At 39.7% G+C, this 194446-nt stretch carries 186 protein-coding genes, 4 pseudogenes and 1 riboswitch; of the genes and pseudogenes, 105 read left to right on the top strand and 85 right to left on the bottom strand.

Annotation, left to right across the window (positions count from 1 at the left end; genetic code table 11):
- Positions 1-87: 87 nt before the first annotated feature.
- A pseudogene (locus tag PR767_RS08840) lies at positions 88-223 on the bottom strand (integrase); the annotation flags it as partial.
- Positions 224-750: 527 nt separating this feature from the next.
- Between PR767_RS08840 and PR767_RS08835 the strand changes: the two are divergent.
- The gene (locus PR767_RS08835; RefSeq protein WP_004911545.1) at positions 751-1215 is read left to right on the top strand and encodes an Hsp20 family protein; all 465 of its coding nucleotides are present in this window, start codon (positions 751-753) and stop codon (positions 1213-1215) included.
- A 426-nt stretch (positions 1216-1641) separates the two neighbouring features.
- Positions 1642-2034, top strand: a complete 393-nt coding sequence (locus PR767_RS08830) for a YgiW/YdeI family stress tolerance OB fold protein (RefSeq protein ID WP_004911541.1) — start codon at positions 1642-1644, stop codon at positions 2032-2034.
- 85 nt (positions 2035-2119) lie between these two features.
- On the opposite strand, the gene PR767_RS08825 is transcribed toward PR767_RS08830, so the two are convergent.
- Both PR767_RS08825 and PR767_RS08820 read right to left on the bottom strand, forming a co-directional pair.
- Positions 2120-2326 carry a hypothetical protein gene (locus PR767_RS08825; RefSeq protein WP_004261484.1) on the bottom strand — a complete coding sequence of 69 codons (207 nt, stop codon included), beginning with the start codon at positions 2324-2326 and terminating at the stop codon, positions 2120-2122.
- A 638-nt stretch (positions 2327-2964) separates the two neighbouring features.
- Positions 2965-3456, bottom strand: a complete 492-nt coding sequence (locus PR767_RS08820; RefSeq protein ID WP_272520176.1) for a glutathione peroxidase — start codon at positions 3454-3456, stop codon at positions 2965-2967.
- 428 nt (positions 3457-3884) lie between these two features.
- Between PR767_RS08820 and PR767_RS08815 the strand changes: the two genes are divergently transcribed.
- From PR767_RS08815 to hmuV, 5 genes and pseudogenes are all read left to right on the top strand, one after another.
- The gene (locus PR767_RS08815) at positions 3885-6035 is read left to right on the top strand and encodes a TonB-dependent receptor plug domain-containing protein (protein WP_272520175.1); all 2151 of its coding nucleotides are present in this window, start codon (positions 3885-3887) and stop codon (positions 6033-6035) included.
- The gene (locus PR767_RS08810; protein WP_442959802.1) at positions 6023-6877 is read left to right on the top strand and encodes a heme/hemin ABC transporter substrate-binding protein; all 855 of its coding nucleotides are present in this window, start codon (positions 6023-6025) and stop codon (positions 6875-6877) included. Before PR767_RS08815 ends, PR767_RS08810 begins: the two co-directional genes overlap by 13 nt.
- 4 nt (positions 6878-6881) lie before the next feature.
- Entirely contained in the window at positions 6882-8216 is a 1335-nt protein-coding gene (gene hutW / locus PR767_RS08805) for a heme anaerobic degradation radical SAM methyltransferase ChuW/HutW (RefSeq protein ID WP_109913126.1), read from the top strand.
- An 11-nt stretch (positions 8217-8227) separates the two neighbouring features.
- The gene (hutX, locus tag PR767_RS08800; RefSeq protein WP_109913089.1) at positions 8228-8722 is read left to right on the top strand and encodes a heme utilization cystosolic carrier protein HutX; all 495 of its coding nucleotides are present in this window, start codon (positions 8228-8230) and stop codon (positions 8720-8722) included.
- A 39-nt stretch (positions 8723-8761) separates the two neighbouring features.
- Positions 8762-8991, top strand: a pseudogene (gene hmuV / locus PR767_RS08795) (heme ABC transporter ATP-binding protein); the annotation flags it as partial.
- Positions 8992-9116: 125 nt separating this feature from the next.
- Here the strand turns inward: hmuV and panS are convergent.
- The 3 genes from panS to PR767_RS08785 form a co-directional block, all read right to left on the bottom strand.
- The gene (gene panS, locus PR767_RS08790; RefSeq protein ID WP_272520173.1) at positions 9117-10028 is read right to left on the bottom strand and encodes a ketopantoate/pantoate/pantothenate transporter PanS; all 912 of its coding nucleotides are present in this window, start codon (positions 10026-10028) and stop codon (positions 9117-9119) included.
- A 955-nt stretch (positions 10029-10983) separates the two neighbouring features.
- A complete protein-coding gene (locus tag PR767_RS21210; protein ID WP_004911521.1) occupies positions 10984-11235 on the bottom strand; it encodes a helix-turn-helix domain-containing protein in 252 nt (83 codons plus the stop codon).
- Between the two features lie 40 nt (positions 11236-11275).
- On the bottom strand, positions 11276-11599 hold the full coding sequence (locus PR767_RS08785; RefSeq protein WP_004911517.1) for a helix-turn-helix domain-containing protein: 324 nt from the start codon (positions 11597-11599) through the stop codon (positions 11276-11278).
- A gap of 1094 nt (positions 11600-12693) precedes the next feature.
- Between PR767_RS08785 and PR767_RS08780 the strand changes: the two genes are divergently transcribed.
- A complete protein-coding gene (locus PR767_RS08780; RefSeq protein ID WP_109912405.1) occupies positions 12694-13089 on the top strand; it encodes a hypothetical protein in 396 nt (131 codons plus the stop codon).
- Positions 13090-13382: 293 nt separating this feature from the next.
- Positions 13383-13739 (top strand): MmcQ/YjbR family DNA-binding protein, encoded by a 357-nt coding sequence (locus tag PR767_RS08775; protein WP_004911514.1) that lies wholly within the window; start codon positions 13383-13385, stop codon positions 13737-13739.
- 53 nt (positions 13740-13792) lie between these two features.
- Here PR767_RS08775 and tam read toward each other — a convergent pair whose 3' ends face one another.
- On the bottom strand, positions 13793-14551 hold the full coding sequence (gene tam / locus PR767_RS08770; RefSeq protein WP_164528750.1) for a trans-aconitate 2-methyltransferase: 759 nt from the start codon (positions 14549-14551) through the stop codon (positions 13793-13795).
- A gap of 67 nt (positions 14552-14618) precedes the next feature.
- Positions 14619-15506 (bottom strand): PhzF family phenazine biosynthesis protein, encoded by an 888-nt coding sequence (locus PR767_RS08765; protein WP_196718340.1) that lies wholly within the window; start codon positions 15504-15506, stop codon positions 14619-14621.
- A gap of 334 nt (positions 15507-15840) precedes the next feature.
- Between PR767_RS08765 and PR767_RS08760 the strand changes: the two genes are divergently transcribed.
- Positions 15841-16059 carry a DUF465 domain-containing protein gene (locus PR767_RS08760; RefSeq protein ID WP_272520172.1) on the top strand — a complete coding sequence of 73 codons (219 nt, stop codon included), beginning with the start codon at positions 15841-15843 and terminating at the stop codon, positions 16057-16059.
- Between the two features lie 55 nt (positions 16060-16114).
- Here the strand turns inward: PR767_RS08760 and PR767_RS08755 are convergent, their stop codons facing one another.
- Together PR767_RS08755 and PR767_RS08750 are read right to left on the bottom strand one after the other, a co-directional pair.
- Positions 16115-16324 carry a hypothetical protein gene (locus PR767_RS08755; RefSeq protein ID WP_004911505.1) on the bottom strand — a complete coding sequence of 70 codons (210 nt, stop codon included), beginning with the start codon at positions 16322-16324 and terminating at the stop codon, positions 16115-16117.
- A gap of 176 nt (positions 16325-16500) precedes the next feature.
- Entirely contained in the window at positions 16501-17526 is a 1026-nt protein-coding gene (locus PR767_RS08750) for an isoaspartyl peptidase/L-asparaginase family protein (RefSeq protein WP_109912411.1), read from the bottom strand.
- 458 nt (positions 17527-17984) lie between these two features.
- Here PR767_RS08750 and PR767_RS08745 point away from each other — a divergent pair, with 458 nt between their 5' ends.
- Positions 17985-18374: a limonene-1,2-epoxide hydrolase family protein gene (locus PR767_RS08745; RefSeq protein WP_272520171.1), complete on the top strand. Its 390-nt coding sequence runs from the start codon at positions 17985-17987 to the stop codon at positions 18372-18374.
- A 101-nt stretch (positions 18375-18475) separates the two neighbouring features.
- On the opposite strand, the gene PR767_RS08740 is transcribed toward PR767_RS08745, so the two are convergent.
- Both PR767_RS08740 and PR767_RS08735 read right to left on the bottom strand, forming a co-directional pair.
- A complete protein-coding gene (locus tag PR767_RS08740; protein ID WP_004911498.1) occupies positions 18476-19318 on the bottom strand; it encodes an MBL fold metallo-hydrolase in 843 nt (280 codons plus the stop codon).
- A 193-nt stretch (positions 19319-19511) separates the two neighbouring features.
- A complete protein-coding gene (locus PR767_RS08735) occupies positions 19512-21170 on the bottom strand; it encodes a methyl-accepting chemotaxis protein (RefSeq protein ID WP_196718341.1) in 1659 nt (552 codons plus the stop codon).
- Between the two features lie 358 nt (positions 21171-21528).
- Between PR767_RS08735 and PR767_RS08730 the strand changes: the two genes are divergently transcribed.
- Entirely contained in the window at positions 21529-21867 is a 339-nt protein-coding gene (locus PR767_RS08730; RefSeq protein ID WP_004911490.1) for a GlpM family protein, read from the top strand.
- A gap of 73 nt (positions 21868-21940) precedes the next feature.
- A complete protein-coding gene (locus PR767_RS08725; RefSeq protein ID WP_004911484.1) occupies positions 21941-22417 on the top strand; it encodes a hypothetical protein in 477 nt (158 codons plus the stop codon).
- Positions 22418-22464: 47 nt separating this feature from the next.
- Here PR767_RS08725 and PR767_RS08720 read toward each other — a convergent pair whose 3' ends face one another.
- Together PR767_RS08720 and PR767_RS08715 are read right to left on the bottom strand one after the other, a co-directional pair.
- Entirely contained in the window at positions 22465-23247 is a 783-nt protein-coding gene (locus PR767_RS08720) for a class I SAM-dependent methyltransferase (protein ID WP_123381885.1), read from the bottom strand.
- A gap of 84 nt (positions 23248-23331) precedes the next feature.
- Positions 23332-23823, bottom strand: a complete 492-nt coding sequence (locus PR767_RS08715; protein WP_109912415.1) for an N-acetyltransferase — start codon at positions 23821-23823, stop codon at positions 23332-23334.
- Positions 23824-23957: 134 nt separating this feature from the next.
- On the opposite strand from PR767_RS08715, the gene PR767_RS08710 reads away from it, so the two are divergent.
- A complete protein-coding gene (locus tag PR767_RS08710) occupies positions 23958-24302 on the top strand; it encodes a DMT family protein (protein ID WP_109912416.1) in 345 nt (114 codons plus the stop codon).
- Between the two features lie 45 nt (positions 24303-24347).
- Here the strand turns inward: PR767_RS08710 and PR767_RS08705 are convergent, their stop codons facing one another.
- The 3 genes from PR767_RS08705 to PR767_RS08695 form a co-directional block, all read right to left on the bottom strand.
- Positions 24348-25499, bottom strand: a complete 1152-nt coding sequence (locus PR767_RS08705; protein ID WP_004911470.1) for a pyridoxal phosphate-dependent aminotransferase — start codon at positions 25497-25499, stop codon at positions 24348-24350.
- Positions 25500-25752: 253 nt separating this feature from the next.
- Positions 25753-26091 carry a hypothetical protein gene (locus PR767_RS08700; RefSeq protein WP_004911469.1) on the bottom strand — a complete coding sequence of 113 codons (339 nt, stop codon included), beginning with the start codon at positions 26089-26091 and terminating at the stop codon, positions 25753-25755.
- Between the two features lie 175 nt (positions 26092-26266).
- A complete protein-coding gene (locus PR767_RS08695; RefSeq protein ID WP_004911467.1) occupies positions 26267-26506 on the bottom strand; it encodes a HEAT repeat domain-containing protein in 240 nt (79 codons plus the stop codon).
- 284 nt (positions 26507-26790) lie between these two features.
- Here PR767_RS08695 and PR767_RS08690 point away from each other — a divergent pair, with 284 nt between their 5' ends.
- Positions 26791-27168: a hypothetical protein gene (locus PR767_RS08690; protein WP_004911465.1), complete on the top strand. Its 378-nt coding sequence runs from the start codon at positions 26791-26793 to the stop codon at positions 27166-27168.
- A 57-nt stretch (positions 27169-27225) separates the two neighbouring features.
- Here PR767_RS08690 and PR767_RS08685 read toward each other — a convergent pair whose 3' ends face one another.
- Both PR767_RS08685 and PR767_RS08680 read right to left on the bottom strand, forming a co-directional pair.
- Positions 27226-27597 carry a hypothetical protein gene (locus PR767_RS08685; RefSeq protein WP_231136920.1) on the bottom strand — a complete coding sequence of 124 codons (372 nt, stop codon included), beginning with the start codon at positions 27595-27597 and terminating at the stop codon, positions 27226-27228.
- A 379-nt stretch (positions 27598-27976) separates the two neighbouring features.
- Entirely contained in the window at positions 27977-28225 is a 249-nt protein-coding gene (locus PR767_RS08680) for a DinI-like family protein (RefSeq protein WP_004253462.1), read from the bottom strand.
- Between the two features lie 582 nt (positions 28226-28807).
- On the opposite strand from PR767_RS08680, the gene PR767_RS08675 reads away from it, so the two are divergent.
- Together PR767_RS08675 and yddG are read left to right on the top strand one after the other, a co-directional pair.
- The gene (locus tag PR767_RS08675; protein ID WP_004911454.1) at positions 28808-30268 is read left to right on the top strand and encodes an alanine/glycine:cation symporter family protein; all 1461 of its coding nucleotides are present in this window, start codon (positions 28808-28810) and stop codon (positions 30266-30268) included.
- A 187-nt stretch (positions 30269-30455) separates the two neighbouring features.
- Positions 30456-31355 (top strand): aromatic amino acid DMT transporter YddG, encoded by a 900-nt coding sequence (yddG, locus tag PR767_RS08670; protein ID WP_272520170.1) that lies wholly within the window; start codon positions 30456-30458, stop codon positions 31353-31355.
- 64 nt (positions 31356-31419) lie between these two features.
- Here yddG and yidA read toward each other — a convergent pair whose 3' ends face one another.
- On the bottom strand, positions 31420-32232 hold the full coding sequence (gene yidA, locus PR767_RS08665) for a sugar-phosphatase (protein WP_004911448.1): 813 nt from the start codon (positions 32230-32232) through the stop codon (positions 31420-31422).
- A gap of 225 nt (positions 32233-32457) precedes the next feature.
- A complete protein-coding gene (locus PR767_RS08660; protein WP_109912422.1) occupies positions 32458-32841 on the bottom strand; it encodes a helix-turn-helix domain-containing protein in 384 nt (127 codons plus the stop codon).
- Positions 32842-33174: 333 nt separating this feature from the next.
- On the opposite strand from PR767_RS08660, the gene mgrB reads away from it, so the two are divergent.
- Both mgrB and PR767_RS08650 read left to right on the top strand, forming a co-directional pair.
- Positions 33175-33321 (top strand): PhoP/PhoQ regulator MgrB, encoded by a 147-nt coding sequence (gene mgrB, locus PR767_RS08655; protein WP_004911439.1) that lies wholly within the window; start codon positions 33175-33177, stop codon positions 33319-33321.
- Positions 33322-33551: 230 nt separating this feature from the next.
- Positions 33552-34928 (top strand): amino acid permease, encoded by a 1377-nt coding sequence (locus tag PR767_RS08650; protein WP_272520169.1) that lies wholly within the window; start codon positions 33552-33554, stop codon positions 34926-34928.
- 77 nt (positions 34929-35005) lie between these two features.
- Here the strand turns inward: PR767_RS08650 and pagP are convergent, their stop codons facing one another.
- Positions 35006-35581, bottom strand: coding sequence for a lipid IV(A) palmitoyltransferase PagP (gene pagP, locus PR767_RS08645; protein WP_109912424.1), 576 nt, complete (start codon positions 35579-35581; stop codon positions 35006-35008).
- Positions 35582-36246: 665 nt separating this feature from the next.
- Here pagP and PR767_RS08640 point away from each other — a divergent pair.
- The 3 genes from PR767_RS08640 to thiD all read left to right on the top strand — a co-directional run bounded on the left by PR767_RS08640 (position 36247) and on the right by thiD (position 39633).
- Positions 36247-37803 carry a YjjI family glycine radical enzyme gene (locus PR767_RS08640; RefSeq protein ID WP_272520168.1) on the top strand — a complete coding sequence of 519 codons (1557 nt, stop codon included), beginning with the start codon at positions 36247-36249 and terminating at the stop codon, positions 37801-37803.
- Positions 37775-38641: a YjjW family glycine radical enzyme activase gene (locus PR767_RS08635; RefSeq protein ID WP_042851606.1), complete on the top strand. Its 867-nt coding sequence runs from the start codon at positions 37775-37777 to the stop codon at positions 38639-38641. Before PR767_RS08640 ends, PR767_RS08635 begins: the two co-directional genes overlap by 29 nt.
- Positions 38642-38835: 194 nt before the next feature.
- On the top strand, positions 38836-39633 hold the full coding sequence (gene thiD, locus PR767_RS08630) for a bifunctional hydroxymethylpyrimidine kinase/phosphomethylpyrimidine kinase (RefSeq protein ID WP_004911421.1): 798 nt from the start codon (positions 38836-38838) through the stop codon (positions 39631-39633).
- 46 nt (positions 39634-39679) lie between these two features.
- Here thiD and yegS read toward each other — a convergent pair whose 3' ends face one another.
- The 14 genes and pseudogenes from yegS to purM form a co-directional block, all read right to left on the bottom strand.
- On the bottom strand, positions 39680-40579 hold the full coding sequence (gene yegS, locus PR767_RS08625) for a lipid kinase YegS (protein WP_004911418.1): 900 nt from the start codon (positions 40577-40579) through the stop codon (positions 39680-39682).
- Between the two features lie 462 nt (positions 40580-41041).
- Positions 41042-42427 carry a prephenate-dependent tRNA uridine(34) hydroxylase TrhP gene (gene trhP / locus PR767_RS08620; RefSeq protein WP_198641079.1) on the bottom strand — a complete coding sequence of 462 codons (1386 nt, stop codon included), beginning with the start codon at positions 42425-42427 and terminating at the stop codon, positions 41042-41044.
- 128 nt (positions 42428-42555) lie between these two features.
- The gene (baeR, locus tag PR767_RS08615; RefSeq protein WP_272520167.1) at positions 42556-43251 is read right to left on the bottom strand and encodes a two-component system response regulator BaeR; all 696 of its coding nucleotides are present in this window, start codon (positions 43249-43251) and stop codon (positions 42556-42558) included.
- Positions 43248-44636 (bottom strand): two-component system sensor histidine kinase BaeS, encoded by a 1389-nt coding sequence (gene baeS, locus PR767_RS08610; RefSeq protein ID WP_272520166.1) that lies wholly within the window; start codon positions 44634-44636, stop codon positions 43248-43250. The genes baeR and baeS overlap by 4 nt, the downstream gene beginning before the upstream one ends.
- Entirely contained in the window at positions 44626-47727 is a 3102-nt protein-coding gene (gene mdtC / locus PR767_RS08605; protein ID WP_272520165.1) for a multidrug efflux RND transporter permease subunit MdtC, read from the bottom strand. The genes baeS and mdtC overlap by 11 nt, the downstream gene beginning before the upstream one ends.
- A complete protein-coding gene (locus tag PR767_RS08600) occupies positions 47727-50849 on the bottom strand; it encodes an MdtB/MuxB family multidrug efflux RND transporter permease subunit (RefSeq protein ID WP_272520164.1) in 3123 nt (1040 codons plus the stop codon). Before PR767_RS08600 ends, mdtC begins: the two co-directional genes overlap by 1 nt.
- Positions 50849-52093, bottom strand: coding sequence for an MdtA/MuxA family multidrug efflux RND transporter periplasmic adaptor subunit (locus PR767_RS08595; protein WP_109912431.1), 1245 nt, complete (start codon positions 52091-52093; stop codon positions 50849-50851). The genes PR767_RS08600 and PR767_RS08595 overlap by 1 nt, the downstream gene beginning before the upstream one ends.
- A 246-nt stretch (positions 52094-52339) precedes the next feature.
- Complete coding sequence (locus PR767_RS08590) at positions 52340-53692, bottom strand: MFS transporter (RefSeq protein WP_004911396.1); 1353 nt, start codon at positions 53690-53692, stop codon at positions 52340-52342.
- A 584-nt stretch (positions 53693-54276) separates the two neighbouring features.
- Positions 54277-55563, bottom strand: a pseudogene (gene mgtE / locus PR767_RS08585) (magnesium transporter); the annotation flags it as partial.
- A 360-nt stretch (positions 55564-55923) separates the two neighbouring features.
- On the bottom strand, positions 55924-57453 hold the full coding sequence (locus tag PR767_RS08580; RefSeq protein WP_272520163.1) for an exopolyphosphatase: 1530 nt from the start codon (positions 57451-57453) through the stop codon (positions 55924-55926).
- Between the two features lie 4 nt (positions 57454-57457).
- On the bottom strand, positions 57458-59527 hold the full coding sequence (gene ppk1, locus PR767_RS08575; protein WP_110731977.1) for a polyphosphate kinase 1: 2070 nt from the start codon (positions 59525-59527) through the stop codon (positions 57458-57460).
- Between the two features lie 54 nt (positions 59528-59581).
- Positions 59582-60169 carry a spermidine N1-acetyltransferase gene (gene speG / locus PR767_RS08570; RefSeq protein WP_004911388.1) on the bottom strand — a complete coding sequence of 196 codons (588 nt, stop codon included), beginning with the start codon at positions 60167-60169 and terminating at the stop codon, positions 59582-59584.
- A gap of 233 nt (positions 60170-60402) precedes the next feature.
- Positions 60403-61041 carry a phosphoribosylglycinamide formyltransferase gene (purN, locus tag PR767_RS08565; protein WP_004911384.1) on the bottom strand — a complete coding sequence of 213 codons (639 nt, stop codon included), beginning with the start codon at positions 61039-61041 and terminating at the stop codon, positions 60403-60405.
- Positions 61041-62081 (bottom strand): phosphoribosylformylglycinamidine cyclo-ligase, encoded by a 1041-nt coding sequence (purM, locus tag PR767_RS08560; RefSeq protein ID WP_272520162.1) that lies wholly within the window; start codon positions 62079-62081, stop codon positions 61041-61043. The genes purN and purM overlap by 1 nt, the downstream gene beginning before the upstream one ends.
- 355 nt (positions 62082-62436) lie before the next feature.
- On the opposite strand from purM, the gene upp reads away from it, so the two are divergent.
- The 3 genes from upp (at position 62437) to hda (ending at position 65286) form a co-directional block, all read left to right on the top strand.
- Positions 62437-63063: a uracil phosphoribosyltransferase gene (gene upp, locus PR767_RS08555; protein WP_004253541.1), complete on the top strand. Its 627-nt coding sequence runs from the start codon at positions 62437-62439 to the stop codon at positions 63061-63063.
- A gap of 98 nt (positions 63064-63161) precedes the next feature.
- Complete coding sequence (uraA, locus tag PR767_RS08550) at positions 63162-64457, top strand: uracil permease (RefSeq protein WP_004253542.1); 1296 nt, start codon at positions 63162-63164, stop codon at positions 64455-64457.
- Positions 64458-64584: 127 nt separating this feature from the next.
- Positions 64585-65286: a DnaA inactivator Hda gene (hda, locus tag PR767_RS08545; RefSeq protein WP_036957653.1), complete on the top strand. Its 702-nt coding sequence runs from the start codon at positions 64585-64587 to the stop codon at positions 65284-65286.
- Positions 65287-65329: 43 nt separating this feature from the next.
- Here hda and arsC read toward each other — a convergent pair whose 3' ends face one another.
- On the bottom strand, positions 65330-65686 hold the full coding sequence (gene arsC / locus PR767_RS08540) for an arsenate reductase (glutaredoxin) (RefSeq protein ID WP_272520161.1): 357 nt from the start codon (positions 65684-65686) through the stop codon (positions 65330-65332).
- Positions 65687-65698: 12 nt separating this feature from the next.
- Positions 65699-67162, bottom strand: a complete 1464-nt coding sequence (locus PR767_RS08535; RefSeq protein ID WP_004911374.1) for a beta-barrel assembly-enhancing protease — start codon at positions 67160-67162, stop codon at positions 65699-65701.
- Between the two features lie 195 nt (positions 67163-67357).
- Here PR767_RS08535 and PR767_RS08530 point away from each other — a divergent pair, with 195 nt between their 5' ends.
- On the top strand, positions 67358-68422 hold the full coding sequence (locus PR767_RS08530) for an AI-2E family transporter (RefSeq protein ID WP_004911372.1): 1065 nt from the start codon (positions 67358-67360) through the stop codon (positions 68420-68422).
- Between the two features lie 47 nt (positions 68423-68469).
- Here the strand turns inward: PR767_RS08530 and bcp are convergent, their stop codons facing one another.
- Both bcp and PR767_RS08520 read right to left on the bottom strand, forming a co-directional pair.
- Positions 68470-68940, bottom strand: coding sequence for a thioredoxin-dependent thiol peroxidase (bcp, locus tag PR767_RS08525; RefSeq protein ID WP_004911370.1), 471 nt, complete (start codon positions 68938-68940; stop codon positions 68470-68472).
- Positions 68941-68954: 14 nt separating this feature from the next.
- Positions 68955-69512, bottom strand: a complete 558-nt coding sequence (locus tag PR767_RS08520; RefSeq protein ID WP_004253549.1) for a glycine cleavage system transcriptional repressor — start codon at positions 69510-69512, stop codon at positions 68955-68957.
- Positions 69513-69799: 287 nt separating this feature from the next.
- Between PR767_RS08520 and dapA the strand changes: the two genes are divergently transcribed.
- From dapA to purC, 3 genes are all read left to right on the top strand, one after another.
- Complete coding sequence (gene dapA / locus PR767_RS08515; RefSeq protein WP_004911368.1) at positions 69800-70708, top strand: 4-hydroxy-tetrahydrodipicolinate synthase; 909 nt, start codon at positions 69800-69802, stop codon at positions 70706-70708.
- Positions 70709-70724: 16 nt separating this feature from the next.
- Complete coding sequence (gene bamC, locus PR767_RS08510; protein ID WP_004911365.1) at positions 70725-71777, top strand: outer membrane protein assembly factor BamC; 1053 nt, start codon at positions 70725-70727, stop codon at positions 71775-71777.
- Positions 71778-72302: 525 nt separating this feature from the next.
- On the top strand, positions 72303-73016 hold the full coding sequence (gene purC, locus PR767_RS08505; protein ID WP_004911363.1) for a phosphoribosylaminoimidazolesuccinocarboxamide synthase: 714 nt from the start codon (positions 72303-72305) through the stop codon (positions 73014-73016).
- A gap of 232 nt (positions 73017-73248) precedes the next feature.
- Here the strand turns inward: purC and PR767_RS08500 are convergent.
- The 5 genes and pseudogenes from PR767_RS08500 to PR767_RS08480 form a co-directional block, all read right to left on the bottom strand.
- Positions 73249-73890: pseudogene (locus PR767_RS08500) on the bottom strand (energy-coupling factor ABC transporter ATP-binding protein); the annotation flags it as partial.
- Positions 73877-74740, bottom strand: a complete 864-nt coding sequence (locus tag PR767_RS08495; RefSeq protein ID WP_272520159.1) for an energy-coupling factor ABC transporter ATP-binding protein — start codon at positions 74738-74740, stop codon at positions 73877-73879. The gene PR767_RS08495 and the pseudogene PR767_RS08500, both read right to left, overlap by 14 nt.
- Entirely contained in the window at positions 74731-75435 is a 705-nt protein-coding gene (locus PR767_RS08490; RefSeq protein WP_164528761.1) for an energy-coupling factor transporter transmembrane component T, read from the bottom strand. The genes PR767_RS08495 and PR767_RS08490 overlap by 10 nt, the downstream gene beginning before the upstream one ends.
- A complete protein-coding gene (locus PR767_RS08485) occupies positions 75436-76017 on the bottom strand; it encodes a hypothetical protein (RefSeq protein ID WP_004911353.1) in 582 nt (193 codons plus the stop codon).
- Positions 76018-76053: 36 nt separating this feature from the next.
- Positions 76054-76479 carry a PPC domain-containing DNA-binding protein gene (locus PR767_RS08480; RefSeq protein WP_109912441.1) on the bottom strand — a complete coding sequence of 142 codons (426 nt, stop codon included), beginning with the start codon at positions 76477-76479 and terminating at the stop codon, positions 76054-76056.
- Positions 76480-77061: 582 nt separating this feature from the next.
- Here PR767_RS08480 and PR767_RS08475 point away from each other — a divergent pair.
- Together PR767_RS08475 and PR767_RS08470 are read left to right on the top strand one after the other, a co-directional pair.
- Positions 77062-77514, top strand: a complete 453-nt coding sequence (locus tag PR767_RS08475; protein ID WP_004911348.1) for a DUF441 domain-containing protein — start codon at positions 77062-77064, stop codon at positions 77512-77514.
- 7 nt (positions 77515-77521) lie between these two features.
- Positions 77522-79543: a tRNA(Met) cytidine acetyltransferase TmcA gene (locus PR767_RS08470; RefSeq protein WP_272520158.1), complete on the top strand. Its 2022-nt coding sequence runs from the start codon at positions 77522-77524 to the stop codon at positions 79541-79543.
- Here PR767_RS08470 and PR767_RS08465 read toward each other — a convergent pair.
- Entirely contained in the window at positions 79524-79715 is a 192-nt protein-coding gene (locus PR767_RS08465; protein WP_109912443.1) for a YpfN family protein, read from the bottom strand. The genes PR767_RS08470 and PR767_RS08465 overlap by 20 nt on opposite strands.
- 147 nt (positions 79716-79862) lie before the next feature.
- Positions 79863-80093: a hypothetical protein gene (locus PR767_RS08460; RefSeq protein WP_051128916.1), complete on the bottom strand. Its 231-nt coding sequence runs from the start codon at positions 80091-80093 to the stop codon at positions 79863-79865.
- Between the two features lie 265 nt (positions 80094-80358).
- On the opposite strand from PR767_RS08460, the gene PR767_RS08455 reads away from it, so the two are divergent.
- Entirely contained in the window at positions 80359-80751 is a 393-nt protein-coding gene (locus PR767_RS08455; RefSeq protein ID WP_004911334.1) for a DUF454 family protein, read from the top strand.
- Positions 80752-80811: 60 nt separating this feature from the next.
- On the opposite strand, the gene PR767_RS08450 is transcribed toward PR767_RS08455, so the two are convergent.
- The 4 genes from PR767_RS08450 to PR767_RS08435 form a co-directional block, all read right to left on the bottom strand.
- Positions 80812-81480 (bottom strand): M15 family metallopeptidase, encoded by a 669-nt coding sequence (locus PR767_RS08450; protein WP_272520157.1) that lies wholly within the window; start codon positions 81478-81480, stop codon positions 80812-80814.
- A complete protein-coding gene (gene dapE / locus PR767_RS08445) occupies positions 81477-82607 on the bottom strand; it encodes a succinyl-diaminopimelate desuccinylase (RefSeq protein WP_272520180.1) in 1131 nt (376 codons plus the stop codon). Before dapE ends, PR767_RS08450 begins: the two co-directional genes overlap by 4 nt.
- 13 nt (positions 82608-82620) lie before the next feature.
- The gene (locus tag PR767_RS08440; RefSeq protein ID WP_272520156.1) at positions 82621-82992 is read right to left on the bottom strand and encodes an ArsC family reductase; all 372 of its coding nucleotides are present in this window, start codon (positions 82990-82992) and stop codon (positions 82621-82623) included.
- A 146-nt stretch (positions 82993-83138) separates the two neighbouring features.
- On the bottom strand, positions 83139-83759 hold the full coding sequence (locus PR767_RS08435; RefSeq protein ID WP_272520155.1) for a LuxR C-terminal-related transcriptional regulator: 621 nt from the start codon (positions 83757-83759) through the stop codon (positions 83139-83141).
- A 544-nt stretch (positions 83760-84303) separates the two neighbouring features.
- Between PR767_RS08435 and maeB the strand changes: the two genes are divergently transcribed.
- The 5 genes from maeB (at position 84304) to PR767_RS08410 (ending at position 93061) form a co-directional block, all read left to right on the top strand.
- Positions 84304-86583: an NADP-dependent oxaloacetate-decarboxylating malate dehydrogenase gene (gene maeB, locus PR767_RS08430; RefSeq protein WP_109912445.1), complete on the top strand. Its 2280-nt coding sequence runs from the start codon at positions 84304-84306 to the stop codon at positions 86581-86583.
- Between the two features lie 118 nt (positions 86584-86701).
- Positions 86702-87571 (top strand): ChaN family lipoprotein, encoded by an 870-nt coding sequence (locus PR767_RS08425; RefSeq protein ID WP_004911323.1) that lies wholly within the window; start codon positions 86702-86704, stop codon positions 87569-87571.
- Between the two features lie 142 nt (positions 87572-87713).
- The gene (locus tag PR767_RS08420) at positions 87714-88517 is read left to right on the top strand and encodes a cell envelope integrity protein TolA (protein ID WP_004911322.1); all 804 of its coding nucleotides are present in this window, start codon (positions 87714-87716) and stop codon (positions 88515-88517) included.
- A 12-nt stretch (positions 88518-88529) separates the two neighbouring features.
- Positions 88530-90662, top strand: coding sequence for a S9 family peptidase (locus tag PR767_RS08415; RefSeq protein ID WP_272520154.1), 2133 nt, complete (start codon positions 88530-88532; stop codon positions 90660-90662).
- Between the two features lie 140 nt (positions 90663-90802).
- Positions 90803-93061 carry a TonB-dependent receptor domain-containing protein gene (locus PR767_RS08410; protein WP_109912448.1) on the top strand — a complete coding sequence of 753 codons (2259 nt, stop codon included), beginning with the start codon at positions 90803-90805 and terminating at the stop codon, positions 93059-93061.
- Between the two features lie 62 nt (positions 93062-93123).
- On the opposite strand, the gene xseA is transcribed toward PR767_RS08410, so the two are convergent.
- On the bottom strand, positions 93124-94491 hold the full coding sequence (gene xseA / locus PR767_RS08405) for an exodeoxyribonuclease VII large subunit (RefSeq protein WP_272520153.1): 1368 nt from the start codon (positions 94489-94491) through the stop codon (positions 93124-93126).
- Between the two features lie 171 nt (positions 94492-94662).
- Between xseA and guaB the strand changes: the two genes are divergently transcribed.
- The 5 genes from guaB (at position 94663) to PR767_RS08380 (ending at position 101551) form a co-directional block, all read left to right on the top strand.
- Entirely contained in the window at positions 94663-96129 is a 1467-nt protein-coding gene (gene guaB / locus PR767_RS08400; RefSeq protein ID WP_004253607.1) for an IMP dehydrogenase, read from the top strand.
- Positions 96130-96214: 85 nt separating this feature from the next.
- Complete coding sequence (guaA, locus tag PR767_RS08395; protein ID WP_109912450.1) at positions 96215-97792, top strand: glutamine-hydrolyzing GMP synthase; 1578 nt, start codon at positions 96215-96217, stop codon at positions 97790-97792.
- 218 nt (positions 97793-98010) lie between these two features.
- Complete coding sequence (locus PR767_RS08390; RefSeq protein WP_272520152.1) at positions 98011-99216, top strand: tyrosine-type recombinase/integrase; 1206 nt, start codon at positions 98011-98013, stop codon at positions 99214-99216.
- Between the two features lie 298 nt (positions 99217-99514).
- Positions 99515-100654 (top strand): hypothetical protein, encoded by a 1140-nt coding sequence (locus tag PR767_RS08385; RefSeq protein ID WP_272520151.1) that lies wholly within the window; start codon positions 99515-99517, stop codon positions 100652-100654.
- Between the two features lie 90 nt (positions 100655-100744).
- Positions 100745-101551, top strand: a complete 807-nt coding sequence (locus tag PR767_RS08380; RefSeq protein WP_272520150.1) for a hypothetical protein — start codon at positions 100745-100747, stop codon at positions 101549-101551.
- A 103-nt stretch (positions 101552-101654) separates the two neighbouring features.
- Here PR767_RS08380 and PR767_RS08370 read toward each other — a convergent pair whose 3' ends face one another.
- From PR767_RS08370 to PR767_RS08350, 5 genes are all read right to left on the bottom strand, one after another.
- Entirely contained in the window at positions 101655-101924 is a 270-nt protein-coding gene (locus PR767_RS08370; RefSeq protein ID WP_272520149.1) for a hypothetical protein, read from the bottom strand.
- 39 nt (positions 101925-101963) lie between these two features.
- The gene (locus PR767_RS08365) at positions 101964-103025 is read right to left on the bottom strand and encodes a RecT family recombinase (RefSeq protein ID WP_272520148.1); all 1062 of its coding nucleotides are present in this window, start codon (positions 103023-103025) and stop codon (positions 101964-101966) included.
- A gap of 55 nt (positions 103026-103080) precedes the next feature.
- The gene (locus PR767_RS08360) at positions 103081-104808 is read right to left on the bottom strand and encodes a PD-(D/E)XK nuclease-like domain-containing protein (RefSeq protein WP_272520147.1); all 1728 of its coding nucleotides are present in this window, start codon (positions 104806-104808) and stop codon (positions 103081-103083) included.
- Positions 104780-104944: a hypothetical protein gene (locus PR767_RS08355; protein WP_172767124.1), complete on the bottom strand. Its 165-nt coding sequence runs from the start codon at positions 104942-104944 to the stop codon at positions 104780-104782. The genes PR767_RS08360 and PR767_RS08355 overlap by 29 nt, the downstream gene beginning before the upstream one ends.
- A gap of 331 nt (positions 104945-105275) precedes the next feature.
- On the bottom strand, positions 105276-105875 hold the full coding sequence (locus tag PR767_RS08350; RefSeq protein ID WP_272520146.1) for a helix-turn-helix domain-containing protein: 600 nt from the start codon (positions 105873-105875) through the stop codon (positions 105276-105278).
- Positions 105876-106019: 144 nt separating this feature from the next.
- Between PR767_RS08350 and PR767_RS08345 the strand changes: the two genes are divergently transcribed.
- From PR767_RS08345 to PR767_RS08300, 10 genes are all read left to right on the top strand, one after another.
- Complete coding sequence (locus PR767_RS08345) at positions 106020-106241, top strand: hypothetical protein (protein WP_272520145.1); 222 nt, start codon at positions 106020-106022, stop codon at positions 106239-106241.
- Between the two features lie 126 nt (positions 106242-106367).
- The gene (locus PR767_RS08340; RefSeq protein WP_061063966.1) at positions 106368-106571 is read left to right on the top strand and encodes a hypothetical protein; all 204 of its coding nucleotides are present in this window, start codon (positions 106368-106370) and stop codon (positions 106569-106571) included.
- Positions 106568-107335, top strand: a complete 768-nt coding sequence (locus tag PR767_RS08335) for an HNH endonuclease (protein WP_272520144.1) — start codon at positions 106568-106570, stop codon at positions 107333-107335. Before PR767_RS08340 ends, PR767_RS08335 begins: the two co-directional genes overlap by 4 nt.
- A 1-nt stretch (position 107336) precedes the next feature.
- Positions 107337-108272 (top strand): DnaT-like ssDNA-binding domain-containing protein, encoded by a 936-nt coding sequence (locus PR767_RS08330; protein WP_272520143.1) that lies wholly within the window; start codon positions 107337-107339, stop codon positions 108270-108272.
- The gene (locus PR767_RS08325) at positions 108241-108714 is read left to right on the top strand and encodes a replication protein P (RefSeq protein ID WP_272520179.1); all 474 of its coding nucleotides are present in this window, start codon (positions 108241-108243) and stop codon (positions 108712-108714) included. Before PR767_RS08330 ends, PR767_RS08325 begins: the two co-directional genes overlap by 32 nt.
- Positions 108715-108984: 270 nt before the next feature.
- Positions 108985-109365 carry a hypothetical protein gene (locus tag PR767_RS08320; RefSeq protein ID WP_272520142.1) on the top strand — a complete coding sequence of 127 codons (381 nt, stop codon included), beginning with the start codon at positions 108985-108987 and terminating at the stop codon, positions 109363-109365.
- Positions 109362-109757, top strand: a complete 396-nt coding sequence (locus PR767_RS08315; protein WP_272520141.1) for a RusA family crossover junction endodeoxyribonuclease — start codon at positions 109362-109364, stop codon at positions 109755-109757. Before PR767_RS08320 ends, PR767_RS08315 begins: the two co-directional genes overlap by 4 nt.
- A gap of 47 nt (positions 109758-109804) precedes the next feature.
- A complete protein-coding gene (locus tag PR767_RS08310; protein ID WP_272520140.1) occupies positions 109805-110350 on the top strand; it encodes a hypothetical protein in 546 nt (181 codons plus the stop codon).
- 2 nt (positions 110351-110352) lie between these two features.
- A complete protein-coding gene (locus PR767_RS08305) occupies positions 110353-110625 on the top strand; it encodes a hypothetical protein (RefSeq protein WP_272520139.1) in 273 nt (90 codons plus the stop codon).
- 94 nt (positions 110626-110719) lie between these two features.
- Positions 110720-111061 carry a hypothetical protein gene (locus PR767_RS08300; protein WP_272520138.1) on the top strand — a complete coding sequence of 114 codons (342 nt, stop codon included), beginning with the start codon at positions 110720-110722 and terminating at the stop codon, positions 111059-111061.
- A gap of 19 nt (positions 111062-111080) precedes the next feature.
- Here the strand turns inward: PR767_RS08300 and PR767_RS08295 are convergent, their stop codons facing one another.
- Positions 111081-112067, bottom strand: coding sequence for a GTP pyrophosphokinase (locus tag PR767_RS08295; protein WP_272520137.1), 987 nt, complete (start codon positions 112065-112067; stop codon positions 111081-111083).
- A gap of 146 nt (positions 112068-112213) precedes the next feature.
- Between PR767_RS08295 and PR767_RS08290 the strand changes: the two genes are divergently transcribed.
- From PR767_RS08290 to PR767_RS08215, 16 genes are all read left to right on the top strand, one after another.
- The gene (locus PR767_RS08290) at positions 112214-112774 is read left to right on the top strand and encodes a terminase small subunit (protein WP_442959801.1); all 561 of its coding nucleotides are present in this window, start codon (positions 112214-112216) and stop codon (positions 112772-112774) included.
- Positions 112771-114252 (top strand): terminase, encoded by a 1482-nt coding sequence (locus PR767_RS08285; protein ID WP_272520135.1) that lies wholly within the window; start codon positions 112771-112773, stop codon positions 114250-114252. The genes PR767_RS08290 and PR767_RS08285 overlap by 4 nt, the downstream gene beginning before the upstream one ends.
- A gap of 188 nt (positions 114253-114440) precedes the next feature.
- Positions 114441-114656, top strand: a complete 216-nt coding sequence (locus PR767_RS08280; protein WP_272520134.1) for a hypothetical protein — start codon at positions 114441-114443, stop codon at positions 114654-114656.
- Between the two features lie 15 nt (positions 114657-114671).
- Positions 114672-116324, top strand: a complete 1653-nt coding sequence (locus tag PR767_RS08275; RefSeq protein ID WP_272520133.1) for a portal protein — start codon at positions 114672-114674, stop codon at positions 116322-116324.
- On the top strand, positions 116321-116644 hold the full coding sequence (locus tag PR767_RS08270) for a Bbp19 family protein (protein ID WP_272520132.1): 324 nt from the start codon (positions 116321-116323) through the stop codon (positions 116642-116644). The genes PR767_RS08275 and PR767_RS08270 overlap by 4 nt, the downstream gene beginning before the upstream one ends.
- The gene (locus tag PR767_RS08265) at positions 116641-117312 is read left to right on the top strand and encodes a peptidase (protein ID WP_272520131.1); all 672 of its coding nucleotides are present in this window, start codon (positions 116641-116643) and stop codon (positions 117310-117312) included. The genes PR767_RS08270 and PR767_RS08265 overlap by 4 nt, the downstream gene beginning before the upstream one ends.
- Positions 117313-117328: 16 nt before the next feature.
- Positions 117329-118318: a major capsid protein gene (locus tag PR767_RS08260; RefSeq protein WP_109912478.1), complete on the top strand. Its 990-nt coding sequence runs from the start codon at positions 117329-117331 to the stop codon at positions 118316-118318.
- 64 nt (positions 118319-118382) lie between these two features.
- Positions 118383-118814 (top strand): Bbp16 family capsid cement protein, encoded by a 432-nt coding sequence (locus PR767_RS08255; RefSeq protein ID WP_272520178.1) that lies wholly within the window; start codon positions 118383-118385, stop codon positions 118812-118814.
- An 8-nt stretch (positions 118815-118822) separates the two neighbouring features.
- Positions 118823-119164: a hypothetical protein gene (locus tag PR767_RS08250; RefSeq protein WP_272520130.1), complete on the top strand. Its 342-nt coding sequence runs from the start codon at positions 118823-118825 to the stop codon at positions 119162-119164.
- 51 nt (positions 119165-119215) lie between these two features.
- On the top strand, positions 119216-119821 hold the full coding sequence (locus PR767_RS08245; protein ID WP_272520129.1) for a hypothetical protein: 606 nt from the start codon (positions 119216-119218) through the stop codon (positions 119819-119821).
- A complete protein-coding gene (locus PR767_RS08240; RefSeq protein WP_272520128.1) occupies positions 119821-122277 on the top strand; it encodes a hypothetical protein in 2457 nt (818 codons plus the stop codon). Before PR767_RS08245 ends, PR767_RS08240 begins: the two co-directional genes overlap by 1 nt.
- Complete coding sequence (locus PR767_RS08235; RefSeq protein ID WP_272520127.1) at positions 122261-122755, top strand: hypothetical protein; 495 nt, start codon at positions 122261-122263, stop codon at positions 122753-122755. The genes PR767_RS08240 and PR767_RS08235 overlap by 17 nt, the downstream gene beginning before the upstream one ends.
- Positions 122755-123330 carry a hypothetical protein gene (locus PR767_RS08230; RefSeq protein WP_272520126.1) on the top strand — a complete coding sequence of 192 codons (576 nt, stop codon included), beginning with the start codon at positions 122755-122757 and terminating at the stop codon, positions 123328-123330. Before PR767_RS08235 ends, PR767_RS08230 begins: the two co-directional genes overlap by 1 nt.
- Positions 123331-123340: 10 nt before the next feature.
- Entirely contained in the window at positions 123341-126085 is a 2745-nt protein-coding gene (locus PR767_RS08225; RefSeq protein WP_272520125.1) for a hypothetical protein, read from the top strand.
- A gap of 2 nt (positions 126086-126087) precedes the next feature.
- A complete protein-coding gene (locus PR767_RS08220) occupies positions 126088-129456 on the top strand; it encodes a hypothetical protein (RefSeq protein WP_272520124.1) in 3369 nt (1122 codons plus the stop codon).
- A gap of 9 nt (positions 129457-129465) precedes the next feature.
- On the top strand, positions 129466-129888 hold the full coding sequence (locus PR767_RS08215; RefSeq protein ID WP_272520123.1) for a hypothetical protein: 423 nt from the start codon (positions 129466-129468) through the stop codon (positions 129886-129888).
- An 87-nt stretch (positions 129889-129975) separates the two neighbouring features.
- Here the strand turns inward: PR767_RS08215 and PR767_RS08210 are convergent, their stop codons facing one another.
- Together PR767_RS08210 and PR767_RS21255 are read right to left on the bottom strand one after the other, a co-directional pair.
- Positions 129976-130716 carry an ORF6N domain-containing protein gene (locus PR767_RS08210; protein ID WP_272520122.1) on the bottom strand — a complete coding sequence of 247 codons (741 nt, stop codon included), beginning with the start codon at positions 130714-130716 and terminating at the stop codon, positions 129976-129978.
- A gap of 22 nt (positions 130717-130738) precedes the next feature.
- Complete coding sequence (locus tag PR767_RS21255) at positions 130739-130879, bottom strand: ash family protein (protein ID WP_146063745.1); 141 nt, start codon at positions 130877-130879, stop codon at positions 130739-130741.
- A gap of 229 nt (positions 130880-131108) precedes the next feature.
- On the opposite strand from PR767_RS21255, the gene PR767_RS08205 reads away from it, so the two are divergent.
- The 3 genes from PR767_RS08205 to PR767_RS08195 all read left to right on the top strand — a co-directional run bounded on the left by PR767_RS08205 (position 131109) and on the right by PR767_RS08195 (position 134328).
- Positions 131109-132119 carry a hypothetical protein gene (locus tag PR767_RS08205; protein WP_272520121.1) on the top strand — a complete coding sequence of 337 codons (1011 nt, stop codon included), beginning with the start codon at positions 131109-131111 and terminating at the stop codon, positions 132117-132119.
- Positions 132120-132196: 77 nt separating this feature from the next.
- Complete coding sequence (locus PR767_RS08200; RefSeq protein ID WP_272520120.1) at positions 132197-133192, top strand: hypothetical protein; 996 nt, start codon at positions 132197-132199, stop codon at positions 133190-133192.
- On the top strand, positions 133189-134328 hold the full coding sequence (locus PR767_RS08195; RefSeq protein ID WP_272520119.1) for a hypothetical protein: 1140 nt from the start codon (positions 133189-133191) through the stop codon (positions 134326-134328). Before PR767_RS08200 ends, PR767_RS08195 begins: the two co-directional genes overlap by 4 nt.
- 47 nt (positions 134329-134375) lie before the next feature.
- Here PR767_RS08195 and PR767_RS08190 read toward each other — a convergent pair whose 3' ends face one another.
- A complete protein-coding gene (locus PR767_RS08190) occupies positions 134376-134627 on the bottom strand; it encodes a hypothetical protein (RefSeq protein WP_272520118.1) in 252 nt (83 codons plus the stop codon).
- Between the two features lie 288 nt (positions 134628-134915).
- Here PR767_RS08190 and PR767_RS08185 point away from each other — a divergent pair, with 288 nt between their 5' ends.
- The 5 genes from PR767_RS08185 to PR767_RS08165 all read left to right on the top strand — a co-directional run bounded on the left by PR767_RS08185 (position 134916) and on the right by PR767_RS08165 (position 138761).
- Positions 134916-137186 (top strand): hypothetical protein, encoded by a 2271-nt coding sequence (locus PR767_RS08185; RefSeq protein ID WP_272520117.1) that lies wholly within the window; start codon positions 134916-134918, stop codon positions 137184-137186.
- 97 nt (positions 137187-137283) lie between these two features.
- Positions 137284-137664, top strand: a complete 381-nt coding sequence (locus tag PR767_RS08180) for a putative holin (protein WP_272520177.1) — start codon at positions 137284-137286, stop codon at positions 137662-137664.
- A complete protein-coding gene (locus PR767_RS08175; protein ID WP_272520116.1) occupies positions 137651-137929 on the top strand; it encodes a phage holin family protein in 279 nt (92 codons plus the stop codon). The genes PR767_RS08180 and PR767_RS08175 overlap by 14 nt, the downstream gene beginning before the upstream one ends.
- A 5-nt stretch (positions 137930-137934) precedes the next feature.
- Complete coding sequence (locus tag PR767_RS08170) at positions 137935-138267, top strand: M15 family metallopeptidase (RefSeq protein WP_039861802.1); 333 nt, start codon at positions 137935-137937, stop codon at positions 138265-138267.
- Positions 138267-138761: a hypothetical protein gene (locus PR767_RS08165; protein ID WP_272520115.1), complete on the top strand. Its 495-nt coding sequence runs from the start codon at positions 138267-138269 to the stop codon at positions 138759-138761. The genes PR767_RS08170 and PR767_RS08165 overlap by 1 nt, the downstream gene beginning before the upstream one ends.
- A 688-nt stretch (positions 138762-139449) precedes the next feature.
- Here PR767_RS08165 and PR767_RS08160 read toward each other — a convergent pair.
- A complete protein-coding gene (locus PR767_RS08160) occupies positions 139450-140544 on the bottom strand; it encodes a porin (protein ID WP_004911303.1) in 1095 nt (364 codons plus the stop codon).
- 366 nt (positions 140545-140910) lie between these two features.
- Here PR767_RS08160 and alr (PR767_RS08155) point away from each other — a divergent pair, with 366 nt between their 5' ends.
- Both alr (PR767_RS08155) and PR767_RS08150 read left to right on the top strand, forming a co-directional pair.
- Complete coding sequence (gene alr, locus PR767_RS08155; protein WP_272520114.1) at positions 140911-142140, top strand: alanine racemase; 1230 nt, start codon at positions 140911-140913, stop codon at positions 142138-142140.
- A gap of 218 nt (positions 142141-142358) precedes the next feature.
- Entirely contained in the window at positions 142359-143096 is a 738-nt protein-coding gene (locus tag PR767_RS08150) for a phosphatase (protein ID WP_004911298.1), read from the top strand.
- A 112-nt stretch (positions 143097-143208) separates the two neighbouring features.
- On the opposite strand, the gene PR767_RS08145 is transcribed toward PR767_RS08150, so the two are convergent.
- The gene (locus tag PR767_RS08145; protein WP_042851840.1) at positions 143209-143679 is read right to left on the bottom strand and encodes a GNAT family N-acetyltransferase; all 471 of its coding nucleotides are present in this window, start codon (positions 143677-143679) and stop codon (positions 143209-143211) included.
- A gap of 135 nt (positions 143680-143814) precedes the next feature.
- On the opposite strand from PR767_RS08145, the gene rlmA reads away from it, so the two are divergent.
- Positions 143815-144639, top strand: coding sequence for a 23S rRNA (guanine(745)-N(1))-methyltransferase (rlmA, locus tag PR767_RS08140; protein ID WP_004911290.1), 825 nt, complete (start codon positions 143815-143817; stop codon positions 144637-144639).
- Positions 144640-144670: 31 nt separating this feature from the next.
- Here the strand turns inward: rlmA and mntP are convergent, their stop codons facing one another.
- From mntP to pabB, 8 genes are all read right to left on the bottom strand, one after another.
- Entirely contained in the window at positions 144671-145252 is a 582-nt protein-coding gene (mntP, locus tag PR767_RS08135; RefSeq protein ID WP_004911288.1) for a manganese efflux pump MntP, read from the bottom strand.
- A 46-nt stretch (positions 145253-145298) separates the two neighbouring features.
- A riboswitch (yybP-ykoY riboswitch) is annotated at positions 145299-145443 on the bottom strand.
- A 151-nt stretch (positions 145444-145594) separates the two neighbouring features.
- Positions 145595-146053, bottom strand: coding sequence for a DUF986 family protein (locus PR767_RS08130; protein WP_004911283.1), 459 nt, complete (start codon positions 146051-146053; stop codon positions 145595-145597).
- A gap of 89 nt (positions 146054-146142) precedes the next feature.
- Positions 146143-146994, bottom strand: a complete 852-nt coding sequence (locus tag PR767_RS08125; RefSeq protein ID WP_102138691.1) for a PTS mannose transporter subunit IID — start codon at positions 146992-146994, stop codon at positions 146143-146145.
- Between the two features lie 12 nt (positions 146995-147006).
- The gene (locus PR767_RS08120; protein ID WP_004253851.1) at positions 147007-147810 is read right to left on the bottom strand and encodes a PTS mannose/fructose/sorbose transporter subunit IIC; all 804 of its coding nucleotides are present in this window, start codon (positions 147808-147810) and stop codon (positions 147007-147009) included.
- An 80-nt stretch (positions 147811-147890) separates the two neighbouring features.
- Positions 147891-148859 (bottom strand): PTS mannose transporter subunit IIAB, encoded by a 969-nt coding sequence (gene manX, locus PR767_RS08115; RefSeq protein ID WP_272520113.1) that lies wholly within the window; start codon positions 148857-148859, stop codon positions 147891-147893.
- A 665-nt stretch (positions 148860-149524) separates the two neighbouring features.
- The gene (locus PR767_RS08110; RefSeq protein WP_004911271.1) at positions 149525-150889 is read right to left on the bottom strand and encodes an L-serine ammonia-lyase; all 1365 of its coding nucleotides are present in this window, start codon (positions 150887-150889) and stop codon (positions 149525-149527) included.
- A 280-nt stretch (positions 150890-151169) separates the two neighbouring features.
- Positions 151170-151730 (bottom strand): CoA pyrophosphatase, encoded by a 561-nt coding sequence (locus PR767_RS08105; protein ID WP_109912500.1) that lies wholly within the window; start codon positions 151728-151730, stop codon positions 151170-151172.
- Positions 151723-153093, bottom strand: a complete 1371-nt coding sequence (pabB, locus tag PR767_RS08100) for an aminodeoxychorismate synthase component 1 (protein WP_272520112.1) — start codon at positions 153091-153093, stop codon at positions 151723-151725. Before pabB ends, PR767_RS08105 begins: the two co-directional genes overlap by 8 nt.
- Before the next feature lie 124 nt (positions 153094-153217).
- On the opposite strand from pabB, the gene PR767_RS08095 reads away from it, so the two are divergent.
- On the top strand, positions 153218-153397 hold the full coding sequence (locus PR767_RS08095) for a YoaH family protein (protein ID WP_004911263.1): 180 nt from the start codon (positions 153218-153220) through the stop codon (positions 153395-153397).
- A gap of 180 nt (positions 153398-153577) precedes the next feature.
- On the top strand, positions 153578-153943 hold the full coding sequence (gene yebF, locus PR767_RS08090) for a protein YebF (protein ID WP_110731970.1): 366 nt from the start codon (positions 153578-153580) through the stop codon (positions 153941-153943).
- A 75-nt stretch (positions 153944-154018) separates the two neighbouring features.
- On the opposite strand, the gene PR767_RS08085 is transcribed toward yebF, so the two are convergent.
- Entirely contained in the window at positions 154019-154249 is a 231-nt protein-coding gene (locus PR767_RS08085) for a DNA polymerase III subunit theta (protein WP_004253885.1), read from the bottom strand.
- Positions 154250-154539: 290 nt separating this feature from the next.
- Between PR767_RS08085 and ftnA the strand changes: the two genes are divergently transcribed.
- The 4 genes from ftnA (at position 154540) to PR767_RS08065 (ending at position 156978) form a co-directional block, all read left to right on the top strand.
- Positions 154540-155043 (top strand): non-heme ferritin, encoded by a 504-nt coding sequence (gene ftnA / locus PR767_RS08080; protein ID WP_004911254.1) that lies wholly within the window; start codon positions 154540-154542, stop codon positions 155041-155043.
- Positions 155044-155281: 238 nt separating this feature from the next.
- Positions 155282-155668 carry a copper homeostasis periplasmic binding protein CopC gene (gene copC / locus PR767_RS08075; protein WP_109912503.1) on the top strand — a complete coding sequence of 129 codons (387 nt, stop codon included), beginning with the start codon at positions 155282-155284 and terminating at the stop codon, positions 155666-155668.
- A 1-nt stretch (position 155669) separates the two neighbouring features.
- Entirely contained in the window at positions 155670-156566 is an 897-nt protein-coding gene (copD, locus tag PR767_RS08070) for a copper homeostasis membrane protein CopD (RefSeq protein WP_109912504.1), read from the top strand.
- 64 nt (positions 156567-156630) lie between these two features.
- The gene (locus tag PR767_RS08065; RefSeq protein WP_042851603.1) at positions 156631-156978 is read left to right on the top strand and encodes a YebY family protein; all 348 of its coding nucleotides are present in this window, start codon (positions 156631-156633) and stop codon (positions 156976-156978) included.
- Positions 156979-157400: 422 nt separating this feature from the next.
- Here the strand turns inward: PR767_RS08065 and PR767_RS08060 are convergent, their stop codons facing one another.
- The 3 genes from PR767_RS08060 to yebS all read right to left on the bottom strand — a co-directional run bounded on the left by PR767_RS08060 (position 157401) and on the right by yebS (position 161322).
- A complete protein-coding gene (locus tag PR767_RS08060; protein ID WP_004253902.1) occupies positions 157401-157634 on the bottom strand; it encodes a DUF1480 family protein in 234 nt (77 codons plus the stop codon).
- A 147-nt stretch (positions 157635-157781) separates the two neighbouring features.
- The gene (locus PR767_RS08055) at positions 157782-160121 is read right to left on the bottom strand and encodes a PqiB family protein (RefSeq protein WP_196718355.1); all 2340 of its coding nucleotides are present in this window, start codon (positions 160119-160121) and stop codon (positions 157782-157784) included.
- Positions 160096-161322 carry a membrane integrity lipid transport subunit YebS gene (yebS, locus tag PR767_RS08050; RefSeq protein ID WP_110731968.1) on the bottom strand — a complete coding sequence of 409 codons (1227 nt, stop codon included), beginning with the start codon at positions 161320-161322 and terminating at the stop codon, positions 160096-160098. The genes PR767_RS08055 and yebS overlap by 26 nt, the downstream gene beginning before the upstream one ends.
- A gap of 132 nt (positions 161323-161454) precedes the next feature.
- Between yebS and PR767_RS08045 the strand changes: the two genes are divergently transcribed.
- The 7 genes from PR767_RS08045 to PR767_RS08015 all read left to right on the top strand — a co-directional run bounded on the left by PR767_RS08045 (position 161455) and on the right by PR767_RS08015 (position 169285).
- The gene (locus PR767_RS08045) at positions 161455-161937 is read left to right on the top strand and encodes a GAF domain-containing protein (protein WP_004911236.1); all 483 of its coding nucleotides are present in this window, start codon (positions 161455-161457) and stop codon (positions 161935-161937) included.
- Positions 161938-162047: 110 nt separating this feature from the next.
- Positions 162048-162737: an RNA chaperone ProQ gene (gene proQ, locus PR767_RS08040; RefSeq protein WP_272520111.1), complete on the top strand. Its 690-nt coding sequence runs from the start codon at positions 162048-162050 to the stop codon at positions 162735-162737.
- Between the two features lie 19 nt (positions 162738-162756).
- Positions 162757-164799 carry a carboxy terminal-processing peptidase gene (prc, locus tag PR767_RS08035; protein WP_004911231.1) on the top strand — a complete coding sequence of 681 codons (2043 nt, stop codon included), beginning with the start codon at positions 162757-162759 and terminating at the stop codon, positions 164797-164799.
- A 285-nt stretch (positions 164800-165084) separates the two neighbouring features.
- Complete coding sequence (locus PR767_RS08030) at positions 165085-165780, top strand: hypothetical protein (RefSeq protein WP_004911230.1); 696 nt, start codon at positions 165085-165087, stop codon at positions 165778-165780.
- Between the two features lie 418 nt (positions 165781-166198).
- On the top strand, positions 166199-167080 hold the full coding sequence (gene htpX / locus PR767_RS08025) for a protease HtpX (RefSeq protein ID WP_004911228.1): 882 nt from the start codon (positions 166199-166201) through the stop codon (positions 167078-167080).
- A 345-nt stretch (positions 167081-167425) separates the two neighbouring features.
- Positions 167426-168808: an alanine/glycine:cation symporter family protein gene (locus PR767_RS08020; RefSeq protein WP_042851602.1), complete on the top strand. Its 1383-nt coding sequence runs from the start codon at positions 167426-167428 to the stop codon at positions 168806-168808.
- 198 nt (positions 168809-169006) lie between these two features.
- Positions 169007-169285, top strand: a complete 279-nt coding sequence (locus PR767_RS08015) for a hypothetical protein (RefSeq protein WP_272520110.1) — start codon at positions 169007-169009, stop codon at positions 169283-169285.
- A gap of 176 nt (positions 169286-169461) precedes the next feature.
- On the opposite strand, the gene PR767_RS08010 is transcribed toward PR767_RS08015, so the two are convergent.
- Positions 169462-169683, bottom strand: coding sequence for a DUF2594 family protein (locus PR767_RS08010; protein WP_102138673.1), 222 nt, complete (start codon positions 169681-169683; stop codon positions 169462-169464).
- A 369-nt stretch (positions 169684-170052) separates the two neighbouring features.
- Between PR767_RS08010 and PR767_RS08005 the strand changes: the two genes are divergently transcribed.
- The 4 genes from PR767_RS08005 to PR767_RS07990 all read left to right on the top strand — a co-directional run bounded on the left by PR767_RS08005 (position 170053) and on the right by PR767_RS07990 (position 174641).
- Positions 170053-171252, top strand: coding sequence for a sugar transporter (locus tag PR767_RS08005; protein WP_109913261.1), 1200 nt, complete (start codon positions 170053-170055; stop codon positions 171250-171252).
- 138 nt (positions 171253-171390) lie between these two features.
- Complete coding sequence (locus tag PR767_RS08000; RefSeq protein WP_004911220.1) at positions 171391-171723, top strand: SMR family transporter; 333 nt, start codon at positions 171391-171393, stop codon at positions 171721-171723.
- A gap of 47 nt (positions 171724-171770) precedes the next feature.
- Complete coding sequence (locus tag PR767_RS07995; protein ID WP_004911219.1) at positions 171771-172070, top strand: DUF333 domain-containing protein; 300 nt, start codon at positions 171771-171773, stop codon at positions 172068-172070.
- 288 nt (positions 172071-172358) lie between these two features.
- Positions 172359-174641, top strand: a complete 2283-nt coding sequence (locus tag PR767_RS07990) for an FdhF/YdeP family oxidoreductase (RefSeq protein ID WP_267747975.1) — start codon at positions 172359-172361, stop codon at positions 174639-174641.
- Between the two features lie 57 nt (positions 174642-174698).
- Here the strand turns inward: PR767_RS07990 and dsbB are convergent, their stop codons facing one another.
- Together dsbB and nhaB are read right to left on the bottom strand one after the other, a co-directional pair.
- Entirely contained in the window at positions 174699-175214 is a 516-nt protein-coding gene (dsbB, locus tag PR767_RS07985) for a disulfide bond formation protein DsbB (protein ID WP_004911215.1), read from the bottom strand.
- A gap of 150 nt (positions 175215-175364) precedes the next feature.
- Positions 175365-176915 (bottom strand): sodium/proton antiporter NhaB, encoded by a 1551-nt coding sequence (gene nhaB / locus PR767_RS07980; RefSeq protein WP_109913260.1) that lies wholly within the window; start codon positions 176913-176915, stop codon positions 175365-175367.
- A 221-nt stretch (positions 176916-177136) separates the two neighbouring features.
- Here nhaB and fadR point away from each other — a divergent pair, with 221 nt between their 5' ends.
- The gene (fadR, locus tag PR767_RS07975) at positions 177137-177853 is read left to right on the top strand and encodes a fatty acid metabolism transcriptional regulator FadR (protein WP_004911211.1); all 717 of its coding nucleotides are present in this window, start codon (positions 177137-177139) and stop codon (positions 177851-177853) included.
- An 86-nt stretch (positions 177854-177939) separates the two neighbouring features.
- On the opposite strand, the gene PR767_RS07970 is transcribed toward fadR, so the two are convergent.
- A complete protein-coding gene (locus PR767_RS07970) occupies positions 177940-178284 on the bottom strand; it encodes a hypothetical protein (RefSeq protein ID WP_272520109.1) in 345 nt (114 codons plus the stop codon).
- Between the two features lie 444 nt (positions 178285-178728).
- Between PR767_RS07970 and PR767_RS07965 the strand changes: the two genes are divergently transcribed.
- The 3 genes from PR767_RS07965 (at position 178729) to PR767_RS07955 (ending at position 182056) form a co-directional block, all read left to right on the top strand.
- A complete protein-coding gene (locus tag PR767_RS07965; protein WP_272520108.1) occupies positions 178729-180030 on the top strand; it encodes a D-amino acid dehydrogenase in 1302 nt (433 codons plus the stop codon).
- 60 nt (positions 180031-180090) lie between these two features.
- Complete coding sequence (gene alr, locus PR767_RS07960; protein ID WP_004911204.1) at positions 180091-181170, top strand: alanine racemase; 1080 nt, start codon at positions 180091-180093, stop codon at positions 181168-181170.
- A 133-nt stretch (positions 181171-181303) separates the two neighbouring features.
- Entirely contained in the window at positions 181304-182056 is a 753-nt protein-coding gene (locus PR767_RS07955) for a MipA/OmpV family protein (protein ID WP_004911202.1), read from the top strand.
- A 101-nt stretch (positions 182057-182157) separates the two neighbouring features.
- Here the strand turns inward: PR767_RS07955 and PR767_RS07950 are convergent, their stop codons facing one another.
- A complete protein-coding gene (locus tag PR767_RS07950; protein WP_004911200.1) occupies positions 182158-183039 on the bottom strand; it encodes a D-hexose-6-phosphate mutarotase in 882 nt (293 codons plus the stop codon).
- Between the two features lie 292 nt (positions 183040-183331).
- Positions 183332-184327 carry a glyceraldehyde-3-phosphate dehydrogenase gene (gapA, locus tag PR767_RS07945; protein ID WP_004911198.1) on the bottom strand — a complete coding sequence of 332 codons (996 nt, stop codon included), beginning with the start codon at positions 184325-184327 and terminating at the stop codon, positions 183332-183334.
- Positions 184328-184682: 355 nt separating this feature from the next.
- Here gapA and msrB point away from each other — a divergent pair, with 355 nt between their 5' ends.
- The gene (gene msrB / locus PR767_RS07940; protein ID WP_004911195.1) at positions 184683-185096 is read left to right on the top strand and encodes a peptide-methionine (R)-S-oxide reductase MsrB; all 414 of its coding nucleotides are present in this window, start codon (positions 184683-184685) and stop codon (positions 185094-185096) included.
- Positions 185097-185210: 114 nt separating this feature from the next.
- Entirely contained in the window at positions 185211-185516 is a 306-nt protein-coding gene (locus PR767_RS07935) for a YeaC family protein (protein ID WP_004911191.1), read from the top strand.
- A gap of 118 nt (positions 185517-185634) precedes the next feature.
- Here PR767_RS07935 and pncA read toward each other — a convergent pair whose 3' ends face one another.
- From pncA to sppA, 3 genes are all read right to left on the bottom strand, one after another.
- The gene (pncA, locus tag PR767_RS07930) at positions 185635-186261 is read right to left on the bottom strand and encodes a bifunctional nicotinamidase/pyrazinamidase (RefSeq protein ID WP_109913256.1); all 627 of its coding nucleotides are present in this window, start codon (positions 186259-186261) and stop codon (positions 185635-185637) included.
- 22 nt (positions 186262-186283) lie between these two features.
- Positions 186284-187303, bottom strand: coding sequence for an asparaginase (ansA, locus tag PR767_RS07925; protein WP_004911183.1), 1020 nt, complete (start codon positions 187301-187303; stop codon positions 186284-186286).
- A 167-nt stretch (positions 187304-187470) separates the two neighbouring features.
- Complete coding sequence (gene sppA / locus PR767_RS07920; protein WP_109913255.1) at positions 187471-189327, bottom strand: signal peptide peptidase SppA; 1857 nt, start codon at positions 189325-189327, stop codon at positions 187471-187473.
- Between the two features lie 471 nt (positions 189328-189798).
- Between sppA and PR767_RS07915 the strand changes: the two genes are divergently transcribed.
- The 3 genes from PR767_RS07915 to PR767_RS07905 are packed head-to-tail and all read left to right on the top strand — an operon-like array spanning position 189799 to position 193340.
- A complete protein-coding gene (locus PR767_RS07915) occupies positions 189799-190350 on the top strand; it encodes an NAD(P)H nitroreductase (RefSeq protein WP_109913254.1) in 552 nt (183 codons plus the stop codon).
- 14 nt (positions 190351-190364) lie between these two features.
- Positions 190365-191408 carry a selenide, water dikinase SelD gene (selD, locus tag PR767_RS07910; protein WP_109913253.1) on the top strand — a complete coding sequence of 348 codons (1044 nt, stop codon included), beginning with the start codon at positions 190365-190367 and terminating at the stop codon, positions 191406-191408.
- 3 nt (positions 191409-191411) lie between these two features.
- Positions 191412-193340: a DNA topoisomerase III gene (locus PR767_RS07905; RefSeq protein WP_272520107.1), complete on the top strand. Its 1929-nt coding sequence runs from the start codon at positions 191412-191414 to the stop codon at positions 193338-193340.
- Positions 193341-193405: 65 nt separating this feature from the next.
- Here PR767_RS07905 and xthA read toward each other — a convergent pair whose 3' ends face one another.
- Positions 193406-194218 carry an exodeoxyribonuclease III gene (gene xthA, locus PR767_RS07900; protein WP_115167189.1) on the bottom strand — a complete coding sequence of 271 codons (813 nt, stop codon included), beginning with the start codon at positions 194216-194218 and terminating at the stop codon, positions 193406-193408.
- Between the last annotated feature and the right edge of the window lie 228 nt (positions 194219-194446).

Below are 194446 nucleotides of genomic sequence, written 5' to 3'. Positions count from 1 at the left end.
TAAAAACTCCCGTTTTATTTTGCCTAGAAAAACTCTTCTGCAAAACCCCTGCAAAACTCTTCTGCAAAATAGGCTACAAAATAAGCGTTATTTTATAGCTAAAACCTGCCAATTCTTTCCTCTGTCATCATGATATTTATCGGTCATCGCTTGGCTCTTATGCCCCAATAAAGTTTTAGTATCGATGCCTTGTTTTATATAACCTTTCAGATAAAGCGTGTTGAAGCTCTCCCTATTCAGCCGATAGCTGAGCGCTTGCGTTTTAATTTGTTAATTTTTGGCATAAGAAACACGTGGCAGAAATAATAAAAAAAGTCATAAAGATTCGGAAGTGGCTCGCTGAGTTTGGAGGATTACAAGGTGATAAAGCCAAGTGGAAGCGAAAGCAACTAGGGCTCCCCGACATTCTCTCCCATAAATTTGATGGTATCATTAACGAGCTTCTAATCGCTTATGGCATTATCTGTTGTAACTGTCGATATGCAGCTCATCTGTTACCTTTATATCTCTCGAAGATATCGATCAGTACCTTAGGATTACGGTGTAGGCCTGTCAGCTATGGTGTGTCCTTTATTCTATGACGATGACTATTAATTTGTAAAGAAATGTAATTGCAAGCTTGAAATTCTAGTTAGAGACACTATATAAGAAATGCACCAAGATAAAACATTATTCTACACTAAGTACATAATTAATGGTGCATGAGTAGTGTGTGTTTAGTTTGATATATAAAATATTGAAGGAGAAATTATGTCTAACATTAGATCTTTTTCATTATTCCCAACATTATCGGATAGCTTACTTTCTAACAGATTTGACCAAATGGATCGTCTGTTTAGTCAACTTACAGGTAATAGGCCTTTAACTTCAGAACATCCGTATAATTTAAAACAAATAAATGAAACGAGTTATCAATTAACCATTAGTGTTCCAGGTTATAAGGAAGATGATTTAAGCGTATCCTTAAAAGGTGGGAAATTGTATGTTCAAGGTGAGCAATCAGCTGAATTAGTTAATGACTCAGAGAAAGAGAAATGGATCCATCAAGGAATCACTCAAAATAAATTTTCGCTTGAATTTAATCTCGGTAAGAATGTAAAGATTGAAAGCGCTGAGTTATCTAGTGGTTTACTTACTTTGGACATTGAATACGAAATCCCAGATGAAGAAAAACCTCGAGTTATAGCTATTGAAAATAAAGATATAAAATCATAGAGTTATAATTTATGACCCGTCAGCAATGGCGGGTTTTCTTTTTTAAGAGTCAGCTCATATCACAAGTGGAATATTTAATATTACCATCTAATTATTTTCGTTAATTTCTGGTTTTGTGCTGAACCTGACCATTTTCTATAAAGATGATGTAAGTGTTATTGAGAGAACCAAGCGCACAGTAGTGCTTGGATATTTGAGCAGCCCTAATTTAAACGGTTCGTCTGCGCTATATCAGTTATCCATAAAAGATCGCCTAGGCGGTCTTTTTTATAGTTAAAATAAACATAAGATTTATCGTCACGATTGGTCAGAGTTACATGTGCAGTTATGTGCAATAACCCCTCTAAAGTGTTAATTATTTGCCTTAAGATTCTGTTAAGATTTAATCGATAAACTATAAAAAATTAACAGACAAAAGGAATTATTATGAATAAGGCAATTATTGCGCTCGTATTATCAGCAGCTTCATTTGGCGTGTTAGCTAACAACCATGCTGGCGGATTTGTTTCGAATGATGGTTCTGTTGGTCCAAAAGGTGGGTTTGTTGCAACGGCTCAAGCAGTGACAACTGTCGTTCAAGCGAAAGAGCTTCCTGATGATGCATGGGTTTCACTTGAAGGTCATATTGTTAAACAGATTGGTAAAGAGCTTTACGAATTTAAAGATAGTACTGGCTCTATCGCTGTAGATATTGATGATAGACGCTGGCGTGGACAGGTTGTGACGCCTGAAACAAAAGTTCGTTTAGATGGTGAAATTGATAAAGAGTGGGCTTCATTAGAAGTTGATGTGAAGCGAGTAACTATTATCAATAAATAATCGTAAATCTTTAATGAGCCCCATGATCGGGGCTTTTCTACAATGAAAACTCCGCTTGCTAGCTTCTGTCTAATTCGTATGTTAGTTAGATAGCTTTATCTATCGCTCTTTCAATCGCTTTACATTCGGGACTATTTCCACTGGACTGCTCTATTTTCCCAGGTAAGTTACCTTCGGGAGTATCCATTTTTATCTCGCAAGTATCTGACTTAGTTTGGGGTTTAGTGTTTGATGAACAAGCTGTTACTAAAGCGATAACAAAACATACTAATATAGCTTTGTTTTTATGCATACTGTCTATCCTGTTTTAAAGGGGGTATTCTGATGCTACAAAGGTTAAGTACAAAGCGCAAAGAAATCCATGAGGTTGTGCTGTGTGGTTTTTGTTTTCTATAACAATAAGGTAACTTCAAGTGGTATGCCTGTCAAAAACTCCTTACTTTGGATTATTGGTTAGCCCTTACTTTATCTATAGTGCTTATAACTTCTGTATTTTCCCTCATTAGAATACTTAGAGATTAACTTTATTTAATTCTACAAATGCTATGCATTGAGTAGAATTTGGTATACCAGATTAACTACCTATGACTGCTTTCATTGCTTCGTTTTGCTTCGTAATTGCATTCAGGTAAGCGGGACTCGATTTTAAATTATCATGATGGTTAATAATATTTTGAGGTATTTTGAATCCTAAATTCAAAGCCCATTGAGTTGTTTGGAAAAGGAAAATATCGGCGATAGAAAATTTATTATTCGCGATGTATATCACAATTTATCCCACTTATAATCAAGAAGATAAAAGGATTGGAAGCGAATATTGAGTTTGGCGTCAAAGAAAACTCTTGGGAAGACTACAGGTAGAAAAGGATTCCGTTTCTCGCTATTTCAAGATAACAGATATAATCAATCTCCTGTGATGTAGATATTTAATTATGATTGTTCTTTCGAAAGTGCTGCAAAGATTGCCGTTTCCATTTTTTCAGGGGTAGTATTGGGTGCAAAGCGCTTGAGCGGGGCGCCGTCACGACCAATCAAAAACTTAGTAAAATTCCACTTAATTCTCTTACCTAGCAAACCGGGCAGTTCGTTCTTAAGATAGCGAAACACTGGATGTGTAGCGGCTCCATTGACTTCTATTTTCTCGAACATCGGGAAACTCACACCATAGTTAATATAGCAGGTCCGTGCGATTTCATCAGCGTTGCCAGGTTCCTGTTTCCCAAACTGATTGCAGGGGAAACCAAGCACCACCAAACCTTGGGCGGCGTATTTCTTGTAGAAAGATTCAAGTCCACCGTATTGTGGTGTAAAACCGCAATGACTGGCTGTATTAACGACTAGAACCACCTTACCTGCGTAGTCTGCCATAGAGACAAGCTGGCCACTAAGACTTCTAGCCGTTAATTGGTAAAAGGTACTCATATTCTAGTCCTCAAATGTGTGCGATGTAGCATTGAAGATATTGATGGTACAGTTTAGTGCTTTAATTTTATTATTTACATAAATAATTATTCGCAATTGCCATCCCGAATTTTGTCATAAAGCTTAAGAAATTACAGCTTGTGATAATCATAACCTCTATGAACTTAATAAGCTCCAGCGAGAATTTGACGACCTTTCTTTCAGGAACAGGGGCAACCTTGAGCAATATTTCCCCTTCCAGTTTTATGGGTGAATAAGTTCGGCGCACTGCAGCAGCGGATTGCTGGAGGGTGGACTTATAATATTCGTTATGCTTTTTTGATTTAAATCAAAGTTGCATGCTATTTGCAATTTATTAATTGACCATTAATTAGCCCCTAAACTATAAATGGTAATGATACTGATTATTATTATCATAAAGGTTAACTATGCGTACGGATATTAATGGAACATTTTTACTCAGCTCATTAGCGCTTTTTGTTAGTCAAGGAGCCTTCTCTGCATCAACGCCTTCACCGCGTGCCCATATTGATGCCAGTGAAACGATTGTTGTCACTTCAACTCGAAGTGAAAGTAGTTTATGGAATAGCCCAGTAACAATGCAAGTCATTGATAAACAACAGCTTGATAGTTCGACAAACATAGCGCTAGCAGATGATTTACGCGATATTCCAGGTGTTGAAATTACCGATAATGCCTTAGCGGGACGTAAACAAATTCGCATTCGTGGGGAAGCATCTTCTCGAGTATTGATCTTAATTGATGGGCAAGAAGTCACTTATCAACGGGCAGGGCAAGATTATGGTGCTGGGCTGCTTATTGATGAATCCGCATTGGAACGCATTGAAGTGGTGAAAGGCCCCTATTCAGTACTTTACGGCTCTCAAGCTATTGGTGGTATCGTTAATTTCATAACCAAAAAAAGTGGCAATAAGCCATTGGGAGGCACTGTTAAGGCGGTATATAACTCCGCAACGACAGGGTGGGAAGAGTCAGCAGCGGCATGGGGGAGCATAGGTAAGTTTGATTATCGGCTCAACGGAAGTTACTCCGATCAAGGTGACAGAGATACTCCCGAGGGGCGCCTAAAAAATACAAACCATCGCAATAATAGCCAAGGTATGTGGTTAGGTTACACCGAAGGTAAACATAAATTTGGTCTTTCCCTTGATAGATATAAATTGTCGACACAAACATGGCATGAAGACCCAAGCTATGAACACTTCAGTGTCAAAATTCCTGATTTAACTCGTGAAAAAGTTGGTCTTTTTTATGATTATCAAGCGGATGGTGAATATATTAAAAATATTCATTTAGATGCTTATGAACAAACTATTGAGCGTGATTTTGAAAATAAGCTGGCGGTTGTGACACCAACAGGGAGCCCAATGATTGGCGATTTACGAGTAGCTAATCAGACTCAATCGAATGACAAACAATATACTCAAGGGATCACACTACAAACAGATATTACACTACCCGCGAATAATCAACTGGTTGTGGGAGCTCAGCTTCAGCGCGACCGTGTAAAGCAGTCTTCAAAAAGTTCAACAGAGTCCCAAAGCTCAACGCAGTTCCCTCCTGCCGTCAATTATACAAAAACCAGTGATTCACATAATCGAACAGAGCAAACAAACTGGTCGATATTCGCTCAAAATCAATATGCTTTTGCAGATGATTGGAAGTGGACATTAGGGGCGCGGCAATATTGGTTAAGTTCGGAGTTGTTAAGTGGTTTTGAAAATACAAATCACTCAACAACGGGGAACACTTATCATAACCTTAAAAGCTCAAAAACGCATGATAATCAATTTATTACATCAACAAGCTTACGGTATTCAGGGTTTGAGAATACAGAGCTGCGTATCGCATTCGCTCAAGGTTATGTATTTCCAACATTGAGCCAATTATTTATGCAAACCTCAGCGGGGGGAAGTATCAATTATGGAAATGAGGGACTAAAAGCAGAGCGTTCTAACAACTATGAAATCGGTGCGCGTTATAACGGTAATCAATGGTATATCGATAGCGCTTTATATTATTCTGAAGCGAAGGATTATATCGCTTTAGTCACATGTTCAGGGCAGTCAATATGCAGTGGAAACAGTAATTCTTCACGAACAGGATATCACTATTATGACAATATCAATCGTGCGAAAACATACGGGCTAGAAATGACCGTCGAATACCAAGGATGGGATATCACTCCTTATGCCACAGGGAATTATTTACGTCGTCAATTTGATGGTGTGAATATAAAAACTTGGGATACCGGAGAGCCTAATGTTAGTGGGCGCTTTGGAGCTAAACATCAATTGATTCTAGACCAAGTGAACTTAACCTCAGATTTATATCTTCGAGCTGCTGCAAAAGCACAGGATAAAACGGGTGAAAAGCCAACGAGCACAGCAGGCTGGGCCACTCTTAACCTTGCGTTTAATACAGAATTTGGCTCAGACGATCAGTACCAAATTAACTTATCGTTAAATAACTTAACCAATAAAAAATACCAAACTGCCCACGAATCAATTCCTGCTTCTGGTTTTAGCGCTGCAACAGGCTTTGTATGGAAATTCTAAAAATGAAAAAAATAATAGCTGCACTATTTGTACTCAGTTTTTCAATAGTGAGTGCTGCGAGTGAAAGAATTGTTGTGGCAGGAGGCTCTCTCACAGAGTTAGTTTACGCTTTAGGCGCTGGAAACCAAGTGATTGGTGTTGATGAAACAACAAGTTGGCCAGTGGAAACAGCAAAATTACCTCATATTGGTTATTGGAAACAGTTAAGTGCCGAAGGAATTTTATCTTTGCATCCAACGTTGTTTGTCACTTGGCAAGATGCAAGCCCTCAATTGGTTTTTGATCAGCTAAAACTGCAAAAAGTCAGTGTATTAACGTTACCTCGAATACCAGCTACGGTTGAACAAATGTATCTCAATATTCATACCTTATCGGAGGTGTTACATAAACCGGAACAGGGGAATGCGTTGGTTAATCAGTTACGTAGCCGATTGGATAATATTGCTCAAATAAATGAAAAGAAAGGCAAAAAAATCAATGTGCTATTTATTCTTTCCGCGGCTAGTAGTGCGCCACAAATTGCAGGGAAAGGTAGCGTTGCCGATATCATTTTGACACTGGCTGGTGCGAACAATCTTGCGCAACACACACAATACAGAAGTTATAGCGCAGAAGGTTTGATTGCGGCAAACCCTGAAGTGATCATTGTAACCAGCCAGATGGTAGAAAAGGGCCTTAACCAGCTAGAACAAGTTCCCGGACTTACCCGAACTTCTGCTTGGAAAAATAAACGCATTGTGAGTATCGATCAGGCACTCATTTTAGGTATGGGGCCTCGAATTGCGGATGCCGTTGAGATTTTACACCACAATATTTGGCCAGATGAAACGGATAGTGAGTGATAATATGAAATATGATATTGATTTATCGCCTTATTTTGCATTAGAAGGCCATCAACCATTTAAAGATAGGCATGCAACAATGCCTTGGCGCGGGGCGGTACCAATTAGTGCTGATAAACGACAAGACACATGGCAGAAATTAATCAATTCGACGTTCGAACCACGTAAGCGATTGGTATACCTACATATTCCTTTTTGTGCAACACATTGTACTTTCTGTGGTTTCTACCAAAATCGCTATGATGCCTCTGAAAGCCATATTTATACAGAGTATTTGATCCGGGAGATTGAAACGGAAGCCGACAACGTATTACACCAGTCTGCCCCGATCCATGCTGTTTATTTTGGCGGTGGAACACCCTCTGCACTTTCTGCTAATGATTTAGCGCGTATTATTAATGTGTTACGCCTTCGTTTACCATTAGCTCCTGATTGTGAAATAACCATTGAAGGGAGAGTTCTTAATTTTGATGATGCACGTATTGATGCATGCTTAGATGCAGGAGCAAATCGTTTTTCAATTGGTATTCAGTCATTTAATAGCAAAATTCGTAAAAAAATGGCCCGGACATCAAATGGTGAGGAAGCTCGGAAATTTATGGAAAAATTGTGCCATCGAGATAGAGCGGCGGTGGTTTGTGATTTGTTATTTGGTTTACCTGAGCAGACAACCGAGTTTTGGGGTGAAGACCTGAGAATTGCAAGTGAGATTGGCCTAGATGGTGTCGACCTTTATGCACTTAATTTGATCCCAAGTACGCCACTTGGTAAAGCGGTTGAAAATAATCGAGTCACAGTTCCTGATCCTGCCAAGCGTCGTGACTTGTATTTACAAGGCTGCGAATTTATGGATAAACAAGGCTGGCACTGCATCAGTAATAGCCACTGGGCGCGGACAACACGGGAACGCAATTTATATAATTTGTTGATTAAACAAGGGGCTGATTGCTTGGCGTTTGGCTCTGGTGCCGGGGGCTCTCTCAATGGATATTCATGGATGGGGGAGAGGAATCTGACCTCGTATTATGAAGCAATTAATGCGAAAAGAAAACCGCTCATGATGATGATGCAGACGACCGATCCGCAGTATCAATGGCGCCATCGCTTACAGGCTGGTATTGAAACAGCGCGAGTTGTACTTGAACAATTTACCCCTCATGCGCAAATGCTGTCTCCACTCTTACAGCAGTGGTATCAGTCAGGATTAACACAAGATACTTCGACTGATTTAAGACTAACGAATGAAGGCCGTTTTTGGGCAAGTAATATTCTTCAATCACTTCAAGAGATTATCGTGAATCTTAATTCTATCCAATTCACGCAAGAAAAAATATCGTAAAGGAACATTTAATGAGTAATGTAGCGTTAGCTGATTTTTTGAAAACAGAGCCCGATGGAACATTAGAAACTATTGCAAAACAATATGATACCACCTTATTGGATGTAGTAAGACATTTGCCCGATATGGCTTTGACGATAGGAAAACATTTTGACTTGATTTGGGATGCTGTCCACACATGGGGTAATGTCACCACGCTAGTTCATACGCAGGATGTTATTCTAGAATTTTCAGGTGAGTTGCCTTCAGGTTTTCATCGCCATGGTTATTTTAATTTACGTGGTAAAAAAGGCATGACAGGGCATATCAAAGCTGAAAATTGTACATATATTGCACTAATTGAACGAAAATTTATGGGAATGGATACCGCCTCGATTTTATTTTTTAATCAATCAGGAGATGCCATGTTTAAAATTTTCTTAGGGCGTGATGAACACCGTCAATTATTACAGGAACAACTTGAAGCTTTTCGTTTATTAGTTAAGCAACTTAAAGAGAATAATTAATGGCAAGATGGTTAGTTTTTGGCACTGGTGGGCAGGGTGTTGGCAATATTATTGGCTCAGCTTTGGGGAGATGAACCTGTATCTAAATGGTTATTTTGGATGAACCGACATCAGCACTAGATATTCACCACCAACAACATCTTTTTCGTTTGTTACGGCATCTAGTCAATACACGAAAAATAAATGTGTGTTGTGTATTACGCGATTTAAACCTTACGGCTCGCTTTGCTGATCGCATTATTTTAATGCATCAAGGGCAAATTATTGCGGAGTACCTTTCATTATATTAAATCTTTAGTCCTCTATATGACAAGGAATGGTCTTTTTACTGGAACTACCCAAATTATTGGGTAGCTCAATTTTTTAATGGGGATATTAAGTATTCAAACAGTATCTATTTAGTTGGTTTTCCTTGCCAATATCCGGCGAGTAAAGAGCCCGATAAGTTATGCCAAACAGAAAACAATGCGCCTGGAAGAGCAGCCATAGCACCAAAGTATTGCGCTCCTAAAGTTGCTGCTAACCCTGAGTTTTGCATGCCAACTTCAATTGCCAAAGTTCGGCAAGTTGACTCATCAAAACCAAATAAACGCCCGCCCCAATAGCCACCAATTAAACCGATTCCATTATGTAATACAACAGCAATAGCGACCATAAATCCAACAGAAGCAATATGGCTTTGGCTACCTGCAACGACAGCACTGATTATTGCTAATATACAAATCATTGATAAAGAAGGTAAAAATGGTTCAATTTTTTTCACTATTTCACTGAAAAGATGATGAATGACTAACCCTGCAATGATAGGGATAATTACGATTTGTAAGATAGACAGCAACATACCCATGACATTTACACTAATTGATGTATCTGCATATAACAGAGTCAATAAAGGTGTTGCAAATACGCCAACCAAGGTAGATACCGATGAAATCGTAACAGATAATGCCACATCCCCGCGCGCTAAATAGATCATCACGTTTGAAGCCGTTCCACTCGCCACGCTACCCACTAATATCATTCCAATGGCAAGATCAGCTGGCATATCAAAAGCTTTAGCCAAAAGCCAAGCTGCTAGGGGCATAATCAAGTAATGAATAAAGGTACAAATAATCACTGGGGCGGGTCTTGTCACGACGCGTTTAAAATCGCTAATTCTAAGTGTTACTCCCATAGTAAACATAATTAGCATCAGTAAGTAGCTAATAAACGGGGAGATCCCTGTAAATGAGTTTGGTGTATAATAAGCAAATATGGATAAGAGTAGAGCCCATAATGGGAATAATCGAGTGACTTTAGACAACATTAAGACATTCCTTTTTATCTATTTTAAGTGGTTAGGTTTTCCAATAAGAACGAGTCGATATCATGGAGAGGATTGATTTGAGTTTAATGTATCAACTCTCTATTCGAGATATAGCCTTCTGATAAAGAGCGTCGCTCATAGAATAAAGTTGGCGTTTTTTCTCCACAATCAGAACCGGACTTATTTAGCGCATTTTTAAAGTTTGTTGTTATTATATTTGTAGTTATTTGTTCACCACGATTTGCTTGAAAATTCGTGTGGATATAATGAATCAGATACGGACTAACAACCTAGTAAACTTATCAGGATAGAAGCAAACACGCTATGAGGAAATTGAATGCATATATTCTCAGCATCTACTTTTGTAATCTTCAGCCTACGCTATTTAAACACCATTGCGACAGCGCCAACGATGCCTAAAAGGATATCAGCACCAGCAAAGGCATAGATATTTTTAACTTCTTCACTGCGAGTATCGGCAAAACGTTCAAGTGTTTTCTTGCTTGAAGGGGCTTCAACCTCTTCAAATTGCTGTATATAGCCAGCAGCTTTTGTATTTCTTGTTCGCTTGATTTAGGTTTTTTCCGACTTGATAAAAAAGCAGTAATTATTCATGTTACGCCCTACAGGGTATTTGGTTAACTTACTAATCTTGCGTAAAGAAAGATGTTCAAACTTAGTGATTATAATCATAATTAGCACTGAATAATAATCATTGTCAATTCAATAAATTGTCAATAAACCCTAAGGGTAGTGCATTACATAGTCTTGGTATTATGAGATGAAAAACGAGAGCTTAAAACTCCCGTTTGTGTATTTAGAAAAATTCTTCGGTCATAACATCGGTTTTTGCCTAACTCGATGGCTTAGTTTCAAGTTTAAGCATGTAGACAAATCAGGGGGAAAAGGTTAAAAGGCTAGCAGCAGCCAAGCCTTCTAACACAGGTGGTAATATCTAGTTTTTCATATATACATTTAAGAATACATTTATATTTATATTAAAAATTTTAGATATGGTTATTAAATGATCTGCATAAATTGAGGTGCCTCCATGCTCATACTCTATATAATGACTTTCTGTAATATCCAAATTAATTGCCATTTCATGAGTTGATATTTTATTTTTCACTCTTATAATTTTTATATACTCACCAAGGTTCTTATTCCTTTGTGTGATTTCTTTCTTTATTATTTCTTTTTCTAGCATATTGGTGTTGGTGCAGTATTTTTGTTGATAATGAATGTTATTATAAATAAAGATATTGTTTTCTGTTGGGTAATGAATTTGAATATAAATTTAAACCCAAATCAATAATTTCACCTTCGCTCTCCAATTCTTTTAATAAAGAAACGAAGAAGGATTCTACGCTAATGTTTAATTGTATTAAAAACATTAAAATTAGACTGAATGATATAGTATTAACACCATTTTCATAGCGTGAAACCTGTTGTTGACTGACATGAAGTAATTTGCTTATATCTTCTCCTGTCAGATCATTTTCGATACGTTTCTGCCTTAAATAATTTCCAATTAAGATGTTTACTTTGCTATTTAAAATAGCACGATCCATATTAACCCCTATAGTGAGTAAGAATTTTCTGAGATAAAAATTAATCAAATAATAATATTAAGTACAATCGTTTAAAACGCTTAATGATATATTTTTCATAGGCGTAATCGATTGAAAGAGAAAAGTCAATCGTTTGATTTTAATTTTCAGCTTGTGACAACATATTGATAAATAGCAATTAAATCAGTTTTTGCTATTTTTCCAATATTGCGAGATAAATGAATTGACAATTGCATTTACTCGCATAAAGAGTATTTGCGATTTCATTTTTATACGATACATTGAATATTAATTTTAATGATTAAATTATGCTTATTGTTTAGTATTTTATTTATTCTATTTTTTTATTCTATATTTCTATTTAATTTATACATATATAAATATCCTTATTTACAATGCTGTATCATATTGGTAATAAAATATTACCAATTGAAATGTTTTGTTACAAATTAATTGATTGGATAATAATAAATCAGTCCAGGGAATTTTATTATGTACTGATTTTACTATGAGTAATAACGGATCTATATTAAATCTAGTCGTGATTATTTAGAATATCGGCAGTGGTTTTATATACTTGAGTAAATTAATTGTGAAGGGTGAAATTTTCATGTCTCGTTTCAATATGGAACCATGCGTTTATTATTTATTTACTGCTGAAAAATAAAACAGTATAGCTATTCATATTTCCAAAGGTAAAGGTTGTCTTTAGTGTTTATTGTTATATTCTTTAAATAATTACTTCCTATGTGAATTGAATTGGTGCATTTTTAACTAAATGTAAAAATTAGCACCCTCAAATATTAATTTTCTTATAAAATAATGGGTGAATATACATATTCAAGATTGATTAAATACACATAATTGATGTTTTATCAGTTGTAATATTTGTATCAGATTTTATCTGCCATGATAGATACAACATCGAATGGTAATAGCGAGTTTTAACAGAAAAGGGTTCATGTAAGTGCAAAACAGCTATGGTTTTCTTCAAAGGACTTAAGCAAATCACACGCTAAATAGGGGTTATGATTGCCCTAAACGTATATTAGGAATACATTATAAGCAATTAATATCAGGAGTGGTAGCTTGTTGTGTACACCAAAATTTTGCGAGTTCTATGTGTTTTGTTGTTGATATTATTAGCCTTTATCATAGGTGTTTCAATAAACTTTAGTAAAAAACCAACCCTTATTGATGGCGCTAAACAGACAGTAGTGGATTTTATGCACCAACCGAAAGCTGCTGACATGAGAAATGTTAAATTCTATTCACATGGTTCAATGATGGGTCATAAGGTTATTGGGGATGTATGTGGTGAAGTGTTTACATTTAAAGATGATTTACCATATAAGTATAAGCGGTTTATTGTTGAAGTTGCTGCTAATCATGAAGGCCAGTGCGTGTTTTCCATTCCTTTATTTGATTTCGAGGGGGAAATGATCTCTGAGCCGGATTTTCAGAAGATTTGGGATAATCGATGTCAGTAATTAAGCACATTATTCACTATAATGGTCTTGTGGTTGCTTGGGATCATTAAAGTGATTTCTATTTAGTAACTGTTCTTTGTTAATTTATTGTTCGAAAAATAAATCTCGGTTCAATAGTTCCTCTAGAAGATTCACTGGTGATATTCATGTTGCCATAAGAATTTTAGTAAAAGAAAACTCCTTTGAGTATAACTGTATGAAATAAAGATATTGTTACAGAGCGAGCGAGAAGGCGTATAATTCCGTAGGTAAGTAATTTTATTTAATCATCATTGATGAGATGGAATGATAAAATGAACAGAAGTGAATTGATTGATTATATTCAGCATAATTATGGTGTGGAGCCTGAAACTCCATGGATGAAGTACCCTGAATATATTGTTTTTAGACGAAAAAACAACGCAAAGTGGTTTGCAGTTATTATGCGTATTTCATCTAAGAAATTAGAAATAAATAAAAATGAGGAGGTAATTAATATTATCAACCTTAAAGCTCCCCCTGAACTTATTGGTTCATTGCGGTTAAAAGATGATATTTATCCAGCGTATCATATGAATAAAGAGCATTGGATTACGATAAAGTTGCCAGGGCGCCTTACTGATGATGAACTCAAGGAGTTAATCGAAGATAGTTATAGGCTAACAGCTTAGCATTTCATTATATTGCTAGACTATCCCATCCATGGGAAAAATTTCCATACTAACTAGTTAAGCTTTCTTGCGATGATAAACAATCGAGGAAATGGCATTAAAACATAGCCATTATCTTGTGCTGGGTAAGCTTCTGTTAATAATTCATGGTAACGAGCGAGAAATTGTTCGGTTTGTTTTTTATCTAGGTTTTCAACGTAGGGTCTTAATCCTGTCGCGCTTAACCAATCAATGATTGAATCAATCGATGGCATGACGTGATAATAAGTCGTTTGCCATATATCAACAGAACAATGGGCTGCTGAAAGCAAATCATAATATTCAGCTATTGATAAAAGCGCTGTTCTATTGACGGCGGAAATCGCTTGCTCACTGGCCACTTTGCGCATTAAAGCATGTGTGGGTTCATTCCAATTATTTGGCATCTGGATGGCTAAAATACCGTTGCTTTTTAATTGATCAACAAGATGAGGGAATAATAGGTTGTGATCAGGTAACCATTGTAACGAAGCATTGGCAAATATAAGGTCCTGTTTGATTTCAGGAACCCAGGTTTCAATGTTTGCATCTATAAACTGGCAGTCAGGAAGGTTCTTTTTTGCTTCAACTAGCATGGCAGGAGAGTTATCGACCCCAATTATTCTTGCTAATGGGTACATTTCACGAAGTATTTGAGTTGAATTACCTGGACCACAACCTAAATCGGTTAAATTACATACGTTATCGGCATGAATATGGCGGATTAAGTCATATGATGGGCGAGTTCTTTCCTGTTTAAATTGCAGATACAAATCAGGGTTCCAATCTTGCATGTGCTAGCCTCATTGTTTTATTGAATAATTAAATCATAATCTATGGCCTAACATATTGTACTTCTAGTTAAATATGTATTATTCGAGTTCCCATCATGGCGGCTTGGCCGCCAACTTTCACTTGAGTAATCTTTTTCGCTTGTGAGTGAATGTTTACTTGAATCGATGAGGTGCATCCCATGGCACGACCTTGCTCAAATAGAAATTGAGTTTCATTTGGTAAGACATAATTGACCAAATAGCAGCCAAGCGCTCCGCTAGCGCTGCCTGTTGCCGATTCCTCATTTATTCCATAGAGCGGTGCGAAATTTCGGCAATGTGCTGTGATTGATGTGTCTTGATTTAACTCAAATACATGGAAGCCGATCGTATTGAATTCACGGCTTAGTTTCGCTATTGCTTCATAATTAGGCTGTAGTAAATCTAAATAACCTGTTTTTACGGGAATAATAATGTCGGGTAACCCAGTTGAAATTATCATGATAGGTAAGCTTGTTTCAGTGATAATGTCACTCGTTATGCCAAGGGCTGCTGCAACTTCATTGATATTAGGTCCATCTCGCAGGGTGGGTAGCGCTTGCTCCATAACGATATTGTTCGGGCTAACAGACACACTTAGAATACCGGCCTTGGTTTTTTGGGTGTAACACCCAGAGCAAATCAGCTTAAGTGACGCTAAAGTGAAAAACACCGCTAATGTGGCATGACCACAAAAATCGACTTCACCTTCAGCGGTGTAGAAATCTACTTCAAAATCAGTTTGTTCACCATTATAGACAAATGCTGTTTCTGAAAAACCGACTTGTTGCGCAATAGCTATTTTTTGTGAAGTACTGAGTGCTGGCGGGTTGAGAACAACACCAGCAGGGTTGCCACCAGTATTATTTTGTGTGAAAGAATTCACAAGGTATACCTGAATATCTTGCTCAATTTCGCCGGTATTTTTAATTTGCATTTATTTTCCCGAGTTCTAAATAGATATCTTAAATTTTCGAGTGCACCTTACTCATTGGTTTAAATTTCATGAGAGGTAGAAATGCTATATTAACATTAACGCATTGTGTAATAGAGTCATTATGATGCTGTCTTTTATTGATAACTTAATGAACCCATAAATAAAGTATTAATAACTTGCTTAAGCTAACATAGTGATGATGCTTAACTCGAAATGACATGGAATTTAGTTGAAGTCGGTTGTAAATTTGATATAAGGTGGATGATATTATTTTTGATTTAGGTGAAAATGATTAGATTATGTGCTGATAAAACTAACGCAGGAGAAATAACTTATGTTTCCAGAGTACCGCGATTTAATTTCTCAACTTCGTCAATCAAGCCCTCATTTTCGTGCTCTTTTTGAAAAACATAATCAGTTAGACCATGAAATTGCAAGATTGGAACATTCAGACCGAAGAGGGTATGGCGAGGAGGTGGTTGAGTTAAAAAAACAGAAACTACGATTAAAAGAAGAAATATATAAAGTGCTTAAAAATCCTGATGAAGAATAAAAATTTTATTTATATGGCAATAAATTTTATTATTGCCTAGAAGTAATCGTAAAATTTAACCATTAGAACAATGTTCAAAGTTATGTTTAAGTTGTTTAATAGCATATTTTTCTATATCTCTTAAACTCATGTTCATGGTATCCAAACCTTTTATATCCATTTTAAGTGTATGAACAGAACTATCATCACCGAGTAAAGTTATATGTAACCCTGTAACCTTTGTGTTTTCTTCTAATATATTTACTTGAGTTAGATTAAATCGCATAAAAATACCTTTTATAAAAGTTATAATTATTAATTAACCTACTCTAATTGCATGTTTATTTCCTTTACAAATAGTTAAAGATTGTAACTGTCATTCATCTTAATATTGTCATAATAGAAATAAAAATCCCTCAATACTTATTAATTAAGTCTGAGGGATTGTTGTTTATTTAAAGTTTATTCTTTATAAATAGATACATGGGGGATACCGTCATCACCTATAGTTCCACGGTACATACCTTCTGAATTAAATTCCATTGCGTAATTGCCAGATTTATCCAATACAATTACACCGCCACTGCCTCCGATAGCTTTAACGTCATCGAGTGCATTACGAGATGCATCAGAAAGGGTGGCTTTATTATATTTTACCTGTGCTGCAATATTATGAGCCGTTGCTGTACGAATAAACATTTCTCCAGAGCCTGTTGCGGAAACAGCTACGGTATTATTATCTGCATAATTTCCTGCACCAATAATAGGCGAGTCACCAACACGACCATACCGTTTGTTTGTCATACCCCCTGTTGATGTACCAGCTGCAAGGTTACCTTGTTTGTCTAAAGCAACAGCTCCAACAGTGCCATATTTATAATCGTATAACATAGGGTCTACAAATAGTGCAGCTGTTTTCCCATCATGATCTAATACGACTTTTTCTTTTTCTTTCGCTTTTTGCAATTGTTCCCAGCGAAAATCAGTACGGAAATAAGATGGATCAACAATTTCAATGCCTTGCTCTGCAGCAAATTGCTCAGCACCTTTAGAAACCATCATCACGTGAGGGCTTTTTGTCATAACAGCATAGGCGGCATTGATTGGGTTTTTGATATTGGTAACACCAGCAACGGCGCCTGCTTTCAGGTTACTACCATCCATAATTGAGGCATCCATTTCATTTTTTCCATCGTGAGTGAATACCGCACCTTTGCCTGCATTAAATAAAGGCGAATCTTCCATTACATTAATGGAAGCTTGTACTGCATCAAGGCTAGAACCTCCTTTATTCAATACGTTATAACCTGCTTTTAGCGCTTCATTTAATTTATCTTGGTATGCTTTTTCTTGTTCAGGCGTGATTGTATTTTTTGTAATAGTACCAGCACCACCGTGGATAACTAGCCGGATCGGCGTTTCAGTAGCGGCAATTGCTTGCAAAGAAAAAGAAGCAGTAAGTATGCATCCTAACAAAAGTAACTTCATGATTAACCTCTTTAGGTGGTTAGCTAAGATATTTTCATAATGCTTAAAAAGTATGGGATTGGAGTATGATGTTAGCAATTAGGAGAGTCGTAAAATGAGGAAAAAGTCACAGGTTATCAATAATGGTTTTTTGGGGGATGAAATTATTTAATAAAAAAAGCCCCTGCATGCAGGGGTATCTAATGGAAATGTATATTTATAGTTATTGTTATAAGGTGTCTATTGCTTAGATAGACCATTAGATAATACCAGTGATTAGTGCTTAATCCAAATCAGAGTAATCATAAAAATGGTAAATTAAGTGGTATTTTGTAGATTAAATTACGGACAAATAAGAAATTATTGAAATATAGTATAAGAATAAAATTAAAAAGATAATAAATTGGTTTTTGACTTGAAATACAAAATAATACTCCCATAACAATTATGAAAGCTGTTTTTATGATAAGGGATAAAATATGACTAACGCACAGTGGGTAACACAAGCATTAAATGCGGTATTGGACGAGGATATAGGTTCGTTGTCTGTGGCTAAGCAATATTTTTCAGATAAATATATCCAAGTTGTTGATGGGAAACAAATTAATTTTAATGAGTTTATTGCCCATTTGCAGGTATTGAAAGAAGCCACTGAATCAATCGTTATTACTATAAAATCGATCGCAGAAGGGGATGGGTGTGTTCATACTCAGCATCTGGCAAAAGCGACTAAAAAAGATGGTTCAATAAGTGAATTTGAGGTATTTGCTTGTTTTCAAATAGAAGATGGGAAAATTATCCGTTGCGAAGAAATGACAAGAATGATTAAAGGCAGTAATACGGATGAAGATTTGGGCTCAAGAACATAAATTTTGATTGTTTTTGTAAGGGCTTAATATTACTGGTGTAAGTAAAACCTAATGTAACACTAGGTTTTACTTTATTCTATTTTGTGTTAACTGGTTTTATATTAACTTGAGTAAGTTAACTGTAACCCTGTGCCAACTTCTTGTACGGGCGCAAATTTCGCTAAATGTATTTTGGCGTTAAGATCGGTACAGTGACATGGGTGTATAAATTTTAAATCTTGCTGGCGAAAGTAATTACCTGTTTGTTCTAAAACTTCTTCTGAGGCTTGCTGCAAATGAAACCCGCCTATCACAGTAACAATGTTATTGATGCCAGTTACATGCTTTGCATATTCAGTAATATTGCAAATTCCAGAATGAGAGCAACCCGTTATCACAATTAGGCCTTCCGATGTTTTAATGGCAAGTGCAGAGTCATCAAAGACATAGTCGTCAACGATATTATGGTTGAAGTCGAGGGTAGTACCAATGGGGTCTTTTCCTTCAAAGCTATTGGCTCTAGGAATTTGGCCTAAAAATATAATATTTTCAGAAAGATAATATGGCTTAGTCGTTTCAATACAATGAAAATAAGAAGCTAAAAACTCTTTAGGTGTATTCGCTCCGATGACTTTAGATTGAAATTTTTTTGGAATTAGGGCATCTGGATGGTATATCAGGTGCTTAGCTTCTTGTGTTTCAATGTTACGGCGGTCAAAATGTTGAATTAAGTGACTTAAGCCCCATGTGTGATCGTTGTGGCCGTGAGAAAGAACCAGATCAGTGATCTCAGCAAGGTCAATATTTAAGATATGTGCATTATCAATAAATATATCTGAATAGCCTGTATCGAATAATATTTTTTTATTATCAGCTTCGATATAGTAGCAAACACCGGGTTCACCGCAAAAATAGCTATCAATTAGGGTATTATTATCTACAAGAACAGTAATTTTTATTGTCATCATGAACTCATGTTTAATAGAAGTAATCGTAATCTGTTATATCAGATAAACTGTAAAAAGTTATTAAATGGCGATAAAACATAGTAACAAAAATTGGAGGAATGAGAGGGATATGAGAAAATTATCGGAGGCGACTATCTAAAGCCAACCTCCTAAATAAATTGCGATACAAGATAATACATGTTTAGACAAATTATTTTACTTTTTTCACCTCGTAGTGAATATCACTGTCAACTTCATGGTCACTTTTCGGTTCTGTGTGAAAAATAGAAATAATATCTTCTAATAAATCTGATTGAGACTCTAACGCTTTTAAGGATGATTGCAATTCGCGAGTCATAGCTGCATTCGCTTGTGTGGTATTATCTAACTCATTAATTGCTAAGTGTATTTGGCTTACCCCATGGGTTTGCTCATTCGAAGCAAGGGCAACACTTTGGATCATTTCATTGATATTAGATGTGTCTTGTGCAATTGAAACGATATTATCATTTGCATCCGCAGCTAATTGGAAACAGTGATTAATTTTATCGTTTGAATTATTAATTAATAGCTTAATTTCTTTGGATGCCTGAGTACAACTAATTGATAATTCGCGTACTTCATTTGCGACAACCGCAAAGCCCTTGCCATGTTCACCCACTCTGGCAGCTTCTACAGCGGCATTCAATGCTAATAAATTAGTTTGAAAAGCAATGTTATCGATGGTGGAGGTGATTTTACTGATTTCTTTGGAAAAATCGACAATATCATCCATGTTTTCTACAACATCAGAAATAAGTTCATTACTTTTATCAATCGTTACACTCGTCTCGGACATCAATTGACACGATTGGTTAGTGTGGGCCGTATTTAATTTAAAAGAGGAATCGAGCTCTTCGACACTGGCTGCTGTTTCAACAATGGCTGCGGCCTGTTGATCTGCTCGAATAGAAAGGTCGTGATTCATTTGAGTGATGTCACCAAGTTCAACTTTTATATGGTGAGTGTTGTCATAAATATTTTTGACGATATCAATCAGTTTACTTTGCATATTAGACACATGCTGTTTAAGTAACTTGATCTCATATAACCCTTTATTATCAAAGCTGTGATATAAAACGCCTTGGCTAACTTTTTCAATACCATCAATAACTTGGTTAAGTGGGCGAATAAAGAAAAGTTGTAGAATAAATCGAATAAATAGAGCTAAGAGGATAACTATTGAGATAGTAATGATTAAACCAATCAAACTTTGTTTATACAGTTGCTCACTTGCAAGAGCAATATCATGATAACTACTATTTAATTGTTGATGATAACTTACGTAGTTTTTCTCAAATGTATCCTGAAATCCTTGAGTCGGCTGGTTTAAAAAGTCATATGTTTTTCCTTGAACTAGAAAGACTGAAAGTTCATTCAATGCAGCATATAACGCTTTATATGATTTTTCTAACTCAGCAAATTTATCGCTATTTTTGTAGAGTGAGGTGGCAGTGAATGCATCCCAATAATTACCTGTTTCTGCCATTTTTTTATGATAAAACTCGATAAGGCTATCTATGTCAGTATTTGAAGTTTTCATCTTATTGATAATCAACAAATGGCGAGAGCTAGCACGATTTAAAGTATTTCGTGCCTGTAATAAAGACAGCCATGTATTATTCAACTGTGTTTGTTCGTTATAGATAGTATCGAGCTTGGTTAATGTTTCTTGATATTGTTTTAAAGAACTAAAGAAAAACCAACAGGTTGAAAGAAGAAGGGCGATAAGCAGGCCTGAAATAAACCAGACTAGGGTTGTTGTCTTAAAACCAGAAAAAGAGAATTTAGCTGAACTAAAATTAATTTTTTTTAAATTACCAGACATCATTGATTATTTCCTTTCATACCATCGAGTAGTATGTTTGTACGCATACTAAGAACGACTTCTAAACATAACGTTATTAACCATGAGCAAATCGAAGCTGTCCGATAGCTAAAAAGTTATATGTAGTCACGCGAAAGCATCAGGCGTAGGGACTAAGTAAATGTATCGGCACTAATTCTGGATACTTTATATTCAACAATTTGACTTAGCTCATAAAATTGAAAGGGATTAGGCAACTTTTACTGATAACGAGGGAATAAGAGGAAATAATTGTTGTAGATTGCTACCTACAAGAGAGTTAATTTACGAGTGATTTGTGATAATAATAGTCAACGTTTGAAATTTGAGTCTAGAGTGCGGTATGCTTTCTTTATTCTTTAAATGCCTTTTAGGTGCTTTAGCCGTATTGATTATTGCACTATTTTCACGTAGTAAAATTTACTATATTGCAGGTTTAGTTCCGTTATTTCCTACATTTGCATTAATTGCTCATGTTATCGTCGTTCAAGAACAAGGAACAGAAGCTCTCAGAAAAACTGCACTGTTTGGGCTCTGGTCTCTCATTCCTTATGCAATGTATTTACTAACGGTATATTTATTAGCAACGAAAATGACCGCTTGGGGAAGTTTAAGTATGGCAACCGCTATTTGGATAATAACAGCGGCAATATTAGTTTATATATGGCAACTCACTCAATAAATAACATAGAGTAAAATAATTAGCTATAAAACATCATAAAACTAAACTCTCTCGATATGCTGACGGCTTAAACATGGTTGGCTATAGTCGCAAAAATTTAAGTATTAACTATAATGATAAGCAATGTTTTCTATTGAGCTGTACCATTAAAATGTTATTAAGAACCCTGGTATTACTGTTAGTTGCTGGCTGTGCGTATATTGCAGGAATTATGACTGAAGTTAAACTTGATGCTGAGTTAGATACCGAAAGCCGAGTGAAAAGTTCTGTCGAAGATTTTCTTGCTTACCCTTCGGCTGCAAATTATAAAAATGTTCAATATTATGTATTGACGAAAAATGAAGAAGGGGATGAAACGGGCTATTATTGCGGTGAAGTCTTTGGTTTTGAAAATGAGTTACCCCATGGCTATAAAAGATTTATCGTTAGGCTTCATAAAAATAGAGCTGGAAAAGTAATGATATCCATTCCTTTTGTAGAAAAAACAGATGATATTATTCCCGCAGAACAATTTGAAGCTGTGTGGGATAGATATTGTAAAAGAAGCTAAATTAATGATAGCTTGTTGAGTTGCTAGCAAAACGAGCGTCACTAATATTAATTTGATTTAACTGCCATCGTCGCTAGGAATGTGGGTAGATAATTGTCAACGACAAAGCGTGGATTAGGTTGCCAGTCCTCTTTAAAGCCTGTGATATGAAAACCTACCTTTATTTGCCCACCAATGAGATCTGTCAGTGAATGACCAAATACAAAAGCTTCTTGCTTTGCCTGCTTTTGTGCTATTTGCTCTGCCGATAAAGTAGATAGTTCGGAGTAAGGCATAGTGTAACTTGGCTTTATTATACCTTGTTCGTCATATTGCTTATCTCGTTCCCCAATAAAAACAACAGGATTAAAAAAACTGGATAACAGTCGTCCATTTGGTTTTAAAACACGGTAGCATTCTTGCCAGACAGGGTTAACATCCGGAATATACAGATTAGAAATAGGATGAAATATAATATCAAATGTTTCATTAGCAAACATGTGTAATGATCGCATGTCACCTTGAACAATCTCTAAGGTTAAATTATCTCTTTCTGCCACCATTTTGTCTTGTTCAAGCTGTTTCTGAGAAAAATCAAAAACAGTCACATTTGCTCCTGCTGCCGCGAGTACCGGAGCTTGCTGCCCCCCCGCAGAAGCTAAGCAAAGAATTTTTTTATCTTTTACATTCCCTAACCAAGTATCATCAACAGGAGTTGGTGTTAAATGAACTTGCCATTTTCCCTGTTTGGCATCATTGATAGTTTTGGAATCAACGGGGGTTGACCAAGCAAGTTGTGATTCAGCTTGTTTATCCCATGCTTTTTGATTTGCACTAATGAAATCTGTCATAAAATGACTCCTGTATACAATAATTTGTCACAGTGTAGCAAAAAATAAGCAAATTAAAATAAAAATGTACCAATTGGTACACAATTAACTCCCTACCATTAGATGATATGTGATGCCATTAAATTCAAAGTTAGTGGCATTGCTCATGCCTATTTTTTGATGCGCCATAAGCGATCTGAGATTGTCTGCATTAATAAAGGCAATAGGCTTTCCTTGGTTGTACGAACAAATTTTATCAAAAAGTGATTTGAGAATATTTCTCCCTCGATAATCACTATCGATACAAACAGGACCATAGAACCAGTTGCCTTGTACAATTTCTGCATGCTGTTTAATGATCAAATGTGCTATAGGGGGGAGGGATGAGGAATTAGGGTCAAAGCTAAATACGACAGCGATAATTTTATTTCCATCTCGAGCTACAACGGTAGTCAGACTTCCTGCAAACATTGCATTGACTTTGGCTTGAGGGTATTCACCGAGTAATCCACCTTGTTGAGATTCAGAATTAGATTGCAATAATTGAGCGACAGCAGGACAATCTGGTTGTGTCATTAATTCATATTTAATATTCATTATTACCTCGTAATGATTGCTAAATACGTTTAAATTTATGATATGAAGCGCAGGGGTATTTATGGGAGCACATTGTCGTGTGTTAATTCTAACCTCATAATATCGGTTATTTATTGTTTGTCTATTGAATCAGCATGTTAACTAAATTTTATCCAGTATTCTTACTTATTATTTCAAATGTATTTATGATGTTTGCTTGGTACGGCCATTTAAAGTTCACAACAAAGCCGTTGTATGTTGTTATTTTCTTTAGCTGGTTAATTGCATTGGTTGAATACTGTTTTGCAGTGCCAGCTAATCGGTTAGGGCATCAGTATTACAGTGCGGCTGAATTAAAAACAATGCAAGAGGTGATAACACTCTGTGTTTTTGTTCTTTTTTCGGTATTATATTTAGGTGAAAATTTTACCATTAACCATTTAATTGGTTTTATTTTTATTTTTGCAGGCGCCTTTTTTATCTTTAAGGGGCCATTTTAATGTAAAAAGAGCAGCTTGAACTGCTCTTTTTGGAGAGAACTTAATTTATACCCATCCTTTTTCATGAAACTGCTTTAATATCACAACAAATTGCTGCATTTCTTCGGGGGTTCCTAGTGTGAGTCTATTCCAGCCAATGGCAGGTGGGAATTCACGGCCAACCATAACATGAGCTTCAGCCATACGTTGTTGATAGGTTTTTACGTCACCTTTAACTTTATGGAAAATAAAATTAGCCTGTGATGGGGCATATTCTAACCCAATCTCATTTAATGCTTTTTCTACGATTTTTCTCGAAATATTGTTAGATTTTAGGCTGTATTCAATAAATGATTTATCCTTTAGAGACGCTATTGCAGCGACTGCTCCCGCTGTATTGGTATTATCAATAGATAAAAATTCGTCTACAGCAGCAATAATTTCGGGGGTCGCAACACCATAGCCAACTCTTAAACCTGCTAAGGCGAAAATTTTTGAGAAAGTACGTGTGACAATCAGGTTATTTTGGCCTTTTTTGACTAATTGAATAGCACTCGTAAAATTTGGGTCTTCAACAAACTCGGCGTAAGCTTCATCAACGATAAAAAATGTGTTGTCAGACTCTTTACTCATCCATTTAACCAACTGGCTATAAGGCGTGATCATTGCTGTCGGGTTATTCGGGTTACAAATATAGACCATTGATAAACCGTCAAAATCATTAGCAGCTTTTTCCATTCCTTCTAGATCAAATGATAAATCAGTTTTTAAAGGAATTTTGGTTATCTTAATACCTAATGGCAGAGAATAAAGTTCTGCATAATTGAACGTTGGATCAGGGGTGACTAGTTGAATTTTTTTACCGAGTTTGTTTGCTTTATTTGCCAACATAGCGACAACAGCTTGAATCGTTTCAGATGATCCATTACCCATACTAATGTGCTTATTAGATAAACTGTAGAGCTCACCAATATTATGCTGTAATTCAGCACGAGCGTCATCCGGATAACGAAATGCATTAGGTAACGCTTTGATAATGGCCTCTTTTGCACTCGGTGACATCCCTAATGAATTTTCATTAAAATTCAGCAAGAGAGGTTGTTTTTCACTTGGTATATTTATGTTGTTTGTTTGCGCAATGGCTTGATTAAAAAGTGAGTTAAGTGCAATTCCACCTGCAACTAGTGATGTGGATTTAAGAAACGAACGGCGATCCATAGTTATTCCCTGAAATTATTATCTTTGAAAGTATTAGATTACTCAAAATAGTTCCAAAGTAAATAATTATTTACTTTTTATGATTACTTATTCATCTGGTTAGTTTCTGAACTATTGCAAATTTATCTACGGTAAATAAGAAAAGAAACATGTCATGCCAAGATAGCAAAGTAAGGGGGATCAATTATGGGGAGGTATAACCATTGAAGTCATATAAACAAAAAAGGGTAGTTTATTCTACCCTTGGTAAAAATTATTGGCCTTGTACTGGAAAGTTAGGTGTAATTTCTACAACCGCAACTTTAACCATATATTGTTTACCATTTTCTCCTTTAGGAGCATCTGCAGCAATTTTTTTCAGTGTTTCATCTGGTTGAGTAGTTTGAATTGATGTTGAATACTGCATCATACCACGGTGACGATTTGCATGATTAGAGTGGCGGTAATTATCGCAAGGCCTATCATTATATTGCTGTTGGTTTTGGTACCCTCCGCGGTGCCATGAACCATTACCATCTCCTGGGTAAGCGAATGTTGAAAAGCTAATCGCGATTAAACTTGCACTGAGAATTAATGGTTTTAATATATTCATGTTATATCTCCTTTAGATATTTATTGATTATTATTCTGCCATTGGAATTAATTAATTCAATTGAATTTACTTATCTAAATGAATAAACCATAATTCAGTCATGTTTCTTCCTTTATTTTCTCATAATGCAAATCATTTGTTAAATAAATGAATTTTACGTTAAATCGTTATTTTTTTAATTGGTTTTGTTTTGTTGGGTTTCATGGAAGAATTTAGCTAGTTTGCTAATTGATACAATTGATGCTACAGCAATATCTTTATTATAATCCTCACATAAAGCTAATAGTCTATCGATAGCATCTTCTTGTTCAATAGAACAAATATAATCGCCTAATGCATTTATCGCCGCTATTTTAACATCATTGTTGGTACCATGAGTTAGGCTAACAAGGTTTTTAACGATTTTTTCTTTCATAAAAATATATTAAATCAGTCAGGTAGTATATAGGCCAGTATAAAACTAAATAAATAAATAAAAAATGTTTTTTTTATTAATGTTAATTTAATAGATATAGATTGAATCAATAATAATAGGAAGGACATTGGTTATGTTTTCAATTTAAAAACTAATTTTTATAAAGTAGTGTCAACTGGTTAGGACAAACGTAAGTGCGTAAGGCAAAAGCTCAAATTGTTTACTCAAATTGATATAATACATTTATACTAGGTTAAGTTATCATAAAGTAGAAAGGTGATGCGTTGAAACGTATAAAAACAAAATTATTAATTGTATTGCTATTGGCTTTAGGCGTATTTGCATACCATTCTTATACCAGTATTGGTGACTCAGATGTTAAAAATGAAGCGCAAAGCATGGTGGAAAAAAAGCTAGGAAATGCATCAGTAATTGAGTTCAGTGATGTGGATATAGTGCAAAAAAGCGAGTTTAAGGAAGGAGAAAGTTATCGGGTTTGCGGCTTATACCGCTTATCGAGCCAAGATAGCTCGCTACCATTTGTTGCAAATGTCAGCATTAAAGAAGGGCGTTTCTCTGAGCATGGGCAATTGATTATTAGTGAAACACCTGAATTACAATTCTCGATTGAACAGTTGTGTGTTAAAAAAACAACCAATTAATAAAAAAGCGCTCAAATTTTAGTTTGAGCGCTTTTTCTTTTTTTAAAAATTAAATGATTAAGATTTATTCAAAAGCAGTTCAGTTTGAATCTTACAAGCTGAAATGGAGTCATTTAATGATTTATTGAAGTCACCTTCATTAGCAAACTTAGATTTATTGCTACGTACGGTGTCAATCGCTGATGTTAGATTTTCGCGGAGGTCTGACTCTACAGTGGCTAATTGCTTGAGGTCGACATTTTCACTTTTCAATTTAGCAATGGTTGATTGGGTTAATTCACTGCTAGTTTTGTCAGTGCTGTATGCTTCACTTAGTGCTTGACCAGTGATCTCACAATAATCTTTGGCTATTTCACTAATATTTAATGGGGCATTATCAGCCATAACAAGGGCTGGAGCCAGGCAAAAAGCCAGTAACAAACGCTTCATAGTCATACCTCTATTTTGCACACAATGAATAATAACTCTATCTGGTACTAGAAAAATACTATAGCAGATTAGGCCTAAAATGGGGGATGACAAAGAGGGTTTTAGCATGATTTCATAAAAAAGAGCCAGTATAAATACTGGCCGCTATAATTAGCAAAAGCAATGTAAATGAAAATTACGTTATATACAGTATCATATAACGGTGTGAGGTAAAGCGATTTTAACTTGTTTTGGTGAAAGTTAAGATTAAGTATGATCTTGATCAGAGTTTGAACCCATATTAGAGGCGTGTTATCGAAATATGGGAGAAATAAAAAATAACCAGCTAGAGGTCAGGTAGACTCATAGCTGGTTTTGTTCATGTAACCTAACACGGAGATTACTGTTTTAACCAATGGCCATGTTTTAAGACATCTTCGACAAGTTCATGTAAGACAATATGGGCTTCGTTATCATCATGGAAGCCTTTAGTTTGAAAGGTTGTTGGGCCATTATCATGAGTAATCAAAAGATAGCTGCCAGGGTAAACTTCTAAAACACGTGCTTTTAGCTCAGCAATGAAGGATTCATATGATTTTTCAGGGAGCTGAGAAAGTGGGTCATCAGATAACTTGATATTAATTTCCATACGTTAACCTCTTGTCTATAAAATTTAATTAGGCTCAGTTTATTGTTAAGTGAAAGTATAAGCAACTATCTAATTGTGACGATTGTAACGTGATAGGCTTTTTGATTATAAATTAACCTCATTTATTGATTAGATATTCCAAATAATATATGAATTAAGCAAAATAAATATTACAAATATTTTTGTTAAGAAATAAGTTAATTAAGATTGAAGTGATAAAATGAATAATGGTTTTTTATTTATTTAAGTAACTTTTTGGTTAAAATAAATACTGAAAATCAATCATTTGATTTATTTCTTACTTAATCATAAAGAATTTTTTCTTGGTTAGGTTTTTCAAGGTGTTATATGTGTTTATTTGTGAGTATCTAACTTGTTTTAATTAAAATACAATGTGGTTAACGATTGATGAAACGGAAATTAATTTACATTAAAGAGAAAAAAATATAATTTCTGATAATCATATTAAGATGATTTGGCTTTTGTAGGCTAAACTCCTTTTTCTGGAGTTATGTTTTAAATGTGAGGATTTGATTTTCGATTAATACATTATTAATCGTTCTAATAAAAAAGGAGTGTAATTTGATAGAATTTATAAACTCACTAACTAATATTATTTGGGGTTCGTTACTTATTTATTTATTACTGGGAGCAGGCCTGTATTTTACGCTTCGATCAGGGTTTATTCAAATTAGGCATTTTGGCCATATGTTTAGTGTCTTAAAAAACAGTAAACAATCTGATAGCGCAGGTATTTCATCTTTTCAGGCACTATGTACAAGTTTAGCCGCTAGGGTCGGTACAGGAAACTTAACCGGGGTCGCAATTGCGCTAACAGCTGGCGGACCGGGTGCTATTTTTTGGATGTGGGTCGTTGCTATACTCGGGATGGCAACGTCTTTTGTGGAGTGTACTTTAGCACAGTTATACAAAACCAAAGATGATAAAGGAAATTATCGCGGTGGGCCTTCATATTATATGCAAAAAGGCTTAAACCAACGATGGATGGGCGTGTTATTTTCAATTTTCCTCATTATTGCCTTTGGTTTGGTATTTAATGCAGTACAAGCTAATTCTATCGCTCAAGCAACCGCAGTCGCCTTTGATTTCAATCCAATTTATGTTGGCATTGGCTTAGTTTTATTAAGTGGAATTATTATTTTTGGTGGATTGAAATCCATTGCGAGGGTTGCTGAATTAGTTGTTCCTGTTATGGCGTTAGCCTATTTGTTATTGGCATTTTGGGTTGTTGGGCACCATATTGAACGATTACCTGAAGTTTTTATGCTGATAATCCGAAATGCATTTGGTTTGCAAGAGGCAGCGGGTGGTGCTGTTGGTTATGGTGTTGCTCAGGCTATGACACAAGGTATTCAGCGAGGGCTATTCTCTAACGAGGCCGGGATGGGGTCAGCACCGAATGCAGCGGCATCTGCAGCGCCTTATCCACCTCATCCTGCATCTCAAGGATATGTGCAGATGCTTGGTGTTTTTATGGATACCATTGTTATTTGTAGTGCGACCGCAATTATTATTTTGTCATCTGGTGTTCTAGAAAGTGGGATGGATAACATTAATGGCATTGAATTGACACAACTTGCGCTATCTTCTGCCGTTGGTAGCTGGGGAAGTACCTTTATTGCGATTGCTATCTTCTTTTTTGCGTTTACATCAATCATTGCTAACTATGCATACGCTGAAAGCAATATGATTTTTCTAGAAAATAACCATACAGCGGGTTTATTTATTTTCCGTTTAGCTGCCTTAGGTATGGTGATGTTTGGCGCACTTGCTGAAATGCCATTTATTTGGAAACTTGCTGATTTATCCATGGGGTTAATGGCAATAACAAATCTAATCGCGATCCTTTTATTATCGGGTATCGCTTTCAAACTCGCTAAAGATTATAACCAGCAATTGGTTGCAGGTAAAATACCGACTTTTGATATTAATCAGCACCCTGAATTAAAGAAACAGTTTGAGGAGGGGATATGGGAAAAAGAAGAAGTCGATAAGTGGGTTGAGAAAGAAACATCTCGCTAATATAAAAAACGTAAAGCATAAAATTCTTAGGTGAAAGCCTGAGAATTTTTTTATGAAATATTATCAAGGTTTAATAAGAATAAATGCTTGTTTTATAATTCTTTGAGCTATAAGGTTTTTTAAGATGATAAAATAAATGTATTATCACAATATATATCATTTTCTAATTTAAATAGCCGAGAGAGTTATGAAATTGAATCAGTACGCCGCAACGCTGTATGGAGTTATTTCAATCTTGTTGTGGAGCACAATGGTAGGACTGATCCGCAGTGTAAGTGAAAATTTTGGGCCTGTCGGTGGTGCAGCATTAGTTTATACAGTCGGTTCCCTTGTGTTAGTACTTGCCATGGGGGTGCCTAAAATAACGAAGTATCCCAAACGCTACTTGCTTTGGGGAACGGTACTGTTTGTTAGCTATGAAATCTGTTTTGTATTAGCGTTAGGCTTAGCCAGTAGCCGGCAGCAAGCTATTGAACTTGGTATGGTGAATTATTTGTGGCCAAGTTTTACTATCGCACTGGCTGTATTTTTTAACCGTCAACGTTTCACTTTATTATTGGGATTAGGGTTAGTTTTAGCATTTATGGGGTTGATCTGGGTAATTTCAGGAAATCAACCATTGTCGGTGCAAAGTATTTGGGCAAATATTCAAAGTAATCCACTGTGTTATTTTTTAGCCTTTATTGGGGCTATTGTTTGGTCGTTTTACAGCAATGTCACTAAGCGTATTTCTGGAGGTCACAATGGTATGGTACTATTCTTTATCATGACCTCTATTGGGTTATGGATATTGTATTTTTTCAGTACTCCAACACCGTTTATTATCAATAAAGAAAGCCTGTTATTATTAGTGGTGGCCTCAATTGCGACTGGCGGTGCGAATGCATTATGGACATTTGCGGTTATCAAGGGCAATGTGGCTTTTTTAGGGACACTCTCTTATTTTACTCCAGTTATATCAACTGCATTCGCGTCTATGTTATTAAGCACGGCATTAACGTTAAGTTTTTGGCAAGGTGTGTTAATGGTGACAATGGGGTCGGTGATTTGCTTTTTAGCGACGAGGCAAAAACCAATACGCGGTTAAAAGGTGCAGCGCGTCCCAGATAAGCGCTGCAACAGAAAATATACTGAAGTGAATTTTTGCGGGCTTATACATTAATAAATTTATTAATGGCGACGGCAACGCCATCTTCATCATTAGTTGTGGTCACAAATTTAACCATTTGGCGAATTGGCTCTAAAGCATTGCCCATTGCGACAGAAACACTGGCGTATTGTAGCATTTGGATATCATTATTTTGGTCACCAATACTCATGACTTTGTCAGGTGTAATACCCAGTTTTTCACAGATACATTGCAATGCCGCGCCTTTACTTGAGGTTTTATTTGATACCTCTAGGAAATACGGACTTGTTCGCGTTAAAGCGTAATTATCGAAGACATTCTCCGGAAGATAACTGATACCAATATCTAATTTCTCTGGATGGTCAATCATCATAAATTTAGTAAATTCCAAAGAAGAGTCCATTTCATTAACGGGGCAATAGATAAGCGGAGTGTGAGTTAAATAAGCATCTGCAACTGTATAGTGACTAATATGGCGGTTTGCCGTGAACATGCTGTTATCCGCAAGAGCATGCATGTGAACCCCGACATTTCTAGCCAGTTCCTCAAAATATTGGAAGTCAGCGAAATCTAACAAATTCTCTGCCAGATGACTGCCATCATTGGCTTGGTGAATGACACTACCATTATTACTAATACAATAGTTATCTGCGGTATTTAAATCTAGTTCCCGTAGGTAAGGGGAGATCCCCGAAAATGGCCTACCTGAGGCTAAAATAATATGTACACCTTTTTGTTTGGCTTGAATGACAGCCTCTTTTACTGCGGGAGATATTTGGTGTTGGGAGTTAAGTAATGTGCCATCTAAATCAATGGCGACCAGTTTGATTGACATCCAATGCCTCCTAAAATGCGTGCTTTCTGCCAATACCTTACTCCAATTATTCAGAATGTAAATTATACAAATAGTTATAATTTTATTCACAATAGAATAATGGGTGTTTGATTTGAAATTGAACAGAATACAAGGCAGGAACTCTGTTCAATAGTCGAAGCTTGAAATGACAATGTTTTATAGCATTAGCATGTGAATCAATAGATTAATGCGGCTAAAATATTCTCACTCATAATTATGAATCAAATGAAGCGGTTGCTTTACATCTAATTGAATTTGGTCATTCTGTCTAAAATCAAATGGCGTAATGCCATATTCTTTACGGAACATATAGGTAAAGTGGGATTGTGACCCAAAACCAAAATCCAGAGCGATATCGAAAATAGACTTACTGCTATTGCGCAGTAAGTTAACCGCACCAGCAAGACGGCGTTGACGGATATATTTACCCAGTGAAATCCCTGTGACTTCTTTAAAGATTTTTTGCATATGCCAAAGTGAATAGCCTGAATAAGCCGCGAGCTCTTCTAAGTGGATCACGCGCCCTAAGTGTTCTTCTATCCATTTACTCAAAGCATAAACAAGTGCTAAGTGGTTATCTTGTGGCATCTCAAATGTTTTCTAGTTTTACGGTAGCAGAAGTATACACAACTTCATTTCATGATGACAAAGGCTGCTTGTGCGGTATTTCCCATTTTTAGGGTAAAAAAAGCACAATCAGAATAAGTTACTGGCCAATAGCACCTAAAATGAGCGGAATTTTTGTAAAAAGAGGTTAATTGCATATTTTCCTCAAATTTGACGCTCTAAATTAGAGTACCATTTATTCTATAAACGCATTACGTGCAATGCCATAAATGATATCTATCATAAAATGGCAGTACCTTAATATTGTAATCATTTGAAAAATAAAATCATCATAGAAATATGAAGGAATTGTCGGTGTTTGGTCGTAAATTAATTATTGCTGTAAGTGCTGTTTTAGCGTGTCTTTTTTTCTATCTCTTAGCGATGGACAACCTGTGTGATCAGGGAGGAGAAAACTTTATTTTTGGTATTTGTCGTGTAACTGACTTGTTACCATTTTGAATTTGCTTTTTAATGCACAATCCATGATATTGAGTTGGGGTAGCTATCCCGCTGTATCATTTTGTTATGTGATGAAAAAAAATAACTAATAGCACCTGCTTTTGGGCCGTAAGATATGGTAAAAACAGCGCCAGAAGAATGTAGTGTTAATAAGAAAATTCAAATAAACTTGTGTCATTATCATTATTTTGGACGATAAAAAGCAAGTAAGAGGACGAAAGGGTAAAGTTATGGCGCAACAGCAACAGACGCTAAAGCGGGGATTAAAAAACAGGCATATCCAATTGATTGCTTTGGGAGGCGCTGTTGGTACAGGGTTATTCCTTGGAATAGCAACAACCATACAAATGGCAGGGCCATCGGTTTTACTTGGCTACGCACTGTGTGGGTTTATTGCTTTTCTTATTATGCGCCAGTTGGGAGAAATGATTGTTCAGGAACCTGTCGCGGGTTCGTTTAGTCATTTTGCATTTAAGTATTGGGGTGGCTTTGCGGGTTTTCTCTCAGGGTGGAACTACTGGGTCATGTTTATCCTTGTTGGGATGACAGAACTCACCGCCGCAGGTAAATATATGCAACATTGGTGGCCTGAACTCCCGATATGGGTTTCTGCCGCGGTGTTTTTTATTGCTGTGAATGCGGTTAACTTGGTCAATGTGCGCTCTTATGGAGAAACGGAATTCTGGTTTGCATTAATCAAAGTCATTGCAGTGGTTGCTATGATTATTTTTGGTTGCTACTTACTGCTCAGCGGTCATGGCGGCCCACAAGCGAAAGTCAGTAACTTATGGGAATATGGTGGTTTCTTTGCTAATGGCTTTAATGGGCTAATAATGGCTTTGGCAATTATTATGTTTTCATTTGGGGGATTAGAGCTTGTCGGTATTACCGCCGCAGAGGCAGAAGACTCAGATAAAAGCATTCCAAAGGCGATTAACCAAGTTGTATACCGTATCTTAATTTTTTATATTGGCTCGTTAGCGGTATTACTCGCATTATATCCTTGGGTTGACCTTGATGGCAAAACAAGCCCATTTGTATTAATTTTCCATGAATTAGGGGACTTACTGGTTGCTAATTCATTGAACGTTGTCATTCTAATCGCTGCGTTGTCGGTGTATAACAGTGGGGCTTACGCGACAAGCCGTATGTTATATGGCTTGGCACAACAAAGTAACGCACCTAAATTTCTTGCGAAAGTGAATAAAGGTGGCGTTCCCGTCATGGCTTTATTGGTTTCAGGTATTGCGACTTCTGGCGGGATTTTAATTAACTTTGTGATGGAAGGTAAAGCTTTCGAATTGTTAATGTCATTGGTCGTGACAACGTTAGTTCTAAACTGGATTATGATTTGTGTGTCAAATTTGAAGTTCAGAGCAGCAATGAACAAACAAGGTGTTGAAACGAAATTTAAAAGCATTTGGTATCCATTTGGGAACTATCTGTGCTTAGCATTTTTACTGCTGATTTTAGGGATCATCCTAACAATGGACGGTTTGCGCATTTCAGTATTAATTATGCCATTATGGATAGCAGTTCTATGGGTTGGATACCAATTCTCAGGGGCTAAAAAACAAGACTTAGCCAAAAGCCAACAATTAAGTTAGATTTGGTTTTTTCTTATAATAAAAAGACCGGTGGGAATACCCGACCGGTCTTTTTATACTGCGATGAAGTCGTTAGGTCACCATTGCCAACGTAGCCAAGCAAATAATACGTTACCGTTATTATAAGTCCCTGGAATATAAGTGGCTTGCAGCGAAAGCTTGTCATATTCCACTGATACTAGCGGGAGCGGTGCTGGGATTGGAATATAGTACATATCCCTACGGGCAGTGACACTCAGAGTGAAACCTGCTCCCATGCGAAAACCATCAATGTCCCCTGGGATCCACATTTTTTGGAATGCATAACCACCAATTGGCTCCCAATCATTATGTGAATCTTTAAATGCCATTGCATAGATAGCATGCCAGTCATTGTCTTCATCATAACGATATTTACCAAGGCCAAAACCCCAAGGTCGCTCGTTATACTCATCTGTTTTTTTCTTGTCGTACATTGCACGGTTGTGCCAAGTCACCGCTGGAACATATAACTCATATTTGTCAGAGTCCCATGTGGTACTGACATTATTTTTAAATTTATCCCATAAATTTGCCGATTGTTCTTGCGCAACGGCAGGCGATGATATGCAGATTGAGGCGCTCATGAGTAGCGAAGCACCTACAGCCAACTGTATGTTTTTATAAACTCTCATTGTAAATCCAGTTCTGTATCGCAGATATAAAAATGATGATTAGCTCGCTAATGATTATCAGATTAGCATTATTATTATAATTTTGAGCTCAATTATTTTAATTAAGATGTACAGAATATAACAGTATTAATTACATAGTTAAGGATAATAACTCGCTGGTCATATTAGAACTGTTTAATTTTGCCTATTTTTAAGGGGGATAACCGACAGTAGAAAGGGATATTAGCTCATCAAATTGGTTATTGAATAGGTTAATTCTCCTAAAAACCAATAATTGACAAAATACTCCATTTTTAAATTAGATAATGTGATTACTTGATGAAAATAAATGAGCTGAATTGAGTTAAAAAAGATAAGAAAAACCAATGTATCACTCATTATAGCTGTGGCTAACTTTCTGTAATAAAGAGATATTTCGTATTATTTAGGTGATAACGACTAATAATGTTGATAGAGCAGACATTTATGAAAAATAGCGTGCAAACAAATCCAAAAAGTATGACGCACGTCAAATAATGACTTGTCTCAATGGGATGAAATGGGGGACATAGGCGGCGGTTATAAGTTGCTGCATGTCAACACGGCTAGGAGCTAATTTTTGAAAGTTTATGGCAGATACATTGCTGTAAGCAACATTAGCTTCTAACTAAAAAAGGAACATCACCATGATGAAACGCCAAGAACCACTGACTGAATACCAAGCTAAATGCTTGGCTATCGCCACAGATAAAATATTATCACCAAAACAAAAAGCCAATTTTTTAGCGGTAGAAGCGGATAGCCACATTCCCTATCTTGCGGTGAGCGAACCCCTCGCAGAGGCGTTAAGTGAACGTGTTATTTGTGATATGTATGAAGGAAATGCACCATATAAGCCGCGCTATGTGTTGCCTGACTATGTAAAATACCTCAATCAAGGTTCAACATACTTAGAATTAGCCCCTGCAGAGGACTTTGATGATGCGCTTAATCATCTGATGATTTTGTATCATCACGTTCCGTCGGTAACCAATTTCCCTGTATTTTTAGGGTACTTAGATAAAGTACTCATGCCATATGTAGGTGAATTGACAGAAGAACAATTGTATCCAAAATTAAAAAGATTTTGGATACAATTAGACCGAACTCTACCTGATGCCTTTATGCATGCCAATATTGGGCCGGATGACAACGTGATTTGCCGTTTGATTTTACGTATCGATGCGGAATTGAAACAAGTAGCACCTAACCTGACATTTGTTTACCACCCACAGCGCACACCTGAATCACTTTTCTTACAAGCGATTGAAAATATTTGTGAATGTAGCAAACCGCATATTGCGAATGATATTATTCATCGTGCTGCATTTGATGAACAAGGTTACGGCATTGTCAGCTGTTATAATGCATTGCCTGTTGCAGGTGGAGGAAGCACTTTAGTCCGTATTAATTTGCGCGAGGTTGCATTACGCAGTCAAAATTCAGTTGATTTTTTAAATGTGCAATTGAAAAAGTATTGTGAGTTACAAATGGAACTCATAGAAACACGTAGCGCATTTTTATTTGAGGAATCAAACTTCTTCCAAACTAGTTTTCTTGTCCAAGAAGGGTTAATAGAACCAGAACGCTTTGCCCCGATGTTTGGTATTTATGGTTTAGCCGAAGCCGTGAATATCCTTATGGAAAAAGACGGAGCGAAAGGCGCATATCAAGCAAATTCACCCGCCTTACCACTGTCTTATCAAATCAGTGAACAGTTGGCAGGCTTTGTCGAAACCACACCTGTTAAATATGGTTATAAAAACCGAGCCATGCTCCATGCTCAATCTGGGATCAGTTCGGATATAGGAACTACACCGGGGGCTCGCATTCCATACGGTGAAGAGCCGGATCCTGTTTCGCATATCCAAGCCGTAGCTCCTCATCACAAACACTATTTATCTGGGATCAGTGACATTTTAACCATCGATGAAACGATTAAACAAAACCCGCAAGCACTAATGCAATTATGCAAAGGGGCATTTAGCTGTGGAATGCGTGAGTTTACTGCAAACGTGGCGAGTAATGATTTAGTCCGTATTACTGGCTACATGGTACGTCTGTCGGATATCGAAAAATATAAAGAACAAGGTTCTAGAAGTAACACTACCTGGTTAGGGGAGGAAGCGACTAAGAACTGTAAGATTACAGCCCGTCAGCAACGAGTAATTAGTCATGAGCAATCGATGCGCTACACTGAATAAGGTTATTCCTTTTTCCTGTGTAGATGGGCCGGGTAATCGGCATGTTATCTTTTTGCAAGGTTGCAATTTACGGTGTTTGAATTGCCATAATCCATATACCATGGCGCTTTGTGACCATTGTGGGGACTGTGTTTTTACCTGTCCTCACAATGGGTTATCGTTTGTAGATGGTCAGGTTATCTGGGATAGCGATGCCTGTCAGCTTTGTGATACCTGTTTACAAACTTGCACTAAAAATTCAAGCCCGATGACGGTGCCATTAAGTGTTAATGACGCAATCAATGACTTGAAAAAAAATGTTGTTTTCCTGAATGGCGTAACCATTAGTGGTGGGGAAGCAACAACACAATTACCTTTTATTATTGAATTATTTAAAGCAATTAAGGCCACACCAGAGCTCAAGCATTTAACCTGCTTTATTGACAGTAATGGGCATCTGGCTTCTGCGGGTTGGAATAAAGTGATTGAGTATACGGATGGCGTGATGATTGACCTGAAATCATGGAGTGATGAGTGTGCTTTAAGGCTAACAGGAAAAGATAACCAGCGTGTTTTTCAATCAATTCAATATTTGGGGCAAGCGGGGAAATTGTATGAATTGCGTTTATTGTATATTCCTCAGCAAACAGATTACTTAGAGCATATTGATAAACTTGCTGATTTCCTAAATCAATTGCCTACAAACACACGGATAAAGATTAACGCCTTTCAACAACATGGCGTAAAAAATGAAGCAGCTAGCTGGCCTGCGGCAACCCAAACAGAAGTGGAGGCATTCGCTCAACTATTACGACAACGAGGCGTTGGTCATATTCATTTGCCTAATGTGTACTTATAAATCATGTCAATTTTTCCTGTGTGAGATATCCTCTCTTTTTATCTAACTCATTAAAATTCATTCACTAACCGCTGGTATTTGTTAAATGTTATGAGACAATTAAGGCGGTTTTATTGTTTGGTTTAAAATGATGTCAGTAAACCTTGCTTATCAATCTATTCAATTGCTTTAGCCGACGAAAAGGGGAATCACACATGAGGATCAATGCGTTAACCATAGCCGGAACAGACCCATCGGGTGGGGCGGGTATTCAGGCAGATTTAAAAACGTTCTCTGCATTAGAGGCTTATGGTACGAGTGTGATGACAGCATTGGTGGCTCAAAATACCCGAGGTGTGCAATCTGTTCAAGACTTACCCCCTGAATTTGTAGCGGCACAATTAGACTCGGTTCTCAGTGATGTGCGAATTGATAGCGCAAAAATCGGTATGCTGTTTAACCAAAGTAATGTCGCAGTTGTGGCGAATGCACTGAAACAATATCCTATTCCGTATGTGGTATTGGACACTGTAATGGTGGCTAAAAGTGGCGACCCGTTGCTATTACCAGATGCGGTTGATGCGCTACGTCAACAGTTATTACCCCTCGTTTCTATTATTACACCAAATCTACCCGAAGCCGCGGTATTGTTAGACGAAAAAGTCGCACAAACAGAAAGCCAAATGCTGACTCAAGGGTATAAATTGCTTGAGAAAGGTTGCCAAGCGGTATTGATGAAAGGTGGTCATCTAAGTGATGCTGAAAGCCCAGATTGGTTAATCACACCAGAAGGTGAATGGCGTTTTACGTCAGTTCGTATAAATACTAAAAATACCCATGGTACAGGGTGTACTTTGTCAGCAGCTTTAGCTGCATTGCGCCCTCGTTGCGCTTCTTGGCAAGAAGCGGTTACGCAGGCTAAAGCGTATTTACAAGCCGCGTTAGAACAAGCGGATAGCTTAGAAGTCGGCAAGGGAATCGGTCCTGTGCATCACTTCCATGCATGGTGGTAACCTTAAAAGATTGAAAGCCCAAATACTTGGGCTTTCATATTATGCTTTAAGTTAATAAGTTACATTGAGGAGGTAACCGGCACTGAATGGCGTTTGGCTGCACTGAGAACGTAAAGGTATCTCCCGAGAGTGGCTCACCATCAAGGTTTAAGATCATATCGTGAGGAGATGAAATTTTTACCCACGATAATTGCTTTTCAACTAAGTGTTCGTTTTTATCAGCTGAAAATAAATTCGATAAAAATGCGGGTATCACATCCCTTGCAGGAATAATCAGTAAATTTAATGCACCGTCATTAATGAGTGCTTGTGGTGTCAATTGCTGACCTCCACCTGCTTGTCGGCCGTTTCCGACAGCAATGACTAACGTTTCTCCCTCCCAACTAAAATTTTCCCCTTCAATATGGCAAATGTCCGTTTTTAGTGTGTCAGGACGCAGTAAGCCATTTATCACGTAAGCCGCTCCCCCTAATGCTGACTTTAGTGCTTCTGGTGTTTCGGTGGTAATACGTGTCCCAAAGCCGCCAGTGGCCATATTGAGGAAATAATATTGCTCATTGACTTGCGCAATATCAATAGGCACAGCTTTGCCTTTTAATGAGAGTGCTAGGGCAGATTCAATATCCATTGGGATATTCGCGCTAGTGGCAAAATCATTTGCTGTACCCATCGGAAGGACCCCTAAAGCAGGACGAGACTCGCTAGGGAACTTCATCAGGGTGCTGGCAACCGCATTCACTGTGCCATCACCTCCGGCGGCAATAATGGTATCAACACCGTGTTTTATCGCCTGAGAAATAAAATAATGCGTATCATCCAGCTCCCAAGGAATACGGACTTGAATTTTATGGCCTTCTTTACGCAGGTGAGTAATGGCTTTTCGCAGCTCAATGTGATTTGCTTGTTTACCATTAAGAATAACCATGGCTGACTGATATTGATTCATAAATACCCATCCATTTGGCTTAACGTATGTCAAATATTCGTTAAAATGAGTATAAATGGATTAATAAAATATTGATGAGCTTTTTTTAGTTTTTTTACAGAAATAGAGTTAACAAGAGAAATGAAATAAAGTAGCAGATAAAAGAAATGGCTAGCTCAAGGGAGATTGAGCCAGCCAAGGAGGTGGTTCCTAGTCTTATTTTATGACTTTCTAGTTCTTCGTTTTCGAGAGTGACTATACGATATTGAATAACCAATTGATGTGATCTGTTGCATAAAATTGGATATTCAGCGCATTTTTTAATGGAAATGTCAATAACGCGAATGATTATCATATAAGAAAAAAGCATATAAAGTGAAATAATATCGTTTTATAGATAAAAAAAAGCCAAAATATCAAAGTATTAAACGATGAGGTTTTGGCTTATAGTGAACAAGCTATTTAAAAATAACTAAGTGGTGATTAGCCTGCAATTTGCTTTTCTGGCTGAGTTTGATGAGGTGCCCGGGTGGTTGTTCCTGCTAGGTTACGGATCAACAAACCAAAATTGACATCAACATCTTCAGGGATTGGCAGATAAACCACATGGCCGTTGCCTGGTGCAACATCAATCGTTTCACCTTTGCGGTTTGTTAAGGCGTCTAAGGTAAAGACAATATTACCCGCAGGTGTCATCATCTCTAAGCTGTCTCCAACGCTAAATTTATTTTTTACATCAACCTCTGCCATACCATTGACACGTTTGCCGGTAAATTCACCCACAAATTGCTGAGTTTCAGAAACAGAGTAGCCATATTCATAGGTTTGATAGGCATCGTGGGTGTGGCGACGTAAGAAGCCTTCAGTATAACCACGGTGCGCTAATCCTTCTAAAGTGGAGAGTAACGTTGGGTCAAAGGGTTTTCCAGCAACAGCATCGTCAATTGCACGTCTATAGACTTGTGCTGTTCGAGCGCAGTAATAAAACGATTTTGTACGGCCTTCAATTTTTAATGAGTGAACACCCATTTTTGTTAAATTTTCTACGTGCTCGATTGCGCGTAAATCCTTTGAGTTCATGATATAAGTGCCATGTTCATCTTCAAAGGCGGTCATATACTCGCCAGGTCGTTTGGCTTCTTCTATCATAAAGACTTTATCTGTTGGCGCACCCGCACCTAAGGTTGGCGTCACATTTTGTACTGGGATGGGCTCATGAATATGGACAATGTTACCCACATCGTCTTCTTTACCTTCTTGTACGTTATATTCCCAGCGGCAAGCATTGGTGCAAGTCCCTTGATTAGGGTCGCGCTTATTAATATAACCGGAAAGTAAACAACGGCCGGAATAGGCCATGCAAAGGGCACCATGGACAAAAACTTCAAGCTCAATTTCCGGTACCTGTTGGCGAATTTCAGCAATTTCGTCGAGGGATAATTCGCGCGATAAGATCACGCGTGTTAAGCCCATTTGTTTCCAGAACTTCACCGATGCCCAGTTAACCGCATTGGCCTGCACAGATAAATGAATATCCATCTCAGGAAACGCTTCACGAACCATCATAATAAGGCCAGGATCAGACATAATCAGTGCATCTGGTCCCATTTCAATGACGGGGGTTAAATCACGAATAAAGGTTTTTAATTTCGCATTGTGAGGGGCAATATTCACGACCACATAAAACTTTTTACCCAGCTCATGGGCTTCTTGAATGCCTTTGGCTAAGTTTTCGTGATTAAATTCGTTATTTCGTACGCGTAAGCTGTAACGAGGCTGGCCTGCATAAACGGCGTCTGCGCCATACGCAAAAGCGTAGCGCATATTTTTTAACGAACCGGCGGGGGATAAAAGCTCTGGTGTAAACATGGTTATTCTCTATCTGATGTCAAGTCAGCACTCACTCATACGAGAGAGTGTTTTTAAGGGATGGGGATTTTACTCCTATTTGCTAAAAAAACCAAATATCCCACAAGAATAGTATGTCTATTGGTTACTTAACATTCATCCCAACGGTAGCCAAGGCCATAGATTGACCGAATAAAAGTTTTTTCGTTATCGAGGGACTCTAATTTACGGCGTAAATTTTTGACGTGGCTATCAATTGTACGGTCTGTTACCACGCGGTGGTCGTCATACAAGATATCCAGTAACTGGTCGCGAGAAAATACCATGCCTGCATTATCAGACATAAATTTAAGCAACCGAAACTCAGCAGGTGTGAGTTCAAGTAACTGTGAGCCATAGCGTACTTGGAAGGCATTTTCATCGATAATAAGTTTGGTTTGGTTATTGTTGGTCGTTATGTTTGGTTGGCAACGACGTAAAATCGTTTTGACACGAGCCACAACTTCTCGTGGGCTAAATGGTTTACAAATATAGTCGTCAGCGCCGATTTCTAACCCTAACAAACGATCAATCTCTTCAGTTTTCGCCGTCACCATAATAATGGGAACATCACTGAATTTTCGCAGTTCACGACACACTGAAATGCCGTCCAGACCCGGTAACATTAAATCTAATAAAATGAGCGCAGGTTGGTGTTGTTTCACATACTCAATGACTTCGTCGCCACGTGCAATTAACGCAGGTTGGTAGTTTGCAGCTTGTAAGTAATCAAACAGCAGTTGACCTAGTTTGGGTTCATCCTCCACAACCAAAATAGGGGTATTGCTCTGTTCAACCATGATCATAACCCTTTATCTTTTAATTGAATCGGCAAATTGATGGTAATTTTGACACCTCCTAATGATGACGGTGCTGCAGAAATTGTACCATGATGAGCCTCAACAATATTATAGCAAATGGCCAGTCCTAAACCGGAACCACCACTGGCGCGATTACGTGAGCCTTCAGCGCGATAAAAACGCTCAAATAAATGTTGGCATTGCTCAGCTGTAAGCCCCGGGGCGCTATCTTGCCAAATTATACAGAGCTGGTCTTGGTCTTGTGTGATTTGGATGGCAATTTTACCTTGTGGATCCGTATAGCGTAAGCTGTTTTCCATTAAATTATAGAACAACTGGGTGATGCGATCTGGGTCTGCAAACACGTAGCCTTCTGCAATAAATTTCCGTTCAACTGAAAGTTGTTGGTCTTCTAACCGCCAGCGGGCTTGGCCTATTGCCATTTCAATTAAAGGGATAATATCGGTAAGTTGCATACGGTAGACCAATGAACCTCTATCCGATAATGAGAGCTGGTGGAGGTCATTAACTAACTTAATTAAAGTTTGGGTTTCATTGAGTAGAGAATTGATTGTTTCGGGAGTGGCTTGCCGGACGCCATCTTGCACTGCTTCTAATTCGCCTCGCAGAACTGATAATGGTGTGCGGAGTTCATGGGAAATATCCGCCATATAGTCACGACGCATTTGTTCGTTTTTTTCGAGAGTCGAGGCCAGATGGTTAAAATCTTTAGCCAGTTGTCCTAGTTCATCGCGGCCAGATTCAGGAACTCGTGTGGCAAAGTCACCATTGGCGAGCCGGTTAGTGCCCTCGAGTAACCGCTTAATCGGTTTTAAAAAGCTACGAGCAAGGAACAATGTGGCAATCAGAGCCACAAACAAAGATAGCCCAGCGATGATCCAACTGGTATACATTTGCTTGGTATCAAAACGGCGGTCAAGGGCGCTGCTAATTCCTGTTTCATAACTGGCAACGAGCCAGCCGACGGTATCGCCATTGCTAGTAACAATAGGTTCACGAAGAACTTTACTCGGCAAGGGCGTGTCTTGCCCGAAAATGAGTCGGTCTTGTGTATCATAAACCCAAAAAAAGGTTCGCCAGCGTTGGCGCATCGGGCCACGATGTTGTTGATGTTCTACAGAACGCAAAATGCGAAAGAAAATGCGATCATTACCAATCAAAAACCGCCAATTGCCCATTTCTTCATATTGTTCGGCAAGGGCAGAAGAAACCAGCTCAACGCGTTGTTGATCATTTTCTTTAATATAATCAATAAAGCCGAGCTGGAAACTCATGCGTACGCCTTGGTGCATAATCAGTACTAACAACAAGCATGTCGCAAAAATAGCCAGAAAAAGCCGAGTACTCACGCTATTCAACCTAAGCTTCATGGGTATCCTCCGCAATTTGCTGCGTTACTGATTTCTTGCGCTGCCAACGTTGTCTCAAGCTATCAAAACTTAAATACACAACAGGGGTGGTAAATAACGTTAGCAATTGGCTCATTATTAAGCCACCGACAATGGTGATCCCGAGAGGTTGACGGAGTTCTGCGCCATCACCACTACCCAACATTAACGGTAATGCACCAAAAATAGCTGCGAGTGTTGTCATCAAAATAGGGCGAAAACGTAATAAACTGGCACGAAAGATGGCTTCTCGGGCGGTTAAACCCGCCGTTCTCTGGGCTTGAATGGCAAAATCCACCATAATAATCGCGTTCTTCTTGACGATCCCAATTAATAGCATGATGCCAATTAAGGCGATTAAACTAAATGGCGTATCAAATAATTCAAGAGCTAATAATGCCCCGACACCTGCAGAGGGTAGGGTTGATAAAATAGTCAGTGGGTGAATATAACTTTCATATAATATACCCAGAACCAAATAAACGGTCACAATGGCGGCTAAAATTAAAAACAATTGTGACTGTAAGGTTTCTTGGAATATTTGTGCCGTTCCTGCAAAAGTGCCTCTCACCGTCGATGGTACGCCAAGTGCAGTCATGGTTTTTTCAATTTCGACAATGGCATCATTTAAGGTATAGCCGTCCGCAACATTAAACGCGATAGTGGATGAAGCAGATAGCCCTTGGTGATTCACACTTAGCGGTGCATTTGCGGGTTGCCAACGTGCAAAATAAGACAGTGGGATAGCGTCTCCATCTTTGTTGATGACAAACATTTTGTCGAGAGCACTGACATCTTGCGTATATTCAGGAGCAACTTCCATCACGACTTTATATTGGTTCATCGCCTCATAAATAGTGGAAACTTGGCGTTGGCCAAATGCGTTGTTAAGCAGACTGTTAGCTTCACGGACATCGATACCTAGCTGGGCCATTAAGTCCCTATCGTAGGTGATCGCCATTTCCGCGCCTTTGTCTTCCTTATCCGAGTTCACATCTGTTAGCTGTGGCAATTCACCGAGTGCTTTACGAATAGCGGGTTCCCAGTCACGCAATGCTGAAAGTTCATCTGCAAGCAGGGTAAACTGGTAACTGGCATTGGCCTGTCGACCTCCCACACGAATATCTTGTACTGGCATCATAAACAGGTTAGCCCCAGGCTCATTGGCTAATTTCATGCGTAACCGATTAATGACTTCAGCTGAACTTTCAGTACGTTCACCCAGTGGTTTTAATGAGATATACATAAAACCGCTGTTTACTCGGCTACCGCCAGTAAAACCGGTGACATTATCCGTCGCTGGGTCGGCTTTAACTTGCTGCATAAAACGGGTCATTTTTTCTTTCATTGACTGAAATGAAATGCTTTGGTCTGCGCGCACAAAGCCCAGCACTCGGCCAGTATCTTGTTCAGGAAAGAAAGTCTTCGGAACGGTGATATACAGGTAAACATTTAAGCCGATTGTGGCAAATAGCATCGCGAGAACACTCCGGCGATGTCCGAGCACCCAATTTAAAGCGACACCATAGCTTTCTTGCAAACGCAGTAACACACGTCCAAACCCACGATGTTTGGCTTTGACGTTGCGAGGACGTTTCTTCAGTAAATAAGCACACATCATGGGGGTGAGCGTTAGCGAAATCACCAATGAAATACCGATAGCGGTTGCAAGGGTAATAGCAAATTCGCGAAATAAGCGCCCGACTAGCCCATCCATTAGCAATAGGGGAATAAAAACAGCCACCAAAGAAATGCTCATGGAAACGACAGTAAAGCCGACTTCATGCACGCCTTTAACCGCGGCAATAAACGGTTTTGTGCCATTTTCGATATGACGTGAGATATTTTCTAATACCACAATCGCATCATCGACCACAAAGCCAGTCGCAACCGTTAGTGCCATCAATGACAAGTTATTTAAACTAAAGCCACATAAATACATGGCCGTAAAAGTTCCAATCAATGAGACGGGGACGGCAACAGCAGGGATCAAAGTAGCGCGACCTGAACGTAAGAATAGCAACACAACGAGGATCACCAAGGCAACGGCAATCAGTAGGGCGCGCTCGACTTCCGCTAAAGACGCGCGGATGGTCGGTGTCCTATCTTGTGCTACTTTTAACTCAATGGCGGCGGGGATCATATCATTGAATTCGGGTAATTCATCACGAATACGGTTAACCGTTTCAATGATATTGGCACCCGCTTCACGACGAATGACAATCAAAATAGCCGGTTTACCGTCTGCCATACCTGCCGCACGCACGTTTTCAATGGAATCTTTAACATTGGCGACATCGCTGAGTTTAACGGCATTACCTTGGCTATAATGAACAATAATGGGTCGATAATCTGCGGCTTTTTTTAGTTCATCATTGGTCTGTACCTGATAACGTTTTTCGTCATCATTGATATAGCCTTGCGGTTGGCGAACGTTAGCACTGCTGATGGCTGAGCGCACGGCATCAAGGGAAACCCCTTGGTTAAATAGGGCGGTTGGGTTGAGTTCAACGCGTACGGCAGGGAGCGAGCCTCCCCCCACAGAAACTTCACTAACCCCTTCAATTTGGGCAATTCGTTGGGCTAAACGCGTCGAAGCAATATCATAAATTTCGCCAGTATTTAGGGTGTCTGAGGTCATGGTCAAAATCATAATTGGCGCATCAGACGGGTTTGACTTGTAATAACGTGGACGGCTTGGCATACCGCTGGGTAGCAGGTTCTGTGCGGCATTAATTGCGGCTTGAACTTCGCGTGCAGCGTTATTAATGTCTTTGTCGAGATTGAACTCTAGTGTAATGGTGGTTCGCCCAAGCGCACTGCTTGAGGTCATTTCACTAATCCCAGCAATACTGCCTAAAGAGCGTTCAAGTGGCGTCGCAACGGAGGACGCCATAGTTTCGGGTGATGCCCCTGGAAGTGACGCTGTCACGTTAATCACAGGGTAGTCCACTTGAGGCAACGGAGAAACGGGTAAAAACAGAAAGCTCAGGGCACCACACAAAGTAATCGCAACGCTGATAAGCGTCGTTGCTACCGGTCGGCTAATAAACAGAGCAAAAAAGCGCTTCATTATGACACCTGTGCCTTCTTCGCTTGGCGACGGTCTTTAAAGTAATGAGAAAGACGGTCGAACAATAAGTAAATAACCGGTGTGGTAAATAAAGTGAGGATTTGGCTCATAATTAAGCCACCAACCATACAAATCCCTAATGGTTGACGTAATTCTGCACCTACACCAGTACTCAGCATCAATGGTAAGGCACCCAGCAAGGCCGCCATGGTGGTCATTAGAATTGGGCGAAACCGCAGCAAGCAAGCTTGATAGATGGCATCATAAGGGGACATTCCCTGTTCACTCTCCGCGGCAAGGGCAAAGTCAATCATCATAATGGCATTCTTTTTCACAATGCCAATTAGTAAGATGATGCCGATGACCGCGATGACATCAAGGTCTTTCCCTGCCATCATTAAAGCAAGTAATGCACCAACTCCGGCTGTCGGTAGGGTAGATAAAATCGTAATCGGGTGGATAAAACTCTCATATAAAATGCCCAATACGATATACATCGCCACAATGGCAGCTGCAATTAACCAAATAGTACTGCTCAGTGCCGCTTCAAAGGCTAAAGTCGCTCCTTGGAATTGCGTTGTAATAGATTTTGGCATCGCAATTTGAGATTCGGCCAATTTCACTGCATTGACAGCTGACTCTAGAGAAGCGCCATCCGCTACATTAAACGAAAAAGTCACCGCGGGAAATTGGTCTAGGTGATTAATGGCTAATGGCCCATTACCTTCTTGAATGTTCACTAAAGTACTCAGTGGTACAATGGCACCATCAGTCCCTTTTAGACGGATATCATTCAGCGCATCCATACCATCACGGGTTTGTGTGTCATGTTCTAATATCACACGATATTGATTTGACTGCGTATAGATAGTCGAAATCATTCGCTGCCCAAACGCATTATATAAGGCGTTATCAATAGCCGACATCGTGATACCAAAACGGCTTGCCGTATCACGATTAACATTCACATAGGCAACTAACCCTTTATTTTGCCAATCACTACTGACATCGGTGAGTTCAGGTTGTTGTTCTAGGGCATCTAACAAGCGTGGAACCCAAGTGGTTAATTCTTCTAATGAACCAGCCTGTAAAGTAAATTGATACTGTGTGCGCGCTACTTGCGTATCGATGGTGAGATCTTGCATGGGTTGCAGATAGAGATTCACTCCAGCAATGTTATCAACGGATTGCTGGAGACGATCAATAATCGCCATCACTCTGTCTTCACGCTCATCAAGAGGCTTTAATGTAATTTGGAGACGCGCATTGTTTAATGTCGGGTTGCTGCCATCAACACCCACATAGGTGGTGACATTGTCGACTGCAGGATCTGCTAATAATTTTGACGCGACTTCTTGCTGCTTTTGCGCCATGGCTGCAAATGAAATAGATTGGCGGCTTTCAATTGAGCCCTGAATAATTCCACTGTCTTGCAAAGGGAAAAAACCTTTTGGGATCCACAGATACAGTAAAACAGTCAGCACCATGGTACCTAGCGCCACAGAAAGGGTTAACCATTGGTGATTAAGAATACGTTTTAACCAAATTGCGTATCCAGCAACCATACGGTCAAAGAAGCGCTCACACGCTAGTTCAAAACGGTTATGTTTATGCTGCGACTCCGGTTTTAATAAACGCGCACACATCATTGGCGTTAGCGTCAATGAGACGACAGCAGAGATCAAAATAGCCACGGCTAGGGTAATGGCAAACTCGCGGAATAACCGGCCGACAATATCCCCCATAAATAACAGTGGGATTAATACTGCAACCAAGGAAAAGGTGAGGGAAATAATGGTAAATCCGATTTCACCAGCCCCTTTGAGTGCGGCGACCAGCGGTTTATCGCCTTGCTCCAAGTAGCGAGAAATATTTTCAATCACCACTATCGCATCATCGACCACAAAACCGGTGGCGATGGTTAAAGCCATTAGGGTGAGGTTATTGACAGAAAAACCACAGAAATACATCACTGCAAAGGTGCCAACAAGTGACAACGGTACGGCAATACCCGGTATTAAGGTGGCAATTCCATTGCGTAAAAACAAGTAAATCACCATCACTACGAGGGCGATGGCTAGCATTAATTCAAATTGGACATCATTAACGGATGCACGAATGGTACTGGTTCTATCGGTTAAAATTTCGACATTAACCGATTTAGGTAAGCTTTCAATCAATTCGGGCAATAGCGTACGAATGGTATCTGTGGTTTCAATCACGTTAGCGCCGGGCTGTCGCTGAACATTGATCACAATCGCTTGCTCATTATTCGCCCATGCACCTAAATAGGCATTTTCAGCACCTTGTGCAATGGTTGCAATATCACCTAAACGTACCGGCGCACCATTTTGGAAGGCCACAATAAGTTGACGATAGTCGTCAAGTGACTTCATTTGGTCGTTAGCAGACAGCGTTACCGCGCGCGTAGGGCCATCGAAACTCCCTTTTGCGGAGTTGACGTTCGCATTATTAATGGCAAGGCGAATTGTTTCGCTATCTAGCCCTTTAGCAGCCATGGCTTGTGGGTTGATATTCACACGAACAGCAGGACGTTGGCCGCCGGCTAACGTCACTAAGCCCACTCCATTTACTTGGGATATCTTCTGGGTAATTCGCGTTTCAATAATATCCTGTACTTGCGTTAACGGCATTGCATCAGAGGTGACCGCTAAGGTGAGTACAGGTGGATCAGCAGGGTTTACCTTATTATAAATTGGAGGATAGGGTAAATCCGAAGGTAGTAAGCTACTGGCAGAATTAATCGCTGCTTGAACTTCTTGTTCAGCAACTTCTAGAGGCAAGGTTAATTGGAACATCAGCGTGATAACGGATGCCCCTCCTGAACTTTGCGATGACATCTGTTTAAGCCCTGACATTTGGCCGAACTGGGTTTCCAGTGGTGCTGTCACTGCCGAGGTCATCACATCAGGGCTGGCGCCTGGGTAAAGGGTAACAACTTGAATCGTTGGGTAATCGACTTCAGGCAGGGCAGAAACAGGTAAGAAGCGATAACCGATGATCCCTGCGAGTAATATAGCCACCATGAATAATGTAGTTGCTACAGGGCGCAAAATAAATAAACGAGAAGGCCCACCGCCTTTTAACATTTCAGGCCGCATTACGCTTTCTCCGCGCTATTAGGTTTACCTTTGCGGGGCTCTTTTTTAGCGATGCCTTCAGGGGTAACAACTTCGACCGTTGTGCCATCGGTGAGTTTATCAACACCATCCGTGATGACTTTGGTATTTGCCGCGAGCCCACTTTCAATAACCACTTGTTGGCTATCTTGCATACCCACGGTTACATTGTGTTTACTGACTTTATTATCATCACTCAGTATCCAAACATAATGGCCTTCATTGCCCATTTGCAGTGCAGCGGTTGGGATCACCACGGCATTTTGCAGCGTTTCAACTTGCATTTTTACGTTAACAAATTGATTAGGAAAAAGTTTTTCTTCTTCATTGGTAAAGCGCGCTTTTATTTTCAGCGTGCCGGTCGCAGCATCAATTTGGTTATCAGTACTGAGTAGCTCACCACTTGCGATTAGCGCGATATTGTTTCTGTCCCAAGCTTCAATCAATACTTTCTCACCAGAGGATTGTGCCTGCTGGATCGCGGGAATATCGCCCTCAGGTAACGCAAAAAGGACATCTGCAGGTTGAGTTTGCGTGATGACGACAAGAGGAGTTGAGGTTCCGGAAGAGATAAAGTTTCCAACATCCACTTGTTTTAAACCCACGCGTCCTGAGATAGGCGCAGTAATTTTACTGTAGGTTAATTGCAGTTTGGCATTATCAACAGCTGCTTGGTCAACTTTAATACTGCCTTGAGCCTGTAATACCGCCGCTTTTTGGTTATCTAACTCTTGTTGCGAAATCACTTTAGTGCCAGCAAGCTTTTGATAACGAGCTAAATCTAATTGTGCATTTGCTAATGTTGCTTTGTCTTTTGCCAATTGCCCCTCTGCTTGTGATAGCTGAACTTCAAATGGGCGAGGGTCAATCTGTGCCAATAAATCTCCCTTATTGACGTATTGCCCTTCGGTAAAATACAGCTGCATTAACTGGCCTTCAACACGGCTGGTTACAGTGACAACATTCGCGGCTTGGACTGTGCCTAAACCCGATAAAAAGCGCGGAACGACTTTTTGTTCTGCGACGGCAAATTGTACAGGGGCTAAAACACGTGGTGGGCGGCCCATTGCACTTCGCTGTGAGTTTGGTTTTGCTACGGCGTCAGTAGATTGTGTATCTGATTGTTTTTCTTGATGATAAAAATACCAAGAAGCGCCAGCTGCCGCAATAATGGCAATAAAAATGGCAGAGCGAATAAAAGGTTTACGTTGTTTTTGTTTATTCATTTTGGGTAATTCGCTTAACTCAAAAAAGTGGATGAGATCCGTCAGGCTGTATACTAAAAAACTAACAAAAAAGAGTCAGTTAGACATATTAGTAGTTTAACGTGATAGGTACAAAGAAAAATGGAGGAAATATGAATAAGTGTCAATTTCTGTACTTGTATGCTGCGGTGTGTGTAAAGGAGGGCGTGGGGGAAATTAATTTTTCTCAATAAGAATTGCACCCTAATAAATAGGGTGCAAGAAATGTTATAAGCTAGAAGCGTTTAGAACCGCAGATTTTTCGTTTGAGGATTCAGAATTGACTGTCCAACCCTTCCAAGATAGAGGAATAAAGGCTACAGCAACCGCTAATAATGAGACGCCAGCAACATAATAGGCAGGTGCCATGTGAGACTGCTGCAACCAAGCACCAGTTAATATTGGTGTTAAACCACCAAAAATTGCATAAGCCACATTGTAAGCGAATGACAGGCCAGAATAGCGAATTTCAGGTGGAAATGCGCGTGTACTGATAATTGGTGTCGTTGCAATCGCGCCAACAAAGAAGCCCATCAAGCCATAGTTAAAAATCAACGTACTCGCCGCAATATCACTGGATAATGACGAATAGAAGTAAATTGCCGTTACGGCCAATCCACCCCAGGATAAAGTCATTGAGGTACGTGTTCCTGTTTTATCACCTAACCAACCCCAGAAGATACAGCCTAATGTTAAGGTTAATGTTGCGGCACAGTTAGCTTGCAATGCAATATTTCGGTCAATGTTATAGATCCCTTTTAACACCACATCTGGCGTCATCAAAATAGTGACAACGATAGCGGTTGATAATGACCACGTCAGTGCTGCCGTGATCATACAGGCTTGCTTATGAGATTTAATCACAGTTTTGACGGGTAATTCTTGTGACAAAGCTTTTTTAGCGGCCAGTTCTTTGAATATTGGGGTTTCTTGTAAAAAACGGCGTAAATACACAGAAATAAACCCAAAAATACCACCAAGAATAAATGGAATACGCCATGCGAAATCATGAATTTCAGTTGTGGTATAAGAGCGTTCAATAATAATAGCGACGATAGAGCCTAATAAAATACCGCCAGTGATCCCAGAAGTCAGTGTACCAACACCTAAGCCATAGCGTTGCTTTGGTGTATGCTCTGCAATAAATACCCATGCTCCTGGCATTTCACCACCAATCGCGGCACCTTGCATAATACGCATTAACAGCAGCAGTAATGGGGCTGCAGCACCAATGGTTTCAAAAGTCGGTAAAAAACCAATCACAAATGTTGGGAATGCCATTAAGAAAATACTTAAGGTAAACATTTTCTTGCGGCCAATTTTATCTCCAAAGTGAGCCATAATAATGCCACCAAGAGGACGAGCAAGATAACCTGCTGCAAATAGGCCCAGTGTTGCCATTAGCGCGAGAAATTCGTTATCCCCTGGAAAAAATAGTTGGGAAATAATTTTTGCGTAAAAAACAAAGATAACGAAGTCGTAAAACTCAAGGGTACCCCCTAAAGAGGATAAGCCTAATGTTTTATAGTCTTCTTTGCCCAAAGGCCTCGCAGAGGGCTGGCTGGCTGTTTGCGGTGTCATTATAGTTTCCTTCTAACTACCTGAAATACTAAATTGCATAAATTCAAAATAATAAGCATTGGCTCATAATAATGAGCTAATCATTTTTATTGGTGCAGATAAGAGGTATAAAACGTTGGATGGGTATAACTTAGTTTAATACACAGTATCTTTTTTGCATGTGTATATTTATAGCAGGAAATTCTATATTCTGTAAACCTCAACCCTAAAAACAAGAATAACATTCCAATTAGTTTTGTTTGTATGGACAATTGATTTGGTGCGGCGATAAATAACCTTATATGATGTTAATAATATGAATTTTGCAGAATATCGTATATTTAAATTAGTCAGTTACAGTGTTAATTATATTTAATTTAATAAATTCTTACTGAAATATAGTAAACAAATATTACCTAATTATTTTTCGCTATAATTAACTTTATTCATCTCGATAAACTAAATAACTATAAAAGCATTTAATTAATAGATAAATAATAAGCTTACTTGCGAAATCTTGGGATTTTGACGAGGTTTTGTTAGCGCAGGGAGTGTTTTGTAAAATGCACGCGCCCACCAAGAAACAGGACGCGTGCAAAGTAAATTTAAACGAGGAATAGCGTGGCTAAGCCAAGGAAAATAAAGAACCCACCTGTATCGGTGATAGCGGTAATCATCACGCTAGAGCCGATAGCAGGGTCTTTGCCCATTTTCAGCATAATGAGTGGAATAAGCACCCCCATAATCGCTGCCATTAGTAGGTTCAAGATCATCGCTAATGTCATGACAGCGCCCATAGCGATATCACCATATAGGAAATAGGTAACGACTCCCATAATTCCGCCCCAAACAACGCCATTAATAAAGGCGACGCCAAGCTCTCTTAACATTAAGAAAGAGAAACTATTATTTTGTATCTGGTGCAGGGCAATGGCACGAACAATCATGGTGATGGTTTGGTTTCCCGTATTTCCCCCAATTCCTGCCACAATTGGCATTAATGTGGCTAACGCGACTAATTGGGAAATGGTATCTTCAAAGACGCCAATAACACGAGAAGCGACAAAAGCGGTACATAGGTTAATGGCTAACCATGTCCAACGGGTTTTAACGGCTTGGCCAACCGGGGCGAAAACGTCTTCTTCAGGGCTTAACCCCCCCATACGACGAATACTGTTATCGTTTTCTTCACTGATGTTATCAACGATATCTTCAACCGTCAGGCGGCCCATCAGTAAGCCGCTATTATCAACAACAGCAGCAGAAATTAAGTCATAACGTTCGAACGCACTAGCGGCATCTTCGCCTTTTTCATCGGGCAAGAAGGTCACAGTGTCAGTTTTCATGACATCGGCCACTATTTTTTCAGGGGATTGCGTCAAAATAGTGGTTAGTGGTAATTCACCTTGCAGATAATTATTGTTATCGACAACAAAAATTTTATCGGTGGCTTCTGGGATCTTGCCTCGTTGGCGTAAATAACGTTGAACCGTTTTTAGTGTCACATTTGGGCGTACGGTGACGAATTCAAAATCCATCATTTGCCCGACGCTATCTTTCGCATATTGTAAAACTTCGCGAATGCGGCTACGTAGGCTAGGCTCTAAATAGGTGAGGAGCCGGCGCATGGTGTCACGAGGTAAATGCTCAGCAATATAAGCTTGTTCGTCAACATGCAAATTAGCAACGGCGCGAAGCAGTTCTCTGTCAGACATATCCTTAATTAGGCTATCCCAAACAGATACGGAGGCCTCAACTAAGACTTCACCACGTTCGTTATTATCAACAAGACGCCATAACGCGAGACGCTCATCATAAGGGAGCATTTCTAAGATATCGGCGATATCCGCAGTGTGTAAATCAAGTAGCAATTCTTTTACAAGACTAATTTTTTCACTAATTGCTTTGTCATCAATACTGACGTGTTGATCATTTTCAACAAGCGCATGGACGAACTCTTCGTCATCTAAAAATAGCGTCAGGATTTGCTGGCGAATATGTGCCAGTTTTTGAGAGTGCGGGTTGACTGTTGGCACCGCATCGATTGAAAAAGCAGGTTGTGACATTTTAATCCTTAAAGCAATAGCAGCGCAAAAGCGCTTTTTATGAATTCGTCTGCGAGCGGACGAAATTTATTATCATTATTGTCGCCTATTTAAATAATATATCAAATAGTTGAGTCAAATAAGCGGTGATTTCAAAGTCATCAGCGATGAAGAATAAGCATAAATCACTACAATAATGGCCGCAAATCACTCATTTTCTGCACAAATAGTTAACGACCAACCGGGGACATCTTCCCAATAGCCACTTTCTTTTTCTAAATCCAATATCATCAATGTATTTTGCACGAGATATTCAGATGGTAAATAGAGAGTCCAGTGCCCATCATCCGTTTCTATCCGTAACGAAGAGGGGATTGTGGTAGATTGGCGTTGATTATTTAACAAAATGGCTAGCCGCAAAATTTGAATAAGCGGCATAAATTGTTTTCTTTTAAATAAATTAAATTTAGGGATATCGTCATACTTAATAGCCCTACGATGATTACGTACTAATGTTGCCAGTAATAGTTGCTGTTCTTGGTTGAAGCCCGGTAAGTTGGTATTTTGCAAAATATAAGCAGAATGGCGGTGCATACCACTATGATTAATACTTAACCCAACCTCATGGAGCATAACTGCCCATATTAAAATGGATTCCAGTTGTGGGTTAAGTTGCTTGGGGTTTTGTTGTCCCCACTGGAAATAGAGTTCTTCCATGGTTTTTAATACGCGTTTAGCTTGCTCTCTATCGATATTATAATGCTCAGCAAGGCTTAAAGCAGTACGCTGGCGGATATCTTGGTGGCGGAAACGGCCTTCCATTTCATATAAAACACCTTCACGCAATGCACCGTCAGATAAATGTAACTCTTTAATTTCTAATGAATCAAATACGGCAAGTAAAATCGCTAAGCCAGGAACAAATACGTGTTTACGTTCATTCGATAGGCCTAATATATTCAGGGTGCTAAATGACTTATATTTCAACGCCATTTGCTTGATTTCGATAAGACGTTCCCGCGTAATAATACCGTCTTTATAGCCTAATTCTTGTATCACACTATGGGCAGCTTTGATGGTGCCCGAGGCGCCCATCGCAACGTCCCAAGTTTGTTTCTTAAATAAAATCGCGGTGCTTTCTAATTTTAAGCAAGCCCCTAGGTAGGCTCGATTGAAATATTCAGGGGTAATTTCTTCATTTGGAAAGTAAGTACGGGCAAAGCTAACACAGCCCATACGGCGGCTTTCAATCAAAAGCGGCTCAAATTTTTCACCAATAACTAACTCTGTCGAACCACCACCGATATCGAGTACTAATTTACGGCCTTTTTCGGGTTGAGTGTGCTCAACGCCCATAAAAATTAACCGTGCTTCTTCTTGACCTGAAATGATTTCAATAGGGTAAGGCATGATTACTTTAGCGCGCTGCAAAAACAGTTTTACATTCGTTGCTACACGTAATGAATGAGTGCCAACAATGCATACGTTTTCAGGGGGAAAGCCTTGTAACCGTTCGGCAAACAACGCGAGGCAGGCAAGCCCACGTTCCATGGCTTCTTCACTTAATTCATTGGTATCACTTAGACCATCAGCTAGGTGAACACGTTTTTTTAACCGTGTAAGAACTTGCAATGCACCATTAACGATGCGAGCAATGACCATGTGAAAACTGTTTGAGCCTAAATCTATAGCCGCAATTTCTTGTGGTCTCGGTGTTGAGGCGTTGGTTATTGGCATATTTTTAAGCTCTTGTATCCGGTGTTTCGATTGATTTTAAATAATCATACACAGCAAGCTGGGCCTGAATTTTACGTTTATTTCCGCGGGGAACATAATGATTACTTAAATCTTTGTCAACATAACGTGCTTTAACAGTATCGCTAAATTGCAACTCTAAAATATCCAATACCCGTTGTTTTAAATGCGGGTCGACTAAGCTAACGGCGACTTCAATGCGGTAATCAATGTTGCGGGTCATCCAGTCAGCAGAAGAAATAAAGACTTTTTCGTCCCCCGCATTGGTGAAAACATAAACACGGTCATGTTCAAGAAAGCGGTCAACAATACTGGTTACCTGAATATTTTCACTGTAGCCGACTTGGCCGGCGACTAAAGAGCACATCCCTCTGACTAATAAACGAATTTTGACACCTGCATTGGAGGCATCGTACAGTTTGTCAGTCAATTCTTTGTCGACTAAGTTGTTAATTTTTAATGTAATGCCACTGGGCCGTTCAGCGAGCGCATTTTCGATTTCTTGGTCAATTAAGGCCATCAAACGAATACGTGTATTTTGTGGTGACACCATTAGATTATCGAAAGTCACTGGGCGATAAGGATTTTCAATAAAACTAAATACCCGACGAACTTCGTTGGTGATCAGTTCATTTGCAGTGAGTAGGGAGTAATCAGTATAAAGCCGAGCGGTTTTTTCGTTAAAATTTCCCGTACCGATATGGGCATAACGCACGATTTGGCCTTCTTCCATGCGTGAGATAATAAATAATTTTGCATGGATTTTAAGCCCGGGCGCGGAGAAAATAACATGCACGCCCGCTTCAGTTAATCGTTTTGCCCAATGAATATTAGCGGCCTCATCAAATCGTGCTTGTAACTCAACGACCACTGTGACTTTTTTTCCATTATGAGCGGCATGAATGACAGAATCGATAATGCGTGAGTCTTTCGCGACACGGTAAATATTAATTTTAATCGATAATACATTCGGGTCAAAAGACGCTTGGCGCAATAATTCTAAAGTATGTTCAAAGGTATAGTAGGGATAATATAACAGTACATCGCGTTCGCGAATGGCATCGAAACCGTTACGGAAGTTATCAAACCAGCGGTGACGCAGCCTTGGTAATGGCTTGTTTAATAGGTTTTTATTTCCTTCATTAGGGAAATTAATAAAGTCTTTAAAATTGTGGTAGCGGCCACCGGCAATCACGGAGTCATCGCTGGATAGCCCCAGTTTTTCACGTAAAAGAGCAACCATTTCGTCAGGCATATCACGCTGATAGACAAAACGGACGGGTTCTGCGGTTAAACGTTGTTTTAATGTAGATGACATTATTTCGAGCAAGCTCGATTCCATCTCTGTTGCGATGTCGTACTCTGCATCACGCGTCATTTTCATCGAATAGGCATTGAGCTTATCGTAATCAAAAAAACCTTTGAAAATTTCATCGAGCGTATAGCGAAGGATATTATCAATTAGGATCATTGACTTGCGACGCTTTGGCATTTCTGGAGGCAGGTTAACAAACCGCGGGACTTTATCGGATGGAATTTCCAATAGTGCATATTGAATCTGATTGCCATTGATGATTTCAACTGCAAGATAAGTGTAGTCATCTTTTAGAAATTCAACGAGATTGGTATCAGGATTAATTAATATTGGCGTAATATGCTGGCGCAGATTCTGGCGGAAATACTGACGTAACCATATCTGTTGGCGAGGCGAAATTTGACGTTCGTTAATCAAGAATATTTGATTGCGCGCCATTTCCAATAATAAGTCATTATAGAGAATGTCGAATTCTTGTTCTTGTTTGGCAACTCTTGACTGAATTCTCTTTAACAAGTGGCGAGCACCGCTTGCCGAGCCGCGTTCTTCATTAATTAAAATACGGCGTTTAACGTCGGCGAAGCGGACTTTATAAAACTCGTCTAGATTATTGGAATAAATTCCCAAAAAACGCATTCGCTCAATAAGAGGGTTACGCTTGTCGGCTGCTTCTTGTAAAACACGCTCGTTAAAAGACAGCCAGCTTAACTCTTTTTCATGATAGAGACGTTCTTGGGACATTCTAACTCCGTATTAGACTCTTGTTACTTTATGGCTATGATACCAGTCAGTTAGCTAAATGTGTTGTTTAATTGCTTTATCTTGGGTAATAACACTTTCTGGATTAGCAGATTGTTGCTTCATCGTAAAATATTGTTGCTGAAAAATACACATACGGATAGCGGTGTGATAGCGACCATTGACAAAGAATTCGTCGATCAGTTCGCCTTCAGTATGGAAGCCTAGTTTATTATAAATATGGATAGCTTTAACATTTTCTTTATCAACAATAAGATAAAGTTTATATAAGTTTAGTACGGAAAACGCGTAGTCCATTGCTAATTTCGCAGCGCGACTCGCATAGCCATGGCCTTGATGGCTCGGTGCAATGATAATTTGAAACTCAGAGCGTCGGTGAACATAATCAATTTCTACCAATTCGACTAAGCCAACTTTCTCACTGTCATTTTCAACGATAAAACGGCGTTCAGACTGGTCATGAATATGTTTATCGTAAAGATCGCTTAATTCAACGAAAGCTTCATAAGGTTCTTCAAACCAATAACGCATAACACTGGCATTGTTATCAAGCTGGTGAATAAATGCTAAATCTTCACGTTCAAGTGGGCGCAACCTAAACGGATGAACTTGCCCGGTCGTCATAAAAATACCTCTATTTAGTTAGGAAAAATGTTTTGTTCTTCGACTATAAGGATAACATTTATTTGCGATAAAATAATGACACAGCACAGAGAGATTATCACCTTGTTGAAAAATAATTCATTTTACCCAACGCTAATGTTTTTATGTAATAGCTTGCGATCGTGTTTTTATGTGAATGCGAAGAAAAAGGGTGGATACCCACCCTTGAAATGACGTTTTGCTCATCACGAATATTATTCGTTAGCGTAACCTTGTTGCGGTAAAATTCGGTTATCTAACACAGCTTTACCTTTTTGCATTGTTAATCGGCCACTAATGAACCACTCAACAACTAATGGGTAAATCGTATGTTCTTGGGCTTTTACCCGCTCGATAATATCGTCTTCGTTATCCTGTTCAAAGATAGGCACTTTAGCTTGCAAAATAACTGGCCCGCCATCCAGTTCTTCGGTAACGAAATGAACGGATGTGCCATGTTCTTTATCCCCATTTTCTAGCGCTTTACGATGCGTGTGTAAACCGGGGTATTTCGGTAACAAAGAAGGATGGATATTGAGTAATTTACCCGCAAAGTGGTTGACGAATTGGGCTGATAAGATACGCATAAAACCCGCTAATACGACTAAATCAGGCTGATATTGGTCGACTTGTGCGAGTAATGCAGCATCATATGCTTGGCGGTCAGTATACTGTTTGGCATCTAAAAAACAGGCTGGTATTCCAGCCTGTTGTGCCCGAACAAGCCCATAAGCATTGGCTTGGTTGCTAATGACAGCAACAATGTGAGCGCCAATTGCCCCAGTGCGGCAGCTATCAATTAATGATTGCAAATTACTACCGCTGCCAGAAATGAGGACAACAATTTTTTTCATTAGCGGATCACAACCTGCTCTTCACCCGCTTGTAATGCGCCAATTGTACCGATTTGCCATGCGTTTTCGCCAAGCTTGTTCAACAGAGCAAGTGCATTTTCAACTTCCTGTTGTGGTAGAGCAATAATAATCCCCACACCACAGTTGAAGGTACGGTACATTTCATGAGTGCTCACATCACCAGCTTGCTGCAGCCAGTTAAAGACAGCAGGCCATTGCCAGCTGCTACCGTCAATAATTGCTTGTGTGTTGTCAGGCAGTACGCGAGGAATATTTTCCCAGAAACCACCACCAGTAATGTGGGCAATTGCATGGATATCGCTGTTTGCGATCAGCTCTAATACATTTTTAACGTAAATGCGTGTTGGTTCTAATAAGTGGTCAGCTAAAGGTTTCCCATCTAATTGAGTTTCTTCTGGGTTGGTTTGGCTGACTTCGAGGATCTTGCGAACCAGCGAGTAACCATTTGAATGCGGGCCGCTAGAGGCTAAAGCAATTAAGGCGTCTCCAGCACTCACTTTGCTACCATCGATGATTTCTGAGCGTTCAACAACACCCACACAGAAACCAGCCACATCGTAGTCTTCACCATGGTACATTCCCGGCATTTCCGCGGTTTCACCACCCACTAACGCACAACCTGACTGTTTACAACCTTCTGCGATACCCGTAATCACACTCGCAGCGGTATCGACATCTAGTTTACCGGTCGCGTAATAATCAAGGAAGAACAGGGGCTCTGCGCCTTGAACAATCAAGTCATTGACACACATAGCCACAAGGTCAATCCCAATGGAGTCATGACGTTTTAAATCCATTGCTAAGCGTAATTTGGTACCGACACCGTCAGTGCCTGAAACTAAAACAGGCTCACGGTATTTCTGCGGTAGGGAACATAATGCACCGAATCCCCCAAGACCTCCCATGACTTCTGGGCGGCGGGTTTCTTTTACGACACCTTTAATACGTTCAACCAAGGCGTTACCCGCATCAATATCAACACCGGCATCTTTATAGCTGAGAGAGGTTTTATCAGTCACTACGGCCCCCAAGGCAATTACATTTTTGAGAAAAATAACATCATTGACATTATTCTAACAGGCTAGGCAAACGTTTGCGATAGCTTTGTGTTGGAAATTTTTGGGTACGCATAATCGAAGAATGGTAGAACGTTATAGAAGTTGTATAGCAAAATAAGAAATGTATTTATTTAAATCAAATTTGCGGTTTTACCAATTTCAACTTAACTGAGATGAGGTATAATTTTTAAAAAAATGGCGTTAATCGTTGTTGTTTTGACCAAAATCAAGCGTTATCTAGTGGCAACCAAAGCTAAAAGAGGTATAATCCGGCGATTTTTTTGTCCGCCGCCGTCTTAAATAGTAGGAGAAACCCATGAAGATCGTTGAGGTAAAACACCCTCTCGTTAAACATAAACTCGGCCTGATGCGAGATCATGATATAAGCACAAAGCGCTTTCGTGAACTGGCCTCAGAGGTTGGTAGCCTACTGACTTATGAAGCAACTGCTGACCTTGAAACTGAAAAAGTGACTATCGATGGTTGGTGTGGTCCTGTAGAAATAGAACAAATTAAAGGTAAGAAAATCACTGTAGTACCAATTCTTCGTGCGGGTATTGGTATGATGAACGGTGTATTAGATAGCATTCCAAGTGCACGTATCAGTGTGGTAGGTGTTTATCGTGATGAAGAAACACTGCAGCCTGTCCCTTATTTCCAAAAACTCGCCTCTAACATTGAAGAACGTATGGCATTAGTGGTCGACCCAATGTTAGCGACGGGTGGCTCAATGATTGCTACCATTGATTTATTAAAAAATGCGGGTTGTACCTCGATTAAAATCTTAGTTCTTGTTGCAGCGCCTGAAGGTTTAAAAGCGTTGGAAGCTGCGCATCCAGATGTTGAATTATATACCGCTTCAATTGATGAGTATTTAAATGAAGAGGGATATATCGTTCCGGGTCTCGGTGATGCGGGCGACAAGATATTTGGTACTAAATAATGATAAGCCGACTGAGAAGTCGGCTTTTTTTTGATTAATTGTAGAGACTCACTGCTTATTCAGTGATTAGCCATTTCGCTAAAAGAGGATAAAGCCACATGACACGTCGCACCATCAGTGTTGAAGAAAGACCACCATTATTACAAACTATACCACTGAGCCTTCAACACCTATTTGCTATGTTTGGCGCAACCGTTATCGTACCGATTCTGTTTGGTGTAAACCCCGCTACAATTTTGCTGTTTAATGGGATCGGAACGCTGCTGTATCTGTTTATTTGTAAAGGGCAAATTCCTGCTTATTTAGGCTCAAGTTTTGCATTTATTTCCCCAGTGCTGATTTTATTACCATTAGGTTATGAGCTGGCACTTGGCGGCTTCATTATCTGTGGCGTGCTGTTCTGTATTGTTGCACTGATTGTTAAAGTTGCAGGAAGAGGGTGGATAAACGTCATGTTCCCCCCAGCAGCAATGGGGGCAATCGTAGCCGTAATTGGTTTAGAATTAGCTCAAACGGCTGCAGGTATGGCTGGGCTATTACCTAAAGATGGCGCAGTGGTTGATTCGAACACGTTAATTATTTCCCTGACCACGTTGTCAGTCACTATTCTCTGCGCGGTCGTTTTCCGTGGGTTTTTATCTATTATTCCAATTTTGATTGGCTTTTTAGCGGGTTATGCATTGTCCTATTTTATGGGCATTGTGGACTTTACCCCGGTTATTGAAGCGCCGTGGTTTGCTATTCCTACATTTTATACTCCACGCTTCGAATGGTTTGCTATTTTAACCATTTTGCCCGCTGCATTAGTGGTTATCGCTGAGCACGTAGGGCACTTGGTCGTCACTGCGAATATTGTTGAACGTGACTTAATGAAATCACCAGGTTTACATCGTTCAATGTTTGCTAATGGGTTTTCTACGGTGATTTCCGGTTTCTTTGGCTCGACACCAAATACGACTTATGGTGAAAACATTGGGGTCATGGCAATTACCAAGGTATACAGTACTTGGGTAATTGGCGGAGCCGCAATTATTGCTATTTTATTATCTTGTGTTGGTAAATTAGCGGCTGCTATCCAATTAGTACCAGTTCCTGTGATGGGCGGGGTTTCACTCTTATTGTACGGGGTAATTGGTGCATCAGGTATTCGAGTGTTGATTGATTCAAAAGTCGATTATAACAAGCCACAAAATTTGATTTTAACCTCAGTGATTTTAATTATTGGTGTGAGCGGAGCCGTTATCCATATTGGTCAAGCTGAACTCAAAGGTATGGCGCTAGCAACGATAGTTGGGATCTTTATGGCATTATTATTCCGTTTTATAACGTTTGTTAGGCCTGAAAAGCAGTTTGTGACATCTGAAGTCCAAGAGCTTGATAGCAATAAAAAATAAGCCACACAATTTTCCATATTGCCGTTCAATTGTTTGAACGGCATTTGGTCACCGTTCTTATTCATCTATCCGTGTTTTTTATGGTAAACTGCTAGATGAAAATTGATTTGTACAGCCAGAGGCGCTTCTGAACACACCATCACAGCTTTCATTACCACTATATCTGCCAGATGATGAAACCTTTGCGAGCTTTTATGCAGGGGAAAATGGGGCGTTGCTGTCTGCTATTCAGTCTGCTATTAATCAACCCCATGGCAGTTATATCTATTATTGGTCGCGTGAAGGCGGCGGGAAAAGCCATTTACTGCACGCAGCTTGTGCAGAGCTGTCTGAACAAGGCATTGCAGTCGGTTATGTTCCTTTGGATAAACGTGCGTATTTTGTTCCTGAAGTACTAGACGGTATGGAACATTTATCACTCGTTTGTATTGATAATATTCAGTGCATCGCGGGTGATGAAGAGTGGGAAATGGCGATTTTCAATTTGTATAACCGTATTTTGGAAATTGGTCGCACTTGTCTATTAATTACTGGGGACAGGCCTCCTCGGCAAATCGAACTGAAATTACCCGATTTAGCCTCTCGCCTTGATTGGGGGCAAATTTATAAACTGCACCCACTGAGTGACGAAGATAAGATTTGGGCACTGCAATTACGCGCTCGTATTCGTGGTTTTGAATTACCGGAAGATGTTTGTCGTTTCGTATTAAAACGTCTAGATAGAAAAATGGGAACGTTGTTTGATATCTTAAACAAACTTGACCACGCATCAATTGTCGCTCAGCGAAAATTAACGATTCCTTTCGTAAAAGATATTTTAAAACTCTAGTTGATTAAATGAGTTGGCAGCCATATAGCTGCCAAAATAGAGTTTATAAGATTTCACAAACCTGCTCAGGCGGACGACCTAAACGTGCTTTATCACCATTAACAACGATAGGGCGTTCAATCAATTTAGGATTTTCATGCATTGCTTTAATGAGTTGATCCTGAGTTAAGCTGTCATCGTTTAAATTCAATTCCTTATACAACTCTTCTTTGGTGCGCATTAATTGACGAGCATCTTTAAAGCCTAACATTTTAAGGAGTTTTTTGATTTCAGCGACCGTTGGGGACGTTTTTAAATACTCGACCACCGTGGGGGAGATACCCTTATCAGTTAAAAGGGCTAAGGTTTCACGGCTTTTAGAACAGCGTGGGTTGTGGTAAATCTTAATCGAATCCGTCATTATTATAACTCCTTACGGTTTTGCATTTTTGTCACGTAATTGTAGTTTTCTAAGCGCATCAATGCGAGCGTCATAACGCTGCTGTTCGTAACTGCCTAAACGGCTTTGACGGCTAGCATCGCTGAGATAATTAATTGCAGTGTCATAGTTACCCCGTAACGCCATCCCTTCTGCGTAAGCAGCAAGTTCTTCGGTACGCTTACCTTGTTTTGCGGACGCTTCTGCCAGTAAATCCCAACCAATCGGGTCATCAGGGTAATCAAACGTATATTTATTCAGTAAGGTTGTTGCTTCTTTATATTGATGATTATTAATTAATGCGTTAGCTAGGTTGACAATAAATACGGTATTTTTCGGTGATTTTCTCAAAGCATTCTGTAAACGAGAGACGGCTCTAGAGACTTGATGTTGTTCAATGTCGACATCAGTCATGCTATCGATAAACCAAGGGTTATCGGGTTGTTTCGCTAATAGCTCTGTCAGGATTTTTCCTGCTTCTGCGTACTTTTTGTCTTGAGAAAGCAGTAGCGCTTTACCGTATTGCGCTGCAATTTGTTCTTGTGCAGAACCTTTACCATAGTTTTCAATGATTTGGTCTAAAGCATGTTTTTGCTCGGTACTATACATAGCTAAAATACGAACTCGGGCTAACATAAAGTCCAGTGATGATGGCACACTCACTTTAGGGTATTGGTTCGATCGGTTTCTGGCATCAGCTAAACGGCTATCCGGCAAGGGGTGCGTTAATAGAATTTCAGGGGGCTTTGACATATAGCGAGTTTGGTCTGACATTGTTTGCATAAAATCAGCCATCGCATGCGGGTCAAAGCCAGAGCGCCTTAATGTCTGTAAACCAATACGGTCAGCTTCTTGTTCATTGGCTTGGGTAAAGCTGATCATACCTTGCTGAACCCCTGCCATAGTGCCTGTTAAAGCGGCAAAACCAGCTTGAGGATTCGCCATCACTAACAGCAAAGAACCAATCGTCCCTGCAATCGCGAGAGGAGTGGTGCTTTTTTGGTCTTCCATCATTCGCGCAAGGTGCCTTTGCGTAACGTGAGATATTTCGTGCGCCATGACGGATGCTAGCTGACTTTCATTTTGGCTGTATCGGAACAATGCTGAGTGTAGCACTACATTGCCCCCAAAATAGGCGTATGCGTTAATATTGGGGTTGTTGACTAAATAGAACTTAAACGGTGTTTTAACTGAGTCGGCATTTTTCACTAACCGCATACCAAGTTTGTTAACATATTGGGTTAACAATGGGTCATAAATAAGAGGGGTGCTGGCACGAATTTGGCGTGTAATAGCATCTCCCATAATAATTTCTTGGTTGATGCTAAGTGTGCCTCCTGCTGTGGTTCCTATATCGGGTAAGGTATCTTCAATTGCACTATAAGCAGGTAATACTGCACCGTTCATTAGCGCAGCGATCATGAAAGCCAATAATGGATATTTTAAATTTTTCTTCATGAAACGTGAGTATCCCATACAACATTTTAATTTAGGGTAAGTACCGACTTTATTTCGGGTGTGCTTTAAGTAAGGCACTTAAAAATACGAAAAGTTTAAAACACATGATAGCAAAAGCTATCGTAAAATCTGTTCTTCGGTATAATTTTCGTTACTTTAGGAACTGTCCTTTGTGTTATTCCCTAGGAGCAATAAATGCTGGAATTGTTTTTACAGTGGTATCGTCGGCGTTTTGCTGACCCACAAGCCATAGCCCTTTTTACATTACTCGTATCAGGGTTTGTGATCATCTTCTTTTTCAGCAGTATACTGGCTCCATTGCTGGCGGCAATTGCTTTAGCTTATTTGCTTGAATGGCCAACCAATTTATTACAACGCATAGGGTTATCCCGTTCAGTTGCTGTCGGTATTATTTTGACCTTATTCGCCGGAATAAGTGCCATGGTTATTTTAATTATTGCGCCAACCGCATGGCAGCAAGGGATTAATTTGATGGCCGATCTGCCAAATATGGTTAACCGTTTCAATGAATTTGCACAAAAACTGCCAGAGCAATATCCAGCACTAGTGGATGTAGGCATTATCGATATGATGGCAGATAACCTGCGTAGCCGTATGTCGGGTATTGCAGACTCTGTGGTTAAAGCGTCAGTTGCTTCATTAATAGGTATTTTTACTTTAGCAGTTTACTTAGTTCTAGTGCCGTTGATGACATTCTTTCTTTTAAAAGATAAAGAGCGTATTAGCAAAAGCTTCCTCAAGCTGTTACCGAAAAATCGTTTGTTAGTGGGTAAAGTTTGGGTCGAAATGAATGAACAAATCACCAATTATTTGCGAGGAAAAGTTACTGAAATGGTGATTGTTGGGGTGGCAACATATTTATGTTTTGCTTACTTTGACTTGCGCTATTCCGTATTGCTGTCGGTTCTTGTCGGGGTAGCGGTATTAATCCCTTACATTGGTGCGGTCGCAGCCACGATCCCCGTGGTTATTGTTGCGCTCTTTCAGTACGGTATTGGTAGTGAATTTTGGTACTTAATGTTGTTTTATTTAGTTATTCAAGGTTTGGATAGCAACGTTGTGGTGCCTTTATTGTTTTCTGAAGCCGTGAATTTACATCCACTAGTGATTATTTTATCTGTTGTGGTGTTTGGTGGGTTATGGGGCTTTTGGGGCGTGTTTTTTGCAATACCTTTAGCAACACTGATTAAAGCGGTTATTCATGTCTGGCCGGAAGAGCCAACGGAGTCAACGAACTAGGTTAGTAATAGTGCTGTATGGGGGCATACAGCACTAAGAAGTAACGATTAAGCGTGTGTATTGATGTAATCAAGCACGATTTCGTGGTGGTTACTGGTTTTAAAATTGTCAAAGACGTGCTCTATTTTCCCTGTAGGGTCAATAAGGAAGCTAATGCGATGAATCCCATCATAGGTTTTCCCCATGAATTGTTTTTCACCCCAAACCCCAAATTGCTCACATACTTGGTGGTCTTCATCTGATAACAAAGTGAAGTTCAACATCTCTTTTTCAGCGAAACGAGATAGTTTCTCTGGTTTGTCTGTGCTAATACCTAATACTTCGACACCTTTCGCTTTAAGTGTATCCATTTCATCACGTAGACCACACGCTTGAACAGTACAGCCAGGAGTCATCGCTTTAGGATAAAAGTAAACTAATACGCGCTGACCCTGATAATCAGAAAGATTGATGAGCTCACCATCTTGGTCAGGAAGGCTAAATTGAGGCGCCTTATCACCGGCTTTCAATGGGTTCATTACATATATCTCCGTTAACTTTGCATGTTGGGGTTGTTAACAATACTTATGTTGCCTTTAGCATTTAGCATTGTACATAGTTGTTGAAATTTATTTTTTATAATTATGCCATTATCGTCCAACGGATCGTGTGCAGTAATCTGAATTTCCAGTTGAGCGGGCATATCATTATTGGCTGGTTGTGTTTTAGAAACAAGCTCTGCGATATTACACTGCGAAGTTGTGAATAAATTTGTGAATTGCTCGACAATACGAGGTGCATCGTCGACAACAACATTCACTGTTACTGTCGATGGGTAATAGGTTGTTTGCACACTCTGAGTTCTTTTCATTACGATAAGCAAGTCGAGCTCGGCGCCTTTAGGTGGTAATGTCGCTTCTAAAAGGGTGATAGCATTCCAACTGCCGGAGAGCATCATAATGAAGGTGAATTCCTTGCCAAACATCGCTAAGCGACTATCTTCAATATTACAATCACACTCGCTGACGAGACGTGTAATGGTATTCACAATGCCCGGACGATCTGTTCCCAGCGCAGTAATGACAAGAAATTGCTGTTCAGTCTTAGGCAAAGTCTATTCCTTAGTATTTTAATTATGTCAGTTAAACATTTAATTAGAATATAGCAGTAAAATTCTAGCGCTAACAACTGACTGGCTATGAGGGTAAGGAAACCATAAAAAAGGCAATCTGCCAAGGGGGTAAATAGACTCTTGCGAGAAATATCAGTGAATTATTACTTCTATTTAAGTTAATGTCCTCGGCATTAACAAAATTCATTAAATTCTTGCTATTGGGTGGTTTTCTTCTTTGAAATGAAAAAGTAACATGGTAGTTCAATTATTAAGGGGGTATCGCTATGGCTAATGGAAACGCAAATTATAAAGATTTTTTAACGGGAAGCATTGTTGCAGTTATTACACCAATGGATTCGGCAGGGCGTTTAGATAAAGCGAGCCTGAAAAAGTTGGTGGATTATCATGTTGAAAGTGGAACAACTGCGATTGTTTCTGTTGGTACAACTGGCGAATCAGCAACCTTAACGCACAAAGAACATGTGGATGTCGTGAAAGCGACGCTTGAATTAGCAGATGGTCGTATTCCTATTATTGCAGGAGCCGGTGCAAATGCTACCGCTGAAGCTATTTCTTTGACAAATGAGTTTGAAAACAGCGGTGTGGTTGCTTGCCTGACGGTAACACCTTATTATAATAGGCCTTCTCAAGAAGGGCTATATCAACACTTTAAGGCAATTTCAGAAAACACCAGCTTGCCACAGATTCTTTATAATGTACCATCACGCACTGGCTGTGATATGTTGCCTGAAACTGTGGGGCGTTTAGCAAAACTGGCGAATATTGTTGCAATTAAAGAGGCAACAGGGAACTTAGCTAGGGTTCATCAAATCAAAGAACTGGTTGATGATGATTTTGTACTGTTAACAGGTGATGACGCAACGGCGCTTGATTTCATGCAACTAGGTGGTAAAGGCGTTATTTCGGTCACATCTAACGTTGCGGCGGCACAGATGGTAAAAATGTGTGACTTAGCGCTTGCAGGCAAATATACTGAGGCGCGTGAATTAAATAAAAAACTGATGGGGCTTCATCTTCAGTTATTTGTTGAACCAAATCCAATTCCAGCGAAGTGGGGCTGTCATCGCTTAGGTCTGATTGCAGATGGGACATTACGGTTGCCAATGACACCGTTAACCACCTCGGGCCAGCAAAAAGTTGAGGAAGCCTTGAAACTCGCTGGATTACTGTAAAATTTAGGGAATTTTAATGGCAACATTATTGCAAAAATCGAAGGTTATGAAGGTTGCTGGCCTGTCACTTGTTGTGTTACTGGCAGCCTGCTCCAGCGATCAGCGCTATAAACGTCAGGTCAGTGGTGATGAGGAATATCTCAATGCTGCGCCATTGAAAGTGTTGAATGTGCCACAGGGGCTTACATTACCAGAACAAAATGGTGAGTATGATATCCCTAAAGCCACATCAACAGGGGCAATAGGAAAAGCGTTAGACATTCGTCCACCAGTACTGACAATTTCGCAATTAGCGGGTTCTCGTACAGAGGATAGCGCTCAAGCAAGTCGTTTGTTGCTAGAAAATACACCTGAAAATAGCGCACTTTGGTCACAAGTTACGATGATCTTAGAGCAAAGAGGGATTCCAGTTTCATCTAAAGACGATGGCTCTCGCTCAATTGAAACCGATTGGGTGAAATGGGATCGCGCAGATGAAAACGTACCGATTGAGAGTCGCCATAAAGTTACAGTACAGCCAGAAAACGGTATGATGGCATTAACGGTAACTAGCTTAGGCTTACGTCAAGGGGGAGAGACAATTACTGATGTTGTCGAAACTCAACGTTATAACAAGCTGTTATTGAATGAATTAACCGATAACTTATATACGTTACGTGATACTTCAAACAAAAATAGTATCCAAAATGCCTACGGTATCATTGATGTTCAAACCGGTAGTGATGATACTGGCTTACCTTTAGTTGTGGTTCGTGCGCCATTTGATGCAGTATGGGAACGTTTACCTCACACCTTAGAAAGTGTTGGTATGAAAGTGGGTGACCGTACGCGCTCAAGTGGTTCTGTGATGGTAACTTACAAAGGTTTAAGCAGCTCAGAATGGCAGGCTTTGGGTATTGATGACCCAACTGTGCCAGAAGCAGATTATAAAGTGCAGGTTGGTGACTTAAATAACCGTAGTACACTGCAATTTATCACCACCAAAGGTGTGCCTTTAACACAAAAACAAAATGATGAAATGGTTGCAGCGCTGAAAGCAGCATTTAGTAAAGCACCTGCCAAAAAGTAATCATTCAACATTTTGAGATGACTAATTAAACCGTAGCTTAAATACAAGCTGCGGTTTTTTTATTTAAATTGGATGGGTTTGTATTGGGGTAAAGATATTAAGCTTCATACGCATAGGCTGGTGGTTATCAGCTCTGTATTTTGTTTATTTCATGCTACTCGTAATCTATATACTTAGTTAGTTATTAAATAGCATTTCATCAATTTGAATTTTCCTTCTCTGGTAGGATAATTTTATCTTTCATGTTTTCACCTAAAACAAATGGACAAAAAATCAGTGTTTATGGTTAAGTAATCGTTTGCGTCTGCTCGGGAATTTTATTATCATGATTAACAGTAAATTATAAAATATTGAATATCAGCTAGTTAGCGTTTCACATGGTGAATTTCAGTAACTGACTGAAACAGAGCAGAAAATTAACAATGAATAGGCTATTTGATTGGTTTTTGTTCTTCTGTTACTTATCTGAATCTGCTGTGCAGGTTGATTTTTGTTTAGTTTAATCACATCCCTGGAGTGTGTAAGATGCAAAAGAAAGCTGAGTTGTATCGTGGTAAGGCAAAAACAGTCTATACCACAGAGGATCCTGATCTACTGGTTCTGGAGTTCCGTAATGATACATCAGCACTCGATGGTGAGCGTATCGAGCAGTTTGACCGTAAAGGTATGGTAAATAACAAATTTAACCATTTCATTATGAGCAAATTAGAAGCAGCCGGTATTCCAACACAAATGGAAGCATTATTGTCTGACACAGAAGCCCTGGTGAAAAAGTTAGATATGGTGCCTGTTGAGTGTGTGATCCGTAACCGTGCCGCAGGTTCACTAGTAAAACGCTTAGGTGTTGAAGAAGGCATGGTGTTAAATCCGCCACTATTTGACTTATTTTTAAAGGACGATGCCAAACACGACCCAATGGTGAATGAATCGTACTGTGAAACCTTTGGTTGGGTGAGCAAAGAAAACTTGGCAAAAATGCGTGAGCTAAGCTACAAAGCCAATGAAGTACTCAGTAAAATTTTTGCGGATGCAGGGTTAATCTTAGTCGATTTTAAACTGGAGTTTGGCTTGTATAAAGGCCAAGTGGTATTAGGCGATGAGTTTTCGCCAGACGGCAGCCGTTTATGGGATAAAGAAACGCTCAATAAAATGGATAAAGACCGTTTTCGTCAGAGCCTTGGTGGCTTAATCGAAGCTTACGAAGAAGTCGCACGCCGTATTGGCGTACAGCTAGATTAATCAATTTCCTATAATTTGAATGAGATTTTAGCCTGCATTGCAGGCTATTTTTTTAGTCGCTAATCGAGGGTGATTGTTGGCTAATAAAATGTGTAATCCATGATGAGAGAGCGGTATCAGTAGTCTTTATTTGTAGTTGTTGACTAAGTGACGTCAACGTAGGCGCGGGCAATGGGCTTTCGACTTGTAACTCTGGATGGCTTAATATTTCCGTTGGCTGACCGTCAGCGATGAGTTGGCCATTTGATAAATGCAATACGCGTTGAAAATGGCGGGCAACAAAATCAAGGTCGTGGCTAATAGAAACGACGGTTACCCCTTTTTCGCGTTGCAAGGTTAGCCAATGTTCAAATTTGCGCAGCCAAAAAGCGTCGAAGTCACGGCTTGGTTCATCAAGCAGCAATAACTTAGGTGAAACGGCCTCTAAACAGGCAACAGCAACCATCCTGCGTTGGCCTGCATGTAAATCTAAAGGGTGTTTATCTGCTACATCGACTAAGTGACAAATTTCAAGTGCTTGCTGTACTCGCGCGTGAATATCACGTTTATGATATCTTTGGCGTTTTAAACCAAAAGCAATTTCATCACGCACACAACTATGGAAAATTTGTTTCTCAGCTTCTTGGAATAAAATACCGATATGGTTGGCTCTTTGTGGTGAGGAAAGAAGGTTAAGCGGCTGGCTATCAAGCTGAATATCACCTTGTGTAGGGCGCAATAACCCTGCGAGCAGGCGTAATAATGTTGATTTACCTGCGCCATTATTCCCAACTAAAGCGACCCATTCACCAGGGTGAATAGATAGAGATAAAGATTGTATATTATCAATAGTAGAGCTTGGCCAACGATAGCTCAGGTTTTTAAGCTGTAACATGCCGCTCCTTAAACATCTGTAGCAATTGCGCTTCATTGTGGGGAATTGTGTCTCGCCAATGCCCTAATTTGACCAGTTCACCTATAGCACGCCAAGCCTCTGGCATATTGATTGTTTCAATAGCATCAAGAAAAACATCATCCAAACAGCCTATAGCAACCACTTTCCCAGATTCTAAAAAGGCTTTGCCAGTACTCAACAAAAGGAATGAATCACAGAAACTGATGGCAGGTAATAAATTGCGTTCAAAAAAAATAATGCTGCAGTTTGTGTGTTCTGTATAGTGTTGTAATTGCACTAAAATACGTTGTGTTGCACTGGGTGTTAGCCGACTAAAGGCTTCATCGAGCAAGAGGAGTTTAGGTTGCATCGCTAATGCACTTGCTAACACGACGCGTTGTGCTTCACCACCCGATAATGTCGCAGGATGGCGCGTACGTAGAGCTTCACAAAACGTGAGCGCAATCGCGTGTTCAACTCGTTGACTAATTTCACTGGGTGACAAGCCAAGGTTTTCAGGCCCAAACGCAATTTCTTGTTCAACGGTAAACGCGCAACCCGAGAGTTGTAATTGGGGGGATTGCTGAACAAGTTGGCGTGATACTGATACCTGAACCACAGAGCTGTCAGCTAAGGGAACTTGTAATACCTCAGCGGTTCCTTCTATTTTCCCTTGAATAAGGTCACTATGCCAACCTGCAAGTATTTGCGCTAATGTGCTTTTTCCGCTGCCATTACCGCCAAATACACACAGCCATTGGCCTGCATTAAGCTGAAGATCAATCGGCCCTAATAAGGACTGCTCCGCGCTTTGTGGAATGAAGCGCATTTGTTGTAGATTCACCACCACAGAGAGAGACCACCTTCAATAAAAATTAACAAAACTAGCCCATACCTAAGTAGGGCTTGGAATGAACTATCCGTAGGTGGGTTCAATGTCGTGCGTTTAGCGCAATAGCGAAAACCACGCATATCTAATGCGGCTCCACGAATACTCAGATCACTAAGAGTATTACTGGCAAGTGGAAATAATAGGGCCGGTAATGATGTAACACGTTGCCAAAAGCGCCCGTCAAGAGGGACGCCTCTTGCCAATTGTGCCTCACGGATGGTGTTTAATTGCTGACGAAATTGTTCTGCAAGCAATAACGGACCCGCGAGTAGATATGCAAAACTAGCAGGTAAACGGCTAGCAAACAACGCACGAATAAAGCGTTCAGTCGGTACATATTGCAACCAAAGCTGAGAAGCGCTAATAATCGTTAATAACTTAAACCACAATGCTAGTGCAAATTCAGGACGGCTATTTTTTAAGGCATCCCCGGTTAATTGTTGAGCTAGCCAACCCCCGTGAATTAACCAAAGCCCTGCCGCCATGGGGAGCATAATCCATGCAACAATGCGCCAACGATGACGTGCAGGTCGCCAAAATAATAAAGCAGCGAAAGTACTGCAACCTAGCACAATTAATAGCCAGTTCAGAGGTAAGAAAAGCGAACTTACACTGAGCCAAAACCAAATTGTCAGCGAGGTGAATGGATGCATTTAACTGACCTTCGCCATATTTGGATAATTACGTTGGACACGTTCTGGTAATTGTCGAACGAGTAGCCAAGCAATAATGGCAGATGCAACTTTGTCCGCAATATTGGCGCCTAATACCGTAATTGCCACTGATTCTAATAAGTTATCGCCAACAGCATGGAAATACGCGACAAAAAAGTCTGCTCCGCTACCGGTTGTTCCTGCAAATAAGTATGTACGTATAGGAACAGCAACTATCATTAATGCAAAAGTAATCACTACACCGGATAAAACCACTCTTGGTAAGGTGCGAAAACCACCTGCGCGAGCTAATAACCCAGCGCTGAGTCCAATCATCATCGCAACAGGTGCAAATGCAGCGGCAATTGGCCCACTGAGTAAACCCCATAATAAATTAGTTAATAAACCACTTAATAACGCAACCCAAGGGCCTGCTAATAACGCACAAATTAACGTTCCTATAGAATCCAGAAAAATAGGCAGTTTTAGCATTGAACTTAATTGGCCAATAACCATATTAATGGCAATAGAAAAAACAATTAAAGTCAGTGTACGACTAGAAATAATCGACGTTTTACCCATGACAAAGTCATTCCTTACAGTAATGGAATAATAAAATTAGCGAGAAGTGATGATAAGTTCTTCATAACCTGATAACGGGCAAGGTTCACGAATGAAATTTACCTTTTCCAGTTCCCCAATAATCAGCTCTAATGTTGTTCTGACCGTACAACCCGGCATCATATGACCACCGAGGACTTGCCCTTGCTCATCAGAGACAGCTAAATGCAGGTGTTCGCCTTTGGCATCTAAAGTGCCAATTAATGAAACAATTTCAAATTTACCTGTTGTTTGAAAGGTCTCTTCTTGGCCTGCAAAACGTAGTGCAACGTCAGTTAAGCTGCCGACACTGCTAGCAATGAACGCAGCTTGTAGGCCATGTTGCTCAATTTTATGTCTTAATGTTAAAAGTGCGTCTTCGCCAGGGATTAAACGAATAGCAATAAAACGCGCGTTTGAATAGGGTGATAAAGATTGGTTCATATTCTTAATCCTAATAATTGTGCTTATGCAGAGCGTCGCACAACCATTTAAATCATTAAAATTATAAATAATGCTAAGTTATGATTTTTCTGTATTAATTATCTGTGATTATTATACGCAATTGAGATGGATTGTCTGGTTGTAAAGGTATTCAGGGCTATCTTCAGCAAAAGGCACTACAAGTTGGTTTTTATCATGATAAATATAAGAAAAACGCAGAAATAAAAAAATAAACAGTGATGAATACTCCGAATATTTAGCTTAAGTTTTACTGGTGGTGGGGATTATCTGTATTGCCATGCTAATTTTTGTATAATTAAGCTTGTTACCGTGAAATATGCTGAGAATACATCTTTTAAAAAGTATTAAATAGATAATAAAGAACAGCTAAAATGTCGCATTTTAGTTAATTAATTGTATGGAGATAGTGAGATTTTTTATTAATTAAAAATATCGTCGCCGTAAAAATAAAAAGAGTTGGCGTTAATATTTGCTTCTTTGATGATGAGCCAATAACATGTTTTTAAATCAGCCTAGTTGCTGCTAATAAATTATAATTGTGCGTTTTACAGGGACAAATCTATGAGTCATGTTGATCCAACATTAATCATTTTACTGGTCTTAGCCGGGTTAGGTATCATTAGTCATAATATGACAGTCACCCTTGCGATGCTATTTTTATTGGTGGTCAGAATAACACCATTAAATAATTATTTTCCATGGATTGAAAAATATGGCTTAACCATTGGGATACTTATCTTAACAATCGGTGTTATGGCTCCAATTGCGAGTGGTAAAATAACGGCTAATGAGGTATTAAGCTCATTTTTGAATTGGAAATCGATTTTGGCAATTGTTATTGGGATCGCAGTTTCTTGGTTGGGTAGTAGGGGCGTCACATTAATGTCCCATCAACCGTCTACGGTTGCAGGCTTACTGGTTGGAACCGTCATTGGCGTTGCTTTATTCCGTGGTGTACCGGTAGGGCCCTTAATCGCTGCTGGGATTTTGTCACTATTAATTGGTAAATCATAGTATTACGATGGTGAAATTACTTCCTGTCATTATAGAACAACTGCATATAGTTGGTATGCGTCGTCTTATGGTTCTTTCTGGCGACGATGCATGGGTAGAACAACAACTAAAACAACTTCAAGTTGCTATTGATGGCGATTGGTTAACGATTTCATCAAACTTACCGCAAGGGGTTTCCCCTGAAAATGCACATCTATTATTGGGCCGTGAATTTTTACATGGCATTTTTGATGTACGTAAAGGGTTTCATAGTGAAGCACTAGCCATGCTTGCTGGCACATTAAAAGCAGGGAGCTTGTTAGTTTTATGTACGGCGCCTCAAAAAGAGTGGGCGACAAATACCGATCTAGACAGCTTGCGCTGGAATGAACAATTGGGGCTTATTTCGACACCGAATTTTGTACATCACTTGCAGCGAACTTTCCACACATCTCCCGATATTTTATTTTATAAACAAGGGAATGAGCCTGATTTTTCATTACTAAAAAACAAACCATTATGGCAAGCACCGACAGGCCAGCCAACAGAACAGCAGCAGCAAATAATTAGCCGATTATTAAGAGCGGAACATGGAATTTGGGGTTTGATAGCGCCGAGGGGGCGCGGTAAATCGGCAATAGCAGGGATGTTAATACAGCATTTTGTAGGAGAGTGTTGGTGTTGTGCTCCTGCAAAAGTGGCGACAGAAGTCTTAAGCCGGCATGCAGGCCAAAAGATTAATTTTTGGTCCCCAGATAGCTTACTCGCATACTGCCGTAGCAATGAAAATATAACCGCAGATTGGCTGATCATCGATGAAGCTTCTGCAATCCCTAATTATATTTTACGAGAACTAGTGGGGTATTTCCCTCGAGTTTTATTAACCACGACAGTCGATGGCTATGAAGGAACAGGGCGTGGATTTACGCTAAAATTCTGTGCAAGTTTAGCCCATTTCACTTTACTGCAACTTGATAACCCAATGCGCTATGCGGCTAATGACCCCTTAGAATTATGGGTCAATGAGGCTTTATTGCTGCAAGAACCCGTCACTCAAACGTTTTTTGCTGGAAATATTGAATATAAAGCGTTAACCCAGGCATCATTAGCGGAAAATAATGAGCAATTAAAAGCGTTTTATGGCTTATTGATGAGTGCACATTATCGAACGTCACCATTAGATTTACGACGTCTATTGGATGCCCAACAGCAACATTTTATGGTGGCAAAAACCGAGTCTCATAATTGTGCTTATATAGGTGCATTATGGATGGTAGATGAAGGACAGTTGACCGAATCATTGAGCTGGCAAATATGGGCTGGGCTTCGTCGACCAAGAGGAAATTTAGTTGTCCAATCTTTAGCAGCTCATAGTTATTTCCCTATTGCGGCACAATGGCTATCTCGCCGAGTGATGCGTATTGCCGTTGATGCGAACCACCGTAGGCGCCAAATTGGTTTAACGCTTTTAGAAAAACAGAAAGCAATTGCTACAGAGCAAGGGTTAGATTTTTTGTCTGTTAGTTTTGGATTAACACCAGACTTAGTCGCATTTTGGCAAAAAGCGGGCTTTCGGTTAATGCGAATAGGTTCGCACAAAGAAGCGAGTAGTGGCTGTTTCACGGCAATGGCGATATTACCGCTATCAGATCGAGCAAGGCGACTTTGCCAGCAAGGGGAAATGCAATTAAAACGCGATATTTATTGGCGAAATGATCTGTCTGAGTTTGCTTTAGAAACCAGTGAGCAGCAGCAATTAACCCCTGATGATTGGATAGAACTGATCGGTTTTAGTGAGTTTAAACGGCCTATTTCTGCGAGCCAAAGTGCGATTATGCGTTTATTAAGGGAAGAAACAGCCGGGCTTGCGCTGCTCAGACGGCACTTGCTGTCAGGCGAGCCTATCGCACAGATTTGTGCGGATATTGGTATGACAGGGCAAAAGCAATGGTTACAACGAGTAAGAGAAGAGGTTGGTATACAGGTAAAACAACACCAACCAGCGCTTTTAGCTGAAATAAAGCAAAAGGTTATTTCTTCTTGTCTTTAGGCCAATCGTCTTCATCATCCCAAAGGTGGTTATTATCTTGATGTGGGGGAATTTCTGGCTTGTCATCTAAAAACTTTTTGGGGTCCAATTTCATCATTTCTTTGACTGAATTCCAGATAATACCTACCAATAAGAGTAAAATTATCCACCAGTAGTCGGCTAACCATTGCATACATTACCTCTATGAAATTGGGTAAAAGCTAAATGTTGATTTTAAATTATTTAAAATTTATACCATTAGAGTACCATTTACACTTTATATGAAACTGTGTGTTTTTTCAGAGATAGCTACAGAAAATATACCTACAGAGCTTATTGTTTATTTAAATACCATGGCAAATGCACCAACAATGCCAAGCAAAATATCAGAGCCTGTAAGTGCGTAGATATTTTTAACCTCTTCACCGCGAATATTAGCAAAGCGTTCAAGCGCTTTTTCTGTTGAAACGGCTTCAATCTCTTCAAATTGCTTTTCATATCCGGCAGCAATTAGCTTTTGGGTCTCTTGCTCATTTGGTGTAACGATAGCAATTACCTTTCCGGCCTTCATAAAAAAAGAGTAATGATTTATGGGGCTTCCTAATAGTCTTAAGTTTAGGCTCCTGTCATTTTCTCAGGCTTTGCAAGTCAATGACTGGGGCTATTAGCGATCTTTTCGTCGTAGAACAAGAGAATAATAATCGCATCAACAGGCAAAAGCGACTTTTCATTAAGCTTGTTTACCATTAGAGTATACCATTGATATTATTATGAGTTACCACAGATTTTATGCGGTTTTTACCATTTAATTTATTTATTCGGGAGGAGGGGGAATTTTGAAAAAATTGTTCCTCATTGTTATTGGATGGTTAGCCGTTGCGTTGGCTTTTGCTGGCGTCGTTCTTCCTGTTTTGCCTACCACACCTTTCTTATTATTGGCGGCATGGTGCTTTTCTCGTTCATCTCCACGTTTTCATCATTGGTTATTATATCGCTCTTGGTTTGGGGGGTATATTCGTCACTGGCAAAAGCATAAAGGGTTACCGAAAGGGGCAAAACCAAAAGCAATTATATTGATAGTTCTCACTTTTTCACTATCAATCTGGGTTGTTAGTTATTTATGGTTAAAAATTGGTTTATTGGCACTGTTGTGTTGGCTGCTTATTTTTATGTATCGGCTTCCAGTTGTTGATGAACAAATTTCCAAACAAAATAAAGAAGCCCCATAAATGATGTCGCATCATCTATGGGGCATTGGCGCTATAGAAATTGTTTTGTTAGCTTAGAAATTATTCAGGAACTCTAATATAGCGTTCGAATACATAATCTAAGTTAGTGCTTAACCAATTTTTCCCACGAATATCTTCTTGCTCAAGAACTTGCGTAATGACTTCTGGCGTTAACAACTGTTCAGCTTCATGGGATAACGGCCAGTAACTAATATGCCAAGGTTCATAGGCAACCCCTGCATTTTTTGCCGTGAAGGGACGGTAAAAATCAAATGTCGCCATGTTATCCGTCAGCCAGTGGTTTAGTTCAGCAAAATAGCCGCCAGTTTCATATTCCCAAGGCTCTAATTGTAAAGTTTGCCCTGCTGGGATCCGTAATGGGTCATAAACATCTATTTCGGTTCCCCAATGATGACGGCTTGCTCCGGGTAATGCAGACCAATGTAAAATAGCTTCACACAGCTCACCTTCTGAAAGCGTTGTAATATCTAAAGGTTGGCTTTGTGCATCAAGAACAGGGCGGAGACCGGTGAATTTTTCATTCCAAATTAACTGTTGACGTGAAAAATCACGAAATGCACTTGCTGATTGTAACTTGAAGCCCGCTTTTACTGCGGCTTGTTGCATGGCTAAAAATGCTTTGGTAGCATTAAATTGTAGGCGATGAGAGCCGCCAAGTGTCACTAAATGGTCCGTGGAACGGCCTGTTAACATTGCGATGGTGATCATAATAACAATAGCTCCATGACTCGCTCATAAATTAAGGCCAGTTGTTGCAAGTCTTTGACACTAACGCATTCATCAACTTTATGTATAGTGGCATTCAATGGGCCAAGCTCAATTACTTGAGTGCCCATTTGAGCGATAAAACGACCATCAGATGTTCCACCACTGGTAGATAGCTCTGCGTTAAGACCCGTTAGTTCATGGATTGCCTGCAAAGTTGCAGTGACAAGTTCTTGTTTTTCAGTCAAAAATGGCTGACCAGATAATGACCATTCTATTTTATATACGAGGCCATAGCGATCTAATATGCTTGTGACCCTGTCACGTATTTGTGTGTCGGTTAATTCTGTGCTGAAACGAAAATTAAATTGAACAAATAACTCACCGGGGATTACATTACTTGCCCCAGTACCCGCATGAATATTGGCAATTTGCATGGTGGTAGCAGGGAAGAATTCGTTGCCGTTATCCCAGATAGTTGAAGTGAGCTCTTGCAAAAAAGCGGTTGCTCGGTGCACCGGGTTGTCTGCTAGATGTGGATAAGCTACATGCCCCTGTGTTCCTAAAATAGTCAAATTTGCTGTAATAGAGCCTCTACGTCCATTTTTTATGATGTCACCTAAATGAGATTGGCTTGATGGCTCACCGACTAAACAATAATCAACACGCTCATTACGAGCCATTAATGTTTCAACAACTTTAACCGTGCCATCTAATGCATCAGCTTCTTCATCTGATGTGATTAAAAATGCCAAGCGCCCTTGATGGTGAGGGTGTTTTTCGACAAAGCGCTCTGCTGCGACAACCATTGCTGCGACAGAACCTTTCATATCAGCAGCACCACGGCCATACAGATGTTGATTAATAATTGTTGGGTTAAACGGAGGAGTCTGCCAATTTTCGCTATTGCCTGCTGGTACAACATCGGTATGACCTGCAAATGCGAGGGTTGGTCCTTGAGTGCCTCGGTGTGCCCAAAAATTTAATGTGCTACCAAAATGCATTGGTTCAATGGTAAAACCAAGTTGGTTTAAGCGCTCGGTAAGAATCGCTTGGCAGCCTTGGTCATCGGGGCTGATAGAAGGGCGTGCAATCAGTTCTTTGGCAAGCTGAATAACGGGACAATCCATTAAATCCACCTGATTATCGAATGAAGTTTTGGTAGTCATTAGCGTTAAACCCAACTAAGTATCGGTTATCTTGAGAAACAAGTACGGGTCTTTTGATCATGGCAGGCTCTGCAGTTAGTACTTTTTTAGCACTGTCTGCGTCAATAACTGCATTTTTTTCATCATCAGTCAGTTTTCGCCAAGTTGTTCCTCGTTTATTGACTAACACTTCCCAATCAATATGTTCCATAAAGATAGAAAGTAGTTCATCGCTAATACCATCAACACGATAATCATGAAATTGATAGTTAACTCCATTGTCTTCTAAGTAACGGCGTGCTTTTTTAATGGTGTCACAGTTTTTAATTCCGTACATAATATAAGGAGAGTTAGGTGTATTGGGCATATGATTTTCCTCAAAAAACTAGCGATAATCCTTACATAATGCGGCAAAACTCACTTGGGATCTAGCCCAAATGTGAGAAATCTATAATAACCTTATGATTACATTAAATGTAATTTAGCCCCGATAATTAATATATTAAAAATAGATTATCTTGAACGCATATAAATTAAGCTAGCCTCAAGGCGAGATCGAACGCGTAATTTTTTAAGAATATTTCGAATGTGAACTTTAACGGTTTCCTCTGAAATAAAAAGTAAGCTAGATATTTCACGATTTTTTAAACCCACAGCCATTTCATGCAAAATTTCAGACTCTCGTTTTGTTAATGCGGATAGTGGGTCATTATAATGATGACGTGAAATAAGATGTTGATATATTTTTTCACTAAAAACCAATTGCCCTTTAGAGGCTTTTTTCATACTGTAGAATAGCATATCAAGTTCGCTGCTTTTTAATAAATAACCTTGTGCTCCCGCATCAATAGCACCATATATATCTGTTTTAATTGTTGATGCAGATAACACTAATAAGTAGCTATCATTGCAGTGTTTACGAAGTAATCGTATAGTTTCAAATGTTTTAATACCTTGAATATTAGTATCTATAATAATTAGGTTAGGTTTTAACTGCTTTGCCATGCTTAAAGCTTCATAACAACAAGCGCACTCTGCTGTGATAATAAAGTGTGTGTCGGTATTTATGAGCTGTCGCAATCCCAAGCGTATAATAGGGTGTTCGTCAATAATCATTACTGTATATTTAGACATAGAGGGTTCCTTTTTTATGTCTCAAATGCCAACGTCTACTCAGGTATTTCCTATAAAATAGACAATTTAATTTCGGTACGTTTATTATATTTAATTGGAGTTTTAATAATTATATAATCAGCAGTATGGAGAAGTGAGATTGATATTAATCGTTTGCTTAATATTTTATAGTTCCATACTAATAATATTGTGCTTGTTGATAATACATTAAAATAGAAAAAATAATATCGAATAGTTAAATTAAAGTTAAACAGATGAACATATTTAAGGTGGGATTCCATTGTATTATTATGCAATTAATTATTTATATATATTAACCTAATAAAATTAATAATAAATTATTTTTAGTCGTGCTTTTTAAAATTAAAGCTGAGTTGCGCTATGAACAATATAACCAAGGTGACTATGTTTTACTCGGACAGTGATCTAACTCTATTGTAATTGAAAGATTTTTCTGGAAATTGCCGGTATGATCATGATTTGCTAGTGAGATGTGTTTATACTGTTATCGTTCTTACCTTACTTATTTTGAAAGGACTTGACGATGGATGACAAATTAAAACAAAGTGCTCTTGATTTTCATGAGTTTCCACATCCTGGGAAAATTACGGTTACCCCAACTAAACCACTAACAACCCAGAGAGATCTCGCATTAGCATACTCACCAGGTGTTGCAGTGCCATGTCTTGAAATTGCAGATGACCCACTTAAAGCTTATCGTTACACTGCTAAAGGTAACCTTGTCGGGGTTGTCTCTAATGGTACTGCCGTCCTTGGGTTAGGTAATATTGGTGCCTTGGCTGGTAAACCAGTCATGGAAGGAAAAGGTGTACTATTTAAAAAGTTTTCTGGTGTTGATGTCTTTGATATTGAAGTTGATGAAACAGATCCAGACAAATTAGTTGATATCATTGCGTCTCTTGAGCCGACTTTTGGTGGTATTAACTTAGAAGATATCAAAGCACCAGAATGCTTTTATATTGAACAAAAGCTCCGTGAGCGCATGAAAATCCCTGTGTTCCATGATGACCAACACGGAACCGCTATCATTTGTACAGCAGCTGTTATCAATGGATTACGAATTGTAAAAAAAGAAATTGGTGATGTCCGTCTTGTGGTTTCTGGCGCTGGTGCAGCATCAATCGCTTGTATGAATTTATTAGTCGCGTTGGGGCTGAAACGTGAACATATCACCGTCTGTGATTCAAAAGGGGTGATTTATAAAGGCCGTGATGAACGCATGGATGTCACCAAAGCTGCGTATGCCATTGAAGATAACGGCCAACGTACTTTGGCGGATGCTATTCCTAATGCGGATATTTTCTTAGGTTGTTCAGGTCCACGTCTTTTAACGCCGGAAATGGTGAAAACCATGGCGCAAGACCCACTGATCCTAGCGCTAGCAAATCCTGAGCCTGAAATTTTGCCACCATTGGCGAAAGAAGTTCGTCCTGATGCCATCATCTGTACTGGCCGCTCTGATTACCCAAATCAGGTTAATAACGTGTTGTGTTTCCCATTCATTTTCCGTGGTGCGTTAGATGTCGGTGCAACAACGATTAATGAAGAAATGAAACTGGCTTGTGTGTATGCCATTGCAGACCTTGCATTGGCAGAGCAAAGTGAAGAGGTGGCTTCAGCCTATGGTAACCAAGATTTATTCTTTGGCCCTGAATACATTATTCCGAAGCCATTTGACCCACGTTTGATTGTTAAAATTGCACCTGCTGTGGCAAAAGCAGCAATGGACTCAGGGGTAGCAACGCGTCCAATTGAAGACTTCGATGTCTATATCGAAAAATTAAATCAGTTTGTTTATAAGACAAATTTATTCATGAAACCTATCTTCTCTCAAGCTAAGACTGCCAAAAAACGTATTGTTTTAGCTGAAGGGGAAGAAGAGCGTGTATTACATGCCACACAAGAGCTGGTTTCTTTAGGTTTGGCTTTCCCAATCTTAGTTGGGCGTCCAAGTGTGATTGAAATGCGTATTCAAAAACTTGGCCTACACATTGAGTTAGGTAAAGATTTTGAAGTGGTCAATAACGAAAACGACCCGCGTTATAAAGAATACTGGCAAGAATACTACCAAATCATGAAACGTCGTGGTGTTTCACAAGAAATGGCACGTCGTGCAGTGATTAATAACCCAACCTTAATTGGTGGGATCATGGTGTTACGCGGTGAAGCTGACGGGATGATTTGTGGTACCGTGGGCAGCTATGGTGAACATTATGAAGTTGTTAAAGATTTATTTGGTTTCCGCGAGGGTGTTCATGCTGCCGGTGCAATGAATGCATTGTTATTACCAACGGGTAATACGTTTATCGCAGACACTTATGTTAATGAAGACCCTTCACCGGAAGAGTTAACAGAAATCACGTTAATGGCAGCGGATACGGTAAGACGCTTCGGTATTGAGCCAAAAGTGGCTCTGTTATCGCGTTCTAGCTTTGGTTCTTCAGACTGCGCATCAGCACAAAAAATGCGTGATACGCTCTCGATGATCAAAGCACGTGACCCTCATCTTGAAATTGATGGTGAAATGCATGCGGATGCCGCATTAGTTGAATCGATCCGTAAAGATGTGATGCCTGATAGCCCATTAAAAGGTTCAGCAAATTTATTAATTATGCCAAATATGGAAGCTGCACGTATTAGTTATAACTTACTGCGCGTGACAAGCTCTGATGGCGTGACGGTCGGCCCGGTATTGATGGGGGTTGCGAAGCCGGTACATATCTTGACACCAATTGCGTCGGTACGCCGTATCGTGAATATGGTGGCATTAGCAGTGGTTGAAGCGCAAACCAATCCACTCTAACGGTTAATATTAATTAATACGTATTAAAGGCTTCTATGATTTTATAGGAGCCTTTTTATTGAAAATGATTATCATTATCTGTATCTTATTAGCTTGACAACATAAGATGGAAAGCATAATGATTTCAATAAGATTGACCTCTCAAATAGCCACTTTAATGGTTGGGTTATTTTTCCTTATCGGTTGTACACAAAAAATTGAACCGACAATCGTACAATTAGATAGCCAACTAACAGTAAGCAACCAAATTATTGACTTAGCAACAGGTAAGTCTTTAACACCTCAGCAATTAATCGAGCAGCTTGCTCAATCTCCACGCGTCATTGTCGGAGAAAAGCATGATAACCATTATCACCACCAAATTGAGCAATGGCTTGCACAAGAAATGCCAAAAATACGGCCTCAAGGTGCGGTTCTACTCGAAATGTTGACACCGTCGCAGCAAAATAGTGTGAACCGTGTACAGGCGCAGATGCAAAATAACCCTTATATTCGTGACGAAAAGCTACAGTCCGCCTTAAATTGGAATAGTGGTTGGCCTTGGGAGCAATATGGGGCTTTAATCCGTCATTTGCTGAGCTCGCCTTATCCGCTACTGTCGGCAAACCTAGATAAAAAAGAGGTGCTTGCCGCCTACGCTAACCCGTCATCAGTAACGGGGCAATATTCAGCTCAACCCATTGTTCAAGAACTTATCAGTAAAACGATTGAAAGTTCTCATGGTGGGGAACTGACAGCGGAACAAGTGGCTAAAATGACCTTTATACAGCAGTTGCGTGACCGCCGTATGGCAGAGTCGTTATTAAATGCACCTACACCCGCGCTTCTATTCGCAGGTGGCTATCATGCAACAAGAGCAATTGGTGTGCCTTTACATGTGCAAGACCTCGCACCCGAAGAACCCGTAAAAGTATTAATTATTTCAGAAAGAGGTGAAGAAATAGACCATTTACATGCTGATTTTGTGTGGTACACGCCTAAAGGATGACTAAGTAATAGCAAGCTAATGATTTCAAAAAAGTTAATTTTGTGAAGTAATCTTTATTTCCAGTAAGAAATGATTTCCATTTTCATTTGTTATTAATTATCATTTGCATTTATACATAAATACGTCAGTGCATAAGATAAAAATGATTATAACAACATTTGAAAATGAGTATTTAAAGCGAACAACGAAGATAAGTGGGGGCTTCGCATTGGCAATTGCTCTTCATATAGGGGTTGTTGGGTTGTATATATGGGTAACTCACAATCAACAATGGGATGAGTTATTGCCTCCGCCATCAGTGGTGATGGAGATTTCGATTGAATCGCAAGCCGAACAATTGACAGAAGCTAACATTGGCCAACTACAAGAGTTATCGGTGGCGAGCCAGGCTCATGAAGCCCCATCGGAAGAGAAAATTATCCCACCATTAGCCATCAATGAGCAGGCTGAAGTGCAAGTCGCTAAAGCGGTGAGTACAAAACGAACTGCTGAAGTCAAAAAACAAAAGCATGAAAAGCAGGCGGTTGAACAAAAACAAGCGACTGATTCAAAAGCCAATGATGCCCCTGTCACCAGTGATGCTGCAGCGCCATTACAAACTCAAAAAATTGCCGCAGAATTTAATAGCCAGTCACAATCGGTAGATAACGCGAAAAGGCTATGGGAAGCACAAGTATTGGGGAAACTAAATAAATACAAGCGGTTTCCTGAAGACGCCGTAAGGCGGGGGCGAGTCGGTCAATCAACAGTAACATTTACGGTTGACCCACAAGGTTTTTTGCTTGGTAGCGACCTAGTAAGTTCATCAGGAACACGATCTTTGGATAGAGAAGCATTGCAGGTGCTATCGAGAGCAGCACCTTTACCTGAACCCCCAGCTGAAATTTTAATCAATGGGCGGGTAACTGTCAGGATACCTATTGATTTTACTCTTAATGAAAAATAGATTGGATAAATTATGTGTAATAAACTCACTGAGTTTTGTTTTATTACATTACTTGGTTTATATGCAGCAACCAGTGCTGCGGAGGATAGAATGTCAGCACCAATAGCCAAAAAACAACCTTATACTATCACCACTCACGGAGATGCCCGTGTAGATAACTATTATTGGTTAAGAGATGATCAACGCGAGTCTCCAGAAATCATCGAATATTTAACGCAAGAGAATAATTATACGCAGCAGCAACTTGCAAAAGGTGAATCGTTAAAAAAAGAAATTTACGATGAATTGTTTTCACGTATGAAGCAGGACGATGAGTCAGTTCCCTATGATTATAATGGTTATACCTACCGTTCACGAGTTGTCGCGGGGAAAAATTATTCTATCTTTGAAAGACGCCCTGTAAATAGCCAAGATCAATGGGTTGTATTAGTTGATGGTAATGAACGAGCCGAAGGCACTGAATATTATCGTATGGGAGCGTTAGCGATTTCGCCGGATAATACCACGCTAGCGATTGCTGAAGATCGCCAAGGACGTAATGAATTTGCAGTATCATTTCGCAAAATTGATGAGAGCAAGTGGCAGGAAAATGTATTAACCAATACTTCAGGTAATATTGTCTGGGCTAATGACAACCAAACGCTATTCTATGTGAATAAGGACAAGCAAACATTGCTACCTTATCAAGTGGTTAAACATCTATATGGTACACAGCAAACTCAAGATAAACTGGTGTATGAAGAAAAGGATGATACTTTTTACGTTAGTTTAGCGAAATCGACTTCAAAAGATTTTATTTTAATGGGGATCACGAGTACTGAAACCTCTGAGTACCGTTTAATTGATGCCAATCAGCCACAAAATGACGTTAAAATTTTAAAACCACGTCAAACGGGGGTTGAGTACTATCCTGACCATTTCAATGGTAAATTCTATATTCGTTCTAATCACCAGCATCCATTATTTGGTTTATATATTGCAGACAATATTTCAGCCCCATGGGTAAGCTTTATTGCACCGCGTGATGGGGTTGATCTTGAAGGTTTTGCTTTATTTAATAATTGGTTAGTTGTGGAAGAACGCCAAAATGGTTTAGTGAATATTCGCCAAATCAGTTGGTTAACTAATAAAGAAAACCAAGTGAGCTTTGATGACCCAACATACATGGCGTGGATCGGAAATAACCCTGAGCCAGATACGGATAAACTACGCTACGGTTACTCATCAATGACCACACCGTCTTCAGTATATGAAATTAATATGCTGACTCAAGAAAAGCAGCTGTTAAAACAAGAAGAAGTTAAAGATTTTAATAAGCAAAACTACCAAAGTGAGCGTATTTGGGTTACTGCACAAGATGGGGTAAAAGTCCCGGTTTCTTTAGTTTACCGTAAAGATCTATTCAAACATGGCCAAAATCCATTGTTAGTCTATGGTTATGGCGCTTATGGGTATGGCATTGATCCTTCATTTAGTTCATCTCGTTTGTCTTTATTGGATCGTGGCTTTGTTTACGCGATTGCACATATTCGTGGTGGTGGTGATTTAGGTAAAAATTGGTACATACAAGGCAAAACAATCCACAAGATGAATACCTTTACTGACTTTATTGATGCAACTAAAGGGTTATTATCAGAAGGTTATGGTAAAGCAGGACATGTGTATGCCATGGGGGGCAGTGCGGGTGGCTTATTAATGGGAGCGGTTGTGAATATGGCGCCTGATTTATACGAGGGGGTTGTTTCCGCTGTTCCATTTGTTGATGTGGTAACCACAATGTTAGACCCATCAATCCCTCTGACCACCGGGGAATACGATGAGTGGGGTAACCCTGAAAATGAAGAAGATTACTGGAGAATTAAAGCGTATAGCCCTTATGACAATATCAAAGCACAACATTACCCACATATTTTAGTGACGACAGGGTTACATGACTCTCAAGTTCAATATTGGGAACCTGCAAAATGGGTAGCTAAATTACGAGATATTAAACAAGGCAATTCATTATTATTATTAGAAACTAATATGAATGCGGGGCATGGTGGTAAATCAGGGCGTTTTAATGCACTAGATGATATCGCCCAAGAATATAGTTTTATTCTCATGCTTGAAAATAAAGATAAATATTTTCCATATTTAAAATAATAATTAACCTATAAAATTTAGGTGATTTCAGGCCAGCAACAATATTAATGACATTGTTGCTGGGCCTCTTCACAGGCTTTATTTGGTCTGTGCTAGCAGTGTGAGCGTATGACACACAGTACGTTTACAGGAATGGTTTAATGAATAATAAAACAATAATTATGGTTGCTAGCATTATTGCCACTAGCTCCCAAGGGATTGCTTTGGCTGAAAATACGCAGCAGCAGAATAAGCAGAAAGAAGGTGTGGTTAATTTTAGCCAATTAAAAGTCTCAGGTGCGCAGAAACAAACGCCATTAGTCAAAGCATTGGAAAAACCGGGTGCTTACAGCGCGGTGGGTACGGAAAATAAATTGCAGTCGATGGATAAAATTATTCGTACCATGCCCGGAACCTATACTCAAATGGATGCCAGCCAAGGTACCGTTAATGTCAATATTCGCGGGTTGAGTGGTTTTGGGCGCGTGAATATGATGGTGGATGGTGTCACGCAAAGTTATTATGGAATTTCCCCAAGTCAATATACACATGGACAACAGCCAAATAATGATTTTGGCGCTTTAATTGACCCAAATTTTATTGTTGAAGTTGAAGTAGAGAAAGGGCAATTAAATGGAGGCAATAGTGTTAACGCTTTAGCAGGGAGTGCAAATTTTCGTACTATCGGTATTGATGATGTGATTTTTAAAGATAATGTATATGGGCTGCGTAGTAAAGCTAGCTGGGGAGATAATGGTCTCGGTTATAATGGCATGGTAGCGGTCGCAGGAAAGACATTATTGCAAGATGATGGCTATTTTGGCGGTTTAATTGCGGTTAGCGGCCATAATATTCCTGGCAGTTATAAAAATGGTGATGGGTTTGATAGTGATGAATTTGCCACCGACTCCACTTTCAAACAAAAGCCACAATCGCAATTAGCTAAATTGAAATATAAACCTAATGACAGCCATGAATTAGAATTCAGTGGTCGTTTCTTACAAAATAAGCTCACACGAAGAAAGATTAATAGTGAAGATTATTATATTAAATATAAATATACGCCGCTAAATGAATTAATTGATGTTGAGGTTTTAGCGAGTCATGGAAAAAATGACCAACAATTTGAAGGTGACTCATTAGGTTGGGCATTAAGGCAAGGTAAATCCAAAAATATTGGCGATGGTCTTAATCTTTCTAATACAAGCCGGTTTTCCTATGGTGATATTGATTTTGAATGGAAAATAGGTTCTAAGTTATCTAAAACGAAGTATGAGCGAGAGGTTAGTTCTGTTATTGACCAAGATACGTTGAACTATAATCCATTCTCGCCAAGTGGGTCGTTAGATCTTGCGAGCGCATATACACAATTGGAAGCCAAGTATGGGATCTATACAGCAATTTTTGATTTGAATTATATGAATTATCACTTAAAAGGTTTTAAACCTGCATGTGGTGATCAAGATTTTTGTTTTCCACAGGAAGCTGCAACTTTAAATTTACGGGGTAATGGTTTTAACCCCGGAGTTTTATTATCAGCAGAAATTATTCCTGAATTCCAGCCATTTGTCAGTTATGCGCATTCAATGAGAGCGCCGAATACGCAAGAAGTTTTTTATTCTCAAGAAGGTGGTAATTCAATGAACCCATTCTTAAAAGAAGAGAAATCACAGACATGGCAAGTTGGTTTTAATAGCTTTAAACCGGATTTAATTTTTGAAGGTGACCAATTTAATATGAAGGCATTATGGTTCCATACAAAAATTAAAGACTATATTACGAGTAAGCCTTATTTACTTTGTCGCCCAAGATCAAATGCTGAACTGGCTTGGTGTTTAATGAATGATGATGTATGGGACAAAGAATTCCCAGAATTTATGCGTAAAAGCTATATGTATGTCAATGAGCCTCATGATGTTAATCTTCGTGGCTATGAATTACAGGCTAATTATGATGCAGGTATAGTTTATTCAACATTATCCTATACCAAAGAAACTGGGGATCAACCTAACTCCATAGCTAAGGTTGCTGATTTTAGTGCGGGAGATTTCACTGAGCTTCCTGATTATTATGTGACCTTGGATTCAGGTGTGCGTTTATTGGATGAAAAATTAACCGTAGGTACAACTATTACATGGACCGGCCCTTCAAAACGAATTGGTGTAGAGTCTATCGTTGATAACGATGGAAATGCACTAAAAGATAAGTATGAAAAACAACCTACAATCATTGATTTATATACAGACTATGAAGTTAATAAAAACTTTAAATTGATGATGACGGTTAATAATATCACGAATAAAAATTATTCGGATGCATTAAATCGTGCAAATTCTACCGCTATTATGGAAGAACGCGGTAAAAATAATGCAACAGCTAGAGGGCGCACTTATATGATTGGCGGACAGGTGCGTTTCTAATCAACGTATCAGTTTAATACCACTTATCTCGTTATTTTTATCGAGATAAGTGGATAAAATAATTATTTCGATACTCTTTTGGCTTTAACCTTCTCAATATGAGTAACTTGGCTTTCAACCCAGCCATCATTCAGGCGAGTTTTCAGTGGTTGGCCAACTTTCACTTGGCTGGTTTTTTTCAGTACGGTGCCTTTAGCGGTTTCACTGATACTAAACCCGCGAACTAAGGTGGCTAATGGGCTAACTGCTTCCATTTTTGAACAAGCGACAGCGAAACGTTGGCGGTAACTGTTAACCAAACTCGTGACCATATTCTGCAAATGATACTGTGTCTGCTGCAACTGACGTTGCTGTTTTTGCAATTGAGGGCGCAAATCATTTTGCAGTAAACGACGGTCGAGCCTTTCGAACTTAGATGTTGAATTTTGTAGTTGTCGAGTCATCGACTGCGCAAGTTTTTGTTGCAATAAATTAAGTTGATTATGTTGCCGTGCCAAACGTAATTGTGGGTGTTGTTGCTGTAAACGGTGATGCAAACGAGCAAACCTTTGTTGTTGACCTGCTACATAATAATCCATTGCCATTTCAAGGTGTTGCTGCGCAGATTTTAGCTGACGGAGCATTTCTAACTGGTTACGGCTAACAAGCTCGGCCGCTGCAGATGGGGTGGGTGCTCTTACGTCCGCCACATAGTCGGCAATCGTCACATCGGTCTCATGACCAACAGCGCTAATTATAGGCAGTTGACTAGCAAAAATGGCTCTAGCAACGATTTCTTCATTAAATGCCCATAAATCTTCAAGTGAACCGCCCCCGCGACCGACGATCAACACATCACATTCTTGACGCAAATTTGCTAGCTCAATCATCCGAGCAATTTGTGCTGGTGCCATCTCACCTTGAACGGCCGTTGGGTAGATAATGATAGGCAGGGAAGGGTCGCGACGACGTAAAATATTTAAAATATCATGTAGGGCTGCACCCGTTGCCGAGGTAATGATACCGACGGATTTAGCTGGGCTAGGTAGTGGTTTTTTATGAATAATATCAAACAAACCTTGGGCACTTAGTGTTTGTTTTAATAGCTCAAAACGTTGTTGCAGTAAGCCTTCACCGGCTGGTTGCATGCTCTCAAGGATTAATTGATAGTCACCTCTAGGTTCATATAAGGTCACTGTCGCTCGAACTAAAACTTGCTGGCCATTTTGTGGGCGGAAAGTGACTCGTGCATTTTGCCCACGGAACATGGCCGCTCGCACCTGCGCTCGGTCATCTTTTAAGGTTAAGTACCAATGACCTGAACTGGGTTGTGAAAAATTGGAAATTTCAGCTGTTAACCAAATACGCCCCATTTGGCTATCGAGAAGTTCTCGAACCGATTGGTTAAGCTTACTAACAGAGTAAATTGCGCTATTTTGTGAAGTCGACATGTGAGCCAGATCAAATTTTAAAACAATGACTTAATCGATAGATACTAACGCAGCTATAGGAGTTATCAAGTTTTTTTTCAAAAAAGTGCTGGAAGCAACCGTTTTCGGTGTGTATAATGCCGCGGCAATATTTTATACCTTTCCATAACGCTGCCTGGTGGGATATTGCCTATGTTACGCATTAAAAAAGAAGCACTAACTTTCGACGACGTTTTACTCGTTCCTGCACACTCAACGGTATTACCGAATACCGCAGACTTATCAACTCAACTGACTGCAAACATCCGCCTGAACATTCCTATGCTTTCTGCAGCCATGGATACTGTCACAGAATCTGACCTTGCTATTGCTTTAGCACAAGAAGGTGGCATTGGTTTCATCCATAAAAATATGACTATTGAGCGCCAAGCGGAAGAAGTTCGCCGCGTAAAAAAACATGAAAGTGGTGTCGTAACGGACCCTGTTACAGTAACGCCGGATACCACTATTCGTGAAGTGCAAGAAATGGCTGAGCGCAATGGTTTTGCTGGTTATCCAGTCGTGGCAAACGATAACTCATTAGTTGGTATTATTACAGGCCGTGATGTTCGTTTCGTGACAGATTTAGACCAACCTGTTACTGCGGTGATGACGCCAAAAGAACGTTTAGTCACCGTGAAAGAAGGCGAAGCACGCGAAATCGTTTTGCAAAAAATGCACGAAAAGCGCGTAGAAAAAGCCTTAGTGATCGATGATAACTTTCATTTGTTAGGGATGATCACGGTTAAAGACTTCCAAAAAGCAGAACGTAAGCCAAACGCGTGTAAAGACGAGCAAGGCCGTTTACGTGTTGGTGCTGCGGTTGGTGCAGGCGCAGGGAATGAAGAACGTGTTGACGCGCTGGTGGCTGCTGGCGTTGATGTTTTATTAATTGACTCATCACATGGTCATTCAGAAGGCGTACTACAACGTATCCGCGAAACTCGCCAAAAATACCCTGACTTACAAATTATTGGTGGTAACGTTGCAACAGCGGAAGGGGCGAAAGCCTTAGCGGATGCAGGTGTTAGCGCGGTTAAAGTGGGAATTGGTCCGGGTTCAATCTGTACTACGCGTATCGTCACTGGCGTGGGTGTACCACAAATCACGGCTATTGCTGAAGCGGCGGAAGCACTTGAAGGTACGGGTATTCCTGTTATTGCGGATGGTGGGATTCGTTTCTCAGGTGACATCTCTAAAGCTATCGCGGCAGGCGCTGCGTGTGTGATGGTCGGCTCAATGTTCGCAGGAACTGAAGAGTCTCCAGGAGAAACTATTTTATTCCAAGGCCGTACTTACAAAGCATACCGTGGTATGGGCTCACTTGGTGCAATGTCTAAAGGCTCGTCAGACCGTTACTTCCAATCAGATAATGCGGCAGACAAATTAGTGCCAGAAGGTATTGAAGGCCGCGTAGCGTATAAAGGCCGATTAAAAGAAATCATTCATCAACAAATGGGTGGCTTACGCTCCTGTATGGGGCTGACAGGTTGTGGTACTATTGATGCATTGAGAACAAAAGCAGAATTTGTTCGTATCAGTGGAGCCGGTATCCAAGAAAGCCACGTCCATGATGTTACTATCACGAAAGAATCTCCAAACTATCGTTTGGGGCAATAATCGATAAAATTTCTCAGGGTGGCGCATTCGTTCGATTGCGTCACCGATTCTTATTTTTGACTTGAATTTTTGGAATTCTCCTCAAATGACAACAAATATCCATAAACATCGCATTCTTATTCTTGATTTCGGCTCGCAATATACACAGCTGATCGCCCGTCGTATCCGTGAAATTGGCGTTTACTGTGAACTCTGGGCGTGGGACGTTACAGAAGAACAAATTCGAGAATTTAATCCAAACGGTATCATTCTTTCTGGTGGGCCAGAAAGTACGACTGAATCAGATAGTCCACGTGCTCCTGATTACGTATTTAATGCAGGTGTTCCTGTATTAGGTATTTGTTATGGCATGCAAACCATGTCAATGCAACTGGGTGGTGCAGTTGAAGTTTCTGGTGAACGTGAGTTCGGTTATGCCAATGTTGAAATCACTGAGCAATGTGAATTATTCCGTGATATTCATGACTCTCTGAACGAAGCTGGCAAGCCAGTACTTGATGTCTGGATGAGCCATGGTGATAAAGTTACCGCTATTCCTGCGGATTTTAAAACTATTGCCAGCACGCCAAGCTGCCCATATGCCATCATGGCAAATGAAGAGAAAAAATTCTATGGTGTTCAATTCCACCCAGAAGTGACTCACACTCACCAAGGCCTAAATATTTTAACGCGCTTTGTGAAAGATATTTGCCAATGTGAGGCACTGTGGACGCCAGCTGCAATTATTGAAGACACGGTAGCCCGTTTAAAAGAGCAAATTGGTGATGACCATGTACTGCTCGCGCTATCGGGTGGTGTTGACTCATCGGTTACTGCGTTGCTATTAAACCGCGCAATTGGTAAACGTTTAACCTGTGTATTTGTTGATAACGGTTTATTACGTTTAAACGAAGCAGACCAAGTGATGGAAATGTTTGCAGGTAAATTTGACCTGAACATTATCCATGCTAAAGCAGAAGATCGCTTCTTAAATGCGTTAGCTGGGATCAGCGATCCAGAAGCTAAACGTAAGAAAATTGGTCATGTATTTATCGAAGTATTTGATGAAGAGTCATCTAAGCTGCCTAATATCAAATGGTTGGCTCAAGGGACTATTTATCCAGACGTTATTGAGTCAGCGGCATCAGCAACTGGCAAAGCGCATGTTATTAAGTCTCACCATAACGTCGGTGGTCTGCCGGATGACATGAAACTTGGTTTAGTTGAGCCATTAAAAGAATTGTTTAAAGATGAAGTCCGTAAAATTGGTCTCGAGTTAGGTCTCCCGTACGACATGCTGTATCGTCACCCATTCCCTGGCCCAGGTTTAGGGGTTCGCGTATTAGGTGAAGTGAAGAAAGAGTACTGTGACTTATTACGTCGCGCAGATGCTATCTTTATTGAAGAACTGCACAAAGCTGATTTATATCATAAAGTTAGCCAAGCGTTTACCGTATTTTTACCTGTCCGCTCTGTTGGCGTCATGGGGGATGGCCGTAAATACGACTGGGTGGTTTCATTACGTGCAGTAGAAACTATCGACTTTATGACCGCGCATTGGGCGCACTTACCATATGATTTCCTAGGCCGAGTTTCAAACCGTATTATTAATGAGGTCGATGGCATTTCCCGTGTTGTTTATGATATCAGCGGTAAACCGCCTGCAACAATTGAGTGGGAATAATATAGTTATTGTTGATAACAGTTTTTAGTTATCGATAAATCCAAAGGCATCAGTTAGTTACTGGTGCCTTTTTGTTTTTAACAGTCTTTAGTAGTTGACAATTGCCGATAATTTTGACGGTATATATGACGGTATCAGAAATAATAATGACTAAATTGATAACTTAATACCGTCGAATAAAATATAAAAATGACGGTATCACGCAAAGGAATACCGACGTGTTAACCGATAAAAAATTAAAGAGCTTAAAGCCAGAAGACAAGCTATATAAGGTAGCTGATCGTGATGGTTTATATGTTGCTGTTACAAAAACCGGTTCTATATCATTCAGATATGATTACCGCTTTAACGGGCGTAGAGAAACCATAACTTTTGGGCGCTACAGCGATGACGGTATTACACTTGCAGAAGCAAGAGAAATGCTAATCGATGCCAAAAAGACGCTGAACGCAGGCGTATCACCAGCTTCACAGAAGCGAGACGGTATTACAAAGCGTAAAGTAGGGTTAACCCTGAAAGACTATACCGTCAAATACCTATCAGAAACCCGTTTCGCAGACAGCACGCTAGATATGAAAACTGCCATTGTCGAAAGGGATCTATACCCAACACTGGGTAAACTACAGCTAGAAGAAATCACAACACAAAAGGTTAGGGCCTTATGTGAAAAGATTAAAGAGCGTGGCGGCAAGTCAACGGCTTTGCAGATACGTGAAATTGTTGGCTCTGTGTTCGACTACGTTATTGATCGTGGTTATGAGATAGAAAACCCTGTTAGCAGTATTAAAGCTTCATCCATCGCTACATTTGAGGCGCGCGATAGGGCAATGACAGCTAAAGAGGTCGGGATATTTTTTAATGAGTTAGAAAATTATAGCTGTTACCCAACCCTGAAATTAGCGGTTAAGTTTGTGATATTAACGTTGGTTAGAAAAAGCGAGTTTATAAAAGCGACATGGAGTGAAATAGATTTTGAAGATAGGTGCTGGATCATACCTAAGGCGAGGATGAAAGGAAGAAGGGCACACGTAATTTATTTGTCTGAGCAAGCCTACGATATTCTCATTGGCTTAAAGGCCTGTGCTATGGGGAGTGAATATTTGATACCGGGTAGACATGATGTTAGCAAGCATATGTCTAATGCATCATTAAACAATGTGATCACTGGTGTTATTAAGCGCATTAATGATAAAGGGATTAATTTTGAGCCGTTGACGGTACATGACCTGAGGAGAACAGCCAGCACATTGCTACATGAGGCTGGCTTCAATTCTGACTGGATAGAGAAGTGTTTAGCTCATGAGCAAAAAGGCGTACGTGCTGTTTATAACAAAGCAGAGTATGCAGAGCAGCGCCGCGATATGCTACAGCAGTGGGCTAATATGGTGGATGGTTGGATAGAGAAATGGAAGGAAAAGGCTTAAGAGGTTTATTTTGCGGGTCCTAGAACTTTTGTGGCCAGTAAGGTTGATGGCATTGATGCACTAACTTCAACCGCAATAAATATAATTATATAAAATTAATTAACTATCGTGCTGATTTTTAGTTAATAGGTTTGAAAAAGGTGCATGTGCATTTTTGCAGCTGGTGTATTTGGCAAAAATCTGATAAGTTATTTACATACAGATAGTTAACTGTGCTCGCTTCCCCTGGCTCAACGAGATAAACGCGCATGCTCACTAATAAAATGTTAGGGCTCAAGAGGTTTAGAAAGGAATACTCATGTCAGACTTACCAAAAAATATTCAAGTTATTTTTGAAAATAACCCGCAGCTTATGGAGTTAATTCCAAACCCTTCTCTAGTTTCAGGTTCGTCATTTGTTTCGGCATTAAGTCAAAAATTAAACAAATCCTCGTCAAATACTGAAAGTGAGTTCTTCTACAGAGTTGTCTTTAAAAAAGACTCTTCTCGTGAACTAATGACAATTAACAGTGGAGAGTTAAAGGGGCTGCTTACATCTACATGTATAGAGAAAGGTAAAATTAGCGATGTTGCTGGTTTGGAAAAAGTTGAACTAGAAAATCAAACGGATCTAATGCCCACTTTGTTAGGCATCAGTCTATATAGTGCAATTCAAAATAATCTATCTTATATCTCGCATCTTTGCGTCGATATCAGGAATCACCAAATTCTTGAGGAACAGGCTAGATTTGAAAGAATTTCAGAGACTATAGTCGATAGTTTTAGAAGCATACCTGACATCTCAGTAGATAGAACAATGAGAGATATATATTTATCTCGAATAGTAAAGAATAACGACGACTGTTATGAAATGTATGTCTCTCAAAGACAGAAGTTTTACGCCCTGCTTAAGTCGGAACGGGAACTTCATTCGACGGGCTATAATTACTGGTACGATGATAATGGTAAATACATCTATCCAGATCAGTTCTTCGAAAGAAAAGTTTTATCTCACCCTGTATTTTCAGTCTTCGAACGCTTAGTAGCTGGTCGAATTTGTGAAATAGTCCTTTGTGGCAATTACTCTGATAGTAATATTAAAAGGCATAAAGATTTCGTAAATAGAGCTCTGCAAGAGCTTTATAAACTTATGGAATTCCGACTGAAAGCTTTTGACAATTTTACATGCGAGCAAAAGCTAATAATCGAAGAGGATATGAGTATTACTGGTTATCAACGCAAGGAATTGAATGATCAATTAGAAAGACACGTTGCCTTTGTTACCAAAATTACAGATAAGGTATTTGATTTATTAGATGCAAAGCTAGACAGCTTCAATGTGTTGGCCCATCTCATGGATCAGGACGAGATAGCTGTATATCTTATCGATGGAAAGCTGCTCGTAGGCAACCCTGAATTAAGACTTAACAACGCATTGCAGCGGGACAATAACGCGTAGACTCCCTTCACTTCGTTCCGTATTTTAGCCTACGCATTATTGCCCCTGCTTGGGGCGTTATGTTCTAATATGTTTTTCTTGGGGTTAGTTATGTTGTTAGATATTAAAATATCATGCTCATGTAACAATTATATTGACGGAACTGTTTACGTTCCACATCCAAATTATCTTTCAGATGGAGAAGAAAATAGTTTATCTGAACATTGGGAAGAGATTTGGTGTCCATCGTGCGGAAAAGAATTTAAAGTTTATGTTGTTAAAACGTTTAATGATCTCAAGTGTTATATCAATGATAATAATGTGGGATTTAGTTTTGGCTTACCTTATGAAAACAAAGCAAGTGCAGTAGAACAATATTTTTTAGATGATTACCTTAACATTTTTATGAATCAAATGAGCAGCTCAGAGAAGTTACTTGAAATAGAAGTATCTAAAGAAGTTGAGTTTAATTTATTAGTAATGATTCATGGTCATGTTGTAGCTGCTATTGAGCGTTATCTAGCATCTGTATGCATTAATAGGATCATCGAGTCTCCTTACTTAATGCGCAAACTGCTCGAAAGCGACCCAGACTTAGGCAAAAAAAGTTTTACGTTAAAAAGCTTGTATGACGAGCACGATAATATAGAAAAGACCATTTCTGAATATTTGAAAAACTTAATTTTCCATAAGATTGAGAAAATTAAACCAATGTATAAATCAGTTTTCAACATTGATTTTGGAAAGGTACAATGGTTATTCTCATCAGTTAAAATTAGACATGACTGTGTTCATAGAGGCGGATATACAACAGAAGGTAATCAAATTGATTTAACAAGATACAAGATTAGTGCGTTAATTAATAATGCGAAAGGATTAATAGAAAAGATAGAGTATCTATTAAAATATATGGACTGATAGTTACCACCAACATAGCAACGGTGATCAGGGAAGTGGCTAATCACCCATTTAGCTAAGCGAAACTTGCTACCGTGGTAACATATTACTGAATGTTTGATAGTTATTGCTTAGTCTTTTTAGCTTCAAGGGCTTTTCTGGCTTTATCAGCAGAGGATTCACCTTTTTCCTTTGTTGGGTTATTCATGCAAGAGGTGACGTAAGCATTAACTTGATCAAGCTGATAAACATATTTTCGGTCGCTAAAGTAAATCTTTGTTAATATGCCTTCGGCATTTAACTTATCCAATACCGTGCGACCAAGACCCGTTATTTTTTGTACTTGGGAAGATGAAATAACTTTCCCCAATGCGCCTAATTCTTCTAAATTCATAATTTTCCCTAAGGTGGGGCGAACCCCACCACAAGTTTATTATTGGTATTCGTCTTTCATGTCGTTCAGCGTCAGGCTGAATGAATCGAACAACTCATCGCCAAGCTTGCGTTTGTTGGCATTTAGAAATTGAAAAACCTTTTCGAAAGCTGCTTTAGCTTCTGGTGAGCTACCAGCAGGCAGGCTGTTAATTTGTGCCTCAAGGTTGTTATTTGCATCGATGCGGTGATAGGCCTGAACCGCTTTGTTTTTCAATTCTGTGAAAAGTGCGGTACCAAGTGATGATTTGAGCTCATCAATTTGTAATCGAATTTCTTTAACTTCATCCAGTGTTGAAGCATCAGTAATTGATTGGCGCAATAATTCAGGGTTAAAACCATCATCAACAATTTCACCAGTGATTACGTTGCTGTCGTCGCTGGTGGCTTCGTGATGCTGTTCAGGCTCATTTTTCTGAGTGATTTCATTGAGGCTTACGCGTTCTTTGGGTGGTGTAACATCTTTGATGGTACGCTCTTCAAGTTCATCTGGCGTATAAACTCCCATAATCACCTCAGGGCAATACAGGCGAGACCAGTATTTAACAGCCAAGTAAGCAATTTGTTGCTTCGGCATAGTTTTCCATAGTGGGGAATTTCGGGTTTGCACATCGGCTAAGTAAACAGGTTCACCGTACGTAATTTCTGTTTCACCTCTGAGAACTGCACCAACACGAATATATAAACCTGATTCGTCACGATTTTCTTTTATGCCTACAATCTTTTCCCAGTCACCGCCGTATTCGTAATGGAAGCGACCTGTAACAACGTTTGAACTAGTGATCACCGCATTTACCAGCTGAGCTTCATAACCTAGCGTGCCATTAATTAAATGAGTTTTTTGGCCTACTACAAATGGGTCCATTCCCCAGCGAGACGCTTGCATTGTGATAGCCAAGCAATCGGCAGGTTTTCCCTGTAAATGTTTTGGCACCGTTGCGGTACCAGATGCCATTAAATCAGCAACACGGATAACACAATTCATTGCTTCAGTATTAAAAAGGAGTGACATGTTATTCATGACACTGGTTTGCGGTTGGTTACTTAAAGCGACTTCTGACATGATGATTACCTCTAAATTGATAAACGCCACGCAGTGAGCAGGGCGCTAGAATTGATTAAGCTTCTAATTGAAGTTCTTCTAACTTGCGTGTTTCAAAGTCAGTAAGATTGATAGTGAGTGTTTCGGTGACTGGGGCAGGCCATACACCAGTATTCATTGAATTATTGATATCGCGTAGCGTCTTTTTGTACTCCAAGCGGCCTAGTTCTAATAACTCTGGCGATGCCTCAACGATTGCAACCCAGTGGTAATTTTCATCTTTGTTAACGAATATCCAGAAGAACTGGTCTAGCATTGCTATATCGCAGTACATGGCAGCACTTACATGGTAATCACGGTTAATTATTTCTTTGCGTATCATTGCGGCTATAGCATCCTGCTTGTATCGACCTAATGAAACTGATTTAAGGTCGAAGCCAACTCTGAGATTTTCGTCATACTGGATCTCTAAGTCAGGACGTACGCGAACTTCTAAGCCTGTATCATCGTCGATACCGTAATAACTAACTTCAACTGCACGGTTAGGGTGAGTTACCAGCTTACCAGCCTCTGGATGGTCAAATACGGCTTGCTGCATTGCTTTACCCAAGCGGTACTGATCACCTGTAATGCGAATGCGTGATTCATCAGCTAACCATGCGCTAGTTAATTCATCAGCAAATATTGCGTTAGGGTTAACAGCTTTGATTGATGCTGCTAATTCATCTTTCTTACCTGATTTTTTAAGAGGTTCAGGCTTGCTGAGTTCCTTAGCCCATAAGTTCTCATCGATAAAGTACAGATCATGGAGTAAAGAATCACGGCTACCGGATGTTTTAAATGGTGCTGGCAGTGTTGCGTTAAACTCTTTAATGCATGCTTTCATTGCTGCGGCTGTGTGTTTATCTGATTCAGGTATCTTTCTGAATTCATCAGGTAAATCAGCATACAGTCCGCCGATTTCCTCTACTGAACCAGATAACGGTAATGGTGCTGGTAGTGTTGCGTTATGAGCTTCGATTATTGCTTTTAGCTCATCAGTGCTGCGCGGTTGAGGTAAACCAGCATTATATTCATCAATCCACTTACTCATTGAGTCCGTATTAGTAAATGCACCAGCGGGAATAGTAGGCGCTAGGCTAAATTCATCTTCAACCTTTTCAGGCTCTAAAACTAAGGTGTGAAATAAGCTACCAAAGTCTAAGGCCTCTGAACGCTCACGCTGAATAACCTTACTGATGTGACGGCGTTCGAAGTACATCAAGCTGATACGGCCATCTTTCAACATTGTGCTGCTAATGCCGTTTGATGAATGGTAATCATCATTTGAAATATCGGTATAACGCCCAGGTTCAAAATATGGTGGTACCAAATGCAATGAACATTCTTGCATAACTTCTGGCTCGACATTACCAGTTTGTTTATCTTCACTGTCGTGAATAATCACATCAGGTTTGGTAGGTTCGATTGCTTCATCTTTATCGGGAGAAATCAAAGACTGAAAGTATTTTTTTCGGTCAATATTAGAACGGAATTTATCAGGGTTCTTAATGACATGAATGTAAGCATTGATAATGTCGTTATTGTGCAGAAACATCAGCTTTGGCGTTGATGTGGTGGTAATGCTTAATTCAAAGGCCACTTTCTCGAACGGTTCAAACTCTTCGCTGGTGGCTGTTTTGTTTAAGTGATTAGCTAGCTTATCAATATTTTCAGGCGTGTTAATGTCATTGGCCATTAAGATTGCGCTAACAATGTTGCTTAATTTGCGTTGGTCAAATTGCTCTTGTTCTTGATTGCTCATTAGATAATTCCTTGTCGGTTTGAATTGCTATCCAAGTGACGAAAGCCCACTCGATACCATCTTTAAAGTTTATGAACTCTTGTCTTTTTCCACGTACGATAAATACGTGGAAACCATTTTCGATAAAAAACATCATTTCAATCACCTTCTTGATAAACAAATTGTTTATTTTTGTGGTGTGAAAAAAATCCAGCCAAAACAGCTAGATTGATTAATATTGTCACTGTCCAATCTCGCATTCCGATTTTAACGGGTTAGCTAAGACATTCTGCGGCTCACAGAATTTAGGAGTGTGATAGCCGTTCTGTATTGTTAAAGAGCGTTAACCTTGCGGGTTAATATGAGATAAAGAATAAACCATAAACGACAGTTGTCAACTGTTAAAAACAATAAAATAACCAAATTGTTTATCTTTTTTGTGAATAAAAAAGCCAGCTCGAGGCTGGCTATAAATATAATGCTTTGTTTTACTTTTCGTTTTTACTAATTATGAACTCAATAAAGTCTTGTATCTTTTCTTTTTCATTTTCTGGCAATGCCGCAAACTTTTTATGGTCGTAGTGTAAAACGTCTTCATCATCTTTAGACATGAGTAGTTCGTATGGTTTACGGCCTAGTGCGTCCGCAATTGCCGCAACACTGTCAACGGTAGCGCTGGACTCATTCTTGATAATACGGTTTACAGTTGCTTGGCCTAAACCGGATTTAACTGATAACTGGGCCTGTGATTTAAAACCGTCAATCATCATATACGTAGTGATGTTATCACCAAGTATGCGCCCAATATCGGTGGGCTGGCGGGCTAATTCATCGGCAATCTGTTCAGCTGGCACATTCAAGTGATCCTTATCCATGTAGTATTTCGGCAACTTGGTAAGGTGCTCAATCTTTCTGGCAATAGGATCGCTAAGCGAACGATGGCTTTTCATGTCAGAGGACATTAAATAACGAGAAATGACGTTAGGAGCGCAACCCAATGCTGTAGCTAAGCTCTTTTGCTTCCCTTCATAATGCTTTTCTATAACGAATACCAGATTGTCTCTCCTGATATCTTGGATGCTTTTCACGGTGTCTTTCCTTTGTGTGTATTTCGTTCGATATTGTTTATTCTGTTTATCTATTAAATATCAAATTAACCATGGAGGTAAATTCCCAATTTGTTTATCATTGTTGCAATCAATGGCTAATGTTTATCTTTTTGGGTGGTTAATATGGCATTTATAGACTTCAAAACATTTTGGAATGGTCTATCTAAACGTGAGCGCCAGCAATTTGCAGATAGCGCAAACCTGACCGTTCAGTATATTTCTATTCATCTGCGCTATTGCAGTCGTAGCGTATCATTACAGACGGCTAAGCGGTTGCAGAAAGCTCTTAACTCATTCGGCATAGAGCTAACGTTAGACCAAATAGCAGACAAATTTATGAAGTAAATCACACTAGGCCGCGAAAGCGGTCTTTTTTTGATTAGTGAGATAAACAATTGATCATTTATGGTTGATTTATTTTTTAAGAGTGTATAATCTTACTGCACACATAACTGTAATAGAGGTTTTTCAATGAAAGTTATTAGTAGAAAAGAGGCGGCAACTAATGGGCTGTCTCGCTTTTATACGGGTAAAGCCTGTGTGCATGGGCATGTTGCGGAGCGCTTTGTAAGTAATGGTGTTTGTGTTGAATGTGCTGCTAAGCATGCTGCAAATTACCGTGAAAGTGTTAATAGCATTCTCAAGCAGGCAAGAGAAATGAGGGCGTGTCAATGAGTAAAAAACGAATTGGCCTAACAAAGAAAATACGCTTTGAGGTTTTTAAACGCGATGGGTTTACCTGTCAATACTGTGGTGATTCTGCGCCAAAGGTAGTGCTCAATGTTGATCATATCATTCCAGTTAGTGCTGGTGGTGATAACAACATGATGAATTTGATAACTTCCTGCTTTGATTGCAACCAAGGAAAAAGAGACAGATTAATAAGTGATGATTCACTCATTACTAAACAGTTGTCGCAAGTAAAAGAAGTTAGTGATAAGCGCGAACAGTTACTAATGATGCTTGCGTGGCGTGATGAGCTAATCAAATTTACGGAAGAGCAGGAATTAATTGTTATCCAAAAAATTGAAGAACTGATACCCGGTAAAGTAATAACTGAAAGTGGTAAGAAAACTGTTAAGAAGTGGCTATCAAAGTATACCGCAGAAGAAATTATAACCGCAGCAGATTTATCAGCGGAGCAAAAGTTAGATGTTGAAATTACAGCGGAAAGCGCTAGTGAGTTTTTCTCTTATATACCAAGAATAGCATCGATGAGAAGAAACCCTCCTGAATATGCAAGGCTTTATTACGTAAGAGGAATACTAAGAAATCGCGTACATGTAAATGAAAATGTAGTTATGGGGCTACTAAAGGATTGGGTTGATAGTGGGCTTGAAATTGATGACTTGGAAGAGCTAGCTAAAACAGTTCGTTCATGGACTCAATTTAGAGAAACTGTAGAGACGTTTACACATGAAAACAGTTCAGGGGGTTGATATGGCTCGCATAAGAACCATTAAGCCGACTTTTTGGACTGATGAGGACATGGCTGACATTTCAGAGGCGGCATGTTTACTGGCGATTGGTTTATTAAATTATGCAGATGATGAAGGATATTTCAATGCTAATCCAAAACTCATTAAAGCCGCTGTTTTTCCTATACGGGAGACCTCCGGTAGCATTCCTACACTACTACAGGAGCTTTCCAACTGTGGTTATATTAGCTTATTTTCTGCTCAAGATGGTAAGCGTTATGGACTGATAAATAATTTCACAAAACATCAGGTCGTTAATAAGAAAACCACCAGTAAAATCAAAGAACTAAACCTACTACCGGAAAACTACGGTAGTGATACCGGAGGGCTACCTTTAGGAAAGGAAGGGAAAGGAAATATAAAACCTCTCTCTAATACGCGCGAGGATAATTTTCAATCTAATCCGAATGCCAATAATTCTATCTTGAATGGTCGTGTTCCAGCTGGTGGTTTTGGTGTGAATGACAAATTTGTGATGTATCACGGCTGGGAACCTGATCAGGACTTTAAGCAAAAGGCCGCGTACTGGGGAACGATACTCAAAGAGCCGTTACAGCCTCATGAGCTAGCCGAGTTTATAACTTACTGGGGGGCAGAGGGAAAAGCCAAAACACACGAGCAATGGGAACTAGCCCTTGCTAACGGCTTGAAACGTAGTCGATTGAAAAATGAAAAGGTGGTGAAAAATGGGACAGGTCAGAGAGCTAAGATCGATAGCCAATTCGCAGGAAAGCCAAAAGCGATGCAGGAATTCTTACAGCACGTCCTCGATGAATACGGGCAAGACGCTGTTGACGCTTTGGTTGAAGATGATCGAAATCTACGGCGACAAATGGAAGAACAAGAATGGCACGGAACCGTCATTGATGTGGAAGCAAGCGCTAAGCGCATTGAGTGATCAGCAGCTGGACGGATTATTTAAATTCTGTATCGACCGTTGCATGAATGGTAATCCATGGCCACCAGAGTTATCAGATGTGATTGTCGCGTTATCTGGTGAAGCGGCTAAGCATAATCCGTTTGGGCTTGATCCTGACGAACAGCTAAGAGATTTTCTAACCTACTGCGCTAAGCGCAATAACTACCAGAGTGCTGAAATGTATCCATTCAAACACCCGGTTCAGCACTGGATGTTTACAGACCTCAGAACGAAGATGATTGACCTAAGGCTAACTGAGGTTGAATGTGAGAAGCGACTAGACAAAATGCTATCACAATGGACTGAGCGAGTTAGAAAGGGCGAAAAGGTGCCAGAGCCAACACTAACACTTACAGACAAATCAAAACCCCGTCCTGCGTGGATGGATATAATTGAAAAAGATAAACAACGAACGCAATAAGATTCAAAGGTCATCAAAATCGCTAGCAGGATTAACATACAGGCATTTTTGATATGCAGGATGATAAATCCCATAGGTTGAATGTAAAAATCAAATGTAGAGCGTTACAGAGCGTTTTAAAGGGTGGTAAGAAAATCAATTCTTACTGATTTTTTATGGTTGAAAAGATAAACAAATTGTTTATATTAACCGTATGGGTTAATCGAATTCGAGGTAATGGTTATGTTATTTCAGGATAGAGTGATTGAGGTACTCAAATCAAGCAAGAGCATGTCGATTAAAGGCCTGCGAGCACACTTTGAAAGCAATGGCGTTAAGGCTTCGTACAACACAGTTAAGTTCGCGTTAGGGCAACTTGAATACTTTGATGTTATTTCGTTAGTAACCGTTGAAGAAGACGGCGTGAGAGCGTTTGGCTACAAGCTGAATGACAACTACGAAGTTGGATTAACGAGACAAGCAAACAGCGGCCAACGCCACAAGGTAAGGGCTAGCAAGCCAAGCAAACCCAAGAAACCAGTCGTTCCTGTTGTGGTGCCTGAATATGGCCCATGGTGCCAAACGGGTGAACCAGCACGCTTGCACCTCATGTTTAATGAATTACTGGCGAAGCCTAGGGCGAAGCGTATTAAGCGGGGCTTGGCGGTATGAGAATCCTTGAATATCCAATTGTGCCAGTGCCTAAGCCACGCATGACGAAGAGCGACAAATGGAAAAAGCGGCCTGAAACAGCACGCTACTGGGCGTTTAAGGATGAAGTCAGATTGCGCGGGCTAACGCTTCCTGAGTGCGATTATCACGTCATTTTTACAGTACCTATGCCGCAATCGTGGAGCAAGAAAAAAAGAGCTTCCATGAATGGACAACCACACCAACAGCGACCCGATAAGGACAACTTTGAAAAGGCGTTATTAGATGCAGTGTTTGGTGAAGATAGCCATGTATGGGACGGCAGAGCATCAAAGCTTTGGGGTGAGGTAGGGAAGATAACGGTAAGGTTACCAGAAAAATCGACAATTCATGAACTTATTACCATTGGGTAAATAAGTGATTGAAATTACTAAATTAGAAATGAATAAGGTAATTAATTATGAAACTGAAAGTTAATCGTGGAACGTTGCTAGCTGTCATGGAATGTATGGCTGTTCGTGATGTGCGTTATTACATCAATGGCATTTGTTTTCTACCCGATGGGAAGGTGGCAGGAACTAACGGGCATATGCTTGCTTATGGGTATCATGATAATGAAATTACTGACCAAGTGATTTTGTCTGTTGGAAAATTGCCCTCCAAGAGCTTTGAATACGCTGTATTCGACACAGAAGAAGAGATTGTAAAGCTTCATTCAGAGTCTGGATTTGTTGTTGGTGTTGGGCTGTGTAGTGTTATCGATGGTCGCTACCCAAACATTAATCACCTTATCGAATCTACCGCAAAGAAAGATGAAAAATTACCGTCTGTTCTGTGCCTGAATTCTGGCTATTTATCCAAGTTGGAAAAGGTAGCTAAGTTCGTTAATCCACGCATGCCAGCGTATGAAATCAGAGTTAAATCAGCCACTGATGCTGTGGTGTGCGAGGTTAAAAATCCACATGATGAGCGTGTTACTGTGATGATCATGCCGATGAGATTGTAATCATGGCAACTATCGACGCAATTAGGCTGTGCTACGACATTCTTGACGGCTCTGTATCGCCTGAAAATATCTCATCTCAAGAAGTGTATGCAATTTGCACTTACCTTGATGATGTTGTTCGTGAAAACCTTGCATTCACTCAACAAAAGCCTGTGGCATTCATGGATAGTGAAGGTGAGGTGATTAGTGCAGTTAAGTCAGAATTTGAACAGCTAACGGGCGGTAATCACGTTGGCTTCGATATTCCGTTAATTCAACTAAACAAGCAATCGTGACATGTCACGCGAGGTAAATTAATCATGCTAAAAACTTACTTAATATTCGTCGTGTTCTGGTGCGTGTTCGCCGTAGCTGTGGGGATGTTATTCAATGGCTAAATCACCAGCAGAGCGCAAAGCAGCGCAACGTAAACGCCAGCGTGATGCTGGCTTGGTTACTCCGCAGTGGCAAGTTGAAGCCGAAGAGCACGAAATGATTAAGCGTAATTGTGCTTTGCGTAGACCAGGTCGCGAACCGTACGATGAATCAGAATATATTCAAATGCTCATACGTAACGATGATGCACGGCTCAAGCGTGAGATTGCGGAGCTATCAAAGCGGTGCTGTAGTAAGTGTGGTGAGCGGCTACCAGTAGCTAATTGCTGCCTATCTGGTGCCGCTGAATGCTGGAATACTAAAGGGTGGCACGAGCTTAAATTGAAAATAATGTAAATTTTCTAACGTATTATAGCTAGGTGTTATAATTTATTTTTTCACGGTAATCATGATATATATCTATTGTTGGACCACCGTCTTCATCATCCCATCTAGAATAGAAGTAATCTTCATTTGTCAGGTCTAGTATGGCCCTACATATACCTTCCATTGACCATAACGGTAGAGGCCTATCAATCCTTGCTGCAACTTTGGACTCCATTTCATCAAGAAACGGTAAACATTTCTGTATTCTATTATCAAAATCGCTAACAAATAAGTTGTATGTTTTTAGCTCATATAAAAGCGTTGGTATTGATTCATTACTTACTTCTCTACAAGGAAAGTAATGGTTCATTAACTGAACCAACGTATCTGAGTTTAATTCTAACTTTTTGAACTCGGTGCTCTCAACTTCATTCTCATGTGTGTACTCGTCTTTCATCTTTTTTATACGTGAGAACTGTTCATCGGCAAGCTCTATTAGGGCGCTTAATTGGCTAAATGTTCGTCTCATATGTCTAGGTGCATCAGATTCATTTTTATAGAGAGTTTGATGACTGATAGCGGCCCATGTATGCATCAACATGGTTCTTATTTGTATTTCAAACTTTAAATCACCTAGATTGTTATAAATGGGATTTTGCAACCAATTATCTTTAAATATAGCGATGAAGTGACTTGATGAATACCCAAATTTATCAACTTCAGATTCCTCTTTTTTGTCGGAGGATGATAAGACCTTAAAGTTTTCATTAATTAATTTTCTGAGTTTTTGTAGGTCTGATTCGTAATAACAAATAACTCTCAGTCCACAAATATCTTCTATATCACTTAAGGTTTTGTAGTCTGACTTTCTTTGTAGTTTTTCTTTGAATGAGTTTTCGTCCTTTAATCTTGCTTCAATTGAAAATATTTCAATGTCTTCATTCCGTAATAATGACTCTATAGAATGCTTCGCTTGTATTAGCAAGCTTTGATATAAATGTTTATTTTCTTTGTATTCTTCTATTAAGCTACCCATGCAATAAACTCCAGTATTCATTTTAAATACTATTATATTTATATATAAATTAATTGAAATATAGTTATATTTACATGTGTTAATGTTTATCCTGTGGTTTGATGTTTATCTTTTTTGTGGTCATAATAACCGTAGAGGTGATGATTATGACCACAAAGAAACCACGTAAGCCACCAGCCAGAAAACCTACACCGCTTAACGCTCAAATGGAGCGCTTCTGTCAGGAATATATCAAAGCCCCTGATAATCAAACTGATGCAGCTTTAGCGGCAGGCTATGCCGCAGGTAGTGCATGTAAGCGTGCATCGCAGCTTATGAAAGACCAGCGAATTATCGACCGTATCGCACAGCTCATGCAGCAGCGTAACAAGCGCAAGAAGCTAGACGCTGACAGTGTGTTAGAGCGACTGGTTAATATGCTTGATGCTGATATTGCCGACATACTCACTAATACGGGCGACATTAAGCCAATAAAAGATTGGCCTGCAGTATGGCGCAAAAGCATTTCTGCATTTGAAATAGCCGTCATTGATGAAAAGGTTACCGTTAAGAAAGTCAAACTGTTAGATAAGCTGCGCGTGCTTGAAATGGTCGGTAAGCACGTAGACGTTAATGCATTCCGTGAGCGCTATCAGGTTGATGTGACTATTTCCCTTGCTGATAGGCTGGCAGCAGCCCGTAAGCGCGCCGCTGGTGGTGAGTCATGATTGAAACCATGTCGCCAGAGGAACAACTGATTAACGATATCGGCATGTTTACGCATGACCCGTTAAGTTATGCGTTATACGCATTTCCTTGGGGTGAAGCTGGTACCGAACTTGAAAATGCTAATGGGCCTCGTCAATGGCAAGCGGAAGCGCTTAACGAAATAGGCGAACATCTACGCAATCCTGAGACGCGCCACCAGCCGCTACAGCTTGCTAGGGCATCAGGTCACGGTATCGGTAAATCTGCTTTCATATCGATGATTATCAAGTGGGGCATGGACACCTGCGAAGATTGCAAAGTCGTTGTTACTGCCAACACCGAAAACCAGCTACGAACTAAAACATGGCCAGAAATTGCGAAGTGGCAGCGCCTATCTATCACCAAGGACTGGTTTACCTGCACCAAAACAGCTATCTATTCAAATGACCCTAATCACGCTAACGCATGGCGTGCTGATGCTGTGCCGTGGTCAGAGAACAACACAGAGGCATTCGCAGGGTTACATAACCAAGGCAAGCGCATCATTCTAATTTTTGATGAAGCTTCTAACATTGCGGATCTGGTGTGGGAAGTAGCAGAGGGTGCATTGACGGATGAAAACACAGAAATCATTTGGATAGCCTTTGGTAACCCGACACGTAATACTGGGCGTTTCCGTGAGTGTTTCCGTAAGTTTAAGCACCGCTGGAAAACCAAGCAGATTGATAGTCGTACGGTTGAAGGCACGAACAAAGAACAGATTGATAAATGGATTCAAGACTACGGTGTTGATGATGACTTTGTTAAGGTGCGTGTTCGCGGTATTTTCCCATCTACATCTGAAAAACAATTCATACCTACTGGCTTAACTGATGCAGCAATGAAGCGCACAGTAACACAGGCCGAAGTATCACATGCACCAATTATCATAGGTGTTGACCCAGCATATTCTGGTGATGATGATGCGGTTATTTATTTGCGCCAAGGGTTACACAGCAAATGCCTATGGACCGGTAGTAAAACTATTGATGATGTGATCATGGCTAAGCGCATTGCCGACTATGAGGATCAGTACGGTGCTGATGCTGTTCATATCGACTTTGGTTACGGTACGGGAATTCAATCTGTTGGTATGAATTGGGGGCGCAATTGGCAGCTTGTGCAATTCAATAGTGCTTCGACTGACCCGCAAATGCGGAATAAACGCGGTGAGATGTACAATAATGTTAAGTCATGGCTCAAAATAGGTGGGGCTATTGACGATCAAGAAGTAGCCGAAGATTTATCAACCCCAGAGTACAAGGTAGAGTTAAGCGGTAAAATACTATTAGAATCAAAGGATGATATTAAAAAACGCATTGGACGCTCACCCGGTAAAGGTGATGCGCTAGCGTTAACATTTGCTTACCCAGTCACCAAAAAAGAACGCCACAACATTTCTATATCTAATCATGGTAGTCACGTTGTTAGTGATGCTGATTACGATCCATATGCCTAGATAACAGGCAAAAAAAAATGCCCTCACAGCGAGGGCAAATGTAAGCAAAGGAAAGTCACTTGATAACGGGCAAAGGAATATCCGACTAACGACCGATAACCAAAATGTATATCTTGGTTTTATATTTGTCAAATAAGATATACAATAAATCATAAAGTATATTATTGTTTATTTTGTCGAGGTGTTATATGTGCGTAAACAGCTTAATTGGCACTCCTAAGATTAAAACCCCTCCACCAGTTCAGGCTGCGCCACAAGAACAGGACCAGGCTGTAGTAGGTTCGCGTGATGAAGAACTACGCCGCCGCCGTGCTGCCGCTGGTCGTAAGTCAACATTGCTAACAGGTGCGCAGGGTACAACCAATGCAGCATCTACCAGCGGTAAAACGCTACTTGGTCAGTAACCTAACGGGGGCGGTATGAGTTTAAAGCAGGATTTATTAAAACAACTCTCACAGCTTAAGAATGAGCGCCAATCATTTGAGCCTCACTGGAAAGAGCTTGCAGAGTATACGCGCCCTCGTAGCACTCGTTTTAACACATTAGAAGTAAATCGCGGAGATAGACGTAACACGAAAATAATCGACCAAGAAGCGGCTAAATCAGAGCGTACTTTATCAAGTGGCATGATGTCAGGGATAACTAGCCCTGCCCGTAAGTGGTTCCGTTTGGCTACGCCAGACCCTGACATGATGAATTATAGCCCTGTAAAAATGTGGCTTGAAGTCGTTGAGCAGCGCATGAATGAAGTGTTCAACCGCTCAAACATTTATCAATCACTACCCCAAACTTATTCCGATATTGGTACCTTTGCCACCAGCGCACTAGCTGTACTGGAAGATAACGAGCGAGTTATTCGCACTGTACCTTTTCCTATTGGTAGCTATTACATAGCGAATGGTCCTGACTTAACCGTAGATACCTGTTTCCGTGAATTCAGCATGACAGTGCGTCAACTGGTTATGGAGTTCGGCTTAGACAATGTGAGTGAGCAGGTTAAAAGCCTATGGGATTCTAGCAACTATAGCCAGTGGATTACTGTTATTCATTCAGTATACCCGAATTTAAATCGTATCAGCGGCAAGATGGACGCTAAGAACAAGCTATTTAAATCCGTTTACTTTGAAATGGGCGGTGATAGTGAACGCGTTCTACGCGAATCTGGCTTTGATGAGTTCCCTATTATGGCGCCACGTTGGGAAGTGAACGGTGAGGACGTCTACGGCTCATCGTGCCCCGGTATGATTGCATTGGGTAGCGTGAAAGCATTGCAGTTATTACAGCGCCGCAAAGCACAGCAGATTGATAAAGTGACCAATCCACCTATGCAAGCACCTGCCTCAATTAAGAATCAGCGCATTTCTCTTGTGCCGGGTGGAATAACTTACTTACCAATGGCTGGCGCTGACCAGATGATTAAACCGATATTTCAAGTGCAAGCCGACATTAACGGCTTGATTGCTGATATTGGTGATACTCGTAATCAAATCAAAGAAGCTTATTTCTCTGACCTTTTCATGATGATGGCTAACGTTAATACACGTTCAATGCCCGTCGAGGCAGTAATTGAAATGCGTGAAGAAAAGCTACTCATGTTAGGGCCTGTATTACAGCGCTTGGATTCTGAACTACTCGACAAGTTAATTAATCGTACGTTCGCAATCATGGCGCGTAAAAACCTATTACCCGTGCCACCAGAAGAAATGCAGGGTATGCAGCTTAAGGTTGAATACATTTCTGTCATGGCACAGGCGCAGAAATCAGTTGGCGTTAGCAGTATTGAGCGTTTTGTTGGCTTCGTTGGTGGTCTGGCAAATATGAAGCCAGAAGCACTAGACAAGCTGAACACTGACGAAATGATTGATAACTACGCTGAATCAATCGGCGTTTCACCAACTATCGTTTCATCCAATGACCAAGTAGCCGCCATTCGCCAGCAACGTGCAGAGCAACAACAGCAGATGCAACAAATGCAAATGGCGCAAGAGGCTATTTCTGGTGCTCAGGCGCTTGGCAATACACCTATGGACGATAACAGCGCCTTAGCTGCGCTTGCTGGTGGTGGTCAATGACACAGTTTGACGATCTGACAGAAGAGGAAAAAGCAGCGGCTAAGGCTGAGTTGGAGCTTAAAGACCAGCTTAGAAAAGAACGTGAAGACGATGATTTAAAACAGGTAATGAGCACTGAATATGGTCGTCGTTTTGTTTGGAAAATTCTATCTGCGAGTGGGGTTTTCCATTCGTCTTTCTCATCCGATCCCTATAGCACTTATTTTAAAGAGGGCGCCAGAAATAGAGGGTTGGAGTTATTTAATAGTGTACTGAGTGTTTGCCCTGATCTCTATTTGGTCATGGCAGAAGAAGCCAAAGAACAGGAGAACAATCAATGAATTTATTTCAACGCTTGGTGTTTCGTCGCCTTTGTAATGAGGTTTCAGTTGATGGTGGCGAGGGTGCAGCTGCGACAACCACAGAAACTACAGCGGTTAAAACTGAAACATCAACAACAGGTGATCAGACTACGACTACTGGTACAGAAACTGACAAGGCTAATGATACGTCCAGTACTAAGCAGGAAGGTGATGACAAGAAGCCTGTAAGCACCGCACCTGAAAAGTATGAGTTTACGGCTGGTGAAGGTCAGGAGCTGGATAAAGAAGCGGTAGCGGCGTTTGAACCTATCGCCCGTGAGCTTGGTTTAAGCAACGAGCAGGCGCAAAAGATTGTTGATGTGTACGGCTCTACGATCATGCCGCAACTGGTTAAGCAGCAAGCTGATGAATGGCAGAAGCAGATAACTGGTTGGGCTGAAACCGTCAAAGCAGATAAGGACGGACTTGGTTCTGATGAATCGATTGGTAACGCGCAAAAGGCATTGGATCAGTTCGGTTCGCCTGAGCTTAAAAGTTATTTAGTTGAAACAGGCTTAGGTAATCATCCTGAGCTTGTCCGTGTTTTTTCAAAGATTGGCAAAGCCATGTCAGAAGATGGTTTTGTTAGTGGCAGCAGTGAAAACGCTCGCAGTGCTGCGGATGTTCTTTTTGGTGATAGCAAATAAGGTATAGGAGAAAATTATGCCTCAAGCTCTAACATTGGCTGACTGGGCTAAGCGTCAAGACCCAAACAGCAAGCAAGCGAAGATCGTTGAACTGCTAAACCAGTCTAACGAAATTCTTGATGACATGGTGTTTGCCGAAGGTAACTTGCCTACAGGCCACCGTACAACTGTTCGCACAGGTTTACCAGAAGCTACATGGCGTATTTTGAACTATGGTGTGCCGCCAAGTAAATCAACTACTGCACAAGTCACAGACGCTATAGGCATGCTGGAAACTTACTCAGAAGTTGACAAAAAGCTAGCTGATTTAAACGGCAATACATCTGAATTCTTATTGTCGGAAGCGCAAGCGTTCATTGAATCCATGAACCAGCAAATGGCTGAAACGCTTTTCTATGGTGATACAAGTGTACATGCTCAGCGCTTTACTGGATTGTCAGCACGCTTCAATGATTTAAATGCTAAGAATGGTGTAAACATCATTGATGCTGGTGGTACTGGCAGTAATTTAACCTCAATTTGGTTAGTGGTGTGGGGACAGAATACCGTTCATGGCATCTACCCTAAAGGTTCTAAGGCTGGTCTTGAACAGCAGAACTTGGGCGAAGTCACACTAGTCGATGAAAATAACGCTAAATATCAAGGTTATCGTTCTCATTTTAAATGGGAAAATGGATTAACTGTGCGCGATTGGCGTTATGTAGTACGCATCGCTAACGTTGACCTGTCTAAGTTAACCAAAGATCCAGAAGCTGCAGGCGCTATCGACTTGCCTGATTTACTGATTCAGGCGATTGAGAAAATCCCTAATCTGTCTATGGGTAAACCTGTTTTCTATTGCAATCAGCAAGTTCGTAGCTGGATGCGCCGCCAGATTAAAAACTCAAAGAACGTCAATATTTCTATGCAAGAAGTTGCAGGGAAGAAGGTTGTTTCTTTTGATGAAATCCCTGTGCGCCGTACCGATGCAATTCTCACAACTGAGGATCAGGTGGTAGCTAAGTAAGGCATGCCTATTGTGCGGTGCCTGAATGGGTACCGCTAACTTAATTTTGTTGGGAGTTCGCAACATGATTTTAGATAAAGAAACCCTATTTTCTCTCGACCAGGCAGTGACCGCATCAGCGATTGCGACCAGTATCATTGACCTAACGCCAGTTAAAGGTGACTTCCGTGATATCGGTATTGGTGAACCGCTGCAACTGTTTGCACAGGTTACTGAGCAGGCAACGGCTGCAGGTGACGCAAAAGTACAAATCGTATTGGAAACATCAAAAGATAAAGCGTTTACAACGCCTGTTGCTATCTTCCAGTCATTTGCTATGCCAATTGCAGACCTGAACGCAGGTAAGCGCATTATCGGTACTGTTCCGCATGGTGTTATTAAGTATCTGCGTCTGCGTTACGTTGTCACAGATGGTCCATTAACTGCAGGTAAGTTTACAGCGGGTATCGTACTTAACACTGATGCTCATCCTATCTACAACGCCGTAACTAATTAAGGTGTGACATGTCACGATATAAAGTTTTGAAAAAATCATTTATCGCTGGTCGTCTGCTTGAAGTTGGTGAGGAGGTTGAATACAGCGGTATTGCTGGCAGCAACTTAAAGTTGATTGGTGGTGATGATGCTAAACCTGATACTGGCGCTTTGGTTGATGGGGCTAGTGGTGATAGTAGTGAGGTTGTAACCAATACTGTTATCAGTGGATCAGGCGATACGGTTGATTCTAGCCTTGAAGCTTTGCGCGAACAGTACACACAGCTATTTGGTAAGGCACCTCATCACAACATGGGCGCAGATAAGATGCGCACTGCGATAGATGAAAAGCGTAAAGAACTTGGGGTGTAACCCCCGATGCTAAAGGGGGCGAAAGCCCCTTTTTCTTTTGGAGTAACTCTAATGGCCTCAGAAATCGAAATCTGTAACTTGGCGCTTAGTCGTATTGGTAATAGCCGATTCATTAACAGTCTAAGCGAAAAGAGCAAAGAAGCGGAGCAATGCAACCTACATTTTAATCATTGCCGCGATACTACGCTCTCTGATTTTCCGTGGAACTTTGCCAGTAAGCGCGTTGCTTTGGCTGATACCAATAACCCGCCGCCAGACTGGAAGTTTGCCTATAGCTATCCAACCGACTGTTTAAAAGCAATAGCGATTATTCAATCTGGCCAGAAATATCCTCAACCGCACAATGCGATTAATTTTCTGGTGGGTTCTGATGCTGACGGCACTGGAAAACTGATTTACTGCGACCAACCGCAAGCGTGGCTTCAATACACTGCGTCAGTCACCGATGTGAATATGTTTGATTCATTATTCATAGATGCGCTGGCATGGAAACTTGCTAGCGAACTTGCACGCCCATTGGCTTCAAATTCTGGTATGGGTAATGAAGCCCTACAAATTTATACCATGGCGATTGCTAACGCTGGCGCTCACTCTCTTGATGAATCATCAGAGCCTAGCGATTACATGGATCCATTCACCGAAGCGAGGTTATCGTAATGGCCTATAGCATTATTCAACCGAGTTTTTCTGGTGGCGAAATAGCGCCTAGCCTTTATGGCCGCATTGACTTAGCGAAGTACTCTACCGCTTTACGTAAGTGTGAAAACTTTCTTGTGCGTCAATATGGCGGCATTGAAAATAGACCAGGCACCAAGTTTATTGCAGCGGCAAAATACCCTAACAAAAAATGCCGCCTGATCCCGTTCCAGTTCAGCACAGTGCAAACTTACGCCCTTGAAATGGGTGATAAGTACATGCGTGTGATTAAAGACGGTGGGCAGGTGCTTTATGCCGATGGTGAGCACAAAGGCGAAATATTCGAACTGGCAACGCCATACAAAGAAGCTGACTTATTTAATTTAAAATTCACACAGTCAGCAGACGTAATGACCATCGTACATGCTGATTATCCACCGATGGAACTACAGCGTTATGATCATGACGATTGGAAACTGGTACCCGTTGAAACGCGCAATGGGCCATTCGAAGATATTAACACCGATAAAGAGCGTAAGTTATATGTTAGCGCCAGTACAGGTGATGTAACACTGACTGCAACGCATAATATCTTTGGTGCTGAATTAGTCGGTAAGCAAATTTATATTGAACAGCAAGCGATTGATGCTGTGCCAGTATGGGAAACAGACAAGACGACTAACATTAATGATCAACGCCGTGCTGGTGCTAATTACTACCGCGCTAATACTGCAGGTAAAAGTGGCACGTTAAGGCCGTCACACACAGAGGGTATGAGCTGGGATGGTTGGGGCGGTGATGCTGGGATCCAGTGGGAGTACCTTCACAGCGGTTTCGGTATCGTTAAAATCAATTCAGTCAGTACCGACGGCTTAACGGCAACGGGTAAAGTTGTTTCATACATGCCATCAAATGCTGTAGGTGAAGAAAACGCTACATACAAGTGGGCACGTTCTGTTTGGAATGATGTAGACGGCTACCCAAGCACCGTTATGTATTATCAGCAGCGATTATTTTTTGCTGGCTCTCGTGCTTATCCCCAAACGATTTGGGCTAGTCGTAGTGGGGACTATAAAGACTTTGGCAAGAATAACCCGATACAAGATGATGACCGTATCATCTACACCTATGCAGGACGCCAAGTTAATGAAATTCGTCACTTAATTGATGTGGGCTCGCTGGTGGCCTTAACGTCTGGTGGTGAGTATCAAATCACTGGGGATCAGAACAAAGTATTAACGCCAAGCAGTTTCTCTTTTTCCTCGCAAGGTGCCAATGGCTGTAGTGACGTTCCACCTATTGCCGTTGCCAATATCGCGTTGTACATCCAAGAAAAAGGTAGCGCTGTGCGTGACCTCGCGTATTCATTCGACGTTGACGGGTACCAAGGCACCGATTTAACTATCATGGCTAATCACCTCTTTCAGCGCCACCAGATTATTGATTGGTCGTTTTCTATCGTTCCTTACTCAATAGCCTGGTGTATTCGTGACGATGGTAAATTGCTTTCATTGACGTACCTCAGAGAGCAGCAAGTATTTGCTTGGGCACCACAAGAGACTGACGGGCAATTTGAATCAACCTGCAGCGTCAGTGAAGGTAATGAAGATGCGGTTTACTTCATTGTATGCCGCAAAGTTGGTGGCAGTACTGTGCGTTATATAGAGCGCTTAAGCAGTCGTCTATTTACTAAGACCGAGGACGCTTTCTTTGTTGATTCAGGCCTAAGCTATGACGGCAGAAATAAAGATGAAGCTAGCACCGTACACCTAACCACAGTCGATAACTGGACGTACGAGGGTGATATTACCTTAACCGCCAGCAATGCCATTTTTAAAGATAGTGATATCGGTAACGCCATTCACTTGCCTTATTTTGAAGATGAAGAAAACAAAACGTTACGTTGTGAAATTACTGAGTTTATTAATACTCATGCGGTACGTGTAACGCCTAATCGTGATGTGCCTGAATTACTACAGGATAAGCCGTTAAGCGAATGGGGCTTTGCGCGTTTCCGTTTTGAAGGGCTACAGCATATCGAAGGTAAAACCACCAGCATTCTAGCTGATGCAAATGTATTGCCTCAGCAAAAGGTATCTGGTGGCGCTGTATCATTAGAAGAGCCAGCCGTAGTGGTTCACATTGGCTTACCGTACGTTAGCGATATGGAAACCTTAGATATTCATATCAACGGGCAAGAAACGCTACTCGACAAAAAGAAACTGGTTAAGGTGGCAAGCCTTATTGTTAATTCAAGTCGTGGTATATGGGCCGGTACCGAAAAAGACCGGTTATATGAATATGCTCAACGTGAATTCGAGTTCTACGATAATCCGGTTGATGATGCCACTGGCGTAGTAGAAATTAATCTTGATGCACAGTGGAGCAAAAACGGCCGTGTGTATGTCAGGCAGTCAGATCCATTACCTTTATCAATCCTCGCTGCAATACCGCGCTTAGATGTGGGGGGCTTCTAATATGGCAAAGAGTATTGTTCAAATCGTACCAGCAACATTAGAGCATGCGCAGGCATTGGTACCGCATGTTAGGCAAGCTGATATTGATGAATTCTATGCATTGAACCTATCAACGCCTGAGGAGGTTTTAGCCTCAGGCATTAACCTATCTACAAAATCATGGGCTGCTATTTTCAATGGCGAGGTGGCTGCTATTTTTGGTGTGTCGCCAGCGTCCATCATCGGCGGCGTTGGCATTCCTTGGTTAGTTGGCTCAGATATTTTAGAGAAGCACCAGAAAGCCTTTCTACGCCGCTGTAAGCCGTTCGTTGGCCTAATGCTACAAATCTATCCGGAACTGCTTAATTACGTTGATGAGCGCAATCACATTGCTAAAGCGTGGCTGCATTGGTTAGGGTTCAAATTAGAATATGCGCAGCCCATTGGGGCGCTTAACTATCCGTTTCATAAATTCACAATGAATGCGAGGGCGAAATAATGTGTGATCCTATCTATGCAGGAGCTGCAATACTCGCTTCATCAGGTATGCAAGCTTATAGCCAATATCAATCTGGAAAGTTTAACGCTGATGTAGCCAACCAAAATGCACGCCAGAACGAGCAAGCAGCGAATGATTCAATTAATCGTGGCAATGCCGAAGCGGAGAAACAGCGCTCACGTACTCGGCAATTAGCAGGATCACAGGCTGCGGCAATGTCAGCGAGTGGACTTGATTTAAGTTCAGCAGGTGCCCTTGATATGTTCGGCGATACTGCGGCAATGGGTGAATTAGACGCTTTAACACTGGTTAATAATGCAAGTCGTGAAGCGTACGGCCTACGCATGCAAGCAGCTAATGACAGACTGCAGGGGAAAATGGCACGCCGTGAGGGTAACTTTGGCGCAGCCACAACGCTATTAACTGCACCAATCAAAGCATACGGCGCATATCAATTGTCTGGTGGTACATGGGATCCGTTCTCTGGTACATCTGGCGCGGCGGCTGGTGGTAGTTCAAGTAACAATATGTTTGATATTGCTAAGAAAAGCGGTACTAACCGTTTTGTATTTTAAGGGGTGATATATGCCAACAGTACCAACATATAAAGAACAGCAGGTTAGTTCATCACCTCTGCCGAATAATGGCTTTAGTGTTCAGTCGAACCCTGATCAGTTTGGTGCCGGATTAGGTCAGGTTGCCGAGCAATACACAGGCTTATTCGCAGAAGCGAAGCAACGGGCTAATGTAGCGCTGGCACAAGATGCATCACTGCAACTTAGACAGAAAGCCAATGAATTGATGAACGATCCGCGCAATGGATTACTTGCAATGCAGGGTAAGAATGCTATTGGTAAAGGTTATGAGTTTGAGCAGGCATTTGATAATGCCGCTGGTGAAATAGCAGGAACGTTGCAGGATGATGCAATCAAAAGTATGTTCGCACAGCAAGCAAAAGAAATGCGGTTGCAGTTTAGCTCGCAGGCTAATAAGCATGAAATGGGGCAAATTAAAGCTTACGAACAAGACCAATTCCAAGCAACGTTATCTGTTAATGCGGAGTCAGCCGCTAGTTTGTATGGAGATAACAATGCTTACCTATCAGCAAACAAACAAGTATTCCAACAAATAGAAGAATTTGGGTTTTCACACGGCTGGAGTGATGAGCAGATACTAGCCAAGAAACAGGAGTTTAAAACAGCCACAGCAAAGAGAGCTATTGAAAATCAGATAGGCTCTGACTACATGCAGTTTATGCAGCAGAATGGAGAGCCGTCAGATAACGGTGGTATCAGTCGTTATTATGATAAATCTACCTCATCTTCTAGTAGTGGATCTGCGCGTGGAGTTCGTAATAACAATCCGGGCAACATTAGAATGTCAAAGGATGTTTGGGTAGGACAAACGGGTAATGACGGTTCGTTTGTGACATTCGCTACACCTGCACATGGCATTAGAGCTACAGGAAAAAACCTATTATCGTATGCGAGGCAGGGGTATGTAACACCTGAGCAAATCATTACTCGCTGGGCTCCACCTGAGGATGATAACGATACTGAAGGTTATATTAAATTCGTATCTGATTATCTCAATGTTCCTCGTGATACTGTTCTTGACCTAACAGACTTAGATACATTAACTCGGCTATCAATGGCGATAATGATTCAAGAGAATGGGCAAGGTGAAGTTAGCAAGCTATCTAATGATGATATTTCAAATGGAATTCAATCAGCGCTTGGATTGGTAAGTTTACCTAGCTCACCTAATGCACCTAAACGCTTAACTGGTTCAGTGGCTTTCGATGCGCTAGACGAATCAGACCAAGCCAAATACTTAAAGCAAGCCGAGCAAATGGACAAGCAACGCCAGCAGCAACTACAAACTGAGCTTGGAACTACTATTTCTGATTCTTACGCTGCGTGGGAAAACGGCTTAGATGCACCTAATGTACCATCTGAAAAAACTATTATTTCTGCTTTTGGTTATGACAAAGGCTCGGAAATGATAGCGGATATGCGAGAGGCGAAACGCTACGCTGGATTGATATCAGCGGCTAAAGATATGACACCACAGGCGCAGCGCTCGTTATTAAACAGCATTATGCCCGAACCATCAGAAAGCAATTACGCAAGTAAAATGCAGCGTTGGGAAAAATTCGGGAAGTTTGTTGATAGCAACATCAAGGCGCAAGATAAGGTGTTTTCAGCAAATCGCCTACAGCTATCTATACAGAATAACTTCCCACTAGATCCTAACGATAAAAGCAATCAAGATGCGGCAGACAACTATTTCACTAACAATATTGAATCGTCATTTAATATTAGTGATGAGAATAGTTTAAATGCAGTAGCTGAAATATCCAGTCGTACAGGAATTATTCCCTCGCAAATTAAATCAAAACTGGTGACGGGTTCAACATCTAGAAACCCTGAATTAGTCATTCCAATGGCTAAAATGTACGGGCAAATATTTGATACTAACCCATCGGCAATCAATGGCATGTCAAATGATGCTATGGCCTATTACGGGAAAATTTATAGCCTTACACGTGCAGGAATGGATGGTAAAGACGCTATAGAAACCGCTTATAAAGCCACTTATGAACAGGATGACATGACTAAAAAGATGTTATCTGATATGAAAAGCGGCAATAAATACAGCAAAGAAAGAGAGAAAGCAGCACAAGGTAATATTAATAGTTTCTTTGCTTTAGGCGGTTTCTCATCGCCGAATATCACTAAGGCAAGCACTAGCAATAGTGAGTACATGAGGGATTATTTTGTTCTCTATGATACTAACTTTGATAAATCAGGTGGTGATGCAGAGTTAGCCAAGAAAAATACAAATGCTCAGATAAAATCTAAATGGGCCGTTACATCAATTAACGGAAAAGATGAAGTTATGCGTTATGCGCCCGAGGCTGTTTACGGTACCAATGAAAGCGGCGCAGGTAACTGGATCATAGGTCAGTGGCGCGAAGAACAAAAACAGCTTAAATCTAAAGTGTTCGGCGGAATGCCTGATGATGCTGAATTTGTTCTGGTGCCTGATGCTATGACTGGTCGTGATTTTAGCTATGCAATTATATTGAAGCAAACGGGTAGCGATAATAGACCAATATTTTCTCCTTTCCTTGGTGATAATGGTATGCCGTCACGCTTTAAGCCTGAGCAATCATCATCACCAATGTACCGTGAAGTTATGGATAAGCGGCAGAAAACATACCAAGAGGCTAAGAAAGAGCGTGAGATATTAGAAGGTAACGCCAAACCTGAGCCGATTGATTATGGTTTCAGCAACACACTTAACACCATGTTTGGGAGAGAATAACCATGCCTATTTATGAAATGAATCCAAGTGATGTAATGGGCGCTGATGTTGGCTCAATTAAACAGCCTGACCCTCAATATGGTGAATCAAGTGATGTAGGCATTCTTGATGCTGCAAACCCTTTCAGTGATAAAAATGAGGTATCTAAGCTGCGTGATGCTGCGTTTCGCATTGATAACTCGGTAGGTAGTTTAATAGCTACAATGCCTTTTAATCAGTTCGAAGAACAAGACGGTTACAATCCATTCGATGATGAACGTACATTAACCGGTTATGAGGATTTTGCCGATGCATTTATTCACTCTAAATCACCAGAGGAAACATCAGCAATAAAACAGCGGATAAATAGGCAAATTCAAGATAGGCAAATGCTACAAGACGCTGGTGGCGCTGGATTAATATCAAGTATAGCAATGGGGGTGATTGATCCCATCAACGTTGCCGCAATGATGATACCTGCAGGCACTATTGTTCGTGGCGGCGATGTATTGGCTACAGCAAGTAAATTTGCCGTATCTAATGCGCTTGGTGGCGTTGCTTCAGAAGTGGCTCTATCTGCTACCCAAGAAACCAGAACGCTTGAAGAAAGCGCGCTGAACGTAACGTTTGACGCTATGTTAGGTGGCTTGCTTGGCTCGGCGGCTCAGTTGGTAAAAAACAGAGGGCAGATAGTCAGTAAGTTGAAAAACGATGTGTTAGGCGAACAGCGGACTGTACAACAAAATACTCCAGACAATACTAGCGTTGGTGCAATGGAAGTACCTGATACCACGTTAGAGCAGGAAGCATTGAAAGGGCCATCATTTATTAACAGAACAATGAATGTGAGCCCTGTTGGTCGCGTAGCTCAGTCACCATCAAAAACAGCACGGCAAATTAACCAGCAGCTTGCAGAGAATAATTTTACATTTACAAAAAATGAAGAGGGTATTGCATCGTTTACAGCGGTAGAAACCAAAGTAAGAGGCTACGAAACGCTTGTTTATAAGCAAGTTGAGTCAACCAAAGACTTTTATAAAACCTATCGTAAAATGGCTAAAGAGCGTGACGGTAGTCGATTAAGCCTATATGAATTTAGTGAGCAAGTTGGTGATGCTATGCGTAATGGTGATCGCCATGCAATACCAGAAGTTGCTGAAGCGGCAAGAGCTGTGCGACCTATTGTTGAGAAAACTAAGGATCGCATGGTTGAGCTTGGTATCCTGCGTGAGGGGGTAACTGTATCAACGGCAGAAAGCTATTTCCCACGCATTTATAAGTTCGATAAAATATTAAATGACCGAGCTGAGTTTCGAAACATTATTGCTGATTGGTTGCAGGAAATGAACCAGCGCACAGTGTATAAAGCTGAATCTAGTCTAGCTAAAGCAGATGCTGGCATAGAGCAGGCCAGAACATCCGCACCACAAGCAGAAAAGTTAAACGCTGAAATAAAAGAGGCTGAACGCTGGTCAGGTAAAAAACAGCTTTTAATGGATGAAATAGAAAAAAACCGCAAATTAGTTGCAGAAAAAGAAACTGTTTCAGCCGAAATTGAAAAGCGTAAAACTAAAAAACCAACTAAAAAGCTGGAACAATTAGAGCGTAAACTAGTTCGCATTGAAGAAGCTGAAAACAAACTGGCTTCTTATCAGCGATCTTTGGACATTCTAGACAAGCCGCGCCAGTTCAGAAACGAGTACCGCCAATTAACACGCAAAGCTAACTCGCTGACTCGCTATGATAATCGCCGCCATGCAGCATTGCGTAGAATGGAACCATTAGCACGTGAAGAGGTTGAGGTGGCGGCAGATGATATCATTAATAAAATTATAGGCGCACCATCTGGCATCGTACCCAGTGAGCTGATCCCTGACGGTTTAACAAAGCGTGCGGGTTTTACAAAGTCACGTACGTTAAATATTCCCGATGAGCGCATTAAAGACTTTTTAGAGTCAGATGTTAATTATGTAATGGAAAACTATGTCAGACAAGTTGCACCAGAAATAGAACTTACCGCGCAGTTCGGGCGTGTTGATATGGACGCACAAATCAAGGCCATTACCAATGATTACAATACGTTAATTTCTGAGGCTAAAACAGCAAAAGAACGTGGCAAGTTAGAAGCTAGAAGGGATGCTGATTTACGCGATATTCGCGCCATGCGTGACAGGTTATTAGGCACCTATGGCGCACCTAAAGATTCATCAAGTTTCTTTGTTAGAGCTGGTCGCATTGCTCGTAACGTTAATTTTTTACGTTTGCTTGGTGGTATGACAATTTCATCATTGCCAGATATGGCCAGACCGATCATGCAGCATGGTTTGCGTAGTGCATTAAAACCATTAGGTAAAATGTTAACTGATATTAGCGCAATGAAGATTGCCAAAGCTGACTTACGTGAAATGGGTATAGGGCTTGAATATGCATTATCTAGCCGTTCTAAAGTTATTGCTGACCTTAACGATCCCTACGCTCGCCGAACGTTTGTTGAACGTGGTTTAGAGTGGTCATCACAAAAGTTTGGTAATTTCACACTAATGAATCAATATACAGACACAATGAAGATGTGGACTGGTGTTGTAACGCAATCAAAGATACTCAGAGCTGCGCAAGAGGTTGCGGCTGGTAATGCATTAAGTAGCAAAGAAATTAAAAAGCTGGCGCATCTTGGCGTTGATAAAAACATGTTAGAGCGCATAGCTCAGCAATATTCAAAACACGGTGAAGATTTAGACGGAATGTTAACGGGTCACAGCCACTTGTGGGATGATCGTGTGGTACGTGAAACTTTCCAAGCGGCGGTACTGAAAGACGTTAGAACTACTGTAATCACACCCGGCATTGGTGATACGCCATTAATGATGAGTAGTGAACTTGGAAAGATTGTGATGCAGTTTAAAACTTTCTTTTTCGGTACTCACAATAGAGCGTTAGTATCTGGTATTCAGTCTGGTGATGCATCATTCTATTATGGTGCATTGTTACAAATTTCATTGGGCTCATTGGTCTATGTATTAAAATCAATGATGGCAGGGCGTGAAATTAATGCTGAACCTGCTAACCTTGTTAAAGAAGGTTTGGACTGGTCAGGCATGATGGGGTGGTTAGGTGAGCCTAATAACCTATTAGAAAACCTCAGTGGTGGCTCGTACGGGATGAGTGCCATGTTTGGTGGCCCACCAGCATCACGCTATCAAAGTCGTAACGGTATCGGGGCGTTATTAGGCCCTACATTTGACCTTGGCGGTGACATTCAAAATATTACTGCAGGTGTTATGAATGGTGAGTTTGACGATAGAGAAGTCAGATCGGTAAGAAAGCTGTTACCATTCCAGAATCTTTTCTATCTATCACCGTTACTTAATCAAGTAGAAAAGCAACTAAAATAGGAACAAATGATGAGTTTTTTTGGAAACACAAAAAAAGATTCCGAGAAACAAATTGCATCAGTAGCCATTTATCTTAATTCTATGGGGTTTAGAATGACTGAATTTGGTGAGGGAGTTGTAATTGCATTAAAAAAAAGTAGAAATACAGAGGGTGAAATTGCTTGCAGGTTTGCTTTGTTTTGTTTAGCTAAAGGTATAAAAAATGATTCATTACTAGATCATGCAGCTATCAATAGAATAGTAGCAAACATTAAGTTTTCATTATATCAGCTATTTAAGATTGGCGATCTAACTGAAAATCAAGTTAATGAAAAAATGAATATTTTAAGCTCTCTATCAGAAAGTGATGTGAATCAAAGTGTCCTAGGTTTGCTTCTGGCAGATAATGTAATGCTTCAGGGAGATATAGTTTTTAGAGTTAATAATGGCTAGTGCCATTTCGCGCATTATCATTTTTCTTTTTATGTTTATAAAACATATCAATTGAAAAAGCCCTGTTTATACAGGGCTTGGTTACGCTTACAGCAACTTACTAACTGTTGTATCAATATACTGCGCGTGGGTTTGAATGGTGTTAACAGCTTTAGCCATGTCCATCATGCAATCACGAACATGCATTAACACACGTTCGGCATCTTCCATATTGTGACCATCTTTCTTAAGCCACGCTACAAGCTGGTGGAGTACATCTTCTTTAGGGTTGTTGATGAAGTCCTCAAGAATGCGTGAACGAGGCTTACGGGTTTTAGGGAAGCTATATTCTGGTAGGGCATGACCTGCGGGAATAAACTCACCCTCATGGATAACTTTCTGTAATTCATCCACCAGCGCGATCAGTTCTGCTGTGCTGGCATTGTGTGGAATGCCTTTAGCTAATTGCTTTGTATCTCTGTACTTGGTGAAATAGTTGTCTTCCAGAATTTCAAAAACATCCCAAGCGCGATCGGTATCTAACATCTTGGCATGACGAGCCGCACCGCGCTCAGTCCATAGCATTAACGAGCGAACATTACGCGCTATTTTCACAGAAGGTCTTAAAGACATGCTGTGCTTAAACTCTCTAAGCTCAGCGCCTTCAAGTAAGAAAAAGTGTTTTCCAGAAATAAATCTACCTGAATTTCGGTTAAAGTTTTTACGAATATAGTCCGATTCAGTGCCATATAAATTAGCTAATGATTCAGTTGTAACCACAGGGCGATCGCTATAAACAATCGATGGAAGATGTGAAATGTGTGAGATAGAGATATCTAAATTTGTCATGGAGATTACCTTTGTAATTTGGTTAATCACCACTGCTGAGACCAATCAGGCTGGTGGTGAACTGTACGGAGTTGGTCTTACCGGCTACAAAGGGAACCGGCGCACCGTGAGGTGCCTCCGCACAGCTCACCATTGAATAGATGTAGCTGTGTTTCGCATACAAAAAAACCGCTCGCGCGGTGTATGCGCCTTCGTAGTTAGCAGGAGACCAATCCCGACACCAGATTTTGCTGGTGTATATTCACTATGGCGCAAAATTTAGAAGATGTAAATTACCAAATTGTTTATGTTCATGCAATAAATTAATAGAAAAGTTAAACAATCTGGGTATTTGGTTTTAGTTAAGTAATGTTTATTATTATAAAATTAAATATAAACAAGGAATGGTTACGATGGGTTATATAAAAAATTTTTTACAGAAATTCAAGCAGGTAAGTAAAAGTGAGACAGCTATCGGATTAGGGATTACAGTAGCTAAAGATACACTGACAGGCGGCACGGGCATTGGAGCGGTTGCTGATGCAGGAGAAGAAGCAGTCAAGTGGTTAGTTAATGCACACAGGGAATTCAGGCAAAAAAAAGAAACAGATAATCTTCAAGCTTTTATCAATGATACCATAAGTAGAGAAAAAGAGTTTGGGTTGGATTTCTCATTAGAGAATTTTGAAAAATTAATAAATAAAATTATACAAGAGGATAATGAAAGCAAATCAGGATATTATGTTAATTTAGCAATTAAGTTATCAAATAGGGTAGATATAAATACTAATGATAAAAATAATTATATAAGCTTACTAAGCCAATTATCATATGAAGAGCTAACTATAATTAGTCGATTTTATATATCTAATAAATACGACATTAAAGGTTATACTACTAAACAAGATCAAGAAAGAGATATACCATTTAATAAAAATAAATTTTTTCCTCTACACCTCAGTAAATTATCAGGACTAGGATTATTGAATGTTGGTAGTTCGTTTGCTCCTGATTCAATGGCGACTGAATTATTAATTGAATTCAGTGAATTAATTTTTGATGAAAATGAGCTAAAGGTAGGATTCATCAACGAGGTAGAAAAAGAAAGGTACGATGTTATTATTAATTCCGGTATAAATGTTGGTGATTGTTTTGATGTTTTAGAAGCTGAGCTTAAAGGAAAAGGCCTCGCTGTACATAGGTGTAATAGATTGATGCTGGATGAAAATAATTTAATAGCAGGCTTATATGTTAATGCTATTAAACACGATAATTACTACCATATTGGCTACTCTAAAAGCATTGAATTCGGTAAAATTTATGACTCAGCTAAGATATTAGGTTTTGAGAAAATATCTTTAAAAAACAATGATTTTGAGTTGCTTTTTTTGGCTGAAAAAATAGTACAAGAATTAAGAACGTAAACAAAAAACTATTTCGCAGAGATATTTTTGTACCTATACGATTGTGCACTATTATATAAAGGAAGCAAGGAGTAGTTATGAGTTCTAGTGATTTAGTAAAAAAAGAAGAAAAAAAAGCAAAAAAAAATAAAGTTATGGGGTGGGTCAATGGATTATCAAGTCTAGTTGGAGTAGATAAATTTGTCGATATATATGTAGAGCTGGAGCGTAGAGCAGATGAGGAAGACTTTCTTAGAGTCTTGAGGTTTTTCATAAATGAGGATAATGAAGTTGATAAGAAATTTTATAATGTATCAGGATTAGAATATGCAAATATTATCTTAAGCTCTTGCATTGATGATATGGATTCAGATAAGGAAATATATTATAAAAATTTATTATTAAATATAGTAGGTAAAGAATATACAGAAAAAAATAAAAAAAGCTTTGCATGTCTACTTAAAAGACTGACTGAATCAGATATTAAGTTAGCTCAATGTTATTATATATTGGCATCTCATGATATCATGTCATTTGAAAACAAAGAAAAACAAGTAAATTCTATTTCTGATTTTTTTGGTGACAAATTTTTAAAATTACATCAACGCACACTTGTACGTTATGGTCTTTTGAAGGAAAACAGATTACGCGGTGGTGAGGAGACTTATGTTATTGAAAATCTATTATGTGAAATTTGTGACTTGATCTTTAAAATAGAAGAGTTAGAGCCAAAGGTATTAGATTTAAAAGAAAAAATAAAATGCGATGTGGTTATTAATCATCAAGACATTAGTGTTGAATGGGGAGATAGTTTTAAGAGTGAGTTGTTATCTAAGCTAGAAATTGAAGGTTTTAATGCACACCTTGTAAATAATGAAAACAAATTTAATTACACTCCTGAGTATGAAATTATTTTATCTGAAAAAGAATTTGCATTTTTGAACCCAGCTGAGCGTAGTTATAATTTAAAACTACAAAAGTATCCATGCGATGAAAAGCCTCTTTATTATAACTCATCTGCTTTCTTTGAAGTAGAATATCCTAAATTAGTGTCTGTTTTATCAGGTAATCTATCATCGAGGGTGCACGAATGAATAAGACGGAAAAAAATAAAGCATTAATAAAACTAATAAAGGATGTTGTCATTGAGAGTGGAACTAAAATTGTTGAAACTGTTCCAGTAATAGGACCTGCTGCCGGAGTGATTAAAGGGTTGGTAGAAAATACAAAAAATTTATATGACGCTATAAATAAACAGAAATTGTATGATTTCTACATGGGGATCTATGAGTTAGATGATAGTAAAGATAAATTTATTACAAATGATAATCTAGCTTTTGTTATTAAAAAATTACTACAAGATGATGATGAAAGAAAAACAAAATATTATTCTAGGTTGGTTGTAAATGTGTCGTCATCAAAATATGATAATGATACAAGAAAGCATTTAATTCTTACGCTAAGTAACTTGTCAACGCCAGCAATAAACACCCTTAGAAAGTTCTATATTAATAATAAATATGAATTAGAGCCTTTAGGTAATGTGAATAGACAGCTAAGTAAACTAAGCCACACAAGCAATGGTCTGGAATTAAGTGCACTTAGCTTATTACAAAATAACGGACTTATATTTAAAGACAACTCGAATAGTTCAATATCACTAAACTATGAAGTTACTAATCTATTGATAGAGTTAGCTGAAAATATTTTTGATGTTTCAGATTTACACCCTACATCCATAGGCGATAAGTTACCAAAAACTGTAGATTGTTATGTAACTTCTTGTTTTTGTAATGATATGGAAAAAGAAGAGTATCTATCTGAGATTAAAAATTCGATTTATGCTAATAACAAAATTCATGAAAAAGAAAAGCTATCAAGTATGTTTATTGAAAAGCATGAAAAACTAATTAATTGCATTAAAAATGAATTAATAAAACAAGGATTATCTTTTAAGATAGGTCCACCAGAGGGCTTTTCAAATATAAAAAATAACTGCAAGATTTTTATTAATATAATAGATACTAGAAGTGATTATTTGAACTTTAATTCAAAATATAACATAAAGATGAATAACAAAAATACTCTAAATATAAAGGTTTATGATAACTTAAGACCTAATGAACAAATAAACTCTAGAAAAATGAAATATATATCTTGTGCTAACTCTAATGGTTTTGATGAGGTTACACAAATGATAGATAGACTTATAAATACTAACATAGAATAGCGACATAAAAGCACCTCCGCATAGGTGCTTTAATTTATCTTAAATGATTACTTGTTTAACTCGTTGGCGATGTATTCAATATGCGTTTTGATGTTCTCTTTAACCTTCAAACTCAGATTTATGTAATTCATCATTGCTGTAATTTCAATGAGCGCCGCGCTCACGTCACATCCTTCACTATCAAGTTTTCTTAGTAGCTCTTCTACGTTCGACTTACTCATCAACTCCTTTATTCCAGTTTCGGTATTAACTTTTTCTGCATAGTTATCGGGTGCTGGAAAATTAATTATATCTTTCATATTAACTACCTATGTGATTTAAGGAGCTTGTACAGTAACTGAAAAATCATTATCAATGTTTATCTTTTTATGTTTAAAAATAAACAATATTCCGTTAATGAGTTTTAATGGCTATCATACACCAACGTAACCGAGTGGAGAATAGTCATGACTGTTTCAACTGAAATCAGCAGTAATGAATATACAGGAAACGGTGTAACAACCGATTTTGATTATAAGTTCAGGATATTTAAGGCGAATCAATTAAGTGTTATCACGTCAGATGCTGACGGGGATAATGTTGTAACCTTGCGTTTAGGCACTGACTACACCGTAACAGGCGCTAACAAGTCGGCTGGTGGAAAGGTAATCTTAACTAGACCACTTGCCAACGGGCACAAAATTAGCATTGCCCGTGATATTCCAATCACACAAGAAACCTCATTCCGCAATCAAAGTAAGTTCTTTGCTGAAACGCACGAGGATGCATTTGATTACCTGACAATGATTATCCAGCGCATTTGGGGAAGCCTTGGATCGCTATACCTAAAGCGCCCAAATATTCTAGCTAACTGGTTCGATGCTAAAGGCTATCGTATTGCTAACCTAGGAAAGCCTAAACGTGATACTGATGCGGTTGATTTAGGCACATTGAAGGATGAGATTGAAGGGGTTAACAGCACGATACTGAAAAAAGAAAAGCGTACGTTGCGTGTTGATGATATGGATGTATTGGCATTCCCAAAAGTAAGTGAGCGAAGAAATAAGCAGATAGGGTTCGATCATAACGGAATCCCTACGTTATTAGACCCAGCTGAAACTGGGGTTTTAGGATATGAATTTATTGACTCATTTGAGTTGGGGGCGTTAATCACTAGCAGGTACCAAGCGCTGTTTTTTGAACATCAAGGAGAATATTATCGCTGGGATGGGGCTTTGCCAAAGCCAGTTCCAGAAGGCTCAACACCACAATTGGCAGGTGGAATTGGCGCAGGAGCGTGGATTAGTGTTGGTTATCCTAGTTTAAAATGGGTATTAGAAGATATCCAGTCAGTAATATTGGCAGCCCCGTTTGTTGGAACTTCAATAAAAATAGCATCAAGAGGGTACGCACTTTTTAAAGTGAAAAATGGCACGTCTAAATACCCATTAGTCAACCCTAAAATTAACGCAGATACTTACTTAGAGTTGCAAGCTGAAAATGGTGAAATCACTACAACAGGCGCAGGAGCTACAGATTACGACGATACATTTATATTAGATCAAGCGATGAAGCATGGGAAAGAAATAAATGCGACAGTGAAAATTGATTGTAGAATGACACTGAGAACGCCGCGTGACGAACACACCTACATTCGACTCCCGACTGATTTCACCATCTACAACCCGAATCCACGTGTTAATAGAACTTCGCTGCGCCCTCAGCGTGGAGTTGTGCGTGATGCCGCGTTATGTTTAGAGACATTTCAAGGTCTTCAAGGCCCTGAGCCCGACATGTGTTCAGGGACAGTATGTACCGATGTATACCTTACAATGGACAGCACTGATGGCGGAGAGATTAAAGTCGGTCATTGTCTCATAGGTGGAATGTTCAGAACAGTGTTTACCCGGCCTTACGCATCCGGTTTTACTCGGCATAATATTTTGATTTGCCGGACATGGTATTCAACCTATAACGGACTGTTTGGACGGGCAGGAAAAGGTAGTGGTGTGACTATCGGTAAGCACCCAGACATAAATCAATCGTGGGATGGTGCTGTCAATGGAATATACATTGATGAAGCTTGGGGTCATACAAACGGGCAGTCGGAAACGTGGGTTGAAGATACTAATGAAGATATAGGGTATGGGGTTGGGTTTTATGGTGAAATGTTCTCTGTCCATATCGGGAAAGTTATAGGTGAGCTAAACAAAGGCTCTGGCTATCAGAATAAAATGAAATACGGAAGCCTAAAGATAGACAGTATGTATCTTGAAGCTAATGCAGGAATAGACTACTACTGTGCAGTTACTAATTCAGCTGGAATTTCATGGCAGACACCAGATGTATTCCTCTCTCAACGAGGTAAGGTTAAAGTTAAGCCAGACAGCAACACATTCGCATCGCTAATAGGCTTTCCATTCTCCATTGACTCATCGAATTCATTTAATTTTACAGGCGTCAGTGGTAGTCGTGTGAGGTTATCAAAAGAATCAGCTTATGCAGCAAAAACAGCTATAGCCAAGACGTTGTCTGAGAACTTCAGCACTATGTCATCTGTTGAAAGTTCACTGAATACGTTTAGTGTGCAGTGCAGGGGATTAAACCCCGTGCAGTCTCTTGAATTTGCAAACAACTGTGAATTAGTTTTTATACCTTATGTTACAACCACTAGCACTGGAACGTATGTATTTCAGATAACCCGTAACGGTATAGATCAAGGCACTTCGGTTTCCAAGAGCGGGCCATTTAAAGCATATGAGTCAGTTGTACTAACATCATGGTCAGGTTCATACAATGCACTTTATTCATTTAAAGTTATTCAAGAATACAACCAGCAATGCGCTGGAATGTTTGTTCTTAGGGCAAGACATCTGTAATAAGAAAAATTTCCGCATTGCCGGTTAGTTTTTTATGGTTTTTTGTTTATCTTTTCATGCTGTAGTATCATGGTTATTTCTCAACCTGGTGCTACACATGAATGAAAATGCCGCAACGGTTACAGGCTTAAGCCTTGCATCCTTTCTAGGTTACTTTTCAGGATTGCCCCCTGAGGTTGTTATGGGGGCTATTCTTGGCGCTATTTACTTTACTACAGCAGCAACAGAATTCTCTTTCGCTATCCGTTCAGTATTTGCAATTCTCAGTCTCGGGGCTGGCTTACTATTCTTTAGTCCTTTCGCTACCATCTTTGTTTCAATGACCGGGTTGATTGGTGTTAAACCAGACGCCTATAACATTGATAGCCTAGACGCTCTTGGGGCTTTCGTGGCCTCGCTTCTCTCTGTAAAACTCAGTATCAAACTGTACAAGAAAGCTGATATTCCGAAAGGAGGTAACGGCCATGACGTACGATAAATTCATGCTTGTCACTAATGCCTTTGTTTGTTTGGTTATGTTCTTGCGTGGTCTTTACTTTGTGAGGGACGGTAAAGGCTATAGTAAGCTTGGTGGTTGGCTGGCTTATGCATTTCTCGGATACTCAATATCGGTACCAGTCTACTCCTATCTCGATCCTAGCTATCAAGCAGGATTTCAGAACTTAATTCCAAATACTTTCCTTTGTGCTGCGCTGTTTGCTAAGCGCGGCAATGTCATGCAGTTAATTAAAAAAGTGGGGTGATCCTAATGTCCATGGTAGATAAACAAAATAGATTTACTGGAATGGTGGCTAAGTTAATTATCTTTGCTCAGGCGAATGGCTACCAGTTAACTTTTGGTGAAGCATACCGAACGAAAGAACAGGCAGCATTAAATGAAAAGGCAGGTAAAGGTATTAGTAAAAGCCTGCATACAGAGCGCCTAGCAGTTGATTTTAATTTATTTAAAGACGGTAAGTGGTTAACTGCTTCGAGTGATCATAAGCCACTTGGTGAATACTGGGAATCAATTGGCGGTAGCTGGGGCGGTCGTTTTAATGACGGAAACCACTATTCATTGGAACATAACGGGGTTCGCTAATGAAACAAGTAGCCATTGCATTAATTGCGCTGGCTATCTCATTTGCCGCTGGTTTTATGACTAGCGGCATTTTTTCTGATAACCAGCAAATGACAAAACAGATTGCTGGGCAACATGAAAATGAGAAAGACCTAGCGTTTAACATCGACCAGCGCAAGCGGGAAGACGAAGAGCAACAAAATAGGGTGGTGATATACAATGAACAAAAAGAACGTGCTACGATGCGCACAGACGATTTGCTTAAGCGTGTTCTTAATCACTTTGACAGCGTGCAACTCGAAACCAGTGCCACGGAAACAAAAACTGATGGTACCATTGACGCCGATACCTGCCGAACTGAGAGAGCAAAGGCCAGTGAACTTTCTCGACAATTACGAAGAACACTTGAAGTCTATGGGCGTGAGTCTAATCGTGCCGATGAAAACACAAGGGCCCTTAATTTATGCATTACCGACTTAGCAGCAAAAGAAAAACTACTCGAATCGTATCGATAGATTGCTGTACAAATATTGTTCACTTTTCATTATGACGGTATTGGTGACGGTATCATAACCCACTAGGTTAATTCTGATTTATATAAATCAATAGGTTACGATTGGTGTAAACAATTGAGTGGGAATAATATAGCTATTGTTGATAACAGTTTTTAGTTATCGATAAATCCAAAGGCATCAGTTAGTTACTGGTGCCTTTTTGTTTTTTGGTGACGAGTAGGTCATTTTACTTTGGTTAAGTGATGATCACTTTATTGATTATATGCTTATAGGTGGAACTGGAATGAAAAAAGTAACAATGGTTATAATAGATGCTCTTAGATTTTTAGGTAACCTAAAAATCACTTCAATAGAGTACTCGTAAATACTATATCTGTGCTTCAATGACGTCTATCGTAACGGTAATAAAATGGATATTAGGTCAATATATACTTATCGATGAGGGATAATAAATATCACCTAAAGTGGTATTTTTGAAGCCATGCTGTAGCAATAATAAATTTTTACCTGATTACGAATTTTAAAACTTTTATAAAATGATGAGAGATAATTTTAATGAGGGGAAAGTAGGGCTTACTGATATATTAAATTCAGTTAGATATTTAATGCATGATTGAGCAACAGGATTATAAAGTAAAAGCAATCCGTCTATAACGGATGCTTTTACTTTACGCTAGGGATAATAATTTTAGAATTGATACACTAACCCTAAGCCAAGCACGTTATCGGTATTCACTTTGTAATGGTCAGTAAAATCATTATCGTTTAACAAGTTGATTTTATAATCGATAACAGCACTCAAATTTTTATTAAAGTCATAAGCTGAGCCGATGGCAATATAATTCACTAATTCTTTATCCCCAAAGTTGCCTAAGTTTTTACCTTTGGAATAGTTATAGCCAATTGATGGGGTTAGACCGAAGTCAAAAGAATATAAGGCAACCACTTCAAGATTCTGAGTTTTATTTGCTATTGACTCCATATCATCATTACCAAAACGGCTCATATTAAGTGTTTGGCCATACATGACGGCGAGATAGAGGTCTTCGTATTCAAATTTCCCTCCTACGTTCCATGCTTCGGCGCGTTTACCCGTTGCACTACTGGTTGTGGCATCTTTTTGTTTTGGTGTGCGGGAAGATGAGGAGTAACCACCGCCAAGGGAAATACCATAACCTAACTCATAAGCAGTCGATAAGCCAAAACCATCGCCGTTATCGGTTAATTCATCTCCGGATGATAGGTTTTTTTCACCATTTTTACCTTGATATTGTAGTGCGAAGCTTAAACCGTCAATGTAACCAAAAGCATTATTATTGCGATAAGTGAGTAAATTGCGGTTACGGCTTAGCATGTAATTATCTTCTTGATCCATCGTATCCGCTCCCCAGAGTGGTAATACGTCTGTCCAAGCATTGGTATCATAAATAACACCATAATTGCGGCCATAATCAAGGGAGCCGTAATCTGCAAATTTTAAGCCTGCATAAGCTAAACGATTGCTATTTTCTTCAGTTGATTCCGATTGGTTAGTTTTCGTTTCCCATTCAAAACGCCCAAAGCCAATGAGCTGGTCGGTGATTTGCGAATCACCTTTTAGCCCTAGTCTGACACGTGAGTCGTCACCATCTTCGCCACTACGGCTTTTGGCAATATGATGGCGGACATCAATTTGTCCGTATACATCAAGTTTATTACCATCTTTATTGTACATTTCAGCGGAGTTAGCAACATTGACAGTAAGTAGTGTTGGAATAATGAGTGTGAGTAATTTGTACTTCATAACATAGCCTTATGGATTGAGTGATATTTAGTAAAAATTCCTAATTGATAGTTATTATCATTTAAGCATGTTAATTCGCCAAATAAAAAGTGTAACAAAAGTAAATGTTAGTGAAATTATTGCCATAACCTATTAAATAATAAAAATAATTTGATTTACGATGATTTCAACCAAATGTTTTATTTCTAAAAAAGAAAAATTAACTCGAAAAAGATATTTTTTCTTTTTATGCAAAAAAAGTGAATTATTACTTGTTCGGGGTATGAAGGTTGGTATTATTTAAAACCGATACATATTTTGTCTATTTCCACCTAGAATTATAAAAATAATGTCTTGGTAAAAATCACTAGAGATAAGGAACAACACGTGGCTTTTCGTTTGAAGTATCTGGCATTACTCCCTTTACTGGTTGCTGCAACAGCTTGTCAACAGCCAAACAATATCACAACACCGGTAGAAACATATGCGACACAAAACCAACCGGTGGTGGTTAATAACGCATGGATTGAAATATCTCGCAGCGCATTAGATTTTAATATTAAGAAAGTACAAAACCTACTAGGAGATAAATCTTCGCTGTGTGCCGTTTTGAAAGGAGATGCATATGGGCATGACCTTTCTTTAGTTACACCAATAATGATTGAAAATAATGTGCAATGCATTGGGGTAACAAATAATCAAGAGCTTAAGACCGTGAGAGATTTAGGTTTTAAAGGCCGATTAATTCGAGTGAGAAGTGCGACAGAGCAAGAAATGGCTCAGGCTACACAATATGAAACGGAAGAGTTAATCGGTAATTTAGAAATGGCGCAGCGCTTAAATGCGATTGCGAAAAAGCAGAATAAAGTGATTCCTATTCATCTGGCACTGAACTCAGCCGGGATGTCGCGCAACGGTTTAGAGGTGAGTACACTTGCTGGCCTTAATGAAGCTAAGCTGATTTCACAATTACCTCAGTTAAAAATCGTCGGTATTATGTCTCATTATCCAGAAGAGGATGAAACTCAGATCCGTAAGGACCTCAAAAAATTCAAGAAAGAATCTCAACAAGTATTGAATACGACAGGGCTAAAGCGTGAAGACATTACATTACATGTCGCGAATACTTATGCAACTATTACGGTACCTGAATCATGGTTGGATATGGTACGTGTCGGTGGCATTTTCTACGGCGATACCGTTGCGACAAATGACTATAAACGCGTGATGACACTGAAATCGAGCATTGCCTCTGTGAATCATTATCCAAAGGGAAATACGGTGGGTTATGATAGAACGTATACCTTGAAACGTGATTCTGTATTAGCAAATATCCCTGTAGGTTATGCGGATGGCTATCGCCGTGTATTTAGCAATGCGGGACATGCATTAATTAATGGCCAAACAGTTCCTGTTTTAGGAAAAACATCAATGAATACAGTCATGGTTGATGTTACTGATTTAAAAAACGTTAGCCCAGGAGATGAAGTTGTATTTTTTGGTAAACAAGGTAATGCTGAAATTACTGCCGAAGAGGTTGAGGATATCAGTGGTGCATTATTTACCGAAATGTCAATTTTGTGGGGAGCGACTAATAAACGTATCTTAGTTGATTAAGTTAATTTTTAATTCTGTGTATTTTAACCCGCAATAATCGCGGGTTTTTTTATCCTGAAAGTTTCTTAGGATATTATCTAATATATTGCAATATGTTGATAAAATGCTGTTTAGGTGAATGACTATCGAAACTTTTAAATTGATATGTTAGCTTGGTTGAATCTTTCCTGAGCAGGTAGGCTCGGAAGGCAAGTAGAAAAAATAGAAGGATATCATTTATGTATCAAGTTGATTTACATGCGCATACTATTGCCAGCACCCATGCTTATAGTACAGTTAATGAATATTTCGCTGAGGCCGCAAGCCGTGGTGTCAAACTATTTGCGATTACCGACCACGGGCCTGAAATGCAAGATGCTCCACATGAGTGGCATTTTGGTAATATGCCTATCTTGCCGAGAATTGTTGATGGTGTTGGTTTATTGTACGGTATTGAAGCAAATATAAAGAACAAGTTGGGTGAGACAGACTGCAATGAAAAGATCGCTCGTCATTTAGATATTATTTTAGCTGGTTTTCATGAACCGGTTCTTGAGCCCCAAAGTTTAGCTGATAATACAGAAGCTATGATTGCCACGATCCGTAGTGGTAAAGTGCAAATAATTACCCATCCAGGCAACCCTAAATATCCTATTGATATCAAAGCAGTAGCGCAAGCCGCGAAAGAGTGTAATGTTGCTTTGGAAATGAATAACTCTTCATTCCTACATTCAAGAGCGGGTAGTCAACAGAATTGCTTAGAAATCGCTAAGGCAGTTAAAGAAACTGGCGGGTGGGTTGCATTAGGTTCAGACTCACATTTTGCCGGGTATCTCGGCCGTTTTGATCGCGTAGTTGACATGTTGGAATCAATTAGTTTTCCACAATCACAAATTTTAAATGTTTCTCCACGTCGTGTATTGGACTTTTTAGAGTCCCATGGGCGTAAGCCTATTGCCGAATTTGCTGATTTTTAGTTGTTATTCAAAACTGCATTCACAAATACAGTTAGCCTAAAATACAGTCAATATTAAATAGAATAAAGCCACAGAATAGCTTAGTGGCTTTTAACTCCAATTAAATTGAAAGTTATATTTCAATTTCCATTTGAACACAATCTAACTCGACTTGTGCGAGACAAGAGTAGTAGCTAGCATGTTTAATCGAAGTAAAACCATGTTTCTGATAAAAGCGTTCAGCATTTGGTGATGAATCTAATACCAATTTTTTAATATTTCGCTTTTTGGCTTCAGCTTTAATGGCATCTAATATTAAGCTAGCAGCTCCACAGCCAGTGTATTGTGGTAAGGTAAATATGGCATCAACACTGTTAGCCTCTAAATTAAGATAACCAGTTGCAACGGGCTCATCATTGTTATTTACCGCGACAAAGAATGGGTTATTCCTCACAATGTGTATATAACTTACCGGCATTTCATCAGGTGTCCAGGCACGGATCGTTTTTGCATCAAAACTCGTTGTGCAACCATGGCGAATGGCTTGGTTACGTATAGACCAAAGAAGTTCGGCTTCATCGGGGGTTGCTAACCTAATTTTTATCATGAGACACCCGCTAATGTTTTTTTTTATTACTTTTAGAGAACAAAAAATACAGTTAAAAAGCAAGATATATAACAGAAAGAAAACTAATTTGAATATGGTATACTCCCCCTTATTTTTAAATCAGTGACTGCTATGAATTATCAATGTCCTCTCTGTTTTACACCACTAAATCTTGCTAATAACAGTTATCGTTGTGCAGAAAATCATCAGTTCGATTGTGCAAAAGAAGGCTATGTTAACTTGTTACCTGTACAGCATAAACGTTCTAAAGACCCCGGTGATAATGCTGAAATGATGCAAGCGCGTAGGCAATTTCTTGATGCAGGGCATTACCACCCTATGCGTGGAAAGGTGGCAGAAAAACTTATTCAGTTTATTCCATCATCTTGTACTAGCCTGCTGGATATTGGGTGCGGAGAAGGGTATTACACAGACTATTTTTCACGAGAACTTGCAAAACATTTTGAAAAATATACAGTTTTAGGCCTAGATGTTTCGAAGGCTGCGATTCGTTATGCGGCGAAACGCTATAAATCCGTTCGTTTTTGCGTTGGTACAAGTCATCGCTTGCCATTTTCTGATAACAGCTTGGGGGGAATTGTACGAATTTACGCACCCTGCAAGGCACAAGAATTAAGTCGTGTATTAGTTTCTAAAGGTATGTTAATAACCGTTACGCCTGCGGCGGAACATCTGCAAGAATTAAAAGCGTTAATCTACGATGAGGTTAAGTTACACCCAGCGAAAGATGAAGATCTGCCAAATTTTTCGTTAATAGATAGTTGCCAACTAAATTATAAGATGGCGCTGACTGGGCAAGAAGCTTATGAATTATTGATGATGACACCATTTGCTTGGCGTGCATCAGAACAGGTTAAAGAGGATTTACAGAAAGCAGAGGTGAAAGAATATACGGCTGATTTTTTAATTCGTGTTTATCAATCTAATGCAGAGTAGAGCTATTGCCCCCATATAGGGGGCACAAAAACTAATGGGCATACATAAATAATTCAAGGTGCTCAAATAAGATATTAAAACCAATACCTATTAGTACCAATCCACCGATAATTTCTGCTTTTTTTCCGAGTAATGGGCCTACATAACGGCCAATCATCATACCGATAGTGGCCATGATCATTGTCATTAAGCCAATAGTCATTGCAGTATGAACGATATCTACTTGTAAGAATGCTAAGCCTAAGCCGATGGCCATCGCATCAAGGCTGGTGGCTATTGCAGAAAAAATCAGGCTTGTTGAGCTATGACTAGAAGGTTTAGAACAGCATTCTTCATCTTTTGTTTTAATGCTCTGCCAGATCATCCTAGCACCTAAAACAAATAATAAACCAAATGCAATCCAATGATCCCAGCGGATAACATATTGGCTGGCTAAAATACCGATGCCCCAACCAATAATGGGGGTAATGGCTTCAATAAAACCAAAGATAAAACCAGTACGGAGAATTTCTCTAAAGCGGGGTTTATGAAGCACTGCACCTTTACAAATAGCAACAGCGAAGGCGTCCATTGACAGGGCAAGGGCTAAGATAAGGGTAGCATAGAAACTCATAACAGAACCTCGGTTGGGTGATTCCATATACACATAAATTACCCCCAACCAAAAGGCTTATTTATGTGTCTATGGTCTTGCCAACCGAATTTTGGTGTCCGCACCACGTTTGAAACCAAACGAGTATGTTGATACGGACTTTCTGGTATTATATATGAAACCAGAACAGGCTACTCCCCAATGACGTGGAAAGAAAGATACCATAATTTATATTAAAGGCAACACTTAATTAATTGTGGATATTAAACGGTAGTGAGAATTATTATCAACAAGGTTATTGGTAAAAACAAGGTTAATTAAATTAATAATTAACCTTGTTTTTAGTGACAATATAAAATTTATTTACTTATGATTAATAAGGAATTCATAAATTCGTTGTAAATCATCAAGATGTGAAACTTGGATGTTAATTTTCTTTTTTTCTAAACCTATTATTAATACACCGTCTTCGGATAAGTTCATTGTTTTTATTCTGTCATATAATATAAAGGCATTGGCAAAATAAAAACCAGTTTGTTTAAAGAATAGCTTTGGTGTTCTTATAAATGCCAAATAAATTGACATGAAAATAGTAATCAATAATAAGTAAGTGGTTAATAAATTACCATGGCGTACAATATTTGTATAAATAACGATACAAATTAGAACAATAAAAATAATAGCATCTGCTCGATGTTTTCTTTTTAGATTAATTTTTAATAAGGTTTTACCCTTTAACAAATGCTGAATGAATTCATCATAAATCGCATAAACAAGCATGATCAAAATGATTATAGCAAGAATGGCATCATTGAAGGTCATTTGTGAGCCCTTGGATAAGTAAACATAATGCAGAGCTTAAAATTAAAAAAGGGAGGCTGCAACCTCCCAATTCAAATAATGATGGAAAATTATGGCGCCAAGAAGTTCAGCCAAGCACCAAGGATACCCAAGCCAAAGAAGCCGATAATAATCCACAACGCGTTGACTTTACGACGCAACAGCCACATGCAGGCGAAGGTTAGCAATAGCGGGACTAAGCCCGGCATGAGTTGATCAAGGATCATTTGGACCGTGGTAATATCTTCAGTGCCCGTTGTTGGGTTTTTGATCCGTGAAACTTCAAGTGGGATATTGACATGTGTCCATTTGTTTACTAATGCCCCCATGACAAACAAACCGAGAATGGATGCTCCTTCGGTGAGCTTTTGTAGGAAACCGCCACCAATATCTTGAACAATATCAATCCCTTTTTTGTAGCCATATGAAACACCATAGTAAAGGGTTAATAAACGTACAAGGTTAAACAAAACAAAGAACAGTAGAGGGCCAAGTAAGCTACCTGTCATTGCGATACCGGCACCGAGAGCCGCAAATACAGGGCGAACAGTTCCCCAGAAAATTGGGTCACCAACACCGGCTAATGGCCCCATTAGACCGACTTTGATACCATTTATTGCACCGTCATCAATGTCTGCACCATTGGCACGTTGCTCTTCCATTGCCATTGTGACACCCAGAACAGGCGCTGCAACATATGGATGGGTATTGAAGAACTCAAGATGGCGTTTAATTGCTTGTTTCCTATCATCATTATTTTCTGGATAAAGACGACGAATAACCGGAACCATTGAATAGCAGAAGCCTAGGGCTTGCATACGTTCAAAGTTCCAAGAACCTTGCAATAGGTTAGACCGTAAGAATACGCCGCGAATATCGCTTTGTGTAAGCTTTTTAGCTGTCGGTTTTGTGATATCTACCATTATACGTTCCTCCTAGTCTAGCTCATTATCAAGGTTGTTATTGCTACTATTTCCTTGGGTAACAACAGTTTGTGATTTATTGTATTTTGGACTGAGTTGGATATATAAAATAGCCATCACAGTACCGATTACCCCAAGTGCAACTAGGTTGAAGTCAGTAAATGCCGCGGTAACAAAACCTAAGTAGAAGAATGGCATTAAGTAGCCTGCGCGCATCATATTGATGACCATCGCATAACCGACAACGACAATCATACCACCCGCAATATTAAGACCATCAGTAACAACTTGTGGGATAGAATCCAACATTTGTTGTACTTCTGATGTACCAACCGAAATGGCAACAATCAACGCGGGTATTGCGATACGCATCGCTTGCAGTAGTAATGCAGATATATGAATAAAGCCAATAGCCGTTAAATTGCCATTGAGGGCGGCTTTATCGGCAGCATGTTGGAATGCAACTGTCACAGTACGAACGATAATGGTTAATACTTGACCGGCTGCTGCAAGTGGGATGGCAATGGCAATACCTGCACCAATACTTTGACCACCGGCAATGACGAGGATAGTTGAAATAATCGAGGCTAAAGCGGCATCAGGTGCAACAGCAGCACCGATATTCATCCACCCAAGTGCGATCATTTCTAATGTACCACCGATGATGATACCCGTTTTCATATCTCCCAGAACGATACCTATAAGTGTACAAGCAATGAGAGGACGGTGAAATTGGAATTCATCAAGGATTGATCCCATCCCCGCGATACACGCGACGATAAAGACCATTACTATTTGAACAACGGTAAGTTCCATTGTTTAATCTCCTGTAACCAAAAGTTTTAAAATCTGTTTTGAGTAATGGATTAAAATCAATATAAAAATTGCGATAGAAATTATTTTTTGAGCTTATTAATCAAGTCCATCATGTAAACTTTGCTATCTGATGAAACTTTCCTGACTTCAAGTTCAATATTTTTGTCGTTCAAATAGTTAAATGCATCAATGTCTTCTTGGTTGATAGAAACGGCATTTGTAACCATGGTTTTCCCATCATGGTATGCCATGCCACCAATATTCACGGATTTCACGTCAACGCCTTCTTCGACGATACGTTTAACATCAGTTGGGTTAGTGAAAAGCAACATAACACGCTCACCGGCATATTTCGGGTTGTTATAAACGCGAATACATTTAGCCACATCGACAACATGCGCGGTGACACCTGGTGGTGCGACTTGTTTCAGCAATGTTGAGCGAACTTGGTCTTTAGCCACGTCATCACTGACCACAATAATGCGTTTAACTTGAGTTTCTTTCGTCCAGCGTGTTGCGACTTGTCCATGAATTAATCTGTCATCCACACGGGCAAGTGCGATCACCATATGTTCGCCAGGGCCAGCTTTCACTGGTGTTGGGGCAGGGGTACTGGCTGCTACAGGAGCGGGTTCTACTTCTACTTCAGCTTCTTTGAATTTAAATGAACGAACCCCCCCGCGTCCTGTTTCAAGTGCGACAGTGATTAGCTCATTCATAGATGGATCATCATCACGGCACATGAAGGTTTCAACTAACATTGGAACATTCACGCCTGTGATAATGTCATAATTACTATTTTCATTAACAATGCGACTAGCGGCGTTAAATGGACTGCCTCCCCATGTATCAACAAGGAATAAGACACCCTTTGATGTATCTAAATCAGTTAGCTTTTGGGTGTACTTATCAAATAGGGTGTCTGCGTTTTCCCCAGGGATAAAATCAATAAACGACACATTTTCTTGTTCGCCTATTAACATCTCGGTTGTTCGAAGAAGCTGCTCTGCAGCGACTCCGTGTGTACCAATCATAATAGCTATACTCACTATTTTTCCCTCATAGATAGATAAAACAAAATATCATCTGTTGATAAAATGGACACTTAAGTTAGACTCCTTTTTATCAGTTTCCCCTGTAAGATAATTTTAGCTGAATAATTACAAACGTCTCATAATATTCATGAGCTAACTCATGGTGTTGTTAGTATCAATTACATTATTAGCATATCATCTCGTGTTATCCTAAAAACTTGTTTCGCGTCAGAAAAATAAGAATACATCTAAAAAATGATATTAAATTGCAGTTAGTTGCTGTTTATTTTTATTTGAAAAAATCAATAAACTAAGAATTTATCATTTATTGGTATATAGTTTTGTTATCGGTAACAAAAATAGCCAAAAAAATAGTGTAATATTGATTTTTAGAGTGAAAAATAACCAAATTTCAATGGGGAACGGTTGTCTCTCCGTCATGTCAAAACAGTCTTTAGCACAAAATAGTATGAATTTTGTTTTGATGTGGTTTGTTGAGTATAAGAAAATTGAGTTAATTCAATGAAAAAACTGTGGGTAATTGATTAGTTGAATTGGACTATATGGGAAGAGAAGCATAGCAAAAATAGAAAAAACTTTTTAATGCATGCTAAAAAAGCACCCTCAAAATCCTGTTTAAAGTGATAACAGAATAGAAAAGGGTGCTTAAGGATTAAAAATTAGTCACATTGTACTTTGATGGCTAACCCGCCTCGGGATGTCTCACGATATTTTGCATTCATGTCTTTCCCTGTTTCGTACATAGTTTCAATGACTTTATCAAGTGAAACTCGTGGTTCGCTTGTTCTACGTAGAGCCATACGTGTGGCATTCACTGCTTTAACAGAGGCGATTGCATTTCGTTCAATGCAAGGAACTTGAACTTGGCCAGCGACAGGGTCACAAGTTAAACCTAAATTGTGCTCCATGCCGATTTCAGCAGCAATACACACTTGCTCAGGGCTACCACCGAATAATTCGGCCAGGCCAGCCGCGGCCATCGAACATGCCACACCGACTTCACCTTGGCAGCCAACTTCAGCACCTGAAATGGACGCATTCATTTTGTATAAAATACCAATAGCGCCTGAAGCTAAGAAATAGCGCATATATAACTCAGGCGTTACAGGTTCTATACAATGGTTATAGTAAGCTAATACGGCAGGGACGATACCACATGCACCGTTAGTCGGGGCTGTGACAACGCGACCACCTGCAGCATTTTCCTCATTCACGGCTAAGGCATACATATTGATCAGGTCAACCACATTCATTGGGTCATTAGATAGCTTACTTGTTGAGGTCACCATTCGGTTAAGTGCCGGTGCACGACGAGGTACTCGTAATGGGCCCGGTAAAACACCTTCGGTGTTTAAACCACGCTCGATACAGGCTTGCATGGTATGCCATACATCAGCAAAATAGGCTTCAATTTCTTCTTTGGTATGAAGGTCTAACTCGTTTTTCATCATTAAGCTAGAAATAGAAAGACCGGATTTTTTGCAATTTAATAGTAGCTCTTCCGCGGAATTAAATGGATAAGAGACGGGTTTGCTATCAAGCGTTGATTCGCCAAAATGCTCTGCATCGACAATGAAACCACCACCAATGGAATAATAGGTTTTGGTGTAAATTTCATCATTATCGGCAAAAGCATGAATGGTCATGCCATTTTCATGTAATGGCAGGTTATCTTGACGAAAATTCATGCCACCCTCATTAGGGAAATCAACGACTTGAAGGCCATTTGCTAATGATAACTTTTCTGTTTCTTCTACATTCTTGATAAAAGTTGGGATGGATTCAATGTCGACAGTGGCAGGCAAATTACCTGCTAGCCCCATAATAATGGCGATATCAGTATGGTGCCCTTTTCCAGTAAGCGATAATGACCCATAAACATCCACTGAAATACGTGTGACGTTAGGTAATAAATTTTTGCTTACTAAATCATCGACAAATTCTTTCCCAGCTTTCATTGGACCAACGGTATGAGAGCTTGAAGGGCCTATGCCCACTTTAAACATGTCGAAAACGCTTATCACGCAGGACTCCTTAAAAAAAAGATGAAAATGTAGTGCTTTATTTTAAAAGGCGCTACTTTACTGTTATTTAGTAGTGTTAACCAGTAAGTTTAAAGTATTTTTTGAAATAAGGTAGTTGCTGAAGGGTAATTGATTGTAAATAGCACAAAATGTCTGTGATGTGGCTAAAAAAACAACATGTGGTAGAGGTAAATTTTGTCATATATGACGCGATATCTTGTCATCTTAAATAGATTTTACTGCAATAGTGGCATTGTATGGTGAAAAGTTGTGTTAGCCGTTAATCTAACTGCAAGGCAAGTTGGTGAATAATCGAAGCGGTTAATCCCCAAACCAAATGGCCTTTATACCAATAAAAAAAGATGCGGTTATGCTGTCCTGAACGCTTAATATCGACATATTTATGATGTTGCAATGAAAGCGCATCAAACAATGGAACTTCAAAGATGTCAGCGACTTCACTGGGGTTAGCCTGATATTGAATATTATTTGGTACAAGCCCAACAATTGGCGTAACTTCATAACCACCATAACTTTGTAAAGGGCTTAACTGACCCAGTACGGTGACTTTTTCCGGTGGGATGGCGACTTCTTCATAAGCTTCACGTAAAGCGGTATTCACAAGCGTTCCATCCTCTGGGTCACTAGCCCCGCCAGGAAAGGCGACTTGGCCTGCATGGGAGCGTAAAAAAGGAGACCTTTGGGTGAGAAGTAATGTTGGGTTTGGTTTATTGATAATGGGTAAAAGAACAGCCGCCGATTTACCCGCCTTAGCTTCAAATTGGCGGGTAGCCGGTAAAGTAAACTGAAAACGATTGATAAAGTTATTCAGTTCAGTCATCGTTATTGAGTACTCCTAATAAAGGTAAGATCAGGCTTAATTTATCAAAGGTTTCTTGATACTCTTTGTCTGCTTGGCTATCGGCAACAATACCACCGCCAGCCCAACAATAAATCTGTTTTTTATATGTCAGTAAAGTACGAATAGTAATATTGGTATCCATATTGCCATTGAAACTAATATAGCCTATTGCTCCACAATAGCCATGTCGGCGATGGGGTTCTAATTCTTCAATTATCTCCATTGCACGGACTTTCGGTGCGCCGGTTATTGACCCACCAGGAAAACACGCTCGTAATAAATCAGTTGCACGGTATTGGCTATCTAACTTTGCCGTGACGGTACTAACCAGATGATGTACTGCCGGGAAAGCTTCAACAGCAAATAATTCAGGAACACTGACCGTACCCGGTTTGGCAACGCGGCCAATATCATTACGCAGCAAGTCGACAATCATTAAGTTCTCTGCGCGATCTTTTACTGAATTAGACAATTTTGCTACTTGAGCAAGGTCATCTTGTTCATTGTCTAAGCGCGGAAGCGTTCCTTTGATTGGGCGGGTTTGAATATCTCCATCTTGCAAAAAGATAAAGCGTTCAGGTGAAATACTGATAACCGCATTTTCGGGAAGACGTATAAAAGAAGAGAAGGGAGCACCATTGCGATCAAGTAGTGCTAAAAATGCATTCCATTCATCCCCTTTATACTTGGCTTTAAATCTTTGCGCTAAATTGATTTGATAGCAATCACCATTACGTAAATATTCATGGATGCGCGCAATATTATGATGATATGCCTCTTCTGACATATTGGATTGCCATGCAGAGGTTAATTGAAATTTATTTTTACGTGGCCTTTTTTGGTTGTTTAGCCAAGCTAACCGGGCATCAGCATCATCATAACTAATTAATGTAGTGGTTTTATCATGATGATCAACAATGAGAGCCCATAAGTAGATGCCAACTGCCATGTCTGGAAATTGTAGTTCTGCGGTCGAAATTTCAGGTAATTTTTCAATGCGGCGCCCTAAATCGTAACTCCAAAGGCCGAGAGCCCCCCCGTTGAAGGGACACTCGGTCTCTTCCTGGCGTTTTGGTTGGTATTTATCCAGCAATCCTTGAAGGAGTTTAAAAGGGTCTGACTCAGAAACGAGAGAGGCGTGATTTTGTTCTGTAATAGTTGTTTTAAGCTGATAAGTCGTCAGTGTGGCAATCGGGTCAGCAACGATAATATCAAAGCGATTATGTGAGTGTTTTGCATTACCTGAATGTAATAACATCGCCCATGGCAGGTGTGCCAATGGGGTAAAATAATCAATGGCTGCATTTGGGCTATAAGGTAGTTGGATTTTTTTGATAACCATAATGATGAGTTTAAATTTCCGCAAGTGAATCAATACAGGTTAACATATATTCTTATCTTAATAGTCGAAGAAATGTTAAAATCTTAATCATTGATTTTAGTCTTTTATTCATGAGGTTTAAACCATGTTTTCTGGTATGCCAGCACTTAATCACGAAGAACAGCAAGAAGCTGTTGAAAAAATTCATCAATTGATGGCGGAAGGTATGAGTAGTGGTGAGGCGATTGCAATAGTCGCTCATGAAATTAGAGAAAAGCACCAAGGTAAAGAACAGATCCACGTTCGTTTCGATGATGAAAATTAATAATCTATAAACATACTATTAACATTCATGCATAAATCTGATAGATTAATATTAGTTAAGTCATTCTATTTATCAATGAAGACTAGATAATAACCAGAAGATAACTGGTATCTGGTAGGCTGAAATAAGCCGCTAAACTAATCAAAAATCTTTACCTAGTAATAGGTATCGGAGGATGGTATGGAAGCGAATCGAAAAATTGCTGTAATTTTAGGTGCTTGTACTCTGGTTTTTAGTTCTTTTGCGTTAAGCGCAAATAATGAAGAAGGTAAAGCTGCGCCTTTCGTCAGTTGTGGTACGCTAACTGAGCCACAAATTGCAGCACAGGTGAAAAGTGACTTTATGCATAATCGTTTGCCTCGTTGGACAGATGAAAAAGCGGCTTTAGGCAAAAAAGCGGTTGCTTGGGTCAATGATAGTGAAGTCACTAAAACTGAAACAGGTTACACCGTGCCGTTGGTTGTTCGAGGTGCAAAATCCGATTTGCATTATTCAGTTGCGGTAGACTGCCAAAATAATACCGTGACATATAATACAACTAAATAAATTTTTATTGAATATCAAGGGATAACCATCAAGGTTATCCCTTTTTTGTGTCATTTTTTCTGTGTATCCGTGAGCCTAGCGATTACGTGGTTCATAAGGCATACGAGCAAAATTTTGTGACAGCTGACGGTAGTATACTAATCGCTCTCTGAAGTATTCCCTTAAGTGTTCAGGTTGTTCTCGCTCAACAGCTTCAGCAATGATGGCAATGTTATAGCGTTCTTTAAATGCAACACCAGAAGCCAAAAGGTCGACATTGACCTTATCCATTTCATCTTTAGGCAATAAAGCAAGGTTGTGACTCATATTTGATCTCTACGGTTAAATTCATACCTTATTATTGTAACTGGATAATGAGAAAAAATCTCATTACATTAATTGTAATAATAAAAATAAGAGTTAAATTTATCTATTTATATATTTAGCTATTAATAGAAAAACAGGGAAAGATAATGAGATTGATTATTATTGTTTTTAACAAAAGTTATTAATTATCAGTAAATTGGATTTTTTTGTTTTAAGATTGTTTTAGGGTTTTAATTATTGTAATACTGTGCATAATATACGCATGAATGATTAACCGATAAGGCTTAAATATGTTAACTACAGATATGGTCAAAAAATTAAACGAGCAATTAAATCTTGAGTTTTATTCTGCAAATCTCTATTTGCAAATGAGTGCTTGGTGTAGTGATAAAGGCTATGAAGGCGCTGCAGCGTTCTTAAAAGCACACTCACAAGAAGAAATGGAACATATGCAGCGTTTATTTGATTATCTTAGTGACACTGGGGCGTTGCCACTGTTAGGGCAAATTGCTGCGCCGCCCGTTGATTTCAAATCAATTAGTGATGTATTCACCCAAACTTATGAACATGAGCAATTAATTACTCGTGAAATTAATAAATTGGCTCATTTAGCAATGACAACACAAGATTATTCTACATTTAATTTCTTACAATGGTATGTTGCAGAGCAACATGAAGAAGAGAAATTATTTAAATCAGTACTGGATAAACTGGATATGGTGGGTGAGTCTGGTAAAGCACTATTCTTGTTAGATAAAGATTTGAAAAACCTGTCTGCGGCAACGCATGTCTAATCTACACACCAGTAAGTAGATAGAAATCTAGTTTTTCTCTCTACTTGATGCATAAAGACCTCTCTAGGCTTATGGGCATGAATTCTGTAATTCAATGTTCATAAGTCTTTTTCTTTTCATTTTGTGTGAAAACTCACAGGATAGGCCGATAAAACCCATTTTTAAGCGGTAAAATGGTTTGTTTTCCGTATAATGATTGGCAATTATTCTAAATTCACCTGCAAATTAAGAGGTTACTATGCCAATTAACCCTATTAAATCTTCATGGCGCAAACTTAGCGCTGTCGCCGTTCTATTTTTAGGCATGTCTTTCCAACAAGCATTTGCCCATGCACATTTAAAAGACCAGCTTCCTGCTGAAGGTACGGCAGTGGAGCAAGCGCCAGAGTCAATCTCATTAAGCTTTTCTGAAGGTATCGAAGTTAATTTCACTAAGGTCAGTATTATCGGGCCTGAAAATAAAATAGTAAAAACCGGTAAAGCAACGTTAGACCCGAGTAACGACACTAAAGTGGTCGTTCCTGTGGAAGACAAGCTCATTGCTGGGAAATATGATGTTAATTGGAGCGTCGTTTCTGTCGACGGACACAAAACAAAAGGAACGTATAGCTTTACAGTGAAATAATATGTCACTAGAAGCTTTTTATACCCTTATTCGCTTTATTCATTTTATCGCTGCAATATTGATGTGTGGAATGTCAATATTTGCAGTGGTACTTAGTCGCGGCTCATTTAATTATTTATTAAGCCGCTATTTGAATAAAGGCATTTTCTTTTGTGCCATTGTTACTGTCTTAACAGCCTTCAGCTGGATGATTGCGCAAGCGGGTCTGATGGGTGATGGTTGGGAAGATAGTATTGATTGGCAGATATGGCAAGGGGTTTTAGGGACGTCATTCGGCCAAGTATGGCGTTGGGAACTTTTGTCATCTGTATTATTGCTATTGGTCTTATTTATAAAATCAATTCAATTACGATTGAAACTAATATTAGTTTTTTCAGTGATCCTGCTTGGTTTGCATGCCTTTATTGGGCACGCGGCCATGCATGATGGCCTACTCGGAACATTCCATCGTATTAATCAATTTATTCATCTCATTAGCTCTGCATATTGGTTTGGCGGTTTGTGGCCATTTTTAATTTGCATCCAATTTTTGCGCAATAAAAAAGAAATGGCAGAAGGGATGGACAAACAAATTGTGAATACCATGATGCGTTTTTCGCGCTTCGGCCATATCGCTGTTGTACTGGTGGTCATTACAGGGATCATTAGTGCAATAACACTTTTACCTGGCTGGCCATTAAATTATTCAGGGTCAGAATACCAATCACTACTTTGGTTTAAGATCATTTTAGTGGGAGGAATGCTTTTATTAGCGATTATCAATCGTTATTACATCGTACCTATTATTAAGCAAAAAGGGCGAGTCAATTACCTAATCATTAACAGTTGGGTTGAGTTACTGTTAGGTACGATGGCGATTCTTTCTGTGGCAATTTTTGCAAGCTACCAACCAATCTAGCTAAACTTTTATATTTAATTGATAATATGTAAAGATATCTTCAATGTTTAATAAGGTCACTACCATGAAATTTAAACTCATTATTTGCTCACTGTTATTGGGTGGAACCGTGAGCACTGCTTTTTCTGCACCGTTAACATCCGTGAGTAAAAAACAATTTGGTGATGATTGGCCATTTACTCGAGAGGAAGTCATGTTAGAGTGCCGTCATAATGGGGCTTTGGTCGTCATTAACCCTGCCACGCTAATGCAATACCCATTAAACGACATAGCGACTGAATTGATGATCAAAAAAGAAATTAAAGCACAGCCTATTGATGTGCTGCTTAAGCCTACCGATAGCACCAAAACAGTTGAGGAAAGAATATTACCTATAAAAGAAGCTGCTGCAAAATTGTGTGCGAGCAATTAAATTTATCGTTCAGTTAAAATGTTCAATCTAGAAGGGATGTGGAAAACAATAAATTATTGTTATTATTCAATGCATTGATTAATTGAAAGGTTTGAGTGATTGTATGTATAGGTATAACCTATTAAACAAATAGTTCAATTTTAGAAAATTAAGAAATAAATTGTGTTAATAATATGTAAAATATTTGATAATAAACATGGTAAGAACGTGCATTGAAAGCTAGTATTAGAGTGTACTTTGTAACGTCTCAATGGCAATTTTAGCGCACGGCTCTGCCAGAGCCATTTCCCAAGGCCCGGTAATCGGAATCTACCAGGCCTCTTTTTTTGCCTATTATTTTGTCAGTTCTCATTTCATATCAGCTTATCGGTTCCTACCTATTTATATGCTTAGTAAATAACCTAAGAGTACTAACAAAACTATTAAGCAAGTTTCATCACCCAATGGTGATTTTCTTTGTCATAACGATCACGGTAGAGTAGAACCGGTTTTTCATCTAAAGTGGCAGGAATACTTGTATGCTCGTCCCAGCCATCAAGTTGCATGCAAAAGTCTGTATCAGAATCACATGGAATACTTACTGTATCACTTTTATGGGAAGCCATAACCGCATCATTAATTTCATAGGAAGATATTTTCAATTTTACAATACACATAACAGCACCTCATTCATCGATTTTAACCATATATAATCAGCTCAACGAATTTAAGCATAGTATAAATGGAATTAATTTCCAAAATAATTTTTAGGGTGCTTGTAAGGAAAGGGTGCTATATATGGTTAATATGCACCCTAATAGTGATTATTTTTTCGGGATAGATGTTCCCCAGTCCACGTAATCTTTAGGGGGCTCTAATTTTAGGATGAAATGCTGTTCAGGCCTAGCTTGTGGGGCTAGAGGCACTGACGGCGGTGTAGCAAGGGAAATACCGCCACGTACAAATTGCTTGAAAGTCCCGCTTTTGGCAACGCCACCGGTTAAACCAAATGAAAAGTTAAAACCGGAAGACTGCCAAAACTCGGTATTATTGCGAATAAGATATTGGTATTCCTTGCCAATACGTGTCGCAACATATACGCGATCGGAAAGCTCTCCCAAATAGAGACCTGTAACAACACCGACTTCTAGGCCCCTAAACAAAATAGGTGTACCAATTTGGATTGCGCCTACATCAATAGCATCAAGGTAAATAGTTAAGCCGTCTAGATAACGCGAGTCTGTAATATTGGCAGTTTGTAATTCAAATTGATAACGGCTTTTACTGTTACGTCCCGGTTCAGCACTGATATAAGGCTGCAATATGCTATCTAAATTATTTAAACCCGCAGGGGATAATTCAGGTGTTACCACAGCGAAGCGACTTCCTAACCGAGTAAAGGTACTGACATATTCGGGGTATAGAATTGCTTTTGCTTGTACTTCACGTTTGTCAGATGACAATTTTAATGATTCAATTTGACCAATATTAATACCTAAATAACGGATTGGCATGCCTTCGGAAAGCTTTGATGCATCAAACGTGGTTAGCGTAATAATGCTTCCTATTGCCTTCGCAGAGGTTTCATTTGGGTAAAGCGTGTGTTGTCGAGCAGTATTGGCGACGCCACCATCTAGGTTATCAAAGCTAATTGCACCGCTAATCGCTCGGCTCAGAGGCGCAGCTTGAACGGTTAAACCATTGCTATTAAGCTGAACTTTTGCGCCGCCTTCAGCCCAAAATACACTATTTTCTGTGAGTAAATGAAGATATTCATTTGAAATATTTACATTGATAGCAAACCCAGCTTTAGTTGGTTTAATGTCAATGATTTTGCCGACTGCAAATTGGCGATAAAGAACAATAGAACCGGCCTGAATGTCTGGTAGTGTCGTGGTATTTAGGGTGATAGTTGTAGGCGGTAAAACGCCTAAAATACCCGCTTTTGCATTATCATCACTACGATATAAAGGAAAGGTTTCGGGAAGTTTATCTTGGCTTTGACCAGCTATCAGGTGAATCCCGCCATCTAACCATTCTTGGGGGGTAGCGCCTTGGAATTGTAATCCATTAAGGCCTAATTGGATATCCACTCGGCTATTTGCAACAAATTTACTGTCTTCACGGACAAGGTGCTGGAACTCATCATAGATTAAGATACTAAAATTCACTTTTTCAGTTGCCAGGTGACGCTGTAACACCTCACCAACTTGAATGCCTTTATAAACAATGGGCTGGCCTTTATCGACACCATAAGTGTCATGTGCCCAAAGTGTTAGCATGAGTGGGTCTTTACCGTCTTGTTCTGCAGTTTTGGCTATTTTTTTACTATCTTGCAGAACAAATTGTTGTCCTTCTTCTGCTTGAGGACTGCTTTGTGGTGAGTCAAAAGCAATGGCGCCATTTATCACAGCAGAAAGGCTTTCCATTTTTACACTGGCTCCAGATTTAAGGTCGAAGCTACCTTGTAACCCAGATACATTCCAAAACTGACTCTCTTTACGTACTAAGTGAGCATACGGTTTTTTGATAACAGCAGAAATGGAAACACCTTGGTTATCTGGCAAAATGGTATAGTCTGAAATATAACCAACAGGTACTTTCCGGTAATAAATCGGAGAGTTTTCGTTTAATGAACCTAAATCTGGCGCAGTAAGGTGAATAAGTAATTCACCTTTATCTATGTTTAGCTGCGGTGGCGTATCCTGTGCAACAAAAGAGAATTGCTCTGTTCCCGTGCTTGGTAACATACCAATGTAGTTCCCACCAACTAACGCATCAAGGCCAGAAACGCCTGCTAATGATGCCTTGGGGGTCACTAACCAAAATTTAGTTCCTGAATTCAAGGCTGGACGCATGTCTTTATTCACACTAGCAGTAACAATAATGGTTTTCATATTTTTACTGATAGCAACAGATTGCACCAAACCAACTTCAACACCTTGGTAGCGGATAGGTGTTCGGTTAGCAACTACTCCGGGTGCAGATGTGAACTCAATAGTAATATCCGTTCCTCGTTCAACCCAATGCTGAAACAAAAGCCAACCGGCAATGAAAATAGCGACTAAAGGCAAAAACCAGAAAGGCGAAATATGTTTGCGTTTACGTAATAGAGCTTCTGATATTTCTTCAGAGGGTTCACTTTGCGGGTTTTGATTTTCCATAAGAATCCCAAATTAAACGGCTATCTAACCACTCAACAGCCAAAATTGTTAAAATAACGGCTGTACCAAAATACAGTGCGGCAGGCCCCATAGTAAAAGACATCAATTGATCGCGATTAACGAGTGTCATCATCAAAGCAATGACAAATAAATCTAGCATGGACCAACGACCAATCCATGAAACAAACCTAAGTAATTTCATACGTAAAATAGGGTCAGTATTGCTTTTGAAGTGGATGGAAAACAGTAGCAATATCATAATAATAATCTTAATAAAGGGAACCAATATACTGGCGATGAATACAATAATTGCAATTGGCCAATTACCTGAATCAATTAAAGAAACGACTCCAGAATAAATAGTGTCCTCTAAACGTTGCCCATTGAGATAAAAAATAGAGATTGGCATTAAATTAGCAGGAAATAATAGCACCATGGCAGCAATTAGTGCGGCCCATGTTTTTTGTAAACTATGCGGTTCACGATAGTGAAGAGGGCGATGACAGCGTTGGCATTTTTCATTGCTAGTTGTAGGGCCGCAATAATGACATGCTGTACAGACCAGTAAGTTATCTTGTACTTTTTTATTATTAATGGGATAAAATTTGTTCCATAGCTCATCTAAGTTTATGTGGATGAGGATTAATATACTGAGAATAGACATGGTAATAAAAGCGATTAAACCATGTCCAATGAAAACACTCGCATAATCTTGCATTTTAATCGCAGCAATGCCTAGCGCGATAAGGTAAACATCTAACATAACCCATTCTTTAATGTGACTTAATACTAAAAGAATAGGCCGGAGATTCAAATTGATATACTGACCAATAGATAATAATAAAATCAAAATGGGTAATATTAATGGGGCTGCAATAGCACAAAAAGCCACTATACTGGCCGTAAATGGGTCCCCTTGTTGATTAATTAAGCGAATACCTTCAATGACATTTGCATTGATTTGGCTTCCTAATAAGTGAATAGAAATGAGTGGTTGCCAAAATGCAATAGGGGCAAGCATCAATAAAGTGATAGCCAGTATTGATAAACGGTTGAGTGACCAAGAACGCCCATCATTAAGTTGACTAAAACAGCGAGGGCAAACAACAACTTGCCGTATGTTGAATCGAGGAGTTAGTAACTTCTGATCGCAATGATTACAACGTTGAAAAAGCAAATCAGTGTGATTAATGTGGTTCATATTGACTCATTTTAGTTGGTTACCTCGATGTAATCTAGTGTAAAAAAATTTACCTCAAAGTGACAAATTGGTAACCTTAGGGCTACGCTTACAAATATTTGATTAATTACTTGATTATTACAAGAAATAATTATGGATAAAAAGAAGTATTATCACGAACTTTCAGACAATCTCTCTGCGCTACTTGCAGGGGAATATGATTTAATTGCAACCTTAGCAAATACCAGTGCATTATTATATGACTGTTTAGAAGGGGTTAACTGGGCTGGTTTTTATCTCAGTAATGGGCAAGAATTAGTACTGGGTCCTTTCCAAGGTAAAGTTGCGTGTGTTCGGATCCCTTTTGGTAAAGGCGTGTGTGGAACAGCGTTTAGCAATAACCAAGTTCAGCGTATCGAAGATGTTCATGCATTCCCAGGTCATATTGCCTGTGATGCAGCAAGTAACGCTGAAATTGTCTTTCCTTTGGTAGTTAATGGGCAAATTATCGGGGTTTTAGATATAGATAGCCCAAATATTAGCCAATTCGACCATGAAGACGAAAAAGGGCTACAGCACCTTGTAAACCAGTTGTGTCAACACCTGGCAATGTGTTCTATGCCTAAATATCACTAAATAATGGTCAGTTAAATTAATAGTAACGTGGCAATTGTCAGCAACACGATTATAATGTCGGCTTGTTCATGCCCGTGAGGTTGGCAAAATCGTTGTTATCAGGAAATTTCATGGAAAATCAACCTAAGTTGAATAGTAGTAAAGAAGTTATCGCATTTCTAGCAGAGCGTTTTCCTCGCTGTTTTATCGCTGAAGGCGAAGCACGTCCGTTAAAAGTCGGAATTTTTCAAGATATCGTAGGGTGCTTAAAAGAAGAAGATGGTATTAGCAAAACGCAATTGCGTTCTGCATTACGCATGTACACTTCTAGCTGGCGTTATCTCTACGGTGTTAAAGAGGGCGCTAAACGAGTTGACCTAAACGGTGAAGATTGTGGTGAATTAGATGCAGAACATATTGCACATGCGCGCCAACAATTAGCCGAGGCGAAAGCTCGCGTTCAAGCACAGCGTGCTGAACAAAAAGCGCAAAAACGTCCAGTTGCACAAAAAACGGGTGATAAAACACCACGTACACAAGACGCAACTAAACAAAAAGCGCCTCGCCGCCGTCCAACAGACAATAAAGAACGCTCGCAAAATACATCAGCTAAAGCCCCTCGCCGTAATACACCTGCACCAGAGCAAAATCTGAAATCAGTGACTGACATCAACACACTCCAAATTGGTCAAACTTTGAAAGTCAAATTCGGTACCAGTGTGATGGACGCCTCTGTTTTAGAAATTGCGAAAGATGGTGTTAGGGTTCAATTGCCAACAGGGCTGGCAATGATTGTACGCGCGGAACATTTAAAGTTCTGATACGGAGGTCAATCAGGTCATGAACAAACTTCTTAAAATTGCACTGGTGGTCAGCCTAGCGACTTTTGGCAGTGCAATAGCTAATACTCAAGCAGTGACTCCGGTCACTGCGGCTCAGTTACCAGTCTTAAAGCAGAGTGCACAGCACGGTACGGTGAGTGAGAGAGTGACATCTCGGTTCACTCGTTCACATTACCGCCAATTTGATTTAGACAGTGCGTTTTCTGAGAAAATATTTGATCGTTATCTTAATATGTTAGATTTCGGCCATAATGTTTTACTTCAATCCGATATTGACCAATATGCCAAAGATAAGGGCAAAGCAGGTCAGTGGCTTGAGGATGGCAAATTAGATACGTTCTATGACCTGTATAATCTGTCTCAGGAAAGACGTTTCGAGCGTTTTAAATATGCGTTGGCTCGTTTAGAGCAACCTATCGATTTAAATGCGACAGACTCCATTGAAGTTGACCGTTCTAAAGCACCGTGGCCTAAAGATAAGCAAGAACTTGATCGTCTATGGGACCAAAAAGTCCGTTATGACTGGTTGAATTTAAAACTATCAGGCAAAGATGATAAAGAAATCAAAGAAAAATTGACGAAACGTTATAATTTTGCGTTGCGACGTTTAACGCAAGCGCAAAGTGAAGATGTTTTTCAATTGATAGTTAACTCTTTTGCTCGTGAAATCGATCCACACACAAGTTATCTATCGCCTCGTAATACTGAACAATTCAATTCAGAAATGAGTTTATCATTAGAAGGAATTGGTGCGGTCTTACAGCAAGATGATGAAAATACGGTTATCAACTCATTGGTTGCTGGGGGCCCAGCAGCTAAAAGCAAAGAGCTAAAAGTCGGCGATAAAATTATCGGTGTAGGCCAAACGGGTAAACCTATTGTTGATGTGGTTGGCTGGCGGCTTGATGATGTGGTTGCTTTAATTAAAGGCCCGAAAGGAAGTAAAGTTCGGTTGGAAGTCGTTTCTGATACTAAAGGGGCGAAACCTCATATAGTCACCATAGTTCGGGAGCAGATCCGGCTAGAAGACCGAGCTGTCAAGCTGACAATAAAACAGCAAGGTAAAGATAAAATTGCTGTTTTGGATATTCCAGGTTTTTATGTTGGTTTAACGAATGATGTTAAAACTCAATTGCAAAACATGGCAAAAGATAATGTTTCCGCATTGATTATTGATTTACGTGGTAATGGTGGCGGAGCATTAACTGAAGCAGTCTCTTTATCTGGTTTGTTCATTCCACAAGGGCCGATTGTCCAAGTTCGTGATAACAATGGCCAAGTTCGCCAAGATATCGATGACGACGACGTTATTTACTATAAAGGTCCTCTCGTTGTTTTAGTTGACCGTTTTAGTGCATCTGCATCTGAGATTTTTGCTGCGGCAATGCAAGATTATGGTAGGGCGATGATTGTTGGTGAGCCGACATTTGGTAAGGGAACAGTTCAGCAACACCGTAGTTTGAGTCGTGTTTACGACCAAATGCTGAAGCCAGAATGGCCTTCCTTAGGTTCTGTTCAGTATACTATTCAGAAGTTTTATCGGGTTAATGGTGGTAGTACACAGCGTGAAGGGGTCACCCCTGATGTAGTCATGCCAACAGGCCAAGATCCCGCAGAAACGGGTGAAAGTTTCGAGGACAACGCATTGCCATGGGATAGCATTCCACCGGCAAAATACACGCCTGTTGGTGATGTTTCTTCTGATTTATCGTTAATAAAAACGCAGCATTTGGCGCGTATTAGCAAAGACCCTGAATTCAATTATATTGATGAAGACATTGCACGCTATAAAGTAAACAAAGAAAGTAAGAATCTTATTTCACTCAACTATGCTGAACGTCAAAAAGAAGATTCTGAAATTGAAGCGACAAAACTGAAACGTATAAACGAACGTAATACTCGGGAAGGCAAGCCGCTATTGAAATCAATTGATGATCTGCCAAAAGATTATGAAGGACCAGACCCATACCTTGATGAAACGGTGAAAATGGCGATCGACTTAGCGAATCAGCACACTAAGCTATTATCAAATAATAAATAATATCCCTCTTATTATTTGTCGGGTTAAGCCAGCATTAAGCTGGCTTAATTTTTGTGTCTTTTCAATACAATCTAAATACATACAGCAAAACAGAAACTGAACAATAACGTATTATTAATTTGAATTTTTTTAGCAAGTATCCCCTAGATAGATGCAGTTTTATGCTGTGTTTACTTTATTTTTTAAAATGACTGACTGAAATTAATAATTAACTATAGGTTTCTTTACCTTTACTTAATTTATCCTAAACTTTTGGTATAGATTCCTTAGCAACGAGGCAATACCATGCGTAAATTATTTGTAGGATTAATAGCAGTGAGTGTAATGATGGTTGCATCTATTAACACAGCGAATGCAAGAAACTACCCTTGTTCTGGAAGTAAAGGGGGAATTGATCGCTGTGAAGGTGGTAAATTTATTTGTAATGATGGTTCTACGAGTCGCTCAGAGCAAGTGTGTACTATTGAACTAAAAAATGATATCAACAGTAAAGCGAAAGCCGCTGGTGCTGTGATTGGTGCAGGTGTTGCCAAACAACCAAGTAAACCGTCTGTATCTGATTCAATAAAAAGTACGAGTGATAAAGCCGGCAAAACAGCTTCTGATAAAGCCAACAAGGCCAGTGACAAAGCATCTGGTACTGCTAAAACAGTAAAAGAAAAGGCCTCTAAAACAGCGGATAAAGAAGTTAAAGAGGTGAAAGAAAAAGCGCCTAAAGCCAAAGATAAAGAGTCAGCTAAAGCAGCAAAAGAAAAAGCGCCTAAAGCCAAAGATAAAGAGTCAGCTAAAGCAGTAAAAGAAAAAGCGTCTAAAGCCGCAGATAAAGAGTCGGCCAAAGCAGTAAAAGAAAAAGCGCCTAAAGCCGCAGATAAAGAGTCGGCCAAAGCAGTAAAAGAAAAAGCGTCTAAAGCCAAAGATAAAGAATCGGCTAAAACAGCAAAAGATAAAGTAACAAAATCGACTAAAGAAAAAACTAATTAGCCTTAGAACAAAACAACAGATCGAGATAGAACAAAATAGTGCCACTTAATGTGGCATTATTTTTTAATAGAATGAAAGTAAAAATGAATATTCATTCATTTGGTGAACAAAATGAGTGATAAGATAGATAAATACACTAAATTGCTTTTGGTGATTGACCAAACAGCTTTATCGTTTCAATTAAAATTAACTTTAAATTTAAATGGTTATTAAATGAACCTTTAAAAACAAATGGTTAAATTTTTATCGTAAGAAGTTATAATTTATTTAGATTATGATAATGAGTTTTTAGCATAGCTATGTAAAGTTATGTTATTTTTTAGGGTTTTCGCGTTAATGCACTTGAAAAAGTGTGAAAAAACCTTATTTATAAAGTAAATTCTACGTATATTTGTTTTTACCAAGGAATACATAAAAAATGATGAGAATTGCTTTATTCTTACTCACGAACTTAGCGGTTATGTTTGTGTTTGGGATAATCCTAAGCTTAACTGGGATCCGTGGTAGTAGTGTTCAAGGTCTGATGATCATGGCTGGTCTATTTGGCTTTGGTGGTGCTTTCATATCACTATTAATGTCTAAATGGATGGCGCTGAAATCAGTCGGTGGCGAAGTTATCGAAACTCCACGTAACCAAACGGAACAATGGTTAGTCTCAACCGTTGAGCGCCAAGCACAACAAGTTGGCATTCAAATGCCACAAGTGGCTATCTATCATGCGCCAGATATCAACGCGTTCGCAACAGGTGCCCGTCGAGATGCTTCACTTGTCGCGGTGAGTACTGGGTTATTAGAAAATATGAGCCGTGATGAAGCGGAAGCGGTTATTGCTCATGAAATTAGCCATATTGCCAATGGCGACATGGTGACGATGACTTTATTACAAGGTGTCGTGAATACGTTCGTTATCTTTATTTCGCGTATAATTGCACAGGTTGCGGCAGGTTTTATGTCCAACAGTGATAACGAAAGTGAGAGTAGCAATGGTAACCCAATGGTTTATTTCGCGGTTTCTATGGTGCTTGAAATCGTATTCGGTATTTTGGCGAGCATCATCACTATGTGGTTCTCTCGTTATCGTGAGTTCCATGCAGATGCTGGTTCGGCGAAATTAGTTGGTCGTGAAAAGATGATAGCTGCTTTGCAACGGTTAAAAACGAGCTATGAGCCACAAGAAGAAGGCCGTTTGATGGCGTTTTGTATTAATGGTCGTGGTAAAGCATTTAGTGAGTTATTTTTATCACACCCGCCATTAGACAAACGTATTGAAGCATTGCGCTCAGGTGAATATTTAAAGTAGCCGAGATAATGAGTCTAAGTTAGCTTTATACAGACAATAATTTTAGCATCTGCCCAGTAATAGTTTAATTACTGGGCATTTTTATTGATACAATATGTAAAATATATTCCCTCAAAATACTCATTCGTATCTAACAAACTCAATCTTAATTTCGATTCGCAATTAATTGTATTAATAACTGTAATCGATAAACCACAAGTGAGCTTACTCACAATCTTCTACTTTAAATGATGAATTATTGAAATTTAATTCGCTTTTATGCCACTTTTAATCTTTATTAAATTGATAAGAAATTGTTATTAATTTGATTGCTTTGTTAATTAATACAAGTTAATTGGGGGTAGGATGGATTTGATAACTACGTGGTTAAGTGAACTAAATGGGGTGGTATGGGGAGTACCAATGCTTGTTGGGATCTTAGGCGTTGGTATATATATGCAAATCCGGCTCGCATTTTTACCGATAAGAAAAATTGGAACGGGTTTTAAGTTATTATTTCAAAAGAACGAATCACGCGGTGAGGGGCAAATATCACCTTTTAATGCATTAATGACAGCGTTATCAGCAACTATCGGTACGGGGAATATTGCCGGGGTTGCGACGGCAGTTGTCATGGGCGGGCCTGGCGCATTATTTTGGATGTGGATGACGGCATTGGTAGGAATGGCAACAAAATACTCTGAGGCTGTGTTAGCTGTTCGTTTTCGTGAAGTGGATAAATATGGCCAGTATATTGGTGGGCCAATGTACTACATTAAAAATGGCTTAGGCCCTAAATGGATTTGGTTGGGAACATTGTTTGCCTTTTTTGGTGCATGTGCCAGTTTTGGTATCGGAAATACAGTACAAGCGAACTCAGTGGCAGATGTACTAGAAAGTAACTTTGGTGTGCATAAATGGTTGACCGCCGGGGTTTTAGTTTTATTAGTTGGTGCGGTGTTGATTGGTGGGCTGCAACGTATCTCTGATGTTGCAGGAAAACTTGTCCCATTTATGACCGTTGCCTATTTTGGTGCGGGTGTCATTGTACTTGGCATTTATTTTACTGAGATCCCTGCGGCACTTTCACTGGTTGTTACTTCGGCCTTTAACCCAGTTGCTGCCCAAGGTGGGTTTGCGGGGGCGGCAGTATGGGCTGCAATCCGTTTTGGGGTTGCACGAGGCGTATTTTCCAATGAAGCTGGTTTGGGTAGTGCACCTATCGCCCATGCCGCTGCAAAAACACAAAACCCTATTCGCCAAGGACTTATTGCGATGTTAGGGACATTTATTGATACTATCATTGTGTGTTCTGTCACGGGGTTAACTATCATTATAACTGGTGGGTGGTTGACTAGTGAAACAGGAGCGACATTAACCGCATCATCATTCCAAACGGCAATACCAGGTGGAAATTATATTGTTGCTATCGCATTAGCCATATTTGCATTTACCACTATTCTGGGTTGGAGTTTTTATGGCGAAAAATGTGTGCAATATTTATTTGGGTTGCGTGCGATAAAGCCATATAGAGTGTTATGGTTGATTGCTTTACCTATCGGTGCAACACAATCACTTGATTTTGTTTGGTTATTGGCAGATACATTAAATGCCATGATGGCGATCCCTAATTTGATTGCCTTGTTGCTGTTAAGCCCCGTTGTTTATCGGTTAACACGTGACCATATAAAAGATGTGAATGCAGACAGCATTGATATGGCAAAACAGTTCTACGACAACAAATCATAAACCAGCGATAATAAGCTTCATTTTAATAGTGAAGCTTATTATTTCGTCAATATCTCCCGTTATTCATCAATCTTCTCTATGGATAGTATGTAAATCATATATTTTTATAGGTAAAATCACGGAATTGCGTTAAATGCGCTATGCTTATAATAGATCGTGTAAACCATACGTATTTTATAAATTAAACAAGGGGATAGAATGGATATTATTGAGAAAACGTTATTATTTGGTAATGATTTTTTGACAACGACAAACCCCGCTAGGTTAGTTCCGTTTAAATTTGAGATCTATCGTTCTGAGCAAGGTTTTTACCATCGGGTGTATAAGCAAGTTGGTATGTCAGGGGCTAACTTTGGACAAACGTTTCAAGTGTGGGCTTTTGAAGAGCAAAAAAGTTGGGATAAGCAAACCGACGATACAACAGTTGATGAATACATTCAGCATTGCCAAGATATTTATAAACGCAATAATACATAAGCTGTAGAAAAAAAAGCCCCCTTCATAGGGTTCTGAAGGGGGAGCTAAATGAATAAAGAATGGTTTAATTCATGAATAAAGATAGATGATTTTCACGATTAAAACTTAGTTATTTGTGCAGTTTAAACCACTTAACAGTAGGTATATCCTTAAAATAGCATTTATCGCTAAATAATCTATTGGCGATACCCTGTTTTTATCTGTTCTAACGTATTTTTGTAGGTTTCTGCTTGCTTTTCGTCTTCCATTTGTGCAATTTCGCGCTGCATCTTAATTAAGATTTTACCTGCATCCGCTTGGCCGATAGCTTTTAGCATATGTGTCAGTAAATTTTTAAGACAAGTCACTTCATCCGCTAAAGTATTAACGTTAGGTTCAGTTGGAAAATGGTTTTTCATTAAAGCGGTCCTTTGAGCATAAAAAATAATAGTGAGATTGTAGCATAGAAAGTAATGCGATGTGTTTTCAGATAACTGAATGTAATAAATATTCAGATAAGTGGCTTAAATTTAAACAAATAGTTAAATGGTATAGTTGGGGAAATAAAAATAAGTAGGCATGATATTTTTCTTGCCAATAGCTCAAGGGAACCTTTATGAGTAATGAAAAATCGTGATACAATTCACAAAAAAGTGTTGTTAGCAATATAGATTGCTCAGTAACGACTCAATCCTGTACTAAATACCAATATCCTTTCGCAGCATTTTTTACATACGGTTAAGCCGTTGGCATCTATTATTTGTGGGAAAGTGAAGGCTAAGAGAAATATGACGCAAGTTTCTAGAAAAACAGCTTGGATCCGTGTAATAGCATTAGCAGTTGCTGCATTTGTTTTTAACACAACAGAGTTTGTGCCTGTTGCATTACTCAGTGATATTGCAAAAAGCTTTGACATGACGGTCGCACATACTGGATTAATGATAACAATCTACGCGTGGGTTGTGGCTTTGATGTCGTTACCTTTGATGCTATTAACCAGTAAAATAGAGCGTCGCAAATTATTAGCTTTCTTATTTGTTATCTTTATTGTTAGTCACATCATTTCAGGGTTTGCGTGGAGTTTTGATATTTTAATAGCAGGGCGTATTGGTGTCGCTTTATCTCACGCAGTCTTTTGGTCAATTACGGCATCTTTAGCTATTCGGGTTGCTCCTGCGGGTAAAAAAGCTCAAGCACTTGGGTTATTAGCGACGGGAACGGCATTGGCAACAGTATTAGGTCTTCCTCTTGGCCGTGTAGTTGGGCAATTCTTAGGTTGGCGAGCGACATTTTTAGGTATTGGTGTTATAGCATTGTTCACTATGGTTGTGTTGATTCGCTTTTTACCACGCTTACCAAGTGAACATTCAGGCTCGTTAAAAAGTGTGCCGATGCTATTCCACCGGCCAGCACTCGTTGGAATGTTTGCGTTAACCGTTTTGGCAGTTACTGCACATTTTACGGCTTACAGTTATATTGAACCTTTTGTTCGCGAAGTTGCCTTACAAAGCCAAAACTTTGCCACTTTACTACTACTGATTTTTGGTGGAGCGGGTATTGTTGGAAGTGTAATATTTAGTCGCTACAGCAGCAAATTTTCATTATCATTTTTACCTGCAGCAATCGCATTTATGACGATTTGCTTATTATTATTGATGCCATTAGGTAGAGATGTTTGGTCGTTGATTATGTTATCAGTGTTCTGGGGAATGGCCATGATGTGTATTGGTTTAGGAATGCAAGTTAAGGTCATTGATTTATCTCCAGATGCCACCGACTTGGCTATGTCAATTTTCTCTGGAATTTTTAACATTGGCATTGGTGCTGGCGCACTGTTAGGCAATCAAGTTATTGTTCATATGGGAATGACCCAGATTGGTTATATTGGCGGTGCGATTGGTGTCATAGCATTCATTTTGTGTGTCTATTTATTCAAGCGCTATAGTGAGTCTCTTAACGATAGAGTAGACGTTGCCGCAAATCACTAACTCGCATTCTCATCATGAAGTCGAGATGAAAGCTCTGTGTTATTTTAATGATAAACAGAGCTTTTTATCGTTATCTGAGTAAATAATCAAAAAAGTGATAAGTTTTATCATAACTAATTCTAATAACAAGGAAATATAATGAAGGGGCTGGGTTTTTTATTAATGTCTATTATTGCCGAAGTCATTGCAACGACAACACTGAAGGCGTCTGATGGTTTTAGTCGTTTTTGGCCATCGTTGATTGTTATTATCGGTTATGCAGTCTCTTTTTGGGGGCTTTCGCAGGTAGTAAAAATCATGCCATTGGGTATTGCTTATGCAATTTGGTCAGGTTTAGGAATTGTATTGGTTTCTGTCGCTGCAATTTTTATTTACAACCAAAAACTCGATTTACCTGCAATTATTGGTATGCTATTAATTATTATTGGTGTCTTAGTCATCAATCTATATTCAAAAAGCGGCGGGCACTAAGCGGTTATTGCAGAATGTTCAGGCAGCATCTTTGGAGAAGCAGGAAAATGAGGCATAGGGTTAATCAATTTTTTAAACCAGTACTAACAATGTTACTCACTGGGGCTATATCTGTCATGCTATCTGCGTGTGGTAGCTCAAACATAGATAACTCTGTGGAACATTCTGCGAGTCAATATGCTCAACAAGTGGTCAATTTAGGCCCTGGGGCACAAGAGGCCTGTGTTTCAGCGGGTGGGTTACCAGCGCTCACATTAGAATTAAATGGGTCACAAACAGCTGTATGCCAATTTGCGAATGGTAAACGTTGTGCTGTTGACATTATACAATCGGGTGCTTGTATATAACTCTTCTTTTTATGAAGTTAATTAACCTTTTATTAATCATTAATATGAGGTTAATTAACTATATGTATTCATTTAAATTAGTTTTGTTTTAATATTTATCTTTTCATTTATTGAGTTGTATTTTCATTTCTTATTCTTAAGTCGTCTAATTACGAGCATCTATTTAAGTGCTTATTTTAATTATTGATATTTAACGATGATATTACTAATATTAAATAACAAAGAATATTTTAGATAATTATAAAAGCACATATAAAGACATTTACATTTATTAAAGAGTAATGCCAAATGAAAAAGAAAATTGAAGAGTATGATGGCCCCGCTGCCGGTTGGGGGGCTGTAAAAGCAGTTGCAGAAGCATTACGTGGCCAAATGAAAGTGGGTCATGACATAATTGCGATGTTTGAAATGAATAAGGTAGACGGCTTTGATTGCCCTGGCTGTGCGTGGCCTGACCCAGTACATACGGCGTCATTTGATATTTGTGAGAATGGTGCAAAAGCAATTGCTTGGGAAGCAACATCTAAAAAAACAACGCCGGAATTTTTTTCTAAATATACTGTAACAGAATTACTTGAGTGGGATGATTTTCATTTAGAGGATGAAGGGCGTTTAACTCACCCCATGAAATACAATTCACAAACAGATAAATATGAACCTATCGAATGGGAAGATGCATTTCAACAAATAGGTACGCGTTTACAAAGTTATTCAGACCCAAATACTGTTGAATTTTATACATCAGGTCGAACTTCAAATGAAGCCGCATTCTTATATCAGCTACTTGCTCGTGAATATGGCACAAACAATTTCCCTGATTGTTCAAATATGTGCCATGAACCAACGAGTGTTGGTCTTGCTGACTCTATTGGTGTCGGCAAGGCGACAGTATTGTTGGACGATTTTGATAAAGCGGATTTAGTTATATGTATAGGTCATAACCCTGGGACTAACCACCCGAGGATGTTGAGCTCATTGCGTGAAGTTTCTAAACGTGGTGCTAAAATCATTGCCATAAATCCTTTAAGAGAGCGTGGTCTTGAACGTTTTACCTACCCGCAAGACGTGGTAGAAATGCTCACGTTAGAGTCTACTCCTTTAGCTGGACACTATTATAAAGTTCGTGTTGGTGGAGACACTGCGTTACTTAAAGGTGTGATGAAGTTATTGATTGAAAAACACCAAGCTGCAGTCGATGCAGGAAAAGAGCCTATTCTTGATACTGAATTTATATCAACTCATACACAGGGTTATGAAGCTTTAAAAAATGACTTACTGACAACGAGTTGGAAAGATATTTTAAGGGTTTCTGGCTTACCGCGTGAGTCTATCGAAGAGATTGCGGATCTTTATATTGAGGCAAAAAGTACCATTATTTGTTATGGCATGGGGATCACTCAGCACGAGCATGGTACGCAAAACGTTCAGCAACTCGTTAATTTATTACTACTGAAAGGTAATATTGGTCGGGAAGGTGCGGGAATTTGCCCTCTGCGTGGTCATTCGAATGTTCAGGGTGATAGAACCGTTGGTATTACGGAAAAACCGTCAAAAAGCTTTTTAGACAAAATTGAACAACGATTTGGTTTTAAACCACCAAGCGAATTTGGTCATGCAGCCGTCGCGAGCATGCAAGCCATTTCTGAAGGAAAAGCGAAGGCTTTAATCTGCATGGGCGGAAACTTAGCAGTTGCCATGCCAGATAAAGACGCTTGTTTTGCAGGTATGAAAAAGCTTGATTTAGCGGTGCACACAGCAACTAAACTAAATCGCTCCCATTTATTAACCGCTAAGCAGACATTTTTATTACCTGTATTAGGTCGCAGTGAAATAGACAGGCAAAGTAGTGGTGTGCAATGTGTGACCGTAGAAGACTCAATGTCGATGGTTCACGCTTCAAAAGGTTTACTTAAACCGTGTAGCCCTTATCTTAAATCTGAGTGTGCGATTATTGCAGGGATAGCTAAAGCGACAATACTGCAGAGTAAAGTTGAATGGGATGATTTTATCGGCAATTACGATTTAATTCGTGACGCAATGGAAGCGGTATTACCTGGTTTTGATGATTATAATGCACGCATTAAAATACCCGGAGGATTCCATCTGACTAATGCGGCTTCTGAGCGTCGTTGGTTAACGCAATCAGGCAAAGCTAACTTTGTACCGACAGAAGGTGTTATTGAAGACCCGAACTCAGCAGTTAACAGTGAACTCATTTTGGCAACATTACGTAGCCATGACCAATATAATACTACAATTTATGGATTAAATGACCGATATCGCGGTGTGTTTGGGCAACGAGATGTTGTTTTCATCAGTGGTGCAGAAGCCCAAAAACAGAAGTTACAAGCGGGAGATAAAGTGAATCTCATCGCATTAGACCGCGAGCAGAAACCAACAAAACGCCGTTTAGATAACCTCACTGTGGTGATTTATGATATGGCAGACCGTAGTGTTGCCACTTATTTCCCTGAAGCTAATAATTTAATTTCGTTGGATAATTTCGACCCGCAATGTGGTATTCCTGCGTATAAAAATATCCCTGTGAAATTAGAACGAGTCATTCAATAGGTTAATTTTATTACTTAGGAACCCCAAATGTTGAATATAACATTTGGGGTTTAAAGGCTATTTTTTGGCTGGGAAGAACTGGCTGATGATAACAATGATTGCAACTAAGAGATAAGCCACGAAGATACCAATTAACCATTGTGGCATATCAAGCCCTAAGAATGCCCACTGTCTAACGGCACAGTCACCCGTAGCTTCGAATACTGCTGGTACCCACTCTTGTAATGGTAACCAATCAGGGAAATTAACGAAGAAATCACATGATGCAAATGGTGAAGGATAAAGTTGTAGCATGGTATGCTCCCATGCAAGGTCTAAACCGCGCCAAGCAGAATAAACCCAAATAAGAATAGCAACCCAGCGTATGACCATGTTCCGTGGTGCTATCGCTCCAATTAAGCCAGCAACCATAATGCCAAGTAATGCAACACGTTCATAGATACACATAACACAGGGTTGTAGTTTCATAACATGCTGAAAATATAAAGCCGCGCACTCGAGCATAAAGGCAATAAATGCCATGAGTAGCCAAGCGCCTCTTCCTTGCGAACAGTAGTTAAAAAATCTGAACATACTTAGTATCCTAATTGAGTAATGCGCACATTTTGCCCCTATCGGCCCGATAAAAAAAGCAATTAAAGTGAAATAATGCAATTTTAGAGAGGGTTTTACCTAACATTACAATTAGCCGTATTGGTGCACGGCTAATTGTTTAAAGTATAGTTATTGTGCGAACGTAATCAACCCGATGCTTTCCATCCAATGTGTGATGGGAACTAGCCAGAATTCAACCCCTAATAGCCCAACAATGGTCATTACGAAGGTATATGGCAGTGCCATCCACACCATGCGGCCGTAAGATAAACGGATCAGAGGTGATAACGCAGACGTTAATAAAAACAAGAAGGCAGCTTGCCCATTAGGTGTTGCAACAGAAGGGAGGTTAGTCCCTGTATTTATTGCGACAGCTAATAATTGGTATTGTTCCGTTGATACTAAACCTTCATTTGCCGCTTTTAAGGCTTCAGTAATATAAACCGTCCCTACAAATACGTTATCTGACACGGCAGAAAGTAGGCCATTAAACAGATAGAACAATGATAATTGTGACGATTCAGAGGATTGCAACACAAACTGAATAAATGGAGTGAATAATTGCTGGTCAATGATTACAGCAACAATGCTAAAGAATACGGTCAGTAATGCGGTAAATGGTAACGCTTCCTCAAAGGCTTTACCTAGCGCGTGCTCCTCTGTGATACCACAAAATGCGGTTGTCAGTACGATGACGGATAGGCCAATAAGACCAACTTCCGCTAAATGGAAAGCAAGGGCGACAATTAGCCAAATACCAATTAAGCCCTGAATGACCAACTGCGCAAGATCTTTTTTGGTGCGTTTCGCCGTCAGTTTTTTATCGTGCTCAGTTAAAATCTGACGCACAGAGTCTGGAAGTTCAGCACCGTAGCCAAATAACTTGAATTTTTCCACAACAAAACAGACGACTAAGCCACAAATAAAAACAGGTATAGTGACAGGCGCCATGCGGATATAAAAGGTAATGAAATCCCAGTCAACATGTTTAGCAATGATGAGATTTTGTGGCTCACCAACCATAGTCATGACACCACCTAGCGCGGTACCAATACCAGCATGCATCATTAAACTACGTAAAAAAGCCCTAAATTGTTCGAGGGTTTGTTTTTGTTCTGCACTTTTAATGAAACCATCATTTTGCAAGTCTGTGTTGCTAGGTTGATTAGAGGCATATTGGTGATAGATAGAATAAAAACCAATTGAAACACTAATGACGACAGCAATAACGGTCAGTGCATCTAAAAATGCAGATAAAAATGCACTCGCCATACAAAAAGCAAGGGAAAGAATGCGTTTAGAACGCACGTTTATCAACAGTTTGGTGAATACAAACAGCAGCAATTGTTTCATGAAATAGATACCAGCTACCATAAAAATCAGTAACAAGATAACTTCAAGGTTATTGCTAATTTCATGTGAAATTTGTGCAGGGGTAGTCATGCCGATAATTACGGCTTCTATAGCGAGAAGGCCACCGGGTTGCAATGGGTAACATTTGAGAGCCATTGCTAATGTGAATATAAATTCAACAACTAATAACCAGCCTGCGACGAAGGGACTGATAAAATAGAAGATAATAGGGTTAATTATTAAAAATATAATAATTGCTAATTTGTACCAATCAGGCGAGTTTCCCAGAAAATTTTTCAAAAAAGCCGTTTTTAAACTAAAATCCATTATGGTTCGTTATCCTCTTTTATGCGGATGTCGTGTATTGTGCTATACATACTACTCTTATCTTTTACGGATTTTAAGCTTATTTGCTAATTGATAATGCATGAATTATATGGAAATTCTATGATTTGCTTCACTCTTTATTTTTAGTCTAACTATATCAGGTGATGACAATCTGGTATGATTTGCCCAATATCCGTCTAAATGTTTGGAATAATAAAAATATGGTTATTAAAGCTCAAAGTCCGGCTGGTTTCGCGGAAGAGTATATTATTGAGAGCATATGGAACAACCGCTTTCCACCAGGTTCAATTTTACCCGCGGAGCGCGAGCTCTCGGAATTAATCGGTGTGACACGAACAACCTTACGTGAAGTGTTACAACGTTTGGCTCGTGACGGCTGGCTAACCATTCAGCATGGTAAGCCAACTAAAGTGAATAACTATTGGGAAACGTCTGGCCTAAATATTTTGGAGACATTGGCTCGGTTAGATCACGATAGAGTGCCACAGCTAATTGATAATCTCTTGGCTGTACGTACCAATATCGCTGCAATTTTTATTCGTACTGCATTTCGTAACAACCCTGAGCAGTCATTGGAGGTTTTAGCGGGTAGGGAAAAAGTTGAAGATAATTCAGATGCCTTTAGTGATTTGGATTATAACGTGTTCCGTGGGCTGGCTTTTGCATCAGGTAATCCCATCTATGGATTGATCATTAATGGCCTCAAGGGGCTCTACACAAGGGTAGGCCGTTATTATTTTTCTAACCCAGATGCGAGGCGTTTAGCGCTGAACTTTTATCAGCAACTTGCTAATTTGTGTCGTGAACAAGCTTATGACCGTATTATGGAATGTGTCAGAAATTATGGTAAGGAAAGTGGCACTATTTGGCATAGTATGCAAGGTAATATGCCTAGCGACTTAGCACACATCCGCTAAATTCGAATGACTCTATCACCAATTAAACCAGCTGATAATTTTTGCGGCTGGTTTTTTTGTTTTTTAAGCTTTAAAACGGCTTGGGGCTAGTTGTCAATTATTGGGGCACGCACAGGACTTAGCAGCGAATAATCCACTTTCTTGTGTGATAGGTCCAAATCCACTCTATCAGTCCAATCCAGACCATCGGGAAGCGGATGGTCAGTTTTAAATAAACAATGGTAATCAACCCTTACTGGATAACTGTCTATGACGATGGCAGGGCTGAGGCATACAGAAATAGGTTTAGTGCTTAAACAGATAATATCTCCTTTATCATAAACTTGTGTTCTTAAAGCGAGAGATGATTTACAAAGTTCATCGGCAAGACTCATCCCTGCAGATAAAAATAAAATAATAAATAAGGTAAATAATTTTCTTTTTCTAATCATGGGGATACCCTAAATTCTAATTGATTAATAAGATGATTTGGTTAGTTTATTTCATTATTAAGATGACTAATTCGATGGAGCAGTCAAATTATCTATACAATCATAATTTAAAGAGATAAAAAAATAGCATCATTAGTTTTGTTAAATGTTGTTAAAAATGGTTAGCGACATAATGTTTCAATATTAAAGTATTAAATACTGAATTTATTAGTTAAAGAAATCATCAATAATTGATTTTATTGGATTAATACATTGAAAATCAATAGGATATTAAATAACCTTAAAATCTTCAGTGAGAATATTCATCTGTAATGTAAATGAGATGTGAATCAAAATGGATTTATTATCTGTATTGTTAAAAGTGTTAATTCACCATATTGGCAAATAATTCCTAGAATATTATCCTAAAATAAATGATGCATACTTTTATTTTGTGGGGAAGCTATGAAAATTCTAGTGTTAGGTGCAGGAGTGATCGGTGTAACAACAGCATGGTATTTAGCACAAGAAGGGCACGAAGTGCTGGTGGTGGATAGACAACATGATGTCGCAGAAGAAACAAGTGCAGCAAATGCAGGGCAAGTATCCCCTGGGTATGCAACCCCATGGGGAGCTCCCGGGATCCCCCTTAAAGCCGTGAAATGGATGTTTGAAAAACATGCACCTCTGGCGATACGCCCAGATGGAACGTTATTTCAGTTGCGCTGGATGTGGCAGATGTTAAAAAATTGCGATATTCAACATTATGCAATGAATAAAAGTCGTATGGTACGTATCGCCGAATACAGTCGCGATTGTATTCGCCAATTAAGAGCAGATACAGGTATCGAATATGAAGCTCGTCAGGGTGGTACCTTACAGCTTTTTCGTACTACTGAGCAGTTCGATAATGCAGCGAATGACATTGCAGTCTTACAGCAAGAAGGTGTTCCGTACGAACTATTAGCATCAAATGAATTAGTTAAAGCGGAACCTGCGTTAGAATTTGTCAAACACAAGCTCACCGGTGGGCTGCGATTACCCAATGATGAAACAGGGGATTGCCAGCAATTTACCAAAAAATTGGCAAAGATGGCACAAAATGCTGGAGTTCAATTCAAATTTGGTAGCCATGTAGAACAGATTTTAACAGAAGGAAATAAAGTTAGTGGCATTAAAATTGATGGTGAAATTTTGCAAGCGGACAGATATGTCGTTGCAATGGGCTCTTATTCTACTTCAATGTTACAAAGCCTAGTTCAAATTCCGGTCTATCCACTCAAAGGCTATTCATTGACTATGCCAATTATCGATGAACAGCGTTCCCCAATGTCCACCATCTTGGATGAAACATACAAAATTGCAGTAACGCGGTTTGATCAGCGCATTCGAGTTGGTGGAATGGCTGAAGTTGTTGGTTTTAATTTGAATATCCTGAAAAAACGCTGCGAAACATTGAAAATGGTGGTACAAGATTTGTATCAAGGCGGTGGTGATATTGCACAAGCACAATTTTGGACGGGCCTGCGTCCAATGACACCAGATGGTACTCCAATAGTTGGGCCGACAGCATACGGTAATTTATATTTAAATACTGGGCATGGGACACTGGGTTGGACAATGGCTTGTGGTGCAGGGAAACTGCTGGCAGATTTAATTTCAGGGAATACACCGGAGATAGCGTCTGATGATTTATCGGTATTTAGGTATCTTGATGGTTTTAATACCAAGCTGACTACTCATGGTGATTTAACACCAGCACGTTAAGTGTTTGATATTTTATACTATTGTAATTTTAGAATTAATTAAACGTACTAAGGAATTAAAATGCCGCGCCCAATAAGTGCTGTCATTCATCTACAGAATTTACAACATAATTTGTCTGTCGTACGGCAACATGTTGGAAAATCAAAAATTTGGTCAGTTATGAAAGCAGACGGTTATGGTCACGGCATCAAGCAAATTTGGCCTGCGCTAAAAGAAACGGATGGCTTTGGGGTATTAGATTTTGATGAGGCCATTTTATTGCGAAAAGAAGGGTGGAAAGGGCCAATTCTATTGTTAGAGGGTTTTTTCCAGCCTCAAGATTTACAATTAATTGACCAGTATAATTTAACAACTAGTGTTCATAGTGAGTGGCAATTATTCGCCATTGAAAATGCCCAATTTTCATCACCAATTTCAGTCTATATTAAGCTAAACAGTGGAATGAATCGGTTAGGTTTTCCACCGAACGATTACGAAAATGTCGTACGACGGTTATCTAAAATGCCGAATGTACGTAGTTTAACGTTAATGAGTCACTTTGCTAATTCAGATACCAAAACCGGCGTTGCTGAGCCTTTTCAACAAATCCAGCAATTTGAACACTTATCTTTAGAAACCTGTATCGCAAATTCAGGGGCAACACTGTGGCATAAACATACGCAATATGATTGGGTCCGTACGGGGATTTTACTGTATGGTGCGTCTCCAAGTGGAAAAGCTACTGATATATCTGGGTTGGGCTTGAAGGCAGCGATGACTTTACAATCAGAAGTGATTGCTATCCATGAAATTCCAGCAGGTCAATCAATTGGTTATGGTAGCCGGTTTACATCAACTAAACCGATGCGTATTGCGACAGTGGCGTGTGGTTATGCCGATGGTTACCCTCGGCATGCTGCAAATGGAACGCCTGTATGGTGTAAAGGTAAACGTTGTGCGCTATTGGGCGCGGTTTCGATGGATATGCTGACAATTGACATCAGTGATTGTGACGATGTTAAGCTTGGTGAGCGAGTAGAGATGTGGGGGCAAAATTTACCGGTTGATGAGGTGGCGCAAGCCGCGGGGACAATAGGTTATGAGCTACTCTGTGCGCTTGCAAAAAGAGTTCCTGTTTCTTATAAAAATAAAGTAGAATAATTATTAATCAATCACGCTAAAAACAGTTAGAATTTAGCTTTAAATGTGATTTTGATTACGAATATTGGGATTATAGCTATATTGATATAACATATAGCGGTGATCTATTTCTCATTATTTTTAGGTTAAATATATGTCTAAAGCAATTAAATTAACGACACTTGCTGTGGCTTTGAGTGTGTTATCTGGGGCCGCGTTTGCTGGAACTTGGTCTGTTGGGGGTTCAGTATTAGCGCAATCAACACCTTATAAAGGAATTAAGAGCCGTGATTATGTCACGCCAGTGCCTATTGTTAATTATGACAGTGAGAACTTCTATTTTCATACATTAGCAGCTGGTTATTACCTATGGAATGATACGCAAGACCAACTATCATTAGATGCTTTTTATTACCCGCAATTTTTTAAACCTAAAGACAATGATGATAAAGCAATGCGTGAATTAGACCGTCGCCGTGATACGGTGATGACGGGGCTGACTTATCGTCATAACGCTGATTGGGGTACGCTGAGAACGAATATTTCTGGTGATATCCTAGGTATCAGTAATGGTATTCGTGGTGAATTCGCCTATCTGTATGGTTTTGAAGGTGATAAGTGGTCAATCACCCCAGGTCTTGGTATTAAATGGGATAGCAAGAACCAAAACCGTTATGAATATGGTATTTCTTCAAAAGAATCACGTAATAGCGGTTTAAAACGTTATAACCCAGGTTCAAGTTGGACACCATACGTTGAAGTGACAGGAAATTATCGCTTTGATGAAAATTGGACGGTATTTGCAATGGGCCGTGTTGACCGCCTACCAAGTGAAGTGAAAGATAGCCCAATGGTGAATAAAGATGTTTCCGCCATTATGTGGACAGGTGTCACTTACACATTCTAAGTTTGTTATCGAAAGTTAAATTATTGAGCCCCTGATATCATTATGTTTATCAGGGGCTCAATTTTATCTATTTAGAAATCTTATACACTTAGACTGGATGATTAATCTTGCGGTTTATTATCGCGACTGACCATCACTAATGAAAGGCGAGCAGGGTGCTGTGCCTCACTTTTCATTGGGACATTAATCCTTGCCGTTTCTACACAAGCCATTTGTTTGTACCCATTATTTGGCATATCGTCCATACTGCATGATAACTCTGCCCAAGGGTTCCAACAGACAACATCACTATTATGGTAATGATGAATTTCTATTGTACGAGCCCATCCATCATCACGTAATAAGCTATATTCATCCGGTTCTGAATAAATACGGTCAGTATGTTTATTAAATTTGAGAGGTTCATTGGCATAAACTTCTTTATCTGCGACTTTATCGAAATAGTGACCGCCTAACCCATAGACGGTGGCTTTTTGAATATCACTGATATTGAAATAACTATGCAGTGCGGCAGTAGTTTCGAAATCCCCATAACTTTCTAGTTCAAGTTCACATGTTTCACCGAGTTTCATACGGAGGATCAGAGTGAACTCATGTGGCCATAATTTACGGGTATAGTCGGTATCCGTTAACGTGAAGGTTAAAATAACGCCATCTTCATGCTCATTATGTGCGGTGAATTGCCAAGGTAAAATTCGCGCAAAACCATGGCTAGGACTAGCAACAGGGCCGAACCAAGGCCAACAAATAGGGATGCCACCGCGGATAGCTACACCTTCTTTAAAAGCACTTTCTGAACTTAGCCATAAGCAAGGTTTTTGCCCTGCAGGTTGCCAATCAATAAGTTGAGCACCTTGTAAACTGACGGCCCCACGCACCTTAGGGTGCGAGATGACAATGAGTGGAAGCTCGCCGAGTTGGCGTTGAGTGATGTAAGCAGAGACTTGTTTAATGACTGGTAGTGCAAAAAGTTTGTCGTGCATGGTATTAGGCCTGTGTTAATGGAACAGTGTGAATACTCGTCATCTTTCAAACTGCAGCATTGCTGACTGTGTTCATTCACTTGAATTATTTAGAGTATCTATTCGGTATATTTAAAGGCGCGGTGACGCGGTGAATAGTATTCATTCTAAAATAAGTCATGTTTATAGCGTATCCAATAAGAGATCAACCATAAGCGATATAGCAGAAAATATGAAGTGTTAATTTGTTATTGGATACGATACAAAAGAGCCGCCAATCGGCGGCTCAGTTAGACAAATTTCGTTACAGCTCTTATTTAGAGATGTGAGCGATCAAGTCTAATACTTTGTTAGAGTAACCAGTTTCGTTGTCATACCAAGAAACTAATTTAACAAAGTTGTCGTTCAGTGCGATACCAGCTTTAGCATCAAATACTGAAGTCAGTTTCTCACCGTTGAAGTCAGTTGATACAACGTCATCTTCAGTGTAACCCAGAACACCTTTCAGCTCGCCTGCTGCTGCTTCTTTGATTGCATCACAGATTTGAGTGTAAGTTGCTGGTTTTTCTAAACGAACAGTTAAGTCAACTACAGAAACGTTAGGAGTAGGTACACGGAAAGACATACCAGTCAGTTTGCCATTCAGTTCTGGAATAACTTTACCTACTGCTTTAGCCGCACCGGTTGATGATGGGATGATGTTTTGCGCAGCACCACGACCACCACGCCAGTCTTTATGTGAAGGGCCATCAACAGTTTTTTGTGTTGCAGTTGTTGCGTGAACAGTTGTCATCAGGCCTTCAACGATACCGAATTTGTCGTTGATAACTTTAGCCAGTGGAGCTAAGCAGTTAGTTGTACAAGATGCGTTAGAAACGATTTCTTGACCTGCGTAAGCTTTGTGGTTAACGCCCATAACGAACATAGGAGTATCATCTTTAGAAGGGCCAGTCAGAACAACTTTCTTAGCACCTGCTTGGATGTGTTTACGTGCAGTTTCATCAGTTAAGAAGATACCTGTAGCTTCAGCAACGACGTCAACACCGACTTCGTTCCATTTCAGGTTTGCAGGATCTTTTTCTGCTGTTACACGGATTTTTTTGCCGTTTACAACTAGGTGACCATCTTTAACTTCAACAGTACCGTTGAAACGACCATGAGTTGAGTCGTATTTCAGCATGTACGCCATGTATTCTGCATCGAGCAGGTCGTTGATAGCAACGATTTCGATGTCAGAACGCTCTTGTGCAGCACGGAAAACGATACGGCCAATACGACCAAAACCATTAATACCTACTTTGATAGTCATAGTATTTCCACCAGCTATTTATTCGTGAATTAAGTTGTAGTTAAAGTTACCAAAACCTTGCCAGCCGTCAAGCGGAATCGTGTCAATTATTGAAAAAAATCAATTCTGATACCACCAATTGCTTATTTGTCAGCCACTTCAGCGGCAAATACAGCCGCACGTATTATCGGGATTGTGCAGCATAATGAAACCATCTATCAGTGATATATGTGATACGGTTCACAAATCAAAACGGAAAGTAAGATGCTTCTTAGTTTAGAATAGTTTTACAGAAAATGTTGTTAATTTTTTGTTGATTGAAATTGATGTATGATAACCATTGAACATTTTAGTTATTTAAATATTTAGGTGTGACATGTCAAAAAAAGATAACCAACCTATTGATATTTCAGAATTAAATGAAATGCAGCGTTACGTTACACAGCAAGCAGGTACCGAGCCGCCATTCAGTGGCCAATTATTGCATAACCGTAAAGATGGTGTGTACGAATGTTTATGCTGTGGTTCACCTTTATTTATGTCTGAGAGCAAATTTGATGCAGGTTGTGGTTGGCCAAGCTTTTATCAACCCGTCAATGAAGAGGCTATCAAATACATTGAGGATTTCTCGCATGGGATGCATCGCATTGAGGTTCGCTGTCAACACTGTAATGCGCATTTAGGGCATGTATTTCCCGATGGTCCGCAGCCCACGGGGCAGCGTTACTGTATTAATTCAGCATCATTAAGCTTTATCGATGATGATAATGGTGAAAAGACCCGTGGATAAAGAGCTGAAGGGTGCTGAAATTTTAATATTAGAATGACAAAAACGATTCAGCTATCAGCTAAAATTAAGAATAATAAAATAACGTGTTAATTGCGTACTTGAAGGAGCCTTACCGTGAGCGTTGAAGTTAATCCAGAGCAACTTGAACAATTATTAGCAGTGATGACACCTGAAATCTATCAGCGCCTAGTAACCGCAGTTGAGCTAGGTAAATGGCCGGATGGGGTGATGTTAACGCCAGAACAAAAAGAGCATAGCTTGCAAATGGTATTATTGTGGCAGTCGCGGCATAACCATGACCCAGAGCATATGACGGTAGGGACTAATGGCGAAATTACGATGAAGAGCAAACAAGAGCTAAAAACGCTGTTTCAAGGTGAAATGTTGGCAACATTAAAACCGCAAAATAATGATGAGTAACAGTTACTCTGTAGATCTGTAGAATAGTTTGGTTATTCAATAGGGTGTTGTACAGTGACAGCGTCACTAAAACAAGTTTTCTCAATTGATATGAGAAAACTTGTCTACAAAGTCTGGGTTAATGCAGGTCAGTTAACGTGATTAACCTCGCGCCTTGCTTTTTCATTTCGTCTAAAGCTTCTTGGCTGTCATTGGCTGCAAGATTAACACCTCTACATCCATCCACTAGAACATCTACGCTATAGCCTAATTTTAGGGCATCTAACACGGTAAATTTGACACAGTAATCCGTCGCAATTCCCATAATAATTAAATGTGAAATGTGTTGTTCTTGTAACCATGCATGCAGGCGGGTTTGGCTAATTTTATCGTTATCGAAAAAGGCACTATAGCTATCAACCTGTGGGTTTTCCCCTTTGGTGAAAGTTGCACTAATCAGTGATTGGTTTAAATCTGAGTGTAATTTAGCGCCGTGCTCACCTTGTACGCAATGAATAGGCCACCAAACTTGTGTAATGCCATTTAGCTCACCGACTTCGCCAATTTGAGTATTTGAATTAGCCGCAAAACTAAGATGTGTCGCGGGATGCCAATCTTGGCTTGCAATGATGTCTATCTGTTTTTGTTGGCAAATAGCCATCGCCTTATTAGCAACATCAATAACATGTTCACTTTCATTTACTGCTAATGTGCCACCGGTGCAAAAATCGTTTTGTAAATCGACTAACAGTAATGCTGCTTTCATTGTGTCCTCAGTATGTTATCTGTTATTCATCAGCATAGCTCAACTCGCCGCGTAAATTATTCTGCATTAACTCTCGGATTAAAGCGGGGGTATAATTTTGGCTTAGTAAGTAGTGCAATTTACTTAAGGCGGCTTCAAAAGTCATGTCGTATCCACTTATCACACCAGCTTCTGCAAGAGCGTGTCCTGTGGCATAGCCTTCCATATTAACACGGCCAGAAATACATTGTGTCAGGTTCACCACAATAATGCCTCGGTTCGTTGCCTCGCGAAGTATACGTAGTAATTCAGGCTGTTGAGGGGCATTACCGACACCGTAAGAGCGCAATATAAGCGCTTTGACAGGTTGTTGGAGAATATTGCGAACAATCTCAACCGAGAGTCCCGGATAAAGTGTAACAACACCGATAGGTTGAGGTGTAATTCGGTGGCTTTTAAATTCACCTATGCCAATAGGTGCAGGGCACGTATTGAATGTACGAATATTGATACCCGCCTCCATTAAGGGGGAGCAGTTAGGTGAGCTGAAAGCATCAAAGCCGTCAGCATGAGCCTTAACGGTGCGGTTACCGCGATATAATTTGTTATTAAAAAACAGCCCTACCTCATTAACAGGGTAATTGGCCGCTAAATATAAGGCATTTAATAGATTTGTTTGCCCATCAGAACGTAATGCTTCTAATGGTATTTGTGACCCTGTCACGATCACCGGCTTTTTCAAGTTTTCAAACATGAAAGATAAGGCTGAGGCGGTGAAAGCCATGGTATCAGTGCCATGTAATATAACAAACCCATCATAAAGTGGATAATTTTCCCGAATATCATCAGCGATGAGCTGCCAATCTTCAGGAGTGATATCAGATGAATCAATCAACGGTTGATGCTCACGGATGGTAAACTCAGGCATTTCAGGGCGGTGAAACTCGGGCATTTGAGCTAACTGAGTTTGCAAATGACCAGAAACAGGAACATATCCCTGTGGTGAATGGCGCATGCCAATTGTTCCGCCTGTGTAAACTACATAAATTGATTTCTTCTGCATCTTATTACCTAATTTATCCAACTTATCGAAGGAGAATGATTATCAGGATTTTGACGCATTTGTTAGCGTATTACTATCGTTAACTTGCGAATAATTAGATTGATATGGGGTTATTGATGAGTTTGTGAGAGAAATCCCCTTCATTAGCGCTGAAGGGGATTTAGCGATCAGTTAATTTCCGCGCAATTTAAGCAAAATGCGTAGCGGTTTTGAGGGTCATTCATTTTTAAGAAAAACTGAGCTTGCTGGCGGATATCCGTTGCGACTGCTGGGGGCAAAAACACCTGTAGTACATCCGGCATCGCGGCTTGAACGCTAGTGGTTAATTCAAGCAACAATTGATCCATGAAAGTCATCTCAGGCTTCATCCAATCTAGCTTAACATCAGTGAGTTTAGCGAGTTCTGCGGCTTTATCTATCGCAGTATCAAAATCACCTAGCTGGTCTACAAGGCCATTTTTAAGCGCGTCTTGCCCGATCCACACACGGCCTTGAGCGATTTTATCTATCTCTGCAGGTGTTTTATGGCGAGCTTTCGCGACTAAGCCAATAAATGTCTCATAACCATTTTCAATAGTAATTTGCATCATGTCAGCAAATTGTGGGCTAATCCCTTTAGTCAGAGAAATATCGGCTAATGGTGATGTTGATACTCCATCAGTATACACCCCAATAGAATCTAAAGATTTTTCAAAGGTATTGATCACACCAAATATACCAATTGAACCTGTCAGTGTGTTTGGACTGGCAATAATATAGTCAGCTGGAGTCGATACCCAATACCCGCCAGATGCTGCCATTCCCCCCATAGAAACCACCACGGGTTTACCGGCAGCATGGGCCGAAGCCAGTTCACTGCGGATCAAATCAGAAGCGCTTACACTTCCACCCGGGCTATTAACGCGTAACACAATTGCTTTAATATTATCATCAAGGCGAGCATCACGAATTTGTGCTGCGATGGTATCGCCTCCTGCAATCCCAGCCGTTTGCGGGCCATCCATGATAGCACCTTGAACAACAATCACGGCGATATTGCCACTTTGATTCGCATTGGTATCTGTTATTTTAGCGGAGTAATCATAGATACTAATATTATTGAATTGTTTATTTTCTTTATTCCAGCCAAAGTGTTTACTGAGTAAATCTTCAACTTCTTCGTTTGTATAAAGTTTATCAACCAATTTTTGTTTTAAAGCATATTGCGCGCTATCGCCTTTGACAGAACGTAATTGTTCTAAAATAGCATCAGCTCCAGGGAAAATTTGCGTGCTGGTAGTATTGCGGTTTTTGGCGATATCTGCGAGGTAATTGTTCCACAGGGCATCCAACCATTGTTTATTGGCCAAACGTGCTTCAGGGGACATTTCATCACGCATTAATGGCTCAACTGCTGATTTATAGGTACCAACACGGAAAATATGGCTACTGACTTTAAGTTTTTCTAACAGTGACTTGTAATAAAGGCCATTAGTTGCGAAACCATATACCCCAACAGCACCTTGTGGTGTGAGGTAGATATCATCAGCGTAACTGGCGAGATAGTATTGTGATTGGCTATAACTGCTACCGATGGCGTAAACCTGTTTCCCTGAACTTTTAAATTCATTGATTGCTTTACCGATATAAGCCAGAGAAGGTTGGTCGGCGCCAACTAAATCATCTAGGCGTAATACCATTCCTGTAATACGGTCATCATTTGCGGCGGTACGAATAGTATCAACGATGTCGAATAATGAATTTTCTTGCATGCGGCTATTTGAAGTACCAAGTAGTTCACGGCTCATACGACCAAATGGGTCTGGAGCAGAAACTTGGTCTACGATAACGCCCTGCAAATCAACATACAAAGCACCAAAATAATTTTTTTCGGGTTGAGTTTCTGTTTGGTAAAGCGCAATTGACCCAATAACGACAAAGAATAATACTAAGAAAATGGCGTTAAAAACGAATTCCCTAATAAAGTTTAGTGCTCGCCAGCTAATTCTAAAGATGGTAGCGATGATGTCCCAAAGTTGACGCATGTTTTCTCCTATCCTGTATATTTTGCACCACACGGGTGTTAGCTTCACTGGTTTGCCGTTGACTTATGGCACAAACTATTTTTGGATATTACATAAATATGTCTTTCTACAGTTGGGCTATTTCCGCCTGTAGCATGAATTTACGACAGTATACTCAAAAGCAAATCCGTTACCCGATCATCACATCGAATTGTTGATGTCTTAGTTGTATCAATACAATTAGTTGCAACTGCGGGCTATTTTTATGCATAACAAAATTATGATCAGCAAGGTACAATGCTTCAATGATATTTTTCATGTGTGACAAATGATACAATTCAATGAATTTATAACGTAATTTTACCTAGCGAATAACCGTTATTATTGTATTAGTGTAAGCGATTTTCCTTTAAGCTGAAACAATAGATAGCGTGGGTATCATTATCTAATTGAATGATTATCATATCAGTTTACTCTTAAACGGAGACAAATATGGATGCTTTAACCCTTTTGTTGAACCGCCGTTCAGCTTCAAGACTCACATCACCAGCACCCCAAGGTGAAGAACTTAACAATATACTTGCTGCGGGGATGAGAGCACCTGATCACGGAGCTTTGAAACCATGGCATTTTGTTGTTATGCAAAATGAAGGTATTAACCGCTTCAGTGAGCTATTAGAAAAAGCGGCAATTGAAGGGCAATTAGGTGCTGAAGTAGAAGAAAAAGCACGTAACGCACCTTTTCGCGCTCCACTCATTATTACTGTAATTGCGAAATTAAAAGACCATCCGAAAATACCACAATGGGAACAATTAGTTGCTGCGAGTTGCACTGTACAAGCAATGCAGATGGCTGCGGTTGCTCAAGGCTTTGGCGGTATATGGCGCTCAGGAGCATGGACAGAAGATGCCGTGGTTCGTGCGGGATTAGGTTGTGGAGATAACGACCGTATTGTTGGATTTCTTTATTTAGGTACGCCAGAGCTTAAAGCACCAGCAAAAGTGCAAACACCTGATATGACAGGCTTTGTATCTTATTTCTAATAAAGAGAATAATAATGACTGAAAAAATTAGATTAACGCAATATAGTCATGGTGCAGGCTGCGGCTGTAAAATTGCACCGAAAGTATTAGAGCAAATTTTACACACGGAACAAGCAAAATTTCATGACCCACATTTGTTAGTTGGAAATGAAACGAAAGATGATGCGGCGGTTTATGATCTCGGTAACGGGATTGGTATCATCAGCACGACAGATTTTTTTATGCCGATCGTTGACTCTCCGTTTGAGTTTGGCCGTATTGCTGCAACTAACGCGATTAGCGATATCTTTGCTATGGGTGGAAAACCGATTATGGCAATCGCTATTTTAGGCTGGCCAATTGCTAAGTTACCGCCTGAAGTGGCTCGTGAAGTGATTGAGGGGGGCCGAGCTGCTTGTGCGGATGCTGGCATATCATTGGCTGGAGGGCACTCTATTGATGCACCTGAGCCTATTTTTGGTTTGGCAGTTACAGGTGTTGTGAATACGGAATATGTGAAGAAAAATAGTGCTGCAACAGCAGATTGCGAACTGTTCTTGACTAAACCGCTTGGGATTGGCGTTTTGACAACGGCAGAGAAAAAAGGGGTACTTTCGCCGGAACATCAACACTTAGCGGCAGAAACCATGTGCCAAATGAATAAGTTAGGAGCGGTGGTTGCGCCTTTAGAGGGAGTGACGGCTATGACGGATGTAACCGGTTTCGGTTTATTGGGACATTTAAGTGAGATTTGCGAAGGGTCTAAAGTTCGCGCTGAAATTTCCTTTAGTAAAGTCCCTAAATTAGCCAACGTCGAAAAATATATTGAAGCAGGTTGCGTTCCTGGTGGAACAACCCGTAACTTCGACAGCTATGGTCACCTTATTGGCCCAATGAGTGATATGCAACGTCAGCTATTGTGCGACCCACAAACCTCTGGTGGCTTACTCATTGCAGTAAAACCTTCCGAAGTCTCTAAAATTAAAGAGATTGCACAGCAGCAAGGTGTTTTGTTACAGTCTATCGGTAAATTATTACCCCATCAGGATAATGTTCCTTTAGTTGAAGTGATAGATTAATTTATGCGTTTGTTTATTGCGGAAAAACCGAGCCTTGCAAGGGCCATTGCAGATGTATTACCCAAACCCCATAAACGCGGTGATGGTTTTATTCAATGTGGTGATGGCCAAACCGTAACATGGTGCATTGGCCACCTTTTAGAGCAGGCGGAACCCGATGCTTATGAACCTCGGTACGCACGTTGGAATCTTCAGGATTTGCCAATTATCCCGGATAAGTGGCAATTGAAGCCCCGTCCCGCAGTAACTAAACAATTAAAAACCATTGAAACATTACTGAAGCAAGCTTCAATAGTCGTCCATGCAGGAGACCCCGATAGAGAAGGTCAACTGCTGGTGGACGAAGTGCTTGATTTTTTAAAGCTCGATCCTGAGAAACGCAAAGCCGTAAAACGTTGTTTGATCAACGACCTTAACCCACAAGCCGTTGAGCGGGCAATTGACCGCTTAAGAGAAAATCGTGAGTTTATCCCTCTTTGTGTCTCCGCCTTAGCGAGAGCACGGGCAGATTGGCTATATGGCATCAATATGACTCGTGCTTATACACTATTAGGGCAACGAGGTGGATATCAAGGTGTTCTTTCTGTTGGGCGGGTACAAACGCCAGTTTTGGGCCTAGTTGTTAGGCGCGATGAAGAAATAGAAAATTTTATCCCTAAAGATTATTTCGAGGTGAAAGCCCATATTGTTACGCCAAAAGATGAGCGTTTTGTGGCGATATGGCAGCCAAGTGACTCCTGTATTGATTACCAAGACGAAGAAGGGCGTTTGTTCCATCGGCCGCTTGCAGACCATGTGGTATCGCGTATTGAGGGGAAGCCTGCCATAGTGACGCAATATCAGGACAAGCGCGAGTCTGAAATTGCACCATTGCCTTTCTCTTTGTCGTCTTTACAGATTGAAGCCGCTAAAAAGTATGCGTTGAGTGCACAAGAAGTATTGGATATATGCCAACGCTTGTATGAAACACATAAGTTAATTACTTATCCTCGTTCGGATAGCCGCTATTTACCGGATGAGCATTTTGCAGGGCGACACAGTGTATTGAATGCCATTACTGTGCATCAGCCTGATCTCACTGAATTTGAACTGCCAGAGTTAGATAAAAAGAATCGTTGTTGGGACGATAAAAAAGTGGACGCCCACCATGCAATTATTCCAACTGCAAAAACGGCAGCAGTAAAATTAACGGAAAATGAAAGTAAAATTTACCAACTGATTGCACGTCAATATATTATTCAGTTCATGGCGGATGCGGTTTACCGTAAGTGTACTATTGATCTTGAAATTGAAAAGGGTAAATTTATTGCAAAAGCTCGGTTTCTTGCTGAAGCGGGCTGGCGAGTTGTATTAGGCAATAAAGAGCGCGATGCTGAAAATGATGGTATGCCTTTGCCAGTTGTGAGTAAAAATGATGAGTTATTATGTGAGAAAGGGGAAGTTGTCGAACGGCAAACGCAGCCTCCGCGCCCTTTTACGGATGCAACGCTATTATCAGCAATGACTGGGATTGCTCGGTTTGTGCAAGATAAAGCATTAAAAAAAGTATTGCGAGAAACGGATGGGCTTGGTACGGAAGCGACTAGGGCGGGCATCATTGACTTACTATTTAAGCGCCAATTTCTCTTCAAAAAAGGGCGTTACATTCATTCCTCTCCGGCAGGAAGGGCTCTAATTCATGTTCTCCCCGATATGGCAACATTACCGGATATGACTGCTCATTGGGAGTCCGTACTGACTCAAATTAGTGAAAAACAATCACGTTATGATGATTTTATGCATCCGTTAGGTCAAACGTTGATGCAATTAATTCACCATGCACGCCAATTTACAAATTTGAGGGCATTTCGAGAGTTACCAGCCCCATCAGCAAAAGCAGGGAAAAAACCTGCAATAACAGGCAAGAAGAAAACGAAAAAGAAAGAGGATTAGTTGAGTTTGGTTAACCAATAAAAGGCGCTTTAAGCGCCTTTTTGCATTATAACTAGTGATGAAATTTATTTTGTTAGGTCAAACTCAGACCACACCGGTGCATGGTCTGATGGCTTTTCCATTCCGCGAATATCATAATCAATACCCGTTGCGATACAACGTTCAGCAAGGTTATTTGAGGCTAGTAATAAATCAATACGTAAACCGCGGTTATCATCAAAGCCCTTAGAACGGTAGTCAAACCAAGAGTAGCAATCAGCAACATCAGGATTTTTAGCTCGGTATGTATCGACCAAGCCCCAGCCTAACAATTTAGCTAACCATTCACGTTCTTCAGGTAAAAAAGAGCATTTTCCGGTTTTTAACCAACGTTTGCGGTTTGCATCACCAATACCGATATCCAGATCGGTTGGGCTAATATTCATATCACCCATAATGAGTAATTGAGACTCAGCCGTTTGTGTTGATGTAATGTAATTTTGTAAATCTTGATAGAATTTTTCTTTTGCTGGAAACTTAGTTGGGTGGTCGCGGCTTTCCCCTTGAGGAAAATAACCATTAACAACAGTCAATGGGCCACGCTCTGTTTGGATGTCAGCCATGATAATACGGCGCTGTGCGTCATCATCGTCAGTTGGAAAGCCTTTGCGGACAGCAAGAGGTTCATTTTTTGTTAAAAGAGCCACGCCATAATGGGCTTTTTGGCCGTGATAAAAAACATGATAGCCGAGCTGACTAACCTCTTCATAAGGGAACATATCATCATGGACTTTTGTTTCTTGTAAGCCAATAACCTCAGGTTGATGTTTTTCGATGATTGCAGCGAGTTGGTGAGGACGAGCTCGGAGGCCATTGATATTGAACGATATGAATTTCATGGTTTTTTATCACCTAGTTTTATGATTATTATGCGTATTCTACCAGATGGTAGCAATACTGTAACCCCGAGTAGCATGTTTCAACGATTAGGTTGTTTTATAGCCAACAACGATTATGATAAAAATGGTCATTACATAACTCATTCTTGGTACAATATCAAAATTTAGCGTTTAATATAAAAGTTATAATAAATTTAGTTAAACAAAAAATATTATAATTAATTAAAT

The organism is Providencia sp. PROV223 (assembly GCF_028479245.1).
GTDB classification, from domain to species: domain Bacteria; phylum Pseudomonadota; class Gammaproteobacteria; order Enterobacterales; family Enterobacteriaceae; genus Providencia; species Providencia rettgeri.
This window is presented reverse-complemented; position numbering and strand designations above follow the sequence as displayed.

What these genes read in the sequence shown, in the direction of transcription:
- alr (WP_004911204.1), top strand. Translation starts at nt 180,091, where the DNA reads ATGCCGCGCCCAATAAGTGCTGTCATTCATCTACAGAATTTACAACAT.
- PR767_RS08740 (WP_004911498.1), bottom strand. Translation starts at nt 19,318, where the DNA reads ATGACAATAAAAATTACTGTTCTTGTAGATAATAATACCCTAATTGAT.
- xthA (WP_115167189.1), bottom strand. Translation starts at nt 194,218, where the DNA reads ATGAAATTCATATCGTTCAATATCAATGGCCTCCGAGCTCGTCCTCAC.
- PR767_RS08225 (WP_272520125.1), top strand. Translation starts at nt 123,341, where the DNA reads ATGCCAACAGTACCAACATATAAAGAACAGCAGGTTAGTTCATCACCT.
- PR767_RS08420 (WP_004911322.1), top strand. Translation starts at nt 87,714, where the DNA reads ATGATTATAACAACATTTGAAAATGAGTATTTAAAGCGAACAACGAAG.
- speG (WP_004911388.1), bottom strand. Translation starts at nt 60,169, where the DNA reads ATGACGACCGGGCAAGTTCATCCGTTTAGGTTGCGCCCACTTGAACGT.
- PR767_RS08835 (WP_004911545.1), top strand. Translation starts at nt 751, where the DNA reads ATGTCTAACATTAGATCTTTTTCATTATTCCCAACATTATCGGATAGC.
- PR767_RS08685 (WP_231136920.1), bottom strand. Translation starts at nt 27,597, where the DNA reads ATGAAGCGTTTGTTACTGGCTTTTTGCCTGGCTCCAGCCCTTGTTATG.
- uraA (WP_004253542.1), top strand. Translation starts at nt 63,162, where the DNA reads ATGACACGTCGCACCATCAGTGTTGAAGAAAGACCACCATTATTACAA.
- PR767_RS08385 (WP_272520151.1), top strand. Translation starts at nt 99,515, where the DNA reads ATGTCAGACTTACCAAAAAATATTCAAGTTATTTTTGAAAATAACCCG.
- copC (WP_109912503.1), top strand. Translation starts at nt 155,282, where the DNA reads ATGCCAATTAACCCTATTAAATCTTCATGGCGCAAACTTAGCGCTGTC.
- gapA (WP_004911198.1), bottom strand. Translation starts at nt 184,327, where the DNA reads ATGACTATCAAAGTAGGTATTAATGGTTTTGGTCGTATTGGCCGTATC.
- yegS (WP_004911418.1), bottom strand. Translation starts at nt 40,579, where the DNA reads ATGAATCAATATCAGTCAGCCATGGTTATTCTTAATGGTAAACAAGCA.
- PR767_RS08635 (WP_042851606.1), top strand. Translation starts at nt 37,775, where the DNA reads ATGAGCAATCGATGCGCTACACTGAATAAGGTTATTCCTTTTTCCTGT.
- yddG (WP_272520170.1), top strand. Translation starts at nt 30,456, where the DNA reads ATGAAATTGAATCAGTACGCCGCAACGCTGTATGGAGTTATTTCAATC.
- PR767_RS08415 (WP_272520154.1), top strand. Translation starts at nt 88,530, where the DNA reads ATGTGTAATAAACTCACTGAGTTTTGTTTTATTACATTACTTGGTTTA.
- PR767_RS08000 (WP_004911220.1), top strand. Translation starts at nt 171,391, where the DNA reads ATGAAGGGGCTGGGTTTTTTATTAATGTCTATTATTGCCGAAGTCATT.
- PR767_RS08765 (WP_196718340.1), bottom strand. Translation starts at nt 15,506, where the DNA reads ATGCAAATTAAAAATACCGGCGAAATTGAGCAAGATATTCAGGTATAC.
- PR767_RS08295 (WP_272520137.1), bottom strand. Translation starts at nt 112,067, where the DNA reads ATGGGTAGCTTAATAGAAGAATACAAAGAAAATAAACATTTATATCAA.
- PR767_RS08750 (WP_109912411.1), bottom strand. Translation starts at nt 17,526, where the DNA reads ATGAAGTTACTTTTGTTAGGATGCATACTTACTGCTTCTTTTTCTTTG.
- yidA (WP_004911448.1), bottom strand. Translation starts at nt 32,232, where the DNA reads ATGTCAATCAAACTGGTCGCCATTGATTTAGATGGCACATTACTTAAC.
- PR767_RS08465 (WP_109912443.1), bottom strand. Translation starts at nt 79,715, where the DNA reads ATGCAATGGTTAGCCGACTACTGGTGGATAATTTTACTCTTATTGGTA.
- PR767_RS08270 (WP_272520132.1), top strand. Translation starts at nt 116,321, where the DNA reads ATGACACAGTTTGACGATCTGACAGAAGAGGAAAAAGCAGCGGCTAAG.
- PR767_RS08820 (WP_272520176.1), bottom strand. Translation starts at nt 3,456, where the DNA reads ATGAGTACCTTTTACCAATTAACGGCTAGAAGTCTTAGTGGCCAGCTT.
- PR767_RS08735 (WP_196718341.1), bottom strand. Translation starts at nt 21,170, where the DNA reads ATGATGTCTGGTAATTTAAAAAAAATTAATTTTAGTTCAGCTAAATTC.
- PR767_RS08480 (WP_109912441.1), bottom strand. Translation starts at nt 76,479, where the DNA reads ATGAACCAATCTTTATCACCCTATTCAAACGCGCGTTTTATTGCTATT.
- PR767_RS08280 (WP_272520134.1), top strand. Translation starts at nt 114,441, where the DNA reads ATGTGCGTAAACAGCTTAATTGGCACTCCTAAGATTAAAACCCCTCCA.
- PR767_RS08265 (WP_272520131.1), top strand. Translation starts at nt 116,641, where the DNA reads ATGAATTTATTTCAACGCTTGGTGTTTCGTCGCCTTTGTAATGAGGTT.
- PR767_RS07915 (WP_109913254.1), top strand. Translation starts at nt 189,799, where the DNA reads ATGGATGCTTTAACCCTTTTGTTGAACCGCCGTTCAGCTTCAAGACTC.
- PR767_RS08720 (WP_123381885.1), bottom strand. Translation starts at nt 23,247, where the DNA reads ATGACAGATTTCATTAGTGCAAATCAAAAAGCATGGGATAAACAAGCT.
- PR767_RS08705 (WP_004911470.1), bottom strand. Translation starts at nt 25,499, where the DNA reads ATGGATCGCCGTTCGTTTCTTAAATCCACATCACTAGTTGCAGGTGGA.
- PR767_RS08285 (WP_272520135.1), top strand. Translation starts at nt 112,771, where the DNA reads ATGATTGAAACCATGTCGCCAGAGGAACAACTGATTAACGATATCGGC.
- PR767_RS08475 (WP_004911348.1), top strand. Translation starts at nt 77,062, where the DNA reads ATGAGTCATGTTGATCCAACATTAATCATTTTACTGGTCTTAGCCGGG.
- pagP (WP_109912424.1), bottom strand. Translation starts at nt 35,581, where the DNA reads ATGAGAGTTTATAAAAACATACAGTTGGCTGTAGGTGCTTCGCTACTC.
- PR767_RS08320 (WP_272520142.1), top strand. Translation starts at nt 108,985, where the DNA reads ATGTCGATTAAAGGCCTGCGAGCACACTTTGAAAGCAATGGCGTTAAG.
- PR767_RS08595 (WP_109912431.1), bottom strand. Translation starts at nt 52,093, where the DNA reads ATGAATAAACAAAAACAACGTAAACCTTTTATTCGCTCTGCCATTTTT.
- PR767_RS08175 (WP_272520116.1), top strand. Translation starts at nt 137,651, where the DNA reads ATGACGTACGATAAATTCATGCTTGTCACTAATGCCTTTGTTTGTTTG.
- PR767_RS08210 (WP_272520122.1), bottom strand. Translation starts at nt 130,716, where the DNA reads ATGACAAATTTAGATATCTCTATCTCACACATTTCACATCTTCCATCG.
- thiD (WP_004911421.1), top strand. Translation starts at nt 38,836, where the DNA reads ATGAGGATCAATGCGTTAACCATAGCCGGAACAGACCCATCGGGTGGG.
- PR767_RS08170 (WP_039861802.1), top strand. Translation starts at nt 137,935, where the DNA reads ATGTCCATGGTAGATAAACAAAATAGATTTACTGGAATGGTGGCTAAG.
- baeS (WP_272520166.1), bottom strand. Translation starts at nt 44,636, where the DNA reads ATGAAGCTTAGGTTGAATAGCGTGAGTACTCGGCTTTTTCTGGCTATT.
- PR767_RS08055 (WP_196718355.1), bottom strand. Translation starts at nt 160,121, where the DNA reads ATGGAAAATCAAAACCCGCAAAGTGAACCCTCTGAAGAAATATCAGAA.
- proQ (WP_272520111.1), top strand. Translation starts at nt 162,048, where the DNA reads ATGGAAAATCAACCTAAGTTGAATAGTAGTAAAGAAGTTATCGCATTT.
- PR767_RS08380 (WP_272520150.1), top strand. Translation starts at nt 100,745, where the DNA reads ATGTTGTTAGATATTAAAATATCATGCTCATGTAACAATTATATTGAC.
- mdtC (WP_272520165.1), bottom strand. Translation starts at nt 47,727, where the DNA reads ATGAAGCGCTTTTTTGCTCTGTTTATTAGCCGACCGGTAGCAACGACG.
- PR767_RS08105 (WP_109912500.1), bottom strand. Translation starts at nt 151,730, where the DNA reads ATGACTGAACTGAATAACTTTATCAATCGTTTTCAGTTTACTTTACCG.
- PR767_RS08715 (WP_109912415.1), bottom strand. Translation starts at nt 23,823, where the DNA reads ATGAATATTAAATATGAATTAATGACACAACCAGATTGTCCTGCTGTC.
- PR767_RS08580 (WP_272520163.1), bottom strand. Translation starts at nt 57,453, where the DNA reads ATGCCAATAACCAACGCCTCAACACCGAGACCACAAGAAATTGCGGCT.
- PR767_RS08130 (WP_004911283.1), bottom strand. Translation starts at nt 146,053, where the DNA reads ATGACCTTCAATGATGCCATTCTTGCTATAATCATTTTGATCATGCTT.
- PR767_RS08825 (WP_004261484.1), bottom strand. Translation starts at nt 2,326, where the DNA reads ATGCATAAAAACAAAGCTATATTAGTATGTTTTGTTATCGCTTTAGTA.
- purC (WP_004911363.1), top strand. Translation starts at nt 72,303, where the DNA reads ATGCAAAAGAAAGCTGAGTTGTATCGTGGTAAGGCAAAAACAGTCTAT.
- pabB (WP_272520112.1), bottom strand. Translation starts at nt 153,093, where the DNA reads ATGGTTATCAAAAAAATCCAACTACCTTATAGCCCAAATGCAGCCATT.
- PR767_RS08275 (WP_272520133.1), top strand. Translation starts at nt 114,672, where the DNA reads ATGAGTTTAAAGCAGGATTTATTAAAACAACTCTCACAGCTTAAGAAT.
- PR767_RS08760 (WP_272520172.1), top strand. Translation starts at nt 15,841, where the DNA reads ATGTTTCCAGAGTACCGCGATTTAATTTCTCAACTTCGTCAATCAAGC.
- PR767_RS08410 (WP_109912448.1), top strand. Translation starts at nt 90,803, where the DNA reads ATGAATAATAAAACAATAATTATGGTTGCTAGCATTATTGCCACTAGC.
- PR767_RS08095 (WP_004911263.1), top strand. Translation starts at nt 153,218, where the DNA reads ATGTTTTCTGGTATGCCAGCACTTAATCACGAAGAACAGCAAGAAGCT.
- PR767_RS08125 (WP_102138691.1), bottom strand. Translation starts at nt 146,994, where the DNA reads ATGGTAGATATCACAAAACCGACAGCTAAAAAGCTTACACAAAGCGAT.
- PR767_RS08060 (WP_004253902.1), bottom strand. Translation starts at nt 157,634, where the DNA reads ATGTGTATTGTAAAATTGAAAATATCTTCCTATGAAATTAATGATGCG.
- PR767_RS08230 (WP_272520126.1), top strand. Translation starts at nt 122,755, where the DNA reads ATGTGTGATCCTATCTATGCAGGAGCTGCAATACTCGCTTCATCAGGT.
- PR767_RS08005 (WP_109913261.1), top strand. Translation starts at nt 170,053, where the DNA reads ATGACGCAAGTTTCTAGAAAAACAGCTTGGATCCGTGTAATAGCATTA.
- PR767_RS08425 (WP_004911323.1), top strand. Translation starts at nt 86,702, where the DNA reads ATGATTTCAATAAGATTGACCTCTCAAATAGCCACTTTAATGGTTGGG.
- PR767_RS08600 (WP_272520164.1), bottom strand. Translation starts at nt 50,849, where the DNA reads ATGCGGCCTGAAATGTTAAAAGGCGGTGGGCCTTCTCGTTTATTTATT.
- PR767_RS08195 (WP_272520119.1), top strand. Translation starts at nt 133,189, where the DNA reads ATGAATAAGACGGAAAAAAATAAAGCATTAATAAAACTAATAAAGGAT.
- guaA (WP_109912450.1), top strand. Translation starts at nt 96,215, where the DNA reads ATGACAACAAATATCCATAAACATCGCATTCTTATTCTTGATTTCGGC.
- purN (WP_004911384.1), bottom strand. Translation starts at nt 61,041, where the DNA reads ATGAAAAAAATTGTTGTCCTCATTTCTGGCAGCGGTAGTAATTTGCAA.
- PR767_RS08165 (WP_272520115.1), top strand. Translation starts at nt 138,267, where the DNA reads ATGAAACAAGTAGCCATTGCATTAATTGCGCTGGCTATCTCATTTGCC.
- PR767_RS08775 (WP_004911514.1), top strand. Translation starts at nt 13,383, where the DNA reads ATGAACAGAAGTGAATTGATTGATTATATTCAGCATAATTATGGTGTG.
- ppk1 (WP_110731977.1), bottom strand. Translation starts at nt 59,527, where the DNA reads ATGTCCCAAGAACGTCTCTATCATGAAAAAGAGTTAAGCTGGCTGTCT.
- PR767_RS08700 (WP_004911469.1), bottom strand. Translation starts at nt 26,091, where the DNA reads ATGAATATATTAAAACCATTAATTCTCAGTGCAAGTTTAATCGCGATT.
- PR767_RS08755 (WP_004911505.1), bottom strand. Translation starts at nt 16,324, where the DNA reads ATGCGATTTAATCTAACTCAAGTAAATATATTAGAAGAAAACACAAAG.
- baeR (WP_272520167.1), bottom strand. Translation starts at nt 43,251, where the DNA reads ATGATCATGGTTGAACAGAGCAATACCCCTATTTTGGTTGTGGAGGAT.
- PR767_RS08490 (WP_164528761.1), bottom strand. Translation starts at nt 75,435, where the DNA reads ATGCATCCATTCACCTCGCTGACAATTTGGTTTTGGCTCAGTGTAAGT.
- PR767_RS08305 (WP_272520139.1), top strand. Translation starts at nt 110,353, where the DNA reads ATGGCAACTATCGACGCAATTAGGCTGTGCTACGACATTCTTGACGGC.
- PR767_RS08725 (WP_004911484.1), top strand. Translation starts at nt 21,941, where the DNA reads ATGGTTGGCTATAGTCGCAAAAATTTAAGTATTAACTATAATGATAAG.
- sppA (WP_109913255.1), bottom strand. Translation starts at nt 189,327, where the DNA reads ATGCGTCAACTTTGGGACATCATCGCTACCATCTTTAGAATTAGCTGG.
- xseA (WP_272520153.1), bottom strand. Translation starts at nt 94,491, where the DNA reads ATGTCGACTTCACAAAATAGCGCAATTTACTCTGTTAGTAAGCTTAAC.
- bamC (WP_004911365.1), top strand. Translation starts at nt 70,725, where the DNA reads ATGGCAACATTATTGCAAAAATCGAAGGTTATGAAGGTTGCTGGCCTG.
- PR767_RS08250 (WP_272520130.1), top strand. Translation starts at nt 118,823, where the DNA reads ATGTCACGATATAAAGTTTTGAAAAAATCATTTATCGCTGGTCGTCTG.
- dapA (WP_004911368.1), top strand. Translation starts at nt 69,800, where the DNA reads ATGGCTAATGGAAACGCAAATTATAAAGATTTTTTAACGGGAAGCATT.
- PR767_RS08660 (WP_109912422.1), bottom strand. Translation starts at nt 32,841, where the DNA reads ATGCCACAAGATAACCACTTAGCACTTGTTTATGCTTTGAGTAAATGG.
- PR767_RS08745 (WP_272520171.1), top strand. Translation starts at nt 17,985, where the DNA reads ATGACTAACGCACAGTGGGTAACACAAGCATTAAATGCGGTATTGGAC.
- panS (WP_272520173.1), bottom strand. Translation starts at nt 10,028, where the DNA reads ATGTTGTCTAAAGTCACTCGATTATTCCCATTATGGGCTCTACTCTTA.
- yebS (WP_110731968.1), bottom strand. Translation starts at nt 161,322, where the DNA reads ATGAACCACATTAATCACACTGATTTGCTTTTTCAACGTTGTAATCAT.
- selD (WP_109913253.1), top strand. Translation starts at nt 190,365, where the DNA reads ATGACTGAAAAAATTAGATTAACGCAATATAGTCATGGTGCAGGCTGC.
- PR767_RS08150 (WP_004911298.1), top strand. Translation starts at nt 142,359, where the DNA reads ATGTATCAAGTTGATTTACATGCGCATACTATTGCCAGCACCCATGCT.
- ansA (WP_004911183.1), bottom strand. Translation starts at nt 187,303, where the DNA reads ATGCAGAAGAAATCAATTTATGTAGTTTACACAGGCGGAACAATTGGC.
- maeB (WP_109912445.1), top strand. Translation starts at nt 84,304, where the DNA reads ATGGATGACAAATTAAAACAAAGTGCTCTTGATTTTCATGAGTTTCCA.
- PR767_RS08260 (WP_109912478.1), top strand. Translation starts at nt 117,329, where the DNA reads ATGCCTCAAGCTCTAACATTGGCTGACTGGGCTAAGCGTCAAGACCCA.
- nhaB (WP_109913260.1), bottom strand. Translation starts at nt 176,915, where the DNA reads ATGGATTTTAGTTTAAAAACGGCTTTTTTGAAAAATTTTCTGGGAAAC.
- PR767_RS08365 (WP_272520148.1), bottom strand. Translation starts at nt 103,025, where the DNA reads ATGTCAGAAGTCGCTTTAAGTAACCAACCGCAAACCAGTGTCATGAAT.
- PR767_RS08255 (WP_272520178.1), top strand. Translation starts at nt 118,383, where the DNA reads ATGATTTTAGATAAAGAAACCCTATTTTCTCTCGACCAGGCAGTGACC.
- PR767_RS08710 (WP_109912416.1), top strand. Translation starts at nt 23,958, where the DNA reads ATGTTAACTAAATTTTATCCAGTATTCTTACTTATTATTTCAAATGTA.
- PR767_RS21210 (WP_004911521.1), bottom strand. Translation starts at nt 11,235, where the DNA reads ATGCTAGAAAAAGAAATAATAAAGAAAGAAATCACACAAAGGAATAAG.
- mntP (WP_004911288.1), bottom strand. Translation starts at nt 145,252, where the DNA reads ATGAGTTTCTATGCTACCCTTATCTTAGCCCTTGCCCTGTCAATGGAC.
- PR767_RS08010 (WP_102138673.1), bottom strand. Translation starts at nt 169,683, where the DNA reads ATGAAAAACCATTTTCCAACTGAACCTAACGTTAATACTTTAGCGGAT.
- PR767_RS08065 (WP_042851603.1), top strand. Translation starts at nt 156,631, where the DNA reads ATGAAATTTAAACTCATTATTTGCTCACTGTTATTGGGTGGAACCGTG.
- guaB (WP_004253607.1), top strand. Translation starts at nt 94,663, where the DNA reads ATGTTACGCATTAAAAAAGAAGCACTAACTTTCGACGACGTTTTACTC.
- PR767_RS08300 (WP_272520138.1), top strand. Translation starts at nt 110,720, where the DNA reads ATGGCTAAATCACCAGCAGAGCGCAAAGCAGCGCAACGTAAACGCCAG.
- PR767_RS08730 (WP_004911490.1), top strand. Translation starts at nt 21,529, where the DNA reads ATGCTTTCTTTATTCTTTAAATGCCTTTTAGGTGCTTTAGCCGTATTG.
- PR767_RS08815 (WP_272520175.1), top strand. Translation starts at nt 3,885, where the DNA reads ATGCGTACGGATATTAATGGAACATTTTTACTCAGCTCATTAGCGCTT.
- PR767_RS08435 (WP_272520155.1), bottom strand. Translation starts at nt 83,759, where the DNA reads ATGTCTAAATATACAGTAATGATTATTGACGAACACCCTATTATACGC.
- PR767_RS07950 (WP_004911200.1), bottom strand. Translation starts at nt 183,039, where the DNA reads ATGCACGACAAACTTTTTGCACTACCAGTCATTAAACAAGTCTCTGCT.
- PR767_RS07990 (WP_267747975.1), top strand. Translation starts at nt 172,359, where the DNA reads ATGAAAAAGAAAATTGAAGAGTATGATGGCCCCGCTGCCGGTTGGGGG.
- PR767_RS07995 (WP_004911219.1), top strand. Translation starts at nt 171,771, where the DNA reads ATGAGGCATAGGGTTAATCAATTTTTTAAACCAGTACTAACAATGTTA.
- PR767_RS08590 (WP_004911396.1), bottom strand. Translation starts at nt 53,692, where the DNA reads ATGACACCGCAAACAGCCAGCCAGCCCTCTGCGAGGCCTTTGGGCAAA.
- PR767_RS08235 (WP_272520127.1), top strand. Translation starts at nt 122,261, where the DNA reads ATGTGGGGGGCTTCTAATATGGCAAAGAGTATTGTTCAAATCGTACCA.
- PR767_RS07905 (WP_272520107.1), top strand. Translation starts at nt 191,412, where the DNA reads ATGCGTTTGTTTATTGCGGAAAAACCGAGCCTTGCAAGGGCCATTGCA.
- prc (WP_004911231.1), top strand. Translation starts at nt 162,757, where the DNA reads ATGAACAAACTTCTTAAAATTGCACTGGTGGTCAGCCTAGCGACTTTT.
- PR767_RS08355 (WP_172767124.1), bottom strand. Translation starts at nt 104,944, where the DNA reads ATGATGTTTTTTATCGAAAATGGTTTCCACGTATTTATCGTACGTGGA.
- PR767_RS08245 (WP_272520129.1), top strand. Translation starts at nt 119,216, where the DNA reads ATGGCCTCAGAAATCGAAATCTGTAACTTGGCGCTTAGTCGTATTGGT.
- PR767_RS08695 (WP_004911467.1), bottom strand. Translation starts at nt 26,506, where the DNA reads ATGAAAGAAAAAATCGTTAAAAACCTTGTTAGCCTAACTCATGGTACC.
- PR767_RS08015 (WP_272520110.1), top strand. Translation starts at nt 169,007, where the DNA reads ATGGATATTATTGAGAAAACGTTATTATTTGGTAATGATTTTTTGACA.
- hutW (WP_109913126.1), top strand. Translation starts at nt 6,882, where the DNA reads ATGAAATATGATATTGATTTATCGCCTTATTTTGCATTAGAAGGCCAT.
- PR767_RS08325 (WP_272520179.1), top strand. Translation starts at nt 108,241, where the DNA reads ATGTGGAAGCAAGCGCTAAGCGCATTGAGTGATCAGCAGCTGGACGGA.
- dapE (WP_272520180.1), bottom strand. Translation starts at nt 82,607, where the DNA reads ATGGATTGTCCCGTTATTCAGCTTGCCAAAGAACTGATTGCACGCCCT.
- PR767_RS08460 (WP_051128916.1), bottom strand. Translation starts at nt 80,093, where the DNA reads ATGAAGGCCGGAAAGGTAATTGCTATCGTTACACCAAATGAGCAAGAG.
- rlmA (WP_004911290.1), top strand. Translation starts at nt 143,815, where the DNA reads ATGAATTATCAATGTCCTCTCTGTTTTACACCACTAAATCTTGCTAAT.
- msrB (WP_004911195.1), top strand. Translation starts at nt 184,683, where the DNA reads ATGTCAAAAAAAGATAACCAACCTATTGATATTTCAGAATTAAATGAA.
- fadR (WP_004911211.1), top strand. Translation starts at nt 177,137, where the DNA reads ATGGTTATTAAAGCTCAAAGTCCGGCTGGTTTCGCGGAAGAGTATATT.
- PR767_RS08030 (WP_004911230.1), top strand. Translation starts at nt 165,085, where the DNA reads ATGCGTAAATTATTTGTAGGATTAATAGCAGTGAGTGTAATGATGGTT.
- tam (WP_164528750.1), bottom strand. Translation starts at nt 14,551, where the DNA reads ATGCAAGATTGGAACCCTGATTTGTATCTGCAATTTAAACAGGAAAGA.
- PR767_RS08290 (WP_442959801.1), top strand. Translation starts at nt 112,214, where the DNA reads ATGACCACAAAGAAACCACGTAAGCCACCAGCCAGAAAACCTACACCG.
- PR767_RS08200 (WP_272520120.1), top strand. Translation starts at nt 132,197, where the DNA reads ATGAGTTCTAGTGATTTAGTAAAAAAAGAAGAAAAAAAAGCAAAAAAA.
- PR767_RS08045 (WP_004911236.1), top strand. Translation starts at nt 161,455, where the DNA reads ATGGATAAAAAGAAGTATTATCACGAACTTTCAGACAATCTCTCTGCG.
- PR767_RS08190 (WP_272520118.1), bottom strand. Translation starts at nt 134,627, where the DNA reads ATGAAAGATATAATTAATTTTCCAGCACCCGATAACTATGCAGAAAAA.
- PR767_RS08020 (WP_042851602.1), top strand. Translation starts at nt 167,426, where the DNA reads ATGGATTTGATAACTACGTGGTTAAGTGAACTAAATGGGGTGGTATGG.
- yebF (WP_110731970.1), top strand. Translation starts at nt 153,578, where the DNA reads ATGGAAGCGAATCGAAAAATTGCTGTAATTTTAGGTGCTTGTACTCTG.
- PR767_RS08485 (WP_004911353.1), bottom strand. Translation starts at nt 76,017, where the DNA reads ATGGGTAAAACGTCGATTATTTCTAGTCGTACACTGACTTTAATTGTT.
- copD (WP_109912504.1), top strand. Translation starts at nt 155,670, where the DNA reads ATGTCACTAGAAGCTTTTTATACCCTTATTCGCTTTATTCATTTTATC.
- PR767_RS08340 (WP_061063966.1), top strand. Translation starts at nt 106,368, where the DNA reads ATGAAAGTTATTAGTAGAAAAGAGGCGGCAACTAATGGGCTGTCTCGC.
- PR767_RS08440 (WP_272520156.1), bottom strand. Translation starts at nt 82,992, where the DNA reads ATGCCCAATACACCTAACTCTCCTTATATTATGTACGGAATTAAAAAC.
- PR767_RS08160 (WP_004911303.1), bottom strand. Translation starts at nt 140,544, where the DNA reads ATGAAGTACAAATTACTCACACTCATTATTCCAACACTACTTACTGTC.
- htpX (WP_004911228.1), top strand. Translation starts at nt 166,199, where the DNA reads ATGATGAGAATTGCTTTATTCTTACTCACGAACTTAGCGGTTATGTTT.
- pncA (WP_109913256.1), bottom strand. Translation starts at nt 186,261, where the DNA reads ATGAAAGCAGCATTACTGTTAGTCGATTTACAAAACGATTTTTGCACC.
- PR767_RS08535 (WP_004911374.1), bottom strand. Translation starts at nt 67,162, where the DNA reads ATGAAGAAAAATTTAAAATATCCATTATTGGCTTTCATGATCGCTGCG.
- PR767_RS07955 (WP_004911202.1), top strand. Translation starts at nt 181,304, where the DNA reads ATGTCTAAAGCAATTAAATTAACGACACTTGCTGTGGCTTTGAGTGTG.
- arsC (WP_272520161.1), bottom strand. Translation starts at nt 65,686, where the DNA reads ATGACGGATTCGATTAAGATTTACCACAACCCACGCTGTTCTAAAAGC.
- PR767_RS08085 (WP_004253885.1), bottom strand. Translation starts at nt 154,249, where the DNA reads ATGAGTCACAACCTTGCTTTATTGCCTAAAGATGAAATGGATAAGGTC.
- PR767_RS08220 (WP_272520124.1), top strand. Translation starts at nt 126,088, where the DNA reads ATGCCTATTTATGAAATGAATCCAAGTGATGTAATGGGCGCTGATGTT.
- ftnA (WP_004911254.1), top strand. Translation starts at nt 154,540, where the DNA reads ATGTTAACTACAGATATGGTCAAAAAATTAAACGAGCAATTAAATCTT.
- PR767_RS08345 (WP_272520145.1), top strand. Translation starts at nt 106,020, where the DNA reads ATGGCATTTATAGACTTCAAAACATTTTGGAATGGTCTATCTAAACGT.
- PR767_RS08240 (WP_272520128.1), top strand. Translation starts at nt 119,821, where the DNA reads ATGGCCTATAGCATTATTCAACCGAGTTTTTCTGGTGGCGAAATAGCG.
- PR767_RS08530 (WP_004911372.1), top strand. Translation starts at nt 67,358, where the DNA reads ATGCTGGAATTGTTTTTACAGTGGTATCGTCGGCGTTTTGCTGACCCA.
- hutX (WP_109913089.1), top strand. Translation starts at nt 8,228, where the DNA reads ATGAGTAATGTAGCGTTAGCTGATTTTTTGAAAACAGAGCCCGATGGA.
- PR767_RS08370 (WP_272520149.1), bottom strand. Translation starts at nt 101,924, where the DNA reads ATGAATTTAGAAGAATTAGGCGCATTGGGGAAAGTTATTTCATCTTCC.
- PR767_RS08650 (WP_272520169.1), top strand. Translation starts at nt 33,552, where the DNA reads ATGGCGCAACAGCAACAGACGCTAAAGCGGGGATTAAAAAACAGGCAT.
- trhP (WP_198641079.1), bottom strand. Translation starts at nt 42,427, where the DNA reads ATGTTTACACCAGAGCTTTTATCCCCCGCCGGTTCGTTAAAAAATATG.
- PR767_RS08215 (WP_272520123.1), top strand. Translation starts at nt 129,466, where the DNA reads ATGAGTTTTTTTGGAAACACAAAAAAAGATTCCGAGAAACAAATTGCA.
- PR767_RS08640 (WP_272520168.1), top strand. Translation starts at nt 36,247, where the DNA reads ATGATGAAACGCCAAGAACCACTGACTGAATACCAAGCTAAATGCTTG.
- PR767_RS08335 (WP_272520144.1), top strand. Translation starts at nt 106,568, where the DNA reads ATGAGTAAAAAACGAATTGGCCTAACAAAGAAAATACGCTTTGAGGTT.
- PR767_RS08810 (WP_442959802.1), top strand. Translation starts at nt 6,023, where the DNA reads ATGGAAATTCTAAAAATGAAAAAAATAATAGCTGCACTATTTGTACTC.
- PR767_RS08830 (WP_004911541.1), top strand. Translation starts at nt 1,642, where the DNA reads ATGAATAAGGCAATTATTGCGCTCGTATTATCAGCAGCTTCATTTGGC.
- PR767_RS08315 (WP_272520141.1), top strand. Translation starts at nt 109,362, where the DNA reads ATGAGAATCCTTGAATATCCAATTGTGCCAGTGCCTAAGCCACGCATG.
- upp (WP_004253541.1), top strand. Translation starts at nt 62,437, where the DNA reads ATGAAGATCGTTGAGGTAAAACACCCTCTCGTTAAACATAAACTCGGC.
- PR767_RS08470 (WP_272520158.1), top strand. Translation starts at nt 77,522, where the DNA reads ATGGTGAAATTACTTCCTGTCATTATAGAACAACTGCATATAGTTGGT.
- PR767_RS08310 (WP_272520140.1), top strand. Translation starts at nt 109,805, where the DNA reads ATGAAACTGAAAGTTAATCGTGGAACGTTGCTAGCTGTCATGGAATGT.
- PR767_RS07965 (WP_272520108.1), top strand. Translation starts at nt 178,729, where the DNA reads ATGAAAATTCTAGTGTTAGGTGCAGGAGTGATCGGTGTAACAACAGCA.
- PR767_RS08785 (WP_004911517.1), bottom strand. Translation starts at nt 11,599, where the DNA reads ATGGATCGTGCTATTTTAAATAGCAAAGTAAACATCTTAATTGGAAAT.
- PR767_RS08360 (WP_272520147.1), bottom strand. Translation starts at nt 104,808, where the DNA reads ATGAGCAATCAAGAACAAGAGCAATTTGACCAACGCAAATTAAGCAAC.
- PR767_RS08450 (WP_272520157.1), bottom strand. Translation starts at nt 81,480, where the DNA reads ATGATCACCATCGCAATGTTAACAGGCCGTTCCACGGACCATTTAGTG.
- PR767_RS08330 (WP_272520143.1), top strand. Translation starts at nt 107,337, where the DNA reads ATGGCTCGCATAAGAACCATTAAGCCGACTTTTTGGACTGATGAGGAC.
- PR767_RS07970 (WP_272520109.1), bottom strand. Translation starts at nt 178,284, where the DNA reads ATGATTAGAAAAAGAAAATTATTTACCTTATTTATTATTTTATTTTTA.
- bcp (WP_004911370.1), bottom strand. Translation starts at nt 68,940, where the DNA reads ATGAACCCATTGAAAGCCGGTGATAAGGCGCCTCAATTTAGCCTTCCT.
- dsbB (WP_004911215.1), bottom strand. Translation starts at nt 175,214, where the DNA reads ATGTTCAGATTTTTTAACTACTGTTCGCAAGGAAGAGGCGCTTGGCTA.
- PR767_RS08180 (WP_272520177.1), top strand. Translation starts at nt 137,284, where the DNA reads ATGAATGAAAATGCCGCAACGGTTACAGGCTTAAGCCTTGCATCCTTT.
- PR767_RS08205 (WP_272520121.1), top strand. Translation starts at nt 131,109, where the DNA reads ATGGGTTATATAAAAAATTTTTTACAGAAATTCAAGCAGGTAAGTAAA.
- PR767_RS08680 (WP_004253462.1), bottom strand. Translation starts at nt 28,225, where the DNA reads ATGGAAATTAATATCAAGTTATCTGATGACCCACTTTCTCAGCTCCCT.
- PR767_RS08120 (WP_004253851.1), bottom strand. Translation starts at nt 147,810, where the DNA reads ATGGAACTTACCGTTGTTCAAATAGTAATGGTCTTTATCGTCGCGTGT.